At 41.7% G+C, this 230,686-nt stretch carries 219 protein-coding genes, 1 tRNA gene, 1 pseudogene and 2 riboswitches (2 of these 223 running past the window's edge); of the genes and pseudogenes, 148 read left to right on the forward strand and 73 right to left on the reverse strand.

Annotation, left to right across the window (positions count from 1 at the left end):
- Nucleotides 1–3,070 carry the 3' portion of a helicase-exonuclease AddAB subunit AddB gene (gene addB, locus CVN76_RS27175; protein ID WP_100533796.1) on the forward strand. 428 nt of this gene lie to the left of the window's left edge, so only the last 3,070 of its 3,498 coding nucleotides appear in the window; its start codon lies off the left edge, out of view; its stop codon occupies nt 3,068–3,070.
- Nucleotides 3,063–6,791 carry a helicase-exonuclease AddAB subunit AddA gene (gene addA / locus CVN76_RS27180; RefSeq protein ID WP_100533797.1) on the forward strand — a complete coding sequence of 1,243 codons (3,729 nt, stop codon included), beginning with the start codon at nt 3,063–3,065 and terminating at the stop codon, nt 6,789–6,791. Before addB ends, addA begins: the two co-directional genes overlap by 8 nt.
- Before the next feature lie 622 nt (nt 6,792–7,413).
- On the opposite strand, the gene CVN76_RS27185 is transcribed toward addA, so the two are convergent.
- From CVN76_RS27185 to CVN76_RS27210, 6 genes are all read right to left on the reverse strand, one after another.
- The gene (locus CVN76_RS27185) at nt 7,414–7,632 is read right to left on the reverse strand and encodes a spore germination protein (RefSeq protein WP_061143070.1); all 219 of its coding nucleotides are present in this window, start codon (nt 7,630–7,632) and stop codon (nt 7,414–7,416) included.
- A 23-nt stretch (nt 7,633–7,655) separates the two neighbouring features.
- Nucleotides 7,656–8,063: a spore germination protein GerPE gene (locus tag CVN76_RS27190; protein WP_100533798.1), complete on the reverse strand. Its 408-nt coding sequence runs from the start codon at nt 8,061–8,063 to the stop codon at nt 7,656–7,658.
- A 5-nt stretch (nt 8,064–8,068) separates the two neighbouring features.
- Nucleotides 8,069–8,248 (reverse strand): hypothetical protein, encoded by a 180-nt coding sequence (locus tag CVN76_RS27195; RefSeq protein ID WP_057912469.1) that lies wholly within the window; start codon nt 8,246–8,248, stop codon nt 8,069–8,071.
- Nucleotides 8,238–8,849: a spore germination protein GerPC gene (gene gerPC / locus CVN76_RS27200; protein WP_100533799.1), complete on the reverse strand. Its 612-nt coding sequence runs from the start codon at nt 8,847–8,849 to the stop codon at nt 8,238–8,240. The genes CVN76_RS27195 and gerPC overlap by 11 nt, the downstream gene beginning before the upstream one ends.
- 76 nt (nt 8,850–8,925) lie before the next feature.
- The gene (locus tag CVN76_RS27205) at nt 8,926–9,138 is read right to left on the reverse strand and encodes a spore germination protein GerPB (RefSeq protein WP_100533800.1); all 213 of its coding nucleotides are present in this window, start codon (nt 9,136–9,138) and stop codon (nt 8,926–8,928) included.
- Between the two features lie 23 nt (nt 9,139–9,161).
- Nucleotides 9,162–9,383, reverse strand: coding sequence for a spore germination protein (locus CVN76_RS27210; RefSeq protein WP_061143066.1), 222 nt, complete (start codon nt 9,381–9,383; stop codon nt 9,162–9,164).
- A gap of 328 nt (nt 9,384–9,711) precedes the next feature.
- Here CVN76_RS27210 and CVN76_RS27215 point away from each other — a divergent pair, with 328 nt between their 5' ends.
- From CVN76_RS27215 to CVN76_RS27225, 3 genes are all read left to right on the forward strand, one after another.
- On the forward strand, nt 9,712–10,986 hold the full coding sequence (locus tag CVN76_RS27215; protein WP_100533801.1) for an MFS transporter: 1,275 nt from the start codon (nt 9,712–9,714) through the stop codon (nt 10,984–10,986).
- A 39-nt stretch (nt 10,987–11,025) separates the two neighbouring features.
- Nucleotides 11,026–12,207 (forward strand): DUF418 domain-containing protein, encoded by a 1,182-nt coding sequence (locus CVN76_RS27220; RefSeq protein WP_100533802.1) that lies wholly within the window; start codon nt 11,026–11,028, stop codon nt 12,205–12,207.
- Between the two features lie 134 nt (nt 12,208–12,341).
- Nucleotides 12,342–12,689 (forward strand): YisL family protein, encoded by a 348-nt coding sequence (locus CVN76_RS27225; RefSeq protein ID WP_100533803.1) that lies wholly within the window; start codon nt 12,342–12,344, stop codon nt 12,687–12,689.
- 52 nt (nt 12,690–12,741) lie between these two features.
- On the opposite strand, the gene CVN76_RS27230 is transcribed toward CVN76_RS27225, so the two are convergent.
- Nucleotides 12,742–13,308 (reverse strand): DUF2777 domain-containing protein, encoded by a 567-nt coding sequence (locus CVN76_RS27230; protein WP_061143061.1) that lies wholly within the window; start codon nt 13,306–13,308, stop codon nt 12,742–12,744.
- Nucleotides 13,309–13,628: 320 nt separating this feature from the next.
- On the opposite strand from CVN76_RS27230, the gene asnB reads away from it, so the two are divergent.
- On the forward strand, nt 13,629–15,476 hold the full coding sequence (gene asnB / locus CVN76_RS27235; protein ID WP_100533804.1) for an asparagine synthase (glutamine-hydrolyzing): 1,848 nt from the start codon (nt 13,629–13,631) through the stop codon (nt 15,474–15,476).
- A 41-nt stretch (nt 15,477–15,517) separates the two neighbouring features.
- On the opposite strand, the gene CVN76_RS27240 is transcribed toward asnB, so the two are convergent.
- The gene (locus CVN76_RS27240) at nt 15,518–17,269 is read right to left on the reverse strand and encodes a glycoside hydrolase family 13 protein (RefSeq protein WP_100533805.1); all 1,752 of its coding nucleotides are present in this window, start codon (nt 17,267–17,269) and stop codon (nt 15,518–15,520) included.
- A 379-nt stretch (nt 17,270–17,648) separates the two neighbouring features.
- On the opposite strand from CVN76_RS27240, the gene CVN76_RS27245 reads away from it, so the two are divergent.
- The 4 genes from CVN76_RS27245 (at nt 17,649) to CVN76_RS27260 (ending at nt 23,670) form a co-directional block, all read left to right on the forward strand.
- Nucleotides 17,649–18,896 carry an extracellular solute-binding protein gene (locus CVN76_RS27245; protein WP_232732489.1) on the forward strand — a complete coding sequence of 416 codons (1,248 nt, stop codon included), beginning with the start codon at nt 17,649–17,651 and terminating at the stop codon, nt 18,894–18,896.
- Between the two features lie 151 nt (nt 18,897–19,047).
- Nucleotides 19,048–20,583: an alpha-amylase family glycosyl hydrolase gene (locus CVN76_RS27250; RefSeq protein ID WP_100533806.1), complete on the forward strand. Its 1,536-nt coding sequence runs from the start codon at nt 19,048–19,050 to the stop codon at nt 20,581–20,583.
- Nucleotides 20,584–20,653: 70 nt separating this feature from the next.
- A complete protein-coding gene (locus tag CVN76_RS27255; protein WP_100533807.1) occupies nt 20,654–22,303 on the forward strand; it encodes a glycoside hydrolase family 13 protein in 1,650 nt (549 codons plus the stop codon).
- 320 nt (nt 22,304–22,623) lie between these two features.
- Nucleotides 22,624–23,670, forward strand: a complete 1,047-nt coding sequence (locus CVN76_RS27260; RefSeq protein ID WP_100533808.1) for a LacI family DNA-binding transcriptional regulator — start codon at nt 22,624–22,626, stop codon at nt 23,668–23,670.
- 39 nt (nt 23,671–23,709) lie between these two features.
- On the opposite strand, the gene CVN76_RS27265 is transcribed toward CVN76_RS27260, so the two are convergent.
- The 5 genes from CVN76_RS27265 to CVN76_RS27285 all read right to left on the reverse strand — a co-directional run bounded on the left by CVN76_RS27265 (nt 23,710) and on the right by CVN76_RS27285 (nt 27,400).
- Nucleotides 23,710–24,450 carry an MBL fold metallo-hydrolase gene (locus CVN76_RS27265; protein ID WP_100534209.1) on the reverse strand — a complete coding sequence of 247 codons (741 nt, stop codon included), beginning with the start codon at nt 24,448–24,450 and terminating at the stop codon, nt 23,710–23,712.
- 167 nt (nt 24,451–24,617) lie between these two features.
- Nucleotides 24,618–25,487, reverse strand: a complete 870-nt coding sequence (locus CVN76_RS27270) for an SDR family oxidoreductase (protein ID WP_100533809.1) — start codon at nt 25,485–25,487, stop codon at nt 24,618–24,620.
- A gap of 237 nt (nt 25,488–25,724) precedes the next feature.
- Nucleotides 25,725–26,216, reverse strand: coding sequence for a YajQ family cyclic di-GMP-binding protein (locus tag CVN76_RS27275; RefSeq protein WP_061143053.1), 492 nt, complete (start codon nt 26,214–26,216; stop codon nt 25,725–25,727).
- A 117-nt stretch (nt 26,217–26,333) separates the two neighbouring features.
- Entirely contained in the window at nt 26,334–26,465 is a 132-nt protein-coding gene (locus CVN76_RS27280) for a DUF3941 domain-containing protein (RefSeq protein ID WP_081092478.1), read from the reverse strand.
- Between the two features lie 68 nt (nt 26,466–26,533).
- Nucleotides 26,534–27,400 carry a DegV family protein gene (locus tag CVN76_RS27285; protein ID WP_100533810.1) on the reverse strand — a complete coding sequence of 289 codons (867 nt, stop codon included), beginning with the start codon at nt 27,398–27,400 and terminating at the stop codon, nt 26,534–26,536.
- Nucleotides 27,401–27,555: 155 nt separating this feature from the next.
- Between CVN76_RS27285 and CVN76_RS27290 the strand changes: the two genes are divergently transcribed.
- Together CVN76_RS27290 and CVN76_RS27295 are read left to right on the forward strand one after the other, a co-directional pair.
- Nucleotides 27,556–28,398, forward strand: a complete 843-nt coding sequence (locus CVN76_RS27290; protein WP_061143051.1) for a YitT family protein — start codon at nt 27,556–27,558, stop codon at nt 28,396–28,398.
- A gap of 139 nt (nt 28,399–28,537) precedes the next feature.
- Nucleotides 28,538–28,789: pseudogene (locus CVN76_RS27295) on the forward strand (KGG domain-containing protein); the annotation flags it as partial.
- A gap of 37 nt (nt 28,790–28,826) precedes the next feature.
- Here the strand turns inward: CVN76_RS27295 and CVN76_RS27300 are convergent.
- The 3 genes from CVN76_RS27300 to CVN76_RS27310 form a co-directional block, all read right to left on the reverse strand.
- A complete protein-coding gene (locus CVN76_RS27300) occupies nt 28,827–29,024 on the reverse strand; it encodes a DUF3813 domain-containing protein (RefSeq protein ID WP_061143049.1) in 198 nt (65 codons plus the stop codon).
- Entirely contained in the window at nt 29,024–29,170 is a 147-nt protein-coding gene (locus CVN76_RS27305; RefSeq protein WP_057912450.1) for a hypothetical protein, read from the reverse strand. Before CVN76_RS27305 ends, CVN76_RS27300 begins: the two co-directional genes overlap by 1 nt.
- Before the next feature lie 104 nt (nt 29,171–29,274).
- On the reverse strand, nt 29,275–30,090 hold the full coding sequence (locus CVN76_RS27310; RefSeq protein ID WP_100533812.1) for a Cof-type HAD-IIB family hydrolase: 816 nt from the start codon (nt 30,088–30,090) through the stop codon (nt 29,275–29,277).
- Between the two features lie 190 nt (nt 30,091–30,280).
- On the opposite strand from CVN76_RS27310, the gene CVN76_RS27315 reads away from it, so the two are divergent.
- From CVN76_RS27315 to moaA, 3 genes are all read left to right on the forward strand, one after another.
- Complete coding sequence (locus tag CVN76_RS27315; protein ID WP_100533813.1) at nt 30,281–31,066, forward strand: prolyl oligopeptidase family serine peptidase; 786 nt, start codon at nt 30,281–30,283, stop codon at nt 31,064–31,066.
- A 124-nt stretch (nt 31,067–31,190) separates the two neighbouring features.
- Nucleotides 31,191–31,499: a metal-sulfur cluster assembly factor gene (locus CVN76_RS27320; protein WP_061143046.1), complete on the forward strand. Its 309-nt coding sequence runs from the start codon at nt 31,191–31,193 to the stop codon at nt 31,497–31,499.
- A gap of 106 nt (nt 31,500–31,605) precedes the next feature.
- Nucleotides 31,606–32,619 carry a GTP 3',8-cyclase MoaA gene (moaA, locus tag CVN76_RS27325; protein ID WP_100533814.1) on the forward strand — a complete coding sequence of 338 codons (1,014 nt, stop codon included), beginning with the start codon at nt 31,606–31,608 and terminating at the stop codon, nt 32,617–32,619.
- 208 nt (nt 32,620–32,827) lie between these two features.
- On the opposite strand, the gene CVN76_RS27330 is transcribed toward moaA, so the two are convergent.
- Nucleotides 32,828–33,517, reverse strand: a complete 690-nt coding sequence (locus CVN76_RS27330) for a Crp/Fnr family transcriptional regulator (protein WP_100533815.1) — start codon at nt 33,515–33,517, stop codon at nt 32,828–32,830.
- Nucleotides 33,518–33,750: 233 nt separating this feature from the next.
- On the opposite strand from CVN76_RS27330, the gene argC reads away from it, so the two are divergent.
- The 10 genes from argC (at nt 33,751) to clpB (ending at nt 47,824) form a co-directional block, all read left to right on the forward strand.
- Nucleotides 33,751–34,797, forward strand: coding sequence for an N-acetyl-gamma-glutamyl-phosphate reductase (gene argC / locus CVN76_RS27335; protein ID WP_100533816.1), 1,047 nt, complete (start codon nt 33,751–33,753; stop codon nt 34,795–34,797).
- Nucleotides 34,798–34,813: 16 nt separating this feature from the next.
- Nucleotides 34,814–36,046 (forward strand): bifunctional ornithine acetyltransferase/N-acetylglutamate synthase, encoded by a 1,233-nt coding sequence (gene argJ / locus CVN76_RS27340; protein ID WP_100533817.1) that lies wholly within the window; start codon nt 34,814–34,816, stop codon nt 36,044–36,046.
- 15 nt (nt 36,047–36,061) lie between these two features.
- Nucleotides 36,062–36,835: an acetylglutamate kinase gene (argB, locus tag CVN76_RS27345; RefSeq protein WP_100533818.1), complete on the forward strand. Its 774-nt coding sequence runs from the start codon at nt 36,062–36,064 to the stop codon at nt 36,833–36,835.
- A complete protein-coding gene (locus CVN76_RS27350) occupies nt 36,832–37,983 on the forward strand; it encodes an acetylornithine transaminase (protein WP_100533819.1) in 1,152 nt (383 codons plus the stop codon). Before argB ends, CVN76_RS27350 begins: the two co-directional genes overlap by 4 nt.
- 84 nt (nt 37,984–38,067) lie before the next feature.
- Nucleotides 38,068–39,150, forward strand: coding sequence for a carbamoyl phosphate synthase small subunit (locus tag CVN76_RS27355; RefSeq protein ID WP_100533820.1), 1,083 nt, complete (start codon nt 38,068–38,070; stop codon nt 39,148–39,150).
- The gene (locus CVN76_RS27360; RefSeq protein WP_100533821.1) at nt 39,143–42,262 is read left to right on the forward strand and encodes a carbamoyl phosphate synthase large subunit; all 3,120 of its coding nucleotides are present in this window, start codon (nt 39,143–39,145) and stop codon (nt 42,260–42,262) included. Before CVN76_RS27355 ends, CVN76_RS27360 begins: the two co-directional genes overlap by 8 nt.
- Complete coding sequence (argF, locus tag CVN76_RS27365) at nt 42,259–43,218, forward strand: ornithine carbamoyltransferase (protein ID WP_100533822.1); 960 nt, start codon at nt 42,259–42,261, stop codon at nt 43,216–43,218. Before CVN76_RS27360 ends, argF begins: the two co-directional genes overlap by 4 nt.
- Nucleotides 43,219–43,350: 132 nt before the next feature.
- Nucleotides 43,351–43,530, forward strand: a complete 180-nt coding sequence (locus CVN76_RS27370; RefSeq protein ID WP_061143036.1) for a YjzC family protein — start codon at nt 43,351–43,353, stop codon at nt 43,528–43,530.
- A gap of 279 nt (nt 43,531–43,809) precedes the next feature.
- Entirely contained in the window at nt 43,810–44,757 is a 948-nt protein-coding gene (locus CVN76_RS27375) for a fumarylacetoacetate hydrolase family protein (protein ID WP_100533823.1), read from the forward strand.
- Nucleotides 44,758–45,235: 478 nt separating this feature from the next.
- Nucleotides 45,236–47,824, forward strand: coding sequence for an ATP-dependent chaperone ClpB (gene clpB / locus CVN76_RS27380; RefSeq protein ID WP_100533824.1), 2,589 nt, complete (start codon nt 45,236–45,238; stop codon nt 47,822–47,824).
- 80 nt (nt 47,825–47,904) lie between these two features.
- Here clpB and CVN76_RS27385 read toward each other — a convergent pair whose 3' ends face one another.
- Nucleotides 47,905–48,099 (reverse strand): YjzD family protein, encoded by a 195-nt coding sequence (locus CVN76_RS27385; protein WP_100533825.1) that lies wholly within the window; start codon nt 48,097–48,099, stop codon nt 47,905–47,907.
- 295 nt (nt 48,100–48,394) lie between these two features.
- Between CVN76_RS27385 and CVN76_RS27390 the strand changes: the two genes are divergently transcribed.
- From CVN76_RS27390 to CVN76_RS27400, 3 genes are all read left to right on the forward strand, one after another.
- Nucleotides 48,395–49,117, forward strand: a complete 723-nt coding sequence (locus tag CVN76_RS27390) for an alpha/beta hydrolase (protein WP_100533826.1) — start codon at nt 48,395–48,397, stop codon at nt 49,115–49,117.
- A gap of 102 nt (nt 49,118–49,219) precedes the next feature.
- Nucleotides 49,220–50,044, forward strand: a complete 825-nt coding sequence (locus CVN76_RS27395) for a hypothetical protein (RefSeq protein ID WP_100533827.1) — start codon at nt 49,220–49,222, stop codon at nt 50,042–50,044.
- 246 nt (nt 50,045–50,290) lie between these two features.
- Nucleotides 50,291–50,473 carry a ComZ family protein gene (locus tag CVN76_RS27400; RefSeq protein ID WP_034314525.1) on the forward strand — a complete coding sequence of 61 codons (183 nt, stop codon included), beginning with the start codon at nt 50,291–50,293 and terminating at the stop codon, nt 50,471–50,473.
- Nucleotides 50,474–50,517: 44 nt separating this feature from the next.
- On the opposite strand, the gene CVN76_RS27405 is transcribed toward CVN76_RS27400, so the two are convergent.
- Complete coding sequence (locus CVN76_RS27405) at nt 50,518–50,757, reverse strand: hypothetical protein (RefSeq protein ID WP_100533828.1); 240 nt, start codon at nt 50,755–50,757, stop codon at nt 50,518–50,520.
- A 327-nt stretch (nt 50,758–51,084) separates the two neighbouring features.
- On the opposite strand from CVN76_RS27405, the gene CVN76_RS27410 reads away from it, so the two are divergent.
- The 4 genes from CVN76_RS27410 to CVN76_RS27425 all read left to right on the forward strand — a co-directional run bounded on the left by CVN76_RS27410 (nt 51,085) and on the right by CVN76_RS27425 (nt 55,055).
- Nucleotides 51,085–52,020, forward strand: a complete 936-nt coding sequence (locus CVN76_RS27410; protein WP_100533829.1) for a beta-ketoacyl-ACP synthase III — start codon at nt 51,085–51,087, stop codon at nt 52,018–52,020.
- 49 nt (nt 52,021–52,069) lie between these two features.
- Nucleotides 52,070–53,308, forward strand: a complete 1,239-nt coding sequence (fabF, locus tag CVN76_RS27415; protein WP_061143028.1) for a beta-ketoacyl-ACP synthase II — start codon at nt 52,070–52,072, stop codon at nt 53,306–53,308.
- A gap of 115 nt (nt 53,309–53,423) precedes the next feature.
- A complete protein-coding gene (locus CVN76_RS27420; RefSeq protein WP_100533830.1) occupies nt 53,424–54,182 on the forward strand; it encodes a DUF2268 domain-containing protein in 759 nt (252 codons plus the stop codon).
- Nucleotides 54,183–54,299: 117 nt separating this feature from the next.
- Nucleotides 54,300–55,055: a YjbA family protein gene (locus CVN76_RS27425; protein WP_061143027.1), complete on the forward strand. Its 756-nt coding sequence runs from the start codon at nt 54,300–54,302 to the stop codon at nt 55,053–55,055.
- Between the two features lie 901 nt (nt 55,056–55,956).
- Here CVN76_RS27425 and trpS read toward each other — a convergent pair.
- A complete protein-coding gene (trpS, locus tag CVN76_RS27430) occupies nt 55,957–56,943 on the reverse strand; it encodes a tryptophan--tRNA ligase (RefSeq protein WP_100533831.1) in 987 nt (328 codons plus the stop codon).
- A gap of 571 nt (nt 56,944–57,514) precedes the next feature.
- Here trpS and CVN76_RS27435 point away from each other — a divergent pair.
- Nucleotides 57,515–58,693: a putative glycoside hydrolase gene (locus tag CVN76_RS27435; protein WP_100533832.1), complete on the forward strand. Its 1,179-nt coding sequence runs from the start codon at nt 57,515–57,517 to the stop codon at nt 58,691–58,693.
- A gap of 51 nt (nt 58,694–58,744) precedes the next feature.
- Here the strand turns inward: CVN76_RS27435 and CVN76_RS27440 are convergent, their stop codons facing one another.
- Complete coding sequence (locus tag CVN76_RS27440) at nt 58,745–58,933, reverse strand: hypothetical protein (RefSeq protein ID WP_061143024.1); 189 nt, start codon at nt 58,931–58,933, stop codon at nt 58,745–58,747.
- A 96-nt stretch (nt 58,934–59,029) separates the two neighbouring features.
- Here CVN76_RS27440 and CVN76_RS27445 point away from each other — a divergent pair, with 96 nt between their 5' ends.
- From CVN76_RS27445 to pepF, 6 genes are all read left to right on the forward strand, one after another.
- Entirely contained in the window at nt 59,030–59,611 is a 582-nt protein-coding gene (locus CVN76_RS27445; RefSeq protein WP_061143023.1) for a GNAT family N-acetyltransferase, read from the forward strand.
- A gap of 640 nt (nt 59,612–60,251) precedes the next feature.
- Nucleotides 60,252–60,647: a transcriptional regulator SpxA gene (spxA, locus tag CVN76_RS27455; RefSeq protein ID WP_034314502.1), complete on the forward strand. Its 396-nt coding sequence runs from the start codon at nt 60,252–60,254 to the stop codon at nt 60,645–60,647.
- A gap of 493 nt (nt 60,648–61,140) precedes the next feature.
- Nucleotides 61,141–61,809 (forward strand): adaptor protein MecA, encoded by a 669-nt coding sequence (gene mecA / locus CVN76_RS27460; protein ID WP_061143389.1) that lies wholly within the window; start codon nt 61,141–61,143, stop codon nt 61,807–61,809.
- Nucleotides 61,810–61,884: 75 nt separating this feature from the next.
- A complete protein-coding gene (cls, locus tag CVN76_RS27465; RefSeq protein WP_100533834.1) occupies nt 61,885–63,393 on the forward strand; it encodes a cardiolipin synthase in 1,509 nt (502 codons plus the stop codon).
- A gap of 95 nt (nt 63,394–63,488) precedes the next feature.
- Nucleotides 63,489–64,700 carry a competence protein CoiA gene (locus CVN76_RS27470; protein ID WP_157805819.1) on the forward strand — a complete coding sequence of 404 codons (1,212 nt, stop codon included), beginning with the start codon at nt 63,489–63,491 and terminating at the stop codon, nt 64,698–64,700.
- A 185-nt stretch (nt 64,701–64,885) separates the two neighbouring features.
- Nucleotides 64,886–66,703: an oligoendopeptidase F gene (gene pepF / locus CVN76_RS27475; protein ID WP_100533836.1), complete on the forward strand. Its 1,818-nt coding sequence runs from the start codon at nt 64,886–64,888 to the stop codon at nt 66,701–66,703.
- A gap of 864 nt (nt 66,704–67,567) precedes the next feature.
- Here pepF and CVN76_RS27485 read toward each other — a convergent pair.
- The 4 genes from CVN76_RS27485 to CVN76_RS27500 all read right to left on the reverse strand — a co-directional run bounded on the left by CVN76_RS27485 (nt 67,568) and on the right by CVN76_RS27500 (nt 70,345).
- Nucleotides 67,568–68,461 carry a ClpXP adapter SpxH family protein gene (locus tag CVN76_RS27485; RefSeq protein ID WP_081092501.1) on the reverse strand — a complete coding sequence of 298 codons (894 nt, stop codon included), beginning with the start codon at nt 68,459–68,461 and terminating at the stop codon, nt 67,568–67,570.
- Entirely contained in the window at nt 68,458–68,862 is a 405-nt protein-coding gene (locus tag CVN76_RS27490; protein ID WP_061143394.1) for a globin domain-containing protein, read from the reverse strand. Before CVN76_RS27490 ends, CVN76_RS27485 begins: the two co-directional genes overlap by 4 nt.
- A 212-nt stretch (nt 68,863–69,074) precedes the next feature.
- Nucleotides 69,075–69,743, reverse strand: a complete 669-nt coding sequence (locus CVN76_RS27495) for a lytic transglycosylase domain-containing protein (RefSeq protein WP_442857607.1) — start codon at nt 69,741–69,743, stop codon at nt 69,075–69,077.
- A gap of 23 nt (nt 69,744–69,766) precedes the next feature.
- Complete coding sequence (locus CVN76_RS27500) at nt 69,767–70,345, reverse strand: CYTH domain-containing protein (protein ID WP_100533838.1); 579 nt, start codon at nt 70,343–70,345, stop codon at nt 69,767–69,769.
- Nucleotides 70,346–70,660: 315 nt separating this feature from the next.
- Here CVN76_RS27500 and CVN76_RS27505 point away from each other — a divergent pair, with 315 nt between their 5' ends.
- Genes CVN76_RS27505 through CVN76_RS27515 form a run of 3 tightly spaced genes read left to right on the forward strand, consistent with a single transcriptional unit; the run spans nt 70,661 to nt 73,042 of the window.
- The gene (locus CVN76_RS27505; RefSeq protein ID WP_100533839.1) at nt 70,661–71,281 is read left to right on the forward strand and encodes a GTP pyrophosphokinase; all 621 of its coding nucleotides are present in this window, start codon (nt 70,661–70,663) and stop codon (nt 71,279–71,281) included.
- Between the two features lie 49 nt (nt 71,282–71,330).
- Nucleotides 71,331–72,125, forward strand: coding sequence for an NAD kinase (locus CVN76_RS27510; RefSeq protein ID WP_061143398.1), 795 nt, complete (start codon nt 71,331–71,333; stop codon nt 72,123–72,125).
- A 17-nt stretch (nt 72,126–72,142) separates the two neighbouring features.
- On the forward strand, nt 72,143–73,042 hold the full coding sequence (locus CVN76_RS27515) for an RluA family pseudouridine synthase (RefSeq protein WP_100533840.1): 900 nt from the start codon (nt 72,143–72,145) through the stop codon (nt 73,040–73,042).
- Nucleotides 73,043–73,148: 106 nt separating this feature from the next.
- Here CVN76_RS27515 and prpE read toward each other — a convergent pair whose 3' ends face one another.
- A complete protein-coding gene (prpE, locus tag CVN76_RS27520) occupies nt 73,149–73,892 on the reverse strand; it encodes a bis(5'-nucleosyl)-tetraphosphatase PrpE (protein WP_100533841.1) in 744 nt (247 codons plus the stop codon).
- Between the two features lie 113 nt (nt 73,893–74,005).
- On the opposite strand from prpE, the gene mgtE reads away from it, so the two are divergent.
- Nucleotides 74,006–75,385, forward strand: a complete 1,380-nt coding sequence (gene mgtE / locus CVN76_RS27525; RefSeq protein WP_100533842.1) for a magnesium transporter — start codon at nt 74,006–74,008, stop codon at nt 75,383–75,385.
- 112 nt (nt 75,386–75,497) lie between these two features.
- Nucleotides 75,498–76,271, forward strand: a complete 774-nt coding sequence (fabI, locus tag CVN76_RS27530; protein WP_100533843.1) for an enoyl-ACP reductase FabI — start codon at nt 75,498–75,500, stop codon at nt 76,269–76,271.
- 373 nt (nt 76,272–76,644) lie between these two features.
- Here the strand turns inward: fabI and CVN76_RS27535 are convergent, their stop codons facing one another.
- Nucleotides 76,645–77,556 carry an iron-hydroxamate ABC transporter substrate-binding protein gene (locus CVN76_RS27535; protein ID WP_100533844.1) on the reverse strand — a complete coding sequence of 304 codons (912 nt, stop codon included), beginning with the start codon at nt 77,554–77,556 and terminating at the stop codon, nt 76,645–76,647.
- A gap of 358 nt (nt 77,557–77,914) precedes the next feature.
- On the opposite strand from CVN76_RS27535, the gene CVN76_RS27540 reads away from it, so the two are divergent.
- The 9 genes from CVN76_RS27540 to CVN76_RS27580 all read left to right on the forward strand — a co-directional run bounded on the left by CVN76_RS27540 (nt 77,915) and on the right by CVN76_RS27580 (nt 82,504).
- Nucleotides 77,915–78,226, forward strand: a complete 312-nt coding sequence (locus CVN76_RS27540; RefSeq protein WP_100533845.1) for a hypothetical protein — start codon at nt 77,915–77,917, stop codon at nt 78,224–78,226.
- 11 nt (nt 78,227–78,237) lie between these two features.
- Nucleotides 78,238–78,822: a hypothetical protein gene (locus CVN76_RS27545; protein WP_100533846.1), complete on the forward strand. Its 585-nt coding sequence runs from the start codon at nt 78,238–78,240 to the stop codon at nt 78,820–78,822.
- A gap of 15 nt (nt 78,823–78,837) precedes the next feature.
- Nucleotides 78,838–79,203 carry a DUF1360 domain-containing protein gene (locus CVN76_RS27550; RefSeq protein WP_100533847.1) on the forward strand — a complete coding sequence of 122 codons (366 nt, stop codon included), beginning with the start codon at nt 78,838–78,840 and terminating at the stop codon, nt 79,201–79,203.
- Nucleotides 79,204–79,496: 293 nt separating this feature from the next.
- Nucleotides 79,497–79,994, forward strand: a complete 498-nt coding sequence (locus CVN76_RS27555) for a YhcN/YlaJ family sporulation lipoprotein (protein WP_232732491.1) — start codon at nt 79,497–79,499, stop codon at nt 79,992–79,994.
- A gap of 18 nt (nt 79,995–80,012) precedes the next feature.
- Entirely contained in the window at nt 80,013–80,483 is a 471-nt protein-coding gene (gene spoVAC / locus CVN76_RS27560; RefSeq protein ID WP_100534212.1) for a stage V sporulation protein AC, read from the forward strand.
- A 3-nt stretch (nt 80,484–80,486) separates the two neighbouring features.
- Nucleotides 80,487–81,512: a stage V sporulation protein AD gene (spoVAD, locus tag CVN76_RS27565; RefSeq protein WP_100533848.1), complete on the forward strand. Its 1,026-nt coding sequence runs from the start codon at nt 80,487–80,489 to the stop codon at nt 81,510–81,512.
- A gap of 16 nt (nt 81,513–81,528) precedes the next feature.
- Nucleotides 81,529–81,885 carry a stage V sporulation protein AE gene (gene spoVAE, locus CVN76_RS27570; protein WP_061143410.1) on the forward strand — a complete coding sequence of 119 codons (357 nt, stop codon included), beginning with the start codon at nt 81,529–81,531 and terminating at the stop codon, nt 81,883–81,885.
- Nucleotides 81,886–81,985: 100 nt separating this feature from the next.
- Complete coding sequence (locus CVN76_RS27575) at nt 81,986–82,138, forward strand: YjcZ family sporulation protein (RefSeq protein WP_081092502.1); 153 nt, start codon at nt 81,986–81,988, stop codon at nt 82,136–82,138.
- 111 nt (nt 82,139–82,249) lie between these two features.
- The gene (locus tag CVN76_RS27580; RefSeq protein ID WP_034314458.1) at nt 82,250–82,504 is read left to right on the forward strand and encodes a stage VI sporulation protein F; all 255 of its coding nucleotides are present in this window, start codon (nt 82,250–82,252) and stop codon (nt 82,502–82,504) included.
- 77 nt (nt 82,505–82,581) lie between these two features.
- Here the strand turns inward: CVN76_RS27580 and CVN76_RS27585 are convergent, their stop codons facing one another.
- Entirely contained in the window at nt 82,582–84,855 is a 2,274-nt protein-coding gene (locus CVN76_RS27585; RefSeq protein WP_100533849.1) for an ATP-dependent helicase, read from the reverse strand.
- A gap of 148 nt (nt 84,856–85,003) precedes the next feature.
- Between CVN76_RS27585 and CVN76_RS27590 the strand changes: the two genes are divergently transcribed.
- Nucleotides 85,004–85,300 carry a hypothetical protein gene (locus CVN76_RS27590; protein ID WP_100533850.1) on the forward strand — a complete coding sequence of 99 codons (297 nt, stop codon included), beginning with the start codon at nt 85,004–85,006 and terminating at the stop codon, nt 85,298–85,300.
- 53 nt (nt 85,301–85,353) lie between these two features.
- Here the strand turns inward: CVN76_RS27590 and CVN76_RS27595 are convergent, their stop codons facing one another.
- The 5 genes from CVN76_RS27595 to CVN76_RS27615 form a co-directional block, all read right to left on the reverse strand.
- Nucleotides 85,354–85,845 carry a spore coat protein gene (locus CVN76_RS27595; protein ID WP_061143413.1) on the reverse strand — a complete coding sequence of 164 codons (492 nt, stop codon included), beginning with the start codon at nt 85,843–85,845 and terminating at the stop codon, nt 85,354–85,356.
- 234 nt (nt 85,846–86,079) lie between these two features.
- Complete coding sequence (locus tag CVN76_RS27600) at nt 86,080–86,343, reverse strand: hypothetical protein (RefSeq protein WP_061143414.1); 264 nt, start codon at nt 86,341–86,343, stop codon at nt 86,080–86,082.
- Nucleotides 86,344–86,501: 158 nt separating this feature from the next.
- On the reverse strand, nt 86,502–86,930 hold the full coding sequence (locus tag CVN76_RS27605; protein ID WP_100533851.1) for a GNAT family N-acetyltransferase: 429 nt from the start codon (nt 86,928–86,930) through the stop codon (nt 86,502–86,504).
- A 4-nt stretch (nt 86,931–86,934) separates the two neighbouring features.
- Nucleotides 86,935–87,450, reverse strand: a complete 516-nt coding sequence (locus CVN76_RS27610) for a YjcG family protein (RefSeq protein WP_100533852.1) — start codon at nt 87,448–87,450, stop codon at nt 86,935–86,937.
- Nucleotides 87,451–87,520: 70 nt separating this feature from the next.
- The gene (locus tag CVN76_RS27615; protein WP_100533853.1) at nt 87,521–88,243 is read right to left on the reverse strand and encodes an alpha/beta hydrolase; all 723 of its coding nucleotides are present in this window, start codon (nt 88,241–88,243) and stop codon (nt 87,521–87,523) included.
- A 191-nt stretch (nt 88,244–88,434) separates the two neighbouring features.
- On the opposite strand from CVN76_RS27615, the gene CVN76_RS27620 reads away from it, so the two are divergent.
- On the forward strand, nt 88,435–88,992 hold the full coding sequence (locus CVN76_RS27620) for a phosphatidylglycerophosphatase A family protein (protein ID WP_100533854.1): 558 nt from the start codon (nt 88,435–88,437) through the stop codon (nt 88,990–88,992).
- A gap of 20 nt (nt 88,993–89,012) precedes the next feature.
- On the opposite strand, the gene CVN76_RS27625 is transcribed toward CVN76_RS27620, so the two are convergent.
- The gene (locus CVN76_RS27625) at nt 89,013–89,234 is read right to left on the reverse strand and encodes a hypothetical protein (RefSeq protein WP_061143419.1); all 222 of its coding nucleotides are present in this window, start codon (nt 89,232–89,234) and stop codon (nt 89,013–89,015) included.
- A gap of 207 nt (nt 89,235–89,441) precedes the next feature.
- Here CVN76_RS27625 and CVN76_RS27630 point away from each other — a divergent pair.
- Nucleotides 89,442–89,513: transfer RNA gene (locus CVN76_RS27630), tRNA-Val, on the forward strand.
- Between the two features lie 107 nt (nt 89,514–89,620).
- Here CVN76_RS27630 and CVN76_RS27635 read toward each other — a convergent pair.
- Together CVN76_RS27635 and CVN76_RS27640 are read right to left on the reverse strand one after the other, a co-directional pair.
- Nucleotides 89,621–90,754: a site-specific integrase gene (locus CVN76_RS27635; RefSeq protein ID WP_100533855.1), complete on the reverse strand. Its 1,134-nt coding sequence runs from the start codon at nt 90,752–90,754 to the stop codon at nt 89,621–89,623.
- A gap of 349 nt (nt 90,755–91,103) precedes the next feature.
- Complete coding sequence (locus CVN76_RS27640) at nt 91,104–91,301, reverse strand: helix-turn-helix domain-containing protein (RefSeq protein ID WP_100533856.1); 198 nt, start codon at nt 91,299–91,301, stop codon at nt 91,104–91,106.
- An 870-nt stretch (nt 91,302–92,171) separates the two neighbouring features.
- Between CVN76_RS27640 and CVN76_RS27645 the strand changes: the two genes are divergently transcribed.
- Entirely contained in the window at nt 92,172–93,086 is a 915-nt protein-coding gene (locus CVN76_RS27645) for an AbaSI family restriction endonuclease (RefSeq protein WP_100533857.1), read from the forward strand.
- 218 nt (nt 93,087–93,304) lie between these two features.
- Here the strand turns inward: CVN76_RS27645 and CVN76_RS31295 are convergent, their stop codons facing one another.
- Both CVN76_RS31295 and CVN76_RS27650 read right to left on the reverse strand, forming a co-directional pair.
- Entirely contained in the window at nt 93,305–93,475 is a 171-nt protein-coding gene (locus CVN76_RS31295) for a hypothetical protein (protein WP_157805820.1), read from the reverse strand.
- A gap of 330 nt (nt 93,476–93,805) precedes the next feature.
- Nucleotides 93,806–96,403, reverse strand: coding sequence for an immunoglobulin-like domain-containing protein (locus CVN76_RS27650; protein WP_100533858.1), 2,598 nt, complete (start codon nt 96,401–96,403; stop codon nt 93,806–93,808).
- 418 nt (nt 96,404–96,821) lie between these two features.
- On the opposite strand from CVN76_RS27650, the gene CVN76_RS31300 reads away from it, so the two are divergent.
- The 5 genes from CVN76_RS31300 to CVN76_RS27670 all read left to right on the forward strand — a co-directional run bounded on the left by CVN76_RS31300 (nt 96,822) and on the right by CVN76_RS27670 (nt 103,011).
- Nucleotides 96,822–96,977 carry a hypothetical protein gene (locus CVN76_RS31300; protein WP_157805821.1) on the forward strand — a complete coding sequence of 52 codons (156 nt, stop codon included), beginning with the start codon at nt 96,822–96,824 and terminating at the stop codon, nt 96,975–96,977.
- Between the two features lie 256 nt (nt 96,978–97,233).
- Nucleotides 97,234–98,634, forward strand: a complete 1,401-nt coding sequence (locus CVN76_RS27655) for a phage lytic cycle repressor MrpR family protein (protein ID WP_100533859.1) — start codon at nt 97,234–97,236, stop codon at nt 98,632–98,634.
- A gap of 707 nt (nt 98,635–99,341) precedes the next feature.
- Nucleotides 99,342–100,772 (forward strand): ATP-binding protein, encoded by a 1,431-nt coding sequence (locus CVN76_RS27660; protein ID WP_100533860.1) that lies wholly within the window; start codon nt 99,342–99,344, stop codon nt 100,770–100,772.
- 1,055 nt (nt 100,773–101,827) lie between these two features.
- Entirely contained in the window at nt 101,828–102,010 is a 183-nt protein-coding gene (locus CVN76_RS27665) for a hypothetical protein (RefSeq protein ID WP_100533861.1), read from the forward strand.
- Between the two features lie 113 nt (nt 102,011–102,123).
- On the forward strand, nt 102,124–103,011 hold the full coding sequence (locus tag CVN76_RS27670) for a hypothetical protein (protein WP_100533862.1): 888 nt from the start codon (nt 102,124–102,126) through the stop codon (nt 103,009–103,011).
- A 942-nt stretch (nt 103,012–103,953) separates the two neighbouring features.
- Here the strand turns inward: CVN76_RS27670 and CVN76_RS27675 are convergent.
- The 6 genes from CVN76_RS27675 to CVN76_RS31315 all read right to left on the reverse strand — a co-directional run bounded on the left by CVN76_RS27675 (nt 103,954) and on the right by CVN76_RS31315 (nt 107,240).
- A complete protein-coding gene (locus CVN76_RS27675) occupies nt 103,954–104,859 on the reverse strand; it encodes a recombinase family protein (RefSeq protein ID WP_198512665.1) in 906 nt (301 codons plus the stop codon).
- Entirely contained in the window at nt 104,757–105,113 is a 357-nt protein-coding gene (locus CVN76_RS32495; RefSeq protein ID WP_100533864.1) for a recombinase family protein, read from the reverse strand. Before CVN76_RS32495 ends, CVN76_RS27675 begins: the two co-directional genes overlap by 103 nt.
- Nucleotides 105,110–106,507 carry a recombinase family protein gene (locus CVN76_RS27685; protein WP_100533865.1) on the reverse strand — a complete coding sequence of 466 codons (1,398 nt, stop codon included), beginning with the start codon at nt 106,505–106,507 and terminating at the stop codon, nt 105,110–105,112. The genes CVN76_RS32495 and CVN76_RS27685 overlap by 4 nt, the downstream gene beginning before the upstream one ends.
- A gap of 1 nt (nt 106,508) precedes the next feature.
- A complete protein-coding gene (locus CVN76_RS31305) occupies nt 106,509–106,676 on the reverse strand; it encodes a hypothetical protein (RefSeq protein WP_157805823.1) in 168 nt (55 codons plus the stop codon).
- A gap of 72 nt (nt 106,677–106,748) precedes the next feature.
- Complete coding sequence (locus CVN76_RS31310; protein ID WP_157805824.1) at nt 106,749–106,886, reverse strand: hypothetical protein; 138 nt, start codon at nt 106,884–106,886, stop codon at nt 106,749–106,751.
- 192 nt (nt 106,887–107,078) lie between these two features.
- Nucleotides 107,079–107,240 (reverse strand): hypothetical protein, encoded by a 162-nt coding sequence (locus CVN76_RS31315; protein WP_157805825.1) that lies wholly within the window; start codon nt 107,238–107,240, stop codon nt 107,079–107,081.
- Between the two features lie 1,067 nt (nt 107,241–108,307).
- Between CVN76_RS31315 and CVN76_RS27695 the strand changes: the two genes are divergently transcribed.
- From CVN76_RS27695 to CVN76_RS27715, 5 genes are all read left to right on the forward strand, one after another.
- Nucleotides 108,308–108,991 (forward strand): EcsC family protein, encoded by a 684-nt coding sequence (locus tag CVN76_RS27695; protein ID WP_232732492.1) that lies wholly within the window; start codon nt 108,308–108,310, stop codon nt 108,989–108,991.
- A gap of 571 nt (nt 108,992–109,562) precedes the next feature.
- Nucleotides 109,563–109,748 carry a hypothetical protein gene (locus tag CVN76_RS32500; protein ID WP_442857614.1) on the forward strand — a complete coding sequence of 62 codons (186 nt, stop codon included), beginning with the start codon at nt 109,563–109,565 and terminating at the stop codon, nt 109,746–109,748.
- A 132-nt stretch (nt 109,749–109,880) separates the two neighbouring features.
- The gene (locus CVN76_RS27705; protein WP_100533867.1) at nt 109,881–110,036 is read left to right on the forward strand and encodes a restriction endonuclease; all 156 of its coding nucleotides are present in this window, start codon (nt 109,881–109,883) and stop codon (nt 110,034–110,036) included.
- Nucleotides 110,037–110,052: 16 nt separating this feature from the next.
- Entirely contained in the window at nt 110,053–110,178 is a 126-nt protein-coding gene (locus CVN76_RS32505; RefSeq protein WP_100534214.1) for a restriction endonuclease, read from the forward strand.
- A 300-nt stretch (nt 110,179–110,478) separates the two neighbouring features.
- Complete coding sequence (locus tag CVN76_RS27715; protein ID WP_157805826.1) at nt 110,479–111,357, forward strand: restriction endonuclease; 879 nt, start codon at nt 110,479–110,481, stop codon at nt 111,355–111,357.
- 508 nt (nt 111,358–111,865) lie between these two features.
- Here the strand turns inward: CVN76_RS27715 and kwaB are convergent.
- Together kwaB and kwaA are read right to left on the reverse strand one after the other, a co-directional pair.
- Nucleotides 111,866–112,828, reverse strand: a complete 963-nt coding sequence (gene kwaB, locus CVN76_RS27725; RefSeq protein ID WP_100533869.1) for an anti-phage protein KwaB — start codon at nt 112,826–112,828, stop codon at nt 111,866–111,868.
- Nucleotides 112,825–113,409, reverse strand: coding sequence for an anti-phage protein KwaA (kwaA, locus tag CVN76_RS27730; RefSeq protein WP_100533870.1), 585 nt, complete (start codon nt 113,407–113,409; stop codon nt 112,825–112,827). Before kwaA ends, kwaB begins: the two co-directional genes overlap by 4 nt.
- Before the next feature lie 356 nt (nt 113,410–113,765).
- Here kwaA and CVN76_RS27735 point away from each other — a divergent pair, with 356 nt between their 5' ends.
- Both CVN76_RS27735 and CVN76_RS27740 read left to right on the forward strand, forming a co-directional pair.
- Nucleotides 113,766–114,764, forward strand: a complete 999-nt coding sequence (locus CVN76_RS27735; protein WP_100533871.1) for an RES family NAD+ phosphorylase — start codon at nt 113,766–113,768, stop codon at nt 114,762–114,764.
- A gap of 342 nt (nt 114,765–115,106) precedes the next feature.
- The gene (locus CVN76_RS27740) at nt 115,107–116,129 is read left to right on the forward strand and encodes a hypothetical protein (RefSeq protein ID WP_100533872.1); all 1,023 of its coding nucleotides are present in this window, start codon (nt 115,107–115,109) and stop codon (nt 116,127–116,129) included.
- A gap of 277 nt (nt 116,130–116,406) precedes the next feature.
- On the opposite strand, the gene CVN76_RS27745 is transcribed toward CVN76_RS27740, so the two are convergent.
- Nucleotides 116,407–117,450 carry a hypothetical protein gene (locus CVN76_RS27745; protein WP_100533873.1) on the reverse strand — a complete coding sequence of 348 codons (1,044 nt, stop codon included), beginning with the start codon at nt 117,448–117,450 and terminating at the stop codon, nt 116,407–116,409.
- Nucleotides 117,451–118,510: 1,060 nt separating this feature from the next.
- Between CVN76_RS27745 and CVN76_RS27750 the strand changes: the two genes are divergently transcribed.
- Nucleotides 118,511–119,338, forward strand: a complete 828-nt coding sequence (locus CVN76_RS27750) for a hypothetical protein (protein WP_100533874.1) — start codon at nt 118,511–118,513, stop codon at nt 119,336–119,338.
- A gap of 143 nt (nt 119,339–119,481) precedes the next feature.
- On the opposite strand, the gene CVN76_RS27755 is transcribed toward CVN76_RS27750, so the two are convergent.
- Complete coding sequence (locus tag CVN76_RS27755) at nt 119,482–120,618, reverse strand: site-2 protease family protein (protein WP_100533875.1); 1,137 nt, start codon at nt 120,616–120,618, stop codon at nt 119,482–119,484.
- 543 nt (nt 120,619–121,161) lie between these two features.
- Between CVN76_RS27755 and truA the strand changes: the two genes are divergently transcribed.
- The 3 genes from truA (at nt 121,162) to CVN76_RS27770 (ending at nt 124,938) form a co-directional block, all read left to right on the forward strand.
- Entirely contained in the window at nt 121,162–121,899 is a 738-nt protein-coding gene (gene truA, locus CVN76_RS27760) for a tRNA pseudouridine(38-40) synthase TruA (protein WP_100533876.1), read from the forward strand.
- Between the two features lie 102 nt (nt 121,900–122,001).
- Complete coding sequence (locus CVN76_RS27765) at nt 122,002–122,526, forward strand: type 1 glutamine amidotransferase domain-containing protein (protein WP_100534215.1); 525 nt, start codon at nt 122,002–122,004, stop codon at nt 122,524–122,526.
- 333 nt (nt 122,527–122,859) lie between these two features.
- Nucleotides 122,860–124,938, forward strand: coding sequence for a YhgE/Pip domain-containing protein (locus CVN76_RS27770; protein WP_100533877.1), 2,079 nt, complete (start codon nt 122,860–122,862; stop codon nt 124,936–124,938).
- Nucleotides 124,939–125,127: 189 nt separating this feature from the next.
- On the opposite strand, the gene CVN76_RS27775 is transcribed toward CVN76_RS27770, so the two are convergent.
- Nucleotides 125,128–126,066: a DHH family phosphoesterase gene (locus tag CVN76_RS27775; RefSeq protein WP_100533878.1), complete on the reverse strand. Its 939-nt coding sequence runs from the start codon at nt 126,064–126,066 to the stop codon at nt 125,128–125,130.
- Between the two features lie 367 nt (nt 126,067–126,433).
- Between CVN76_RS27775 and CVN76_RS27780 the strand changes: the two genes are divergently transcribed.
- Genes CVN76_RS27780 through CVN76_RS27790 form a run of 3 tightly spaced genes read left to right on the forward strand, consistent with a single transcriptional unit; the run spans nt 126,434 to nt 129,175 of the window.
- Nucleotides 126,434–127,621, forward strand: coding sequence for a CaiB/BaiF CoA transferase family protein (locus CVN76_RS27780; protein WP_100533879.1), 1,188 nt, complete (start codon nt 126,434–126,436; stop codon nt 127,619–127,621).
- Between the two features lie 14 nt (nt 127,622–127,635).
- Nucleotides 127,636–128,841: an acyl-CoA dehydrogenase family protein gene (locus tag CVN76_RS27785; RefSeq protein WP_100534216.1), complete on the forward strand. Its 1,206-nt coding sequence runs from the start codon at nt 127,636–127,638 to the stop codon at nt 128,839–128,841.
- A gap of 22 nt (nt 128,842–128,863) precedes the next feature.
- On the forward strand, nt 128,864–129,175 hold the full coding sequence (locus CVN76_RS27790; protein WP_100533880.1) for a DUF3870 domain-containing protein: 312 nt from the start codon (nt 128,864–128,866) through the stop codon (nt 129,173–129,175).
- 154 nt (nt 129,176–129,329) lie between these two features.
- Here the strand turns inward: CVN76_RS27790 and CVN76_RS27795 are convergent, their stop codons facing one another.
- Complete coding sequence (locus CVN76_RS27795; RefSeq protein ID WP_442857608.1) at nt 129,330–129,755, reverse strand: CotG/ExsB N-terminal domain-containing protein; 426 nt, start codon at nt 129,753–129,755, stop codon at nt 129,330–129,332.
- Between the two features lie 130 nt (nt 129,756–129,885).
- Here CVN76_RS27795 and CVN76_RS27800 point away from each other — a divergent pair, with 130 nt between their 5' ends.
- Complete coding sequence (locus CVN76_RS27800) at nt 129,886–130,977, forward strand: CotH kinase family protein (protein ID WP_100533882.1); 1,092 nt, start codon at nt 129,886–129,888, stop codon at nt 130,975–130,977.
- Nucleotides 130,978–131,111: 134 nt separating this feature from the next.
- On the forward strand, nt 131,112–132,083 hold the full coding sequence (locus CVN76_RS27805) for a TRM11 family SAM-dependent methyltransferase (protein WP_442857609.1): 972 nt from the start codon (nt 131,112–131,114) through the stop codon (nt 132,081–132,083).
- Between the two features lie 53 nt (nt 132,084–132,136).
- Here the strand turns inward: CVN76_RS27805 and CVN76_RS27810 are convergent, their stop codons facing one another.
- A complete protein-coding gene (locus CVN76_RS27810; protein WP_100533884.1) occupies nt 132,137–133,102 on the reverse strand; it encodes an MBL fold metallo-hydrolase in 966 nt (321 codons plus the stop codon).
- Between the two features lie 193 nt (nt 133,103–133,295).
- Here CVN76_RS27810 and CVN76_RS27815 point away from each other — a divergent pair, with 193 nt between their 5' ends.
- Together CVN76_RS27815 and CVN76_RS27820 are read left to right on the forward strand one after the other, a co-directional pair.
- Nucleotides 133,296–134,270, forward strand: a complete 975-nt coding sequence (locus CVN76_RS27815) for a 2-hydroxyacid dehydrogenase (protein WP_100533885.1) — start codon at nt 133,296–133,298, stop codon at nt 134,268–134,270.
- 353 nt (nt 134,271–134,623) lie between these two features.
- A complete protein-coding gene (locus tag CVN76_RS27820; RefSeq protein ID WP_100534217.1) occupies nt 134,624–135,847 on the forward strand; it encodes a multidrug effflux MFS transporter in 1,224 nt (407 codons plus the stop codon).
- Nucleotides 135,848–135,909: 62 nt separating this feature from the next.
- Here CVN76_RS27820 and CVN76_RS27825 read toward each other — a convergent pair whose 3' ends face one another.
- Complete coding sequence (locus CVN76_RS27825; protein ID WP_061142467.1) at nt 135,910–136,695, reverse strand: SDR family oxidoreductase; 786 nt, start codon at nt 136,693–136,695, stop codon at nt 135,910–135,912.
- Nucleotides 136,696–136,900: 205 nt separating this feature from the next.
- Between CVN76_RS27825 and CVN76_RS27830 the strand changes: the two genes are divergently transcribed.
- The 3 genes from CVN76_RS27830 (at nt 136,901) to CVN76_RS27840 (ending at nt 139,459) form a co-directional block, all read left to right on the forward strand.
- Nucleotides 136,901–137,887, forward strand: a complete 987-nt coding sequence (locus CVN76_RS27830) for a Gfo/Idh/MocA family protein (protein ID WP_100533886.1) — start codon at nt 136,901–136,903, stop codon at nt 137,885–137,887.
- A gap of 110 nt (nt 137,888–137,997) precedes the next feature.
- Nucleotides 137,998–138,309, forward strand: a complete 312-nt coding sequence (locus CVN76_RS27835) for a heme biosynthesis protein HemY (protein WP_100534218.1) — start codon at nt 137,998–138,000, stop codon at nt 138,307–138,309.
- A 28-nt stretch (nt 138,310–138,337) separates the two neighbouring features.
- Nucleotides 138,338–139,459 carry an NADH-dependent flavin oxidoreductase gene (locus CVN76_RS27840; protein WP_100533887.1) on the forward strand — a complete coding sequence of 374 codons (1,122 nt, stop codon included), beginning with the start codon at nt 138,338–138,340 and terminating at the stop codon, nt 139,457–139,459.
- A 103-nt stretch (nt 139,460–139,562) separates the two neighbouring features.
- On the opposite strand, the gene CVN76_RS27845 is transcribed toward CVN76_RS27840, so the two are convergent.
- Nucleotides 139,563–140,573: a LacI family DNA-binding transcriptional regulator gene (locus CVN76_RS27845; RefSeq protein WP_100533888.1), complete on the reverse strand. Its 1,011-nt coding sequence runs from the start codon at nt 140,571–140,573 to the stop codon at nt 139,563–139,565.
- Between the two features lie 341 nt (nt 140,574–140,914).
- On the opposite strand from CVN76_RS27845, the gene CVN76_RS27850 reads away from it, so the two are divergent.
- From CVN76_RS27850 to CVN76_RS27970, 23 genes are all read left to right on the forward strand, one after another.
- Nucleotides 140,915–142,600, forward strand: coding sequence for an alpha-amylase family glycosyl hydrolase (locus CVN76_RS27850; protein WP_100534219.1), 1,686 nt, complete (start codon nt 140,915–140,917; stop codon nt 142,598–142,600).
- Between the two features lie 11 nt (nt 142,601–142,611).
- Entirely contained in the window at nt 142,612–143,913 is a 1,302-nt protein-coding gene (locus CVN76_RS27855) for an ABC transporter substrate-binding protein (RefSeq protein ID WP_100533889.1), read from the forward strand.
- Nucleotides 143,914–144,070: 157 nt separating this feature from the next.
- Complete coding sequence (locus tag CVN76_RS27860) at nt 144,071–144,946, forward strand: carbohydrate ABC transporter permease (protein WP_100533890.1); 876 nt, start codon at nt 144,071–144,073, stop codon at nt 144,944–144,946.
- On the forward strand, nt 144,939–145,787 hold the full coding sequence (locus CVN76_RS27865; protein WP_442857615.1) for a carbohydrate ABC transporter permease: 849 nt from the start codon (nt 144,939–144,941) through the stop codon (nt 145,785–145,787). The genes CVN76_RS27860 and CVN76_RS27865 overlap by 8 nt, the downstream gene beginning before the upstream one ends.
- Nucleotides 145,788–145,824: 37 nt before the next feature.
- On the forward strand, nt 145,825–146,883 hold the full coding sequence (locus CVN76_RS27870; protein WP_100533892.1) for a zinc-dependent alcohol dehydrogenase: 1,059 nt from the start codon (nt 145,825–145,827) through the stop codon (nt 146,881–146,883).
- Between the two features lie 53 nt (nt 146,884–146,936).
- Nucleotides 146,937–147,731, forward strand: a complete 795-nt coding sequence (locus CVN76_RS27875; RefSeq protein ID WP_100533893.1) for a sugar phosphate isomerase/epimerase family protein — start codon at nt 146,937–146,939, stop codon at nt 147,729–147,731.
- 15 nt (nt 147,732–147,746) lie between these two features.
- Nucleotides 147,747–148,781 (forward strand): Gfo/Idh/MocA family protein, encoded by a 1,035-nt coding sequence (locus tag CVN76_RS27880; protein ID WP_100533894.1) that lies wholly within the window; start codon nt 147,747–147,749, stop codon nt 148,779–148,781.
- Nucleotides 148,778–151,000: a glycoside hydrolase family 65 protein gene (locus tag CVN76_RS27885; RefSeq protein ID WP_100533895.1), complete on the forward strand. Its 2,223-nt coding sequence runs from the start codon at nt 148,778–148,780 to the stop codon at nt 150,998–151,000. The genes CVN76_RS27880 and CVN76_RS27885 overlap by 4 nt, the downstream gene beginning before the upstream one ends.
- A gap of 82 nt (nt 151,001–151,082) precedes the next feature.
- Entirely contained in the window at nt 151,083–152,228 is a 1,146-nt protein-coding gene (locus CVN76_RS27890) for a glycerate kinase (protein ID WP_100533896.1), read from the forward strand.
- Entirely contained in the window at nt 152,221–152,907 is a 687-nt protein-coding gene (gene pgmB / locus CVN76_RS27895; RefSeq protein ID WP_232732493.1) for a beta-phosphoglucomutase, read from the forward strand. The genes CVN76_RS27890 and pgmB overlap by 8 nt, the downstream gene beginning before the upstream one ends.
- Before the next feature lie 479 nt (nt 152,908–153,386).
- A complete protein-coding gene (locus CVN76_RS27905) occupies nt 153,387–155,027 on the forward strand; it encodes a SulP family inorganic anion transporter (protein WP_100534221.1) in 1,641 nt (546 codons plus the stop codon).
- 83 nt (nt 155,028–155,110) lie between these two features.
- The gene (locus CVN76_RS27910) at nt 155,111–155,524 is read left to right on the forward strand and encodes a MerR family transcriptional regulator (RefSeq protein ID WP_157805828.1); all 414 of its coding nucleotides are present in this window, start codon (nt 155,111–155,113) and stop codon (nt 155,522–155,524) included.
- Between the two features lie 159 nt (nt 155,525–155,683).
- Entirely contained in the window at nt 155,684–157,177 is a 1,494-nt protein-coding gene (locus CVN76_RS27915; protein WP_100533899.1) for a carboxylesterase/lipase family protein, read from the forward strand.
- 131 nt (nt 157,178–157,308) lie between these two features.
- The gene (locus CVN76_RS27920) at nt 157,309–158,658 is read left to right on the forward strand and encodes an amino acid permease (protein WP_100533900.1); all 1,350 of its coding nucleotides are present in this window, start codon (nt 157,309–157,311) and stop codon (nt 158,656–158,658) included.
- A gap of 19 nt (nt 158,659–158,677) precedes the next feature.
- Entirely contained in the window at nt 158,678–159,331 is a 654-nt protein-coding gene (nadD, locus tag CVN76_RS27925; protein WP_100533901.1) for a nicotinate (nicotinamide) nucleotide adenylyltransferase, read from the forward strand.
- Between the two features lie 737 nt (nt 159,332–160,068).
- The gene (locus CVN76_RS27935; protein WP_100533903.1) at nt 160,069–161,103 is read left to right on the forward strand and encodes a sulfate ABC transporter substrate-binding protein; all 1,035 of its coding nucleotides are present in this window, start codon (nt 160,069–160,071) and stop codon (nt 161,101–161,103) included.
- Nucleotides 161,104–161,171: 68 nt separating this feature from the next.
- Nucleotides 161,172–162,011, forward strand: a complete 840-nt coding sequence (gene cysT / locus CVN76_RS27940) for a sulfate ABC transporter permease subunit CysT (protein WP_061142660.1) — start codon at nt 161,172–161,174, stop codon at nt 162,009–162,011.
- Nucleotides 162,012–162,022: 11 nt separating this feature from the next.
- Nucleotides 162,023–162,907 carry a sulfate ABC transporter permease subunit CysW gene (cysW, locus tag CVN76_RS27945; RefSeq protein WP_185113088.1) on the forward strand — a complete coding sequence of 295 codons (885 nt, stop codon included), beginning with the start codon at nt 162,023–162,025 and terminating at the stop codon, nt 162,905–162,907.
- A gap of 11 nt (nt 162,908–162,918) precedes the next feature.
- Nucleotides 162,919–163,983 (forward strand): sulfate/molybdate ABC transporter ATP-binding protein, encoded by a 1,065-nt coding sequence (locus CVN76_RS27950; RefSeq protein WP_061142655.1) that lies wholly within the window; start codon nt 162,919–162,921, stop codon nt 163,981–163,983.
- Nucleotides 163,984–164,798: 815 nt separating this feature from the next.
- Nucleotides 164,799–166,175 (forward strand): C40 family peptidase, encoded by a 1,377-nt coding sequence (locus tag CVN76_RS27955; protein WP_100533904.1) that lies wholly within the window; start codon nt 164,799–164,801, stop codon nt 166,173–166,175.
- Between the two features lie 199 nt (nt 166,176–166,374).
- Entirely contained in the window at nt 166,375–166,821 is a 447-nt protein-coding gene (locus CVN76_RS27960) for a hypothetical protein (RefSeq protein ID WP_061144506.1), read from the forward strand.
- A complete protein-coding gene (locus tag CVN76_RS27965; protein WP_100533905.1) occupies nt 166,809–167,108 on the forward strand; it encodes a YxcD family protein in 300 nt (99 codons plus the stop codon). Before CVN76_RS27960 ends, CVN76_RS27965 begins: the two co-directional genes overlap by 13 nt.
- Before the next feature lie 158 nt (nt 167,109–167,266).
- Nucleotides 167,267–168,244: an aldose 1-epimerase gene (locus CVN76_RS27970; RefSeq protein ID WP_157805829.1), complete on the forward strand. Its 978-nt coding sequence runs from the start codon at nt 167,267–167,269 to the stop codon at nt 168,242–168,244.
- A 34-nt stretch (nt 168,245–168,278) separates the two neighbouring features.
- On the opposite strand, the gene CVN76_RS27975 is transcribed toward CVN76_RS27970, so the two are convergent.
- Nucleotides 168,279–169,667, reverse strand: coding sequence for an amino acid permease (locus tag CVN76_RS27975; RefSeq protein WP_100533907.1), 1,389 nt, complete (start codon nt 169,665–169,667; stop codon nt 168,279–168,281).
- A gap of 479 nt (nt 169,668–170,146) precedes the next feature.
- Between CVN76_RS27975 and CVN76_RS27980 the strand changes: the two genes are divergently transcribed.
- The 3 genes from CVN76_RS27980 to CVN76_RS27990 all read left to right on the forward strand — a co-directional run bounded on the left by CVN76_RS27980 (nt 170,147) and on the right by CVN76_RS27990 (nt 171,996).
- A complete protein-coding gene (locus tag CVN76_RS27980; RefSeq protein ID WP_081092579.1) occupies nt 170,147–170,314 on the forward strand; it encodes a YezD family protein in 168 nt (55 codons plus the stop codon).
- Nucleotides 170,315–170,479: 165 nt separating this feature from the next.
- Nucleotides 170,480–171,265, forward strand: coding sequence for a serine hydrolase (locus CVN76_RS27985; RefSeq protein WP_100533908.1), 786 nt, complete (start codon nt 170,480–170,482; stop codon nt 171,263–171,265).
- 113 nt (nt 171,266–171,378) lie between these two features.
- On the forward strand, nt 171,379–171,996 hold the full coding sequence (locus CVN76_RS27990) for a YdcF family protein (protein ID WP_100533909.1): 618 nt from the start codon (nt 171,379–171,381) through the stop codon (nt 171,994–171,996).
- Between the two features lie 66 nt (nt 171,997–172,062).
- Here CVN76_RS27990 and CVN76_RS27995 read toward each other — a convergent pair whose 3' ends face one another.
- Nucleotides 172,063–172,323 carry a hypothetical protein gene (locus tag CVN76_RS27995; protein WP_100533910.1) on the reverse strand — a complete coding sequence of 87 codons (261 nt, stop codon included), beginning with the start codon at nt 172,321–172,323 and terminating at the stop codon, nt 172,063–172,065.
- A 298-nt stretch (nt 172,324–172,621) separates the two neighbouring features.
- Here CVN76_RS27995 and cspC point away from each other — a divergent pair, with 298 nt between their 5' ends.
- Nucleotides 172,622–172,822: a cold shock protein CspC gene (gene cspC / locus CVN76_RS28000; protein WP_010331195.1), complete on the forward strand. Its 201-nt coding sequence runs from the start codon at nt 172,622–172,624 to the stop codon at nt 172,820–172,822.
- A gap of 124 nt (nt 172,823–172,946) precedes the next feature.
- Here the strand turns inward: cspC and CVN76_RS31525 are convergent, their stop codons facing one another.
- The gene (locus CVN76_RS31525) at nt 172,947–173,114 is read right to left on the reverse strand and encodes a hypothetical protein (RefSeq protein WP_169792904.1); all 168 of its coding nucleotides are present in this window, start codon (nt 173,112–173,114) and stop codon (nt 172,947–172,949) included.
- Nucleotides 173,115–173,708: 594 nt separating this feature from the next.
- Between CVN76_RS31525 and CVN76_RS28005 the strand changes: the two genes are divergently transcribed.
- The gene (locus tag CVN76_RS28005) at nt 173,709–174,545 is read left to right on the forward strand and encodes a nuclease-related domain-containing protein (RefSeq protein ID WP_100533911.1); all 837 of its coding nucleotides are present in this window, start codon (nt 173,709–173,711) and stop codon (nt 174,543–174,545) included.
- A gap of 295 nt (nt 174,546–174,840) precedes the next feature.
- On the opposite strand, the gene CVN76_RS28010 is transcribed toward CVN76_RS28005, so the two are convergent.
- Both CVN76_RS28010 and CVN76_RS28020 read right to left on the reverse strand, forming a co-directional pair.
- On the reverse strand, nt 174,841–176,073 hold the full coding sequence (locus CVN76_RS28010) for an aminopeptidase (protein WP_100533912.1): 1,233 nt from the start codon (nt 176,071–176,073) through the stop codon (nt 174,841–174,843).
- Nucleotides 176,074–176,609: 536 nt separating this feature from the next.
- A complete protein-coding gene (locus CVN76_RS28020; protein WP_061144452.1) occupies nt 176,610–178,097 on the reverse strand; it encodes an aldehyde dehydrogenase family protein in 1,488 nt (495 codons plus the stop codon).
- A 256-nt stretch (nt 178,098–178,353) separates the two neighbouring features.
- Between CVN76_RS28020 and CVN76_RS28025 the strand changes: the two genes are divergently transcribed.
- Entirely contained in the window at nt 178,354–179,559 is a 1,206-nt protein-coding gene (locus tag CVN76_RS28025; protein ID WP_100533913.1) for an MFS transporter, read from the forward strand.
- Between the two features lie 37 nt (nt 179,560–179,596).
- Here the strand turns inward: CVN76_RS28025 and thiE are convergent, their stop codons facing one another.
- From thiE to tenA, 5 genes are read right to left on the reverse strand one after another with little or no spacing between them, the layout of a single operon-like run.
- Nucleotides 179,597–180,229: a thiamine phosphate synthase gene (thiE, locus tag CVN76_RS28030; protein ID WP_100533914.1), complete on the reverse strand. Its 633-nt coding sequence runs from the start codon at nt 180,227–180,229 to the stop codon at nt 179,597–179,599.
- Nucleotides 180,210–181,031 carry a hydroxyethylthiazole kinase gene (thiM, locus tag CVN76_RS28035; protein ID WP_198512667.1) on the reverse strand — a complete coding sequence of 274 codons (822 nt, stop codon included), beginning with the start codon at nt 181,029–181,031 and terminating at the stop codon, nt 180,210–180,212. Before thiM ends, thiE begins: the two co-directional genes overlap by 20 nt.
- Complete coding sequence (gene thiD / locus CVN76_RS28040; RefSeq protein ID WP_061144456.1) at nt 181,028–181,834, reverse strand: bifunctional hydroxymethylpyrimidine kinase/phosphomethylpyrimidine kinase; 807 nt, start codon at nt 181,832–181,834, stop codon at nt 181,028–181,030. The genes thiM and thiD overlap by 4 nt, the downstream gene beginning before the upstream one ends.
- Entirely contained in the window at nt 181,803–182,330 is a 528-nt protein-coding gene (gene thiW / locus CVN76_RS28045; RefSeq protein WP_442857610.1) for an energy coupling factor transporter S component ThiW, read from the reverse strand. Before thiW ends, thiD begins: the two co-directional genes overlap by 32 nt.
- A gap of 9 nt (nt 182,331–182,339) precedes the next feature.
- Complete coding sequence (gene tenA, locus CVN76_RS28050; protein ID WP_100533915.1) at nt 182,340–183,029, reverse strand: thiaminase II; 690 nt, start codon at nt 183,027–183,029, stop codon at nt 182,340–182,342.
- A 92-nt stretch (nt 183,030–183,121) separates the two neighbouring features.
- Nucleotides 183,122–183,226: riboswitch (TPP riboswitch) on the reverse strand.
- A 149-nt stretch (nt 183,227–183,375) separates the two neighbouring features.
- A riboswitch (SAM riboswitch) is annotated at nt 183,376–183,480 on the forward strand.
- Nucleotides 183,481–183,641: 161 nt separating this feature from the next.
- Here tenA and CVN76_RS28055 point away from each other — a divergent pair.
- Both CVN76_RS28055 and CVN76_RS28060 read left to right on the forward strand, forming a co-directional pair.
- Nucleotides 183,642–183,830 carry a Fur-regulated basic protein FbpA gene (locus CVN76_RS28055; protein WP_061144458.1) on the forward strand — a complete coding sequence of 63 codons (189 nt, stop codon included), beginning with the start codon at nt 183,642–183,644 and terminating at the stop codon, nt 183,828–183,830.
- A gap of 253 nt (nt 183,831–184,083) precedes the next feature.
- Complete coding sequence (locus CVN76_RS28060; RefSeq protein WP_232732494.1) at nt 184,084–184,260, forward strand: aspartyl-phosphate phosphatase Spo0E family protein; 177 nt, start codon at nt 184,084–184,086, stop codon at nt 184,258–184,260.
- Nucleotides 184,261–184,353: 93 nt separating this feature from the next.
- Here the strand turns inward: CVN76_RS28060 and CVN76_RS28065 are convergent, their stop codons facing one another.
- Nucleotides 184,354–184,860 carry a GNAT family N-acetyltransferase gene (locus tag CVN76_RS28065; RefSeq protein ID WP_100533917.1) on the reverse strand — a complete coding sequence of 169 codons (507 nt, stop codon included), beginning with the start codon at nt 184,858–184,860 and terminating at the stop codon, nt 184,354–184,356.
- 217 nt (nt 184,861–185,077) lie between these two features.
- On the opposite strand from CVN76_RS28065, the gene CVN76_RS28070 reads away from it, so the two are divergent.
- From CVN76_RS28070 to CVN76_RS28085, 4 genes are all read left to right on the forward strand, one after another.
- On the forward strand, nt 185,078–185,782 hold the full coding sequence (locus CVN76_RS28070; RefSeq protein WP_100533918.1) for a DUF459 domain-containing protein: 705 nt from the start codon (nt 185,078–185,080) through the stop codon (nt 185,780–185,782).
- Nucleotides 185,783–185,969: 187 nt separating this feature from the next.
- Nucleotides 185,970–186,452 (forward strand): DinB family protein, encoded by a 483-nt coding sequence (locus CVN76_RS28075; protein ID WP_100533919.1) that lies wholly within the window; start codon nt 185,970–185,972, stop codon nt 186,450–186,452.
- A gap of 62 nt (nt 186,453–186,514) precedes the next feature.
- Nucleotides 186,515–187,054, forward strand: a complete 540-nt coding sequence (locus CVN76_RS28080) for a M15 family metallopeptidase (RefSeq protein ID WP_100533920.1) — start codon at nt 186,515–186,517, stop codon at nt 187,052–187,054.
- A 133-nt stretch (nt 187,055–187,187) separates the two neighbouring features.
- Nucleotides 187,188–187,745: an acyl-CoA thioesterase gene (locus CVN76_RS28085; protein WP_061144463.1), complete on the forward strand. Its 558-nt coding sequence runs from the start codon at nt 187,188–187,190 to the stop codon at nt 187,743–187,745.
- A 353-nt stretch (nt 187,746–188,098) separates the two neighbouring features.
- On the opposite strand, the gene CVN76_RS28090 is transcribed toward CVN76_RS28085, so the two are convergent.
- Nucleotides 188,099–188,734, reverse strand: coding sequence for a Bax inhibitor-1/YccA family protein (locus CVN76_RS28090; RefSeq protein ID WP_100533921.1), 636 nt, complete (start codon nt 188,732–188,734; stop codon nt 188,099–188,101).
- Between the two features lie 493 nt (nt 188,735–189,227).
- On the opposite strand from CVN76_RS28090, the gene CVN76_RS28095 reads away from it, so the two are divergent.
- From CVN76_RS28095 to CVN76_RS28125, 8 genes are all read left to right on the forward strand, one after another.
- Nucleotides 189,228–190,253 (forward strand): ABC transporter ATP-binding protein, encoded by a 1,026-nt coding sequence (locus CVN76_RS28095; protein ID WP_100533922.1) that lies wholly within the window; start codon nt 189,228–189,230, stop codon nt 190,251–190,253.
- Nucleotides 190,231–191,157 carry an ABC transporter ATP-binding protein gene (locus CVN76_RS28100; RefSeq protein ID WP_061144466.1) on the forward strand — a complete coding sequence of 309 codons (927 nt, stop codon included), beginning with the start codon at nt 190,231–190,233 and terminating at the stop codon, nt 191,155–191,157. The genes CVN76_RS28095 and CVN76_RS28100 overlap by 23 nt, the downstream gene beginning before the upstream one ends.
- Nucleotides 191,158–191,172: 15 nt before the next feature.
- Nucleotides 191,173–192,138 carry an oligopeptide ABC transporter permease gene (gene opp4B, locus CVN76_RS28105; RefSeq protein ID WP_100533923.1) on the forward strand — a complete coding sequence of 322 codons (966 nt, stop codon included), beginning with the start codon at nt 191,173–191,175 and terminating at the stop codon, nt 192,136–192,138.
- A 22-nt stretch (nt 192,139–192,160) separates the two neighbouring features.
- Nucleotides 192,161–193,060, forward strand: coding sequence for an ABC transporter permease (locus CVN76_RS28110; protein WP_442857616.1), 900 nt, complete (start codon nt 192,161–192,163; stop codon nt 193,058–193,060).
- Between the two features lie 19 nt (nt 193,061–193,079).
- Nucleotides 193,080–194,843, forward strand: a complete 1,764-nt coding sequence (gene opp4A, locus CVN76_RS28115; protein ID WP_100533925.1) for an oligopeptide ABC transporter substrate-binding protein — start codon at nt 193,080–193,082, stop codon at nt 194,841–194,843.
- A gap of 112 nt (nt 194,844–194,955) precedes the next feature.
- Nucleotides 194,956–195,144, forward strand: a complete 189-nt coding sequence (locus tag CVN76_RS28120; RefSeq protein WP_100533926.1) for a hypothetical protein — start codon at nt 194,956–194,958, stop codon at nt 195,142–195,144.
- A 38-nt stretch (nt 195,145–195,182) separates the two neighbouring features.
- Nucleotides 195,183–195,317: a hypothetical protein gene (locus CVN76_RS32205; protein WP_269800082.1), complete on the forward strand. Its 135-nt coding sequence runs from the start codon at nt 195,183–195,185 to the stop codon at nt 195,315–195,317.
- 89 nt (nt 195,318–195,406) lie between these two features.
- Entirely contained in the window at nt 195,407–196,447 is a 1,041-nt protein-coding gene (locus CVN76_RS28125) for a M42 family metallopeptidase (protein WP_100533927.1), read from the forward strand.
- A gap of 79 nt (nt 196,448–196,526) precedes the next feature.
- On the opposite strand, the gene CVN76_RS28130 is transcribed toward CVN76_RS28125, so the two are convergent.
- Nucleotides 196,527–196,949 (reverse strand): pyridoxamine 5'-phosphate oxidase family protein, encoded by a 423-nt coding sequence (locus CVN76_RS28130; RefSeq protein ID WP_100533928.1) that lies wholly within the window; start codon nt 196,947–196,949, stop codon nt 196,527–196,529.
- Between the two features lie 169 nt (nt 196,950–197,118).
- On the opposite strand from CVN76_RS28130, the gene CVN76_RS28135 reads away from it, so the two are divergent.
- Both CVN76_RS28135 and cphA read left to right on the forward strand, forming a co-directional pair.
- The gene (locus CVN76_RS28135) at nt 197,119–197,934 is read left to right on the forward strand and encodes a cyanophycinase (RefSeq protein WP_061144470.1); all 816 of its coding nucleotides are present in this window, start codon (nt 197,119–197,121) and stop codon (nt 197,932–197,934) included.
- Nucleotides 197,931–200,552 (forward strand): cyanophycin synthetase, encoded by a 2,622-nt coding sequence (gene cphA, locus CVN76_RS28140; protein WP_100533929.1) that lies wholly within the window; start codon nt 197,931–197,933, stop codon nt 200,550–200,552. The genes CVN76_RS28135 and cphA overlap by 4 nt, the downstream gene beginning before the upstream one ends.
- A gap of 123 nt (nt 200,553–200,675) precedes the next feature.
- Here the strand turns inward: cphA and yidC are convergent, their stop codons facing one another.
- Together yidC and CVN76_RS28150 are read right to left on the reverse strand one after the other, a co-directional pair.
- Nucleotides 200,676–201,461, reverse strand: coding sequence for a membrane protein insertase YidC (gene yidC / locus CVN76_RS28145; protein WP_100533930.1), 786 nt, complete (start codon nt 201,459–201,461; stop codon nt 200,676–200,678).
- A 27-nt stretch (nt 201,462–201,488) separates the two neighbouring features.
- Complete coding sequence (locus CVN76_RS28150) at nt 201,489–201,776, reverse strand: hypothetical protein (RefSeq protein WP_061144472.1); 288 nt, start codon at nt 201,774–201,776, stop codon at nt 201,489–201,491.
- 297 nt (nt 201,777–202,073) lie between these two features.
- Between CVN76_RS28150 and CVN76_RS28155 the strand changes: the two genes are divergently transcribed.
- Nucleotides 202,074–202,553, forward strand: a complete 480-nt coding sequence (locus CVN76_RS28155) for a transporter (RefSeq protein ID WP_100533931.1) — start codon at nt 202,074–202,076, stop codon at nt 202,551–202,553.
- A 270-nt stretch (nt 202,554–202,823) separates the two neighbouring features.
- Here CVN76_RS28155 and CVN76_RS28160 read toward each other — a convergent pair whose 3' ends face one another.
- Nucleotides 202,824–203,648, reverse strand: a complete 825-nt coding sequence (locus CVN76_RS28160; RefSeq protein ID WP_100533932.1) for a glycerophosphodiester phosphodiesterase — start codon at nt 203,646–203,648, stop codon at nt 202,824–202,826.
- Between the two features lie 230 nt (nt 203,649–203,878).
- Here CVN76_RS28160 and CVN76_RS28165 point away from each other — a divergent pair, with 230 nt between their 5' ends.
- Complete coding sequence (locus tag CVN76_RS28165) at nt 203,879–205,183, forward strand: MFS transporter (RefSeq protein WP_100533933.1); 1,305 nt, start codon at nt 203,879–203,881, stop codon at nt 205,181–205,183.
- A 52-nt stretch (nt 205,184–205,235) separates the two neighbouring features.
- Here CVN76_RS28165 and CVN76_RS28170 read toward each other — a convergent pair whose 3' ends face one another.
- Entirely contained in the window at nt 205,236–205,652 is a 417-nt protein-coding gene (locus CVN76_RS28170; RefSeq protein WP_100533934.1) for an organic hydroperoxide resistance protein, read from the reverse strand.
- A gap of 192 nt (nt 205,653–205,844) precedes the next feature.
- On the opposite strand from CVN76_RS28170, the gene CVN76_RS28175 reads away from it, so the two are divergent.
- From CVN76_RS28175 to CVN76_RS28185, 3 genes are read left to right on the forward strand one after another with little or no spacing between them, the layout of a single operon-like run.
- A complete protein-coding gene (locus tag CVN76_RS28175) occupies nt 205,845–206,228 on the forward strand; it encodes a GntR family transcriptional regulator (protein ID WP_061144477.1) in 384 nt (127 codons plus the stop codon).
- Nucleotides 206,225–207,124 carry an ABC transporter ATP-binding protein gene (locus CVN76_RS28180; protein WP_100533935.1) on the forward strand — a complete coding sequence of 300 codons (900 nt, stop codon included), beginning with the start codon at nt 206,225–206,227 and terminating at the stop codon, nt 207,122–207,124. The genes CVN76_RS28175 and CVN76_RS28180 overlap by 4 nt, the downstream gene beginning before the upstream one ends.
- Nucleotides 207,099–209,060 carry a DUF6449 domain-containing protein gene (locus tag CVN76_RS28185; RefSeq protein WP_100533936.1) on the forward strand — a complete coding sequence of 654 codons (1,962 nt, stop codon included), beginning with the start codon at nt 207,099–207,101 and terminating at the stop codon, nt 209,058–209,060. Before CVN76_RS28180 ends, CVN76_RS28185 begins: the two co-directional genes overlap by 26 nt.
- A gap of 130 nt (nt 209,061–209,190) precedes the next feature.
- Here the strand turns inward: CVN76_RS28185 and CVN76_RS28190 are convergent, their stop codons facing one another.
- On the reverse strand, nt 209,191–209,394 hold the full coding sequence (locus tag CVN76_RS28190) for a cold shock domain-containing protein (protein WP_100533937.1): 204 nt from the start codon (nt 209,392–209,394) through the stop codon (nt 209,191–209,193).
- Nucleotides 209,395–210,205: 811 nt separating this feature from the next.
- Here CVN76_RS28190 and CVN76_RS28195 point away from each other — a divergent pair.
- Nucleotides 210,206–211,780 carry a peptide chain release factor 3 gene (locus CVN76_RS28195; protein WP_100533938.1) on the forward strand — a complete coding sequence of 525 codons (1,575 nt, stop codon included), beginning with the start codon at nt 210,206–210,208 and terminating at the stop codon, nt 211,778–211,780.
- 289 nt (nt 211,781–212,069) lie between these two features.
- Entirely contained in the window at nt 212,070–213,449 is a 1,380-nt protein-coding gene (nhaC, locus tag CVN76_RS28200; RefSeq protein WP_100533939.1) for a Na+/H+ antiporter NhaC, read from the forward strand.
- A gap of 48 nt (nt 213,450–213,497) precedes the next feature.
- Here the strand turns inward: nhaC and CVN76_RS28205 are convergent, their stop codons facing one another.
- Nucleotides 213,498–214,691, reverse strand: coding sequence for an FtsW/RodA/SpoVE family cell cycle protein (locus tag CVN76_RS28205; protein ID WP_061144483.1), 1,194 nt, complete (start codon nt 214,689–214,691; stop codon nt 213,498–213,500).
- A 320-nt stretch (nt 214,692–215,011) separates the two neighbouring features.
- Between CVN76_RS28205 and CVN76_RS28210 the strand changes: the two genes are divergently transcribed.
- The 5 genes from CVN76_RS28210 (at nt 215,012) to CVN76_RS28230 (ending at nt 221,735) form a co-directional block, all read left to right on the forward strand.
- A complete protein-coding gene (locus tag CVN76_RS28210) occupies nt 215,012–216,112 on the forward strand; it encodes an SDR family oxidoreductase (RefSeq protein WP_100533940.1) in 1,101 nt (366 codons plus the stop codon).
- Between the two features lie 16 nt (nt 216,113–216,128).
- Entirely contained in the window at nt 216,129–217,691 is a 1,563-nt protein-coding gene (locus CVN76_RS28215) for an aldehyde dehydrogenase family protein (RefSeq protein ID WP_100533941.1), read from the forward strand.
- Between the two features lie 256 nt (nt 217,692–217,947).
- On the forward strand, nt 217,948–218,730 hold the full coding sequence (locus CVN76_RS28220; RefSeq protein WP_100533942.1) for a TerC family protein: 783 nt from the start codon (nt 217,948–217,950) through the stop codon (nt 218,728–218,730).
- Between the two features lie 942 nt (nt 218,731–219,672).
- Nucleotides 219,673–220,416, forward strand: coding sequence for an RNA polymerase sigma factor SigI (sigI, locus tag CVN76_RS28225; RefSeq protein ID WP_100533943.1), 744 nt, complete (start codon nt 219,673–219,675; stop codon nt 220,414–220,416).
- Nucleotides 220,413–221,735 (forward strand): anti-sigma factor domain-containing protein, encoded by a 1,323-nt coding sequence (locus CVN76_RS28230; RefSeq protein WP_100533944.1) that lies wholly within the window; start codon nt 220,413–220,415, stop codon nt 221,733–221,735. The genes sigI and CVN76_RS28230 overlap by 4 nt, the downstream gene beginning before the upstream one ends.
- Nucleotides 221,736–221,794: 59 nt before the next feature.
- Here the strand turns inward: CVN76_RS28230 and CVN76_RS28235 are convergent, their stop codons facing one another.
- Nucleotides 221,795–221,986: an alpha/beta-type small acid-soluble spore protein gene (locus CVN76_RS28235; RefSeq protein ID WP_061144489.1), complete on the reverse strand. Its 192-nt coding sequence runs from the start codon at nt 221,984–221,986 to the stop codon at nt 221,795–221,797.
- 232 nt (nt 221,987–222,218) lie between these two features.
- On the opposite strand from CVN76_RS28235, the gene CVN76_RS28240 reads away from it, so the two are divergent.
- The 8 genes from CVN76_RS28240 to CVN76_RS28275 form a co-directional block, all read left to right on the forward strand.
- On the forward strand, nt 222,219–223,571 hold the full coding sequence (locus CVN76_RS28240) for a TrkH family potassium uptake protein (protein WP_061144490.1): 1,353 nt from the start codon (nt 222,219–222,221) through the stop codon (nt 223,569–223,571).
- A 179-nt stretch (nt 223,572–223,750) separates the two neighbouring features.
- Nucleotides 223,751–225,103: an ATP-binding protein gene (locus tag CVN76_RS28245; protein ID WP_100533945.1), complete on the forward strand. Its 1,353-nt coding sequence runs from the start codon at nt 223,751–223,753 to the stop codon at nt 225,101–225,103.
- 148 nt (nt 225,104–225,251) lie between these two features.
- Nucleotides 225,252–226,424 carry an acyl-CoA dehydrogenase family protein gene (locus CVN76_RS28250; RefSeq protein ID WP_442857617.1) on the forward strand — a complete coding sequence of 391 codons (1,173 nt, stop codon included), beginning with the start codon at nt 225,252–225,254 and terminating at the stop codon, nt 226,422–226,424.
- Nucleotides 226,421–227,194 carry an SDR family oxidoreductase gene (locus tag CVN76_RS28255; protein ID WP_100533947.1) on the forward strand — a complete coding sequence of 258 codons (774 nt, stop codon included), beginning with the start codon at nt 226,421–226,423 and terminating at the stop codon, nt 227,192–227,194. Before CVN76_RS28250 ends, CVN76_RS28255 begins: the two co-directional genes overlap by 4 nt.
- Nucleotides 227,195–227,226: 32 nt before the next feature.
- Nucleotides 227,227–228,843 carry a long-chain-fatty-acid--CoA ligase gene (locus CVN76_RS28260; RefSeq protein WP_100533948.1) on the forward strand — a complete coding sequence of 539 codons (1,617 nt, stop codon included), beginning with the start codon at nt 227,227–227,229 and terminating at the stop codon, nt 228,841–228,843.
- A gap of 67 nt (nt 228,844–228,910) precedes the next feature.
- On the forward strand, nt 228,911–229,474 hold the full coding sequence (locus CVN76_RS28265) for a TetR/AcrR family transcriptional regulator (RefSeq protein WP_061144495.1): 564 nt from the start codon (nt 228,911–228,913) through the stop codon (nt 229,472–229,474).
- Nucleotides 229,475–229,520: 46 nt separating this feature from the next.
- The gene (locus CVN76_RS28270) at nt 229,521–230,405 is read left to right on the forward strand and encodes a 3-hydroxyacyl-CoA dehydrogenase family protein (RefSeq protein WP_100533949.1); all 885 of its coding nucleotides are present in this window, start codon (nt 229,521–229,523) and stop codon (nt 230,403–230,405) included.
- Nucleotides 230,405–230,686: the 5' end (the start) of an enoyl-CoA hydratase gene (locus tag CVN76_RS28275; protein ID WP_198512669.1), read on the forward strand. It continues 498 nt past the right edge of the window; 282 of the gene's 780 nt are visible here — the first part of the coding sequence; its start codon is at nt 230,405–230,407; the stop codon falls past the right edge of the window. The genes CVN76_RS28270 and CVN76_RS28275 overlap by 1 nt, the downstream gene beginning before the upstream one ends.

Here is a 230,686-nt window from a genome sequence, read left to right on the forward strand (position 1 = left end):
CTTGACTGAAGCATCAAAGGGAGCAAGCGGCATCCAGGATAAACTTCATGACCTTGAATTGATCTATCAGGCGTTTGAGGATGAAATGGTCGGCAAATATCTCGACTCCGAAGACTATTTCACTTTACTGATCGAAAAAATGGCTGAGTCTTCATATATAAAAAATGCGGAGATCTATGTCGATGGCTTTTATAGCTTGACGCCACAGGAATTATTGATTGTCGAAGAAATGATGAAACTGTGCAAGAATGTGACGGTTTCACTGACTTTGGATCGGCCCTATAGGCAATATGCACCGGATGACCTGCAATTGTTCAGGCAAACGGGAAACCTGTATCATCATCTTTATCAAACAGGGTTGAGGAATAATATCCCAATTTCAGACGATAAGATCTTAACGGGAACGGAAAGGTTTGGGAAGAGTCCAGGACTGGATCATCTCGAAACTTATTTTGCGATTCGTCCTGTACGGACGTTTGAGCACTTACCTGATGTAGCGATTGCACAGGCCGTTAACCGCAGGGCAGAAATTGAAGGTGTTGCCCGGAATATCTTGATGCTTGTCAGGCAGAAGGGGCACCGTTTCCGTGATATTGCGATTTTAGTCCGGAACGGTGAGGCGTACTCTGATATTTTACAAACCGTGTTCCGCGATTATCAAATTCCCTTGTTCGTCGATTCGAAACGGACGATGCTGAATCATCCTTTAATCGAATTGATTCGATCCACTTTGGAGATCATCAATGGATATTGGCGTTATGAACCGGTATTTCGTGCAATCAAGACGGAGCTTCTCTTTCCGCTGCAAAATAACCATGACAGGATGCGCGAGCAGGTGGATAAGCTGGAGAACTATGTATTGTCCCGTGGGATCAAAGGGAGCAGATGGACTTCAAAAGATCGTTGGACGTACAGGCGCTTCCGCGGTCTGGAACTGGAGGACCGGAACCAAACGGATAAGGAAATGAAGCTTGAGCAAGAGCTGAATGAGATGAAGCAATTATTTACCGAGCCCATCTTGAAGCTTTCCAAGCGTGTGAAGAAGGCTGATAATGGGAGGGAATTATGCGAAGCCCTTTATTTATATCTTGAAGAATTGCATGTATCTGAAAAATTGGAAAAGCTGAAACAGGACGCGGAAGATGCTGGGGATTTGGTTTCGGCAAGAGAGCATGAACAAGCATGGAATGCGATTGTCGACCTATTGGACCAATTCGTCGAGCTTTTAAGCGGGGAACAGCTTTCCATGAAGCAATTTGCGACAATCATTGAAGCCGGGCTGGAATCGCTTGAGTTCTCTTTAGTGCCGCCTGCCATTGACCAAGTCCTTGTCGCCAATCTCGATTTATCCCGGCTTGACGATGTGAAGACGGCCTTTGTTATCGGCCTGAATGAAGGGGTCCTGCCGGGCAAGGCTGTTTCCGAGGGGGTCTTTTCAGATAGTGATCGCGAGGTTCTTTTGGCTGGTGGACTTGACGTCGCCCCAAGCTCCAAGGTGCGCCTCCTTGATGAGGAGTTCACCGCGTATAAAGCTTTCACGACACCTGCAGAGTCCCTCTATTTATCATATCCGCTTGCCGATGAGGAAGGAAAGGCTCTGCTGCCATCTTCCTACTTAAAGCGGGTGAGGGATGTGCTGCCTAACGTTTCCGATGTGCATTACATGAATGATCCATCCGATCTGCCTGCTGGGGAACAGCTGAAATATGCCGCGAATAATGATGTGGCCCTCTCGTATCTGGCTGCCCAATTACAGCTCAAAAAAAGGAACTATCCAATCCATCCGCTATGGTGGGATGTATATAATATCATCATAGCGGATGAAATGGCCGGACCTTTTGCAACTAAGGTGTTATCAAGCCTTTTTTACCAGAACAAAACGAAGAAATTATCCGAAGAAACCAGTAAGCAATTGTATGGAGAAAGCATACTTACGAGTGTTTCGCGAATGGAAATGTTCAATAGCTGCCCGTTTTCCCATTATGCAGCCCATGGCTTGAAATTGAGGGAAAGGCAAATTTTCCGTTTGGATGCACCGGATATCGGAGAGATGTTCCATGGAGCGTTGAAAATGATTTCGGATTATTTAAAGGAGCATGATATTGCTTGGTCTGCATTGACGACTGATCAATGCCTGGAACTTGCCAGAATGGCCGTGGAAAGACTCGCTCCTAAATTACAAAACCAAATTTTGTTAAGTACGAATCGGCATCACTATTTACGCAGGAAATTGGAGCATGTGATCGGACGTGCCTCGATGGTTTTAAGCGAGCATGCCAAGGTGAGCGGTTTTGCGCCGGTTGGTTTGGAGCTTGGGTTCGGGAAAAGTGGAGAGCTGCCGCCGCTAACTTTCACATTGAAGAACGGTACGAAGATGGAATTGATTGGCCGGATCGATCGCGTGGATAAAGCGGAGGAAGGGGAAGGAGTCTATTTGCGTGTGCTCGATTATAAGTCGAGTGAAAAGGAACTGAACATGAGTGAAGTATATTATGGACTTGCCCTGCAAATGCTGACCTACCTTGATATCGTCGTTACTCATTCGAATTCGCTGATTGGCAAGGAAGCGATTCCGGCCGGCGTTTTGTATTTTCATGTGCATAACCCGGTGGTCAAATCAAAAGGCATGCTCAGTTTGGATAAAATTGAGGAAGAGATATATAAAAGCTTTAAAATGAATGGCCTTGTACTGGATCATTCGAATGTCATCCAGATGATGGATCAATCGCTTGATATCGAAAGCTCAGGTAAGTCCGATATCATTCCGGCCGGATTCAAAAAGGATGGATCGCTCCTCGCTGCTTCCAAAGTTGCCAGCAGGGAAGAGTTTTCATTGCTGAATCGCCACGTTCGCCGCGTTTATCAGGAAGCTGGTGATCGAATGGTTGGTGGTGATGTCAATATAACGCCATATAAATTAAAGGAAAAAACGCCATGTACCTTCTGTTCCTTTAAATCGGTATGTCAATTTGACCAGTCCCTGGAGGAAAATCAATTTAGGAATTTAGCACAAAAGAAACAAAATGATGTTCTTGATCTATTGAGAGGGGAGGGGGAGAGCGATGAGTAAAACGAAAATACCTGCACTTCCAGGAGATGTGACCTGGACCGAAGACCAATGGAAGGCGATATGGGCCAAGGACCAGGACATTTTGGTTGCGGCCGCTGCCGGTTCCGGGAAAACGGCAGTGCTTGTCAATCGGATCATTCAAAAAGTGATATCGGAAGATGAGCCGATCGATGTTGATGAACTGCTTGTCGTAACATTCACCAACGCTTCGGCTGCCGAGATGCGTCATAGGGTAGGTGAGGCCTTGGAAAAAGCGATTTCTGATAATCCGCAGTCACAGCATCTGCGTAAGCAGCTGAGCCTGATTAATCGTGCTTCGATATCGACCTTGCATTCCTTTTGTTTAGAGGTGATCCGGAAGTATTATTACATGACGGATATCGACCCGGCTTTCAGGATTGCCGATTCTACAGAAGTCCAGCTGCTTCGTGATGAAGTAATGGAAGAGCTTTTCGAGGAGCAGTACGGACAAAGTGATAATGAAACGTTCTTTCAATTGGTTGATGCATTCACGAGCGATCGAAACGATGATGCACTTCAGGATATCGTTCGAGCGCTCCACGATTTTTCGCAATCGAACCCTGATCCCGATCGATGGCTCGATGGGGCCGCCAGCATGTATGAGCTGGCTGATGGTGAGGGCATTGACGACCTTTCGTTCATCGCTTCATTGAAATTCGATATTGGTTTGCAGCTGGACACGGCAAGGGATTTGTTGGAACGCTCGCTGGCGTTGACAAAAGTGCCGGGGGGACCGGCGCCAAGGGCTGAAAACTATTTGGCTGACCTTGCCATGGTTGCCAAACTGTCGGAAGTGAAAGAGCAATCCTGGGATGCGCTTTACGAAGAAATTCAAAACGTGAAATTTGGAACGGCAAAACGCTGCACTGGTGCAGATTTCATCAAGGAAATATCGGATGAGGCCACCAAATATCGTGATAAGGCGAAGAAAATCATTAAAGCGTTACAGGAAGAGTTCTTTTCCCGCAAATCGGAGAGCTATTTGCGCGATATAAGGGAGCTCAAGGGATATGTCGATACACTCATCATGCTTGTTAAACGATTTGAGGAGCGTTTCTTCACGGCCAAGGCAGAAAAGAATTTGGTCGACTTCGCTGATTTGGAACATTATTGCCTGCAAATCCTGACTGGTGAAACCTTAGCGGGTGAACGAAAACCATCGGAGGCTGCCATCGAATACCGAAACCAGTTCAAAGAGGTGCTTGTCGATGAGTATCAGGATACGAACCTGGTTCAGGAATCGATTTTAAAACTGGTGACGGCCGATGGTGAATATGATGGCAATCTTTTCATGGTGGGCGATGTCAAGCAGTCCATTTACCGGTTCAGGCTTGCCGAACCGAATCTCTTCCTTGGAAAGTACACCCGCTTTACTCATGATGGAATTGATTCTGGGCTGAAAATTGATTTGAACCGCAATTTCCGAAGCCGTAAAGAGGTTCTGGATGGAACGAATTTCTTGTTTCAGCAGTTGATGGGCATCACAGTCGGTGAGATTGATTATGATGAGGATGCTCAATTGAAAAAAGGTGCGCCTTATCCCGAAGACGCCCCCAATCCGATTGAACTCCATTTGATTGACGGGGCGGCTGATCCAAATGCTCATGCGGATACGGCGGCGGAGGACGGATTTGAGGCAGAGGAGCTAGAAAAAGCGCAGCTAGAAGCAAGGCAGATGGCCAAGCTCATTAAAAAGGCCATAAGTGAAAAGCATCCGATATATGATACGAAAACCAAACAGTACCGTTCGGCCACTTATCGGGATATGGTCATCCTGCTGCGTTCGATGCCATGGGCACCGCAAATCATGGAAGAATTTAAAAAACAGGGGATTCCAGTCTATGCCAATTTATCGACAGGGTATTTTGAAGCGACAGAAGTTGCGATCATGATTTCCCTGTTGAAGGTGATTGATAATCCGCAGCAGGATATCCCCTTGGCATCCGTTCTTCGTTCCCCCATCGTCGGGTTGGATGAAGAAGAAATGTCACAGATACGTTTATTCCATACCGGGAGTTATTACGAAGCATTAGCTGATTTTTACAGGAAGAGTGATCGGGAAGAGTACCCAGGGCTTTATGATAAGGCTTCGGCATTTTATAAAAAACTGGTCAAGTGGAGGAAGCTTGCCAGGCAGGAAGCATTGTCAGATTTAATTTGGCTGTTATACCGCGAAACCCACTTCTACGATTTTGCAGGGGGGATGCCTGGCGGCAAACAGCGTCAGGCCAATTTGAGGGCATTGTATGACAGGGCAAGGCAATATGAAGCAAGCTCCTTTCGCGGACTGTTCCGTTTCCTGCGTTTCATCGAAAGGATGCAGGAGCGCGGAGATGATTTAGGGGCGGCTCGGGCTTTAGGTGAACAGGAAGATGTAGTCCGCTTGATGACGATCCACTCCTCAAAGGGCTTGGAATTCCCGATTGTGTTTATTGCCGGACTTTCCAAACAATTCAATATGATGGATATCCGCAAATCGTATTTGCTTGATAAGGATTATGGATTCGCAGCTAAGTATGTCAATCCCGAATTACGGATAACTTATCCTTCCCTGCCCCAGTTGGCATTTAAGAAAAAGAAGCAGCTTGAACTGATTGCCGAGGAGATGCGGGTCCTCTACGTGGCACTGACAAGAGCTAAGGAAAAGCTTTATTTGATTGCCAGCATCAATGATGCGGAAAAAACGCAGCAAGACTGGGCAAGCAATGCGGCGCATGGAGAATGGTTATTAAAGGACTATGTACGGGCAGGTGCCAAAAGCTATCTTGATTGGATTGGCCCAGCCCTTGTCCGCCATCGCGATTCGCTTATGGAAGGCCAAGGCCTGGAGATGGAGTCGCATCCATCGAACTGGTCGATTTCGATCGTTCCAAGTGAGGAGCTTGCCGTTCTGGATGAGGAAGAGGCAATTGTACAGGAGCAGTTACTTGAACATGTCCAGAAATCAGAGAAGGTCGGAATCGTTTCCGAGTTTTATGAAGATATCAAAGCACAGCTTGAATGGGAGTACCCAGAACATGAGGCTTCCGTGCATCGTTCGAAGCAATCCGTTTCTGAGCTGAAGCGTCAATATGAATTGAAGGACGAAACGGGATCCACGGAATTATTGCGTAAATTTAAGCGTCCCATCACAAAGCGTCCGACTTTCATGCAGGAAAAATCACTTACCCCTGCGGAAAGGGGAACGATTACCCATCTAGTGATGCAGCATATTGATTTATCCAAGGAGATTACCGTTCAAGCGGTCCAAGAATTGATGGTGGATTTGATACAGCGTGAACTGTTGACAGAGGAACAGAAAGAAGCTGTGGACCCGGAGACGATTGTCGTTTTCTTTGACAGTGAAATCGGGCGAAGAATGAAAAAGTCGCTGAACATTCGCCGGGAAGTGCCATTCACGATGTCATTGCCAGCAAAGGAAGCTTACGCCGATTGGGCTTCCGGTGAAGAGGAAATCCTGATTCAAGGTGTGATTGATTGTATTTTTGAGGATGAACGGGGTCTTGTCCTGCTGGATTATAAAACGGATACGATAAACGGCCGATTTGCCAGTGGGTTTGAAGGAGCTAAAGAAATCCTTGCCGATCGATACCGGATGCAGCTCCAGCTTTATACGAGGGCTGTCGAAGGGATACTGAATAAGAAAGTAACCAGCCGCTACTTGTTTTTCTTTGATGGGTCACATTTATTGGAAGTTTAAGGGATAGGTAGGAAACATCGAGCAAGCCTGCTGGAAATCCGGACAAATTTGAAAGTATCCAGAAGTAAAGTGTAAGTTTATGGTATTGTAAATAAAGCTACGCAGCTTGAAGGGAATGCCGTCTGTATTTTGCAGGCGGCATTTTTTAGGTTTTACTTTCCACGGTAGAGGTTGTAATCCATCCTCTATTTTTATCTTACCGGTCCATCTACAGGTTCCCCATGTGACTTGGATGATCCTGACTCACTCATGAACCTGTTTAATTGTAAGGCTGCCTCATCCATCATTCATAAGCAAAAAAAATTCATCGTTTTGTCTATTCTATTTGAGCGTAAAGCAGCATGGATTGGAGCGGAGCGGGTATGCGTGACTCCCGCATCCTAAGTGCCAAGGTGGCGCTCGAGGACCGCCCGCGAAAAGCAACGGCCGAAGTCCAATCTCTCCAAAGTTGTGAACAATCAAAAGTTCATCTGCATTTTCAAACCTAGAGTTAATAAAAACCGTCAAATTTCCACTGGTTCATCCGACGTTATTTTATTATAAACAAATGTGCCCTATAGGTAGACTTTTCGTGTCTACTCTATAGGGCACATTTAAGAAGCGGCGGGAGCCTTTTCCTTCGTTAATTATTCCCTGCAATGGGTTGGTCGATCCCATTGATATCAAGCACATTGCTTCCATTCAGTCCGTTGGCGGTAAAAACGATGGCACCTGTGTTCGCTGAACCTGATCCTGTGACCGATTTGGAGGATGACTTTGGAGAAATGACCGCTGCATCACCGAATAATAGATTTCCTTCCCCTACATTGAATATTTGAATTGGGCCGACTATGGCTGGCATATGAACTCCTCCTTCTTAAAATATCAAGTATTGTTTGTTGAATCCTCAACGGATGTTTCTTCTTCCTTTTTAGGGACCTGCCGAATGTGCTTCACCCTGGATTCCATACGTATATGGCCGACATTGCCCACGCCAACCACGGAAGAGGATGATATCCCGATGATATTGATATGGCCGACACGTATGAAGGGATTCGGATTTGCAAATGTTGAGTAGACCGGTTCGTACAATCTCGGGATGTATATGGGCCGCTTAAAAATGTCATAGCCTTTGAATTGAATGTCCACTGAACCAAAAGTCTCGCTTTTCTTTTGAACGGCTAATGCAAGGGCATTTCCGTCTATATAGGAAGTATCCCCGATTTGCATGGTCGAACAGAATGAGACCGTATCGGATAATATAGATTTCACTTTCGATATTCGAGAAAACATGTTGGTTACCCTTCCGGGGAAACCGGTACGAATGGCCCGATGATAAGGGATTCTGGCGGGGTATCGAATGCCGAAGATAGTTGCACCGTTTGGACATCCCCGATGAGAAATAAAGCAGAGCTGGCTACACCGGTGATTTTTATATCACCTACACAAAGCTGGTGATTGGTTACATTAAACTCCATTTACATTTCCTCCCGTTTCTGCTTGTGAATGTGTGATGAATTGAAACAATGCCGCTTGAATATCGGATTTTACCCTTTCCTTGATCTTTTCCTTAACGTTATCACGTTGCTGCGGTGCACGTTCCGGGTAAGAGAGGTTATCGTAATACATATTGATCCGTTGATGGAGCTGACGTTCAACGTCTTGTTTAATGAAGTCATGATAAGAAGGCTCCAATGAAATTTTCAGCTGGCTTTCCGTATCGTGAATCATATTTTCCAAGTCTGAAAGAATATCGTTATGAATTTCCTGGACAACGAGTTCCCGGCCTGGAAATAAATTTGGAGCAGGCTGAACGGGTTGGTTATTAACGGCGAATTCATCAATGTTATTCAAGTCATTCGGATTTAAACCGATATTCAACGTACCGTCCAGTGATTCGACTTTTAATTGATCGAATTTATATTCAATTCTATCAACATGGATTGGCGGCCTATTTTTCAGCTCGGCAAGTTCATCCGTCAGGCGTTTGAGTTCGTGTTCAAGTTTCATGATCCGCTTATCCTGGGCTTCTAGATAACGCTGCATTTGCATGGAGTACGAATAAAGATCCTGATTCACGATTCAACACCTCACCTTCACCAAGATATATTTTCATATATGACAGTATATGAAAAAGTTTGCGGTAGGTGAATGCCTATGAGCTAGGAGGAGTAAATGGGACGAAGGTGGTCAATGGTGCTATATCAGTTTCGATTTCCGGTGCTGGCTCAGTGAAGCCGCCGGTATTGGCCAATGTGGAATATGGTTTGATCACGCCTGCACTCCCGATTTGAAAAACGGAGGAGTTTGCGATGCTTTCAATTTTTATCATATTGATTTGGATGGTTTGGTGAATATTGAAAATCATGATGACTCCTTTCTATACAACCATTAGAGATTTAAGACCATTGGCTGGTCGACACCATCTGTATCATTTGTGTTTGTGGTGCTATAGGCATTATAAAGTGAAATGGATTCACCTGTATTGAACGAGCCAGCACCTGCAAACGTTTTTGAAGTGGAGTATGGATTAATTTTAAAGACGTCGCCAATATGGACAACGCCACTGCTACCGACGTTAATGACTTGAACGATACCTACAATGGCCGGCAAGAAAATCACCCTTTTTTCATTCGGTTTTTCCCTGGGACAGAGGCGATGGGCCTGCTGCAGTAGGGAGTTTCACCGTATTGTATGTTTACCCAGGATCGATGTGATTGATCAAAAGAATCTGGCATTGAAGATTTTTCATTTTCCAATTGAGGGCCCTGCTCTCAAGGAAGCCGGAAGTGTGCGGAGGAAGAATGATTAAATAACGGAATTTTTAAATAAAAATCTACAGATTTGAATATAAAGTGGTACGATAATAAAATATTTCACATCATGATACTTTTCTTTTTTTCATGGCGTATTTCATGATTAGTAGGAGTGGGGGAGGGCATTGAAACGAATTCATTATAGCTGGGTCATCTTAATCATCACATTTTTTTCAATTATTGTAGCTGGGATCATTAGATCCTCATCCGGAATATTCATCGTACCATTTGAAAATGAATATGGATGGGACCGTTCCATCATTTCGTTAGCATTTGCCATAAGTCTTTTTCTTTATGGATTATCGGGTCCTTTCATGGCTGCCCTGATTGAAGTGCTTGGGATAAAGAAAATGATGGTACTCGGCATGTCCACCTTATCGGGTGGAATTTTCCTTACATTTTTCATGGAGCATGAGTGGCAGCTGATGCTTATCTGGGGGATGATCATCGGATTGGGCTCTGGCGTGTTCTTGACGGTATTGAGTCCATATGTGGCGAATCGATGGTTCGAAAAGCGGCGGGGGCTGGCAGTCGGGATATTAACGGCAAGCACGGCTACAGGTCAGCTCATTTTGCTGCCGGTCTTAGCCATCATCATAGAGGAATATTCTTTTAAATGGGCGCTTGGATCGATCATGTTCCTTAGTTTAATCATGATGCTGATCATTCTGTTATTCATGAAAAATACGCCGAATGAAGTAGGCGCGCTTCCGTATGGGGCGGAAGAAGAAACCAGGGAGGAAGCTGCAGTTCAAAAGAAGAACCCGATTGGCATGGCTTTTCGGTCATTAAGCGAAGCGGTGCGGGTCAAGGAATTCTGGTTATTGGCAAGTAGCTTTTTTATATGCGGACTTTCAACGAACGGGCTGATCGGGACGCATTTCATTTCTTACTGCATCAGTTTTGGTTTGCCGGTCGTTACGGCAGCATCATTGCTCTCTTTCATGGGCATCTTCGATTTGATTGGCACAACTTTATCGGGCTGGTTATCGGACCGTTTTGATAACCGCTGGCTGCTGTTTTGGTATTACGGTTTAAGAGGGGCTTCCCTCGTATTGCTTCCTTTTGCACTTAAAGAGGGGGCGATCAGCCTGTTGATCCTCTTCTCCGTATTTTACGGGTTGGATTGGATAGCGACGGTTCCCCCGACCATCAGCATTTCAAGGCAAGTCTTCGGGGTGGAGAAGAGCGGGATTGTATACGGGTGGATATTCGCTTCCCACCAAGCTGGTGCTGCAGTGGCGGCATACGGCGGGGGGCTGATCTTCAAGTTTTTCAACTCCTATACATGGGCATTTTTCCTTGCGGGGATCTTCTGCTTATTGGGAAGCTTGTTTGTCATATTGATAAAAAGGCAACAAACGGCTTCAATCGAGAAAGAAAGTGCCGTGAAGCTATAGCGCGATGTGAAATCGCGAGGCGGAAAGAAGGTGCAATTCATGAACGGAACGATGGTACCATTACAGGAAAATAATCGGATCGCTAGCATTGATATATTAAGGGGCTTGGCCATTTTAGGGATTTTTTTAGTGAATATGCCTACCTTCCACACCCCGCTCTTGTACTTCGATGGAGCTAGACGATGGTCCGGGGGCTGGGACGGGATATTATACAGGCTCAGTGATGTCATGGCCCAGGCCAGCTTTTATCCGCTATTTGCGTTTTTATTCGGGTTCGGCGCGATCATCCTGGCCAACAGGAGTGAAAAAAAGGGGATATCCTTTCCTTTCCTGTTTACGAAAAGGCTATCTTTCCTGCTGGTGCTTGGATGCATTCATGCTTTTTTCATCTGGCATGGAGATATCCTTATTAATTATGCTGTGTTTGGGTTTGGATTATTGTTTTTTTATAAGATGAGGGGTAAGACATTAATTTTGATAGGTTCGGTATGTTATGTTCTGCCATTTGCCATATTGGGTGCGCTTTTCCTGGTTATGGGCAGCATCGATAACGGGGGGGTGGCGATAACGACAGATTCGAAGATGATGAAGCGGTCTTTGGAAATTTATCAATCTGGCACATTTACGCAAATCATCAATCAGAGGGCACTAGATTGGTATAAGGTGAATAATCTCGCGAATGCCGGTATCCTTTTTTTATCGATTTTTCCGTTTTTCTTGATCGGGGCTGGTGTCGCTAAGCAAGGCTATTTGCTATATCCGATGCAATATAGGCGGATACTGAAGGCAATCATGATCGTAAGCCTGCTATTGGGCCTTGCGATAAAGATTCTCCCATATGTGACGGTATACGATTTCGGCACGATGTTCGTGCAGGATTATTTCGGCGGACCGTTACTGACGATATTTTATATCGCAGCCATCACGCTTCTTGCGGAAAAAAGAGGAGTCTCCCGGCTGTTGATGCCATTTTCCTATATTGGCAGGATGTCGATGAGCAATTACTTATTCCAATCGATTGTCTGCACCTCGATTTTCTATTCATACGGCCTTGGTTTATACGGATCGATTTCTTACACGACAGGGTTCATTTTGCTAATCGCTCTGTTTTGCTTGCAAATCCTGCTATCCCGCTTATGGATGAGCATGAATGAATATGGCCCGGTTGAATATGTCTGGCGTTTTGTTACATATGGAAAAAAGCCGCTTATGCGTAGGTAGGGCCAAGTGGAGGGGAAAGGTACATGATGTTCATTAAATTGTTGGTTTTTCCCCACCCAGGTGGCATCTTAGCTTTGTTTTTATATAAAAGCCTATGATATGATGAGAGAGAAACTGAACGAGGGGGCAATAAAATGACTACACACTTGCATATTACAGCGTGGGTAATCGGAATCATCCTTTTCTTTGTCACATATTCGATGCTTAAAAGTGGTAATCCGAAAGCGAAAATGCTACATATGATTACAAGGTTATTCTATCTATTGATTTTCTTAACTGGCGGAATGCTGATCACGGATTTTGGTGCATATGCCGTTAAAATGATCGTCGGCATCATCGTGATTGCTGCGATGGAAATGGTATTGGTCCGTACGAAAAAAAGAAAAGGCACGAGTGCCATGTGGATCTTATTCGCCGTTGCATTAGTGTTCGTCGTGTATTTGGGGCTTTCCCTGCCACAAGGACTTTACCTCTTTAAATAAGGAATTGAAAAGCGGGTAAATGAGGTCATCTCATTTACCCGCTTTTTTCCTGCTATTGTGAATTCACTTTTTCAATGACGATCCTCTTTCCAGTGTTCAAGGTGAATTCGAAGCGATCATGATCCTTTTTCCCATAAGAAAAATGGTGCTGGACGAGACATATTTGATTCTCATTATCGAAGGTGAAGAAATTCACGCCGGACTGGTTAGGTACGGTCCTTAAAAAAGTGAGCTGATTATAGCTATATATACAATCATAAATGGAAAAATCAAGAGAGTTCAAGGTCGTTACAAATTGGAAAAACGAATCGTCGTTCAATTCTTCCAATAAACGCTCAAAAGAGTAGAGCAGCTTTTTACGGATCCGGATGGGCTCATTTTCCTTAAGGAAGGTGATTTCCCGGTGAAGCAGGATTTTCCCCTCTTCCTCGACCACTCCTTGCTGCCAACGCCCACCCCTGTATACTTCAATAACGCTATCAACATGGTCTTCGATGGAACAGGCCTCATCTGTTTCATCATCGAAGAAAATCCATTGTTGATTGATATTTTCCACTGTTCCTTCGGTAAAAGCTCTCGTTTGCCTGTTCATTAGTTTGGTTCGTTGTTGCTGACTCATACATATACCTCCAATAGTGGAATCCTCACCTACTTTTTAGTCAAAATCCAATGAAAATATAACGGTATATTTTAAAATATTATGGACAAATAACCATCTTTCCGTCTTTGCATAGGCTATGTTTAAACACGGGATGCTTTGCTCACCACTTCGTAATCACTAAAGGGGGGCGTTTCGAGGGCAGGGATCCTACGAATGACGCTGATCGATACTTAAACTTTGTTGTGCATGTCTTCGAATTAGGAAATAAGGGACGGTAAATCTTTTTAGACAGGAGCCAATATTCTGTAGTAGTCCCGATGGAAAGGATGAAGTGTAAAATGTGTGGGATAACAGGCTGGGTGCATTTTCAAAAAGATTTACGAACTGAAACGAAAACACTGGAAAGCATGACGAAAACATTGGCAAAGCGGGGACCTGACGAGGATAATGTCTGGAGCGAAGCCCATGTCGCCTTTGGCCATAAACGATTGACGGTTGTAGATGCGGAAGGCGGAAAACAGCCGATGACGAAAAATCAACAAGACGGCAGATATACGCTAAGCTACAATGGGGAGCTATATAACACCGAAGATATTCGTAAACAGCTATTATTAAAAGGATATTCCTTTAAAGGTCATTCTGATACAGAAGTTTTACTAACTTCTTATATTGAATGGAAAGAAAAATGCATTGACTTGTTCAATGGGATTTTTGCGTTTGCAATCTGGGATGAAAAGGAGCAAAAATTATTCGTTGCAAGAGATCGGATGGGGGTAAAACCATTATTTTACACGGAAAAGGATGGCGGGTTCATTTTTGGGTCGGAACTGAAGGCGATATTAGCCCACCCGGATGTAAAGACGGAGATTGACCGTGAAGGACTGTCTGAAGTTTTTGGTGTCGGTCCTTCCCGTAAGCCAGGGTCCGGTGTGTTTCGTAATATTCACGAATTAAGGCCCGCCCATGCCCTTACATTATCGAGGAAGGGGCTCAGGATTTGGCGCTATTGGAATGTGAAAAGTGAAGAGCATAGGGATTCCCTCGATGAAACGGCCGAGAAGGTCCGCTTCCTTGTCGAGGATGCAGTGACGAGGCAGCTTGTATCCGATGTTCCACTGTGTACCTTCCTGTCGGGGGGGCTTGATTCAAGTGCCATTACCGCCATTGCTGCCAACTCCTATCAAAAAGAAGGAAAAGGACGTCTCCATACGTATTCGATTGATTATGAAGATAATGAACGCTATTTCAAGGCGAATGATTTTCAGCCCAACTCCGATGGTTATTGGATAAAAAAAATGTCGGATACCTTCAATACGGTTCACCATTCATCGATTATCACCCAGGAACAGCTAACGGATCATCTGACGGAAGCGGTGCTTGTAAGGGACCTCCCGGGCATGGCGGACGTCGACTCTTCCTTACTTTGGTTTTGTAAGGAAATCAAGCAGGATTTTGTCGTAGGCCTATCAGGCGAGTGTGCGGACGAGATTTTCGGCGGTTATCCATGGTTTCATCGCGAGGACGATTTGAATCGGGCAGGGTTTCCCTGGATGAGGTCTACTGATGAGCGAGTATCTTTATTGAAGGGGGGCTGGCGTGACAAGCTGAAGCTGGAGCAATACGCGCAGGAAGCATATTTGACCACCCTTGCCGAAACACCTAAATTGGATGGCGAAAACGGTATAGCAGCAAAGCGCAGGGAGCTATTCTATGTGAACTTATTATGGTTCATGACCACGCTTCTTGACCGCAAGGACCGGATGAGCATGGGAGCGAGCCTGGAGGTCCGGGTGCCATTCGCCGATCACCGCCTTGTCGAATATGCGTGGAACATCCCTTGGGATATGAAAATGGAGGGGAACCGCGAAAAGGGTATACTAAGGAAAGCACTTGAAGGGCTTTTGCCTGATGAGGTATTGTATCGTAAAAAAAGTCCCTACCCAAAAACTCATAACCCTCAATATACAGACCGTGTGCAGGGGTGGCTAAAAGAGCTGCTGAGGGACAAAAATTCCGTCCTGCACGAATTTTTCGATAAACAGAAGTTAAATGACATTGTCGAATCCAAAGGGGCCGCATTCAAGGTGCCATGGTTCGGACAATTAATGTCGGGTCCTCAGTTACTTGCCCACTTGGCACAGACCCATGTATGGTTCAAAGAATATGATATCCAAATCATTGAATGAAAAAAGGGGCAGGAAAATTTTCCTGCCCCTTTTTCCTTGCCTCAATGATCGAATGCCAAGATTTTATATTCATAGTTACCCAATTCAATTTGCCGTCCCTTAACGGCTGCTTTCGTTCTTAAATCCGTAACGGTCCGTCCCCTCAAATCAAAAGGAAGGGGAAAGGATTGTAAAGCATCGGTCGGATTAACGAGGATCACCACGGAACGATCTTGATTATATTTTAAGTAAGCAACGATATTTTCGTTTCCGCTAGTATCCAAAAATTTGAACATCCCTTCATTTGCCAATAACCGTTCTTCTTTCCTTAACCGAATCAATTCCTTGATTTCCGTTAAAAGCTCGCTGTTTTGTTTTTCTTCTTCCCAAACCATGCATTTTCTGCATCCTGGATCCATGCCGCCTGTCAAGCCGATCTCATCTCCATAATAAATGCAGGGGCTGCCATTGAAGGTCAGCAGGATGGCGTGGATTAGTTTGGCTCGGACCAAATCCTCGCCGCAATCGGTGAAGATCCGCGGTGTATCATGACTTCCGAGCAGATTGAACGTTACGTCAAAAACATTGGTCGGATAGCTCTGATAGATGGCTGTCATTTCCTCGATGAACTCGCGAGCATTGATGGTTTGCGAAGCCACCAGGCGAAAAACTTGGTTGGTGAACGGGTAATTCATCACGGCATCAAACTGGTCGCCGCGCAGCCAAGGCATGGAGTCATGCCAAATTTCTCCAAGGATATATAGGTCTGGCTTGATTTCTTTGACCGCTTTTCGGAAATCACGCCAGAAGGGATGGTCGACTTCATTGGCTACGTCCAGCCGCCAAGCATCTATATCATACTCCTTGATCCAATAGGTTGATACTTCAAGCAGGTATTCCTTTACCTCTGGATTCGCTGTATTCAATTTCGGCATCGATTCGAAAAAACCGAATGTTTCATAATTCGGCCTTTCCCCTCCATGAAGGGGGAAATCATGGGGGTGGAACCAGTCCTTATACTTTGATTCCTCTCCCTTCTCGAGTAAATCCTGGAAAGGGGGGAAGTAGTAGCCGCTATGGTTGAAAACGGCATCCAGCATGACACGGATACCACGCTTGTGGCACTCCTGTATGAGTGTCTTCAAGGTTTCCTCCGTTCCGAATTGGGGGTCGATTTTACGGTAATCGATCGTATCGTACTTGTGATTGGAATGGGCCTCGAAGATTGGCGTGAAGTAGATCCCGTTAATGCCAAGCCCTTCCAAATAATCTAAATGTTCAATGATCCCTTCAAAGTCACCGCCAAAAAAATTATCCACGGTCGGTTCTTCGCTCCCCCAAGGCTTTGCACCTTCTGGGTCGTTATCAAGGTTGCCGTTCGCAAATCGTTCCGGGAAAATTTGGTACCAAATTGTATCTTTTACCCATTCAGGAGCACCGAATATTTCATTTTGATGCAGATAGGGAATGGCGAAATAGCTTCCTGGGTCCCTTGGAACTTCTTTGAAAAAACCCTTTTCCGTGTAGATGGCCATATCATCTCCTGAACGGATCTTGAAGCCATAGCGAATTCTTCGGTATGGAGGCAACACATGCACATCCCAATAATCATAATGGGCATCTCGACCGGATATGCTCATCCCCTTCTCCTCATATAGCCATTGTCCTTTATCCGATATGTATGGATCCCCAAAAATCAATCCTACTGAGGATATATCTTGTCTTTTCGTACGCAGGCGGATATGTAGGGTTTCTTTGTCGATGGTATAGGCGAAATTGTCAGTAGGTCTATGGTGTATCGAAGAAAATTCCAACAATGATCACTCCAATTCTATAAGTGTATTTGAGGAGGTGAATTGAAAAAGGGAACGCCAGGCTATGAATGTGGGAGAGTCAGTATAAGTTAGGTACAGCCGTAACCTGTATTTTTCAATATGGTTATATACCCGATAATAATTGAAAAAAGCGGGAATTAATTAAAAAATAACAAAAATTATTCATCTCGACAAGGAAATAAATACAAAGAGGAAAATGTTGTAAAAATGAAAGCCGTTCATATAATGGTAACAACAGAGTTGGCATCGCTTTCATTATGGGGGCTACGTCCGAGTGATTGAACTGAAAAACAAGCACTGTAAACAATTCGGCGCTTTTGGACATGATAGAATAAACATTTTAAAAAGGAGAATCAAATTGAAGAAGCAGATATTTCATTTGTTCATGTCCATATTTTTGATCATGATGGCAAGTGCTTGTGGTACTGATTCAGATAAGGAAAATAGAATCGTCAAGGATAATAAAAAAACTGTGGAAGAAGCCACCGAAGAAGCGAAACCGGAAAAAATGATCATTTGGGAGGAAAAAGGTAAAGCTGAGGCCCTAAAGCCAGTTATCGAAGGCTTTGAAAAAGAATATGGCATCAAAGTTGTACATGAAGAACTGGAAATCGCTGAAGAAATGCATGACCGCCTACGCCGTGATGGCCCAATCGGAAACGGAAAAGCCCCGGATGTCGTAACATTTTCTCATCGGCAAGTCGGGCAGCTCGTGAAGGAAGGGCTGATTCAGGAAGTGAAGGTGGAGGATGAGGTAATAGATGCCTTCCATGAATCTTCGATCAGGGCTGAAATGTATCAAGATAAGGTATTTGGATTGCCGAAATCGGTAAACACCTCCGTATTGATTTACAATAAAAAAATACTGTCTAAAGCTCCCGAAACGATGAATGACTTATATAAAATTTCGAAGAAATTAAGAAAAGAGAAAGCCTATGGTTTCCACGCCGAATGGAATGGATTTCATGATGCGTATGGCGTGATGGCAGGAATGGGAAGCTATGTATTCAACGATAAAAACGGGAATTTCAACCCTTCGGACATTGGTTTGAATGATAAGCATGCCATCAAAGCAGCTGCCTATATCCAAAAATGGTATAAAGCGAATTTGATCCCAAAAGGCGACGGGGCTGCGATCGAAAAGCTGTATAGTCAAGGGGAATTGGCTTCATTCCTTGGGGACGCAAACTCATTTTCCGGGAAAAGGGAAACAGGAATGGCGCCTTTGCCTGAATTGCCGAATGGCAAGCCGATGAAATCATTCCTGGAAGTCAAAGGCTGGCATGTAACGGCCTTCACGAAACATCCTTACTGGTCTACAAAATTAGTCGAGTATCTTACAAGTGACGAACAGGCAATCCAACGCTATGAAACAACAGGTGATTTCCCGCCGAACAAATCGTTCAGTCATAATAAATTGATTAAAGAAAATGAAAGGGCACAAGCCTTAAGCATACAATTACAATACGCTGAACCTGTGCCGAATATTCCGGAAATGAATAAAGTATGGAGACCGATGGATTCTGCCATGAATCGGATAACGATGGAAAACGCTAAACCAAAAAGGGCGTTGGATGAAGCGGTGAAGGCGATAAAAAAAGAATGATTTTCGCGTTCCCTGTTCGATTTGATTGCGCTTCCTCCCCTATGCCCAATTTGTCCCTTAAGTGTAAAGTTTTTTATAATTTGGATTTGACGAGAAGTGGTCAAAAGGCTAATCTTAAAGGCGTAAAGAGATAGCTAGGAGGAGAGCGGATATGAGAAATGGAGTGTTATCACTCGCTTTAATTCCGTTGCTTCTTTTTTACGCCATTCCAGTAGGAGCAGCTGAAAAAGAACAACGAACTTGGACGGATGAAATCGTATATTCATTAATGGTGGACCGATTTTTCGATGGCAACACCAAAAACAATGGTGATGCGAATGTAAATGACCCTTCTGCTTTTAATGGCGGGGATTTTGAAGGTGTCACGAAGAAACTGAATTATTTAAAGGACATGGGTTATACCGCTATCATCCTTTCACCTATTTTTGCTAATGAAGATAAGGGGTACCATGGGGATTGGGTGACCGATTTTTATAAAACGGATCAACACTATGGGACAATGAAAGAATTTAAAAAGCTCGTGAATGAGGCACATGATCTTGACATGAAAGTGATTCTTGATTTTCAGGCCAATAATGTGGGACCTCATTCATCTTGGCTGAATGAGGAAGATAAACAAGGATGGTTCCATGATAAAAAAGAAATCTCCAATGACGGCGATCAAAAGCTAATGGAAACAGGCTGGCACGACGGTCTTCCCGATTTGAATCAAGACAATGAGGCAACAAGGGAATATCTACTTGATGCTGCAAAATGGTGGATAACGGAAACTGATATTGATGGGTACCGTTTAAATAAAGTCCAATACGTGGGAGAAGATTTTTGGAAGGAATTTGTGGATGCAGTCAAATCTGAAAAATCAAATTTCTATACAATCGGCGATGTAAATGGTGATGCCGATACGATTTCAAGCTACAAGGAAACGGGAATAGATGCCTTTATGGCCTATCCGCAAAATGGTGCATTAAGGGAAGCGTTTTCCGCTCCCGACAAAGAATTGAAGCCGGTTTTTAATGCATTCGAGGACAGTGAAGCGAAGTTCGGCGGTAAGGCCCCCCAAGCATTGTTCATGGATACCCAGGGTATGCCGCGTTTTACCAAGGATGCAGCCGATCATAATGAAAATCCGGGTTCCAGATGGAAAATGGCGTTGTCCTATCTTTATACGATGCCGGGAGTGCCAATCGTATTTTATGGCTCCGAAATTGCTTTGAATGGCAATTTGGCTCCTGACAATCATAAATTGATGAATTTTAAGACAGAACAGGAGCTGGTGGAATACATTACGAAGCTTTCTGATCTTAGAGACATGCACCCTGCTTTGACAAAGGGGGATATGGAAATTTTATATGAACAGGGGGGAGCCTCGGTATTCAAACGTGTTTATGGCAAGGAGACGATGGTTGTCGTCATGAACAATACGTCTGGGACAAAAACGATAAAGCTTTCCGATAAACAACTGGAAAAGAACAAAGAGCTAAGAGGCATGCTGAATGGCGATCTGGTGCGCAGCAAGGACAACAGTTACACAATTGTAATCGACAGGGAGACGACAGAGGTCTACACACTGTCACCTAAGTCCATCATCAATATTCCTTACCTGATCGTTATAGGATTGGTTCTTGTCATTTTTGCTATATTCATTGCTTTGGTCATTAAACGGTCAAAAAGGAACCAACCAAAATAATCACCTCTTGTAGCTGGCTGAAAAATATCGTCCCTAAGGCTTTGTGAAAACAGGATCGGGGGGATTCATCATGATCAAGACTTGGTGGAAAGAAGCCGTTTGTTATCAAATTTATCCACGCAGCTTCATGGATAGTAATGGTGATGGAGTGGGAGATTTAAAAGGAGTGATTTCCAAACTCGATTACCTCCAGGATTTAGGGATCGACGTTATTTGGATATGTCCATTTTATAAATCTCCCAATGCTGATAATGGCTATGACATTAGCGATTATCAGGCAGTTTCGGAAGAGTTCGGATCAATCGATGATATCGAGCTACTATTGAAAGATGTTCACCAGCGCGGCATGAAGGTGATCCTCGATCTTGTGTTGAACCATACGAGTGATGAGCATCCTTGGTTCATTGAGTCACGGTCGTCCAGAGATAATCCGAAACGCGATTGGTATATCTGGAGGGATGGTCATGACGGCCGCGAGCCGAATAATTGGGAAAGTATTTTTTCAGGAAGTGCCTGGAAATTCGATGAAGGTACCCATCAATACTATTTACATCTTTTTGCCGAAAAGCAGCCAGACTTAAATTGGAAAAATGCTGATGTGCGGAAAGCCCTGTATAAAATGGTCAATTGGTGGCTTGATAAGGGGATTGATGGCTTCCGGATTGATGCGATTACGCACATTCATAAGCGGGAGGGCCTGCCGGATATGGCAAACCCTTATTGGCATCAGTATGTACCTGCGTTCGAAATGCACACGAACCAGGATGGGATACTCGATTACCTGCTTGAGCTTAAAGAGGAAACTTTCTCCAAATATGATATCATGACGGTCGGGGAAGCCAATGGCGTCAGGATCGAGCAGGCCGAAGAGTGGGTCGGGGAAGCGAATGGGAAGTTCAATATGATCTTTCAATTCGAACACCTTGGACTTTGGAATCGAGGACAAAATCAGCATGTGGATGTAATCGGACTTAAACGCGCCATGACCAAATGGCAAAAGGGCCTAAAGGATAAAGGCTGGAATGCCTTGTTTTTTGAAAACCATGATCAACCGAGAAGTGTATCGACATGGGGAAATGATCATCAATATTGGCTGGAGAGCGCAAAAATGATTGGGGCCCTATACTTTTTCATGCAAGGGACCCCTTTCATTTATCAAGGTCAGGAAATAGGCATGACGAATGTCCGATTTGACTCGATAGATGATTATGATGATGTCGGAATGAAAAACTTCTATCGGATCGAGACCTCCAAAGGCCGCCCGCATGACGAAATCATGCACATCATATGGCATAGCGGCCGTGATAATTCAAGGACCCCGATGCAATGGAGTGAACAAGATAATGGCGGATTCACTAATGGGACGCCGTGGATGAGGGTCAATTCCAATTATCGGGCGATTAATGTGGAACGGCAGAAGGATGACCCTTCATCGATTTACCATTTTTATAAAAAGATGATTCAGCTAAGAAAAAAACATGAGGTCCTAGTTTACGGAGAATACGAATTATTATGGGAAGATCACCCGGATCTTTATATTTATACAAGAAGTATGAATGGTAATTCAGTCAAGGTAGTATGTAATTTCAGCATGAATCACCATCAGGTCGATCTTTCCCATTGGGGGGAAATGGAGCTATTGCTTGCTAACTATGATGATTGTCCGGAAGGTTCCATTATTGGTTTACGGCCATATGAAACAAGGGTTTATCGTTATTGAACCAAATGGAAAATCATTGAATGTGGCTCTATATCCGCATATGGTTAGTCGTCTGACCTTTCCTTCTCTCAATGCTCTTACGTTTTTTTTTTTAGAAGCTGATCCGAAAATCAGCTTCTTTTTATTTGAAAAAGATAAAAAGAGTAATAGTTAGTATTTTCTGAAAAAAAGGAAATGACCATAAGAAAAGTATGGATATAACTGTTGGACTGAGTGTATTATGAATACATATAAATGTATAAAAATAAAAAAACAAGAAGTATTCATTGGCATTTATAAATGAAGTCAATTAAGGCTAAAGAGGGGGAGAGGGGAACGACATGGCAATCACGATAAAAGATGTGGCAGAGTTAGCGAAAGTTGCACCTTCAACGGTATCCAGGGTGATCGCAAATAATCCTCGGATAAGTGAAAAAACGAAAGTGCGTGTGCGAAAGGCAATGAAAAAACTAGGCTATCACCCAAACTTCATTGCACGCAGCCTTGCTAATCAGACAACGAGGATCATTGGCTTGGTACTGCCAAGCTCATCAATAGAATTTTATCAAAATCCTTTTTTTCCGACGATATTGCAAGGCCTTAGTGAGGGAGCTCAGGAAAACCACTATTCACTTTTGCTTAGTACGGGGAAAACAGAAGACGAAATCTACAATGGAGTCGTAAATATGGTGCAGGGCGGGATGGTTGATGGAATCATCTTGATGTATTCAAGGTTGAATGACCATATTCTGACCTATTTGAGAGAAAGGGGCTTTCCCTTCGTCATCATCGGGAAACCATACGATTTCATCGAGGAGCTAACGTATGTAGATAATGATAATGTCCTCGCTGCAGAACAGGCAACAGATTACCTCATTCAGCTCGGACATGAAAGAATCGGCTTCATTGGAGGAGATGCAACCCTTGTGATGACGCTCGATCGTTTGTCAGGATTTGAACGAGCGTTGAAAAGGGCTGGCATCATTCCTAGGAATGAATATACCTTACATGAAGACTTCTTACATGAAGGTGGACAGGCAGCGGCGAAAAGGCTGCTTTCCATTGACGAGCCTCCAACTGCCTTGGTGGTCAGTGATGACCTTATGGCACTAGGCGTCGTGCAGTCACTTCGGGAGATGGGGATTCGCACGCCGGAAGAAATGTCCATCGTCAGTTTCAATAATGTGCTTTTCTCGGAATTATCTTTACCTGCCCTGACCTCAGTGGACATTAATATTTTCGATTTAGGCTATCAGGCGGCCAAGGGCATCATTCAGATGCTGCAAACTGGAGTTGCTCCTGCTGGTGCCATCATTCCACATCATTTCGTGGAAAGGCACTCTTGCAGATCACTCAAGCAGGATGCGATGGTGGCCATGAACTATTAAAGGAAAGGGAGGGCATTGCTCATAAGCAATGCCCTTTTGCTAGAATTGGACACTGAAGCCTTTGAACGTATGGATGCCTGTACCATGTCTGACCAAATCATTGTCTTTGAGGTATTTGGTGGCTGCCAACACTTCCTCCAGAATGTGCGGTTCCAGTCCCAGCTGGTTATGACTGCCGTATATTTTCGAAACTTTGCGGATTTTGGCGATTCTTTCTAATGAGTTCACAAGGTCTACAGGATTTGTGGATGGATAAAATGCGTAAATGGGAGTATCCGAATAAAGCAAATCACCTGTAAACAAATACTCTCTATCATGATCCAATATGGAGATGTGGCCCGGTGAATGTCCAGGGGTGTGATAGATGCTTAAACTCCGATCCCCAAGGTCGACCGTATCCCCATCTGCAAGGAGTCCGTCAGGGGTTCCTAGATATGGTCTATATGTTGCAGGGTCGAATGATTCAGGCAAAGGTTTTGTTATATCCCTGGCCATGTCTTTCCTTATTTGGTTCAAAGGCAAGCCCTTGATGCCATTAATGAGCCAATCGGCATCGGCCCCATGAACATAAATCTTCTCGAATTCCCCATGTCCCCCGATATGATCCGCATGCACGTGTGTGGTCAAGACGATGATCGGGAGGTCCGTTAGTTGGTTCGTGATCCGCTTGATCGAATCGATGCCAAGCCCGGTATCAATCAACGCAGCCCTGGTCTTGCCAATTAGTAAAAAAGAATGCACTTTCTCCCAATGACCATATTCACTTATCGCAAATGTCATTGCGTCCAATTCCTGAACGGTGAACCAAGGGTCGGCAATGTTGTTCAAATCATATCATTCCTTTCCATCTTATACGGTCTTATACGGTGCGGACCGGCAATATCCTGCATGAAAAAGGAAAAACAGCGGATTTCAAAAGAAACCCACTGCAGCTGTAGTTCATGATTTTACCCGTTTACAACATTTCCGCCGTTTACATGAATGACTTGTCCGCTGACATAGGAAGAATCTTCACTGGCCAAGTAGACATAGGCTGGTGCTAATTCCTCTGGCTGTCCAGCGCGGCCCATTGGTGTATCCTGGCCGAATTTGGCAACATCCTCTTCACCGAATGAAGCAGGGATCAAGGGCGTCCAGATAGGACCCGGTGCAACACCGTTCACCCTGATGCCATCTTTTGAAATGGAGTTTGAAAGAGCCCTCGTAAAGGCTAAAATGGCACCTTTTGTAGAAGAGTAATCGATTAATTTCGGATTGCCCTGATAGGCGGTGATAGAGGTTGTATTAATGATGCTGCTGCCTTTTTTTAAATGCTTTAAAGCAGCCTTTGTTAGGTGGAACATCGAAAAGATATTGGTGCGGAACGTTTTTTCCAATTGTTCGGTGGAAATATCAAGGATACTTGTTTGTACATGCTGCTCACCGGCATTGTTCACAAGAATATCCAAACCGCCGAATTCATCCACCGTTTTTTTGACGACATCCTGGCAGAAGGCTTCATCACCAATATCTCCGGAAATGAGTAAGCATTTCTGCCCTTCTTTTTCAATCAATTCTTTTGTCTGCTTGGCATCCTCATGTTCATCCAAGTACGCGACTGTGACATTTGCTCCTTCTTTTGCATAATAGATGGCCACTGATTTGCCGATACCGCTGTCTCCTCCCGTGATGATAGCGGTTTTTCCTTTCAATTTTCCGCTGCCTTTATAGGAGGATTTAACCGATTCTGGGTTCGGTTCCATTTTTGTTTCCAAGCCAGGTTGGTGTTGCTGATGCTGAGGGGGAAATCCTTGTTTACTTTCGTTTTGATTAGTCAAAGTTAAAACGCCTCCTGATTAATGATCTACACCATTTCTATTCCTTGTTCTTGGAAAAAGAAAACATGGCAAAACATTCCATAGTAAATCGCCGTAAATTTTTCTTGAAAGTTCAAGAAAGCAACATTCTTAGTCTTACCATGTTCAATGAAGCAGATTCATTCAAAGTGAGAAGGTAATGCCCTGTATGAGAGGCCAAAAAAAAAGACCCACCCCGACGGGTAAGGTCTATCTTAATTAGCGATAATTCAGGAATTGGACATCAATCGAGAGATCGGCGCCCCTGATGGCTGAAATGATTCCTTGCAAATCATCCCTGTTTTTCCCGGTAACGCGAATTTGGTCATCTTGTATTTGGCTTTTCACCTTAAGACCGCTATTTTTGATGATCGTGTTGATTTTTTTGGCTTGTTCCTTATCGATGCCTTGAATTAGCTTGGCCCGTTGGCGAACAGTTCCGCCAGACGCACCTTCCAATTTGCCATAGTCCAAATTCTTGATCGGTACGTCCCGTTTGACGAGTTTACTGATAAGGACATCCTTTAATTGTTCAAGCTTATATTCATCGTCAGACACTAAAACGAGGTCTTCCTTTTCAAGGGTTATGCTGCTTACACTCCCTTTAAAATCATAGCGTGTCTGAATTTCCTTCATAGCCATGGTCACTGCATTCGTCACTTCCGAAAAGTCTACTTTGGATACTATATCAAATGAATTTTCCTTTGCCATCACTTACCTCCAGCAGGGTTTATTTCCTTCATTATAGAGAAAGTGTGCAAGGAAGACAACCAAATTGACCGTAAATGGCTGCATGACTAAAAAAGCGAGGGGGCAAGCCCCTACGCTTCATTTATGATCCGTTTTCTTCGAATAGGAGTGTTTACCTGCAGTGAGGTTTTCCTGATAAGCGATGTTTTTTTCGGCATTGATCGCTTGATTGTCTTTCGGTCTTTTATTGTTATCAGTGGTTTTGGACATACTGAAAACTCCCTTCCATTATCATGATCAATATTATGATTCACAATGATGGGAGGAAGTATGTATGTTTATGATTTCTCAGGGGTATCGTTTAAGAAGAAAAGGGCAATTGTGCCAGGGCCTGCATGAGCGCCAATGACGGAGCCGATCGTGTGGATCATGAAATCGCTCGTCCCGAATTCATTTTGGATGGCTTCTTTCCACTCCAATGCCGTTTCTTCATCATTGCCATGACTGATGGCAATCGTTTGGGTTGTTAAGTTTTTGCCTCTTTCATGCATTAATTCAATGACACGTTTAATCAATTTCTTTTTGCCGCGAATCTTTTCCAGTGGGACCAGTTTCCCATCTTCAACGTGTAATAACGGTTTAATGTTTAATAATCCGCCAACAAGGGCAGAAGTTTTGGAGATGCGGCCTCCGCGTGCCAAATATTCAAGATTATCCACCGTGAACAGATGCTCCATATGGCGGGTGCGAAATTCGATATCAGCCAAGATTTCTTCTTTTGATGCACCGTTTGCCGCTAATTCGGCGGCTTTCTTGACGATTAAGCCGACACCCATAGAAGCGCATTTTGTGTTGACGATTTCAATATCAAGAGCAGGATATTCTTCCTTCACCTGATTAAGGATCATCACAGCCGTTTGGTAGGTTCCGGATAGCTCAGAGGAAAAGGCAATATAAATCCCCTGTTTTTCCTCCTTGGCAAATTGCCTGAAAAGTTCTATTAAGTATTCCGGGGAAGCTTGGGATGTTTTCGGCGCTTTTCCGTCAATCATCGCCTGATAGACTTCTTTAGAATTAATGGTAAGCAAATCTTCATAGTTTTTCCCATCAAGGTGGACTTGTAAAGGGATCAATGAGACATTGTTTTCCTTATAGAAAGACAATGGCAAATCACATGCACTATCTGCAAGAATTGTGATAGCCATAATACACCTGCTTTCTTTTTACAGTTTTTAGAAAATGAGAGTTCACTCCACTTTTTAGTGTAGCACGTAAACGCAAAATTTCAATCCATACGTAAATAGAATAAATATTTATGGGTAAAAAGATAATAGGATAAGGGTGAAATGGAGGTTTTATGATGTATAGTGGCGAAATGAAGAAAATCATCATAGTTGTGGTCGGGGCATTCTTGAATGCCATCGCGATGAACTTTTTTCTAATACCGGCAAATGTTTATGCAAGCGGCTTTACGGGAGTGGCTCAGCTTCTATCGCGAATGATTGGGTCCTTTGCTCCTTTTAATGTTTCTACAGGGATTTTATTGCTGTTATTGAATATTCCCGTAACCATCATCGCATGGCGGAAAGTTGGAAAGTCCTTTACCTTTTATAGTTTTCTTAGCGTTGCTTTGATGACACTCTTTATGGAAGTGATTCCCATTACACGATGGTCTCCTGACATATTATTGAATGCCGTGTTTGGCGGTGTCATAGCTGCAGTGGGTGTTGGAATCACCTTGAAGTATGGTGCATCGACAGGTGGTATGGATATTATTGCCATGCTGCTGTCGCGGAAAAAGGATAAACCTGTTGGCACTTATTTATTCCTGCTCAATGGCGTGATCATCGTTACGGCCGGAGCAGTATACGGACCGGAAAAAGCTTTGTATACATTGGTCACGTTATACACATCTACTCGTGTTGTGGACGCGATACATACACGCCATGAAAAGCTTACTGCCATGATCATTACAAAGAAAAGCGAAGAACTTAAACAAGCCATCCATGCCAAGCTTGTCCGTGGAATCACGAGGGTTCCGGCTAAAGGTGCATTCACTAATGAAAATAAGGAAATGTTATTGATTGTCATTACAAGATATGAACTTTATGACCTGGAACGTATCATTAAAGAAGTGGATCCTCAAGCCTTCACGAACATTATCGAAACTTCAGGAATCGTTGGCACATTCAGGAGGGAATGATATTAACGGCAAATTAAAACCATTACACTTCGTTTACAGATGGGGGTTTTGTTGGCATTTCCTGTTTACTGCTTGTTCAAAGCGGTTACTTCATATAGTGTAGCGCCAATTCAAAAATCTACCGAAGGAGTGATAAAAAATGGCTAACGATGAAAAAATGAGCAGGCAGGAAGCAGGACGAAAAGGCGGGGAAGCCACTTCAAAAAATCACGACAAGGAATTTTTCAGGGAAATTGGACAAAAGGGCGGCAAAGCAACATCCAATAACCATAATAAGGACTTTTATCAGGAAATTGGGCAGAAGGGCGGAGAGGCCACTTCCGATTCTCATGGCAAGGCATTTTATAAGGAGATTGGGGAAAAGGGCGGAAAAGCCCGAAAGGATAATAATTGAACAAAAGCCTCCAGGATATCCTGGAGGCTTTTGCTTATTTCGTGTGGTTTTCCAGCTCTTCCTGGAATTCCCGCAATTGTTCTTTCTCAGCCTCGGTCGAGTTGGCGAAGGCGGATGAAAGAGCATTTTTAGCGATATCCTCGGTGTTGTGCTGGTCACCGTCATGGTCATGCTCAGAGTGAAGGGCTTCTTCAACAAATTCTCTAGCTTTCTGGAATAATTTGTTTCCCATTAGAAGCCACCATAGCTTTGTTCAGACATGATTCTCAACCTGTCTTTTTCAGCCTGTTCAAACGTGGTGTGATAAGGGATCCTTTCGGCATGCTTGGCAACACTTTCTTTGCCCTGCTGTACAAATCGTTTAGATTTACTACCCATGCTTATCTCCTCCGATTCTGAGCGTTGTGAACAACAGAAGCAAATCTGTTGTCGATATTAGTTTGGCTTCGATAGGAGATTTTATGAAGGTAAAAAATGCCGCATCAGAACTTTATATTGAATTTTTCTTCAAGGAAGACAGCTATTCCATCTTCTTCATTCGTCAAAGTCGTCATATTTGCCACCGTCTTAACAGGCGAGATGGCATTTCCCATAGCAACGCCGGTTCCTGCATAATCAAGCATTTCCAAGTCGTTGTCCTCATCCCCGAATGCAATGATCCGGTCTTGGGGGATTCCTAGATAGTTGGAAACGCGTTTTAGGCCGACCGCCTTGCTTAACCCGCTTTTAATGATTTCGATGATATGGAAAGGCTCCGCCCAGCGACGATGATCGACCAATTCTGCATGCACATCGGATAAATGCTGGCGAATCGATCCTACATATTCACTGTCTGTATGGATGAGCATCGATGTGGGGGAATCCTGAAGGAAATTGCGCAAGTCACCCGTCGTCATGGTTGGATTGCCTAAATTGAACATGTCCATCAATTTCTGGTCATGATGATGGACGTAGACGTCATCACGGACTTCAGCGATGATGTTATGGTATTTAAATTGATCACAAGCCTCCACGATATCTTTCGCAACGCTTATATCAAGCGGAGAGTGATATACCCCCCAACTTGTCTGTAATGGATGATGGACGAAAGCTCCATTGAAATTGACAATTGGTGTAGTCAAGCCCAATTCGCGGTAATACAGTTCGCTTGAACGAAACGGCCGACCGGTGGCAATCATGATTTCGTGTCCATCTTCTTTTAATTTAAGCAATGTTTGTTTAGTCTTTGCAGAAATGGTTTTTTTATCGGTAAGTAAAGTTCCATCAAGATCCAATACGATTAAATGTTTCTCAGCCATGTACACACCTTCTGTTCTTTTTGATTTCATTATATGCAAATATTGTTAAGCCTATTTTAAAGTAAATGTAAATCTTTTTCATTCTTTATGCATTCCTGTATGATATTACTATATCCAGGATTATAATACTTAGAGCGAGTATGGAGACAACGGGAATCATTTTAGGGTGAAAATATTCGGAGGGGTTAACTTGATAATAATCGAAAAAGAACAAATAGGACAAATTCCTGCCTTACACTTGAGTGAGCAGACTACATTCCATCAGGAATTGCCGCTCATCATTTTTATACATGGCTTTCAAAGTGCGAAAGAACATAATCTTCACTATGCCTATTTATTGGCTGAAAAGGGCTTCCGGGTGCTTCTTCCCGATGTGAATCATCATGGGGAAAGGGATTCTGGTTTAAGCGATTCCGAAATGATGCCCCTTTTCTGGGAAATGGTTTTACAAACGATAAAAGAATTATCTGTGATGAAGGATGAATTATTAAGGAGAAAATTAATTGACCCTGACAGGATTGGTGTAGCGGGTACATCAATGGGGGGGATCGTGACGAACGGGGCACTTGCTGCTTATGAATGGATAACGGCCGGAGTCAGTCTCATGGGGAATCCATCATATGTCGCGTATGCAGAGCTCCAAATCGAAGAAATTAAGAAAAGAAAATTGCACTTTGTAACGGATGAGGAAGCCGGCAAAGTGATTGAACATCTTAAACCGTACGACTTGAGTCTCAATCCAGACAGGCTTGCCAGCCGCCCGCTTCTTTTTTGGCATGGAGCTAAAGATCCGATCGTCCCTTATCAGCATGCATATCGCTTTTTTGAAGGAGTCAAAGCCGGGTATGATGGGACAGAAGGTAAAATCGAGTTCATCCTCGACCCAAAGGCTGGCCATAAGGTCACAAGAGAAGGAGTGCTTATGACAGCAGGCTGGTTCGAGAAACATTTGCTGCCAACTGTGCAAAAAGCTTAAGTACTCACGCAAAATCTGTTATGATTCTAATACAGACGCAGTGTAAAGTCTAAATCGGGACAGTTTGCGATGAAACCGATAAATTTTAGAAACGAAGAGATTTTTCATAGAAGGAGTGATTGGTGTGGATCAAGATACAAAAGACGTTATTCTTGGAGCTTTGGAGCAGGTCATTGACCCTGAGCTTGGTATAGATATCGTGAATTTAGGTTTGGTGTATGATGTGGACATGGATGAAGCAGGTCTGACTACAGTTACGATGACGTTGACCGCAATGGGCTGTCCGCTAGCTGGGACGATAGTCGATCAAGTGAAGTTGGTTCTTGAAGATATCCCGGAGGTCAAGGAAACAGATGTGAAGATTGTCTGGAGTCCGCCATGGACCAGAGACAAAATGTCCAGATATGCCAAAATCGCATTGGGAATCAAATAATCGACAAGGAATAAAAATGGGAAACCAGTCGCATAGTGAATCCTTCATAAGGGTGAAACTTTTTGTGGGCTGGTTTTTTCTGATACGCTGGGTTAGGAGTGGTTAATTGAATAAACCTATAAAAGATTCATTGAGCAGACCATTGAGGGATCTAAGGATATCCGTCATCGATCGGTGTAACTTCCGCTGTCAATACTGCATGCCAGCAGAAATTTTTGATGATTCGTTTCAATTCCTCCCAAAAAGTGAACTGTTATCTTATGAGGAAATCGTGAGGGTTTCGCAGATATTTGCTGACTTAGGAGTTAAAAAGCTCAGATTGACGGGCGGGGAACCACTGTTGCGGAAGGATCTTCCTACACTGATAGCTGCGCTCGTTAACATTGAAGGGATAGAAGATATTGGATTGACCACGAATGGCGTATATTTGAAAAAACATGCCGAGAAGTTGATGATGGCTGGTTTACAGAGAGTGAATGTCAGCTTGGACAGCCTCGATGATGAACTGTTTAAGCAGATGAATGGCAGGGGGATCGGGATCGAGCCGGTTATTTGTGGCATTAGAGCTGCCAAAGAAGCCGGTCTTGGCGTTAAAGTGAATATGGTAGTGAAAAAAGGAACCAATGAATCTCAAATCCTTCCCATGACCCGTTTTTGTAAAGAAGAGGGCATTACCTTACGGTTTATCGAATTCATGGATGTCGGTCATACAAATGGCTGGCAATTGAAGAATGTGATAACGAAAATGGAATTGCTTGAGATGCTTCAAACTGAATTCGACCTGGAGCCTGTGGAAGAAGAATATTATGGAGAAGTCGCAAAACGCTTCCGCCATAAAGGGACGAATGCTGAAGTGGGCTTCATAACATCCGTTTCCGAGTCTTTTTGTTCCAGTTGTACACGTGCCCGCTTATCTGCCAATGGAAGTTTATATACTTGCCTGTTTAATGGAAAGGGCCACGATTTGAAGTCCGTGCTCCGTTCTGACATGGCGGATGAAGAATTGACCGAGTTCATCCTTTCATTGTGGAATGATAGGGATGACCGCTATTCAGATGAACGGGCAGCGGGAACCTTGAAAGGACAGGAAAAAATCGAGATGTCATTCATCGGAGGTTAACCGATTGCCATCCCGATTTTAATCTGTATATGTGTAAACACCGAGGATGAGTGCAACAGCATTCATCTTTTTTTATACGATTTTTATGCAACTTTTTTTGATGGGGAAAGATGTTGTTAACGAACCCGCAGCAAGGAAAATAAGGCCATGGTCCCGGTGGGGATGTATGAGTATGGCATTATGCATTGTCTCTTTTAGGGAGGCGGCTTCAATCGATCGTGCAGATTTCGATTGGACAGTTTTCACAATCGATCTCTTGTTTTAAATAATCAATGTCAAGAATCGTAATGATCCCCTTTTTGATGGAGACGACATCATTTTTCCTTAAATGAGAGAGCAATCGATTGACCACCTCACGTGATGACCCGCAAAAATTGGCGAGTTCTTGGTTTGTAAAGGGAAAATTGATGACTTTGCCTTCTGCAACTTCCTTACCATAGCTATTTGATAAACGGATGAGGGTAGAATAAAATGCTCCTTTTTTTCCGTGCAGGAGCATATCGCGGAATTTCGCTTGATTTTTGCGATTTTGAGCGGACAACCAAGTTATCATCTCGATTGCAAGGCTGCTATCGGAGGAAATTTTCTGTTCCAGCGCTTCTTTTGATATAACCGCCAAATTGCCATCCTCCAACATTTTTGCGTTCATCATATATTTTGGATTTAGAGAAAAAAGGATGGTTTCTCCAACCAAGTCATTCTCCGAACAAATGCGCAAAGTTAAATCCCGACCGTCCGGAACAACCTTGCTCAGCTCCACTTTGCCGCTCAATATGTAATATAAATCATTTGCGGGGGTGCTTTCCTGAAAAAGGAAGCATCCTTTTTCCATATGTTTAATGTGCCGTCTATTATCTAAAAGGGCATGCAACCGGTTTGATAACGCTAATCCATTCATGTTAATAACCACCTTTCAAGTAAAGGGATATCCAATTACTACCTTTGATTTAAACGGAAAACTCCCTAGCGGTCAACATATTTGGTTAAATGTAGAATTTGGTTGAAGAGGAATTGCCTATTGAAATTAAAGACTGAAATTTTATAAAAATACATTTGATTTTATTTTTATTCAGTCATATAATAATAGAATCAAATAATGACAGGGACAAAAAAATACAGGAGTTGGTTAATGTGTTTGTATCAATTGTAGGCGCCACAGGTTATGGAGGGCTGGAATTAATCAGGATTTTGAATAATCATCCGCAATTCAAAATCAAATCATTACATACTTCATCCCAATTTGGTCGAAGTTTACATGAAGAAAATGCACATTTAATGCATATGAAAGACAAATTGGAAAAAATTGATCCGGAGGCGATTGCTAAAAACTCGGATATTGTATTCCTTGCCACCCCTTCAGGTGTATCTTCGCAGTTGATTTCGGAATTTTCAGACCTTGATATTAAGGTGATTGATTTATCCGGTGATCTTAGGCTTCAAATCCCGGGTGAATATGAATACTGGTATAAGAAACCGGCAGCGCCAAAGCCCATCATTGAAGAAGCCGTATACGGATTGTCTGAATGGAATGCAAAAGCGATAAAGAAATCGAATATTGTTGCCAATCCAGGGTGCTACCCTACGGCATCACTTCTAGGGCTTGCTCCTTTATATACGGAAGGGTTGGCTGGCGCAGCTTCAGATGTGGTGATCGACGCGAAATCCGGAGTTTCCGGAGCGGGTAAAACCCCTTCAGCCGTTACACATTTTAGCGAGATGAATGAGAACTTCAAAATATATAAAGTGAATCAGCATCAACATATACCGGAAATCGAACAGCAGCTTGGACGATGGTCGCAGGGTATGCAGCCTATACAACCCATTACCTTCAATACCCATCTCGTCCCGATGACTAGGGGGATAATGGCAACGATGTATATAAAGGTGGATCGTCAAACCTCATCGGAGGAATTGGTCGACTTATACAAAACAGTTTACGAGGATCATCCATTTGTCCGGGTACAGCCGCTCGCTCAATTTCCATCCACGAAACAGGTGTACGGATCGAATTTCTGTGATGTCGGTGTCGCCCATGATGAAAGAACTGGTAAAGTAACGGTGGTTTCGGTCATTGATAATTTAATGAAGGGTGCTGCAGGCCAGGCCATTCAAAATGCCAATCTATTAATGGGACTGGAAGAAACGGCAGGGCTTTGGAACAGTCCCCTTTATCCTTAAAATATGGAGGAGAAAAATGAATACATTACAGACAGTTGAAGAAATCAAACAGATTAAAGACGGAAACATCTTAATTGCACAAGGCTTCAAGGCATCAGGGGTCCATGCTGGATTGCGGTACTCAAAAAAAGACGTTGGCATCATTTTTACCGAGACACCAGCTTCAGCCGCTGCGGTTTATACCCAAAATTTAGTTCAAGCGGCTCCAATCGATGTAACCAAGGATAGCATTGCGGCTACAGGGAAACTTCACGGTATCGTGGTCAATAGTGCATGTGCGAATGCTTGTACTGGAGAACAAGGCATAAAGGATGCAAAGGAAATGAGAAAGCTGGCGGCGCAAAAATTCGGCTTGGAGGATCATGCATTCGCAGTCGCTTCTACCGGTGTCATCGGAGAATACATGGAAATGGAAAAAGTGAAAAAAGGCATAGACGTATTGCAGCCAAATCATACACCCGGGGCTGCTGAAGATTTTGGAACTGCCATTTTAACAACGGATATCGTAACCAAGAGCTGCGGCTATGAAACGGTCATCGACGGCAAAACCGTGAAAATGGGCGGAGCGGCGAAAGGGTCGGGAATGATTCATCCAAACATGGCCACCATGCTCGGTTTCATAACAACGGACGCTGTCATCGAATCTGCGGACTTACAGCTTGCCTTGTCCTCAATTACGAATGATACCTTCAATCAAATCACGGTCGATGGCGATTGTTCCACGAATGACATGGTATTGGTGCTGGCGAATGGAGAGGCGAATAATGAACCTTTGACACCCACACATCATCAATGGTCCATTTTCTTGGAATTACTGAAACAAACTTCCGAAAATCTGGCCAAACAAATCGCCAAAGACGGGGAAGGGGCCACGAAGCTGATAGAAGTGAATGTCCATGGGATGCATACAAAGCAAGATTGCCAGATGATGGCGAAGACGATCGTGGGTTCGAATCTAGTGAAAACGGCAGCGTTTGGCGCTGATGCGAACTGGGGACGAATCATAGCGGCGATGGGAAGAAGCGGAGTGGAATTCCAGCCTGATCAAGCAACGATCGTATTTGGTGATATTGTCGTACTTAAAGATGGTGAACCGGTCCTATTTTCTGAGGAAGAAGCAAAGGCCTACCTTGAAAATGAAAATATCATCATTCATGTCTTTTTGAAGGATGGGCAGGAAATAGGAACGGCATGGGGCTGTGATTTAACATATGACTACGTAAAAATAAACGGAAGCTATCGTTCTTAAGGGGTGTTGACAAGGATGAATATATTGGTCATCAAGTGCGGGGGCAGCATCATTAATGAGTTATCGGAGTCTTTTTTCCATAGTGTCAATCAGCTGCAGGATCGCGGCTATCATATTGTCTTTGTTCATGGCGGCGGTCCTGATATCAATTCGATGATGGAAAAATTCGAGATCGAGCCAATCTTTGAGGACGGGTTAAGAAAGACGACCGCGGAAGTATTGGGAATCGTCGAACTCATGCTGGCTGGCAAATCGAACCGAAGTCTCGTTCATAAACTGGAAACGCACGGAATTCGGGCAGTGGGCTTGAATGGATCTGATGGCGGGATTCTTACAGGCGGGTTTATCGATGAACAAAAACTGGGAGCTGTTGGAGAGATACAGCAAGTCAATCCGGAATTGCTGGGGATTTTATTGGAAAAGGGATATTGTCCGGTATTGACACCAATCTCGATAACGGGTGAGGGCACCAAAATGAATGTGAATGCCGATATGGCTGCAGGCTCTGTAGCGAAGGCACTCTCTGCAGAAATGTGTTTATTTGTGACCGATGTAAAAGGGGTTTTAAAGGATGAGCAAATCATTGAGAGTTTGACTGAAACGGAAACATTGGGCTTGATCTTGGATGGGAGCATCCATGGCGGAATGATCCCGAAGGTCAATACAGCACTGTCGGTGCTCAATAAGGGGGTTGGGGAAGTGATGATCGTTAGCGGGAAAGATCATTTTTATGAAGCTGGACAGTTCATCGGCACGAAATTTCTTCAGGAAGAGGGGGTCATTCAATGAGTTATTTATTTCCTACATATGCAAGGTGGAACATTGAGCCGGATACAGCGATAGGAATGAAGATTACAAGTACGACAGGTAAAGAGTACCTGGACTTTACGTCGGGAATCGGGGTTTTGAATCTTGGGCATTGCCATGAGTCGATAAAGTTGGCCGTCACGGAACAGCTAAATAAATATTGGCATGTATCGAATATGTTTCAGAGTTCGATTCAGGAGCGCACGGCAAAAATGCTGACGGATGCCTCCGGTTTAAGTCAGGTGTTTTTTGCCAACAGCGGTGCGGAAGCGAATGAGGCTGCCATCAAACTGGCACGTAAAGCTACCGGGAAAAGTAAAATCATCACATGCCAGCAGTCTTTCCACGGACGGACATTTGCAACGATGGCAGCAACGGGACAGGAAAAAATCAAGACTGGATTCGGGCCGATGCTTGAGTGCTTTGAATATGTCCCGTTTAATGACAATGATGCCATGGTAGCTGCGATTGATGAGAAGACAGCCGCTGTCATGATTGAAATCGTTCAGGGAGAGGGTGGTATCCATGTCATAAACCAATCGTATTTGGACACGATCCAGACGCACTGCAAAAAACATGGGGCTCTATTAATCATTGATGAAATACAGACTGGGATAGGACGGACGGGAAAACCATTTGCCTTTCAGCATTATAATGTCCAACCGGATATCATCACCTCGGCAAAGGGTCTTGGAAATGGCCTGCCGATCGGAGCGATGATCGGACGTGAAATGCTTTCGGAGCATTTCAATCCGGGAAGCCATGGCTCAACTTTTGGCGGCAACCCTGTTAGCATCTCGGCAGCGGAAGCTGTTTTAAAGGAAATTTTCAAAGAAGGGTTTTTAAAAGAAATCGTGAATAAAGCTGAATATCTTAGGAGTGCATTGGCAAAGGCGTTGAAGAATTCCGTCAAAGTGAAGGAGATCCGCGGGCTTGGAATGATGATCGGGATTGAATGTGAACAAGAAGTTCAGGAATTCCTGGCTGAGCTTCAAGAAGAAGGTTTACTTGTATTGAGCGCAGGACCTAAGGTTCTCCGGCTGCTCCCCTCGCTTACAGTCACCGAGTCAGAAATAGATATGGCGGTCGTGAAAATAGAAGAAATATTGTCAATAAAGCAAACAATCTAAATTGATTGAATTTTTATAGAGTAAAATGAATAATTATGCTATTGTATATATAAATATACGCAGTCCACTACAGAGGTGAAGAACATGAAAAACTATCTATATTTAGAGAATGGTTCCGTTTTTGAAGGGGAATTGCTTACTGGACCCACTGAAAAAGCAACCTGTGGAGAGATTGTCTTTTTTACGGGAATGACCGGATATCAAGAGGTATTGACCGATCCCTCCTATAAGGACCAAATTGTCATTTTCACATATCCCCTCATTGGAAACTATGGAATCAATGAAAATGATTTTGAAAGCAAAAAGCCGCATGTTGCCGGCGTCATTGTTTACGAAGGGAATATGAGCCATTCCCATTATCAGGCAAAATATTCACTTGGGGAATATTTAGAAAAATGGGCAATTCCGCTGTTAAGCCATGTTGATACACGGGCGGTCGTTAAAAAGATTAGACAGGAAGGCTCGATGCAGGCCGTCATCACAGCGGAAGAAGGATTCACGGTCAAACCAAGCCAGAATGATTTGGCAGCCCATGTCGCCGAAGTATCCACAAAGGTGGTAGAGAGCTTTGGAGAAGGTGACAAGCACGTAGTGATGATGGACTTCGGATATAAGAAATCCATTTTGGACTCGTTGGTTGAGCAAGGCTGCAGAGTCTCGGTCGTACCATTTGACACTGGATTCGAACAGATCAAGGAGCTGCAGCCGGATGGGATTTTGCTTTCAAATGGGCCTGGGGATCCAAAACAGCTGGAATATCTTTTAGGGAACTTAAAAAAGATCATTACGAAATTCCCGACGATGGGCATCTGCCTCGGTCATCAATTAACGGCCCTTGCCTTCGGTGGGAATACAAAAAAAATGCTGTTTGGACATCGCGGTGCGAATCAGCCCGTGGTCGATTTGAAAACGAAAAAGGTGTATATGAGTTCTCAAAATCATAGTTATGAGGTGGATGAACCAAGCTTGCAGGGGACATCGCTTCAAGTTCGTTTCAGGAATGTCAATGATAGCACGGTTGAGGGCCTTATGCATGAAGACCTGCCAATTTTCACTACCCAGTACCACCCTGAGGCAAATCCAGGACCAAACGAGAGTTCACAACTATTCAATGACTTTTTACAAATGATAAATGACTATAGCGGGAGAGAAAAAGCCTATGCCTAAGGACAACACGATACAGACGATTTTAGTGATTGGTTCGGGGCCGATTGTCATCGGGCAGGCTGCCGAATTCGATTATGCAGGTACACAAGCCTGCCTAGCTTTAAAAGAAGAAGGATATAAGGTCATTCTTGTGAACAATAACCCGGCAACGATCATGACGGATGACATGAATGCGGATGCTGTCTATTTTGAACCGTTGACAGTGGATGTGCTGGAAAAAATCATTGCCAAAGAAAAGCCTGATGGCCTGCTCGCTACTTTAGGGGGCCAAACAGGTTTGAATCTTGCCTATCAATTGGATGATGCAGGTGTACTCAAGCAGTATGATGTGAAACTATTAGGTACACCGATCGACTCGATCAAAAAGGGTGAAGATCGTGAATTGTTCCGGGAGCTGATGCTTGAAATTGATGAGCCTGTTCCGGACAGTACAATCGTTCATACATTGGAAGAGGCGCAAGCTTTCGCGGAAAAAATCGGTTTTCCCATCATCGTTCGGCCTGCCTATACACTTGGCGGCACAGGTGGCGGAATTGCTGATTCTTTGGAGACATTCAAGGAACTAGTTCGGGGCGGTCTCCAAGAAAGCCCGATTACACAATGCTTGATTGAAAGAAGCATAGCTGGATATAAAGAAGTCGAATATGAGGTCATGCGCGATGGCAACAATACGTGCATCACCATCTGCAATATGGAAAATATCGATCCCGTCGGTATCCATACAGGCGATTCCATCGTCGTGGCACCTTCTCAGACCTTGTCGGACGATGAGTTTCAGATGCTGCGTGCCGCATCGATCAAGATCATCTCTGCTTTAGGCATCATCGGGGGTTGTAACATTCAATTCGCACTTGATCCACATAGCAAACAATATTATCTGATAGAAGTGAATCCGCGCGTCAGCCGTTCATCGGCATTGGCTTCCAAGGCAACCGGATATCCAATTGCCCGCATCGCCGCAAAGCTCGCCGTCGGCTATCATTTATCCGAATTAATCAATCCTGTAACGAAAAGTACATATTCAAGCTTTGAGCCTGCCCTTGACTATGTAGCCGTGAAGTTCCCAAGGTGGCCATTCGATAAATTCACGGCCGCAAACAGAAAATTGGGAACACAAATGAAGGCAACGGGTGAAGTGATGGCTTTACACCGCAGCTTTGAGGGCGGGGTTCAAAAGGCTGTCGATTCATTGGAACTAAAAACGAATGGCCTGCAGCTTTTATCATTGAGGGATAAATCCGTTCCCGAACTTTGGGGCAAACTTGCCGAAAAATCCGACGAACGGATTTTCATCATATTTGAAATGCTTCGTAAAGGTGTGACCGTTGAAGAAATCCATGAAGCGACGATCATTGATTATTTCTTCCTTCATTCCTTCGCTTCGCTTATCGCCAAGGAAACTGAAATCACGTCCAAGTCAATCGAATCGGTAACAAAAGAAGAACTTCAGTTATTCAAAGAAAAGGGGTTTTCCGATCGTTACCTTGCGTCCGTGTGGAATGTAAGTGAAATGGAAGTGAGGACACATCGAAAAGCGCTCGGAGTTACCGCTGTATACAAAACGGTCGATACTTGTGCAGCTGAGTTCAGTTCACATACGAACTATCATTATTCGACATATTTCGGTGAGAATGAGCAGAAGAAAACCAATAAAAAGAAGGTCTTGATGATCGGCAGCGGTCCTATCCGGATCGGACAGGGAATTGAATTCGATTACTGTTCCGTGCATGGAGTTTATGCACTCCAGGATGAAAATGTTGAAACCATCATGATCAACAATAATCCGGAAACGGTAAGTACCGATTTTGCCACAGCAGACCGCCTTTACTTCGAGCCGTTAACATTGGAGTATGTGCTTAATGTAATTGAAGTGGAGGATATCGATGATGTTATCGTCCAATTTGGAGGACAGACCGCGATAAACTTGGCAAAGGGTCTTGAAGATTACGGTGTGAACTTGTTGGGCACCACATTCGATACACTTGATCAATTGGAGGATCGCGATCGTTTTTATCAACTTCTGCAAAAGTTGGAGATCCCGCATGTCCCAGGTTCGATGGCGAATGATGAACGGCAGTTAATGGAGCGTTCCGAGGCAATCGGCTTTCCAGTCCTATTGCGTCCATCCTATGTAATTGGCGGCCAAGGGATGGAAATAATCCGTTCGAAGGAAGGCTTGATCCAAAGGATGAAAAATGGGGCCGCACTCGTTTACCCCGTGCTGATCGATTCCTATATACCAGGGAAAGAAGCGGAAATTGATTTGATTGCGGATGGAGTGGATCTATATATTCCAATCATTGCTGAACATGTTGAAAAGGCAGGCGTCCATTCAGGAGATAGCATGGCCTTATTGCCGGCACAAACCTTAAGTGATGAAATGAAAGCGAAAATGACCCTTTATGCCCAAAAGCTAGTTACAGAGCTAGGCTATAAAGGACTTATGAACATCCAATACGTGATTGAAGGAAGCAGCGTATATGTATTGGAAGTAAATCCGCGTGCAAGCCGGACCATTCCGATCATCAGTAAAGTCACAGATGTATCTTTAGTGCAAGTCGCAACAAAAATATTGCTTGGGAAATATTTATTGTCGAATGTATTCGAAAAAACGGGATTAATGGAAGACATTCCGTATAAAGTCGTCAAATACCCAGTATTCTCAACGTTTGCCTTAAGTGGGCTTGACTCCAAGGTAGGTCCGGAAATGAAATCGACAGGTGAGGGAATCGCCGTTGGTAAAACGGTAAAAGAAGCTTTGGCTAAAGTATTCCATGCTCAAAAAGCCAAACATGCTTCAGGTGTTTACCAATCCAACTCAGTCCAACTAAGTTCAGGATTGCTTGAGCAAATCACGGAAGCCGGTTTGATCCTGTGTGACACGGACTTTGAAAAATGGCTGAAGGACGGGAATGCCGCGATCGTGTTGGCTTATGGAACAACGGCAGAAGATAAGAAGCTAAGACTTATGGCCGCAAAATACCGGTTGCTTGCGTTTACGGAAGAAGAGACCTTCAAGGCATATCTGCAATCTGCAGGTAATGCTGACCTAGAAGTAACCTCGCTTCAGGATTGGCTTGTAACCTATTCGAAAGGAGTGTCACACGCATGAGCCCGATTATAGTACCGGAACGCGCCAAGATTTTAAATGGAAAAGATTTTTTGACGATGAAAGAGTCTGAACCTACAGAGATAGCAGAACTGTTAAAGCTGGCTCAGGAGATTAAGGGTAAATTACAGGTTGGCGAGGAATATACACCTTTAAAAGGAAAGACACTTGGGATGATTTTTGAAAAATCATCGACCAGAACCCGTGTATCTTTTGAAGTGGGCATGATGCAGCTTGGCGGACACGCCTTGTTCTTAAGTGGAAATGATCTGCAAATAGGTCGCGGTGAAACCATTTCCGATACGGCTAAAGTTCTTTCGGAGTATATTGATGGCATCATGATCCGTACGTTCGAACATGAAAAAATCCTGGAATTGGCGGGAAATGCGTCCATTCCAGTCATCAATGGACTAACAGATCTTGCACATCCGTGTCAGGTGCTGGCTGACTTTTTGACCATCATCGAGATTAAAGGGAAGCTAAAAGGTTTGAAGATGAGTTATATCGGAGATGGCAATAATGTCGCGAATTCCTTGATGGTCGGCTGTGCAAAAATGGGTGTGGACTTTTCCATTGGATGCCCCGAGGCCTACAAGCCTGATGAAAAAGTCGTCAGCTATGCGCAAAAAGTGGCAGAAAAGACGGGAAGCAATATTGTTGTGACGACATCAGCCCAGGAAGCGATACAAAATGCGGACATCGTTTATTCCGATGTCTGGACGTCCATGGGGCAGGAAATCGAGAATGGAATCCGCTTGGAAGCGTTTAAGGATCATCAAATCAACAACGAACTAGTCAAACTGGCTAAAGACGACTATTTATTCATGCATTGCCTTCCTGCACATAGGGGAGAGGAAGTAACCGGTGAAGTCATCGATGGACCTAATTCCGTCGTTTTCCATCAAGCTGGTAATCGTCTTCATGCGCAGAAAGCGGTTTTAGTGGATTTAATGTCTTAACCTATGAGGTGTCCGCTCACTGAGCGGACGCCTTTTTTATCTGCGGATTTCCTTTTTGTCCTTAATTTTTCAGACATGAAAGGAAAAATCCTGGCAATAATAACAAGGAAAGCATGTAAAGGGGTGAAATCTATGGGGCAAAATCGTCAATTCAAGCCAGGTCAGAAGGCACCTAATAATGGGACCTACGTAGAGATCGGTGAAACGGGCAGTACGGTTGTTAATCCGAAAATGGTAAAACTCGATGCAGGAGATTCCTTTCCTGAAACATCCAATCATAACCGGATATGGACTTATCAGCGGAAGCCTTGAAAAAACTTAAAGCAGGGAAAAGGAGGGAATACTCCTTTTCCTTATCTTCTTAATATGATTTGACTCAGCAATTTCCCTGCCTTGTTTTTATTCCCGAATAAAAAGATTGATAGTCTTGCATATCATCCATTTGCCATGTGGATTATGGGAGTTTTATAATGATATAGAAAATAAGCGAATTTCCGAATATTGAATCATTTATACATAAACAAATGAAGTGGGCTTGGCTGCGTCCATGAGCAACCACCAATAAAAGTGATTAGTAAAGGAGAATGGGATATGAAATTAGTGACTTTCAGTAATGAAGGGTTTAAACGGATTGGAGCGCTTTACCCCAATGATGAAATAGTGGACTTGAATTATGCTTATCAAGCATTTCTTGAAAGTGAAGGGAAGCTGCGCAGTGAACAAATTGCAAACGCGTATGTCCCCGCATCGATGGTCGATTTTTTACAGGGGGGCAAGGAAAGCATGGCCATTGCCAAGAAGGCGGCTGACTATGCTATCGATAATCGTGAATCATTTCGACATAAATTGATACATGCAATGGAGGATATAAAACTTGAGGCACCCGTCCAAAATCCAGGAAAAATCATCTGTGTTGGCCAAAACTATCGTGAGCATATTGCAGAAATGGGGCGTGAATTGCCACTTTTTCCCGTTGTATTCGCCAAGTACACGAATGCAGTGATCGGACCCCAGGATGACATCCCCTTCTTCCCGATCTCTGAACAGCTTGATTATGAAGCTGAATTCGCATTTGTCATCGGACAAAGGACACGCCAAGTGTCACAAGAAGATGCTCTTGATTATGTAGCAGGTTACACGATTGCCAATGATGTTACGTATCGCGACATCCAACGGCGTACAATTGAGTGGCTTCAAGGCAAAACGGTAGATGGAAGTGCTCCGATGGGACCTTGGTTGGTGACTTCCGACGAGCTGCCCGAACCATCCGGTTTACATGTTCGATTAACGGTGAATGGAGAAGAACGGCAAAAAACGAATACATCCAACTTCGTATTTGATGTGAAATATTTAATTGAATTTTTATCGAATTTAATGACCCTCGAACCAGGAGACATCGTGCTCACTGGAACGCCTGGTGGAGTGGGATTTGCGCGCAGCCCGCAAGTGTTTTTGAAAGATGGTGATGTGGTCAAGATCGAAATCGATAAAATCGGCTACCTTGAAAACCGCGTGAGGCGTGTTGGTGAGGGGATATAGGATTGGTTAGGAAATTCTGATGTCACCTCATGCAATTTCCGTGAGGGAATGTAACGTTTCCATGGGTCTCGCTGCATCCTCATCACCTCATAGGCAAACATGTTCTATCTAGAAGGTAAAACAAAGTTGATTGGAACGGACGGTACGGGACTCCTGCGGGAAATGCGCATCACGGGAGACCCCGCAGGCTGAATGCCGAAGAGGCTCCCGGAACGCCCGTTGAAAGCGTGTGCTTAAAGAGGAATGCAACGGCCACATTGTACAACTCATAACCAATGACAAATTCGATTTTCATCGAGTTTGTCTATAGTCTGACCTTTCTTCGTCATGAAGAAAGGTTTTTTCCTTTTTCTTAACTTACATTGTGGATTCATGTTAACTTTCCTTTACATGGGGAAAATTAGAAGTATAATAAAAGTATAAAGGTCAAAATTGGTCAAACTTAAATCGTTCATGTAATAGATGGGAGGTTTTTAGGATGGATATGAATAGAATGACCGAAAGAACCCAGCAAGCATTCATCGGGGGACAAGAGCTAGCCAGCGAAAGAGGGAATCCGGAGTTGACGGAGCTTCATTTATTGAAGAATCTCCTGGGGCAGGATGATAGTATATTGGTCAGGATTTTATCGGAATCCGATAAATCGCTTGATCAATTCGAAATGGAGCTGAATAAGGAGCTCGATCGTTTGCCGGAAGTAAGCGGGGGTGATTCCCAGATTTACATGTCACCTTCACTTCAGCAGATCGTGACAGCCGCCGAAAAGGAAATGCTGGTGTGGGAGGATGAATATTTATCAGTCGAACATATCCTGCTTGCAGTATTGAAAGGCAGTAAAGCGAATGTTATCAAGCTTTTTTCATCATTTGGAATGGATTACGATAAAGCGAAAATGATCATACAGGATATAAGGGGGAATCAGCGAGTGACTAGTCAAAATCCTGAAAGCACATATGAAGTATTGAAAAAATACGGCAGAGACCTCGTTGCTGAAGTTAAAACGGGGAAGGTCGATCCTGTCATAGGACGTGATACGGAAATTCGAAACGTCATTCGAATCCTTTCACGTAAAACAAAAAACAACCCCGTATTGATAGGTGAGCCTGGGGTTGGAAAAACCGCGATTGTCGAGGGGCTGGCCCAAAGGATCGTCAGGAAGGACGTCCCGGAAGGATTGAAGGACAAGACCGTTTTTTCACTGGACATGAGCGCGCTTGTCGCAGGCGCAAAATTCCGTGGCGAATTTGAGGAACGTCTAAAAGCCGTATTGAATGAAATTAAAAAAAGTGATGGTAAAATTTTGTTATTCATAGATGAATTGCATACCATCGTCGGCGCAGGCAGAACGGATGGGGCATTGGATGCCGGTAATATGCTGAAGCCTATGCTTGCGCGTGGCGAGCTTCATTGCATCGGGGCAACTACCTTGGATGAATATCGAAAATATATCGAAAAGGACCCAGCTCTGGAGCGTCGTTTCCAGCAGGTACTCGTGACAGAGCCCGATGTGGAAGATACCATTTCCATCTTGCGGGGGCTGAAGGAACGGTTTGAAATTCACCATGGGGTCAGGATTCATGACCGGGCGATCGTGGCAGCCTCCGTTCTCTCCAACCGATATATAACGGAGCGGTTCTTGCCGGATAAAGCAATCGATCTTGTTGATGAAGCTTGTGCCATGATCCGGATGGAAATCGATTCAATGCCATCGGAGCTGGATGAAATCACGAGAAAGATCATGCAGCTAGAGATTGAAGAAGCGGCCTTGAAGAATGAAGAAGATCCCCAAAGTATCGCAAGGCTGGAAGTGCTGCAAAAAGAACTTTCGGAACTTCAAGATCAGGCGAATGGAATGAAATCCAAATGGCAAATGGAGAAGTCAGCACTTCAAAAGGTTCAGGACCAACGTGAAGAGCTGGAGAAGCTGCGTCATGAATTGGAGCAGGCTGAGAATGATTATGACCTTAATCGGGCAGCGGAGCTCCGGCACGGGAGGATTCCCGAGCTTCAAAAAGAATTGGAAGCGATGGAGGATGAATTGGAACAAGAAAAACAGGAGTCACGATTACTTCGTCAAGAAGTAACGGAAGAAGAAATTGCTTCGATCGTGGCAAGGTGGACGGGCATTCCTGTCAGCAAGCTGGTGGAAAGCGAAAGGGAGAAACTGCTTCGTCTATCGGATATCCTCCATGAACGTGTAATTGGTCAAGGGGAAGCGGTTGAACTAGTTTCTGACGCAGTTCTAAGGGCAAGGGCAGGAATCAAGGATCCAAACAGGCCCATCGGCTCGTTCATTTTCCTCGGACCGACCGGTGTGGGAAAAACCGAATTGGTAAAAGCACTGGCAGAAACGTTATTCGATAGTGAAGAACATATGATTAGAATCGATATGTCCGAATATATGGAGAAACATTCCGCTTCCCGTCTTGTTGGAGCCCCTCCTGGATATGTCGGTTTTGAGGAAGGCGGCCAGCTAACAGAGGCTATCAGGAGAAATCCATATTCAGTCGTATTATTGGACGAAATCGAAAAGGCACATCCTGAGGTATTCAATATTTTGCTGCAACTGCTCGATGATGGAAGGATTACCGATTCCCAAGGTAGAACCATCAACTGTAAAAATACGGTGATCATCATGACCTCAAATATAGGTTCCCATTTCTTGTTGCAGTCCAGCAGGAATGATGGCGGCATCGAAGAGGAAATTAAAGATCAAGTGTTCAAAGAATTAAGAGGGCATTTCCGCCCGGAATTTTTGAATCGCGTAGACGACATCGTATTATTCAAACCTCTTACAAAACAGGAAATCGTTGAAATCGTAGAAAAAATGGTTCAGCAATTGCAAGTGAGATTAACCGAGCAGAATATTCGATTGAATGTCACTGAAGCCGCAAAGGAATTCATTGCCGAACAAGGATATGATCCGGTATATGGTGCAAGGCCTTTGAAACGATTCATCCAAAAGCATCTGGAAACAAAAATCGCCCGTCAAATCATAGCCGGGACGGACGGTCTAAAAGAAGGGATAACGATCGATCTTAATGATGATGAATTGGTTCTCCTTTAAATATATGAAATTCAGTTTAATCGAAAGAAAAGGGCGGTATAACAAAAAGGACATCCTAATAGGATGTCCTCTTTTGCTTCTTAATGCTGATGGGAGTCTTCTTCTGTTGGCCCAGCAGGCAAAATAGCAGGGATGATCAAGATCAGGATAGAAGCTGCTATTCCTAGAATCGTTCCCTGTGCAGCATCGTATGAAACTCCCATCATGGAAGAAACAACATATACAGTCATATGCACTAATAAGAATGTCCAAAAAATTGTCCAAGCATAACGCATCGAAATTTCACCTCATTCCACTACATTCATTTTTATCTTACCATAATTAATATGCAGTTAAAACGGGTTTTTAATAATACCCGTTAAATAATTCAGTGCATTCACAGATAGGAACCTTCCAGCCCAAGCGGGTCGATATCAAAGGTCATCACGGAAATCATTGCGGTCCATGGATGAAAAAATCCTCCCTGCTTGGTTAATTTAAGATAAGAAGTTAGGCGTTTCCACTGACCCTTTCTATTTTACGTCATAAATTAATATAGTAGTAGTAATATTCCTTAAAGGAGTTAGACCGATGGAACAACGAACTTTTCAAATTGACGACCAATGGAATATCATCTATTATCCAGAGCGGCCCAGTGGTTTTTCCGTTTTGGTTATTGGAGATCGCAGTCATTTTGTCGAAAAAGACAGCAGCTTTTGGCTTCAGCACCCCGGCAGGCTGCAAATATTGGAATATTTAAAGGGATTCGGATACACGTTATTTTCATCCAATCTATATGGAGCCAACTGGGGCAGCCCTAAAGCAATGGATCTTTCCCTTAACTTATATATACTTTTCATGAAAAAGGAAATAGCCAATAAAAGGGTTCATGTATTGGCAGAGGGTGCAGGCGCGCTCCTCGCTTTGAAGCTAATGAATGAACTTGGCAATAATATCCGATCTGTCGTATTGATCGATCCGGTTTTCTCCTTGAAAGCGCAGCTTGAAAAAGAAAAGGAAAATAAATTTTTCTATAAAAAATGGCTGTCCGAGGTGGCAGCTGCATATGAGCTCGAGCCAGCAGAATGTGAACGCTATATTTTGAAATCCGAAGAACCGGTAATCGCGGAGAAAATCCCGGTGAAGGTAATTCAGGTTTTTGGAAGCATGCGGAAAGAGCAAGCCTCCCTTTACAGACAAATACAGCTGGCCAGAAAGGCCGACTTGCAGCTAACGTATTTATTGCCCGAAAAACGTTATAAAATCCCATCTCAAATCCAAAAATTTTTCAATCAAAATGAAGAGTATTTGTAAGTTTGGATATATTTACACAATGGTTTGCATACGATACAGCATCTAAAAAAACTAGACGTGCCGGATGAAGCGAGAATGATGGCATATGAGGAGGCTGTATTGATGCAGACATATATTGTGATAGGCACTTATCAATTCATAGGTTTCTATGTGACTCAATATTTTTTGAACCAAGGTGAAGAGGTCATTGGGATAGATTGGGCTGATAAGGATGACAGCCCATATATTATGGAAGAAAAGGAACTTGAAATAGGCAGAAGCGCCAACTATATATACTTTCCGGTAAATAAACTTAAGTTATTGGATATCGCTCGTCAGGACACGGTGTTCATATCTTGTTACGATATTTATCACGGGAAATTTGGTAATACTGAATTGCTGTTAAGTGAAATCGGTTCGTTCATTGAAAAATGCAAAAAGAAAGACCTGAGCGAAACGCCAAATATCGTTCTGTTCATGCCAGTAGCAGAAGAGAGTTTGTTTCAATCCATCATATCCGCGATAGAAGGCATCGATTCTGCCAAAATCATATATTTACCGACGGTTTATGGACCTTGGCAATCGGAAGCAATGAGTTTTGAAGTGGGAATCAATCAACAAGGACCGTCTGTCATCGAAGCGGCCATTGCTAAAGAATATACGGGGGATGCCCTCTTCGTTTCTGATCTCGTGAATGCTTTGGAAGGAGTACTTGCTTCTTCGGATAGGAGCATTCAATTATCAAGCAATATAGCCGATCACTGGTATAAATGTGCGGCGCATGTTTTTGATGAAGAAATCGCTTCATCATTTGCCCCAACGCCAAAAATCAACAAAGGCAGCATAGTTGAGGTGCAATGCAACACGGATCCGCAGGAAGGCGTGGCCTTACAAAGAAAACATAATAAACGATTAAGCTTACTTAAAAAGTGGAGAAAAGCGGAATGAAGTGTTAAAGCGATTCCCGGAGGCGAAGGCTTTCATTATGCGTCGGAACAAACGGTTTATTTGCCTCATGCCTTTTTGTCGAGTACCATAGAAGTTCATGGATAGCTTATCCATGAACTTCTATTTTTTTGATATTTAATTTACGCCCTTTACGAAAGGGACATGGCGAATTATGATAATATTGAGCTTTCTTTAGGCATCACAACGATCAATGGTGAATTTTTTAATAGTAAGGAGGAAACGGAAATGAGTTCAGACAAAACACTTGAATTTATGGGGATAGCAATGAAGTACTTCCCTGAGGCTAAAGCGAAACTTGAAGCGAGCGGGATTCCCTTCTCAATGGAGATGGCTGAGCCGTTCATGGAGCTTTTCAAAAGCGTCATGCAAGAGGCCTATGAGCTTGGCAAGCAAGATGCCCAACGTTAATTAAAAAGGCAGGCTGTCCGGATTTACCGGCAGCCTTGCTTTTTTTATTCCTTTTTCAAGAATTTGTCGATCATTGGACTCAGGTTCAGTTTCTCGATGACTGGCTTGTATTGCCCGTATAAGCCCATCAATGTTTCGACGCTTTGCATCAATTTCATGTAATCAACACTGGATTCACCTTCTTCGAATTCATCTTTCTCCGGTTCTGCTTTCCTGCTGCCGAACATCAAATTCGAAAAATGATCATCCTCGGTCCTGTGATTGTTGCGGTTGAAGATATCCATGATCATTACCCCCTTTCCAGATTAATTATTTAAGGCTGTTTTCGCATCCTTTGTTGCTTTTCACCAAGTAAAGCGGTGTGGTTGGTTTCTCCTTCAATCAACCTAAGATCGATTCGTTTAAAAACAACATTCTTTACGAAATGAGCCATCCATTATTAATGTATGTCCCCAAATCGCCTTGGAATAGGCTCATAACCGAACTCGGAATCCGTTTCTTTTATACTTTCAAACTGTTAGCTCTTGCAAGGAAGTGATTTTTTATATAAAATTAGTACCAGGTAATAATAGATGATTATAATAACTCATTAAATATAAGGGGATGGCAATATGAACGCTGGAATATTAGGGCTTGGCCGCTACTTACCCGAAAAAATCTTAACAAATGCGGATTTAGAGAAAATGATGGACACTTCTGACGAGTGGATCCGGACAAGGACGGGTATCGAGGAAAGAAGAATTGCCAATGATGATATAAATACTTCTGATATGGCTTATGAAGCGGCAAAAGCTGCATTGGAAAATGCGGAAATTTCAGCTGAAGATATAGATTTGATTCTTGTAGCTACAGTGACGCCGGATCAATCGTTCCCTACTGTCGCTTGCATGATCCAAGAGAAATTAGGAGCGAAAAAGGCAGCTGCCATGGATGTAAGTGCTGCATGTGCGGGCTTTATGTATGGAATGATTATGGCACAGCAATTCATTCAAACAGGTGCATACAAGCATGTGCTGATCGTGGGAGTCGAGAAGCTTTCGAAAATAACCAATTGGGAAGACCGCAATACGGCCGTTCTCTTTGGTGATGGTTCAGGTGCAGCTGTAGTTGGACCTGTGTCAGAAGGAAAAGGGATCCTTTCCTTCGAATTAGGAGCAGATGGATCTGGCGGGAAGTACCTAATGCAGGAAGGAGAATTCCTCAGCATGAATGGCCGTGAAGTGTTTAAATTCGCTGTGCGCCAAATGGGGGAATCCAGCCTGAATGTACTGGATAAAGCGGGATTGACAAAAGAGGATGTAGATTTACTTGTCCCTCATCAAGCGAACATCCGCATTATGGAAGCTTCAAGGGAACGCCTTGGACTTCCGGTTGAAAAAATGACAAAAACGGTTCATAAATATGGAAATACCTCTTCGGCGTCCATTCCGATTGCCCTTGTGGAAGAAATGGAAGCGGGAAGGATCAAGGACAATGACCTGATCATCATGGTCGGTTTTGGCGGAGGCCTAACTTGGGGAGCGATCGCCCTTAGATGGGGTAAATAAAAGACAAATAAACGTACGAACTTTTTAATATTGGAAGGAGCCATTTCGAATGACTAATCGTCGTGTAGTAGTAACAGGTATTGGAGCCATTTCTCCAGTTGGTAATGATGCAGAAACAGGCTGGAAGAATATAATCGAGGGAAAATCGGGTGTAGGGCCATTAACACGCTTGAACGCTGATGATTTCCCCGTTAAAGTGGCAGCGGAAATCAAGGACTTTGATATCGAGACATATATTAACCGTAAAGAAGCGCGCAAGATGGATCGGTTCACGCACTATGCCATTGCCGCATCCGTAATGGCTTATAATGATAGTAAGCTAGAAATAACCGATGAAAATGCTGCACGTATAGGGGTATGGATCGGTTCTGGCATCGGCGGACTGGAGACATTGGAAACACAGCATGAAAACTTTATAAACAGGGGGTATAAGCGTGTCAGCCCCTTCTTCGTACCAATGATGATCCCGGATATGGCGGCTGGCCAGGTATCTATCCTGCTTGGAGCAAAAGGAATCAATTCATGTACGGTAACAGCCTGTGCAACCGGAACGAACTCGATTGGTGATGCATTTAAGGCCATCCAGCGGGGCGATGCCGATGCAATGATCACGGGTGGAGCGGAAGCGCCAATCACGAAGATGTCGGTTGCAGGCTTCTGTGCAAACACAGCGTTATCGACCAATCCTGATCCGCAAACGGCTAGCCGTCCATTCGATGCGAATCGTGATGGATTCGTAATCGGTGAAGGAGCAGGCATTATCGTCCTGGAAGATTTGGAGCATGCCTTGAACAGAGGGGCGAAGATTTATGCCGAGATAGCGGGCTATGGTTCCACTGGGGATGCCTTCCATATTACGGCTCCGGCACCTGGTGGAGAAGGCGGGGCAAGAGCGATGAAAATTGCGATTGATGATGCAGGTTTGAACCCGGAAGACATCCAATACGTGAATGCCCATGGAACGAGTACACCGTATAATGATAAATATGAAACGATGGCAGTCAAGGAAGTCTTTGGCGATCACGCTTATAAGCTTGCGATCAGCTCAACAAAGTCCATGACGGGCCATATGTTAGGGGCAGCAGGTGGAGTGGAGGCAATATTCACGATTCAAGCGATCAGGGATAGCATTCTGCCGCCAACCATCAACATAGTAACGCCAGACCCGGAATGTGATTTGGACTATATTCCGAATGAAGCAAGAAAAGGCGAAATTAATGCTGCAATCAGTAATTCCCTTGGATTTGGTGGACATAACGCCACGATTCTTTTCAAGAAATATCAATAATTGAAGTGGAGCGGATCTTTTTAGATCTGCTCTTTTTTTATGCAGTCGTAAATGCGAAGGGGTGTCAACCGTTTTTTGAAATCATAAGATAGTCAAAAAAGCGGGGTGCAGGAAAATGGGAGTTATTTCAACAGATGAATGGCTGAGGAAGGATTTCAACCGCCCGGTACAGATGATGGAAAGACTTAAAAGTACGTTCCGCAATTCGATTGATGGAGAGGTGATTTATCAGCACTTATTGAAGCACGGCATGTATTCTCCGAATCAAAGGACTAAATTAACTTGGGAATTTTTACAAGATAATGATTCGTGGGAAAAAACTCAAAATCTATTTACATCTTATAAGAAGATCTGGGGAGGGCCAGATGTGCCCATATATATTTTTCCGCTGATGTCTTCCGGGATGTGGAAGAAAAAGAATGAAACGAAATCAGGGTTGGCATTTGAAGATAAATTGTTTCTTTTTTATGACCTAGATATAGACGACAAGGAAATGGAGGCTGTATTGATTCATGAATATCATCATATCTGCCGATTGCATCATTTAGAGAAGGAACAGAAAGAATTTACGCTTCTCGACACGATGATCATGGAAGGGCTCGCTGAACGAACAGTCGAGAGATATTTGGGTGCCAAATATCTAGCTAGATGGACCAAGTTATATCAGGAAGATAAACTGCAAGAGTTTTGGAGCAAGCATCTGGAAGGGAAACACACGATAAAGCGCACGGACCCCCTGCATGATATCCTTCTGCTTGGCCAAAAAGGATACCCGCATATGCTAGGATACTGCAGCGGCTTTCATTTAGTGGGGAAATCCGAAAAACTTTCTGTGAAAAAATCATTCATCGTTCAATCTGAAGAATTCTTATAAAGAACGAATCTATCCGTTCTTTTTTCTTTAAGCTGTTTTTTTGGAATAGGAATAAATTGTATGATTCCTGCCTATACTGAGTGACAAACAGAAATTTGTTTAAGTGAGGGATGAATGATGCTATATCTTCATGATGTATGGGTTAACTGGTTTGAAGGAGAAGAAAACGGCTATAACATTTGCCATTTTCACGAATGGAGGAAGGATGATGGGATTGAACTGTTAGATCAAGTTCCTTTGTTGAAAGTGTCGGCAACATTGTTCGACTACATAGAAAATGACTTGTCAGAATTGCCTAAGCCGTTGCTGAATGATGTGTATCAAAAAGCATATGCAAGAAAAAATCATGAACGAATTCAGCTTGACTATTGTTTTATCGTAACTGATGGAAATGGGATTCTAGCTGTTGATACGATAGGTTATCATATTCCGATCAGGAAAAGCAGAATTATTCCCCGCCAGGAACAAATTGTTTATGACATGATAGAAAATCATGATGTCCTGGATTACACATTTACTGAAAAACCTACATCTGAAAAAGAATATCACATTTTATCGCCGTCACCTTTATTCATGAATGGTTTGACTAGAAAGGAAAGACAGCTGAAACAATTACTTTTCATGGCGATGGATCAATTATTTACGGCGAAAAACACCGCTGAAATTCGTTATTGGTATACAGAATGGGCTCCTGAAAAATATGAGAGCATTCAAGAGATGGAGTTTCAACTAGCTTGGCTTGAGTTATATGAAGAAATGAAGGAGGGCTGGTCGGATAAGCACCTTCAACTGTGCGAAAACTTGGTGAAGGGGCAGCCTTTTTTTGAAAAGCTTTGGCAAGTGGAGGCTGGCGATAGCCCATCGATTTTATAGAAATACTTCAAGAAAAGACGATCCGGTGCGGATCGTCTTTTTTTTATTGCACTTTGAGTGAACACTAAGCTAGTATTGTCATTGCCTACAATTTTAGTGATTTGTATAATGAACGTTTCATTGCACTGCAGTTGCTCGCTTTCCGCGGGCGGTCCGTGAGCCTCCTCGGCTTTCAGCCCTGCGGGGTCTCACGTAGACGCGCATGTCCCGCAGGAGTCTCGCGCCTTGCGTTCCATTCCACTATGCGTGAATACGCTTAAATTTCCCACAGTTTTGAGGACTTGTATCATGAACGTTTCATTGCACTGCAGTTGCTCGCTTTCCGCGGGCGGTCCGTGAGGCCTCCTCGGCTTTTTGCCTGCGGGGTCTCACGTAGACGCGCATGTCCCGCAGGAGTCTCGCGCCTTGCGTTCCATTCCACTATGCGTGAATACGCTTAAATTTCCCACAGTTTTGAGGACTTGTATCATGCGTTTCATGCACTGCAGGCACTCCTTTTCCAGAGGCGGCCCGTGAGCCTCCTCGGCGTATTTATCGCCTGCGGGGGCCCACGTAGACCCTCATTTCTAGGCAGGGGGCACGCGCTTTTTGATTACATGCGTTACTAAACAGCAACGGGTTAGTGTAGTTAGTAACATCTAGAATTACACATGATGAGCATCTCTTTTTTGTAGAACAGGTGACTGGGAATCCTGGAATTTCAAAGCTGTTGCCTTTCCATTCAAGCTGGATCAGCCCCCCAATTCACAGCTTTGAACAAATGAAGGGTTCTTCGAAAGGATCACCATGTGTGTGATCAACCGTCTCTAAATGCTTTATTTCCAATAAGAACAAAAAGGTTTCGGAATGATATCATTCCGAAACCTTTTCGTCTACAGACAGGGACGTTCGTCTTGTTCTTTTATCTTTTTCTGCCAAGTCCCATGCCATTATACATTTTTCTGATCATTTTATTGGCTTCCTTGTTCGCTTTTTCTGCTCCGCGATCAAGGATTTCATCCAATTCAGGTGAATCGATCAATTCATTAAAACGTTCTTGGATGGGAAGGATCTCGGCGAGAACCACTTCAGCCAAATCGCTTTTAAAGTCGCCATACCCTTTCCCTTCATACATCCCTTCAATCTCTGCATAGCTTTTCCCGCTGAAGATGGAGTAAATCGACATCAAGTTGGAAACTCCTGCTTTGTTTTCTTTATCATAGCGGACAATACCTTCGGAATCGGTAACTGCGCTCTTAATATTTTTTTCGATTTGCTTCGGATCATCCAATAAGGCAATTGTAGCCTTTTTATTGGCATCGGATTTGCTCATTTTCTTGGATGGCTCTTGAAGCGACATGATTCTTGCCCCTTCTGTAGGCAGGCTTATTTCAGGGATCTTGAAAATCTCGTTGTGCTTTTTGTTGAATCTTTCAGCCAAATCCCTTGTCAATTCAAGATGCTGTCTTTGATCTTCTCCGACCGGAACAACATCGGTACCATAAAGGAGAATGTCGGCAGCCATCAGTGGCGGGTATGTAAGCAGTGCAGCCGATACCCCTTCCTTGCCAGATGATTTATCCTTGAATTGTGTCATTCTCTCCAGTTCCCCGATATAGGAAATGCTTTGCAAAATCCAGCCTGCCTGAGCATGTGCTGGCACCTCTGATTGAATGAAGATCGTATTCTTTTCAGGATCAAGGCCGATGGCCAAGTATAAAGCAGCTAATGTTTTAATGCTTTGCCTTAATTTCAGGCGATCTTGTGGAACGGTTATGGCATGCTGGTCAACTATACAAAAGAAACACTCATATTCATTTTGTAGTTTCACGAATTGTTTCATGGCTCCGATGTAGTTACCTAACGTTACCGAACCTGATGGCTGTATGCCGGAGAAAATCCTTTTCAACTGCTAGTCACTCCTCTAATTGCGTTTATTGATAAATGGATATTCGCTCTTCATTATTGTAAGGATAAATAGAAAATGAATCCACTTTTCTTTGAAAGAAATGGCCGTCCATGAAGGTAAACGATCATTTAAATCTCGTGGAGGGCCATTAGGCCTGTATCGATGCTATTTCTGAGAATACGAAATGTCCACTATACCTGTATTTTAGCATTTATTCATAGTAAATGTATAATCCAATCGGCAAGAAGTATCATGACAAATGATTTTAGTTTTAATTTATGCTCATCCTATTTCGATTTGATAAATGGCAGAATTAAAGGAAAATCAAACCGTTTTCTGTATTGCACAATGTCAGGATGATTTTAGGGAAGGCTACACACAAGAGAACGCATTTCATGCGAAGTTTCCATCCTGTGGAGGGCTGGGTTTTTATAGGCGGGTAATTTTGTGTGGCAGAGTTTTATTAATTTTTTATAATATAGAGGAGTAATGTTGAATCATTGTGGTATTAAAGAAAGGGGTCTTTTGTTTTTGTAGAAAATTGAGATTGATGGCGAGTGAGGTGGAGGATATGAAAACAATGAGTAAATGGTTGATGACAGGTGTTTGCCTTTTCCTGGTTCAACAGCCTGTCCATGCACAAAGCGTGAATGAAACGAGGCAGGTGGCATTAGAAACGAAAGAACTGCCTGTGGATGCACCTCGTTTTGTTTTTGATTCGGGTTTGAAATTCGATTATCCGGATGCAGTGCGAGGAATATATGTCACCGGACCGGCAGCGGGCGGCAGTAAACTGAACGAACTTATTAAATATGTAGATGAAACCGATTTGAATGCGATGGTCGTTGATATTAAGGATGACTGGGGTAACATTACGTATAAAGCCAAAGATTCCGATTCTCCATATGCTGGAATTGGTAAAGACTACATAAAAGATCCAAAGGCAATGCTGAAGAAATTTGAGGATGAAAAAATATATCCGATTGCCAGGGTCGTTGTCTTCAAGGATTCCCTTTTGGCTAAAGAGAAGCCCGAATGGTCCTTTCAAGATGGTGAAGAGGTATGGAAAAATGGCCGGGGCGAGGCCTTCGTTAATCCTTTCCTAAAAGAGGTATGGGATTATAATGTCGGCATTGCCATTGAAGCGGCAAAGATGGGCTTTAAGGAAATCCAATTCGATTATGTCCGGTTTCCCGAAGGGTTCGAGAATAAGGAAGACGACTTGAAGTATGATATGGGTGAATATGATGAGGCGAAAGTGGATCATACAGCTAAACGTGTTCAGGCCGTGACGGATTTCGTAAGTTATGCGAAGAAGCGTTTGGAGCCATATGGAGTGAAGGTATCGGTGGATATTTTCGGGTATACCGCTACCCTGCCTGAAGCACCAGGTATCGGCCAAAACTTCACGAAAATTTCCGAGAATGTAGATGTCATCTCCTCAATGATCTATCCAAGTCATTGGACATCTTATTTTGGCATAGATAAACCTGACCTGGAGCCTTATGACCTCGTTAAGGAATATGCGAAATTGGAGAAAGGGAAGCTGAAGGAATTGAAAACCCCACCTACTTCAAGGCCGTGGCTTCAAGATTTCACCGCTTCCTATTTAGGAGAGGGAAATTATCAAAAGTATGGCAAGGAAGAAGTCGAAGCCCAAATAAAAGCGTTGAACGATAACGGGATTAATGAATATCTATTGTGGAATGCAGCAAACCGCTATACAAAGGGAGTCGACTATACCCCATGAAAATTGGATGACCGGAAGAAAAGCATTTCGGTCATCCTTTTTCTCTCTGGATTACCGCTTTTTATTCCCGCCAACTTTATTCCACCCTGACTGAATTCGTTTCGATTGATCGAAAATATGAGAGTGACGTTTCCCGCCAAACCATTTTTCGCCGACAGCATTCGTCACAACGCCATTCACTGCCGTAATGCCAATAACGCAAGCGGCGACCAAAATAAAGTCCGTAAAGTAACTGATCATTACATCCCTCCTAATATTTTCAAGTTGTTATTGATTCTATTGTAGTGGATAAGAGAAAGCATTGAAAGTAAAAACAAGTGAAAAGGAGATGGAATCATGAATTGGTATGAAAAATTAAATCAATATTTCCCTATCGAGGAAATGAAGTCCAAAGAGCATATAGACGTCCTATTGAAGGATAAGAAAGAAATATATATAAAAGATGAAGGGCCTGACCATGTTTTATTATATGTTGAAGGAGAAGAGTTTATATTCATCGATTATCTATTTGTATCCAAGAATTCACGGGGGCAGGGCTTGGGAAGGAAATTGATTCAAAAACTGCAAGCGAAAGAAAAAACGATTTTATTGGAAGTGGAGCCTATCCAAGAAAATGATGACGATTCCTTTAAAAGGCTGCGGTTTTATAAAAGGGAAGGATTCGAACACGCCTCCTCGATCACCTACAGCAGGAAATCGCTTGCCACCATGGAGAATACCCCGATGGAAATCCTATATTGGCCGTCAGATCCCTCAGTTGGAGAGGAAGACGTATTCGATTTCATGAAAGAAATCTATTCTGAAATCCATACCTACAAAGATGACGACCTTTACGGCAAGTCTTATCAAAATGTCGAGGACGTTCTGAGCCTGAATGCCAAGCAGGAAACGAATATTTTTAAAGAGATGGAAGTATAAAGACAAGGGCCGGTCATTCACCGGCCCTTTGATTTGTAAAAAAAGAGGGAAGCCGGCCGAAAAATTAAGCGGAAAGGGAGCGGATATCAGGAAACAAGGTTTTTTTTCTGCAGCCACTGTCATTTTTTATAAAGAATGGAATATGTATAGCTTCTCGGATGGATATGTCGCTGCCTTCTGGGGCTTTCGAATTCCTTTTTTTTACTTTTTGAAGAGTGTGTGCTAAAAGAAGCGTTTTTTACATGAAAGCAGGGATTTGGTCATCATTAAAGAAAATATATTTAAAGGCTTTTGTTTATTGAAAGGGAAAGGGGGTAGATAAAAGTAAAGGGAAAGTAAAAAATATGAGGGCCGAATTGAGAGTTAAATGAGAATGACAGCCTGGTATTTTCAATTAGGAAAATGGATTGATAATGTATTACATAAAAATCAGAAAAAGCTATAGTACAGGCAAAACGAGAAGATTTAAAGGGTTTTTTCAAATATCAAAAAGGGTATTCATTTTAAATAAAATAGTGTATAATAAGGTTTATGAAATACTTATTTAAAATTATTTCAAATTAGAGTGGTACTTATGAATACTAATAGTAGATTTCCCCTCATAGATCACCGATTCTATATTTAGGGAGTGTGAGTAAACATGGTAACATTATATACATCACCTAGTTGTACTTCATGCAGAAAAGCAAAAGCATGGTTAGAGGAACATGAGATTGGATATAAAGAACGGAATATTTTTTCAGAACCGTTAACGATCGATGAGATCAAAGAAATACTTCGAATGACTGAAGATGGCACCGACGAAATCATTTCAACACGGTCAAAAACCTTTCAAAAGTTAAATGTGAATTTAGAGAGCCTGCCTCTTCAAGAATTATATAAATTGATCAAGGAAAATCCTGGGCTGCTGAGACGTCCGATTATCCTTGACGAAAAAAGGCTTCAAGTTGGTTACAACGAAGATGAGATAAGACGCTTTTTACCGCGTAAAGTCCGTACTTTCCAGTTGCGTGAAGCACAGCGCATGGTCAACTAATAAAAAGGTCTTTCAAGCTCTGCCAGGAATTGTGCAGGGCTTTTTCTTTATACATAATCGATTCTTTTTCGCTTTTTCCCTTTGTAATCGGGTACAATTATCGATTCTTAGTCAAAAGTGGATGTTTGGTGTTTCCGGGCATATCCTATATTCAGTCTTCATTTAAAGATAAAAGATGAATGAGGTGCACCTCATCTTGTATATATTGGGCATCATAAGGCAGTGCGGGAAAATGACGGGGTGCACGGTGAGAGTTGCATGCCGATGAATTTTTTTATAGAATGAATGGAATATTAGGCAAACAATTGTTTTTTAGATAAGTAATGTTTTTTATTTCCCTTCTTCAAGGTTTTGTCATAAAATGATGTAAAATAGTCTGTTCAACTGACTAACATGATTTAGAGTATTCACTTACGGGTAAAGAGCTTTAAGGGCAATTTTCGCTTGGGGGTTATTATCCCTTCAAAATGAGAAAGGAAGGGAGAGGGGAATCATGGAAATCGAACGCATTAATGACGATACAGTTAAATTTTATATTTCCTATATAGATATTGAGGAAAGAGGCTTCGATCGCGAAGAAATTTGGTACAGCCGTGAGAGAAGTGAGGAACTTTTTTGGGAAATGATGGATGAAGTGCATCAAGAAGAAGAATTCATGATTGAAGGACCTTTATGGATTCAGGTTCAAGCTCTTGAAAAAGGCTTGGAAGTATTGGTCACAAAAGCCCAGCTTGCCAAGGATGGTCAAAAACTCGAGCTGCCTCTTTCAGATGATAAGTTAAAGGATTTGAATGTATCGGATAAGATGGATACGCTTCTTGATCAACATTTTCATGGTAAGGATGAAGAAAGCGGCATGACATTCGAAGACGGTATGATTGAGTTCATTACAACTTTCGAAGATTTCGAAGATGTCATTTCATTAAGCAAGCGTCATGGCTTGGATGACTGGACAACGAAACTTTATGTTTATCAAAATAAATATTATCTATATATCGAGTTTTCCGAGGCGGAAATCGACGAGGAAGAAATCGATAATGTTCTAAGCCTTTTATTGGAATACAGCCAGGAGTCACCAATAACGGTGCATATGCTTGAAGAGTACGGGAAAATAGTTATTGAAAATGATGTATTCTCAACGGTCGATAAATATTTCGCCTAAATGTTGAGGCCGATTTCAGTTGAAATCGGCCTTTTCCACCTATGTGCCTGCGTTAGTTAATTGGAGGTAGCTTATGTGAAGAATATAGTGGGCATCACCCTGCTTTTCCTCTTGTTGGTCTGCCCTTGGTTTTTCCTTATGAATGAAGCCAATGGCGGATTTGTTTTTTATTCAAGCCTTACTTTGACCCTTTTTTTGACGATAATTGGATTTGTCATTTTCCTTGAAAATAGGAATCCATCCCAAACGATTACATGGCTTGTTGTTTTTGGAGCTTTTCCATTTCTCGGCTGCATTTTTTACTTTTTGTTTGGCCGTAATTTCAGGAAAGACAGGATATTTCGCAAGAAGTATTTCTTGAATAAGCAATCTTTCGTGAAAATAAGCGGCGAAGCGGAACATAACGAACGGATAAAGGAAATGGGCGAAAGCTCACAGCAGTTAATCACCCTTGCGAATAGGCTGGGGAATAGTCCCATTTCATTTGCAACTGAAACGCGGATTTTAAGGAACGGTCAAGAGACATTTTTCAATATTATCGAACAATTAAAAAAGGCGAGACATCATATTCATTTGGAATATTACATCGTTAGGGATGACGGCATCGGCTGTACGTTAAAGGATGTTTTGCTGCAAAAGGCGAGTGAAGGGGTGGAAATCCGTTTTCTCTATGATGCGGTTGGTTCCTGGCGGCTGGCTCGTTCCTATATCGATGACCTTAAGCAGGCTGGAGTCGAGATGGTCGCTTTTGGACCTTTGCAGCTTCCTTTTTTAAACAATACGTTCAATTTTCGTAACCATCGAAAGATCATTGTGATTGATGGTTCTGTCGGATTCGTGGGCGGCCTCAATATCGGAGATGAATATTTGGGTCACGATTCAAAATTTGGTTATTGGCGTGATACTCATCTTATCGTAAAAGGAGAAGCGGTCCGGACCTTACAGCTCATTTTTTTACAGGATTGGTATTACAGCACCAACCATAGCTTTTTAACGGATGAATATCTTATGGCCGACATGCCGCCCCTTGATGATCATGGCGGAGTCCAATTGATTGCCGGCGGTCCGGACAGTGAGTGGACGGTCATCAAAAGCATTTTTTTCAAGATGATCACTTCGGCAGAAAAGTCTGTCTGGATTGCTTCCCCCTATTTCGTTCCTGATGACGATATCCTTCAAGCGTTGAAGGTAGCCGCTTTAAGTGGTCTGGATGTCAGACTGCTAGTGCCGATGAACCCTGACAAACGGATCGTATACCATGCTTCGAGAACCTATTTTCCGGAAATGCTTGCTTCGGGGGTGCGCATATTCCAATATAGTGAGGGTTTCATGCATAGTAAAATCATCATTGTTGATGGTCAGTTGGCTTCGATCGGGACAACCAATATGGATATGAGAAGCTTTCATTTGAATTTCGAGGTCAATGCCTTTCTCTACAGAACGGAGAGCACCCAACAGCTTGTTAATGATTTTGTGGAGGATTTGAAGGTTTCTCAAGAGGTGGAAATGGATACGTTTTCCAAGCGGAACTTTGGATTGAAAATACTTGAATCCACCTGCCGATTACTTTCACCGCTTCTTTAAAGCCGCTTCCCTTATATGCCGATCAGGCATTTTTTTTTTGAATCGAAAGGGATTGATGGCGGTGCAAGCGAATGTTATGGGGGAGGAGGAGATTTATGCTGACTGCGATAAAAAAAGATGGAACATGGATTACCCTTCCGGAAAAGATGCCAGCTAACTTGCTGAAGCAATTGAGGAGGTCGGGGAAATATTACTGTCCATGCTGTAAATCGGAAATGTCGATAAAAGCCGGAGAGGTCAGAATCCCCCATTTTGCCCACAAAAATAATCATTCCTGCCATGCATCCTCGGAACCGGAATCCGCCTATCATTTAAGCGGTAAACGAAAATTGTTTCAATGGTTTTTGTCACATGATTATCAAGTCGAACTGGAGGCCTACCTTCCTGACATTAAGAAAAGGACCGATGTTTTGGCAACGGTAGGAGGCATCCGCTATGCAATCGAATTCCAATGCTCGACCATCCCCGAGATCGAATTCATTAACCGAACAGAAGCCTATCGAAGCATGGGCATCAAGCCGATTTGGATTCTTGCGGCAAATTGCTTAAAAAGGAAAAATAAGCATGAATTCCAGTTATCCGATTTTCAATGGCTTTTTGTCACTGGCAGTTGCCAGCACCCTTTCCTGTGGATGTTCTGTCCGGAATCCAACCGATTATCAGCATTAAAGAACTTAACCCCTTTTTCCCCCAGAACCGTCTTTGCCGAATTGACGACTGCTCCTTTGAAGTTCCTTTCCCCTCATAAATTATTACCTCGAAAATGCTCCAGCTTCCCTTTCCTTCCTGCTTGGAGACAAAAACGAAAGAATTGGTGCCTGCATGTCGTGAAAAACGCACGCAAAGGCGACCCTTTTCTTAAAGGGCTCTACCTACACCGTTTGGCGGCTGCAACCATTCCCGTTGAAATAGGGCTTCCCGTTAAGGGGATGTTATTGATCAAGACTGCGGCGGTTGAATGGCAAGCATGGATTTACATGGATGTGTTTGGAAAGAAAAGACCTGGGGAAATGATTTACATGAAGGATGTTATCCGTCACTTCCGGAATCATGCAAGGACTGGAAAAATAAAATTCAGGACGTTACCATTGCTTCATGATAAGTCTGCGGAATATCCATTAAGGCAACATCTTCTACTATTGGAGAACATGGGCTACATCATGAAGGTGGCCGAAGGTGAATTCACCGTTGAGAAACGCATGTCCATTCCCTCGAATAGCGAAGAAGGACAGATGCTGGAAGAAACTTTCTATCATGAGCATAAGTTGATGATTGAAAAGGGAAATATCCAGTATAATGAGGGGTGATACTCTTTTGTCCTTGAATTGAGGAGAAAGGGCAGGATTATTTTCGTTAATGGAGAAATAGTAATAAGACTGGGGATTATAACTCGAACAAAGCATGGATGCCCTAGTACCGACTGAAGTGTTGATCCGGTGTAATTTGATTGGCCGAGTGGCAAGTTTTCTATAGAATGGAGAGGGATTTTTTTATGGTGCAGGAAACAAAAGTGAATACGTTACCGGCAAGAAACGAAATAGCTGCTGAAGATACTTGGAGACTTGAGGATATCTTCGCAACCGAAGAAGATTGGGAAGCTGCCTTTAAAGCAGTGAAAGAGGATCTCAAAAAAGCGGATGCACATAAAGGGACGCTTGGCGAGAGTGCAGAAAAGTTATTTGCCGCTCTTCAACTTCAAGATGAAGTGTTCGAAAACCTGGGTAAAGTGTATTCTTATTCACATATGCGCAATGATCAAGATACGGCCAATCCTTTTTACCAAGGGATGGAAGACCGGGCAAAAGCTTTATATGCCCAGGCAGCCGCCGCATTTTCCTATATGGTTCCGGAACTGTTGAGCATCGATGAAAGCAAAGTGGCGGGATTTTTGGAAGAAAAAGAAGAACTGAAACTCTATAAACATTCATTAGAGGAAATAAGTCTTCAAAGGCCCCATATCCTAACGGCAGAGCAGGAAGAATTATTGGCACAGGCATCAGAGGTGCTCGATGCATCAGGCAATACATTCGGCATGCTTAACAATGCCGACTTGAAATTCCCGACGATCAAGGATGAAGAGGGAAATGAAGTGGAGATCACGCACGGACGGTATATCCGTTTTCTTGAAAGTGAAGACCGCCGTGTACGTGAGGAGGCCTTCAAAGGGGTATACAGCAAGTATGGAGAGTTCCGCAATACCTTTGCATCTACCCTGTCTGGAGAGGTCAAGAATCATAACTTCAATGCAACGGTTCGCAAATATGATTCAGCACGGCATGCCGCTTTAAGCAGCAATAACATTCCGGAGACCGTATACGATAATCTTGTCAAAACGGTTAATGACAATCTGCCGCTGCTGCACCGTTACCTTGAATTGCGTAAAAAGGTGCTCGCTTTGGATGAACTTCATATGTATGATCTATTCACTCCGCTCGTAAAAGAAGTGAAGATGGAAGTGACATATGAGGAGGCAAAAGATTATGTCCTTAAGGGTCTTGCCCCGCTAGGCGAGGATTATTTAAATGTGTTGAAAGAAGGGTTTGAAAACCGTTGGGTCGATGTACATGAAAACAAGGGGAAACGAAGCGGCGCCTATTCCTCCGGTACATATGGCACGAATCCATACATCTTAATGAATTGGCAAAACAACGTCAATAACCTATTCACGCTCGTTCATGAGTTTGGGCATTCAGTCCATAGCTACTATACACGCAAATGTCAGCCATATCCATATGGGAACTACTCGATATTTGTTGCGGAGGTCGCCTCGACTTGCAATGAAAACTTATTGAATGATTACTTATTAAATACAATCGAAGATGAAAAGAAACGCATTTATTTATTGAATCATTATCTTGAAGGCTTCCGTGGAACATTGTTCCGTCAAACGATGTTTGCGGAGTTTGAACATACGATCCACTTAAAAGCGCAGAATGGGGAAGCGTTGACAGCCGATATGCTCACGAAGGAATATTATGAGCTGAATAAGAAATACTTTGGCGAGAATGTGACCATTGATGAGGAAATCGGGTTGGAATGGGCACGCATCCCACATTTCTACTACAATTATTATGTTTATCAATATGCGACAGGAATCAGTGCAGCAACAGCCCTAAGCAAGCAGATCCTTGAAGAAGGCGAACCAGCAGTCACAAGGTATTTGGAATTCTTGAAATCGGGCAGCTCCGACTATCCAATCGAAGTACTCAAAAAGGCTGGAGTCGATATGACAAAAGCCGAGCCTGTACAAGAAGCCATGAATGTATTCGAAGAGAAGTTAAATGAATTGGAAGAACTATTGAATCAATAGGATACAGAAGGGACCCGGCAAGCTCCGGGTCCTTTTTGGGATGTCCGTTATAACCCTTTAAACCGATTCCTCTGATTTCTGCTGTGAAGGATGATGAAAAAAACAAAAAATAAAATGGGGGAGGAGAAATAAAGGGGTATGAGGTCCATGATTCCGAGTAGCTGGACAAATAACGATCCTATCAAGAGTATCAGTAAAATAACGCCTTTCAAAATGGCACCTCCAACCTGATGCAGAAAAAAGGCCTCTGCTCCTATAGTAGATTTTATGTCTTGGTATAAGCAGTATTCTAAGAATATGACAAAAATGTGAAATGTCGCACAAAGTTCTTGCAATTATCGTGCATAACCTGCTATAGTACAGATATAGAAGTTCTCACATCCCAAACATATACCCCTTTGTTTGAAAGTCGTGAAATTTCTCCCATCCCCTTTATTCGTATAAATAGGAAAAACCCTGACAGATTTTACGATTTGTCGGGTTTTTTTTGTTAAATTGCTTAATAATTGGGCGATATAAGTAAAAGAGGCAACCATTACTGAAAAGTAAAAGTTTTAAAATGCATATGAATGTGATTAATTTCACAAATTAGAGCTAGTTTTTTTATAGGTGTAAATAAATGAAATCATAACAAAAAACTTGTTATCGCAAGGATGCGTGAAGATAAACATTGATTATGTGAACAAATTGTGAAATGTTACACAAGGACTTGATACATGGATGGGTTATCTGTTATAGTTACTATTGTGAAGTGAATCACATACAAACTTATACCCCTTTGTTTGATCGTGAAAAATTTCTCCCATCCCCTATTTCTTATATAAAAAACCATGCAATCGTTTCGAATGCATGGTTTTTCCCTTTTCATGATTGCTTCTTTGTATATCTCCAGAACGTCCCATATTTAGCTGGAATTTTCTCGGCCAGCTGTTTTAATACAAGCTTCTTCATTTCCAGTTCGACGTTGGTTTTGTTCATATTGTAAACTGTTTCGATTTCCTTGGTCGCCACGAGTTTGAAGCAGCTTAAGAAATCTTCAAGAGAGGGCGGTTTGGCAGGTGCCGGAAGGCCATTCAGCATATCTTCTAAAATTTGAACATATACCTCGTAAGAATAGACGCCCGAAACCTTGATTCCTTCTTCCTCGATATTTTGATTGAAGAAGACAAGTGAAGGGATTTCCGTCACTTCCATTTCACTTGTGATTTTGAGATCACATTGAAAGCCCTTGGCAGCGCTTGACGAGTTGATGTCGTATAGGAATTCCTCGACATCCAATCCAACCATTTCGGCACACTCCGTCAAAACATCGATATTGGAAATATCCTTTTTCCCGATGAATACATATTCTTGAAGCTGTCTTAAGAAGCGAATGGCCAATTTCCGGCCCTGTAATTCAGCTGCTTTTATGGCGATGGAAGCAGTATATGGAGAAGAGATTGGGTTTTCGGACCAGAGGCTTCCGTCACAGGACATTCCCGATCGGCTGGCTGTCTTTTCCCAAACTTGAGCAAGGTTTTCATAATTTTTATTTTTCCCCATATTAAGAGAATCAATTTTACCGCTTAAAACATGGCGTAAGCTGAATAACTGACCATATTCTATCTGTAATTTTCTAATAATTGGTTCTAAGCCCCAGCATTCGGGGCAAAGCGGATCAACAAAAACATAAATTTCAATTGGCTTTTTTCCTATATCATAGCAATGCTGTGTTTTAATCCAATCGGAAATATTGAAAACTGGTTTATGTGCGCTCAACTGCCTTCTCCTTTCCCGTCCATACCGGATGTATTGATCATATGCTGTGCCGTCAAATAGAGGCGGTGATAGAAAAATTCCCTCATTTCACCCTTAAGTCCCACTTCGTCCATGGCATGATACATGCATGATAACCATGCCTTGGCACGTTCTGGTGTAATTTCAAAAGGCATATGTCTTGCCCGCAACATGGGATGACCATGTTCTTCGGTATATAAAGACGGACCGCCTAGATATTGAGTCATGAATTGTTTTTGTTTACGGACCGTTTCCGTTAGATCGTGAGGGAAAATCGGCTTCAAATCAGGATGTTGACTAACGTTGGAGTAAAACACATCAATTAACCTGTGTAATTGCCCTTCTCCAATTATTTCATATGGTGTAGGGTTTCCCTGCATCATGTTGATTACTCCTTTTAAAGAAAAATGGTTGATATTTATTCATATTTTATCAATGACGTCGTGATATAACAAATATATAGCTTGAAGAAAATTTTACATCTGTAGTATGACACAGCGGGAGAAGGGGGAATGCCGGATCTGGGTTGCACTGCCGGAGGGAGTGAGTGAACATGAAAAAACTGACCCCCGAATACTAGAAGGGTCAGTTATCATTAACTTAAAAATGTCCCGTAAACGTTTTGCACATAATTCTTTGTTTCTTTGAATGGTGGAATGCCGTTATATTTATCCACATTTCCCGGTCCTGCGTTATAAGCCGCAAGGGCGAGTTGGATGTTTCCGTCATAACGGGTCATCATCTGGCTTAAATATTTACTTCCGCCCATGATGTTTTGTTCGGGATCCGTGGCATCATTCACTCCAAGGCTTCTGGCTGTTGCGGGCATTAGCTGCATAAGCCCGGCCGCGCCAGCGTAACTGACCGCTTTAGGGTCAAAGTTGGATTCCTGTTTAATGACCGACTTAATCAGCTTTTCCGGGAGCTTATACAAAGTGGCTGCCTGGCTGATGATTTCATCGTAATTTGATCCGTTTTCGCTCATCTCCCCTCCTGCCGGGGCAGGGGAGACAGGGGTGATGGGGACCATCGATGCTGCGTCCCTCGATTGAAGGATGGAGTTCGCTTCCGTTTCCACAGTGGATAATAACGAACCCAATCTTTGCGACGCGCCGTCTAGCGTATCACCCGATACCAGTTCAGACAGCATATCCTGAAAAATCGATTGCGATGAAGGCATATTTGTATGGTTTTTATTTGTAAATTGCTGTAGGGCCTGCAATTCAATAAAAGTTTTGAAATCCTGTACTTTCAAACTCCTCACCTCCGGTTGTGGTTCAAGCAGGATTAATCACTGAATTTGGCACGATAAAACCTCTTAACTTTATTTTCGGTTTTTCTTTCAGGAATTTGAAGGGATTGAAGCAGGGTTAGGAAAATATTTTTTCCCGCCTTTGCGTCCGTCACTTCGTATTCAAGCTCAAAGTCCTCTTGATTTAGATATGAGCTATGATCCAAGACGAGCAACCCCTGCTTGTATGGGAATTCAAACCTATCCGTCTGGAGAGTCCCGAAGCAGGAAAAGGCTCCCGGGGCGAATCCCTCTGCCGTGAGGAGCCGTAAGATCATCCCTTCAGGGAAAGTGCCATGCTTCAGAAACGCTGTGGCAGCTTCGGCGGTGATGTCTTGGTTGGTTTCCAATAGTCCCTCTGTAGCGGGCTGCTTTAAAGTCAATTCATAACGATTGTTTTTCTCCCGAATCCGGAGCGCAGAGCTGCGTTTTTTCAATTCGAATTCAGATGTATCGAAATAATGATTATGCTGTGATGTAAAATCGGCGGCATCGATCTCGAAATGATCGATCAGCTGCCGGAATTCTTTTTCGTCCAAAAGGTTTTTAAACTCGATTTCTATATGCTGGTCCATGTGTTTCTCCCTTTCTGATCTTTAATTTAAATTAATCATATAAGAACCAGTCCAGCTGTCAAATGGAAGGCATAAATTTTTGCTATTGTACTTGAATATTTAGGAATCAATTGCAGGTTATGATAAAATATAAACGTTGAACACATGATGTGGATTCCATAAAAAGAGAACTCATACATATTTTTTATCAGTGAAAGATTTCATCGGATTCAGGGTTGAAGGCAATGTGTCCTATAACCGCTGGATAAGGAGAGAGCGTCCTGCCCATACCAGAGTTGAACAGGCGCTTTTTAGATAGATATAGGTGGTGTGGCAATGGAGAGTTGGGACGATTTCTTGGCGCCTTATACACAGGCTGTCGAAGAATTGAAGGTTAAGCTAAAGGGATTAAGGAAGCAGTTTGAGCGTGAGAATATTCACTCCCCCATCGAATTTGTTACGGGCAGGGTAAAGCCGATTGTCAGCATTTTGGATAAGGCAAGCCAGAAGGACATTCCGATTGATAAATTGGGAACCGAGATTCAGGATATTGCAGGTCTTAGGATGATGTGCCAGTTTGTGGATGATATCGAACAAGTGGTTGAACTTTTACGTACCCGTAATGATTTCGAGATCGTTGAGGAAAGGAATTATATTTCCCATAAAAAAGCAAGCGGCTACCGTTCTTATCATGTGGTCATACGTTATCCGGTCCAGACGATACATGGCGAAAAAAATATCCTTGCCGAAATTCAAATCAGGACACTCGCAATGAATTTTTGGGCGACGATTGAACATTCGTTAAATTATAAATATAAAGGCATTTTTCCTGAAGATATTCAACTGCGGCTGAAACGTGCGGCTGAAGCGGCTTTTTTGCTTGATGCAGAGATGTCGCAGATCCGGACGGAAATCCAGGAAGCACAGCGCCTTTTTTCAAGGAAGAAAGATTCTTGAACGCATGAAATAGTAAATACAAAGTTATCTAAAGGTAAGGTGGGATTACATGAAATTTGCGATTACGTCAAAAGGGGATGCAAAATCGAATACCTTGATGCAAAGGATGCGAACGTATCTTCAGGACTTTCAGTTGGACTATGACGAGGATCAGCCGGATATTGTCATTTCGGTCGGCGGTGATGGCACATTATTATATGCTTTCCACCGTTACAAGAATCGTTTGGACAAAACGGCCTTTGTTGGTGTGCATACTGGACATCTGGGTTTTTACGCGGATTGGACGCCGGATGAAATAGAAAAATTGGTGATAGCGCTAGCAAAAACCCCCTTTCAAATTGTGGAATATCCTTTGCTGGAAACGATTGTCCGCTATCAGCATGGAGGACGTGAGGCCAGGTTTTTGGCTTTGAATGAATCGACAGTCAAAAGCGTTGAAGGCACGCTCGTGATGGATGTCGAGATACGCGGCCAGCATTTCGAAACGTTCCGCGGGGATGGCCTGTGCATCGCGACCCCATCGGGCAGCACGGCATATAATAAGGCTCTTGGAGGAGCCATCGTCCACCCATCCATCGATGCCATCCAGATCACCGAATTGGCATCCATCAATAATCGTGTGTTCAGGACTGTCGGTTCGCCGCTATTGCTGCCGGCGCACCATACGTGTATGTTCAGGCCAGTGAATGCGGTCAATTTTCAAATTACCATCGATCATTTAACCCTTCTTCAAGAGGATGTAAAATCGATTCAGTGCCGAGTGGCTGATGAAAAGATCCGCTTTGCCAGATTCCGCCCTTTTCCATTCTGGAAAAGAGTGCATGATTCATTCATTGCTAATTAAGGAGATAAACTCATCTCATGTCAAATCAAAATTTTTCTTTGACTTGGTCGGTTCTTGAAGAGGATTCCGGATCTTTATTGCGAGAGTTTCTCGGCAAATGCGATATTTCAAAGCGGGCATTAACGGATATTAAGTTTAAAGGCGGTTCTATCTTGGTGAACGGCAATATCGTCACCGTCAGGGAACGTATTGAAGCTGGGGATGTCGTGACGGTCATATTTCCCCCAGAGCTGGCAAGCGGAGGACTTTTGCCGGAACCGATCCCCTTGGATGTCAAGTATGAAGATGAATTCGTATTGGTGGTGGTCAAGCCGCCTTCCATGAATACCATCCCGTCACGGGAGCATCCAAATGGCAGTCTGGCAAATGGCTTGGCAGGCTATTATAAGAAAACGGGAATACAGGCAACGATCCATATCGTTACAAGGCTGGATAGGGATACGTCAGGACTTGTTTTAATTGCCAAGCATCGGCATATCCATCACCTTTTGAGTGAACAACAAAAAATGGGCCAGGTGAAAAGGAGATACCAAGCCATTTCCGAAGGGCTTGTTTCCGGGCCTGGAGGTGTGATCGACGCGCCTATCGGAAGGAAATCCACGAGCATTATTGAACGGGAGGTCCGCAACGATGGCAGGCATGCCCGTACGTTATTCCAGGTATTGGCACACACTGCTTCCCATACATTCCTCAAGTTGGAACTCCAAACCGGGCGGACGCACCAAATCAGGGTGCATATGGCTCATATCGGGCATCCCCTGGCAGGTGATGATTTATATGGAGGAAGCAGGACGGAAATCAACCGCCAAGCCCTTCATTGCTTTGAATTGAAATTTTTGCATCCCTTCACGAAGAGGATGATGTTGTTTCAGGAAGAGCTGCCCGAAGATATGAAGAATTTGCTCGAAGTGAAGTGAGAAATGGGATTCCTTTCATCAGGACAGTGCTGGAGAAATCGAAAACAAGCGAATGAAAAACATTCATAGAAGCAAAAAAACTCACCAAGTTGGCGAGTTTTTTTGATTAATCGAAAGAAGTCCTGAATTTTTCTGCTAGGTAGGGCATGGAAGAAGGTACATCTTGAAGTTCCATTTCAGGATAACGGATCGCTGTCAATTTGCCGCCGAAGACGCAGCCGGTATCAATGTTGTATGTACGATTGACTTGTCGGGCATTTGGGACTGGTGTATGTCCATACACGATCCAGGCATCTCCTTCATAGGACCGGGCCCAATCCTTTCTTATCGGAGAACCGTCTGGATGTTTGGAGCCGTTGATATCACCATAGAGAACGAAGGTTTTTACCTTACTGCCATATTGCCCGATATACTCCCTCCGGATGCCGGCATGCGCAATGATCAAACGGCCATCATCCAGGTGTTGATAGAGGGGGGAGCGTTCATATAATTCCATGAATTTTTTGCGGATCTTCTTTTGTTCCCGAATGCTCCGGGATTGATATTCAGCTACTGTAGTCTCCAATCCATGTGATACTTGGACCTTATTGCCTGACAAATAACGATACAGCTTATTGCAATGATTACCTGGGGCATATTTTGCAAGTTTTTGATTTATGACCAGCTCATGGACAACCTCGATCACCTGGAGGGAGTTTGGGCCGCGGTCGGCTAAATCCCCTACAAAGCCAAGGATCCTGCCGGAAGGATGGATTGGTATCCCGGTTTCCCAAGTATAGCCCATATTTTTTGTCAGCTGCTTGAATTCGGGGAAGCATCCGTGAATGTCCCCGATGATATCGATGTTCATTAGTCACATCCTTTGTTTGTTTTGTATATGTTTATGGTATTAGTATAGTATTAATAAAAAAAATAAAATATAAACGAAGAAATTAAAAAGTGCGTTTTAGGAGGTGTATGGGTATGGAGGAGATGAAGGAACTGGAAAAAGAAAGTAAACAAACGAATCATGATCTTTTGCATGAAGCTCTTGAAACGGAGAATTTGGATAGGTTCCGTACGGAGTTCCTTGACATGCATCCATATGATCAGGCTCAATTTTATACAAGCTTGTCGGAAGAATCAAGATCCATCGTTTACAGGTATTTGTCACCTGAAGAAATGGCGGACCTTTTTGAAAATATTGAAATAGAGGAAGAGGATTACGAAAGTCTGCTTGCAGAAATGAATCCTTCCTATGTAGCCGATATGCTTTCGCATATGTATGCCGATGACGCTGCAGATGTGTTGAATGAGATCAATGATGAACAGGCCGTCAGCTATTTGACGATCATGGATGATGAAGCAGCCAGTGAAATCCAGGAGCTTTTAAATTATGAGGAATCTACGGCAGGAAGCATAATGACGACGGAGTTCATCGCCATTGAGGCGAATGAAACGGCTCGTTCGGCATTGCAGATTTTAAAAAGGGAAGCCCCCCAAGCAGAAACGATCTATTATGTATTCGTCATAGATGAAGAAAAGAGACTGTTGGGGGTGTTATCGCTCCGTACATTGATTATCGCTGATGAAGATGCTTTGATCAGCGATTTGATGGATGACCGGGTCGTATCCGTACCTGTCTCGGAGGATCAAGAAGAGGTGGCCCGTAAAATACGGGATTATAATTTCCTCGCCGTACCAGTCGTCGATTTTCAAAATCATCTGTTAGGAATCATTACGGTAGACGACATCATTGATGTAATGGATGAAGAAGCATCCGATGATTATTCTAAATTGGCAGGAATTTCAGATTTGGACCATGTTGATAAAAGTCCGTTCTCTGCTGCGAAGAAACGGTTACCATGGTTGGTGATCTTATTGTTTTTAGGCTTATTGACCGCAAGTTTAATTGGCCGATTCGAGGAGACGCTCAGCCAAAAAGCGATTTTGGCCGTTTTTATTCCATTGATTGGCGGTATGGCCGGTAATACCGGTACACAAGCACTGGCAGTAGCCGTTAGAGGGATCGCAACAGGGGATTTGGAACAGGAAAGCAAATGGAAGCTGGTGCTCCGAGAGGCTGGAACCGGGCTCATCATCGGACTTACATGCGGAATATCCATCATTTTCATCGTCTATTTTTGGCAGCATGATATAATGCTTGGATTATTGGTGGGCATTTCGATTTTCATCACGCTGATCGTAGCCACGCTTGCAGGTTCGATCGTCCCGCTTCTCATGCATAAAATGAAGATCGACCCAGCTGTAGCTTCCGGACCCTTCATTACGACGATCAACGATCTGATCAGCATCCTGATTTATTTCGGATTGGCGACATTGTTCATGGGCTATTTACTGTAACCTGCGGGATGCAGGCCTCGGTGAGAAAACGGTGTTTTTATTAATGAAAATTTGATATACTGTCATTAGTAGCAGGTACTAATAACTTGTATTAAAAATAGGAGGTCACAAGATGACTTTTTCACTAGAAGGAAAAACGTTTATCATAATGGGTGTAGCGAATAAAAGAAGTATTGCATGGGGAGTTGCCCGTTCCTTACATAAAGCAGGTGCAAAACTGATATTCACATATGGAAAAGAGCGTACGGAAAAAAGCGTAATCGAACTATCTTCCACGTTGGAAGGCGAGCCTTCCATCATATTACAATGTGATGTAACGAAGGACGAGTCTATTGAGGAATGCTTTGCAGCCATTAAGGAAAAGGTAGGCATCATCCACGGTGTCGCCCATTCCGTCGCTTTTGCCAACAAGGAAGAACTGGACGGAGAGTTCGTCAACACAAGCCGTGAAGGATTCTTGCTTGCCCACAATATCAGTTCTTTCTCTTTAACGGCTGTAGCCAAAGCAGCGAAAGATCTCATGCCTGAAGGCGGCAGCATAGTCACGATGACGTACCTTGGCGGTGAACGCGTCATGCCGAACTATAATGTAATGGGTGTGGCTAAGGCTTCGCTTGAAGCCAATGTCCGTTACCTATCAAGCGATCTTGGCAAAGATAACATCCGTGTTAATGCCATTTCGGCCGGCCCGATCCGTACGTTATCGGCCAAAGGGGTCCGTGACTTCAATAGCATCCTGAAGAAGATTGAGGAAGAGGCACCTCTTCGCCGCACAACGACTCCTGAAGAAGTCGGCGATACGGCCCTCTTTTTATTAAGTGATATGTCCCGCGGCATTACCGGCGAAAATATCCATGTCGATTCTGGATATCACATTATGGGGTAATGACAGCAAATCCAAAAAGGGATTCGGAATGAAAACATTCCGAATCCCTTTTTGATTTTTCTCAAGCATTTTAGCTGGGGCTATCTTATATCAAACCGCTCTAAAAAGTCCGCTTGAACTTGGCTCCTTGATGAAGTTGGTGTTGCAACCACAATAAGGAAAAGGGAGCGAGATACTCCCCCGCAAGAGAATGCGGGACCAAAGGAAACCCCCACTGCCGTGGCCGGACGTGGCCTTAATATAGGAGTCGCTGTTGTGGCAAGAAACGGTCGTAGTCCTATTCCGTCAATATGTGAGCATACGGGGCTTCAGCTTATTTTTCATTAAACCATAAAAAGCAGGGAAGATGAATTCTCCCTGCGCAGCCTCTTATTTAATCCAAGAAATGTGATTGGAAAAATTCCAATTGATAGTCCAATGTTAGAGGGTCATTGAATATAAACTCGTTACCATTTGCTTCGAATACATGATTTTCTTTCACTGCAGGCATTTGTTTGTAAACATCGGTGGATTGGAAAGAGTTATCTTGATCCCTATATTTGCTAATGATCAAGTAGTCCCCGACATATTGGGGCAGTACTTCCAAGGAAATCGAATAATAGCCTTCCTTATGGACCATTTCCTTTACTTTGTCGGGCATTTTTAATCCCATTTCTTGATAGAGGACCTCGGTGCCCCTGCCCCAATTATCTCCAAACACAGCAAGCTGCTTATCATAGCTTTCCACAACTGTAACGGTAGCATCTTCCCCTATTTTTTCTTTAATTCGCTTTCCGGCTGCCGCCGCACGTGATTTATAATCATCAATCCAAGCTTGTGCTTCTTTTTCCTTGTTCAGCAGCTTACCGATTTCCAAATGCTGTGATAAATAATCCACTTTACCGTATGTATAAGTTACAGTAGGAGCAATTTCCTTCAACTTATCCAAATTTTTGGTAGTGCTTGCACCGATGATCAAATCTGGATCCAATTCGATTATTTTTTCCAATTCATCTTCTGATACCGATTGTACATCTTTTAATTTTTTTTCGAATCTTGGGTTCATTTTGGACCAAGGTTCTACACCAACTAAATTTACTCCAAGTGACATGACATCTCCCGCATAAGATGCTAAAACGATAACCCGTTTTGGGTTTGCGGGGACTTCAATCGCACCATTTTCCGACTGATAGGTAATCGTATCTTTTTTGTTTTTTTCGCTCGATGTTTTTTCAGTGGCTGCATTGCCGCAGGCACTGACTAAAAGCGTAAAGATGAAGACGATTGGTAAAAGTATTTTTTTCAAAATGAAGTTCTCCTTATATTAAAATATTTTTTGCCTTGTTGATTTTTTATCGCCAGGGTTAGTGGATCCTGCCGAAGGTTTCCTTTCTCCAGAAAATGTTTGTCCATATAAATGAGAATGATAATCAATAACAATTAAAGTTTAGTCTTCATTTTCAATTAAGTCAATGTTAAAAATTATTATCCCGACGTCCTAAGCTTGGCTGAAACCGATTATTCCGCTGTCACATCTTACGCATAAAAAAAGCTTATTTTCATATAAATGATACATAGAGCAGATATTCCATTGTCTAGACACAATCAGCTTAAACCTGCTTTCAGCCCTATTCGGGCCAATGAAAAAGGAGGAGGGGCATCATATGGACGTGAAGAAAGTCGATCTGCCTTGTGCTGTCGGGAAACGGACCGTATATGACATGAAGGGCCATAAGCCATTTAATGAAAAAAATATCAGCACGTCATATAGTGCCGAGGAATTGGTGGAGCTATTGTCCCGACTCCCAGCCTTTGCACCCAAGCCCGTTTGTAAATTCATCATCAATGGCCGTACATTATTTGGGAAATTGGAATATAAAAAGAAATCCGATTTGTATATAAGGCATAAATTTGGGAAAAAGGTTGTTCAATACGATATGAAGCAGCTGCAGTCTGTCGATATTCTGAAATATTAAGGAGGAAGAGCATGGCAGAGAGGAATGACGATAAACAATCCAAGCCGCTTTTATATGTCGATTCATCAAAGGTATCCGATCAGCGGGGAAATATGCAAACGGATTTCCGCACGAAAAAGAGTACCGCTCCTGATACCATTGAGCCAGAGCTTCAGGAAGAACAGCATGGGGAGGAAGGTCAAAAGGAAGAAAAAATAGAAGAAGTTAAGCGTGAATTCGGTGTATATGATGCCATGAAGGAAATCGAAACGGAAATGACCGCGATCAGGAACATAACCAATCAATATATTCCTGTGCAAACGCCACCCGAGCAGACGGAGCCCCCTCAACAAGCAGAAAAGGAAACGGTAAAGCCAGCAAAGAAAAAGCGGAAAAAAATCGAGAAAAAAGAATCTTCTCGCGATATCATAACGCGATTATCCCAACATCAAGGTTTCCCGAAGCCATTGTGTGAAGCGGTAATGAACGGAGAAACGCTTCGGTTCCACGTATTGGGGATAAAGGGGGAATCGGTGAAGATTAAAAGGGGCAACCGTATTCACTTCGTCGCTCTTCCTGATATCATCGATGCCAAAATAATTGAAGAACCGAAGTGAAGGGGGCAATAGACAATGTTTCTCCCGCAAAATGAGTTCACCTTGTTTGTATTATTAGGATTGGCCTCCTTCAGGCTGACTCGATTGATTGTATTCGATAAAATCATGGAGCCGCTGCGCCGCCCATTTTTTAACGAAATAGAGGAAAAGAATGAAGAAGGCGAAGTGGAAATATATTTGCTACCCAAAGAAAAGGGATTACTTGGCTGGGGAGGGCAGTTGCTTAGCTGTTTTTGGTGCGTGGGTGTCTGGGTCAGCCTTTTTTTGGTATTCCTGCACCTGCAAAGTTGGTTCATAGGGGACATAGTGGTGTTGATTCTTGCCGTAGCGGCCGTAGGAGCGATCATTGAGGTCATAATCAGTAAAATTATGGACATTTGATTGGAAACAACTTGTCTCTTCATTCATATAGTAAGTTATAGACTTTAAAGGAGGCGTCATAACTTGAATAAGAAGCAGAGCCCATGGACTTATGCCAAACCGGTGAAAAAGGATCAGCCAATCAAAATCAAGAAAGACTGTGGCTGTAATAATAATAAAAATAAAGGCTATTACTGAGTAGAAAAACCTTTCCGTTTAGGGAAGGTTTTTTTTTATTTCCTAATCCTACCATTCATAAAAAAACCATTAAATAAGAAAATACTAATAGAACGATTAATTAGGATGTGATTCTTTTGTTCAGGAAAAGAAAATATGTATATCGCAGCTGGATGCTCCTTTTGGTTGCTTTGTGTTTGCTGACAGCCTGCAGCAGTCAAGGAGACGGGAAAACGGAGAATCTGGCTCTGATTAAACGGACGAATCCAAAGCCGATGGATATCATCAATGGGATGGATGAAGAAGATGAAAAAGGCCTGATCTCAAAGGTGAAGGAATCGGTAGCTAATGAAGATACGATTTATGACGTTATCGTGGTGAAAAATGAAAAAAAGATTATCGTCGCTTATAAAGTCAAACATTTACAACGTTTCCATATGAAGAAGATTGAAAAGAATGTGACCCAACACCTGGAGGAAAGATTCCCGAAGTATGATTTCATCGTATCGAGTGATTATAAAATCTTTTTGGAATCTTTAAGGTTGAATGAGTTCCTTAAGAAAGAAGACGTTCCTGAGAAAAAGGCACGGAAGAAGTTCAAGGAAATTGAAGAACTTCAAAAAGAATTGATTTAGAAAGCGAGGTTCAGAATGATGAGCGGCAAGGAGAAAACGAGTCCCCAACAGGATGCATATAAACAGCTTCAAGGAAAGCATGAAATTAAAAGACCGATAGTGAAGAATTGTTTGAAGGCTTTTTTGGTAGGAGGGATCTTCTGCATGGTGGGACAAGCGATTTCTTACTTTTATATTTACTTTTTCAACTTTACGGAACAGACAGCTGGAAGTCCAACCACTGCGACCATGGTATTCCTGGCCCTATTGATGACAGGCTTCGGCTTCTACGATCGCATTGGGCAGTTCGCTGGGGCAGGAAGTGCAGTCCCGGTTACCGGGTTTGGTAATGCAGTCATTTCAGCGGCCATTGAACATAGGACCGAGGGGTTTGTGTTAGGGGTCGGATCGAATATGTTCAAATTGGCAGGCTCGGTCATTTTATTTGGTGTATTTTCAGCCTTTGTCGTGGCGTTGATTAAAACGATTTATTTGATGATCGGGGGCTAAACGGTGTTAAAAGGAAAACAAACATGGATGTTCGCCAATAAACCAGTCATTTTGGAAACAGGAGTAACAGGCGGGCCGTTTGAAGCAAATGGCGAAATCGCGGGCGACTTCGATATTTTGTACGGGGATTTGTGGATGGAGCAGGATTCGTATGAGAAGGCCCATCGCCATTTGATGGAGAAGGCCGTGGAACTTGCATTGGAAAAAGGAGAAATAGAAAAGGAGCAGGTGCAGTTTTTCTTGGCGGGTGATTTAATCAACCAGATTACCCCAACAAGTTTTGCGGCAAGAACGCATGGCATCCCCTACTTCGGGTTGTTTGGGGCGTGCTCCACTTCAATGGAGGGGCTTGCATTGGCTGCCTTCATCACAAATTATGGCGGGGCGAATTACGTGCTGACAGGGGCCTCGAGCCACAATGCAGCCGTTGAAAAGCAATTCCGCTATCCAACTGAGTATGGTGGTCAAAAGCCTCCTACCGCACAGTGGACGATAACAGGGGCAGGTGTGGCGTTGGTCGCCCCGAGTGGAAGCAGGCAAGGCGAATACCCCCAAGTCGTTTCTGCCACGATCGGCAAGGTGATTGACATGGGGCTGAAGGATCCGTTCAATATGGGTGGAGCGATGGCCCCGGCTGCCGTCGATACGATCCTTGCCCATTTCCAAGATACGGGATTGGGCCCGGAGGATTATGATTTGATCATTACGGGTGATTTAGGGCAAATAGGCAGGGAGACCGCCATGGATTTGTTAAAGCAAAAAGGATGTCAAATCAATCAGGAGAAATTCAAAGATTGCGGCTTGATGATTTTTAAAAAGGACCAGCCCGTTTTAGCGGGTGGCAGCGGCGCAGGATGTTCAGCGGTGGTTTTATATGGACATATCCTCAATCAAATGATTTCAGGTCATTATAAAAAAATCCTGCTGGTTGCTACTGGGGCATTATTGTCGCCATTATCGGTCCAGCAAAAGGAAACGATTCCGTGCATTGCTCATGCGGTATCCATCGAGTATGGGATGAATTCATGAAAAAGGAGAGATTTGGATGTTAGCGATGTTTTTTTGGGCCTTTGTCATCGGTGGATTGATTTGTGTAGTCGGCCAGCTTCTTTTTGATGTTGCTAAGCTGACACCAGCACATACGCTAAGTTTGTTCGTTGTAATAGGGGCGGTTCTTGGCGGGTTTGACTTATATGAACCGCTTGTTGACTTTGCAGGCGCAGGAGCAACGATACCGATCGTTTCATTTGGGAATTCCCTTGTGAACGGTGCGATGATGGAATCCGAAAAACATGGCATCGTCGGCGTACTAACAGGAATGTTTGAAATCACGAGCTCCGGTATCTCGGCAGCCATCATCTTCGGATTTATCGGGGCTTTGGTTTTCAGGCCAAAGGGATAGGATCGGAAATGGGCAGCCTGGACTAGGACATGGCCTATACATATTGTCCAGACCTACATATGTTATCAGTAAGCTTTTAGCGAAAGCGAGGTGATATAGTATGTTTGGTTTCGGTGGCTACGGTTGCTGTGGCAACAGCGGTTATGGATATGGCGGCAGTTATGGCGGAGGCTACGGTGGTGGCGGTTCTACGTTCGCGATAATCGTTGTGTTGTTTATCCTATTGATCATTGTAGGGGCTTCTTTCTGCTAAAGTAAATGGAATAGGCAGAAGAAGCCTATTCCATTTCTTTTTATTTTATCGGCCTTGCACCATTTTCTGTTTAAACCATAGGATAGGTACAGAAAAGGGAGGGGCTTAGGTATGGATAATAACTTTTTTAAAAACATAGAAGGTAAAACGGGCGTGAATATGAAAGATGTATTAGAATTGGCAAACTCTCTACAAGGGGCCAACTTCAAAGATGAAACAACCGTCAGGAATGTCATTAAACGCGTTTCAAAAATAGCGAACAAACCGGTCAATAAGGAAACGGAAGACAAAATCGTCCATTCCATCGTAGCTGAAGGCAATAAACTCGACTTTGGGACGATTTCCAATATGATAAATAAAAAATAATGAATCAAGGCCTGCTATAGATGCAGGCCTTTTTCATATGGCTGAATCCTGCCTTCTGCCATGAAAACAAGGTAAGGTCAGAGCTTGAGGAAGCGTGATGGATGTGCGGTCCGTCCGCGTCTTGTTTGCAGGATGGAAAGGTAAAGATCCGTTTTGGCTCTTGTCGCTGCAACATAAAGCAGTCGTCGTTCCTCCTCAAGAGGGGCAAGCTCCCCTTTTCGATAGGATTCAAGTGCGAAATCATGTGGAATGCTGCCATCGACTGCAGCAAGTACATATACGGTCTTATATTCAAGCCCTTTGGAACGGTGTACGGTGGTAAGCTGTATGGCATCCTTGAAATGTTTCGAGAGCTGTTTAATTTCTTGGACCATGGCTGTCATATGGTCGACATGCTCAAGGAAAGCGGCGACTGTGGGAAAACGGTTGGCTGCCACCTTTAGGTCACGAATGTCATCGGAGCCTTTTTCCAGATTCGCTTCGTTGCCCCGTTTTTTAACATAATCCTGGTAGCCCAAGTCCTTTTCGATGATTTCCAAAGCAACCAGTGGCGACATAATCTTTAAAGAACGGATTTGCCCTGGAATCGTTTTTAATTTTTTTTCTTGGAAAGCATGACCTGTCTTGATGTAAGCAAATGCATCGATATAATCACAGTCCTGCAATATGGTTTGTGCTTTTAATTCCTGCAAAATGCTTTGCCTTAAAAATAATGAGGAAAGAACATCCGCTGCTGCCTTGCTATCATGAGGAAACAAACTTAAGCGCATGAAGGCCAGCATGCCGCGTATGACCCTGCGCTGATAAAAGGAATCTGCATCTTTCTCGATTACAAATGGCAGGTTGGAAGCGGCCAGTCTTTCAAATATGGCCCTGGACATTGTGTGTGTCCTGTATAATACGGCAAAGTCCCCGGGATTTGCTCCTTTGGCGATTTTTTCTTGAATATCATTAACGATCATCGTTGCTTCCAATTCCTCATCATATGGATAAAATAATACGGGCGGATTTCCTGAATCATGCTGTGCCCGCATTTGCTTCTCCATCCGATTCTGGTTGCGCTTGATCAATCGATTCGCAGTGGCGACGATTTGATGGGAAGAGCGATAATTTTCGGTTAGCTTTACAACTTGGGATCGAGGGAAGTCATGATTGAAATTCAGGATGTATTTCGGATCGCTCCCCCTGAAGGAATAGATCGATTGATCATCATCTCCAACCGCACACACATTTTTTGATTCGGAAGAAAGGAGTTTTATCAATTCATATTGAACTTTATTGATATCCTGAAATTCATCCACCAAGAAATACTGAAATCGTTGCTGGTATTTCTTTAAAAAATCGGGGTGATTTTTTAAGAAGACATAGCAGCCGACAAGCATATCATCAAAGTCATATTTTCCTGTTTGCTTTTTATACTCTTCATATCTCTTATATAAGAATAAACAGGATTTCTCCCACTCGTCATCAGGTTGAATATCTTCGGGGAAAGCCAATGAGTTTTTCCAGAGCCCGATTTGCTGGAGTGCTTGATCGTATGCAAATTCCTTATCATCAAGTTCCATTTCCCGACCAGCCTGTTTCAAGATCTTTTCTTTTTCCCATTCCCATTTCAATAGCAAATCGCGCTGCCATTTGGATGGTTCGTGAAAAATCAGGATTTTATAAAAAATGCTATGAAAGGTCCCGCTCACAACTTGGGAAACGAGGGAGGGCGTCATATTAGGATAACTGAGCAGACGCTGCTGCATCTCCTTAGCTGACTTTGCGGTAAATGTCACGAGCATGATGCTTCTTGGATCGATTTTCTTCACCGTAAGCATGTAGGCAGTACGGACCGTTAATACCCGGGTTTTCCCGCTGCCTGCTCCTGAAAGGACGAGAATGGGTCCTTCGATCGTTTTTACGGCTTTAAGCTGCTCTGCATCTAGTACGACCCCGCAAGAGGATAATTCCTGGAAATATGGTTCCTCTAATTGTGCCAGGGAGGCGGTTTTATATGAATATTGCGGATTTCCCGTTACCTGCCGGCTTCTAAGGAAAGGCTCCGTAATGGTTTTTGTTTCGGTTATGGTTCGAGACTTGGGGATCTTAAATCCATTCTGTTCCATATATTCTAATGGCTTGTCCTGATTCATTGGTTCGGAATATGGCATTACACAGGGTGCCTGCGATGGGTCACTATGATAAAAATAGGGCGTTTCATGAATGCCAATGAATAATTTAACGGGCTTTTGACAAACGATGCAAGAAAGCTGATCACGTTTCCCTTTTTCGAATAGTGTCTGCAGCTCACCAGCTGAAACGGTATGTATATGTACAATTTCATTGCCAGATTTTGCTTGATTCATATAAATGGATACCTCTAATCTATTAAAAATATCGGCAATACCCATCATACCAGAAGATGAGGAAAAAAGAATGTGGAAATGGTGTTTACCTCTCACCCTGGGCGGGTATTTAAATGACAGCATACGTACATGAAAAGGAGGGTAAACCATGGGATACATAGCGCCGGTAACACAATTTGATTATATTCAATATGCCAACAGGACGGTCGAAGCTGCAGAGAAAGTAAGAATTGTTAAAGGCACGACGCCCATTCAACCCATCCGTTTCACTCAGGTATTAGAGGAAGAAATGGGGAGTTTTGAGGGATTCAGTCAAGTTCATCAGCGTACCCATGAAAGGACGGCAGAAGCGGGCACGTATAAAAAGCAATTGGCCATGCAGGCCAGCAACCAGCTGACTGCTGCAATGACGGGAAAGGGAGTATACTTAAACGTTATGGTCTAGAATGCCAAGAAATACAAAAGAGGACACGTGAGTGTCCTTTTTGTGTTGATTTCTTAAAGGATGTCTATTTCAACGATTAGAGCTAACAATAGTTGTAGTAATAGTTGGATGTTAAGAGCGATTTGTGCATCGGTTGTCGTAATGTCGATATCACGGCTGTTTTCAACAATTGTTTTTTGACGCGTGATTTGTTTGACATTAGAGGATTGGATCAATTCTTGAGTGATTCTTTCGGCATTATCTGCATCTGCGATGGAAATGCTTACGATGACCGCAATTGCAGCTTGCAATGCAGCTTGAAGAGAAAGGGCAGCTTTAACATCTGTTGAAGTGACATTTACATTACAGGAATCTTTAATGTAAATAAGTTCTTCGGAAAGCTGAACTTGATTATTATCCTGTCTTGCCTCTTGGTCAATCCTTGTGTCATCGTTGCCGTTACAAAATCCTGTCAGGGGGTGGTTGGAAGCAGAATCTAGAGCTGACCAAGATCTGTCACAGCTTTCATGTGTGTTACAGTTGCTACGGTATACATTTTGGTTCATGTCGTTTTTTCCTCCTTAGGTTTTATTCCCTATTAAAATATGCTTCGATGATTATTCTGGTTGGACGAATAAATCAATTAATTCGTCTATTTTTTTAAATATTTCGGAAAAGTATCGATGTGTGGGGATGAATGATAAAGAAGCTGGAGTTTCAGAATGAAGTGTAAGTGCTGCTATGTCTTGGTTAATTTAATTCTCGCCAGCAAGTAAGGTTTGATTAGCTGATATGGTCAATCATTTTTTTTTGGAATCCGTGAATTTATTATGAATGGAATTCGTAACTGGATTAACATCATGTTCCGTGATGTTTTTTTCCTGGTTTATGAGAATTTGCGATTGCTCCTGTAAATAGCGAATGGTTTCTTTTAAGTTGTTTCTCTCTTTTTCAGTTAGATCAACTTTCTCCTTTTTGAAACCATGCTTTCTCATTGTCCTTGAAACAAGTAGCTCCATTAATCTTTTTTGCGACTCCTCCAGGTTAAATTCATTGTTACCCATAAAATTATCCCTCCTTGTTGCTTTCTATATATAGACTATGTATTTTTGCGGAGATTGCCATTGAACGGAAAGGGTTTTTTATAAAACGATAATCAAGGAAGATGAAATAAATAAAAAAACGCTGTCCATCAGATGACTGAAGGGACAGCGTTTTGGTATCATGATAAAGTTTTTATCATCGTTTTATGAGGAATGCCAGCATCCATGAATTCATCGGACACAATCTCATATCCTAATTTGGAATAAAACGGTATGGCGTGAACTTGCGCATCAAGCTTCAATTGATGCATTCCCTGCTGGATGGCGTATTCCTCGATTGCGTTCATGATCATGGCACCGGCCCCATTTTTCCTGCCTGTTGCCAGGACACAGATGCGTTGGACTTTACCGATGTTGTCGATGTCCCTTAAGCGGCCTGCACCGACTGGCTGTTCCTGCTCATTATATAAGACGAAATGCGTGGAAACGTCTTCGTATTGATCGATTTCTTCTTCAATCGGCACATTTTGTTCTTGAACGAATACTTGCCTTCGAATCATATACGCTTTTTCACGCTCTTGGCTGTTTTTGGCAATTTTTACAAACACGGCTTTATTCAGCTCCTAACCTAAATGTTTCGTATACCGTCCAGGCACCGTCCTCTAGCTGATACAACAGATGAACCCGCTTCACTTCTTCTTCATGGCTGACATCAAGCATGCTTAGCTGACCTAAAACATCGGAATGTTCATTATCGGATAAATCTTGGGCGATGGTGATGTGCGGCACGAAAGCATATTCATTTTCACTTTTTATGAAACTCTCATCGTTCAGCGCATCATGCAGTTCCTGAAGCCCCTCGGATAGCTCCACCTTGAAATAGATCGTATTGCTTACCGGTTGGAAGGACTTCGCTTTCGTCACATTCATCGTAAAAGGCCTGCACTTTTGGGCAATGTCTTTTATTTGGTCAGCAATCGCCGAAATTTCCATGTCCGTCGCTTCAAACGTTGACTTAAGCGTCAGGTGCGGTGGAATGAACGCATACTTCGTATCATATCTCTTTCGATAGGAGTTAGCTAAGTCTTGAAGTTTCTTTGTAGGGAAAATGGCAACACCGTATTTCATAAATAAAACCTCCTGATATTTATAATGGTTGTATGGTGGCTGGATATGTTGTGGAGAAACCTTTTACAGGTTAGAACATTTCCAGCAGTGCTCTTTTTAAATCTGCCTGCCAATATTTCCAGGTATGATTACCTTCAAATTCTTCATAGAAGCACGGAAATCCTTTTTGGTTCAATAATTGATGCAATTTCCTGTTGGGCTCTATGAAATTTGCCCGATTCCCATCAGTCGTTGGTACGTCGATTTCATCAGTCCCGATTACATGATAAAGTTCGAGTAGATGCGGATCCTCAAAGTTGCGTACAGCCTCCATCACGGCTTCATTGGCCAGGGGCGACTGCATGATGCACTTCCCGAATGTGTGCGGATACTTCAGGGCGGCCAATAATGAAACAGTACCGCCAAGCGAGTCGCCTATCAGGGCGCGGCCATGTCCCATTTGATAGGTCGGAAATTCTTCATCCAGAAACGGGACAAGTTCATGGGCAAGGAAACGTATGTATGCAAGGTGCTGTTCCCCGTCTGGATGATATTTGCTTCTGCGGTCAAAACGATCTTTATAGGGAATGCCCACAACGATTATATTTTCGATTTCATCGTTACCCAATAATTCATCGGCTACACGGCCGATTCGGCCCATTTGAAAATAATCACGTCCATCCTGAGCGATTACAAGCGAATATTTATACAATGGTGAATAATTAGCAGGCAAGTAAACAAGCAGTTCCAATTCCTCCGCCAGCGCTTCACTTTTAAACATGTACTCTTTAATTGTGCCTTTGCGTAAACTCATTTCCCGCACCTCGATGATCACTAATAATGAAATACTTATTACTTAGTTATTTTAGCATAGCCTTGCGAGTTTTTCCCGTCCCAAGAATTTGGAATAAAAAATTTTCTTTATATTTTCTAAAAATTTAGAAAATTTAATGCTATAATACAAGGATATCTATCCATCATACTATAAAAAAGGTGGGGAATTAAATGGCAGATGTACACGTACACAGCAGGGAAGTAACAAAGGCGGCTAAGCGCCTCTTATTGGAACGCGGCGTCAGTGTGGAAGCCATAGCGAAAATCGTTTATGAATTGCAGATTCCATACAAAGCCGATCTCGAATTGGAGGAATGCATCCGCAGCGTCGAGCGTGTCTTATTGAAAAGGGAAATACAGCATGCGATTCTAGTCGGTGTGGAGCTTGATAAACTGGCAGAGCAAAAGAAGCTTTCCGAACCTCTTCAATCCATCGTTGAATCCGATGAAGGCTTGTTCGGCGTCGATGAAACCATCGCGTTCGGTGCAGTCCTCGGATACGGAAGCATTGCTGTCACGACATTTGGCCACTTGGATAAAAATAAAATAGGCGTCATCCACGAGCTCGATAAGAAGCAAGAAGGAGTTGTCCATACCTTCCTGGATGATATCGTTGCAAGCATTGCCGCGAGTGCCGCCTCAAGATTGGCCCATCGCCTGAGGGATGAAGAAGAATCGTTGACAGAACGTGAAAAGGACATCCAGGAAGAAGAAGAGTTAATCGGATGAATCCTATGGGTCATGCGGACTCATCCGGATCGATCGTATTTTGCCTTGATGAGGCGGGCAGAAAGGATATTATTCATTTTGAACGTCCGTTTCGTCTGCCTCAGAAAACAGAAAGCATGAATATGGCCTGGATATATTTCTAGAACCTGGATTTTCCGTTGTGTAATCTTTCCTTGCTCCGAGAGATAAATGATTTCCAGAGGAACCTTTTCTTCCATATGCTTGCGAAGGATATATTTCATTCCCGATCGCCCCTTTGCTAACTTACTTGGTTTTTATCATTATATGCGAACGTACGTTTTTTATGCAAGTGAAAAAGGAACATTCGTTCGTTTTTGTGAAAAATGAAATAAAATTAAAACTTTTTTAATATAATGCGTTGACTTTTCACCAAAAAAACTTATAATAAATTATGTACTTAAGTAATTCACACGCAAGCTTATACATACGACTTGTTAGCTCAGTGGGAGAGCACTTCCTTGACAGGGAAGGGGTCGTGGGTTCGAATCCCTCACAGGTCATCAACTAACAAAGGCTCAAATCCTTGATATAACAAGGATTTGGGTCTTTTTTTATTTTGTCTTACTTGATGCGTTTAGATCAACGATAGTGATTTGCTCACATTTTGCTAACGAGAGTTCTGAAGGGCGTTGTGGAAAATATCAGCCACTTCATCATCTTGGTTGGGCATCATATGGGCGTAATGCTCTAACGTGATGCTAGGTTTCGAATGTCCTAAACGAGTTTGTACTTTGACGATATCTACCCCTTCAGAAATCAAGATTGAAGCGTGGGTGTGCCGGATATCGTGAAACCGAATGGGTGTTACGTTTGCCGCTTCACTGACACGCTTCATTACACGTAACACGTTCCGTGGATCTTGAAAGGTGCCGGTCTCCGTACAAATGACTAAGTCTTGGTCTTGATAATGTTCCCCAAGCCTTTTTCTCTGTGTTTCTTGACGGTCCCTATGAGCCTTTAATGCCTTGACCAGGAAATCAGGAATCGGAACTTGCCGTTTGGATTTTTTCGTTTTCAGCGTAGATAAACGATACCCTTTATTCGGGATGTGAGAAAGGGACCGTTGTATCCGGATGATTTTTTTTGCAAAGTCAATATCGCTCCATTTTAACCCAAGGAGCTCACCTTTCCTCATACCCGTATAAATGGCGATTAAGAAGGTTAGATAATGTCGTTCTCCCTTGCATTGATTAAGGAACGATTCAATCTCACCAAAGGACCATATCTTCATTTCTTCTTTTTTCACCGAGGGTGGATCAGCATTGATCACCGGATTGAAACTAATCTTTTTCCACTTTACAGATTGACCGAAGGCCTGATTTAACAACTGGTGTAATTTTCGTATGGTACTTGTACTATACTCCTCATCTAATTTGAGGTTATAAAAAGCATCGATATCTTCGGTCGTAATTTTTGAAAGCATTTTGTTGGCAAAAGGATTTTCTCGTATTAAGTGCTTATCCATTAAATACTTTCTGCTTGAGGCTGTTGTTTCTTTAATCCTTTTTTGATAATGGGACTTAAACCAAAATTCCATATATGATGAAAAGGATTCTTTGCTCGGATCGACAAATCGATCTTCATCAAGTTCAGTCTGAATCTTTCGAAGAGCAGCTTGTGCATCTTTTTTTCGAGAGAACCCGCCTTTTGTTTTTTGCCTTCGTTTACCCGTAATAGGGTCTCGGCCTATATCCATAATATATGTCCAAGTATTTCCTCTTTGTTTAACAGTGCCTTTCATTTTGCTTGCCCCCATATCCTATTATAGTTCGTGTTAGAACAATGGAAAGCAAGTGGTCTAGTATCAGTTTGACCACTTACTTTCCGTTCTATAAGCCGCTCTTTTCCTCTAGTTTTCAGATTGCAGCTTGAAAAGTATTGCTTGTGTATCTTTTTGGCGTATGAATCTGCTTTTTATTTTTTGTCTACATTCACCTGTTAGCGAGTTTTTCTCAAAATCTCCTATATGTCCAAGAGTTTCCTCTCTTTTTTGAGCTACCTCTCATTATGCTAACCACCGTAAATGTTTGATAATAATTATGTAAGGGAAGTAAGTAGTTCATTGATATGACCACTACGAACTTCCGGTTTTATAAGCTGCTCACTTGTTGCTGCGTCAGCCAGTTAAAAAATTCATCACGGAGCACGCGTTTGCTGCGACCTAATTTAATAAGTGGAAATGATTTTTGTTCCATTAACTCATAAGCGGTTGGCTTAGATACCATTAAAATTTCAGATAAATGTACGGCTGTTAGGATCATTGGATAATCTTCGATGTTTTTAGGCATACTTTATTTCTCCTCTTAATTTTAATTTATTAGTTTAATAGTGATTAATTAGAATTAACTTATTTAATTCGGACACATTATATTTTTAAAAACCAATCGTTTTCAAGGGGAGACTCGAAAAAAATAAAAAAGTTAAAAATAAAAAAAAACTGCCGACAATTGTCTCGGAATATAGATAAAAGATAAGTGTACGGTATTTAAAATTCTTCGATATTTTTTAGGAATACTTCTTAATTTGAAATTATTAGTTTAATAGTCATTTATTTGAATAAACTTATTTAATTCAGAGATATTATATTTTTTTTCAAGGGTTATCCGAAAAAAGTTAATAAGATGGTATTAATGTTATGAGTTGGAAGGGAAAAATATATCGAGCGAAGTAATAAGGTAGGTGGTGTAGCTATCTCCTCATAAAGATGGAAAATCCGTACTACAGCTTCTTAAAACAGTTAGTTTATAGCGTGGGGGAAAATAGGATATAATAAAACTAAAGACTTTAGCGAGATTAACCACCTATGCTTGCGACGCGGGGTGGTTTTTCTTTTTCGTGAACGATTGTAGCTCAGTCCATTTTATTTTTGTACGGCTTTGTAAAAGAATGCTGTAGATTTTTCTATTAAACTAAGGGAACAGAATAGTTGAAGAATGACTGATATTCTAAAAAAACAATCATTTAGAATAAAGATGGCCATTTCTTGTAGACTTTTCTTCAATATTTGCATCTGTTAAGGTTCTTTATTCTGATGGACCTAAAGGGAGAGTGTATTATGTGGTGATATGATGCCGGTAAAAGATCTCTTTTATTTTTAAACGGTGTACAATTTAGGAAGTGTCTGATACAAACTAGAATGAACAACGTGGGGGAAAATGATGGTTGCGAAAAGAGAATATTTAGTTCGAACATTTTCCAGAACTAAAAGGAAAGACTACGAGAATTATATTTTAAACCGGATTTGGAATCGGTTAAATCGGCTAGATTTAAAGCCTGTCACTCAACAATATGTGAAACGAGCTGATGGCAAATACGCCTTACTTGATCTTTATTTCCCACAGATTCATTTAGGGATAGAATGTGATGAGGGACATCACAAAAGTAATGAACTTAATGATGAAATACGGACATTAGAGATTGGAAAAATGTTTCAAGCAGTTAAGGAAAATGAAATTAGGATCGAGCGAATAGATGCTACCGAATCAATCGAAGCGATACATACACAAATTGAAGAGATTGTTCAACTTATCAATAAAATGGCTTCTAACAGAAAAATTATTCCTTGGTCAGAAGATGTAGATTATGCAGAGTTAGCGGTCAAGAATGGGGCATTGTCTATTTATGATGACTACACGTTCCGTACAATTACTGAGGCAATGCGTTGCCTAGGAAAGAATTATAAGGCTATACAAAGAGCTTATTGGAAGTTTAATGAGCAGTATATGGTGTGGTTCCCCCAGCTATCTTTTGATACTGGGAAAGGGAAAGTTTCAAATGCTCGGGGTTGGATTAACGTTTTTAATCAAAATTGGACGGAAATTGAAGAAAGAAGAATGGAAAGTGATTATACACCTTATCATCTCTCTGAGGGTACGAAAAGAGATCGAATTACTTTTATGAAGGTTAAAGACCCTGTATTCGGTACTTATAAGTATCAATTTGTTGGTATTTTTAAATGGGATCGTATCGAGGATAATCGGGTGATATTTAAACGAATTGCTAAAGAGATAGATTTAACACCCTACAATCAAAAAAGGGTAATCACCTCGCCATTTAATAATAGTGAAACGTAAATAAGGGTTGCTGCGGCAATCTTTTTTTTGTTCAACTTGCTGGCAGATTTGTTGAACAAGAAATAAGATCAATTAGACCATATTGAAGAAAAATTGGACTCAATGCAAAAAAAGAAATAAAAAAAATCAGAACCTGTATTTGTTGGTCTAATGGGTACTTTAATCAATTCAAAAGGCCACCTAAATTGGGGGCCATTTGAATGTTGAAAACTTACTAATTACCAATTGTACCAAACTACACCTACAAATATGAGAATGGGGATGCAAGCTATAAATACTCCGTAAAAAGAAAGTTCGAGGTCCTCAGGATTTCCCATAAAAGCTCTTAGACCTGCTCTATCCAATGCAATTTTTTTAATTTTATATTGATCCGCTTCTTTATTACTCATATATGCACACCACCTTATTCAATGTATTTCCAATATTAACATATATATATATTTTATCTAATTAGTCATTTGAATAAACGATTATTTTTTATTAACTTCAACCATAAGGTCCTTTACCTCGGGCAACGAACATTCCGGTGCTTTTTTGGCCAACGTTATCGATTATAAAATTAATGAAAGAAGCTCATTCTCAAAAACCGCTCCATCGTTATAAACGGGTCTCTTCTAACCTACTTGTTGTAGCGTCCCCATTGTGCAGTAGGTCCAAACAATAAAAAGGAACAACAGATATACAATCTGCTGCTCCTACTAGTTGAAATGCTTTTACATTTATTCTGTGAATTTTATTGAATATTCATAGGTATTGCCGTTTGGTATTGTAGCAAAAACAGAAAGCCTACTGCCGCTTACAATCGGACCTTTCCCGTCTTCAAAGTCAATTTTCATCTTCATTGAGGATGAAGGTCCAATACTAGTTACAACGCCCATCTTAACTAAGTCAACTGGTGAGTAGGTTTGAAAAACTGAACCATCCGCATCAAAAACTTTCACGCTATCTATAGCCACTGTCTCCTTGTCTTTATTAATGAGCTCGAAATCCACTTCACCCACTCTCATAAACTTCGTGCTATAATCAGGTCCCCATCCCCAGGAATCGAAACGGAGGTCGGGTTTTCCGGAAACGGTAATTGTGACTGAGCCTTTGACACCATCGACTGTAGCTGTAAATGTAACCGTTCCGTCCGCCAAGGCTTTTACGACACCTTTTTCATCAACAGTCGCAACAGTTTCATCAGAAGACTCCCAAGAAGTAACTTCTGGAAAGCTAGGGTTAAATGGGTAGGCATTGGTATGCACTTCAAATGTTTCTCCCGGTTTTACGATTCTAAAATCTGTATCAGAAAAAACCTCTATCTTTGTCACCGGAACCTTCTTAACAGTTAAGGTAGATTGAACTTCTGTCTTATTTCCTGCTCGATCGGTTACAGAATACGTAATAACATATTCTCCTTCGGTTGTTCTATCCACGTTTTCAGTATTAACAAAGATTTTTCTTGTTAAATCCCCATCAATGTTGTCCGTTGCCTCTACTCCTTTAAGTAAATCAGGAAGAAAATTATTTTGACCAGCCGTCATATCTTTTACTCCAGTGATAACCGGAGGGGTGCCATCAACGACCGTTACTTTGCGTTGAACTCCCGATCTGATTCCTTTACTTAAAATTCTGTATGTTAATGTATAGGTACCTAGGGAGTTTACATCTACATCTCCATTCACTTCAATAAAAGAGGTGGCATCTTCTCCATTACTAAAATCTTTTGCAGTTACCCCTTCTAATGGATCGAATGTTTCTCCTAAATTTATTTTTACATCACCTATTCCAAAAAAATTTGCTTCTCGATAAGTTAAAGTTACCTGACGCTTTACGGTTGTAGTATTGCCGGCTTCATCAGACACGGAGTACTCATATGTGAATGTGCCTGATAGAGATAAATCTGAAGTATTTAACTTCTCTCCGATAGCTTTAACAACCACTTTAGAGGTGAGGTCTCCATCATTATTATCTGAAGAAGTGACCCCTTCCATCGGATCGAAAGGATCAAAATATTGGACTCTTCGGTCATCGACCCCACTAATTTTTGGAGCGATATTGTCTATGACCGTTATCTTCCGTTCAGCGGTCGTTTTGTTCCCTGATTTATCAGTGACAGAATAAATTAAAGTATAGATTCCAGCCTTATCTACGTTCACTGTACCCTCTACTTTGATTTCCGAGGTAAGGTTACCGTCAGCATTGTCATAAGCTGTGATTCCGTATAAAGGGGGAAAATTATCATAAATGCCGATTGCAAACGTTCTATCGTTAAGTCCAGTTCCCGTCAACGTAGGCTTTACTTTATCGACTACGTTAATCGTGCGTGTAACAGTTGTTTTATTATTTGTTTTGTCCTTAACACTGTAAACAAGTTTGTACGTCCCGACCTTTCGGACATTTACACTACCCGTTATCGTCATCTTACTGGTTATAGTTCCATCTATATTGTCGGTAGCTTTCACACCCGATTTCGGATCAAAGGACGTTCCATAATTAACAATCTTATCACCAGCACCGGTAATTTGCGGTTTCGTAATATCTTTTTTCACCGTAATGGTACGCGTCACTGTTGTCTTATTCCCGGTTTTGTCTTTTGTGGTATACTGAAGCTTGTAAATCCCCACATCGTTAACATCGACCTTGCCGCTAATAGTGATTTTGCTCGTAATGTTTCCATCAACATTGTCTGTAGCTATTACACTTTTTTTGGGGCCAAATGAATATCCCATAAAAACTGTTTTGTTTGTAGCACCAGTGATTTTTGGTTTTTCTTTATCCTTTTTAACGGTAATGACACGAGTTACCGTTCTTGTATTTTTTCCTTTGTCCGTCACTGAATAAGTCAGCTTGTAGGATCCTTCTTTTTTTACGTTGACCTGTCCGGTAATCTTGATTTTTGAAGTAATATTACCGTCTGCGTTATCCGTCGCCTTCACACCGGATTTCGTGTCAAAGGAATATCCAAGATAGGCTGTTTTATTAGTTATCCCAGTGATGTTTGGCTTGGTAGTATCCTTTTTGACAGTCACAACCCGCTTTACGGTAACGGTATTCCTCGCTGTGTCGCTAACTTTATAAGTCAGCGTGTATTTCCCTGTTTTTTTTGTATCCACCTTACCTGAAATTCCAATCAAACTGGTGATGTTTCCATCAACATTATCCTTGGCCGTGACTTCTTTTTTAGGATTGAAAGTTTGATTCAAATAAACCGTAGTATTGACAGCACCTGAAATCGTTGGCTTTGTGGTATCTGCTACCGCCATACCGCTAGTTGGCACCAAAAGAATAATAAGAACAACAAGACCGATCAGGCAATACAATATCCTCTTCATTTTTTAAGACCCTCCTGTAGATCCAATCCTTAACCGATAAGCGATTCCAAAGTCTATTGGCAAGAGTCTTTTTTCATCCTCAGCTACTTCATTTTCTAACTAGTAAAAAAGAATTAATTATCCTGCATTTCTTTGAAATCGTTAAAACCGAAATGAAATTATCCATTTTGGGTATAATCACTTAGTTATGGTTGGCATTTTCTTCTTATTGTAAAATAGTCGTGATTCTTCTAACCTATTATACTTCGGATTGGTACGTCATATAATGGGTTTTATGGACTATTTATCTAAGAAAGGGTTTGGATTTGCGTAAAAAGATAGACCGGGATGCTGCCCCCAATCTCTTTTTTAACGCACTGCTTTAATTTTATAATATTTGTTAAAATATTTAAATAAAGGGAATAGGGAGCTGGTTTTATTGAAGAAATTAAATATTGCTCCCGAGTTACTGGAACAAATCAAGGTAGGTGCTTTAGTTGTTTGTGCGGCGAGCCTTTTTGTTATTGCTTATCAGCAATATCGTTGGTTACCTGAAATTGTTCAAGCCTTATTTGCAATGCTAAACCAAGGGTAAGGAGCTTATATGATGGCATTTATCAAAAAAACTTTAAACGGTGAAAGAATCGATTGAATGAAATTTTATGTATGATCGCTTCAGGTCCGGAAAGTATAATTTTCACCATATGAATGATATGAAAAGATTGAAACAGACAAGGTATAGTAAGGCTGGTAAATACTCTGTAAAGCAAACCAATGGTTCGAAAGTCTGTGTTTACTTTATGGTTGGGAGCCTTTTAGTTGTAATGAAGAATTAAAATTGGGGGGATTTGATGTTTTATAACGACAAAGGTAAAACGGATTTTATAGAGCATATGAAAAATAGTTATGGAGGGCAAAGTCGTAGTATTTTTGCTGCCAGTTCTCATATGGAAGAAGAATTGGGAAAGGATTTGTATGATTTCAATTTAGTCGATTTAGGTAAATTAATGGGACAAATGGGTACAACAACTGTGAATGCTTCTAGAACTAAATATTATGTGATGTTTAACTATATTAATTTTTATAAACATTTTAGGGCAGACAAAAGCAATCCTTTTTTATTGGTTGAACCTAATTGGCACGAGCAGTTTGTTGATAAAACTGAACGAAGTATTTTAACAGAATCAGAGCTAGATAAAATTATAGAGCAGTGTGTTAATGCTCAGGACGCACTTACTTTTAGGTTACTATTTGAAGGCTTATGGAAAGGTGAAGGACCTGCATATAGCGAATTGTTAAATTTGAAAGAAAATGATATTAATTGGGAAAAAAATTCACTGTATTTAAACGATGGAGTAGGCGAAAGAGAATTAAAAGTATCTGGAAAGTGTATAGATTTGTTAAAAAGAGCAATCAAGGAAAAAAATTATTTTGATAAGAATGGTAAATCTAAAGGGTATATTAAAAAACGTCCACTTATAGAAAGTGACTATGTTATAAGAGGTGTAGATACTGGATTAAGAAATGTAGAAATAAAGGATAGATATCGTAAATTTTTAGTATCCAGAAAGGTAGCTATCATAAAAGAAGTTTTTAAATATAGTAAAGTAACTCCTGCTACATTACGATACAGTGGAATGGTAAAATTGGCAGTCGATATTAGTGCGGCGAATAACGTTCCGGTGGAAAAATTTAATCATAAGGATCATTGGTCTAAAGTGGCCGAGAGATTTAACGTAAATCACTATAAAGGGATATATAAAGGTGTAACAGACAATATAAATAGTGAAGATGTTAAGGATTTATATGGGGAGTTAGTGGATTATAAAGTTAAAGATTTTGAATTAGTAGAGAACGATAAAAGTGATGTTGAAACAATTGAAAGAAAGAAAAGAATTGATGGTCCTGCTTTTAAGGATTCGTTAATCAAGATTTATGATAAATGTGTAATCACAGATGAAAGTTTTTCCGGTGTCCTAGAAGGGTGTCACATACAACCTTACATTAAGGAAGAAAGCAATCATATTCAGAATGGTTTATTGCTCAGAGCTGATATACATAAATTATTTGATGATGGTTATATAATCATTGATGAAAATTATATAGTGCGAGTGAGTTCTCTACTAAAATCTGATTACTATAAATCATTAAATGGAAAGAAAATAAATTTACCAAAAGAAAAAAGATATTATCCATCTCAAAAAGCTTTAAAAGATAAAATGAAATTTTTTAAGAGGGCTGATGAAGTTTAAAATGACTTTAATACTTTTGTTTATAAACCGCAAAGTGCAGCTTATTATGTAACCTTATTGCGATTACTTTCCAACCGACCTGAAAATTAAATTAGAATGTCGTTAAATATGTATTGATTGAATGATGTCCTTTTAGATAAACTAATTTGTTTGTTCTAAAACACTAACCTCTCGAATCTAATATATGTAGTTTAAGTTATAAAAGGGAGGATAGGAAATGAGCGAACAATTCAGGATAGAAACAGAAGAGATAGGGAAGGAAGTAAAAAAATTGGTAAGCACTTTATTTGAAGGAAGGAAGATATAGAAGAGTCAGTTAACGCAATACACAAAAAAATGAATTTCATTCTAAGAAATTCAAGAATATTTAAAATTGGAGGATTAGAATCACTGTAATCCCAATCACCTATTGTTGAACTAACAAGTACATCTCAAAGAGCTGTTCGAATAGCCAAGATAGTGGAATGAAGAGCAATTTTATTATGAGTTGCTCTTTTTTAATGCACTAAACATAATAAAACTTCATTCAACAACAAAATATCTTATACGGGATTTACCGTTTTTTCAATACTAGGTATGCAATTCAAATATGGGCATAAAGATGTATACATACAATTGAAAAGATTCTTTTTATTTATTTATTAAAATGGTTTAAAATTCAATTAAACACAAATTTATCTATTTTTTATAAAGGGGGTTCTATACCAATGAAAAAATTCGACCTAAATATTGAAAAGGTTTTGGAGCACTGGACCGTTCCGCACGCATTGCGGGAGATCATTGCAAATGCTTTAGATGAATCGAATCTGTCCGGAACTGAGGAACCCATTATTTTCAAAGATGAAGAAGGTAAGTGGCATATCAAAGACTTTGGAAGAGGTTTAAAGTATGAGCATTTAACTCAAAATGAAAATATAGAGAAAACCCAAAACCCTAATAAAGTAATAGGGAAGTTTGGAGTGGGATTAAAAGATGCTCTGGCTACGTTCGATAGAAGAAAAATAGAGATCATCATTCAATCTAAATTCAGTGATATTACGATCAAAAAGTTACCTAAAGGTGATTTTGATGATGTAGTTACCCTACACGCTATTGTTAATGAACCATCAATCCCAAACGCAATAGGAACAGATTTTATATTTATGGGACTTGAGGATGATGATATTGAAAAGGCCAAAGATTTCTTTTTATTGTATTCAGGAGAGAAAGTTATAGAAGAAACAAAGTATGGTTCTCTCATCGAAAATAAAGAGAAACCGGCTAGAATTTATGTGAACGGAATATGTGTAGCAGAAGAAGATAATTGGTTGTTTTCTTATAATATTACCTCTATGACGAAGAAGCTGCTCCAGTCCCTGAATAGAGAGCGGACAAATGTAGGAAGAAGTGCGTACTCTGATCGAGTGAAATCAATTTTATTAGAATGCTCCAGTCCGGTTTCTGCGGGGAAATTAGTGGATGATTTGCAAAGGATCCAAACGGGAAATGCTCACGACGAATTGCAATGGGTTGACGTTCAGCTACACGCTTGTAAAATATTAAACAGTCAGGAAAAAGTAATGTTTTTAACAGCATATGATTTGATGGATGGAGGCAAATACCTCAGTTATGCAAAAGATGAAGGAATGCGAATTGTTACTATCCCTGACAACCTGGCCACCAAATTACAGAGTAATAAAGATTTAAATGGAAATACTTTTAGAAATTTAGAAACCTATGCGGTAGAATGGAATGAAAATTTCGAGTTTCAAATTGTGGATGTTAAAAATTTGAGCAAAAAAGAGAAAGAAATATTCGCTTATAAAGATACCATTGTGGGTTGGTTCCCCAACAAAAAGGGTGTTCTGAAGAGTATAGTGATTTCTGAAACGATGCGGCCGGATAATTATAGTGGTGGAGACGCCTTGGGTTTATGGGACGAATCCAATAAACGAATTCTTATTAAACGAAGCCAACTGAGCAGTATACAAGCATTTGCCGGCACACTTATACACGAACTTGTGCACGCATTTACAGGAACAGATGATAACACCATTGAATTTGAAATCGAATTAACAGAAATGTTAGGGAAGCTATCTCATTTGCTTTTAGATAATGTTAAAAATAAAAGCGGATTTAGGAAGTTGCTAAGGATTTGATAGTTTATTAGGATGGCTCATAATAAGATTAGTACCATTATAACCCTTAAAAAAGGTATATTGCCTCTTGGTTCAGAAAAACCACCTGGTGTCGGAAAGGGGGCTTTTCTCGCAAATCAACTTACTATGCCCCCCTTTCTGGTAATCGAATTAGTGTGACTCGTAATCGATAATATACCAATGGATCTCGAAATTTAATCCAATAAGAGCTTTACCTATAAAGGCGAATAAAGACGGAGGTTATTTGTTGTTTCAACCAATACTGGAACAATTGGTAAAATTTATCGGTGAAAATAAGTCGAGCAGTAAAAGGATATAAAGTAATTAGTAAAAGTGCACTTTCGGGGGATGTATAATTTTCGGTAGGTCCATACCAATAATAATTTTTCGGTAAAGCATCCAAATTGGTATCTTGAAAAAGGCGATTTTTTTGAACTTTATAGTTGTTGGGTGGGAGAAGAAGCTGAAAAGCGAGATGGTGAGATAACCCTCCTAATCAATAACTTTGATATTGACCAGATTAAAATTCCCGAAAAAACGTTAGTTAGATTTGAAAAATGAATTTTTCTTCTTCAACTATCGGGTGCCTTAGTTCATTAAGGAACACAAAAATGATTAAACTTTGTTTCAAACCTGCAGCATAGGCGAATAAAACCTCTTGGCCACCAAGGGGTTTTAGGGTTTCTTAAAGAGTGATTATGCCAACTGGATTTGTATATAATATACATTTGTCAAGAATCATTTTTTACAACAAAATAATACAAACAAGATATTGAAAAGATTAAAAGTAAAAGAAGAAAATTTATTATAGGGGTCCCTACCCACATTGCCATCAATTTAAAGTTATGTAGTACCCCCAGAACGAAATTTTGGACTCGGTCATATGGTAGGACTCCTATTAGAAGTTGTGTTATAGTAAGAATTAATTAAAATTGTAAATGAAAGGGATTTTATTGTGGATTTTAAGGCTATGGTAGGTTGGTTTATAAAAGATAAAACCTCCATTAAAATAATAAATTTCATTCTAAAATCTTTTGACCAAAGGAGGAACTTAAATGTATCGAAAAATTATGATTTTTCTTTCCCTGTATTTTATAAGTGCTTTTATTCTTTATTTTGTAATTGAGAAAACATCTTTTTTATTACCAGCAATCTTCCTTGGAGCATTAGCAGCACTAATCTTTTTAATTGGTTATCTTGCTTATTATTATTACACAAAAAAACAACAAAACAATTAATAACAAAATAGTACATCATCCATCTAAATCTTACTTTATTTTACATTAAAGTAAGATTTTTTTAGTTCTTTGATTTATACTATAATAGTATGTTAAAAACTAGGAGGCTATTTATGTTTAAAAAAGTATGTATGTCAATGATGACCCTTGTTATGGTAGGTGGTGTTTCTGCTTCTTTTGCTAATGCTGAGACCCCTGAACCAAAAAATGACAAGATCGATGAAGCTAGAGAGTATATCCTAAAAAGTAAGGAGGAAACTATAAATCTTCTTGAAGATTTACAAAAAGTAAATCCTACTTTAGAAAATGTAGAAAAGACAATTGATAAATATTATAAAAAAAACCCAGCTCCAAAAGAAATTATAAAAGATAAAGATTTATCTTTAGAAGATGTGTTTCCAGATCAAGTAGAAGAAATTGAAGGTACACTTAATCTTAATGAGTTTATGAGTGAAAAAGAAAAAGAAGTTACACAGAACGATGAAGATAACTTCATTAAATTTAAACATAACAAAGGTGAAGTTGATGTCTATGTCGGTGAAACTGGTGGTGTATTTATTTTAGAAACGAAAACTATCGATGAAAATAATAACGCTTTATCAATGACTTCTAAAATTGGTGCACTTGCTGCTGCCCAAAAAGTGACAAAGAAAGAAAGAACTACTGGGATTGCTTATAACGCATTTGGAGGCAAAATGTTTACTCTATGGGCCCAAGGTTCATTTAATTACAATGGTAAAAGTGTTTCTGTAGCTACTCAAGATGGAGATTATAATAGACATTTCTGGGGATCGACTTTAAATATCACGAAACCTACTTTGGGTAAAGCAAGAAAAGAAGTTGTTGGAAGTCAGACATATTCTGAAGTTTACTCACGCTTGTATTACGAAGCTGTATTTGGAATAAAGTGGGCAGGGGTTACAATGAAATCAGGAACAGTTGAAACATATGTAGGTGGAAGTAAAAATGGACATTTATATGGATCTGCAAAAAGGATATAAAAAGATTGATAGATTTTAACGGTATAAGAAGCTTAAAAAAGATTTCAATATGATCAAAAACACTGAAAACACTCTGGATGCTTCCAGGGTGTTTTTCGTGTTTTTGATGAAGTTCTTCATTAGTCATTTTGGGGGTCCCGGCAGGAGGCACCCCAAGTAGGGGTGTCGTCAGGAAAGTGCGGATTTACAACGCTAAGCATTTTGACACAAGTCTTATGAGACATTTTAAATTCTAATGTAGAAATGAGGTGATTTGATTATGTACCAATAGGCTTTACTCTATTGAGATTATGAAGGTTTCTACTTAAACTAACGGGCGCAGGGTGGTATTCTCTATGCCAGAAAATCATAAAATGCTTTAATTAAAAGAGTGACTATTATAATCAGTTGAAACCTATTTTAGACGAATATCAAATTGATGAGCAATAAAATGATATAAAGTAGTAGTAAGTGCACTGCCTATAATCAAGGAGGTCATATATTATGAAAGATGTCTTTCAAAAAGAAATTAATGATCTGCTTAATAAAAAAGAAGAGCTAAAGAAATCGAAAAGAATAAAGAGGCACTAATTGCGGGTAAAGAGGATGAAGCTAATATACATATTCAAATCAGGTAAATAGTATAGAGCGTAGTTGATTAAAAAAAAATTAAGTAACACTTTATTGGGGTAATGTCTTTGTTAGAATCAAAAAATCTAACCAAGTTAGTTTACCAATTAAGTGTAGAGATCACGGTTATATAATAAGATTCTGCTCTTTAAAGTTATGGTTGGGGTATGTATAATTTTCGGTAGTTTGTCCATACTAATAATAATTTTTCGGTAAAGCATCCGAATTGGTATGATCGAAGTTTTCACTAAAAAGTTAACAATCGCAAAAGACAATGGTGATCGTGAATTAGAACTTCAAATAGCAGAATTTCTTGAAAGCCACCGGCAAACATTACGTCAATATCTTGAGTGCCTTGAATATATTTCCTACCTTCGAGATGAGTTCTTCCATAGTGTTGGTCATTTGATTTAAGTATTGAATAGTTTGTAGTTTTGTTTGTTCTGTTGAAATAAGCTGTTGAACACGTTTTAAGATGTTGGGGAAAAGCTTTTCGTGCACTTCATCTGTGTTAACTTTGTAATGACAAATCTTACAAACATAGTAATGGTATTGGTAAGACAGCCCATTGCGTTTGGTTGAACCATTTTGTGTGACTAAGATCTTTTGGCAATTGCAACATTTGATTTTGTTAAGAAATAAAAAAGGTGTATCAAATCGTCCAAATGACTCCAAAAGGTGTTTGTTCTGTTTATGAAATAGAAGCTGAAATTCATTAATAATTGGATCGTGAGTCTCTTTAAACAAAAATGTTTTTGGACCTCTTTCTCCTTTATGAACGGTCCAATTTAAATCTCCCGTGTAAACAGGGTTTTTCAAAATGTTTTCAATGGTACTAGAACGCCATTCCTTACCTTTAGGTGAAGGGATATTTGCTTCATTTAACAGAAAAGCAATCTTTTTTAAAGATTGCCCCCAGCTATATAAAAAGAAGATAAGCGAGACAATTTCAGCATTTTCGTTTGGAGTTAATTGCTTATTTATTTGGTTATAACCGTATGGAGTTCGAGAGCCGGGACGTATTTTGGTTTCCTGTTCCAAATCAGTAATTAAACTACCTATCGCTCGTTCTGACTTCAGTACTGATTCATATTGTTGCAAGAGAAAACTGATTTTCATATTCATATCTTCAGGGTTTATTGGCGTATTGGATTCCGTTGTATAGACCTCAAGATTTGGTAATTTTTCAAGCATAGGTCGATAAAAATCAATGGTAAATGAGTAGCCTGTCCGATCCATTCGAGATACATCGTAAAAAATGAGAATTGGCACCTGCATTTCAAGCATTTTTGTCCAAGTCGCATTAGTTCTTTACGTTGGTTGGCTCGTTTGGAGAATGCACTTGTAACATCTTCAATAAAGATAAATTCATCTGGTACATTGAGTTTGTTTCGTTTCGCAAATTCTAGAATATGTTGTTTTTGAATTTCTACACTATTATTGTTTTGTTGCTTATAGGAAGAACGCCGGATGTAGCCAAAGGCTAACCTCATTGAAAATCCTCTCCTTCAAATATAAAATGAGTTTGAATATCTTGAATATAATCAAATTTGTTGACTTCAATATTTACCTCGTTTGGATAAATATATAGGTTTTGGATGAGTATTGAACTAAGAAAAAATGGATTTGCATTACGTGTACTATTCAGATATTCCTTTACCAGCTTTGATAGCTGCTTATTACCTAATAAGAGTTCTTCTTTAAGAAGAATTTCAGCTGATAATTGCTCCTGTTTTTCTTCTAAAATAGAAAGCTCTTCATAAAGAGGATGCTCCCGCCAATTCAGTAAGGTATTATCCTCCATAATGATATTCTGAAGAATTTGATTCTTATCTTTTTTAAGAATGTCAAGGTTATGTAAAAATGATTGTCTAATATTCCGAAAATAAATCGATGAATCAAACAATAGCCGATTTATGTCAAGATGGTTAACAATCTGTTCAAGGGTGCAATAAATAATAGAAGTAAGACTTTCAGCGAAGATATGAATTTTTGGATGTTTTCTTGCACAAGAATACCAAGCAGCTCCTTTTACTATATCCCAATGAAAAATAAGTGATTTTCCGCATATTCCGCAGTTAACCTGAAAAATATTTTGTTCTTGAAGGTGTTGATCCTTCTCCAAATACTTTTCTACAATCGCATTTTTATCTTGTAAATCACTAAATTCACTTAAAGTTAAGTAGGGCTCAACGTGACTTAGTTTATTTTTTCCTTTGCTAAGATCGTAACCGGCATAAAATGGATCCCTGGCAACCCTAAGGAGTTGAGTTTTTTTTGTTCCAAGTTTTTTTTGATAAGTCTTCAATAACTTTTCCAACTCGATATATGTTTGTACTTTTGAGAGATCTAAGAAGAAATGAATAAGGGTCTCTCTTTTTATTGGATCCTTATGAAATTGTTTTGTTTGTTTATCTTTAACATAGCCTAACTTTTGAGCCGGATATCTTCTTCTTGCTTCCTCCGATCTTCTAGCGATATTTTTCCCTTCAAAATCTCCTACAATGTTCATTACTCCCTCTAAGACAATGTTACCTGTGGACTGTTGATGACCATTACCGGTAGAAGTATAGATAATTTGAACTTCTTTCTTTCTACATAACGATACGAAGTAATTTGCTTCATAATAGTCACGGAATAAACGTGTTCGGTCAAAGGCATAAATTATATCAACTTGGTTATTTTCAATCATATGGATGATTTTCATCATATTTGGCCGATTTACCACTGATAATTTGTTAGCAGACATTGCGTGTTCATCAATAATGACGATCTCTTTGGAAAGATATTGTTTACGGTATATAGCATCCGCAGATTGTTGCATAGCTAAATCTTGACTAATTGAACTTACTCTTCTAAAAAAAACTTTATATTTATTTTGAAGCAATTTACTTACCCTCACTTTTTTTTAGTAATGTTTGATGGAGCAATTTAGCTTTAAGACGATAAGGAACATCTAATTGCTCTACAATGATCCGTCGAATAAGATGTTCAAACCATACATCCGTAACAGAATTAACATCTGATCCGGTATGTAAATTAATTTTTCTACGCATAAATGTACACCTCCGTTTTTCAGCATTGACGTTAGGAGGTGTATTTTATACAAAATGTATTCATTTATCTCCTTATGTATTGGAATTACGTTCCTCTGAATCTAATTCAAATCGTAATTGAACAGATTCTTCTTCCTCTGAATTCTTGATGAAAATTTTAATTATCCCCTTTTCCTGTCCAGGAAAATCCTCACGCTCCTTTTCTTTCATAATCGTCGCTCCTTTGTAGATGTTCTAGGAAACTATGAACCAGGAATGGTGACAAATGCCCTTCTAATTCAAGCTTCTTAATTTTCTCAACTAAGTTTGTAGAATGTCTTAAGGAATGAGTAGTTGAAAATCTTTCAGGCTGATCAGGATGTAACGTACTTGTGAATATCTCCTTGGTTGAATTATTAAAAATCAATCACTCTCACCACCTTTACTCTGATTAGGAAGTTCTTTATTTACTTTTGGCTGGTTAGTATTTATTAAGCCATCTAGTTCTGCTACTAGGGGATCCTGGATGATCATTTGTGCATTAACTACATTTTTTGCTGAAGCGTAGCAACGAATAACTTTCAATTATGTAATCTCCTTTGTTTGTTTAAATTTAATAAGTAGGAAAATAATCAGTGGGATTAAGAAACTATCTTATTCGTCTAATTATTTACAATTTTCTTGTCTTGAATTTTTACAAACGAATTATATTTGTTAAAGTTTCTATAAAACAATACTCTAAAGAAAAAGATGAAATTTTTTTAAGATATTCATTGCTGAAGAAAGAGTAAGAATTACATAAGGCTATTTAATAGTTTTATTTTCAACTTGGTTTAAGAATGTAAAATTTTTTATTCGTATGATTTTTATTTTGAATGAGGTGCATCGATGATTTCCGGAGAATTAAAGCACAAAGTAAGAGAAAGTCTGGGAAATATTCCGGACAGGTGGTATTATAAATCCGCTAACCGTGATTGAACAGTTTACGTATCTTAGGTATATAAAAACACTAGTTGATAATGAAAAGAAAAAGGAAAAGGATGCTGAGATTTAGGTTAGACTTTGAAGGGATTTTCCCAAAAGAAAACCATAGATAAGGTGATCGATTTTTATTTAATAGGGCTGTGACCTTTCACAGGTATGGCCTGACAGAATGAATACGGCTCCGGGAACCTATTTAAGAAGGAATATAAAGGACAATAAGAAAATATTATTCATTGTATGAATATAAGTGAGGAGGAAAAAAATGTCTGTAAAAGACTGTGAGACTTGTGATTGTACTGGTATGTAGTTGTGAATACAATTATTGGTGGAGAAAAGGTTTCTTGCGATGATTGTGGAGGAAGAGGGTATTAAAGAAGACATAGTTTTATTATCCATTTGGCCAATTCAAAAATTTTAAATAAGTAAACTAAAATCTGAACCTTGATGGTTTGGATTTTTTTTTGGTCAAATTTTTAAAATAATATGGGTTAAGTTCATTAGGGGACATAATAACAATACATACCTATAACAAGTTTGTCTGTGCCATTTTAAAGAGACTATAAAGTTATAACGGTATTGCGAATGGGTGAGTTGCAAATTAATTATGATATCTGATAGTGTTAAAGTATAATATTACCATCAACGAGTGAAAGAAAGGTGAGGGTAAAGTGGCAAGGGAGAAAAAATCTTTAACGCACGATACAATAATGAAAGCATTAGATTGGTCATATGATAAAGCGGTTAACGGAGGTATCCCCGGAATGGATACTGCCATAGAGTTAGCAGATAATTACTTACAAAAGAGTGGAACATTAGATGAAAAAGTTAAAGCCTTAATTCTTTGGCAAAATACAAAAAGTGCCACAAGTGGTTTTTTATCAGGAGTAGGTGGAATCATTACGTTACCAATTGCCATTCCAGCGAATATAGCTAGTGTAATCTTGGTACAAGTTAGAATGGTAGCGGCTATCGCTCATATGGGAGGATATAATTTAAAAGATGATCAAGTAAGGTCTTTTGTTTATGCTTGTTTAGCAGGAAATGGGGCTAAAGATATTCTTAAAAATGCAGGAATCCAAATTGGGAAAAAGCTTGCATTCACCGGTATAAAAAGAATACCTTTTGAGGTTATAAAAAAGATTAACCAGGCAGTAGGATTCCGTCTATTGACGAAATTCGGCGAAAAGGGAGTTATTAACTTAGGGAAGATGGTCCCTTTGGCAGGAGGTTTATTTGGTGGAACGGTTGATGCACTGTCTACAAACACCATAGGGAAAGTAGCTCATAAGCTTTTTATTACAGAGTCATCGGCCAATGCTAAAGAAGAGCCGGTTATTATTGAGATGAAGTAGCAGTAATTAGGGCAAATAGATTGAACTAAAAATAGAAGCTTATCTATAAAGATAAGCTTTTTATTTGTAAATTATTATTTAAATTAATCTACGATTGTAAGTATTGCCTATATATATTAAGAAATTGAATAAAGGGGGAGAGAAATATTCATTTAAAATAGAATACTAACTTTAACCTTCCTGAACAATGAATTACGGTTAACAAGAAAGGCTTGGGGATAAATAGTGAATAATATATTATTAACAAAAATAAAAATATCTGAGATAGTTGGTTGGTCTAAAGTAAATGGTAGAAGATGGGTTAAACATTTTACCGATAAATGTTAATGGAAATAAAGTTATGTATATGATGGAGTCGTTAAGAATAATGAAATTTCTAAAAAATTGAACGAAGCTGGTATAACTATACCAAAAATTACTGATAATTAATAAGAAGGAATATCTAAATCTGAAAAAGAAGAGCAAATTCTAATAGGAATGCACAAGATTAATCGAGTACATAAAGATTATGATGAAAATATTAAAAAGTACTATACCTTTTGCTTGAGAAATGATGATTCCTTATTTAGAAATGATAAAAGATGGAGAAGCATATTCAGCTAATCAAATTACAGAAAAACTAGTAAACTTCTATAAACTAACTGAAGAGCAGCGACTAAAGATGTATGAAAATTCGGACATAGTATTTCTTTCTAGAGTGCGATGTATCAGATATAGCTTGAAAAAAGAAAACATATTGAGGAGATCAATAAGCTAACCTACCAAATTACAAATGATGGTCTTGATCTCCTTAATGAAGGCAAAGGTGAAATCGTAGAGGAAATTGAAGAATTAGAGAAAGTAGTAGATGCTCTAACTGTCGATAAACAAAAGTTAGAAGAATTAAATAATGGCAGATAATTTATTAAAGCAATTAAGAAATGTCCATTGGATGAAATTTGAAGAAATAGTGGTTGAACTGTTGACTGTAATGGGGTATGGAGACGGTAAAGTCACAAAAAGAACTAATGTCGAAGGGCTGGACGGAGTAATTAAAAACAGATAAGTTAGGTCTAGATAATATATATGTTCAAGCTAAAAGGTATGCTGTAAATAATTCTGTTGGTCGTGACGTTGTTCAAAGCTTTTCTGGTGGTCTAGACGGAAAAGGTGCAAGGATACTCCTTTTTGTAACGAATGACGATTAGGTGTATTTTAGCTTACTGACTTCGGGTATCCTTTTGTTATCTTTATTTTATGTCTTAATGTTGCTCGCTCTAACTTCATTAAACTCCTATTTAGTACTTCTGCCTCGGTTGTTCTCACAGACATATATTATAGAAAGATAGCTGGTGAAGTTTCAATACGACGAAATATTTGATGAAAGGGGTCTATTGAAAATACCCATTGTCAACTGTTAAATAACTACAAAAAGTGTAAAAATATATAAGTGATGGTATAATATACACATTGATTTTGAGTGTTAATTACAAACGATGGAGGTAATAATGTCTACCTTAAATTATTTTGAAAAAAGTTATTTTGAAGATTTGTTTAATATGGAGTCGGGCTATGTTTTAGACTTTACTAATAGACAATTTCAGGAATTCGTATATGAAGCTATTCAAATTGATATATATAAAACCCATTCAGGATTATCCAAAGCTAAAATACTTAGGGAAATTATTAGCATTTACGATAATAACATCGTCGGAAAATTGCTATTACAATTACTTAGTTATATGCGTTTTAAAAAAATGATAACTAGCGAAAATGAAGAAACCTTTAGAAAATGTGCTGAAATAGGTAATAGATTAATTGGAAAATCTATTAAATATCAATCAACAAAACCTAAAGAAAATTATAATAAAAATGATCGCCCGCTATCAAAAAAAATATTTGATAGAGAAAGATTTTTAAAAGAATTAATTAAACTTATATCTTATTCCAATCCTCAAAAAAGAGGATTTGCTTTTGAAAAATATTTGGAAAATTTATTTTTAGAATGTGGAATGGACCCTCGAGGCAGTTTTAAATTAGAAGGAGAACAAATTGATGGTAGTTTTACTTTGTATAATGAGGTTTACCTTTTAGAGGCAAAATGGACTGATAAGCGAATAGCTAAGCCGGATCTAGTAAATTTTAATGATAAAGTAGGATCTAAATCTAGGTTTACAAGAGGATTATTTATTAGCTATGCAGGATATACCAAGGAAGCACTTACTACCTTTGATAAAGGAAGAAATGTAAATATCGTTCTAATGACCATTCAAGAGCTTGTAATTTGTTTGGAACGAAATATTGATATAAAAGAAATGATATGGTGGAAGGTTAGAACCTTAGGAGAAGAAGGAATGTTTTTTAAAGATTATTCTTCCAACATATAAATAATTATTTTATCCTAATATAACCTATGATTGGAGTCTATTTAATAAAGTGGGAAAACCCACTTTTAATTTTTTTGATAGGAACTTTTTCTAAACGAAGAGAAACTTAACGAACTTCGTTGTCAAACTTATCATCGATTATGTTGTGAAAAACGGAACACTTGAAAAGAAGTATTACAAGAAGATCCATTCCGTGCTCTGGGAAGTGTAACTGAATTATTTAATGATAACCTAGATAATGTACGTGGAATTTTACGGGTTATTGATATGATTAATAATTCGGAGGAGTTTGAAGGGGCGTAATTATTTCTAGAGACAACAAATCTTAGTTGTCTCTTTATTATCTACATCAAATACCGATTACTCAAAACAATTAAAAGTATGGATATAGTAAATGAAGAAAAAAAATATTAATATAAAATTAGTCCTTTCATTTAACCTAACAAAATGAAATATTTAAAAGCCTTGAATATTATCAAGGCTTTTTTAGTGAAAAAGTTGTTAATAACTATATCTCAACTGCTTCTTTTGCTAGACTATCATAGTGAAGTTCAGTTAATCGAGATTGAAGAAAGTCATCATTTAGTAATTTTAAAAATAGTTTTTTTGATTTTTTTGTTGATAATTTAATCCTTGAATTATCATCATTAAATTCAAATTTACCTTTTAATGTTGGATAGGTTTTAACAAATTCAATAATCGTATTAGAAGGAATTCTATTAAGAACTGGAGAATGTGAGCCGATTTTAGTAAGTTTACGAGCAAAAGTAATGTCTTCTATCATTTCTCCAAGTGAATCAATATCTTCGATTAAATTTGCAGAGTCAATTTCACTTAATGCCCTAATCGCAGTGGACTTTATAATCTCGTGAAAACTAAAAAATTTCTCTAACATATTAATATTTCTTATAAATAACTCATCATTTAAACGAAAGAGATCAAAATCTGGATATATTCTTAAAATGTCATCCGGCATTTCTTTAAATCGAGTTTCATTTCCCCATTTTATTAAAGGAATACCATTTCTATCTCTTTTATATAAATTTATTGGATAGTTTCTTTTATAGGATATTAATGTACTGTCGTTATAATGTATAAGAAATATTATTCCAGTAATATCATCTAAACGATCATTATTAAACGAAAAAAGAGGGAAATCCTCTGTTCTTTGGAGTTCTTCTAAGATTTTCAACCCTACTGGAATTTGATCTAAATCATATTCAAATAATACATTTTTTCTTTCATCAAAATTTGAAATAGGTAATACACTTAGTTCTTCGTTGTTGATTATTTTTTCATTAAGATTTAAAATAAATTCATTTTTCAAATTAGTTTGGGCAGGTCTTTCTATATCTGCTCTCTTTAAAATATCTCCTGCTGGATTCTTTAAAACAAAAAATATTTCTGCTACAAATTCATTTTGATTGTCTATAAAGGTTTTAATAATATTTAATAACTCTGATTTATTCATCTGATAGCCCTCACAAAATAAATATTTTCATCAATTTTTCTATAACTCACTCTTTGATCAACTTCAAGATCTTCCCTAGATATTAAAATTATATTAGATCGATTTTCGATCCTGAATTTTGCATCAGCTTTGTAGATGCGGTATCCAAGTATAGCTAATGTTGGATTTGAATAAAATAGATTTGTTTTTAAATAAATAATTCCAATAGCCAGAAGTAAGACTAACAAAACAACTAAATATCTTGGCTTGGTTAAATCAAATGCAATTAAAGGAATAATATAAGTTGACAAAAACGTTAAATGTTCATAATTTTTATTTTCAATATTATTAATTGTAATCGGAGTTTGCTCACTACCAGAAATTTTATATTTGAATCTAAAAACACAAAGAATCCCAAAAACCAAAAAGCACAGTGCAACAATGGGAATCCAATTTAAAGCAAGAATTTTTTTAAACCCTATAAAACTACAATTATCTTCAAAACAAATTGGTATATTTATAGTAACTATAAGTATTAATAAAAAAAGTAGCCACAGTGATATTATGTAAAGTTCTATTTTATCCCAATTATTTCCTAACAAAATTATCACCTCAATATTTTCAGAGCTTTACTAAGTATATCAAATATTTAATAATATTGGGTTAATAAACAATATTTACAATTAAATATATTAAAATTACATTTTATGTTTTAAGGTAAATAATAGTCCACTGCTATTTCATCAATGGTATATAATATTAACAAGTCATTTGCCAAAAATGGTACGCGATTGCTTGGAATGTATTCGTAGACATTTCCAATGAAAAAGCTTATCAAATGATTCAGCTGAGCTCCTTTCATAACGTTTTCTCTTAGGATTAGATTGAAATCAATCTTGTGAGAGAATTTGTGATGGTTAATTACAGAATATTATAAAAATAAAAGGGGATTAGGAAAATGGTTGTTTGGAAAGATGGACTAACAAGAGTTGAGCTACTTGACGCTCTAGATGAACTTTTCTATCGCGATTTGGATTCTTGGTTTAACTCAAGTACTTTCTATTGTGACAATTGTGTTGATGATTTTATAAGACAGTGGCCAGGTATATATAGCTGGGATGAGAATTTTCAGAGAAATTCCATACCACTTGATACATTTTATGACGGTAGCCGTTTAAATGATTTTTTCACAAAAGAAGAGTTTTTAGATCTACTTAGAGATATGGAATGTCCAAATTGTGGCGATAAAGTTTCAGGTAATATATGGCCTTACGATATGAGTTTTGATGTCCCGGATAATTTTAATAATTATTTAAATGATATTGCTTTACTTGCAGATAAGACACCTTTCCTATTGTTAAGTCACCCCTTCGCTAAGCAAGTCTATAACGAAATAAGTGAGTTATCAAAAACAATTAATAATTCAAAGCTTAGCAACCCTTTATTTCGAGCGAGAGTCTACAAAAGAGGAAATTCTTATAATGAAGGTGACTTCTTAGCTCCAAATAAGAAAGATATAAAAGAAGGAAGGTACAACCACGCAGGCAGGCAGGTGCTCTATTTAGCAGAGGATGAATCAACTTGTTTTTTTGAAATGAGAAACCCTAAAGACGGGATTATGCTCGCAAAAATCGAAATTACGGAACCTTTGAAAATTCTTAACTTATTGGATGTTAATTTGGAGGGAAATAGCATTATTCAAGCGATAAAGCTTTCATCCTTACTGAGTTCACCAGATGAAGGAGATGGTTTGTTTAAACCACATTATGTTTTTACAAGGTTTGTCGCAGATGTAGCAATGTCTGCTGGGTTTGAAGCCATACGTTATCCTAGTGTTCGATTTAATGGAGGATACAATATTGCTGTTCTTAATTATGAAAAGATTAAAGTTAAAACAAATATCATAGATTTTATTTATGTTAATGAAGAAATGATTACATCCACAAACATTAAGTAATGGATATAAAAAATATTAGTGGGATATTGATGATGCTATAAAATTGTAGCTGTTTACTCTATTTAGATAATGACAAATATTATACCACTAGTGTGAAATCTTAATCTTTTTAGCTAATAGGAAGTTGATTAACCGGTCAACATCTCTTGTGTCGTCAATTACACTCCATACACAAAACAGTTGAAGGTGAGATGAAAATAGCAAAGAACCATTTAATGTTTAAAGATAGAGAAAAGTCATAGGAGGGAAATATACAAGATAAGTCGAAAAGTGGAGTTTTACTGTATCAAAATTTTAAAGATATAGTACCTAGAGTAAGCGAACAAGGATTTGGAGGGGATTATGGGTATAAATTCGAGTTATTATAATAGTAAAACAGATTATATGGATAGAGTAGTGGCTTCAAGCGGAACGTACTTTTGTAGTAAATTTACAGTTTTACGGGGTGCTTTAACTGTAGGTTTGGCTCCTAAAGAATATTTAAGTATACCTAAAGAGGTTGCTGAATGGAAATTAGCTACTGTTAATGCATTCATAGAATTTTCTACTTCTCCACTTACTATGAAAAATATAACTCATTTAGAAACTAGTGAAAAAGTTAACGTTGCCTATTTTCTAGGAATGGTATTTTCTCAAATATATATGCAAACTCACTATGGACTTAGACATTTAGAGCATCTAAGAAATTCTGGAATAAAAGTTTCTAAAAGAACAACAAGAAAGATGAACCCAGATTTATGGGGGATTAGTACAACTTTAATCACAAGCAAAACCCCACCCTCACCCAAAAGTTTTTTAGTAGAGGCTAAAGGATCCACAACAAGAAGTACTTATTTCAACGATGAAAATGTTGATAAAGCTGCAAGACAACTTGGAGTAGTAACTCAAATAAATTATAAAAGTTCAGCGGGAGCTAAACCACAAATCTTTAATAGTTCGTTGTCAAATTTAGAAAAATTAGTTGTTGCTACTCACCCAAATGATAATGGGGAGATTACTCAACATATTGTTGATCCAACAAATGGGCAAGATAATGTAGTAGAAGTTAACGGAGATGAAACTGTATATAAACATTATCTCGGGATAATGAATCTTATCGCTAACGAAACCATTATACCATCCACTAAATCTGGTATTAAATTTAAGGTTGTTGAATATAAAAAGCTTGGTTGTTTTGTAGGAATTAGTGAAAAGGTTTTTGATATTGTTTACGAATCTTTTAAAGGAAAGAAAGTAACAAGTAAATCTCTTGAGGGAATAAATAATAAAATTAATAAAGAACTAGATGACTTAAACCTATTAAATAATATTGAAAGTGAAAATTTATCGATTGGAATTGACGGCATAATAGTGTTTAAAGATTAAAAATTAAATTTCCGATGCAATAATAGCAACCAAAAAAACAATTAATTCAAAATGCAGACGAAAGGAAAATATAGAATTTTAAGGGATGATTATGAAGTTTAATTATTATAACCAAAACATCATCTGTGTTATCAATTATTTTATAAACACGTCGTACTTCAGTATGCCCTATTTTAGAGGATATACTGAAGTTGAATTTTTCCTTTTTTAAATTTCCATAGGATATTATATATTCTATTAGAGATTTTCATATTGAATTATACAGGTTAATTAAGTTCTATGAATTCTGCTGATTTAAATCTGGCATTATATATTTTAAAGTAATAAATTGCTCCATATCCTTCAAATAAAAAATTATGTTATTAAAATATCGTTTTTTAGCATTTAAAGCTGATGAGAGTTGAAGGTTTCTAGTTTGTTGATTAAAAATATATTCGGCTAATAGTGTTGGTAGGACGAATGAAAAGGTTATATAATCAATAGTATCATCAATAGTAATATACCAGTAATTTTTATTTTCGGCATAATTCCAAGTGATATTTACATCAAATGTTGTTTTTCTAGTTTTTGATAATAAATATTTAAAGTCTTCACTAGAAAATGGCTTTAATAAAATAGTAAAAGGTGAATTTGTAGAAGCTAAATATAGATCGCCAAAATTACGAATAAACATAAAATAATTGTCTAGTATATTACGCATTTTTCGATCTTGCACTTCTCTTCTATTTAGATTTAACCGAAAGAATTCTTTACGAATGATTTGTCTTATTTCATTTAATGGATAATTATTAAATTCTCTGTTAATTCTAGATGCAGTTTCGCTAATCACATTTCGTAAACCTTCATATTCATATCCGCTTAAATCTATTAAATGAATTTTGTGTGCAATAGCTAGTTTAATAGCATTGTTTGTAAACCCGCTTGTTGAAAAAATAGCGTATTGATAGTTATATCGTTGTGCTAATAAGTCTTCACCATTTAAGTCTATAGTTTGATAATTAGAATTTAGATCTTGTAGAATTCCAATCCCAGATCGAACAACATCGATTCCTGTTTTATTACTCTTAAATTTAGCTTCTAAAAATAGACGAACTGGATATGTGAAAGGTAATGAAAATGAAAATTGTCCTAAAACATCAGCTTGATGTATTCCCCCACGACCTTTAATATTTAGACCATTTCCACGTAAAGTGAATTCAGGATTCAAATTGGGGTTATTTAAGACATTTGTAGTAATCAAATTATAACCACTATTTTCAACTAATTTAGATAATGCTTCTTCTAATAAATAACCACGCAGCATTGCTTCTGTAATACGCATAATATAATTATTACTCCCTTTTAAAATTACTGTATATGTATTTTAAGATAACTTTAAAGTAATGTAGAAAAACTTTTATAATAAAGTGATTATGCTACATTTTAGAATTCCTCTCCCTATGAAACTGTTGTGAAGTGAAAGGAACATATAGGTTTTATTAAATAAATACAAATTATAATTAGGACTGATATCCCCTCTCTAACAAGGAAATTAGTTGTGACATAGTTTTTACCATTAACCCTGTAAAAATTAAAATGATGTTTTTAGTATGATTTCTGTTAAATCCACCAACATCTATTGTGTTGTCAATTACAGTCTACACATACTGATTATGGATTCCACAAGGAGAAAATAAATAATCAATTCACCTAACTACGATTACAACATCTCAAATTAAGAAAGTAAAGTCACCTTCGAGAAAATAGAAAGTTTCAATATCTGATAAATCGGTGGTCTCTCAATTGGCCTAGAGATTTTTATTACATAATTTGTATTATTTTCTCTAATAGAAATGTTAATCTCTTTATTATGTGGTTTTAATAATCAGCCAGATGAATGCAATGAATGATTAGAGAATTGAAACGGATACCGTTCTTCGAGCTGATCATTTATACAGAAATGAATGCCGTAAAAATTTATAAGAAAATGACCGTCCCACTTTAGACGGTCATTTTTAAACTTAACTCTACAGACCACCTGCTCACACATTTGCTAACATAATTATTTCATTGAGCTTTATTTATTTTATTGAGCTGATATAAAGGCCTTACAAAACATTGAGAAATCAACCTTCTTTACACTTATTTAATTCTGTTAAACCAGTTTGATTATATGAAACAAAATTGACAGGGAAGGGGTCGTGGGTTCGAATCCCTCACAGGTCATCAACTAACAAAGGCTCAAATCCTTGATATAACAAGGATTTGGGTCTTTTTTTGTATGTTTCCCATTCATTCCTTATGAGGGTGGAGAATACTTAGGATAATTAAATATTGTAAGTATTTGACATGCGAGTTATTCTTGAATCAACTAACAAGGCACAATATTGAAGGAGAAAATCATGAGTTATCTCGGAAAGTATTTGAACATGCCGCCAACAATTGACAAGCTCCATACATTAGAGAAGGAAATTGAAAAAAAAGGCTACTCCTTAAGTGATTTATCGCTATATTTAGAATTTGATTTCTCCCCTTATGAAACTACTCCCTATGATGTCATTACTTTTGCCAGTACAGGCGTTGACGGCATACATTTCGGATTTCTAACCGATTTCGGTACAGTATCTGATTTAGAGAATGCGTTCGTCGTTTGTATTAGTCCCATGGATTTTGATACACATATCAAGATTGTAGCAAGGAATATTAGGGAGTTTCTTAGCTTGGTTTGTACGATGAAGGGTGCCTTAAGTATATCTAACTTTAATATCTTCGAAGAAGAAGAACAGTATATTCAATATCTTCAAGAACAAAATCAAGTAAAACCTGAAGATAAGGAATTTGAAGAAGAAGCAAAATATGTAGTGGAGAAGATAATAGCCGCGTTTGGAAGCGAACCAATCGAGGATGTCTATCATTATGTAGAGATAAAAGTAAGGGAACAACGAGCACAACAAACCATTTTTCCCACTCTTGATGGGTTAGGCATCATACCTGTAGATAACGTGACGAGCAGCCATATCCTATATAAACTTGAAAAAGATATGACGATTGACTTGGCAGAAATGAAAGCCTTTTTTTATTCTGCAACAACAGAAAGTAAACTGGCTTTCATCAGAGATGTCCAATTCACTTATTTAATTACAAATGAGATAGCGTTAAAGGAAATGGTCATTCATGAAATGATTAAATTGGGTTTACAGGATGAAGTGGATAGATTATACGTGTTTTAGCCCTTTTTTTCTTGCCTAATTGACACCTTTGGGCGTAACATGCCAAAAATGCTTAGGGGTTACTTGCAGAGGGATTCATTTGGGGATCGGACTTCGGCAAACAAAAGGGACGCTCATTATTGAGGTCCCTTTTTCAAAATGCGTTAAGGTAATGAAGTTTTATATTGTTCCATTAAATCACCTGCATATAAGCTCGTTAACATTAAGAAAATGGCAAGTCCAAGGTATAAGGAGAACCAGATCACTTTTGTTTTGAGACTTGATGAGTAATAGGATTTCTCTTTGTCCCTGATTTCCGTTTGTTCTTGCACATCTTTAAAAAACGTTGCTGCAATTCGTTCATAGGTGCCTATATTTTCAAAATCGGTCGGTCCGTACTGGTATTCATTCGAATTAGCAGCATCAAGTAAGGATCTATAAATGGTTAATTTTACCTCGGTCCGTTGTTTTTCTTTTAGCTTATCATCATCGAATAGCGGGATATGCCAACTCTTCATTTTGTTAAGCTTTCCATGCAGCCGACTTAATTCCATATTCCAAATATTGAAGAGGCGAATTTTTTCTTCTTCTGTTGCAGCTGCAAATTCCTCTAGCTGTTCTATACCAAATTGATTGGATTCGATTACGCTATCTCTTTGATTTATGGTTATCTCGCTGCGGAATTCGTTCCACCATTTAGAGATTCCTAATATTAAGAAAAGAATTAATAACGGATTGGGGCGGAAGAACATATATACGACCATTCCGATAATCCCGACTACCCAAAGTTTTGCAGAGATGACTCCTACAATACGTCCCCCATCAAGAGGATGCACAGGCATTAGATTGAACAGATTAATCATGGCTCCAAGGGTAATGACCAAAAGCCAAAACGGATTTTCCGTCACCAAAAATAAGGGGATGGCTGGTAAGAATGCTACTGTACCTAACAATGGTCCTCCAAATGCAAGATAAGCTTCTTGGTTAGCATTCTTCGGTTCTTCTTTAAGGGCAATTAACGCTCCGACAAACGGGATGAAAATGGCACTGGATGTTTTGATGCCCTTTCGCTTAGCCGCAAGTAAATGGCCCATTTCATGGATATAAATAAGGTAGACTAAGGCTGCAGCAAATTTCCAACCGTAAACCAACGCATACGCTCCCAGTGAAACGAAAATAGATAAGAGAGAACCCACTTTTGCTACTTTCAATAGCGCAAGCAACCACTTTATTTTCCCTAGGAAAAAAAACCCGATTGCACCTAAACTTAACCATCCTTTATTCAATGTAGATTCTTTCAAAACGTACCTCCTAGAGTATATGGGAAAACAAATGATCCCGGTGATACTCTTCTTATTGATTTATCCACTTTTAATATCCTTATTATAGCTTATTTTTTCTTTGCCTTTAGGAGTATTTGCCTAAAAATATCAACTTCCAAATCTTTTTTTATTTAACAATCACCATAGAACCGGAAAGTATGGGCGAGTGATAATCGCCTATGTGTCAGTGTTTTATTGAATGATAAAGAACCAGAGCGGTGGTTTTGACAGGGGAAAGCGCAAAAAAGTGATTTGTGACGGTGGCTCGTCCGTTGCAGGGCATCAGCCTCTTTGGTACACTATGCAGAAGTGCATTATTCTTTGATTGGGAAATATTACGTTCCGATTTGCATTGTGGTATTTCGTTTTCGGGGCACATAATAAATGACAATGATGAAAACTTAAATATGTAAAGAAGCGTTTCTAAGGAAAAATCATATGTTCCCTCATACAGCAGGCGTGTATGGGGGCTTATATTTTATCAGGTTTTTTGTCTGGATAGCTTTACAGTAGGAGGAAGCAATGAACAATTATAAGCTGACCATTCAATATGATGGCGGACGCTATAGGGGCTGGCAACGGCTGGGCGATAGTGACGATACGATTCAAGGGAAAATAGAAAATGTATTAACGGAAATGGCAGGGGAGAAAATCGAAATCATTGGATGCAGCAGAACGGATGCCGGTGTGCATGCTTTTGCCCAGATTGCCAATTTCAAGATTGCTGGAAATTTGACAGAATCAGAAATAATGAACTATTTAAATAGATATTTGCCCCAAGATATAAGCATCATAGAGGTCATGTTAGTTCCTGATCGTTTTCATGCCCGTTATAATGCTAAGGACAAAACCTATTTATATAAGATCTGGAACGAGAGATATACGAATCCGTTCATGAGAAAGTACAGTATGCATGTTGAGGAAAAGCTGGATATAGAAAGGATGAAAAGGGCGTGTCAATATTTTATAGGTGCACATGATTTCACTGCTTTTTCAAATGCAAAGTCCAAGAAAAAATCAATGGTGCGTGAAATATATGTGATTGATATAGTGGAAAATGCCGGCTTCATCGAAATTAGTGTGCGTGGGGATGGTTTTCTTTATAATATGGTTAGAAAGATGGTCGGAACGCTGATAGAGGTCGGTCTTGGTGAAATAGACGCTGAGCAAATCCCGGGCATTCTGGAGTCGAAGGCAAGAGTCCAAACGGGCCGTATGGCGGATGCCGCCGGGCTGCATTTAGTAAAGGTTGATTTTTAGACAGGATATGGCTGGACTGGTTGTCTGGAGAAAATGGTTGAAAAAGTGAAGAAACAGGGAAGAATGGTAAAGTTGAATAGCACGAAGGAAGGGGAGATTTTCATGAGGTTAGCCGGAAAGAAAATTATCAGTCTTGTGCACCATGATTTTGAAGATTTAGAGCTCTGGTATCCGATCTTACGATTGAAAGAAGAGGGTGCGATCGTTCATCTTGCTGGAGAGAAGGCGAATGAAACATACATTGGCAAATATGGTGTACCCGCCGTATCCGATTATGATTACGGGAGCATCGAAGCGGAAGATTATGATGCGATTCTCGTACCGGGCGGTTGGGCCCCTGACAAAATCCGTCGGTTCCCTGAAGTGATTTCACTAATCCAAAGCATGGAAGAATCTAAAAAACCGATCGGGCAAATTTGCCATGCTGGCTGGGTGCTGATCTCCGCAAAAATTCTAGCTGGCAAGAATGTAACAAGTACGCCTGGCATTAAGGATGATATGGAAAACGCCGGAGCAACCTGGATTGACGAAGCTGTCGTAGTCGATGGAAACCTAGTATCAAGCAGACGCCCGCCTGATCTGCCGGATTACTTAAGGGAATTGATAACGGTGATAGAAAAACGTTGATGCAATTTTGATGAAAAGGCCAATCGAACGGAAGGCAAAACCCGAAAGCGGGTTTTGCCTTCCGTTTTTTCTTTATGAAAAGTCCCGATGTTCATGCAACGACCGATAAGGGCAACTCTGGATTTTAACATATTCTTCGCACAGAGTGAATTGGAACGGAAAGCGAGTGCCCGCAGTTGTTAGGAAAATTTCACAGGAAGTGCTAATCGATAGGTGAAAGTGGGAAATTCCATGGATATGTTTACTTAGTATCGAATATGGAGGTTTTCCGAATAATAGTATCAAAATACTTATGCACGGGGGTATATTTTGAGAAATATTCGGGAGATCTTCATGGACGATTTAAAAAGCATTTATAAAAATTTCTTTGTTTGCATCGTGGTTGTTTTCCTTATGCTCATCCCGTCCATTTATGCGTGGTTCAATATTGTCGCCTCTTGGGACCCTTATGCCAACACGGAAGGAATCCTAGTCGGTGTTTCCAATAATGATAAAGGTGCCGAGTTGAATGGCAAAGCTGTCAACTTAGGCAATGAGGTCATAGAGGGGTTAAAGGGGAATAAAGATTTAGGCTGGAGATTCACATCGGAAAAGGATGCGGTTGCAAAGGTGAAGAAAGGGGATTATTACGCGACACTCATCATCCCTGAAAATTTTTCCGAGCATATTGCGACCATCATGACCGATGAACCTATGAAAGCGGAAATTGATTACTATGTTAATGAAAAAATCAATTCCATCGCCCCAAAAATTACGGCAGCTGGAGCCAACACCATCGTCGATAATGTAAGCAAAAGCTTTATTAAGTCAGCTAGCGGGAGTATCCTGGAAATCTTTAATGAACTGGGGATCACGTTGCAAAATGAATTGCCGACCATTCAGAAGATGAAGAATATGGTGTATGTATTGGAGGGGGAACTTCCAGAGCTTGAACAAAACTTGAAAATCGTACAAACACATGTAAAGAGGGCAGAAGAGATCATTAACAAGGTCAATGAAGGCCTGGAATCAATAGAGGGGATAACGTCGCAAAAAGATAAATTGGTGTCAGGCGTTTCTCGTTATGTAGACTCGACCAAGCAGGCATTCGAAGAAATCCAGCCACTCTTGAAGAATGATATTGCGAAAATCAGGAGCGATAATGAAACGATCTTAGTGCTTGCAAGTAGGGTAACAGATCAGAATTTGCCTAGCGATGAGGTCAATCAGCTAGTTGAACAAGGGAGAACGCGGTTAAATAAAGAGCTCTACCTTTTGGACAGTATGTATGACTTATTGGTGAGCGTAAATCAATTTAGTGAAAAAGACCGCCTTCAGCCAGAAATGATGCTAGTGGATGGTTTACGGGATAATGCTTCGGGCCGGCTTCAAGCTCTGAATGACCATTCCTTCGATTCACTCAGGGTTCTTGGTGAAAATAATGATCAAGTCTTGGAGAGCTTCCAGGATACCTTTTCAAAGCAAACAGGATCAAAAATAAATGAAATCTGGACGGAAGCGAATTCCATATTACAAAAAGCCCAGCTTTCGATCGAAGAGGGCAGCCAGGCTCTTCCTGAAGTGAAGGCACTATTGAATGACACTGATCGAACGCTTGGGGCTCGCATGGGGGATATCGATAAGTTACAGGATAGGTTTCCGGAAATCGAAGCAAAAATCAAGGCGCTGGCTTCTAAAATGAGAGAAATTGATAAGTCTTACAATATGGAAGAAGTCATTGATTTCCTGAAAAATGATATCGAACAAGAAAGTGAATTTTTCTCGGAGCCGGTACTGCTCAATAAACACAGTTTATTTCCGATTCCGAACTATGGATCTGCCATGTCTCCCTTTTTCACGGCACTGTCCCTCTGGGTGGGCGGGACCATACTGATTTCCATGCTTAGCGTGAGCGTCTCGCAAAAGGGCTACAGTCCATATCAAATTTATATTGGCAGATACCTAATATTTTTCATCATTGGATTGATCCAGGCTTTAGCCGTTTCCATCGGCAATCTTTTTCTGATTGATGTATATGCAGTGGATAAATTCGAGTACGTCATTTTTTCGGTCTTGATAAGTACGGTGTTTACATTAATGGTCTACACCTTCGTCTCGGTTCTGGGGAATGTCGGGAAAGGGATAAGCGTTGTTCTGATGGTACTTCAAATATCAGGTTCGGGAGGAACTTTCCCCATTCAAGTAACTCCGCCATTTTTTCAACATATCAACCCTTTCTTGCCATTCACCTATGCTGTCGGTTTACTTCGTGAATCCGTTGGCGGGATAACGTGGAGTGTCGCCGGCAGGGATATATTCATCTTATTCATCTATTTAATACTGACCATAGGGTTTGGCATCATTCTGAAAAAGCCATTGCATGAAAGAACGCAAAAGATGAAGGATAAACTGTATGGAAGCAGGATTTTCTAATTGCATCAAATAGGCTGGCTTGTAAAGAGGTTTTTTGTACGCATATAAAAGCTGGATTTATCCGTTGTAGGACGAATTGCTTCCAATCCAGGACGGATTAAACGAAATTCGTTCGAATAATTACGATGCAGGACGAATCAATTTCAGTACAGGACGAATTATTTGAAATTACGCCGAAATAATTGCCTGTCATGGACAAACTTGATTCAATGCTTGAATCACCTGATCTACTTCCTCCCAGGAATCAATGGAGGCACCAGAGGCCAGCGGATGTCCTCCGCCATTGAATTGCCGAGCCACCGAGTCAATGGGGGTGGTGCGTGAACGGATCCTGACACGGATTTTCCCAGGATATTCAATGAAAAATACCCAAATCTTGTTGGCCCTGACACTTGATAGCGTATTAACTAAATTCGAAGCTTCGTTTCGGTCCATGTTATACAATTTCAGCAAATCCTCGGTAATGATGAAGTAAGCAACTCCTTTATCAGAAACCTTGAAGCTCATGAGGATGTCTTTTTGAAGCCTGGAAGAGTTTTTCGACTTTACCTGGAGAAAGTTGTGAATTCGTTCCGGTTGAAAATCATAAGCTCTCAATCGAGAAACCAAATTTAATGTTCGTGGAGTGATTTTTCCATTCATGAAATTACCTGTATCACTAAGTATCCCTGTATAAAAGGATTTAGCCGTTTCTTTATTCATTGCAAAATCATCTGGAAATTCCAAGGACAAATCCGTCAGCATTTCACTTGCAGAGCTATAGGAAGCGTCGACCCAAGAGAGGTCGCCAAATGGCTCGTAATCGGGGTGGTGGTCGATTTTAATCAGCATGTCACCTAAACGAAAGCGGGAATCACTGATCCTCGAAAGGTTGGCAGTATCACAAACAATCACTAAGGCGCCTTCGTATATATTATCAGGAATGATATCCATTTTTCCGATGAAAAGAAGCTTATCGACTTCCTCGCCTACCACAAAGATTTCCTTAGACGGGAAGGAGTGCTTCAATAAATGCTTTATGCCGACTTGTGCCCCCAGGGCATCCGGGTCCGGATCAACATGGCGATGTATGATGATGGTCGAATATTTCTTGATGGTTTCCACTATTTCGCTTTTTATCTTTTCCATTTTGCCATCTCCTTTCGAGGCGTTCGTTCATACCAATATCATCACACTCTTCAAGGGTAAAGGCAATTTCAATCACAATAACTTTTGATGCATGCGTCATCCGACAAAAAGAAATTCATTATTATTGAAAAATTCAAATAATTATCTTATACTTAATTTACCAAACCGATGACAGCAAGCTTCCTACCTTGCTGCATGGCCGGCTTGTCCTAAAACTGGAATTTATAAAAATTGACTTGGTTCACTTGATCTTCCTTTGCAGGAAGACAGTGCGTGGATAAGGGTCAGTGAAACGTACAATGTGATGGCATTGTTTGTTTTACTGGCTCTTTTGTGTATCCGGGAAAAATTTGAAAGGGGTGATGGTATGAGCGGTGCTTTGGATGGAGTCAGGATCATTGATGTTTCCCGTGTTTTGGCAGGGCCGTTTTGTTCGATGATCCTTGGTGATTTGGGAGCGGAAGTAATTAAAATTGAACATCATGAATCAGGTGATGAAACAAGAGGATGGGGACCCCCATTCTCAGGCGGGGAAAGCGCCTACTATTTATGCGCCAATCGAAATAAGCAGAGCGTGACTTTGAATTTGAAATCTGAGCAAGGGAAAGAGATTTTTCAAAAGCTGATCTCGTCCGGGGATATTGTGGTTCAAAATTTCAAGACCGGTACATTGGAGAAGATGGGCTTAGGTTATAGGGAGTTAAAGGAATGCAATCCCAAACTGATCATGGCCTCGATCACGGGGTTTGGCTTAACCGGTCCTTATAAGGGGTTACCGGGCTATGATTATATCATTCAGGCGATGAGCGGGTTGATGAGCATAACCGGGGAAAAGGATGGAAGTCCCGTGAAAGTCGGTGTGGCCATAGCAGACATCTTGACTGGCTTGTATACATGCATTGGCATTTTATCAGCCCTGCATCATAGGAATGAATCGGGGCAAGGGCAGGAGATTGATATTTCGCTAATGGATTGTCAGGTTTCTTCGCTAGTGAATGTCGCGAGCAACTATTTATTCAACGGGCTGACTCCACGACGAATGGGGAACCAGCATCCCAATATCGTTCCATATCAAACGTTTCCTACAAGTGATGGAGAGCTTGTCGTGGCGGTGGGGAATGACGAGCAGTTCAGGCGATTCGCGGCTGTTATTGGCAGACCTGAGTTAGCGGAACAGCAGCGGTTTAAGCATAATGAAAAGCGCTTGCTGAACAAGGAAGAATTAGTGCCGATTTTGGAAGAGTCATTGAAAACAAAGACAAAAAAAGAGTGGAAAGAGCTGTTTGATGCTGCTGGGATACCGAATGGTCCGATTTATGATATCGCAGAGATGTTTGAGGATCCACAAATCAGTGCCAGAGGCATGCTTGTGGAAATGGAGCATCCGACCATCGACGGCCTGAGGATGGTCGGATCGCCCCTGAACCTATCCAAAACGCCGGTCACGATGAGGAAGCATCCGCCGCTGTATGGTGAGCATACCGATGTCATTTTGACTCAACTGGGGTATGATCCCGGTCAAATCGACAAATTCAAGCAAAATAAAATTATCTAGGAGGAATCTTGATGATGAATTTCGAATTAACAGAAGAGCAGCAAAGTGTAAAAAAAGTGGTCAGGAAATTCGTGGATAAGGAAATCATCCCATATATCCAAGAGTGGGATAGGCAAGGTCAATTTCAGCCACATATCTTAAAACGATTGGCGGAATTACAGTTGATGGGCGTTTGCATCCCCGAAGAGTATGGCGGGGTGGGTATGGATTATAATACCTTGGCCATCGTTTGCGAAGAGCTGGAGCGGGGCGATACGGCGTACAGAACCGCGGTATCGGTACATACAGGGTTGAATAGCATGACGCTGCTGCAATGGGGTTCCGAAGAACAAAAACGGAAATATTTAGTTCCGCAGGCAAAAGGGACGAAGATTGGCGCTTTTGGCCTGACTGAACCGAATGCAGGGTCTGATGTGGCCGCAATGAAATCTACTGCCAGACGTGTAGGTGATCATTATATTTTGAACGGATCGAAAACATGGATTTCCCTCTGTGATTATGCCGATCATTTCCTCATTTTTGCCAAGACTGATCATGATCTTGGCTCAAAAGGCATTACGGCATTTATCGTGGAACGGACTTTTGAGGGAGTGGAATCCAAGGCCATCAAGGGAAAACTGGGAATTCGCGCGGGAAATACAGGGGAAGTCTTTTTAACGGATGTAAAAGTTCCGGCAGCGAATAGGCTTGGGGAAGAAGGCGAGGGCTTTAAAATATCCATGTCGGCTTTGGACAGCGGCCGTTTTACGGTGGCCGCGGGTGCTGTAGGATTAATCGAAGCAAGCCTCGAAGCAAGCTTGAAGTATTGCCATGAACGCAGTACATTCGGCAAGGAGATCGGCAGGCATCAGCTTGTCCAACAAATGATTGCCAAGATGACGGCAAATTTGGAGATTTCCCGATTACTGGTCTTTAAAGCGGGTACGTTGAAAAACCAAGGAAAACGGAATACGAAGGAAACATCCCTTGCTAAGTGGATTTCATGCAATGCAGCTAACGAAGCTGCCAATGATGCCGTTCAAATCCACGGTGCCTATGGCTATTCCGATGAATACCCGGTCGAACGCTTTTTGCGGAATTCGAAAGCTCCGGTCATTTACGAGGGAACCCGTGAAATCCATACGATGATGCAGGGTGAATACGCACTAGGCTACAGACAGGATAAAGAGCTTCGTAAGAAATTGCCTGCATGGCCCTTCGAGAAAGCTTCCGTACATTAAATATAGATAGAGGAGACCAGAGATGAACACATATTTCATTGCAGGGCATGCAAAACTTCCACAAGGGATGGCAGCGAGAAATTTATATGATTCCATCACGATCACATTGGAGCTGGACTTTAAATATGGTGTCATCGTCGAGGCGTCCTGCACGCTCGCTACAGAGCATGGCAGGGAATTCATTCGGCAGCTGCTGCGTGGTTATTGCCTGAAAGATGGTATCGAGGAATTGATCGATCGTGTACAAATGCATTATCGCGGGAAGGCTGGTCAAGCCATCCAAGCAGGTCTGAAGGATGTGTATGCACAGTTCGCACTGGTCTCCGACAAATAAGGAAAAAGGAAGGATGCTGCCGAAACATGAAGTCGGCAGCATCTTTTTTATTTATTGAAAACCCAATTGTACATGGAATCAAAAAAAGAGACGTTAAAGAACACGTCTCTTCTTCTTTTAACATTGTCCAATTACACGAGAAGACGTCATGAAACTAGAAGTTCCATTTCCATTTTTTCTTGAACTTAATGCTGCCGCTGCCGTGGCATCCGCGCTTGTGGGAGGAACACCGTTTCCTGCAAGTGTTCCTTTTTTTGCAGCCTGTTGATTTCCTGTTTCTGCTTGAGCGCCTTTGCGTGCCGCGAGTTGAGCTCCGTTTCCAGCAAGAACGTCTTTGTGTGTTGCGTGTTGACCGTTTCTTGCTAGAGCGGCGTTTCGTGCCGCAAGTGGACCGTTTCCTGCTTGTGCAACGCTTAGTGCTGCAAGTAGAACGTCTTTTTTTATCGTTTTTACGTGACGAGCGCCCTTTTGAGCGTGGGTCCTTGAACATGAAATCGCCCAATCCCATCGAATTGGCCCTATCAACAGCATTTTGTATATCACGAATGAAGTTTGACATAATAATAATCCCCCTTTCCATACGATAAACTATGCTGCTTGTACGTAATGTGCTAAAGATAATCGCACAGCCTGTAAAAAAATAGTTGCATTTTGGTGACGTCCTTCACTTTTTTCCATATTTTAATAGGAAAGTGAAAGGGAAGGGTTATATGAATGCTGACAAGAAGCTGCCTATGTATCAGCTGTTTATTCCACCTGTTAATTTAATGGAACTGCGCAGGGATATATGGTGCAATGATCCGCTGCCTGCAAAGCTAACCATCAACAAAAAGAAGCTGGATATTGATATTGTTTACCGTGGCTCGCATATCCGGGAATTTCGGAAAAAGTCCTATCATGTAGTTTTTTATAAACCACATATATTCAAGGGAGCAAAAGAGATTCATTTGAATGCTGAATATAACGATAAATCGTTACTGAGAAATAAATTATCGCTGGACTTTTTTGCGGATATCGGAACCTTGGCGCCTAAATCCCAGTTCGTACACTTGAATCTTAACGGGCGGGATGAGGGGATATATCTGGAACTGGAGTCCGTGGATGAATATTACTTGAAGCAAAGGAATCTTCCGGAAGGTTCCATCTTCTATGCAGTGGACGGCGATGCCAATTTTTCCTTAATGAGCGATTTGGATAAAGGAATCAAAAAATCTTTGGAGATGGGCTATCAAAAAAAATGCGGCACTGCAAAAGATGAATTATATTTACAGGAATTGCTCATCCAAATCAATACCATTTCAAGAGTGGATTTTGAAAAGGAAATCGTAAAATATATCGATGTGGAAAAGTACTTGCGCTGGCTGGCAGGCGTCATCTTCACGCAAAACTATGATGGATTCGTTCATAACTATGCCTTGTACCGAAATGGTGCTACAGGACTGTTTGAAATCATCCCGTGGGATTATGATGCGACGTGGGGAAGGGATGTCAATGGGGAAGTGATGGAAGAGGACTATGTGGGCATCGGGGGGTTTAATACATTGACTGCCAGAATCCTCGATATAAGGGCATTTCGTCTTCAATATCAAAGTCTTCTAAAAGAGATTATGGACACGCGATTTAACGTAGGTCATATGAAACCCATCATTATCGGGTTGCATGACCAAATAAGCCCATATGTCCCGAAAGATCCATATATTAAAGATAATCAGGATATTTTTGATAATGAGCCTGATTTCATCCTGAAATTCATAGAGAATCGTGCCAAATATATCAATGGCCAGCTGCATAAATTGGATTGAACGTTCCCTTTTCTTTAGATGTTGAATGAAATTGGGCAAAAACACCATGGAGCCTTCAAGTTTTTTTGTGCGATTCCATTTGCTTTTCTATACCATTACGGCTATGTTTGATAGAAAGATATAATCTAAAGAAAATGAAGGATGGGAATGGATTGACTAATCATAGCCGGATACCGGCCTATATATATACGTTTACGTGCACCCCTGACGAACGCTCATTATCCAAAATGGAGATGCGCTCGTTCTTTGGTTTTGAAACGGAAGGAAACATTTTGAAAAGCGATATAAAAATTGAACCGAGCAGAAGTCCTTTTATAAAAGGGCGTGTGGATGTCATGTTCGAAGGGGAGAGCATCTCCGAAATCGTTGAGCAAGTAAAGACCATTCATTTGCCGGATTCAACGTTCAAAGTGCTATTCGTAAAAATCAATGATTTAAATGAAGAAGAAAAAATAGATTATGGTGGGCAGCGTGAAATCGAACGAGAGATTGGCTGGCACATCCAAGCGGAGGCGGATGTACGCAATCCTGATCAGGTCTTCGGAATCGTGCCCCTCGGCGGGCGTTGGTATTTTGGCGAGTATGTCAAACCTGATGCAATTTGGTTACATCATATGAAGAAGCCTCGGGAATATTCAACTGCCCTTAGCACGAGGGTGGCAAGGGCCATTGCGAACATAGCCGTTCCACATCCTGATGGAGTGAAGGCCATCGATCCATGCTGCGGGATTGGTACCGTATTGGTAGAAGCGCTATCAATGGGGATAAATATTGTTGGGCGAGATATCAATCCGCTTGTTACAGACGGCTCAAGGGAGAATATTGCCTATTTTGGACTTGAGGGCGAAGTAACCACAGGTCCGATTTCAGAGGTTACCAGTAACTATGATGTGGCGATCATTGATATGCCCTACAATTTATATACGCATGCGACACCGGAGGATCAGCTCTCGATCCTTAAACATGCAAGACGTTTCGCTGACAAAGTCGTTGTCGTGACGATTGACACGATGGATCAGATGATTGGTGAAGCAGGGTTTGAAATTGCCGATCGTTGTGTAGCGAGGAAGGGGATTTTCTCGAGACAGGTTGTAGTGTGCGTGTGAGAGTGCAAAAAAAGAAGGCTGAAATCTTTAATGGATTTCAGCCTTTTTGATGATTACATCGCTTGATAATGAACCACTTTTCCGATGACTTTCTTCGTGATTTTCCCCTGGTATTCCAAATAATCCAAGTGACCGATGATTTCTGACATGACAAGCGGGAATTGGGATACATACTTTTGCCTGTAAAATGCCTTTGCCAGCTCATTTCCTGAAGATATACCGCTTTCTATCATGGACAAGATCTTTTGTGATTTCCTTTCGATGCCCTTGAGCCTTTTTTCAATCAAACGACTTGGTTGTTCGATGATATTCCCGTGGCCAGGCAGGAGGAGATCGACCTGTAATGCCAAACATCGCTTCAAAGAGTCGATATGTTCGACAAGAGTCAGCATTCTATTGCCCTTATCATCAGGTTCGATCAAGGCGTTACTTGAAATATGCTCGATCAATAAATCACCGGAAAGCAGTCGATTTCCTTTTGGATCAAGAAAGGCGATTTGGTCCGGGGCATGCCCGGGAAATTCGATCACCTCAAAGTCAAACAAGTGCTTTTCAGTGATTCCAATGATGTCGCCATTCAACTTTTGATCTTTATTATGGTCGACCGCGTTGAAAAGGTAAGCCACCTGTTTATCGCCAAGTTCACCACAGCCCATCTCCAGATAAAGCTGTTTATAAAATTCAATTCGCATGCTTAAGAAATCGGGATCTCGTTTTAGGCGAGGAACGGCTTTAGGATGGGCATATACGGGAATCGGGTAGCGCTCAGTAATCTTATTGACCAAACCAACATGATCTCCATGATGGTGGGTCAACCAGATATCCGTGATATCCCCAATGTTCAAATCATTTTCCTTCAATGTGTGCTGCAATGCATTCCAGCAAGTATCATCATTCATGCCTGCATCGATCAATGTTAAAGCTTCTTCCTTTTTCACTAAGTAAAAGTTTATGCTTTTTAAAGATAAAGCGCTTGGAGCGATGATTGGATGAATTTCAAAATCTGCATTCGTTTTCATGAACGTACGGTATCCTCCTAAAGATAAACAAATTGGCAAACTAGTGAAATGACGAAATATTAAGACTTTGTTATTCTATGATTAGTTGATTGAAAGGAAACTGTCAAGAAGAAGCTCCCATATGATCTGGATGAACTGTCCGATTATGGATTTTTATGGGTGAATCGAATGAATCAGTATAGGAGGTTATCAAGTGAGGCCGAAAATCTATATTACAAGGAAATTGCCGGAACAAATCATCGAAGGTTTAAGAAGGGATCATGATATCAGGATGTGGGAGGAAGAGGAGATACCGGTACCAAGGGAAGTCCTTGAAGAAGAAGTGAAGGAAGTGGATGGGCTGCTTTGCCTGTTGACGGAACAAATTGATAAGTCACTGATCGATCGGGCGGTTAAGTTGAAAATAATCGCCAATATGGCAGTCGGCCACAATAATATCGATGTGCACAGTGCCACGGAACGGGGCATCATGGTAACGAACACACCTGGGGTATTGACGGAAACGACAGCTGACCTAACCTTTGGTTTGCTGCTGGCGACGGCAAGAAGGATGATGGAGGCAGCCGATTATTTAAGAAGCGGAAAATGGGAAACATGGTCTCCCATGCAGCTGACTGGGCAAGATGTACACGGTGCAACATTGGGAATCATTGGCTTGGGAAGGATAGGGGAAGCACTGGCCAAAAGAGCGAAGGGCTTTGATATGAATTTGGTTTATTTTAATCGAAGCCGTAAATATGAACAGGAAAAGAAGTTGGGCATGGACTATCTCCCGCTTGAAAAGCTGCTTCAAGTATCCGATTTTGTGTGTGTCATGCTCCCGCTTACACAGGATACCGCTTATATGATTGGCAAGGAGCAGCTGAAATTAATGAAGGAGACGAGTGTGCTCATAAATACCGCAAGAGGCGGGATCATTGATGAAAAGGCATTATATCATGCCTTGAAGAATCGTGAAATCTGGGCAGCAGGGCTGGATGTATTTGAAGATGAACCCGTTCCTGTCGATCACCCGCTGCTAACATTGTCCAATCTGGTTACATTACCGCATATCGGGAGTGCCAGCATTGCCACAAGACTGAAAATGGCAGCCCTGGCTGTGCAAAATCTGGCGGATGGATTGGCGGGAGACACCCCCCGGAATTTAGTATTGTTGAATAAAGCATAATCAGCGGACGGACGTAAAAAGTGCGGGGAAGGTCGGAAAAATCGGAGAACGGCCTTTGAAAAATGCTGTGTAGGCAGTTTATCATCTGAAATGACTCCAAAATGGGGTCATTTTTTAAGGCCAGTACTGAAAAATACACTGAAATGGATTTATATTCCAATTAGGGATTTGGGCGAAGTATATTTCAGATGAATTTCGCAGTTTTGCAGCAAAGGTAGACAAGCGATAGGCAACCACATCGGGAGAATTCCAGATCAAGGGAGGCATACTTATCGTAAATTGTTCCGATCTTTTGTAAAATGAAGATAGCGAAAAACAATTAGTTGAAAGGGATAGGTTAACGAATGATTGAAATGAAGGAAACGATATCGACAGGTGACGAAATGACTAAATCCAAAAGGCTGCTTTTGGCACTTATGCTAGGTTCTTTTGCAGCGATTGGACCGCTGTCACTGGATATGTATTTACCAGGTCTCCCTACACTGGCGGATGATCTGAAAAGCAGTACCTCCCTGGCACAGCTGAGTTTGACTGCCTGCTTGTTAGGGTTGGCACTTGGCCAAATTTATTTGGGGCCGCTAAGCGATGCGAAAGGAAGGCGCACACCGTTAATCATTTCTTTATCGGTTTATGGCCTTTCATCTTTGTTATGTGCCTTTGCTCCAACGATAGAGTTGCTATTATTATTACGTTTTATCCAAGGCGTTGCGGGAGCGGGGGGCATCGTCATTTCAAGGGCCATCGTCCGTGATTTATTTTCAGGAACGGATTTGACCAAATTCTTCTCCATGCTCATGCTGGTTAATGGGGCGGCGCCGATTTTGGCTCCTGTGTTTGGGGGACAGCTTTTACAGTTCACTTCTTGGCGCGGCGTTTTCCTGGTGATTGCGATATTAGGTGTCCTGATGGTTGCCGCTGCCTTTTTCGGGATAAAGGAAACTTTATCGCCTAATCTCAGGAGCGCCGGGGGTATATATGACACACTCAGGACTTTTGGGAATTTAGTGGGTGACCGTGTGTTTATGGGCTATGCCCTTTCACAAGGCTTCATAAGTGCTGCCATGTTCGCTTATATTTCCGGTTCTCCCTTTGTCCTCCAGAACATATATGGCGTTTCCCCACAGACATTCAGCTTGATTTTTGCAATGAATGGAGTGGGAATCATCATTGCCTCTCAAGTGGCAGGAAAGCTGGCAGGAAGGGTGAAAGAAGAAAAACTCCTTCAAATCGGATTATGTCTTGCCCTGTTTGGCGGGGTTTTCCTTATTGCCTCAGTACTTTTCGAGATAGGGTTAGCAGGGATTCTAATCGCTCTGTTCCTCTCGGTTTCAAGCGTCGGCATCGTCGGTACGACGAGTTTTTCGTTAGCGATGCAAAATCAGAAAAAAACGGCAGGCAGTGCATCGGCCTTGATTGGATTGCTGCCTTTCATACTGGGCTCACTCATGGCTCCTTTGGTGGGATTGGGTTCTGGCGAATCACCCCTGCCTATGGGAATTGTGATGGTAAGCTGTCATGCGATCGCCATGCTCGCTTACTTAATTCTTGCACGCCGCGGCTTAAGACAGGTCGCTTAAAACAGCTAAAGAGCTGAAGTCCCTTGGTGGGATTTCAGCTCTTTTTGTTAAGGTTTCATGGATTATAATAGCGATTCTGCTCCGTCGATATAAACTTCCGTGCCAGTGACGTGGGAGGACATGTCAGAAGCTAAAAATAATACAAGGTCACCAGCCTGCTCGGTGGTTCCCGCTTTATTGGCTAACGGCTGTGAGCCCTGAGGATATTCGATGGGTATCCTGATTTTCTCTAAGTGTTCATCTTCAGGGAAAGTATTGTCGTGGATATTCGTATCAATTGACCCTGGGCAAATGGTATTGACCCTGATTTTATATTTTGCCAATTCGAGAGCTGCCATTTTACCGAACGCGACCTGTCCAGCTTTGGAGGCGCTATAGGCGGAAAAACCAAAGTTCTTGAAAAATCGATTACCATTGATGGAGCTGTTGATGACGATGCTGCCGCCCGTTTCTTTCATATATGGAATGGCGTATTTGATGGTGAGAAAGGTACCTTTTAGGTTAATGGTGTGCGTTTGATCCCAATCTTCTGGTTTGATGTCTTCAATTGGGGCAATCACACCGTTGATGCCTGCATTAGCGAATACGAAGTCAATTTTCCCGAAATGGTCATAGGCAGCCTTGAAGGCATGTTCCACTTGCTCCGGCTTTGATACATCGGTTTTAATGATTAACGCTTCCCGTCCGAGATTTTCAACCTCTTCCTTCACCTTTTCAGCCTTTTCCACGGTGCGATCGAAAAAGATGATGTTCGCACCGTTTTCAGCTAGCTTCAGTGCTGCCCCCCGGCCAATTCCCGATCCTCCGCCGGTAATGATGGCCACCTTATTTTTCATTAAATCTGACATAACCTTCACACGCTCCTTTTTTAGTTTTCTTTCCCCTTTAGGGAGTATGTAGAAACTTCATGGCAGTGGTAATATAGGAAATTATATACGAATATTGCCTGAAAAATCCAATTTGAACCGTTGCCGTTAATCATTATGTTTTGTTTTTTTATGAATTGTCGGTATATTGAGTACATAATAAGTTAGCTTGAAAGGGGATAGGCTGTTGATACGAATAGGGGTAATAGGAACAAATTGGATCACGGAACGATTTTTGGAGGGTGCAAAGCATGTAGCGGATCTATCGTTAACGGCGGTATATTCACGGACGGAAGAGAAGGCAAAGGAATTTGCCGGGAAATATGGAGTGTCGACGATTTTTACGAATTTGGAGGAAATGGCCGCAAGCGATGCGATCGATGCTGTCTATATAGCCAGCCCCAACTCTCATCATTGCAGGCAGGCAGTATTATTTTTACAAGCTAAGAAGCATGTATTATGTGAAAAACCAATGGCCTCAAATGCGGCCGAGGTGAAGCAAATGATCGAGGCCGCCCAACAAAATGGCGTGCTATTGATGGAAGCGATGAAATCAACGATCATGCCAAATTTCCTAAGCGTGCAGGAAAATATCGCGAAAATCGGCGAAGTACGCCGTTTTACGGCAAGCTTTTGTCAATATTCCTCCCGCTATGATGCGTATAAACAGGGTACAGTGCTGAATGCATTCAATCCGGAATTTTCGAGTGGTTCATTAATGGATTTGGGGATTTATGTCCTGTATCCGCTTGTTGTTCTATTCGGTAAACCGAATAAGGTGCAGGCAACAGGAACGATGCTTGAATCAGGAGTTGATGGGCAGGGATCGATCTTGCTTTCTTACGATGATATGGAAGCAGTCGTCATGTATTCGAAGATCACCCAATCCGATCAGCCAACTGAAATTCAGGGGGAACTTGGAAGCATCCTGATACAGAAAATTTCAGGACCGGTTGCTGCAAGTATCCAGTACCGCGACGGAACCGCTGAAAATATTACGGTAACTCAGGATATGCCGTCGATGTATTATGAAGCGGAAGAATTCGTTGGATTGATACAGCAGGGGAAAATGGAGTCCGATATAAATTCTTTCTCCCACTCACTATCGACGATGGAAATCATGGATGAAGCAAGACGTCAAATCGGTATCGTCTTCCCGGCAGACCGATCATAAGCCTTTAATGAGTATAGCCTCAAGTAGGAAGGGTATAAATGGATGTTAAGGATTACCTTAAGTTGGGTACAATTGAGTACACGGACAATTTTATTGCTGGAGGAATGGATATGAAATGCAAAATTAATCGGAATGCAGCAAAGGTTCTACATAATATGCTGAACACGGATGAAGCAAAAGGAAAAATGGTCCGTGTGTATATCACCCATATGCATGGCGACCATGCTCATTATGACATGAAGCTGGATACACCCGCTGAGCATGATGAAATCGTCAAAACAGATAAAGATATTGATATTTTGCTGGACTCACGTGAGGAATTTCTTGACGGTGTCTGGATCAAATATTTTTACGTACCTGAAGAAGGTTTTGAAATTACTAATCCTTCTAAAGAACCGAATGGGCATCATCATCACCAGTAACATTAGAATGTGAAGGGGGACAATTGGCATGAATCAAAAATACGAAAAGATTTTTCAACCATATAAATTTTCATCAGGGGTCGAAGTGAACAACCGGATCATGATGGCCCCGATGACCACCTATTCTTCAGATGATCATGGGGTAGTGACCGATGCGGAATTGGCTTACTACGCCGATCGTTCTGCAGGCGTAGGCGCAGTGATTACGGCGTGTGCTTATGTCACGGCAAGCGGAAAAGGGTTTCCGGGCCAATTAAGTGCAGATGACGATTCCTTTATCCCATCGTTAAAAAAATTGGCGGAAACGATTCAATCCAACGGATCAAAAGCCATTTTACAAATCTATCATGGCGGTCGCCAAAGCCCTCCGGAATTATTGCCTGATAACCAGCCAGTTTCAGCCAGCGCCGTTGCTTCCAAAGAGGATGCACCGGTACCGCGGGAAATGAGTGAAGACGACATACAAGAAGTCATTACCGCATTTGGAGAAGCGACAAGAAGGGCGATTGAAGCAGGATTCGATGGTGTGGAAATCCATGGCGCCAATACATACTTGCTCCAACAGTTCTTCTCGCCCCACTCGAATCGCCGTACCGATAAATGGGGAGGGACATTAGGCAAACGGCTGATTTTCCCGCTCACAGTTGTGAATGAAGTAGAAAAAACAGTTGCTGAGCATGCCAACAAGCCATTTATCATCGGCTACCGCTTATCCCCTGAAGAAGGCAGCAATCCCGGAATTACTTTGGATGATACGCTGCAGCTTGTTGATAGATTGGCGAATCAAAATCTTGATTACTTGCATATCTCGGTAGGCCATTTCTGGAATGGTTCCTTCCGTGAGAGTGACAGGACCAAGTCACGAATCGTTAAAATATACGACAAAGTGGGTAACCGCATCCCGGTCGTCGGTGTAGGGGAGCTGCATACTCCCGATGAAGTGGCAGAAGCTATGGAAACGGGTGTCCCTTTTATCGCCCTTGGCCGGGAGCTACTGATGGAGCCGCATTGGATCGAAAAAATCAGGTCAGGAAAAGAAATGGAAATACGAACGACGCTTTCCAAAGAAGATCAGGCCGAACTGGTCATTCCCGATCCGCTCTGGGAAAAGCTAATTGGGGTCAAGGGTTGGCTCCCGGTCGTGGATTGAATATGAAAATCAAGAGTGAAAAGAACCGTCCTCCATTCATTGGAGGACGGTTTTTTTTTATGTAATCACATTTTACTTGGATTCTTCCTGAAAACGCCATTATTCAAATCTCAGCTACGGAATTTTGAATGATGTTTTCAGTTGGAATGATCGTATGTGGCTTCATGTTTGGATTGTTCTGGATTTTTGCAAAAAGTATTTGTGTTGCTACATCTCCTAATTTCCTCACGGGAATCTCTTTACAGGTCAAAGATGGAGAAAGGAATGGATGTAAATTTGAATTGCTGTATCCTACAATGGATAGATCTTCCGGAATGGAAATACCATTTTCGGCGGCCATCTTATAGATACTCATCACTTTAAGATCATCCGTGGCAAAAATGGCCGTTGGCGGGTTATTTCCCAGCATTTTTTTTGCTGATTGATGGGCGGCATCAATGGTGTAACCGCTATTCACGATCCATTCATCCTTTAACGGGAGGCCATTTGCAATCATGCATGATTTAAATCCTTCCAAGCGATCGATGGATACATGATAATCCAATGGAGAATGCAGGCAGGCGATATCGCTATGTCCTTTATCGATCAAGTACTGTGTCAAATCATAACTGTCCATAAAGTTATTCGTATCTACAGAAAAAACATTTTTATAATCTCCCTCAACCTTTCCAATGACTACTATAGGGATATTAAAGGGATCTATCTGCTGGAAAAAGTTCTCATCTGCAGGGGAACTTAGCATGATAATCCCTTTTATGAATTTCTCTTTTATTTTCCTGATGCATTTTTGAAGCTCGTCCTGGCTGTTTTTTGCCGTTTGTAATATAACATCGAAGTTTTTATCTTCGGCATTGGTTGATATGGCATGGATAATATCAGAGAAAAATGGATTATTAGCGGTAGTTTTGGTGGAACGAGATAGTACCATGATGGCATCAAATCCTGAGGAAAGGGCCCTGGCTAGTTTGCTGGGATGATAGTTAAGTTGTTCAATTGCCTTTAACACACGTTCACGCGATTCTTCAGAGATATTGCTTTGATTGTTGAGAACGCGTGACACGGTGGATTTTGAAACCATTGCAACACGGGCAATATCGTAAATGGTGTGTCCCAATATGTTCTCCCCCTCCTGGTATGGTTCTGTATGATCTTTTCTTCTGAATTTTAAAGGTTCAATAGTTAATGTGGTGCATGAATGTTAAAGAGAGCGGTTTCATAGGGTAAATTATATGGGTGAATCGTAATGCTGGCAATAGAAATTTTAAAACCGGAAGGGAGCAGGCAGGGAAAGCCCTGTTTAGCCAGTATGCGAAAATTGAAAAAAATCAGGAATTCCTCTTTTGGTTTTCGTTGACAGAAAGCGCTTACTGTATTATATTTTGTTTGTGGGAGCGGTACCACGAACAAAATATCAATCTATCAATTTATGGAAACGGTTCCAAGGAGGAGGCGTATATGGAATATATCAAACAGAGGCTGTCTGCAATATATGGGGAATCTGATGCACAAAATATATGGACTAGCTTGAAAGAAAAGTTATTGAAAGCAAAACAAACACATTATAAAGAACGAAAGCAAAGATGGGATGAAAAAGATCTGGTATTAATTACGTATTCAGATCAATTCCGGGAGGAAGGAAAGCCAGCATTGGCGACATTCGAGAAGGTGTTTGATCGTTATTTGGCAGACCAATTCGAAATTGTCCACTTGCTTCCTTTTTATCCCTATTCGTCGGATGATGGTTTTTCGGTCATCGATTATAAGAAGGTCAATCCAATAGCAGGTGATTGGGGAGATGTAGAAAACCTATCCAAGAAAACGAGAATCATGTTCGATTATGTGTGCAATCATATTTCGGCAAAGAGTGAATGGTTTAAAGAATACATAAAAGGCAATCCAGAATATGCTCACTTTTTTACGGAAATGGAACCTGACACAGATCTGAGTGCAGTAACGAGACCAAGATCCACTCCAGTTCTCACCAAGTTCGAAATGGAAGATGGAGCAGAAAAATATATTTGGACGACGTTCAGTGAAGACCAAATTGATTTGAACTTCAAAAACCCAAATGTTTTATTGAGTATGATCGATGTCCTATTATTCTATATTGAGCACGGTGCGGAATATATCCGGCTCGATGCGGTAGGATTCATGTGGAAGGAAGTTGGAAGTACGTGCATCCATCTTGAAAAAACACATCAAATCATCAAACTATTCCGTGATATTGTTGAGGAAGTAGCGAAAGGAACGGTCATCATCACGGAAACAAATGTACCTCATAAAGATAATATTTCATATTTCGGCAATGGAAGCGATGAAGCACATATGGTTTATCAATTTCCCCTACCGCCACTTGTGCTATATACAATCAACCGGGGCAATGGGAGCGCTCTCACAAACTGGGCAAGAAATCTGCAGCCGGCAGGCGACGAGACAACCTTCTTTAATTTCCTCGCTTCTCACGACGGCATCGGCTTGAATCCGATTCGCGGCATCATCCCGGAAGAAGAAATTCTTGCGCTCGTATCCGATCTTAAAGAAGAAGGAGCAAAGGTAAACTATAAAAAAAATCCTGATGGCACACAAAGTCCATACGAAATAAACGTGACTTACTTGGACGCGTTAAATAAACGCGCGGATGATGATGAATTAAGGATGAAACGGTTCTTATCGGCACATTCCATTTTATTATCACTTCAAGGAGTGCCGGCGATATACATCCAAAGTATATTAGGATCCAGAAATGATTATGATGGTGTTGCCAAAACAGGAATGAACCGTTCCATTAACCGTCAAAAGTATAGTTTGGAAGAAATCGAAGCTGAGCTGACAAAACCTGGTACGTTGCGAAGCAAGATATATCGCGAATTAACGACCATCATTCAAGTAAGAAAAGCGGAAGCCTTATTCCATCCGGATGTGCCTATGGAGGTTTTGGAAAAAGGAGAAAAGATATTTGCACTCAAGAGGGGCACCGACTCCGGTGAAAGCCTTACCATTATTCATAATATTGCGAATGAACCGGTTGGTTTCGAATTATCGGGAGAATATGTCAATTTGATCACTGGGGAAGAAGTGACTTTCGCCGAAACTATAACACTGGATCCCTATCAATTCCTTTGGTTGAAATCAAGTAACTAGGAGGCAAACCGATGAAACTCAAAATCATGAGTGTAGCGTTGATCTTCGTTTTAAGCGTTGTATTATCAGCCTGCAGCGGAAGCAACAAAACAGGCACAGATGAGATCATAACGATCGAATTCATGCATTCTTCCGTTGAACAAGAGCGTCTGGCGGTGATCAACAAGCTGGTGGATAAATTCGAGAAAGAAAACCCGGCCATAAAAATTAAGCAAGTTCCGGTTCAAGAAGATGCATATAACACAAAGATCATCACGTTAGCGAGCGCCGGAAAGCTTCCTGCAGTCCTAGAAGTTGGCCAGGACTACGCAAAGGTAATGGATAAAGAGCAGCTTATCGATAAAGAGGCCGTTACCGAAACGCTTGAGAAAGCGGGTGAAAAAGACTTCTATGACGGCGCTTTAAAATTAATGACACCAGAAGATGGGAAGGGTTATACCGGAATTCCGATTAGTGGCTGGGTACAAGGAATTTGGTTCAATAAAGATATGCTGGCCTCCAAAGGTTTTGAAGAGCCGAAAAACTGGGAGGATGTACTGAAGGTCGCAAAGGCATTTACGGACAGCGGCAGTAAAAAGTACGGCATCGGCTTGCCGACCATCGAAGGAGGATTCTCGGAGCAAGCATTCTCTCAATTTGCGCTATCGAACAATGCCAATGTACTGGATGTCAATGGAAAGCTGGATATGAATAAAAAAGCAATGAAGGACGCGCTAACCTATTATAAAGAACTGGCCCAATATACGATGCCGGGATCAAATGATACCACTGAGGTAAAAGATGCATTCATGAATGGAACGACGCCAATGGCTCTATATTCGACGTATATCCTCCCTTCGGTTCATGCTGAAGGCGATGCAGACAATATTGGTTTTGCGATTCCTGAACAAAAAACAAAAGCCGTGTATGGTACGGTATCGGCTATCACCATTTCCTCTGGTTTGGAAGATGCACAAAAAGAGGCGGCAGAAAAATTCACGGCGTTTTTGTCAGAGCCGGAAAATATGACAGAGTGGGTATTGATGTCACCAGGCGGTGCACAGCCTGTCAATAAAGCGGTTACGGAAAACGCTGCATATCAGGCCAATGAAGTGGTGAAATCCTTCGGGGATTTATCTACGGAAATTGCCACATCCTTTAACGATATCCAAGTCTTTGGTCTGGTCGGCGGGAAAAACTACACGAAAATGGGAGATATAACGAGCTCAGGCGCCATTTCGAAATTAGTGAATGAAATTACAGTTGGCGGAAAAAGCGTCGATGGTGAACTTGAAATCGCTGAAAAGAAAATTAAAGATGTCTTGAGTAAATAAGATTCAAGGAAAGGCAAAAACATCCGGCAAGATCCTCTATTTTAGTGAGTATGTCCAAGCTCTATACCTAATGAAGAGGGAAGCAAGATCCCTCGTCGAAAATAGGGTCTTGGACATCTCATAGGGGAAAACGGTATGTATTCAGGGGGTCATGAACATGAAAAACAGAGGGAAATCGGATATGAAGTTGGCATTGGTACTGCTTTTCCCAAGTGTCTTTTTAGTGCTTTTGCTTGTTGCATATCCAATGATATCCAACATAAAGATTAGTTTTTTTGATCTGCCAATCAATCCACGGCTAGATGCGACCTTTGTCGGGTTAAAAAACTATACGGACATACTGACGGATGTCGAATTCATTAAATCATTAGGAATTACAGTTTTATACATGATACTGGCAGTGGCAGGGAGTACGGCATTGGGATTGGCCGTGGCGATCTTTTTTAATCGCCCCTTCAAATTCCGTAAAGCAGCCCGATCCTTAATTATCCTGTCTTATGTAACCCCTTCGATTTCCTTGGTATTTGCGTGGAAATACATGTTCAATAATGGATATGGTGTCATAAATCATCTAGGAGTGGACGTGTTCCATTTATTCGATAAGGCGCCCCTATGGTTTGACAATCCTGTCAGCAGTTTCATACTTGTCGTGCTTTTTGCAATATGGAGATACTTCCCATATGCATTCATCTCGTTTCTGGCAATCTTGCAGACAGTGGATTCCAGTTTATATGAAGCGGCGGAAATCGATGGGGCGTCAACGTGGGAGAAGTTCAAGAATGTGACCATCCCGGCGATCATGCCTGTGCTGATAACGATAATAACCCTTCGTTCCATCTGGTTGTTCTATATGTTCACAGATGTATATCTGTTAACGAACAAAGTGAACATCATCGGGATTTACTTATACGAAACGGCATTTGCCTTTAATGATCTTGGTAAGGCCGCATCCATTTCTGTCATTCTTTTCATTATCCTTTCCATCGTAATAATAGCATCAAGAAAGCGGGTGAAATTCAATGGCAATGGCTAGCAGTAAGAAGAATAAAGCAGCAAGGAAGATCGGGTTTTATACCGGGTTGATCGCCTTATTGATCGTTTCCCTATTCCCATTTTTCATCATGCTGATGACTTCCTTCAAGACCTCTAAGGAAGCGGTTGCTACCGAACCAACCTTTTTTCCGAAGCATTGGACATTCCAGCATTATGTTGATATCTTCAATCCGGATATCTTCCCTTTTTTATCTTATTTTAAGAACAGCTTAACTGTGGCTCTCACTGCAGCGCTGCTGTCGGTTTTAATCGGCATTTTCGGGGCCTATGCCCTTTCGAAATTGAACTTTATCGGAAAGACGACCATTAATGCCAGCTTTTATACCGTGTATATGCTGTCTGGGATTTTGCTTGTCGTGCCGTTATTCAAGATCATTTCCGGCCTTGGTTTGTATGATACGAAAACGGCCCTGATCATCACCATGATCGTTCAAACGCTTCCCACTTCGATTTTCATGTTAAAAAGTTATTTTGACACCATTCCGGATGACTTGGAGGAAGCAGCGATGATCGATGGATTAAACCGAATCCAGATCATTTTCTATATTATCATCCCTCTAGCTCTATCAGGGATCATATCTGTTTTTGTATATTCCTTTATGGTCGCCTGGAATGATTACTTGTTTGCATCGATATTCCTATCGGATTCGGCAAATTTCACGCTTCCCATCGGCTTGAATGCCTTGTTCAGTACACCTGATTATATATGGGGAAGAATGATGGCAGCTTCGCTTATAACGGCATTGCCTGTTGTAGGGATGTACGCAATCTCCGAGCACTTCATAAAAGGGAACATGACCGAAGGCGGAGTGAAAGGATAATCGGGAAAAATCAAATAAACGAGAGAAGGTATATAGGATGAAAAAATTAGTTGCAGTAAAACCAAGAGTAGCGGCATTGGTCGATTACGAAGAAAGTGCCATCAAGCCGAATGAAGTGAAAATAGATGTACAGTTCGCCTCGCCTAAACATGGTACGGAGGTGATTGACTTTCGCGGGATGACACCTTTCATGGATGAGGATTTTTCTGAAGAGTGGCGGATGTTCAGGCCAAGGGAAGAAGGCTCGACTAAAGGGATCGTATTTGGCGATTTCCAGCTTGGGAATATGGTTGTAGGACAAATCATTGAAAAAGGAAGCGATGTAACGGGATACCAGGTGGGGGATACGGTTTGTACATACGGGCCCATCATGGAAACGGTCATTGTGAATGCTGTGGATAACCACCGATTACGTAAAATGCCTGAGGGAGCTAAATGGCAAAATGCCGTGTGCTATGATCCCGCCCAATTTGCCATGAGCGGTGTACGTGATGCCAATGTACGCGCAGGTGATTATGTCGTAGTGGTGGGGCTTGGAGCAATTGGACAATTGGCCATCCAGCTGGCAAAAAAAGCGGGTGCGAGTATCGTTGTCGGTGTTGATCCCTTGAGTCAACGCAGGGAGATCGCACGGCGTAACGGGGCGGATGTTTGTTTTGATCCGACCATCGATGATGTTGGTTTTGAAGTGAAAAAGCTGACAAACAAAATAGGGGCGGATTCAATCATTGAAACAAGTGGAAATGCGGCAGCTCTTCAAGCGGCACTGAAGGGCATTGCTTATGGCGGCATCATTTCATATGTGGCCTTTGGGAAAGCCTTTCCGGAAGGTTTGAACTTTGGAAGGGAAGCCCATTTCAATAATGCCAAAATCGTGTTCTCCCGCGCAGCAAGCGAGCCTAATCCAGATTATCCACGCTGGAACAGAAAGCGCATCGAAGAGACCTGCTGGGAGTTACTAATGAATGGTTATTTAAATTGCGAGGATATCATCGAACCCATCGTTACGTTTGAACAAAGTGCAGAAGCCTATATGGAATATGTCGATCAGCATCCCGAATTAAGTATCAAAATGGGAATTGACTATAAAAAATGAGTCTTTAGCGGGCGATGTTTAATGATGAGTACTTGTGAATGGGGGCTTTATTAATGAAAATCGGTACACAGGATCAAGCGTTTTTTCCGAGGGATATGAAAGAAAAATTCCTTTTCTTAAAAGAAGCAGGCTTTGAAGGATATGAAATCGATGGCAAACTCCTTGTCGACCATTTGGAAGAAGTGAAGGATGCCATTGAGGAGACGGGGCTTCCAGTAACGACTGCCTGCGGAGGCTACACCGGTTGGATCGGTGACTTCGACGAGGAACGCAGGCTGAACGGATTAGCTGAAATCAAAAAAATCCTTGAGGCGCTCAAAGAAGTGGGCGGGAAAGGGATTGTCGTTCCAGCTGCCTGGGGCATGTTCACGTACCGCTTGCCTCCAATGGATTCTCCCAGAAGCCAGGAGGCAGATAGGAAGGCCATTACCGATTCCCTGCTTTACTTGGAGACAATTGCAAAGGAAACCGGGACAACGATATTTCTTGAACCTTTGAATCGCTATCAAGATCATATGATCAATACGCTGGCAGATGCAAGGAGTTATATAGAAGCAAATGAGTTGGGCAACGTGAAAATCATCGCGGATTTCTATCATATGAACATTGAAGAAGATGATATATCCGAGGCACTTCATCTGAATCAGGATTTGGTGCGGCACATCCATCTGGCGGATAACCACCGTTTTCAGCCAGGCAGCGGTTCACTGGACTTCAAACGACACTTTAATCAGCTTAAAGAAGATGGATATGCTGGTTTTTTAACACTGGAATGCCGTGTAAGGGGAATTGATCCGAAAGCGGAATATATGAAAGCGTTACATTACCTAAAGCAATCACTAGGCTAAAGGGGCTGACTGAAGATGAAGAAGAGAATTGCGATAATTGGTGGAGGGCAAATGGCGGAAAAGGTCCATGTTTCATACTACCGTACCAGGAATGAGGTTGAAATTGTCGCAGTTGTCGGCTCAAATTTCGAACGGACAAAAGAGTTTGCGGAACGGAATGGAATCGCCCGATACTATACGGATGTAGAGGAAATGTTTCAAGCGGAACACCCGGACATCGTCAGTGTCTGCACACCGAATAAATACCATCATGAGCATGTCATGAAGGCTTTGGAGCATGGCTGTGATGTTCTCTGCGAGAAGCCGCCTTCCATTTCAAGCCTAGAAGCAAGGCAGATGCAAGAAGTGGCTAAAGAAAAAAAATTAATTCTCGCTTATAATTTTCACCATCGCTTTGCCGAAGACGTTGAAATCATGCAGCAAAAAGTGGCGGAAGGCGTGCTTGGGGATGTTTATGTCGTAAAAGCGAAGGCGCTGCGCCGAAGCGGTGTACCTGGTTGGGGGAATTTCACTAACAAAGAAGCGCAGGGCGGGGGGCCCCTGATAGATTTGGGTGTCCACATGCTCGATGCCGCCCTCCATGTTTTAGGTTATCCAAAAGTCGAAAAGGTAACGGCAAAAATGTTTCAAAAAATCGGCACGAAAAAATCGCACGGATCTTTTGGTGAATGGGATCCAAACAAGTATGAAGTGGAGGATTCCCTATTTGGATTCATAGAGCTTGAAGGCGGGTGCTTGCTCCAAATCGAGACTTCATTTGCTCTGAATATAAAAGAAACAGCCATCATGAATGTGGAATTCCTTGGGGACGAGGCGGGTGCAACCCTGTTTCCTGCCCATATTTATTCCGATCGCAAAGGGGAATTGGTGACGATATTGGATAGGAAGACAGCCGATCCAGACAGGCTACAGAAAGGAATGGCAGCCTTTGTTGATAAATGCCTAGGCAAAGAGGTCATGGTGGCTGATGGAAGAGAAGGATACTTGATCATGCAACTCGTCGAAGCTCTCTATCAATCTGCTGAAAAAGGTGAAAGCATAACGATATGAAAAAATTAGATGAAAATAGTTTCGATCCGCGTTATATAAATAAATTCGCTAGTTTAATGACTGTAGGCAACGGATATTTCGGCCTGCGTGCTTCCCATGAAGAAAATTATGTAAATCAAACAAGAGGAATGTATGTGGCAGGGATTTATAATAAAGCTACAGCCAATGAACCGTCCGATTTAGTCAATTTGCCAGATGTGGCGGGCATGAATATTGAGCTTGATGGAGAGGTCTTTTCCCTATTAACAGGAGAGATCCTTTCCTACAAACGCCAGTTGAACCTTGAAAACGGGGAACTGCGACGTGATATATTATGGAAAAGCAGAACCGGTTCACGCTTCCGCCTTACGTTTCAGCGTTTTGCCGCAAAAAACGACCGCCATGTTCTGGCAACTAAATTAACGGTTACGTCTTTGGATAAACCTGCTCAAATGAAAATCGTGACTGGAATCGATGCACAGCAAACGAATTTTGGAAGACAGCATCTTATTGAAGAAAAGGTTCGTGTTGCGGAAGGGGACTTGCTTCAGGGAATCTATAAAACAACCGAATCGGGGCATACCATCGCAATTGCAACATGTTGTACTGGTTCAGTCAAAGGCGAGATGGCCCACACTGCTAAAAATAGGCAGCTGCTATCCGCCATTAATCAGGACCTTCTGGCTGATACCCCTTTCGTTCTTGAAAAAATGGGTGTCATTTTTACGTCCCTGGATGGTGATTTAAGGGGGGAAAGCCCTGAAGAAGCAAGTGAAGCGGTCCTAAGAAGCTGCTCTGCTGCTGGATATGATACTTTGCTGCATAAATCGGCAGGGGAGTGGGCGCAATTTTGGATGGAAAAGCGCATCAAAGTGGCATCGACGAGGAATTTTGACCAGCTTGCCATCGATTTTTCCCTATATCAACTGGAGGTCATGACACCTGCCCATGATGAACGGTTTAGCGTAGGTGCAAAGGGTTTGACGGGAGAAGGATATAAAGGACATGTGTTTTGGGATACGGAAATATTCATAACACCGTTTCATCTGTATACGGAGCCGGAAAAAGCGAGAAAGCTTTTGCGTTACCGTTACTTGAGGCTGAAGCAGGCGCTGGAAAAAGCTGCATCGAATGGCTATGAAGGGGCTTTGTTCCCTTGGGAAAGTGCATTCACTGGTGAAGAAGAAACACCTGAATTTGCAGCCATCAACATTAAAACCGGGAAGCGTCAGAAGGTGGCCTCCGCTTTGGCGGAGCACCATATTGTTGCGGACATTGCCTATACTGTAGTGAAATACTACCAAAATACATGGGATGACTCGTTCATGAAAAAAGAAGGGCTGGAGCTTCTTAAGGAAACGAGCCGGTTTTGGATCAGCCGGGCCGTGGAAGAAAATGACCAGCTGGTTATCAAAGATGTCATCGGACCGGATGAGTACACGGAGCATATCGATAATAATGCCTTTACCAATTATATGGCTTGGTACAATGTCGAGCAGGCGCTGTTTTTTATGGATAAATACGGGGATGATGATCGTCGATTAAAGGATCGGGGCCATGAGTTTTTGAAGCGCCTATATCTGCCTAAGGCCAATGATGATAAAATCATCCCCCAAGATGATACGTTCCTGAGCAAACCTGAGATCGACCTTTCACGGTACAAACAAGCTCAGGGCAGTCAGGGCATCCTTATGGATTATTCACGTCAAGAAGTGAATGAGATGCAAATCCTGAAACAGGCGGATGTCGTCATGCTGCTCTACTTATTACCGGATTTATTTCCAAGTGATATAATCTCTGAAAATCTGCATTATTATGAGGAGCATACCATCCACGACTCTTCATTGAGCAAAGCGATTCATGCCATAGTTGCAGCAAGGGCGGGGGAAATCGAAAAGGCATACGAATTTTTCCAGGAGAGCTGTTTAATCGACTTGGGCCCGAATCCGCAATCCTCTGATGAGGGACTTCATGCTGCGTCCCTCGGTGCCATCTGGATGGCTGCAATGTTCGGTTTTGCAAATGTCTCGATCAAGAATCAGCGGTTAAGTCTGGACCCTAAGCTGCCATCAGGATGGTCAGAACTTGCTTTCCCGCTCAATTTCCAAGGGTCTCGCTTACATATTGCCCTAACCCACAACCAAGCCGCCATAACGAAGGTTTCGGGTGATGACGTATGTATCGAACTAAATGGGACTGAATATCTCGTATCGGACAAATTTGCAATGGACCTTCAATAAAAGAGAATACATAATCGCCCATTTCACTATTGGAAAAAGCATTCGTTCTTGCAAGCGATCATTAAAAAAATTGGAGGCAAACATGAAAGTAGTCATTGCACCAGATTCATTTAAAGAGAGTTTACCAGCAGACGAAGTGGCAAGAGCCATTCAAGCTGGATTTCTGTCCATTTTCCCGCAAGCGGAGTATCACTTGCTGCCAATTGCAGATGGCGGTGAAGGTACGGTACAGGCATTGGTATCCGCACATAAGGGAAGCATCGAAAGCGTATTCGTTACAGGTCCGCTTGGAATTCCGGTAGAAGCGAAAATAGCATTCTCGAATGATGGCAAGACAGCTTTTATCGAAATGGCGGAGGCTTGCGGATTACACCTTGTTCCGATGGATCGGCGAAATCCGTTACATACCACTTCCTTTGGTGTGGGAGAACTGATGCTTCATGCGCTGAATCATGGAGCTGCGGAACTAATCATTGGAGTGGGCGGGAGTTCAACGAATGATGGCGGTGTGGGCATGGCATCCGCGCTTGGTTATGAATTTTTCGATGAACAAGGAAAGCAGGTAGAGGGTATCGGCAAGGATCTATTTCATATAACTACATTGTCTGATCGCAACCGTGATCGGCGTTTGGATACTGTAAAAATAATAGTGGCGGCAGATGTCGATAACCCCTTAACGGGCAGGAATGGTGCTACGTATATCTATGGACCGCAAAAAGGGCTGCCTAAAGAGATGTTGAATGAGATGGATCAAGCCATGGGCAGGTTTCATCAAATCGCAGGCAGCTATATGGGAACGGATGTCTCCTCCTTGCCGGGAAGCGGTGCAGGCGGAGGGATGGGGGCAGGTCTTCTGTTATTCACAGGAGCTCAAATAAAGAAGGGCATCGATCTCGTGCTGGAGCATTTAAAGATGAAAGAAATCTGCCAAGATGCTGATATCGTGATCGTCGGCGAAGGAAAAATAGATAGCCAAACAATAAATGGAAAAGCACCTGCTGGCGTAGCGAAATGTGCGCCGCGAAAAGCGAAGGTGATAGCGATTTGCGGAAGTGTGGGTGAAGGCTCGGAGGCTCTTTATGATCATGGCTTTGATGCGATCTTCCCCACCATTCCTGCCATGCTGCCAATTGAAAACATTCTAAGCGGTGCATTTGCAAATATCGAGAGAACATCTCGAAATGTCGCAGCATTGCTTCGAAATGAAAGGGATGATTCCAATGGATGAAAAATTTATCGATGCTGTAGTATTCGACCTTGATGGTGTCATAACGGATACAGCGCATTATCATTTCCTGGCTTGGCGGGACCTCGCTCGTGAGATAAACATCGATATTGACGAAATGTTTAACGAGAGGTTAAAGGGTGTAAGCCGCATGGCTTCACTTGAACTGATTCTACAGGAAGGCAATCGACAAAATGACTTTTCGCTAAGTGAAAAAGAAGAAATGGCTGAAAAGAAGAATCAACATTATTGTCAGTTTTTGAAGCAGTTGACGCCTCATGATATACTGCCGGGAATCATCGAGCTGATAACCGCCATCAAAAGTGAAGGAGTCCCTATTGGCCTTGCTTCCGTTTCCAGAAATGCAAGCACTGTATTGAAGGCACTTCAGTTAGAGGATACTTTTGATTATGTTGTCGATGCTTCAAAAGTGAAAAAGTCAAAACCCGATCCGGAAATTTTCCTAACTGCATGTAACCAGCTTGAGGCAAACCCAAAACGTTCAATTGGTATTGAAGATGCATCTGCAGGCATCGACTCGATCAAGGCAAGCGAAATGTTTGCTGTAGGAGTGGGCAATACCCTTTTCAAATCCGATTATCAGGTAGATGCAACGAACGAACTCGATTGGGAAGTAATCAAGGCTGAATATATCAAGTCCGTAAAAGTAACGCGCTCATGAAAAAACTTTCCTCCTTCATCGGAGGAAGGTTTTTTTTATGTTCATAAGGAAAGGGCTTGTTTTCAACGCCATTTTCTAAAAACATGTTTTTTCTTTTAGTAGTGAGGTCAAACTCCCTGAGCAGTATGGGGAAATGGTCGAGCGTTCTATTTTCCTGATTCATAGTCAATATCTCCAGATTCAAAATAACCAGTCTGGAAGTATGGTCCTGGTTTGTAATATAGGTGTAAAAGTTCGTGTGAAGTTGTAAACAAATATTTACATTTCTAATAATGTACAGTTTTACGTATTACTGTATAATGTTGAAGCATGTCAAATAACTTAACAAAGGAGAGTGCACATGATGATTATTCTGAAGGTTTAAAAAAACGTTTCCCCTGTAAAAATCTTTAATTAAACAATGTTAATGCTTTTCGACTTTCCCACTGGCGATGGTGGATGTTAACCAAAAAAAAACCAAGGATGTGAGAATGAAAAGAATGATAAAAGATACTAGATTTCAAGGATATAACATGAAGGGTTTTCAAAAAGACGTAACGGCAGGATTGGTTGTAGGCGTCGTAGCCATTCCTCTAGGACTGGCATTTGCAATTGCTTCAGGCGTAGAACCGATATACGGATTATATACGACGATCATAGCGGGGATTCTCATTTCCATTTTGGGGGGATCTAAATATCAAATTGGGGGACCTACAGGTGCATTCGTTCCCTTATTATTCGGCATCGTTATGCAATATGGCTATGAAAGCTTGCTTATTGCCGGATTTTTGGCGGGACTGATGTTAGTCTTGATGGGCCTGCTAAAGCTGGGCAATTTGATGAAGTTCATCCCCCGTCCAGTCATCATCGGCTTTACGACAGGCATTGCCATCATCATCTTTTCGGGACAGATTGCCAGCTTCCTGGGAATGAAAGTGGAAAAGCATGAAGCGTTTATAGATAACATGAAGGAGCTCGTGATAAAAGCGGATACGATCAGTTTATATAGTATTGCTGTTGCGTGTATATGCTTCATCGTCATCCTGCTGGCACCAAGAATTCTGCCACGAGTGCCAGGACCTCTGCTGGGTCTGCTTGTCTCGACATTGGCAGCCTACTTTTTATTTCCGGATAAGGTAGCCACCATCGGATCGACGTATGGAGCCATTCCGAAAGGGTTCCCCGAATTCAATGTACCGGAGTTATCAGTGGAAACCATCATCACACTCCTCCCAGTTGCCTTTACGATTGCCTTGTTAGGCGGCGTTGAGTCATTGTTATCCGCCACGGTGGCCGATAACATGGGAGGAACCAAGCATGATAGCAATAAGGAATTGGTTGGACAAGGGATTGCGAATATGGCCACCCCATTCTTTGGCGGGATACCGGCAACGGGTGCCATTGCGAGGACTGCGACAAACATAAAAAGCGGGGCAGTTTCCCCTATGTCTGGAGTCATTCATGGAATCGTCGTTTTGTTGGTTTTGCTCGTACTTTCTCCTTTTGCAGCGCATATACCATTGGCCAGCATGGCACCGATATTGATGTTTGTAGCCTGGAATATGAGTGAAAGGAAGGAATTCGCTCATGTATTGAAAACGAAGACGACCGATTCAGCTGTTTTATTAGTGACTTTTCTCGTCACGGTCTTCACTGATTTAATCATGGGAGTCGGCATTGGCTTATTGATTGCGTTCATCACCTTCATTAAGAAAATGAGCCATACGTTAAAGGTCAGGGAAAGGAAAGATGATATCACGGAAATCGTCTCAACCGATGATTCGGGTTCAAAGATCAATGTGTATAACTTGGAGGGGCCGTTATTCTTTGGATCGATAGATGTATTGGAGTCTTCGATATTGGCAAATTTGGATAATAAGACGAAGATATTGGTATTAAGCATGCGGCGGGTAACCTATATGGATACCTCAGCAGAGGCTGCACTATTGGCGATCGTTAATCGCATCGGAAAATACAAAGGAAAACTGATCATTTCCGGAATCCAGCAACAACCGAAGGAATTGCTTCTCAGCACGGGACTGTATCATAAAATCGAAAAACAGCATTTTTTCAAATCCAGGGAAGATGCCCTCTATTTTGCGAAAAAGCAATTGAATGGAAGTGCGGATAAAGTAGTCTAATTGATTCATCCTGGAAGTCCCTTTTTGGAATGTTATGTTATAGTATCGTTAACAGTAGATTTTAAAAGAAGGTGACTATCTGGGTGAATATTTATCGGATTGGCCAGCTCGCTGAACTTGCAAATGTCTCGAGGAGAACCATTGATTATTACACACAACTAGGAATGCTGAACTATGAAAAAACTGGGTCCAGATACCGATATTACACGGAAGATGCACTAAACCGTCTTCAAATGATCAATCGGTATAAAGAACAGAATATGCCTCTGAATGAAATCAAGGAACGATTGCAGGTCTGGAAGCAAACCACCGTCGATTCTGAGCAAGTGCTCTTGATGGTGGACAAATTGTCTGCAGACCTTAAGGAGCTGGAAAATGAATTGATGGAATTAAAGCCTTTGCTCAACCAGCTCGATGAACAGCAGGTCTCGTTTGCCGTAAAGCAGCTTTCCGTTAGAAGCAGCTCTTTATTGAGCATCATTGCCATGCTTGCTTAAGCTTGTTTAAGACCCGAATGGGTCTTTTTTTTGTCGTCTATCAGATAGTCTCATTTGTTGCCTTCCTTTAAATTTCTTTTTTTTGTAAAGATGAAGGATATAACGGAATCAAAAAAGAAGAACTTAAGTAATCGAAACTATATGGAGAGGTGAGAGTGGATGATAGGATCAATCGTAACGACAGCAAAAGGGCATCTTCAAGGGACGATGGAAAACGATATATATGTTTGGCGTGGAGTCAGGTATGCGAAGGCGCCAGTTTCTGCCTTGCGTTTCCGCTCACCGGAGCCGGTCGAGAAATGGGGCGGTGTAGTGGATGCGGTGGAGTTCGGTCCGATTCCACCACAGCCGAACGACTGGGCAGGCATAGGAAAAATGGATGAAGATTGCCTATACCTTAATATATGGTCACCGAGAGCGGATGATAAAAAGCGACCCGTCATTGTATGGATTCCAGGTGGGGCAAACATTTTTGGAGCAGGGTCCATCGATCAGTATAATGGGCATTCATTGGCTAAGAATGGAGATGTTGTCGTTGTTAGCATCAATTATCGGGTAGGGGCATTGGGATATGTGGATTTAACCGATTTTGTTGATAGGGGTGAAACATTCGAAACCAATTTAGGTTTACGCGACCAAGTGGCATCGTTAAGATGGGTCAAGGAAAATATAGAGGTTTTTGGCGGCGATCCTGAAAATGTTACGATTTTTGGGGAATTGTCTGGAGGCAACGCCGTAACGACCTTACTGACTGTACCATCGGCAAGAGGACTTTTTCAAAAGGCCATTGCCCTAAGCCCCACCCCGACATCTGTATATGGAAGAGAAATCGCACAACAAGTCAGTGAAAGGTTCCTTCAAATTTTGGGAATCGGCAAGAATGAATTACATCGATTAAAGTCACTCCCCGTTGCAGACATCCTCGCCGCGTCCTCGCGGTTACTACAGGAAAATTCACAAGCCTTGCCCGGCACGCTGCCATTTGGACCTGTCGTCGATGGTGATGTTTTGCCTGAGGATCCACTTGAGTCGATACGCTCGAAAAGCACCGAGGGCATCCCCTTGCTTATAGGAACAACTCGAGACGGTGTGTCATTACTCGGCCAAATCGAATCCCCTTTCATCCCGGCAAATGCAGAGGTGGTCGAAAAAATGTTTGAAAACACTGATCCAGGGGCAAAGGGGCGGATTGGAAATGCCTATGGGGCGTTCCCAGAAAAGGAAATGAAGCTGGGTAAAGGCGGTCTTCCGATATACCATATTCCTTCCGTTTGGTATGCGGAGGTATACAGCCGTTTTGAAAAAACCTGGATGTATCACTTTGATTGTAAAACGGCTGTCAATCGTATAAGCGAATGGGGGGAACTTCCTGGTTTGGAACACCCTTTTGCATTCCGGAATTTCAATGCCACATTTGTGAGGCGGATCCGTTCCGACCGTTTCAAGTCATCACATAAGGTAACAGACAGGATAAAGAACCATTGGGTTAATTTTGCGAAATATGGAGATCCAAATCCGCCTGAGGGGGAAATTTGGCCGAAATACAATGAAGCCAATCGTTACACGATGATTTTTGATAAAAGAGATTATATTGAAAAAGATCCTCATAGAATGATAAGGTTGGCATGGGAAGGCGCAGAAATCTACAAATGAACAATGTCGATGCAGGAAAATGCTGTGGAACATCGTGAAGATTTTTTTGATGGCTGGAAGCAGCCGATCCTTGGTTATACGAACATCCTTGAAAATAAGAAGGGAATCATTGCCTAAGATGGGAGCAACATATGGAAAAGAATAAACTGCGTCGTGAATTATCATCAAATCAAATCACCATGATTGCAATGGGTTGTGCAATAGGCACGGGCTTATTTCTGGGCAGCGGCCTTGCGATTTCGACAGCAGGCCCCAGTGTCTTGATCAGCTATGCAATAGGTGCCTTCATTGTCCTTCTTTTAATGGGCTGTTTGGCAGAAATGACGGTAGCCTATCCAACATCGGGATCCTTTGGCACGATTGCCGAAAAATATATCAGTCCATTTGCTGGTTTTGTTGTGAGGTATTCGTATTGGATCGCGAATGTCCTGGCAATTGGGGTTGAAGTGAGTGCCGTAGCAGTATATATGAAGTATTGGTTTCCTGATGTGCCTGGGATTATTTGGATCATTCTTTTCGCGGCCCTGCTGATCTATGTAAATGCAACAAGCGTCAATACATTCGGAAATTTCGAGTATCTGTTTTCGATGATTAAAATAAGCGCCATCGTCATCTTCATTTTACTGGGAGCGTATGTGGTCATCGGTGCCGAGCCTGCAAGTGGAATCGGAGTGGAGAACTATACCAATCACGATGGGTTTTTGCCATTCGGGTTCTGGGGCCTTTGGGTGGCCATCTTCATATCTCTCTTCAGCTTTTTAGGGACAGAGCTGATTGCCGTGACCGCAGGGGAAGCAAAGGACCCTGATATTGCCGTACCGAAAGCTTTAAAGGCGACTGTTTTCCGACTCGCAACATTTTATGTACTGACAATCGGAATCATGTTAATGATTGTACCGTGGCAAGATGCTGGCATGGATAAAAGTCCTTTTGTCAGGGTGATGGAAATCCTGAATATACCCGGTGCATCGGGAATCATGAATTTCATTATTTTAACGGCAGCTTTATCAGCAATGAATAGCCAATTATACGCCTCCACCAGAATGATATTTTCTTTATCCGAGCAAAGGCAGGCCCCGGCATTTTTTCGGAAAGTTAGACAAAATGGAGTTCCGATAAGGGCCTTGCTCATATCTACCTTGGGGATTTTCCTTGCTGCAGGTGTAAAAGTCCTTCTTCCTGATACCTCCTATGCGTTCATGATGGGCATATCGATGTTCGGTGCCATCTTGACCTGGTTCATGGTTTTCATCTCGCATTTATATTTCAGGAAGAGCTGGGAAAAATCAGGCGGGCGTAAATTACCGATAAGAATGCACGGTTTTCCATATTTAACGATACTTGGCGCCCTGCTTTTGCTTGCTTTGACGGTATCCACTTGGTTTACTGGCCCATTTAAAATCGTTCTCCAGTTTGGTGTGCCGTGGTTGATTTTTCTTTGCATCGTTTACTCATTCATGCTGAAAATCAAGAGAAAGTGATGAAGGGGAGGGGTATGCTATGGGTAAGATCGGAATTTATGGTTCTTCCTTCGATCCAGTCACAAATGTTCATTTATGGACAGCATCGACGATTGCGCATCGTGCAAAGCTGGACAAGGTGATTTTTTTACCTTGTGCAAATGGGCGCATCGATAAACAAATGAAAACGAGTAATGAACATCGTTGGGAAATGCTTGGCATGGCCATAGAGGATAACCCGCTTTTCGAAGTGAGTGATTATGAAATCAATGAACGTGCAGGTACGGGGAAACAATACACCTGGTATACGATGGAATTCTTTAAATCGCAGTATCCAAGTGACGAAGTGTTTTTCATCATGGGTGCCGATTTACTGGATGATATGGATAATCAGGATCAGCCGGTGCACTTACGATGGAAATTCAGGGAAAAATTGATTGCCAATCATAAATTCATCGTCATGGCACGTGATGGGATAGACATGCTGAAAATCATTTCCAAGAGTCCGTTGCTTAGGAATTATGATGATGGAAATACCTTTCACCTTATTGATAAAGGCCTTTCCATGGAAATCAGTTCTACCTATATAAGGGATGAATTCTCGATGGGGGGAGAGCCAAGATATTTGCTGCCTGATCGGTGTTATCAATATATTTTGGATAAGAAGCTGTATCGAAAAGATACCATGCCTTAAATGTTTGGATGTATGGGCCTCGATTTTTCCTTAAAAAGCACCCTATGGGTTGGACACTTGAATAAAGTCCATCCCATAGAGTGCTTTTGCTTATAATAAGAAAAAAAAACGCTTCGTAGTGAGCTTGCTGCTATTGTTTTTCTCCGATTCACTTTGCATTAGGAGAAAGGTAGAACGGCTAGTGCACGCGGTTTAGGAGGATTTGTACTTAGACCGTTTCCTTTCACTTTTTGTGAAGACGAAGAGTGAATCCCGATTATCCACATGCAGATGGCGAGAAACAGCCTCAAATTCGAGGTAAAGCCTAAACTCGCGAGTAAAGCCGATAATTTCGCGGGCAAAAGTGCCGAACTGGCGAGTAAAGTGGGGAAAATTACGGGTGAACCTCCGAAATCCCGAAAGAAAAGGTTTGTACTTTATGCGTTCATTCGACTGCAGGCGCTAAGCTTTCTAGAGGCGGTCTGCCCTCGGGTGTCTCTCTTTCCAAAAGCCGGAGTCTCGTTATTCCGTATCAATCACCCATTTTAATTGGAAAGGGATCAGAAAAATTGCAGTTCCATATCCTTGTGTAAAAAACGCAGTTGACAACTTGGTATACTTTGCTTTATGGTAGTTATACGTAAATTCAGAATATTTGCTGATCAGAGAACTGAAGGCATGCTATCTCCTTGAATAGAATGATTGAGGGGGATGGTCTGCCTTTTTTGTTGCTAAAAGCGAAAAATAGGGGGAAGTCCATGAAAAAGTTGATGGTGTGGTCAAGTGTAATTTTAGCCTTCGGTATACTTGCGGGATGCAATTCGTCGGAAAAAACGGAGGGAGACGGAAAATCAAAAACGGTTGAGCTATTGAATGTGTCATATGATCCGACACGGGAATTGTATCAGGAATTCAATGAGGCGTTTGCGAAGCATTGGAAAGAAGAGTCCGGACAGGACGTTACGATTCAACAATCCCATGGCGGTTCCGGGAAACAAGGCAGGGCTGTCATTGATGGCTTGGAAGCGGATGTCGTAACATTGGCACTTGCTTATGATATTGATGCCATTCATGAAGCTAGTAACCTATTAGCGAAAGATTGGCAAAAACGCTTACCGGAAAACTCGACGCCATATACATCAACGATCGTGTTTTTGGTGAAAAAAGATAATCCAAAAGGAATTAAAGATTGGGATGATTTAATCAAGAAGGATGTTTCGGTCATTACACCAAATCCAAAGACTAGCGGGGGAGCAAGGTGGAACTACCTGGCTGCTTGGGCTTTTGCCGAGAAGAAATACGATAATGACGAAGCAAAAGTAAAGGATTTCATGAAGAAACTTTATCAAAATGTTGAGGTTTTGGATTCTGGAGCACGCGGTGCTACGACCACATTTGTGGAGCGGGGAATCGGCGACGTCCTGATTGCTTGGGAGAATGAAGCCTATTTGACGCTTAAGGAGTTCGGTGATGATAAATATGAAATCGTCAATCCGTCAATCAGTATTCTAGCTGAGCCTCCAGTAGCTGTTGTCGATGAAGTGGTCAAGAAAAAAGGAACAAAAAAAGTGGCTGAAGCGTATTTGAAATACCTTTATACAGATGCCGGACAGGAAATTGCCGCGAAAAACTTCTATCGTCCTAGGGATGAGAAGGTGCTCGCCAAATATCAAGACCAATTTGCCAAGATCGATATGGTGACGGTGGATGGCAAGTTTGGCGGATGGAAAAAAGCCCAAGAAACACACTTCAATGACGGCGGTACATTCGACGAGATTTATCAACCCAAATAAGCCATGAGGGAGAAGGTGTGTTCGCATCTTCTCCCTCATACACAATAAGAAAGAACTGGGGCGAAACGATGACTATAATGACAGAAGGAAAACGGAAGAATAAAAGGACCATACCCGGTTTTGGATTGACGATGGGTTTTACGCTGCTGTATCTTACCATCATCGTTTTGATCCCGTTATCGATGGTTTTTCTGAATACGTTTTCGATGGGATTACAGGAGTTCTGGGCGACCATAACAGAACCAAGGGTAGTCGCCTCGTATAAATTGAGTTTTATGACAGCGTTAACTGCGGCATTCGTGAACGCGGTTTTTGGTGTTTTAATTGCCTGGGTGCTCACTCGCTATGAGTTTCCGGGTAAACGGATCATCGATGGATTGGTTGATTTGCCTTTTGCCCTCCCGACTGCTGTCGCAGGGATAACATTGACGACCTTGTATTCACCGAATGGGTGGATCGGCCAATTCTTCAGCTTTAAAATTGCATTCACCCCTGCAGGGATCATCATAGCCCTCATATTCATCGGCCTTCCATTCGTGGTCCGGATGGTTCAACCGGTGCTTGAGAATATCGAAAAAGGAATGGAAGAAGCCTCGGCTTCCCTTGGGGCGAATCGCATGCAAACATTCATAAAAATAATTTTCCCCGAATTGATTCCAGCAATTCTGACTGGCTTTGCGCTTTCATTTGCAAGGGCACTGGGAGAGTATGGATCCGTAGTCTTCATTGCCGGAAACATGCCATTTAAAACGGAGATTTCGCCGCTGATCATCATGACAAAGCTCGAACAGTATGATTATGAGGGTGCCACGGCGGTAGCGGCAGTGATGCTCGTCATTACATTTCTGATCTTGTTCACCATCAATGTCCTGCAGTGGTGGACAGGCAAAAGATACTCAGGGAAGTAGGAGGGAGCATAGTGGAACATGATCATTCAGTTGTTGCAAAAACGAATGGACCTGTCAAAATCACGAAAAACGCAATAAAAGAGCCAAAATCGATACAATGGATCCTTATTTCCATTGTCTTGCTGTTTTTGACGTTGTTTTTAGTCGTCCCATTAATCGCCATTTTTGTAAAGGCGTTTGAAAAAGGAGCAGATGCTTATTTGGCGGCTATAGCCCATCCGGATTCATTGGCGGCAATCAAGTTAACATTGATCGTCGTCCTCATCACGGTGCCACTCAATGCCGTTTTTGGGGTAGTGGCTGCGTGGACGATAACTAAATATGATTTTAAGGGGAAAAACTTCCTGATAACGCTGATAGATTTACCTTTTTCGGTCTCTCCTGTCATCGCCGGTTTGATTTTTGTCCTTCTATTCGGCTTACATGGGGCACTTGGTCCGGTGCTGCAAACGCTTGGCCTCAAAGTGATTTTCTCGATACCGGGGATTGTCATCGCCTCGATTTTCATCACTTTCCCGTTCATTGCGCGTGAGTTGATCCCGCTCATGCAAAGCCAGGGAACTTCCGAGGAAGAGGCATCATTGACACTAGGTGCAGGAGGGTTCAAGACTTTTTGGTATGTCACGCTTCCTAATATTAAATGGGGCCTTTTATATGGCGTCATCCTGTGCAACGCAAGGACGATAGGGGAATTCGGCGCGGTATCGGTCGTATCCGGCCATATAAGGGGAATGACGAACACGATGCCGCTTCATATTGAGATCTTATACAATGAATATCAATTTTCAGCAGCGTTTGCCGTTGCATCCCTGATGTCCATATTTGCCATCATCACCTTGATCATCAAAAGCTTCATTGAATGGAAAACGGACTTCAAATCGACAAAAGCGAGCTAGGAGGGGAAGAAATGAGTATCATCGTTGAAAACATTACAAAATATTATGGATCATATCAAGCTCTTACCAACATCAATTTGGAAATTAAGAGCGGGGAACTCATCGCTCTTCTTGGCCCATCCGGATCTGGGAAAACATCATTATTGCGCATCATAGCGGGGCTTGAGCAGGCAGAGAATGGGAGTATCCTATTCAATGAGGAAAATTACACACATAAGCATGTAAAGGATCGAAATGTTGGATTCGTCTTCCAGCATTATGCCCTTTTTCGCAATATGACCATATTCGATAATATTGCTTACGGTTTAAAGGTCCGCCCCAGAAAAATAAGACCAGGTAAAAAAGAGATTGAACAAAAAGTGATCGAATTGCTTCAGCTCGTCAAGTTGGAAGGATATAAAGATCGGTACCCATCCCAGCTATCCGGCGGCCAGCGCCAGCGTGTAGCCTTGGCAAGGGCCCTTGCGGTCGAACCTAACATACTTTTGCTTGATGAACCATTTGGGGCATTGGATGCGAAGGTTCGCAAAGAACTCAGGCGCTGGTTGAGAAGGCTTCATGATGAATTCAATGTGACGAGTGTGTTCGTGACGCATGACCAAGAAGAAGCGATGGATGTCGCCGACAGGGTGGTCATCATGAATGAAGGGAAGATTGAACAGGTCGGAACGCCCGAAGAAGTATATGATCACCCGATCAATCCATTTGTTTATGATTTTCTTGGAAGTGTCAATCTTTTCAAGGGGAACGTCCAACAAGGGAAATTGGTAACGGGGAATGTGGAAATGAATGCGCCTGACAGTGAAGATGGCGTCAGCACAGGGTATGTGAGGGCGCATAATTTCATTATCGAAACAGAAGCGTCAGGAAAGGATTCGATAGCCTCCATCATCGATCATATTCATACGATGGGAGCCATCGTCCGCATCGAAGTGATCCGCGAGGATACGAACGAACCGCTTGAAGTCGAGCTGACCAAAGAGCATTATATTCAGCTTGGATTAAGAAAAGGCGCAAAAGTGTTTGTCAGGCCAAAAGAGCTGAAAGTCTTTGTCGACTATATGGCTGGAATTTAAGCAAATGTCGAAAAACGAAGGTTTCGGAAAGCTTGTCTTTCCGAAACCTTTTTGATTTGTATGCTGTATCTGTAGCGACGGGTTCCGTTTTCCAACTTTCTCGATCGGGGCTTCCTGTATTGTTCTTTCCCAGTGACTCGATTTTTTATTGAAGACGAACAAGAGAGGCTCGTATTTGCATAGCAAACGATTCATGGCTCCGCAACTTACTATTCTAAAACCTGGAAGACTATAGGCAAATGGGTCTCTAGCAGAGTATTCATGCAGAGCGGATTGTAAGGAAAGGCGCCAACTCCTGCGGGGAAACATGGCCAGGGGAGTCACCGAAGGACGAAAGGTGAAGAGTCGTTTACCAGATCCTCTGGATAAATGGAGAGAGGAAACCGACTTTTCGTTTTTCAGGAATGGAAGGTGAAAAGTGCATCCATTTAATCGTGTTTTCTACCTGCCAATGGTCACTGGTTCCTTGGTTATAAGAAGTAGATAAATAGTCTTGCATCAAATCCCACACCGCGTTATGTAAAATAATGGACGCTTTATCACATGAAAAAGTCGAATTTTCGTGTATTATGTTAAAAATGAAATGTAATTGTAATATTGTTATTACGCATTTGACAAAATCTGATGATATACTACGACTTAGGTAAAACATAGTAGAGTTTCAGAAATATATTTCATATTGTTACAACCATAGAAAAATACATAATGAGTAAAAAAAATAGAGAAGAGTTCCCAGCAATTTATTTTGACTGATGATTTTTCATAGAGAAAAAGAAGTGGGTCGATGGAAATGCACGGGGAGGAAAGCAGGGGAAATGAGCTTGAAGAAAAAACTTATCGTATTGAACACGACAATTATGCTCGGTTTAGGTAGCGCTTTTGCATTACCGTCAGTGAAAGCCGAGTCAATCTCGGACATTCAATCACAGCGTACAGGAATTCAATCAGACATATCAGAAGCAGAGCAAGTCATCAAGGAATTGAAAAAAGAACAATCGAAAATGATTTCCCAAATTGCCCAGATTGAAAACGCAATGAAGGCAAATGACGAGAAAATCAAAGAAACGAAGCAAGAAATCAAAGATACTGAAAAAGCGATAGATTCACTAAAGAAAGAAATTAAAGCTTTGGAAGATAGAATCGCTAAACGCGAGGAAGTTTTGAAAGAACGTGCAGTTTCATTCCAAGAGAGCGGCGGGGACGTTGACTACCTGGAAGTCGTTTTAGGTTCGAAAAGCTTTGGTGAGTTCGTTAACCGTGTTGGCGCGGTGGCAACGATCGTGGAAGCTGACCAGCAAATCCTTAGCGAACAGGAAGCGGATAAAGCTGACCTAGAGAAAAAACAAGCGTCTGTAGAGAAAAAATTGCAAAACCTGAAAGATATGGAATTAGAGCTTAAAGGCATGCAATCCCAGATTGAGGACCAAAAAGAAGAAATGGTCGAAATGAAGGCAAAGAGTGAAAAGAAAGAATCGGAAGCAGAAGCCCTTAAACAGGCATTAGAGAATAAAGATGCTGGACTTGAAGCACAAATTGCATCGATTCGTGAAAATATCAAAAAAGAAGAAGAGCGTAAAGCAGCAGAGAAAGCAGATCTTGATCGTGCTGCAGAAGAAGTGAATTCTTCTAGTGATGATTCATCTAAAGGAGAAGCGTCGTCGTCAAGTTCATCTAATGCTGGATCATCAAGTTCGTCTAAAGAACCAGCTTCTTCTTCTAATTCATCTAAGAGCAGTTCTGCTGACAAACCTGCAGCCAGCAAGCCAGCAGCCAGTAAAACTGAAAACGTAAGCAAGCCAAGCAGCGCAAATACAGGCTCTGCCATTACAGCAGGCTATAAATATATCGGTAACTCGACTTATAAATTCGGTGGCGGAAGAACGGCATCCGATATTGCTAACGGATTATTCGATTGTTCAGGTTTCGTTGCATGGGCTTATAAACAAGCGGGCGTGAATCTTCCAGCAAGTACGGGAGCATTGACAAGCGCGGGAACTCAAGTTTCTAAAAGCCAAATGCAGCCTGGGGATTTAGTATTCTTCAATACGTATAAAACGGATGGGCATGTCGGCATTTATGTCGGCGGCGGCAAATTCATCGGTTCGCAAAGTTCTACAGGTGTTGCAATCGCCAATATGTCAAGCGGATATTGGGCGGATAAATTCAACGGCCGTGTGGTACGTGTAAACTAATCTTCCTTAATAAGCAGGGGGCCTGAGGCTCACCTGCTTATTTTTTTTAATAAAATATCAAAAAAAATGAAACTTATTTTGATATCAAACGTAAATACTATAAGATAAAACAAGGATAGGTGATGTGGACTTTCAGTAAATCCGGAAAAACAAATAAGGAAGCATTATTCCATACTAGTAAACGGAGGCAAAAAACATGATGAAAAAATTAATGGCTGCATTACTTACGATTACACTAGCATTCTCGCCAGTTGGTTCTTATGTATTCCAGGACCACTCGGAGTCAGTTGATGCAAGGGGCTACAAATCCGGAAAAAGAAGCTTCAATAGCAACAACAATAATAATTCGAATTTCCAAAATAAACAAACGAACAAATCGGATGCTACGACTACAAATAAAGCAAAAACGAATACGAAAACGGGAAGTTCTTTTGCTAAAGGCGGTTTAATGAAGGGAATCATGCTCGGAGGGTTGGCAGGCTTGCTGTTCGGTGGCCTATTTGCCAATATGGGAGCACTTGGTTCAATTCTTGGCCTAATGGTCAATGTGTTAGCGATCATTGCATTAGTGGTTGTAATCCGTAAAATATTCACTTATTTCAAAGATAAGAAGAAGAAAGAGGATCCAAATCCATGGAGAGGCTAAAGATATCGGAACAAGATATCATCAATGCCGTTTGTGTTTACATTGCTCGTAAAAAGCAGGTACAACCCAATGAAGTAGAAGTGGAATTGATGTATGATGATGATTATGGCTTTTCGGCGGAAGCATTCGTCGATGGGCGAAAACAAGTGTTAATTACCATCAATCTGATAGAAGCACTTCGTTTATGGCTTGATGAATATATGAATAAAGATCCTTATTCAGGCATTGAACTCGTTCTGGATGATGAAGAAGGCATAGTGGCCATGGTAAGTGAAAGCAATAGATAAAAAAAGGGGTGCCGAAAAGGCATCCTTTTTTCGTGGGTTTAGAACTCTATGAAAAAATGAGAGAGATTGATAAACTGCTGGGTTTACGTTCCATTTGTTGCAAAAAAAGTCTGGTGGAAGTACGATGGAAATGTGGCAAAGCCAAAGGGGGAGAGTATGTGACAGGTTACATAGAAGATACGACCTTCATTAAGGAACAGGCCCTAAAATTCGGTAATGAACATGTCGAAGGAATACTTGTACCAGCATTGGGAAGCAATCTTCTTTCATTGAAGCTCAAGCATAAGGATATTCAAGTGCTGCGGACCCCCGATTGTTCTGAGGACTATAAAAAACTCCCGATATTATACGGGATGCCCATTTTATTTCCGCCAAACCGAATCGAAGATGGCCAATTTACTTATAAGCACACAACTTATAGGTTCCCTATCAATGAAAGGGAGAAGTCGAATCACATCCATGGATTTTTGCATGATAAGCCATGGAGCGTCATCAAAAGGGAGGTAATCGGGAATCAAGTCGTCATCAAGACTGAGTTTTCTAGCCGGGATTTTCCTTATCTCAAAAAAAGCTTTCCGCAAGATATCGTGGTCAATATGTCATTGATATTAATCGATGATGGATTGGAGGTGCAATTGGAAATCCTCAATAACGGCCTTGAACCCTTTCCTTTTGGAGCCGGTTATCATACGGTATTCAATTTTCCTTTTGGAGCGGATAGCAAAATCGAGAATTGCCAAATAGCTCTTCCTGTCAACAAGCATTGGGAATTGAATGAACGGTCTTTGCCCACTGGTGAAATCGGGGAATCGGCCAATAAAAAAGAAATCCAAAATGGACTTTGCCTGGAAGGACGGCTGTTTGATGATATATTCAGCTATGATGAGGAAAGCAATCTGAATAATGAATGCATACTTACGGATCAAGAGGCCGGCGTACAGGTCATTTATCATGTCGACCATCATTATAAATTTTGGGTATTGTTCAATCAGGATGGGTTCGTATGCCCTGAACCCTATACATGGGTAACGAATGCACCCAATCTTGATTTGTCAGCTGAATTCACCGGGGTGAAGGAGCTGGGAACAGGGGAAAAAGTTTTGCTGAAAACGAAACTGGTGTTGAAGGAGATATGAAAAAACACCCTGGCAGAAGCCAAGGTGTTTGCGGTTATGCTTTTTTTCTCATCCACAGCGGGTATAGAAGCAGTCCAAGTACGTAGAGGGCAATGCCAAGTATGAATGTGTGCATATCGGCTGTGCCTGTCTTGACGACCCAGATGGAGTACACTAATGCTAGGATGGTGATGGCCCCATCGCGAACCCTTGAACCCTTCATGATGTCATAGGTTTCCCCAGTCAAGACCAACTTCAATTGATACAGGACCGATGCAAGATAAGGAATCAAGTAGGCAAGTGTTGCGACGATCATGGAGAATTTATAGGCTTCCAAAATCGTACCGGAAATGGTCGAGAATAAGAAAATCTGTGTCATGATATTCGTTATCGTCATGGATCGGACAGGAGTGCCATTTTTGTTCGCTTTGCTGAAATAGGCAGGAAAAAGATCTGATTTCGCTGCTTGGTATGGAACTTCAGATGCAACGACAATCCATCCGATCGTAGAACCCAATAGCGAGATGACGGCAAGAGCGGCCATCAAATAGGTGCCGCTTGAGCCGACTACCGATTGCAATGCGTCTACGAGCGGTTTTTGTGAAACCTTCAGTTCTTCTTGTGAAATGGCACCCATCGTCAATAAAGTGATGCCGATATAAATGGAAACGGCGATAAGCAAACCGATGATTGTCGCTTTTTTTACATCAGTTTGTGATTTGGCACGGTTTGAAAGCATGACGGCCGCTTCAATTCCGATGAAGGCCCATAAAGCTGAAATCGCAGCAGCATTAACTTGAGCACCTAAAGAAATCGATGTACCTGCCTTATCATAAAATTCGCCGCCGTTTCCTAGGTTGGAAGAATCAAAGATGAATATCGTGATGATGATGAAAAACAAGAATCCGATCACTTTTGTAATCGTAGCAAAAAGGTTCAGTTTACCAGCGCTGTTAAAGCTCCTTACGAGGATTGCCTGAATCCCCCAAAGGACGATGGTACATACTGCAAACGTCAGCGCTCTTCCAAGCTCCAGTTGGAAGGAACCCGCTGAATAAATCACTTTCGTACTATGCATCACAGGAAAAAACGTCGATAGATATCCAGCAAATGAAATGATGACGGATGCTGTCGCCGCCCAATTTGCCGCCCAATATCCCCAAGCCATGCTATACCCTGAAATCCTTCCTTTTGCAGGAGATTTAAACAATGATTGAGCATAGCTTTGAGGACCAGCCTTCAACTCCGGTTTCCGGACAGCCAAATTGCCAAATACGAGCGCTATTAAGAATACACCAAGTCCTGTAACGATCCAGGCCAATGTTGCCCCTAATGGACTGGATACCTGTGCTAATTGGGCAGGTAGCATGAAGATTCCGCCACCGACCATATTTCCAACTACGAAAGTGGTTAAGATCAATAAACCCCATTTTTTATTTACCATATATAATCGAACCTTTCTTGAATGCAATGTGTGTTTGATTTCCGACAACTTATACTAATATAGTATAGTATATCGCAAACAGTTTAGTTTGGTAAAGTGGTAAATAAGTAAAATGTTAAAGACGGACTAATCAGAAAATTATAGTGTGTTCTTGACAAAAGGAAGAGATTGGATTATATTAATAAATACCAAGTTAGTTGGTAAGAATAATAAGCTTTAAAAATTTTGTATTTGGAAATTCCTTTAAATAATGCCGATTAGTCAACTAAAGGCGCCCTTACATCTAATTGATTAGATGCTGGGCGCCTTTTGTTTTTCAAGTGCAAGGGAGGGGCTATGATCGGAGTATTCTTATTTCCGAAAAATCAATGAAGGTAAAATGGGTAAACCGTTTTCCTCAAGAAAACATGGTAAAGGGGAATCTCTTTTTGACATTAGGTATGTCCGAGCTTTATTACCAGTAGTAAAGGGGAGATAACATGGAAAAGAAAGAAGAACTGAAAATCAGACATATCATTTCAAGTTTGGAAGCTCTACAATATGGATCCGTGATCATAACGGTCCACGATGGGGAAATCACCCAGGTGGATACAACTGAAAAGAAACGGTTCCCATTAGGAAAGGGCCGGGCTGTAAAAGCTAGATGAATATCGGTGTTAGGGAGCTTTCATGCGAGGGCTCTTTTTTTCGTTCTGATATATAAATTTAGCTAAAATGGAATATTGCAGAAGAAGGTACTGCAATTGACATGGTAGAATAAGTTAGGGAATACGATTAGAGGGCTTAGGTAAAAAAGGAGGAAGAGGGATTCGATGACAGTACAAATGATCGAAAATGATATATTGGCATTAGTTGATGCATTTGACGGCAACATTGCTTATAAAATTGAATCTGGTTTTGGTGATATGATTGGTTATCAAGAGGAAGACTCGTTTCAATCTGCAAGTTTGATCAAAATACCAATGATCATCGAAGGGTATCGGCAAAGTGAACGAAAAAACATCTATTTGAATCAACCAGTGACCATTCCCCCGAATGCAGTGACTGGGGGATCGGGGGTCCTGCATGCATTATCCAATAAAGTATTTTTAACGGTTGAGGACTTATTGACCTTGATGATAATGGTTTCCGACAATACAGCGACGAATATGATGATGAGTTTGTTGGGATTTGATGAAATCAATCGATGCATCCAGGAGCTGGGTTTGAAGAATACCATCCTTGGAAGGAAGATGCAGGATTTTAAGGCATTAAAAGAGGGGCGGGACAATACGATTTCGGCGGAAGATACCATTACTTGCCTAAAAGCGATACATACAGGGGACTTTTTAACGAAAGAAAGCCAGGAAAGAATATTGCGCGTTTTTGACAATCAGCAATTAAGAGATAAACTTCCATCACTGATGGGCAGAGGAGTGAAGGTCGCAAGCAAAACAGGTGGAATTCGGGGCGTTTCCCATGATTGTGCAATCATTCGCTCGGAGACTCAAACTGTTTATGCTGCGGTTCTTACTGAAAATATGAAATCAGAGGAAGAAAGCCGGCAAGTAATCAGCAAAATTGGCAAGCTGATTTACGATCATATGATGGCGGAATAAATTATCGCTGTTGTGCCGGTGTATCACCAGCTTGGAAAAGGGGAGAGAAGTTTATATGCACGGCTCCCTCTTCCATGGTGATGGCGCTGTCTTATAGGAGGGTATGGGGAATCATGTTGTATAACGAACGTAAATCGAAACGGTCAAAAGCGGTGAAGAAGGCAGTGAAATCAATCATAATCGTTGCTGTATTGGTTATGGTGTATTTTGGCTTTCTGCACATGAAAATCCAGGAAAGCAAGCACCAGGCGATTCCTGAGGGGGCCGATTACCTGATTATTCTTGGGGCAAGGGTCAAAGGCTCCGTTCCATCGTTATCTTTACAATACCGGATTGATAAAGCGTCCGAGTACTTATTGGCGAATAAGCAGACAGTAGCCATCGTATCCGGCGGCAAAGGCCACGGTGAGGACATATCTGAAGCACAAGCGATGCAGCGGGGGCTGATTGAAAAGGGGATTGAAGGGACTCGTATCATTATGGAAGACAAATCGACGACAACTTATGAGAATATCGTTTTCTCTAAAGAATTCATTCCTGATCAAGCATCACCCGGCGTGATTGTCAGTAATGATTTTCATATTTACCGGGCAGTTGCAATAGCGACCAAAGAAGGGCTGAATATAAAGGGAATACCGGCAAAAACACCAAAAGTGTCCGTGCCAAAATCATATTTCCGCGAATATCTGGCGATCACGAAATACTATTTGACAGAGTTGATACGTTCGTGAACGTTCCTTCGTCAAAACTCGAATTCCCTTCCCTTTCAAGAAAATGGGCGGGGATTTCTTTTTTTTTCATTCGACTTCGATAACAACATGGGGCACTTCCCAAAATTCTTTTTCTTGGTAAATCTCCTGAAGTGTTTTATAAATGGGATAGCCTGTATAGGAAATCTCGACCCGTTCATCAGCATCCACTTCATCCACATCAATATCATCAACAAACCCAATTTGATCATCAATTTCCATTAAATAATATCCAAGTGCTTCATACCCGCTATTGGCTACGATGACCTTACTATCAAAACCGCTATTGGATACTTTGTAATATTTCATCGCTTAACCTCCTAAGTTGTTACTTTGTATGTTTATTCGCACTTTTTCATATACTCTGATATACCCGTTCTTCCACATCTGAATCATGGTGAGTAAAATAAAGAAAATTATTAATGAAGGATAAACAACGGACTCCCTATGGTCACATTGAAAATATCATTGGATAATTTGCTATCTTAATCATTTCATGTTAATCTAATAAAGAATTGTTTTTGATTGTGGAAGAGGATACTAGTTATTTTCCAAATGATTGAAAATAGTAATACAATGTGTGTTATGCACTAGGAGGCAACAAATTATGGAACAAGGTACAGTTAAATGGTTTAACGCAGAAAAAGGTTTTGGATTTATCGAGCGTGAAAATGGAGACGACGTATTCGTACATTTCTCAGCTATCCAAAGCGAAGGCTTCAAATCTTTAGACGAAGGTCAAAAAGTAACTTTCGACGTTGAGCAAGGTGCTCGTGGAGCTCAAGCTGCTAACGTTCAAAAAGCTTAATTTATAATTAAATCGTAACCTATATGAACAGATCCCTTGATAGGGGTCTGTTTTTTATTATGGAAAAAAAAGAAAAAAGCATTAAAAAACCCACTCTTGAGCCGAGTAGGGTTTTACGACATTATTAGGCCTTTTTTAATTCTTCCTCAAAGAAAAAAGTGGTCGGATGTTCTTTTACAGTATAAGAATATCTTTTCATATTTTTCACATATGCCCATTTATTAATGGTCACTAATTCATCAGTATCCTGAATGGTTACCGTTTCGCCAGTATTATACTTATTGCTTTTCAATTTATGCACCCTCTTTACTAATAGTATAACATATTTGGATATAAAAAATGTGTCCAAGATATTCCAAACACTGATAATGTACAGGATTTGATATTGGAGGAATTTTGACCAGTTTCCTGTCACATCCGATAGAGCATTTTGATACGCGGATAACTTATGAGTAAAAAGATCATGAGTAAGCGGAATGCTTCAGCAGGGACCATGAAGGAATGAATTTTGCAATTGAGTAACTACCCATTGATTCTGAACTAAAAGAAGATGTAAATCATAAAGATGGTGCGTAAACATAACGATAGCAATTGATATTTATGGATTGGATGTATAAAATGTGGCTCCAATTATGAAAGGGTGTATAGTAAGTGTGGGAAAGCCTTAAAAGTTCATCAGATTAACTCGCTCAGCTTGGATTCAAGAAGAATTCATTAAATTATCCTTCTTATTCTTTATAACTGTCATCAAGTGAACGATAAATAAATGGAATGCAGTGAAAAAAGTGGAGTATATGATATTTTTAACTATATATGAAGTTATACATCATTTGAAAAGTGTATGGTAGCTTGACCTTTTGGGCTAACGATAAGGAGTATCAATATTATGTTATTAAAAATACTTAAGGGATTAACTAAAAAAAAATCAACTAAAGAAAGTTGTTCTATAGCTATTGTCAAAGAGAATAAGTCTAAGATCACTTCGACTAGAATTGGGGAGCTTGGTGAATATAAAATCAACATTCAACTGGCCCAACTACCTAGTAATAGTAAATATCTTAGTGATGTTTTAATTCCTAATGTTAAAGCAAAGACTGGTTATTCTCAAATTGACCATGTTATCTTTACTCCATTTGCGATCTTTGTTATCGAGACTAAGAATTACGCTGGAACTATTTATGGTGATAGGAGTAGCCCTAAGTGGAATGTCAATGGAAAGTTCTTTATGATGAATCCTTTTAATCAAAATTTTGGTCACATACAAGCGATTAAATCAGTTCTCGGAACAGTCGAGGATAGGGCAATTGTTTCTATAGTGTCTTTTACTAAAAGAAGTACATTCAAAGTTAATGTAGAATTAAGAAAGATACAGTCTAATGATTTGATTGTCTATGACACGGAGTTGTCTGAGTTCATAACAAGGAAGCTCAGTGTTTTACAATTACAGCATCAATCACCTATATTTTCTGATGTTAATATTTTAAATATGTATACAAAGATAGAGGAGACTAACATATCAGACCAAGATATTAGAAAAAAGCATATTGAGATGCTACAAATGAAGGCATCTAATCAAATTAAAGTAGCGACATGTAAGACTTGCGGGAAAGCAGTATCTGATAAAGTTGAATCCTTCTGTTTGATAAATAAGGAGAAGTTTAAAGGGAATATTTTTTGTTATGAGCATCAAAAACTACATATACAAAATGAACAACAAAAGTAAGATTAGCTGGACATAAATAGGTTCAATTTAATGAGGACTCATTTTCAAATTAAGCGCTTGGAATAAGCTCCTTCTATCATAAATAAATAGGAAATAACGAATTTTTTGATTATACAAGTCATTGAAGGTGTATTTTAAACTAAATTATAAAGACAAATATAGCCACGTGCTTCCCAGTATGCAGAAACACGTGGCTGATGAACTTGACAATTTGTTTAAATCTAAAGAAATGTGACCATTTTTGTGACCACTCAAGGTTTTAGACCTTCAAAACCCATCTATATCAATTCTTTAATTAAAACGCCCAATCCCCATTACGGAAGACAGGTTCGGAAGTGCCGTCCTGTTTGATGCCGTCGATGTTCATGTGCTCCGAGCCAATCATGAAATCAACGTGTGCAAGGCTTTCATTCAGGCCATTTTCGGCAAGTTCTTCTGGACTCATGTTTTTCCCGCCTTCAATACAGAACGCATAGGAGCTGCCGATGGCGAGATGGTTTGATGCGTTTTCATCGAATAGGGTATTGAAGAATAAGACATTCGATTGGGAAATAGGTGAGTTGAAAGGAACCAGTGCCACTTCGCCTAGATAATGTGAACCTTCATCCGTTGCCACCAATTGCTTTAGGATTTCTTCCCCTTCTTCGGCTTGTACTTCGACGATCCGTCCTTCTTTAAAAGTCACGGAAAATTTATCGATGATATTTCCGCTGTAACTAAGCGGTTTCGTGCTTGAAACCGTGCCGTTTACACCTGTTTTTAATGGGACGGTAAATACTTCTTCGGTAGGCATGTTGGCCATGAACTCATGCCCATGTTGATTGACGCTTCCTGCGCCGACCCAAAGGTGCTTGTCAGGCAATTCGATGGTCAAATCCGTTCCTGGTGCTGTATAATGCAATTTTTGGTAACGTTTTTCATTTAGATAATCAACCTTTTCATGCAGGGTGTCATCATGGCTTTTCCAGGCAGCTACAGGATCTTTCACATCGACGCGAACTGCTTTGAAGATGGCTTCCCATAGCTTGGCGACCCGTGTTCCTTCCGCCTCTTCTGGAAATACTTTAGCAGCCCAGGCCTCTGAAGGGACGGCGACTATTGACCAGCTTACTTTATCGGATTGCATATATTGGCGCCATTTCTTCAGGGCAGTCCCTGATGCTTTTTGGAAGTTGGCAATCCTTTCAGGCTTAACACCTTTCAATAGGTCCGGGCTTGAAGAGATGACGGAAAGATAAGCAGCTCCGTTTTCGGCCAGTTCAATCGTTTCTTCTGCACGCCATTTCGGATATTCATTGAAAACTTCATCCGGTGCCATTTCAAATTTGGTACGTGAAACGGTATCGTCATTCCAGTTTACGATGACATTGCGGGCACCGCTTTCATATGCCTTTTTTACGATAAGACGGACAAGTTCTGCGCCTTCTAACGTGGTGTTGATGACTAGCGTTTGATCTTGTTGGATATTTACCCCTACCTTGACGGCAAGTTCAGCGTATTTTTCTAAATTCGTTTGAAAGTCACTCATCACTGCAAAACCCCTTTTCCATTTTTTATAATTGTACTTATTGTCAGTAAAAAAAGGAACTTTTTACGACATTCTGTGGAAAATATTGATAGCCAATTCCACATAGGGGTTCATGAAACCTGGCAGAAGCCAGATTCAATCAGCTGCTTTTTAGAAGCAGGATCATTCTTTCAATACAACATGGTCTACATAACGTTCAACATTGATATCACTAAGGAGATTGATGGCCGCTCTGGCACCATCGCCGGCTTCCCGTAGGCCCTCCTGGTTATGCTGGCATCGTTATCAAGGAGCATGTTTTCCCATGATTTTCCGAGAAGGTGGCTGCACTCCCCCCAGCGGTCCCTGTGCCGACACTAGCAATATCATACATAGGAAAAAAACTCCTTTTCTATCTTTCATTTTATCAAACCTAAAGAGGGAAAGACTATTGAAAAGATTCGAATAAACGAAATAATATAAAATATTGGATTTTGTTGGCCTAAAGAAAAGAGGATCCCCTTTGGGACCCTCTTTCTAAATCCGAATCAAGAAAATCACTTACTCAAATTGATCCAGACGCTTTTGACTTCGGAATAGTTTTCAAGTGCATACGATCCCATTTCACGTCCAATTCCGGATTGTTTGTAGCCTCCGAATGGGGAAGCGGCGTCAAATGCATTGTAACAGTTCACCCAAACCGTACCGGCCCGGAGTTTTCCGGCAACATAGTGGGCATTGGCCAAGTCGCTTGTCCATAAGCCGGCAGCCAAGCCATATTCACTGGCATTTGCACGATTGATGACATCGTCTAAATCCTCGTATGGCATTGCGGCAATGACCGGCCCGAAAATCTCTTCCTTGGCAATGGTCATTTCCTCTTCAACGCCAGCGAAAATGGTAGGGGAGACAAAGTAGCCTTGTTCACCTGGTTTATTGCCGCCGACAAGAACTTCAGCACCTTCGTTTTTCCCCTTTTCAATATAGCCCATTACCCGGTTTTGCTGTTCCGCTGAAACAAGCGGTCCGATTTGTGTATTGGGATCTAGACCTGCCCCTTGTTTGATGTTTTGGGCATGACTGGCCATATCGGCAACAACATTGTCATAATGTTTCTTTTGAATGTAAACCCTTGAGCCTGCACAGCATACCTGCCCTTGGTTGAACATGACTCCATTAAGGGCTCCGGGGATTGCTTTCGAGAAATCGGCATCGGGAAGGATGATGTTTGGAGATTTTCCTCCAAGCTCCAATGTGACGCGTTTCAAGGAATAGGAAGCGGAACGCATGATCAGTTTTCCGACTTCGGTCGATCCAGTAAAGGCAATTTTGTTTACTTGAGGATGGTCGACAAGTGCTTGTCCGGCCGTTTCACCAAAACCAGGAACGATATTGACGACGCCATCCGGGAAACCGGCTTCCGCGATTAATTCAGCTAAATAAAGGGCGGATAGGGGAGTTTGCTCCGCTGGCTTCAAGATGACCGTACAGCCTGTCGCAAGTGCCGCCCCAAGCTTCCACATCGCCATGAGAAGCGGAAAGTTCCAAGGGATGATTTGACCAACAACACCGACGGGCTCATGTTTCGTATAATTAAAGTAGTTTCCGCTTACGGGAATGGTCTGTCCGACAATCTTGGTGGACCAGCCGGCGAAATATCTCATATGTTCAATCGCCAAAGGAATGTCAGCATTGGTGGTTTCACTGATTGGCTTTCCATTATCCAATGTTTCCAGTTGGGCGAGCTCGGTTTTATTTTCTTCCATTAAATCTGCTAGTTTATACATAAGCCTGCTGCGGGTTGCTGCGCTCATTCTTGACCAAGGACCTTCGTCGAATGCCTTGCGTGCAGCTTTTACGGCTAAATCAATGTCTTCTTTATCTGCTTCATATACATCGGCAAGTTTTTGTCCTGTGGCAGGATTGGGCGTGGAGAAGGTTTTTTTTGAAGCACTTTCTACGAATTGGCCATTAATATAAAGCTTTTTTGGCCCGGTTAAAAATTTTTGCAGCTTTCCACTTACTTCTAACGTTAGATTTGTCATTAATTACCCTCCTGAATTTGATGATCTTGGGCAAAACATGATGACTTCTTGTTAACGCTATATGCCAATTATTATCATAAATCAAAAAGAAGGAATATTCAAATTATATGATTCCAGATTCTGTTAGAGGCGTTGCTTCTAACTGTCAAAACTTTTTGTCATGACATCTGTATTTACTATGGTAAAAAAGAAAGTTAATAGGTAAAATGAATAAGGATAAAATAACGAGAAGGTCTAAAGGTTTCAGGAGGATTATATGGGAAATGATGCGAAAATGATCTCACAGCGGAAATTGCTTGGTGTTGCGGGACTTGGTTGGATGTTCGATGCACTTGATGTCGGTATGCTTTCCTTCATCATTGTTGCATTGAAACAGGAATGGAGCTTAACCAGTGAACAGGTTGGCTGGATAGGAAGCATAAATTCCATCGGGATGGCTGTTGGAGCCGTTTTCTTTGGGATGATGGCCGATAGGGCTGGAAGGAAGAATGTCTTCATCATTACATTATTACTATTTTCGATTGCAAGTGGTTTGTCTGCAGCAGTCAGTACACTCAGTTTGTTCTTGATTTTGCGATTTTTGATCGGAATGGGATTAGGAGGGGAGCTTCCTGTTGCCTCGACATTGGTTTCGGAAAGTGTTGAAGCTAGTAAAAGGGGGAGGGTCGTCGTCCTGCTTGAAAGCTTCTGGGCGGTTGGCTGGATATTGGCGGCACTGATTTCCTTTTTCATCATTCCGGCTTATGGCTGGCGGGTTGCACTTCTTTTAAGTGCCGTTCCTGCTTTATATGCGCTGTATCTGCGCTTGAAATTGCCGGATTCACCCAAATATAACGAGCTTGAAAAGAAGATGAGGCCCTCTGCATTCAGTAATTTGAAAAGTGTCTGGAAAAAGGAATATTTGCGCCAGACAATCGTATTGTGGATATTATGGTTTTGTGTCGTCTTTTCCTATTATGGAATGTTTTTATGGCTGCCGAGTGTCATGGTCCTAAAGGGCTTTAGCATGATCCAAAGCTTCGAATATGTATTGATCATGACGCTTGCACAGCTTCCGGGCTATTTTTCGGCAGCATGGCTGATCGAAAAGGCAGGACGTAAATTCGTTCTGATCACATACTTGATCGGTACGGCCATCAGTGCCTATTTCTTTGGCTCGGCCGAAGAGTTAGCTCTCCTTATTGCATCTGGAATGTTTCTGTCATTCTTCAATCTGGGAGCATGGGGTGCACTTTATGCATATACACCTGAGCAGTACCCAACCGCGGTTCGAGGTACAGGCACTGGGTTAGCGGCCGGCATCGGCAGGATAGGCGGTGTCCTCGGACCATTGCTTGTCGGGTATTTGGTTGCTTCAAGCACTCCGATTTCGACGATTTTCACTATATTTACAATCGCCATTCTCGTGGGTGCCATTGCAGTAGCCTTCGGTAAAGAAACAAAGAATACCGTTTTGACATAAAGGTGGAGGGGACTGAATGGTAGTCCCCTCTTTTGCGTCATGTGAATACTTTTATCATTTCTAATAGGGATGTGGAAGCCTCCCGCGGATTTTTTGCATTCATGATGGCTGAAACGACGGCGGCTCCGGCCAGGCCTCTATCAGTAAGTGAGGCAATGTTATCGGAATTGATACCCCCGATGGCCACAGCTGGAATCGATACGCTTCGGCAGATATCCTCCAAATCGCGGATCGCCATTGGCGTTGCATCTTGCTTTGTCTTCGTAGGGAAAACCGAACCAACGCCGATATAGTCCGCACCATCTCGTTCCGCTTCGAGAGCTTCCTTCAGATTCGAAACGGATACACCGATAATCATTTCTTCTGGGACCATTTGCTTGATGACGGAAAGAGGGAGGTCATCCTGGCCAATATGTATCCCGTCCGCGCCAATAGCGAGGGCTATATCCACCCGGTCATTAATGATCAGGGGAGTGGACAATTCGTTCAATACCTGCTTTAAGGCCGCAGCTTTTCTATAAAAGGACAGGGATGAATTGTTCTTCTCCCTAAGTTGTACAGCCGAAACGCCACCAGCAATCGATTCCGAGATGATTTTGGTCAAGTTTACAATATCTATCGACTCTTCCGTAACTAAATATAGGCTTAAATCAATGTGTGATTTCTTCATTCATTTTCACCTCATTCATCCACATTTCCTTATCCATTCTTGATATTGCGTCAATTAAGCGCACCCGAAAGGTTCCTGTGCCTTCATGCTTTTGCAAGGTTTCAGCAGCGATCTCCCCTGAAATGCTCATCGTCGAGATCCCGGCAACTGCTGCAGCATAATAGTCGTCCGTGATTCCGGAAAAGGCGCCGATAAGTGCGGTGGCCATACATCCCGTGCCTGTTACATTCGTTAATAGAACGTTTCCGTTATCAATGAGGGATGTGTGCTTCCCATTGCTAACAGCGTCGATGGCCCCGCTGACCACGACGACACTATTCAACCTTTTTGCTGCAGAAAAAGCAAGAGCCTCATTGCTTATCGTCAGTTCCTCTGAGTCGACTCCCCGTGTAACGATATCGCCGCCGATCAAACGGTGAATCTCGCTCGCATTACCGCGGATGATCTGGAAGGAGACCTTCTTTAGAAGCTCACTAACTTTCTCTGTTCGATACGGTGTGGCGCCAACTCCCACAGGATCCAAAATGACCGGGATATTTCTGGAGTTTGCCGTCCTCCCGGCTATCTCCATGGCTTCCAGGGATTTTTCATCAATCGTACCGAAATTCAGGACAAGTGCATCCGCCAACTTGACCATCGCTTCGACTTCCTTGGGACTGGATGTCATCACAGGTGATCCACCGATGGCAAGCGTGGCATTTGCACAGTCGTTGACCGTAACAAAGTTGGTGATTTGGTGTACAAGTGGTTTTCTTTCTTTTACCTTTTCAAACAAGTCAGCTGCCGAAAACTTTATATTCATATGGATTCACTCCGTTCTTTTTTTGAAAATGAATGAAAATGATGGACAGGCCCATGTCCCCCTCCTATTGAAAAACTATTGCGTATCGCTTCGGAGATATACAGCTTGGCCTGCTCAATCGACTCTTGCAAAGATTGTCCATTCGCCAAGTTGGATGCAATCGCGGAGGATAGGGTACAGCCAGTCCCGTGAGTGTTTTTCGTATGGATTCTTTCTCCTTTTATCCAGTGAAAGTTCTTCCCATCATAAAAGAGGTCGTTTGGGTTTCCCTCTGCATGCCCCCCTTTAAGTAAAACGGCATTGGAACCCAATTCAATCAAGGATAAACAGGCTTTGTAAAAGTCTTGCTCCGTTCGAATCGATAAACCAGTAAGTACCTCCGCCTCCGGTACATTAGGGGTAATGAGCGTTGCAAGCGGGAGCAATTTCGTTTTTAGGGCAGTGACGGCTTTTCCGTCCAGCAAATGGTGGCCGCTTTTGGAAATCATGACTGGGTCAAGGATGACGATGGCCGGTAAGTAGGTATTAAGAGCTTCAGCGACTGTTTCGACAATTTCTTTTGAACCAAGCATGCCGATTTTTACTGCATCGACGTGTATATCTTCGAAAACGGCAGCCATTTGATCAGTGATGATATCCGTGTCTATCGCCTGAACGGAACGTACTTCCTTTGTGTTTTGTGCAGTGACGGCCGTGATGACGGACATCCCGAAGATCCCATGTGCAGAAAATGTTTTGATATCGGCTTGTATCCCGGCGCCGCCGCCTGAGTCAGAGCCTGCGATGGTTAATGCTTTTTTCATGGAAAAACCCCTTCATATAAGTATTTTTCAATAATATTTTCAGTAAAATGAAAGCGAAAATGGCACCTGTCATTGAACTGAGCATAAAAGCTGGCATAATGCCAAAAAGAGCTGCTTTTTCCCCCAAGAGGAGTACCGCGATCGGATAACAGGCAAGCGAACCTAGAAGACCGGTCCCCGTCACTTCCCCTAGACAGGCGAAAGTCAATCGCTTTGTTTTACGATAAAGGTACGCAGCCAGCAGTGCACCGATCATACTGCCAGGAAAGGCGAAAAGTGACCCCGTACCAGATATATTTCTCAACATGGAAACGAGGAAAGCTTGAGTAACCGCATAAGCAGGGCCGAGTAAAACAGCTGTCAGGACATTGGCCAGGTGCTGAATGGGAAAAGCTTTCACAAATCCTACCGGGATGAATATAAAGGAACTGGTTATAGTCGTTATGGCCGTGATCATTGCCGTCAACGTCATTTTTCTGATTGTGTTGATCATCATGTCTATGACCTACAAGGGCCAATCCTGCTCATTTTGAACCATATCCCAGAATAAATATTCGTAGCGGGAGGTCACCAAGAAGTGCTTTTCCAGTCTCTGCAGTTCTTTTTCAGGCATTCCTTCCGTCAATTCCTCCAATAAAGCAATCAGCCACTTATGTGCTTCACCGAATTCTGGGGAGGAATAGGATTCAATCCATTTTGCATAGGGATTGTTATCCAAATCTTTGCCATTTCGTTCTTTTAAAAGCAGACCGATTTCATAATAATCCCAGGCACAAGGGAGAAGACAGGCGATTAAATCTGCCAATGTACCATGTTGAGCAGCATTCAGCATGTAACCCGAATAGGCAAGGGTAGTGGGAGTAGGTTCCGTATCCTCCAATTGCTTTGGAGTAATTCCGAATTCCAAGGCATAATGCCTATGGATATCCATTTCGACCTGTATCGTTTCATTCAAGATTTCCGCAAACTTTGCCATGGTTTCAACATTATGCGCTTTAATGACACCTAAAGCGAAAAGCTTGGAATAATCCATCAAATAGATATAGTCCTGCTTCAAGTAATAAGCAAACTTATGTTCAGGAAGCGTTCCGGTTCCGATAGCTTGGACAAAGGGATGTGAATGGTTCCTTTCCCAAATTTCCTTTGCGCGTGCATGAAGTCTGTCACTGAAGGTTTCTGTTTTAATATTTTTCATGTTCATCCCCCTTTATATAGAATCATTATTTAGAGCCAATAAAAAAACCCGTTCCTGAATAACGGAACGGGGCAGATGGATAAAGCCGAAATGGGCGATATCATCCACTTTCCTCCGCCGGTATGAGCCGGTTCAGGTTCAAAGGGTCCGGAAATTACTTCCATCTCAGTCTTGACAAGACTCCCCTAGTGGTGTGCATTGTATGTAATTACTGACATCATATCAGAAAGCCAAGAAAATGCAACCCGCCTTTGAAAGGGAGGAGAGTGGAAAAAAGGGGAACGAGGCAATTGACTTTTGTGAATTATTGGGATAAAATAATGTTCACATCATTTATATAATTGAATTCTTATCCAGAGAGGTGGAGGGACTTGGCCCTATGAAACCTCGGCAGCAGACCCATAATGGGAACTGTGCTACATCCAACAAGCGATCGCTTGGAAGATAAGAAGAGCCGTCCGGACCCTGTCAGCCTCTTCTTTAATTGAAGAGGCTTTTATTTTTGTAAAATAGTGTTTAAGGACATAATAGAAAAGGTATATATAATTTGGTGAAATTGAAACTTGTTAAGGTAGCTTAGGCTCTAAGCTGACAAGGAAAGGAGCCATTAACATGGCAGAAGTATTTAAGTGGATCGAACAGAGGAAGGCGTTGCTGATAGAAGAGCTATTGGCGAAAGGAGTATACAAAACCTCTGATGAAAGGCACCTTTATGATGCCCCTTTAAAAGTATTGGAAGATGAATATAAGATCGTTATAAATAGGTCTGATAGCGAGTCTCCTACAGAATGGATGACATAGCAAGAAGCAGGCGATCATTCAATAAAGATCATGTATATAGAAGGAAGCATTCGCAGTGTACATCGGTGAATGCTTTTTTATATGGAAAGATTGTTGTCACAAAAAATACATATTTAAAAGATTTTATAGGAATTTTGTCACATTTGTCCGCTAAAAAAACACATTTTTCCTTTCTGAGATAGTTGATTTTAACTACGAGTTTCATTATGATTGAAAGTGTAAAAATATTGAATATATGGGAGGTGTATATAAATTGCTTTCCAAAAAGGTTACCCCAGAAAGAATAGAAGAGAAGAGAAAAGAGATGATGGAATTGGCAAATATTTTTGGTATAAACAGTCTTCTGACGATTCAAGCTAGTCAAGAATTGGATACCCTGTTAAACGCGTTAACAAAGGATTTGAAAGCTGAATATTCAGGGGATTCCTAGTTTTCTTGAAATCGTGAATCTGATATACACATGATGGTGAATTTCTCCATGTAAACAAAAAAACTATTGCTGAAGGCAATAGCTTTTGAATAATCATGCTTCTATACGTTTACCAAGGATGACCAAATCCCGTTCAATGCCATCGAGCTCGGCAACTTGCGGTAAGTGCGCCCATTCTTCAAAACCAAATTTGGAGAAAAGCTTCATGCTAGGTAAATTATGAGCGAATATGAAACCTAATAGAGTCTTCACCCCTAATTTCGGGCTTACTTCAATTGCCTTCTGAATCGAAATCCGTCCGATTCCTTTTCCCCGGAAATAATCATCAATATAGATGCTGATTTCCGCCGTAGAATTGTAGGCGGGCCTTCCATAGAAAGATTGAAAGCTCATCCATCCTGCGGTTTGTCCTTCAAAAGTAATGATATATAGCGGTCTGCTTTCTGAATTATGCTCCTCAAACCATTTAACCCTCGATTGTACAGATATCGGGTCCGTATCTGCGGTGACCATTCTGGAGGCAATTGTGGAATTGTAAATTTCCACAATTTTAGGCAAATCCGATAATTCAGCCTCTCTGAATTGTATGTACTCGTTCATCATAAACTCTCCAATCCATTACTTTTATTAACATCCAGAAGTTCCTATTACATAATTTGATAGTGAATTGTGGTCATAACCAAATCATCTGAAAGTTTTATATTATCATACACTTTCTCCTCGTTATCTGCCAATTCATTTTTATTGTTACTTATGCTCATTTTTGGGTATGTAACATATAAAATGCTTCTTAGCTATAAAACAAAAGGAGAAACGAATGAAAAAATTAACTGGCTTATTAATGATTGTCCTCATTATTTGTTTTGTCGTATATGAATTTCAACAGGCTGCGGCGTCGAACCGTGTACAGCGGGTCATGGCTTTTGGCGATTCTTTAACATACGGTAAGGGAGATAAGCATGGGGAAGGCTATGTAAAGGGCTTGAGGGATGAACTAAACAATCCTGAGTCGGATCAAAAAGTAAGCTTTTGGAATTATGGAATTAAAGGGCAGGAAACGGATGGCGTCATCGAACAGCTCGATGATTACCGAATCCATACTAAACTCGATAAAGCCGACACATTCATCGTTTATATCGGCACGAATGACTTCATCAATAGTAACGGCGGCGACTTGACCGAAATAAATGATCGGAAAATCGATGAGGGCAAGCGGGAATACATCAGGCATCTAAAAAAGATCACAGCAACACTTCTAAAGAAAAATGATAAGGCCGATATCCTGGTAGTGGGCCTGTATAACCCGATCATTGACAACCGAAAGATCGAAAAGCACATTCAGGATTATAACCAATCAATCAAGGATGTAGTGAAAAAGGACGAAAGGATGGTATTCATTCCCACCGATGATTTATATAAAAACAAAAAGAAAGCCGATTATTTCAGTGATGAAATTCACCCCAATGAAAAAGGATATAGGCTCATCACAAATCGGATACTGGCAAGCTACGACTTCAAATGATAGCCATGGAATGTAGACAAACTCTAAACTGCCTTACATGTTAAACACCGAATGAACATGTAAGAGGTATTTTACTCTTCTTTTTATCAAATCTTTTCTTTTCATAAGTATTATGATTTTACACATTACTATAGAACATGGAATAATTATGGGAGATTAATCCGGATTATATGAGGAGATGCTAATAATGAATCAAAATGAAAAAACCAGGGAAGAACTTCTGAATGCAGTCAACGGCTTCTCGGATGAACAGCTGAATGCCCATCCTGAAGAAGGACGATGGAGCATTATCCAAGTATTGGATCATTTATATTTAATGGAGCGGGCCATCACAAAGAGCATTGCCGATAAATTGCACAGTGATGAGAGAGTTCCTGCGGCGGACAAACCGATCGAGCTTACTGTAAACCGTGAAGTGAAGGTCGAAGCGCCTTCATATGTCGTTCCGTCGGAATCATTCCAAACCTTGCAAGAAGTCAAGGATAAATTGGCCGAATCACGTGCCGCATTGGTACAACTTGTCGACAGCGCAGATGAAAAGGACCTTGAGGAAAAGTCATTTCCTCATCCGTTATTCAAGGATCTAAGTTTGAAGCAATGGATACCGTTCGTGGGATTGCATGAAAAAAGGCATTTGCTGCAAATCGAAGAGCTAAAATCTAACTTATAATAAAAAGAAAAACTCATCCGAACCTGGTTGAGTTTTTCACTTTAGACAGAAAGGAATGTTCTGTGAAAGCTAACTGGGTTAAGGCATGTCTGGTCTTGTTTTTTTTCGGATTGTTGGCGGTTGTCTTGTACAAGAATGTCCTTCCGCCTGATTTAGACGATATCGAACTGGCAGATGAGCTGCATCCGGTCGTCGCTGAAAAAAAAGATGAGCTCATTCAGCGGGCTAATGAATTAGACATCCCAATAATCATTACCGCCGGATATCGTTCTTTGGAAGAACAAAATAAATTATATGAAAAGGGCCGTTTAAGTACGGGGGATATCGTGACATATGCAAAAGGCGGCGAGTCGCTTCATAATTTCGGTTTGGCGATAGATTTCGCCCTCCTCAACAAACAAGGCGAGGCCATTTGGGATATGGACTATGACGGAAATGATAATGGGAAATCGGATTGGATGGAAGTCGTCACCGTTGCTAAAGGGCTGGGATTCGAATGGGGTGGGGATTGGCCAGGATTCAAGGACTACCCTCATCTGCAAATGACCTTCGGCTTAACCTTGAGAGAGCTGCAGCAGGGCAAGCAGGCTAGAGGGCAGTGAGGCGGAATCAGCATTTCCCTTCTCGAATATTAGACGAAAAGCAGGAAAATAAGCTTGTATATTGCTTTACAGCCGAGAATTCGATAAAGTGGACTAGTGAGAAATCAGACATGAATGAAGGAGTGCAGTCACCATGGAAGAAATAAAGCATTGCCGGGATTCTTTGGTCATTAAAACAAGTCTTGTCCTCCCTCCCGATACAAATAATATTGGTACGATGTTCGGAGGCAAGCTAATGGCATATATTGATGACGTAGCGGCCATATCCGCCATGCGTCATGCGAGGAGCAACGTAGTTACCGCCTCTACCGATTCGGTTGATTTCCTTCACCCTATCCACGAAGGAAATGCAGTTTGTCTGGAAAGCTTCGTGACCTATACGGGCAGAACATCGATGGAAATCATCGTAAAAGTGATTGCTGAGGATTTAGTTACAGGAGATCGCAATTTATGTGTCATTTCCTTTTTGACCTTTGTCGCCATTAATGAACAAGGTAAACCTATACCGGTTCCCCATTTGGTTCCTGAAACCGAAATGGAAATCAATTTAAATGAATCGGCAAAACAACGGGCTCAAATAAGGAAAAAAAGAAGAGAAGATACACAATTTATTGCAAGCACTTTTGGTGTGAAGCTGCCGTGGAGCGAACAATCGAATCCAGGATTATATAAGGATGAAACTAATCATTAAGTGATTTGGCCAATAGGCAGACAAAAGGTTTCAGAAAGGTGTCCCTTTCCGAAGCCTTTTTGATGTTATTGGACTCTAGATTCACACATGTCCTGCTTGATTTTGTTCAGAGGTGTGCATAAGCAAAGCTCGTCCCTGGATAAGCTGATGCCTGCAAGGGAGACAAACGGGCAATAGGTACACACCCATAAAAACAGACGATCGACAAACTCGATTTTCACCTAGTTTGTCGATCGTGTATGCCAAATCAACAGAGATTTGGGCTTTTTAACATGGAGGTAAATGGTATCCAATTCGGCGACTAAACGTCAAAAGACGCTTGGCTGCCTTCCAAGCGTCTTTTTTTGTCGGAACTAGTCATCACTTGCCAAAATACCAAAAAAGCGTAAGATGTTTATGAAAAGGTTAATGAAATCAAGATAGAGATTCAAGGCCATGAGCGGAACTTCCTCGGCCGTTACACCGTAATGCTTCATTCGATTGAAATCGTAAAGGATATACCCGCTGAAAACCAAAATCCCGATAAATGAAAAGACCAACATGGCTGTAGAGCTTAAAGGAAAGAAAATGTTGAAGATACCGATCACCACTAAAGCAAGCAAAGCGGCAAAGAGCATTCCTCCCAGGAAAGAAAGGTCCCTTTTGGTGGTCGTAGCATAAATGGCTAAACCTCCAAATACGACTGTCGTCGTTACACCGGCTAAAATCACTACATTAGCACCGGCAGCGGCCAAGTAATGAGCGATGATCGGATAGGTGGTAATCCCGGAAATCAACGTGAAGCTATACAGAAATGTGTATCCGATCGCTTTTTTCCTCCGCATGATGAAAGCCCCAATCAACATGGCAATCTCAAGGATCGCTAATGGAAGGAACAAGGCCGGAGGAACAAAAGTGCCTATGGCCATCCCCAATACTGAAATGGCCAGTGATAATGCGAAGGTCCGCATCACGGATGGCATATAGGTTTGTACAGTTTGTGAATACATGTTTTCACCTCATCATTATTCTTCTACCGATACTTACGAATGGGTTTTAAAAAGGTTTCATTGCCCATATGGAAATTTAGGTGTTTTTTTAAAGCTCCTGAAATATATATGAAAGAAAACTAATTTTATGAGCACCCTACCTTTGCACTAATTTTTCTGAAATATTAAAATATTCATCTATTTTCTTTATTGATAACCTTTGGTCCAATACTATCAAATAGTACCAATAATTCTCGTTTTTGATATATCAAAATAATGAAGAAGGGAATAGTTATGCCCAGCATTTTAACCAGCTTCATGACTTTACTGTATAACAGCTATAAAGGAAAAGATTTTTTATACCAGAAAATTATTCCTAAAGTTATAAAAAGAGAAAAAATTGTCATTATTTTGTATAAAAACTATTGTGTAAATGTAAAAAATTGATTAAAATCTTAACTAATTATCAGAAGATTAATTATTTTCCCGATAAAATAGTTTAGGGGGAGCAAGGATGAATAAAGCTATTCTGGAAATAGAAAATCTGACAACCTCATTTCGAATCGGAAGCAACTATCATGCTGCTGTGGATGATGTTTCGTTTACGGTGAATGAAAACGAAATTGTAGCCGTGGTTGGAGAATCAGGTTGTGGAAAAAGTGCTTTGGCCTTATCCATTATGCAACTACATAATAAACAAAGGACTAAATCCGAAGGGACCATACATTATAACGGGCAAAACCTGCTGAAGTTGAATGATACACAAATGAATAAAGTCCGCGGCAAGGAATTGGGGATGATCTTCCAGGAACCTTTAACGGCCTTGAATCCGCTCATGACGATCGGTAAACAAATCGAGGAGAACCTTGATTACCATACTAAACTGTCCAAGGATGAAAAAAAGAAACGGACGATCGAACTTTTAACCCAGGTGGGAATTCCTTACCCTGAACGGACGTACAAGCAATTTCCGCATGAGCTCTCGGGCGGAATGCGGCAAAGGGCGATGATTTCGATTGCCATTGCCTGCAACCCTGCACTGGTCATTGCCGATGAACCCACGACCGCCCTGGATGTCACGATTCAAGCGCAAATACTAGATTTGCTGAAGGATATCCAAAGCAGGACAAGGATGGGAATCATCTTGATTACACATGACTTGAGCGTCGTGGCAGAGGTTGCGGACAGGATCGTTGTCATGTATGCGGGTCAGGTAGTGGAGACGGGGAGCGTCAAGGAAATATTCAACAATCCGCTTCATCCGTATACGAGGTCTTTATTGAATTCGATTCCTTCGGCATCACATGAGAAAAACCGTTTGCATGTTATTGAGGGAATCGTTCCATCCATCGCGAAAATGGATAGGATTGGATGCCGTTTCCAAGACAGGATTCCATGGATTCCAAGGCATGCACATGAAGAGAGGCCTCAGCTTCACGAAGTGGCCAAGGGCCATTTTGTACGGTGTACCTGCTATAAAGAATTTTATTTCCAAGCTGAAGGAGATGAATCGACCCATGACATTACTCAAAGTAGATAACTTGAAAGTGCATTTCCCGATTAGGGGCGGTTTTTTTCGAAGGGTGGTCGATCATGTAAAGGCAGTGGACGGCGTTTCCTTTGAATTGCAGCAAGGGGAAACATATGGATTGGTCGGGGAATCGGGCAGCGGCAAATCGACGACAGGTAAGGCGGTTGTCAAGCTGAATGATGTGACATCCGGACAAATCCTGTTTGAAGGCAGGGATTTAGCGGGCTTAAGTAGAAAAGAGATTAAACCATTCCGAAAAGATATTCAAATGATCTTCCAAGACCCGTATTCATCATTGAATCCGAAGAAGCGGGTGCTGGACATCATTGCCGAACCGCTGAGGAATTTCGAACGGCTATCACCGGCGGAGGAAAAGAAGATCGTTCAGGACTTCCTGGACAAGGTAGGACTCAGTCCGGAATCGATCCATAAATATCCGCATGAATTTTCAGGGGGACAGCGCCAGCGGATCGGGATTGCCCGTTCATTGACATTGAAGCCTAAGTTGATCATAGCGGATGAGCCGGTTTCGGCGCTGGATGTTTCCGTACAGGCACAGGTATTGAATTTCCTTCAGGACCTTCAGCAGGAATTCAATTTGACTTATTTATTCGTCGGCCACGATTTAGGTGTCATCCGGCATATGTGTGACCGGATGGGTGTCATGTATCGCGGTAGATTGGTAGAGGAAGGCAAAAGCGATGAAATCTATGAAAATCCCCAACATATATATACGAAACGGCTGATTGCCGCCATTCCGGATTTAGAGCCGGAAGTTCGCGGGGAAAAGGTGAAGCTCAGAAAGAAACTTACGGCGGAATACGAGTCTTCCTATTCAACATTTTTCGATGAAAATGGCCGGGCTTATGATTTGAAGCCAATCTCATCGACCCATAGAGTTGCATTACAATAAGGAGGTGGAAGGAATATGTGGAAGTTTATCCTCAGACGTTTTTTTGTTATGATCCCGCAGCTCTTTTTATTGAGCCTCATCGTTTTCATGATGGCAAAAGCCATGCCGGGAGATGCCCTGTCAGGGCAGGAACTCAACCCTAAGGCCAATCCTGCCGAGCTTGAAAGAATCAGGGAAGAGCTGGGCTTGAATGATCCTTGGTACCAACAATATGGAAGATGGGTATCGAATGCTGTACAGGGGGACTTCGGTATTTCCTATACACATAAAACACCAGTCATGGATGTTATCGAGGACAGGCTGTGGAACACGGTATTCCTGGCGCTGGTCACGCTGATCTTTACATATATGCTGGCGATTCCGTTAGGCATACTGAGCGGCAGGTACAACGATACCTGGATCGACAAATCTGTGACGGGCTATAGTTATGTAGGGTTTGGCACACCGATTTTCATCTTTGCCTTGATCATGTTGTTCATTTTCGGTTTTGCCCTGGATTGGTTCCCATCTGGAGGCAGTGTCGATTCCAAGGTGGAGGAAGGGACATTCGCTTATGTGGTAAGTAAGATCAATCATTTGATTCTACCGGCGTTAAGTACGGCTTTAATTGCCACGACAAGCACGATCCAATATTTACGAAATGAAATCATCGACAATAAAATTAAGGATTTCGTCAGGACGGCCCGTTCAAAGGGAGTGCCTGAATCAAACGTATATTCCCGGCATATCCTTAGAAATTCGTTTTTGCCGATCGCGGCATTTTTAGGATACGAAATTACTGGTTTGATCGGGGGCTCTGTCATAATCGAGACCATTTTCAGTTACCCGGGTCTTGGGCAGCTTTTCCTCAGTTCAGTAAGTCTGCGGGATTTCAGCGTTGTCACGGCCATCGTCATGATGACGGGATTTGCCACGCTGCTTGGCACACTTCTTTCGGACATCATACTCAGTGCGGTCGATCCGCGCATACGGATAGAATAGGAGCGGGGTGAGTCGTATGGAAATGAAAGTGGAAACAGGAAAGAACATACAAGTGCAGGATGTGAGCCCCTCAGGCATGAAAATCATCTGGCAGGAGATTAAAAGGGATAAGCTTGCGATGGGCTCATTGATTATATTGGCAGCAATATTGATTTTTGTTTACGGCGCGGCTTTATTCATGGATGCGAAAGAAATCGCCAAGGTCGATTTTCTCTCCATTTATTTGGAGCCATCTGCCGATAATTGGCTCGGAACCGATTATGGCGGACGTGATGTATTCGGACAGCTTATCGTAGGTACGAGAAATTCATTTACGATCAGCTTGTTCATTACTTTATTCACGGCGATCATCGGGTTGTCATTTGGATTGCTTGCCGGTTACTTCGGCGGAGCCACCGATAATGTGATCATGCGTGTCATCGATTTCGTGATTGCCCTGCCGCAATTGATGTTCATCATTGTGGTGGTGACGATCGTTCCGGTATTCAATGTGTATGTTTTCATCTTGATCATGACGATGTTTTTATGGACAGGAAAGGCGAGGCTGATCCGCTCCAAGGCATTGTCAGAGCGTGAGCTGGACTATATCCATGCCTCACAGACACTGGGAACGCCGCATTGGAAGATCATCCTTTTTCAGCTTCTGCCCAATGTCAGTTCATTGATCATCGTGAACTTCATCTTGAACCTGGCAGGCAACATTGGCTTGGAATCCAGTTTGACTTTCTTGGGGTTCGGCCTTCCGGAGAGCACCCCGAGTCTTGGAACGCTCATCAGTTACGCGCAAAATCCAGATGTTCTGGAAAATAAGTGGTGGATTTGGGTACCCGCATCAATCATGATATTAGTGCTGATGCTGAGTATAAATTTTGTTGGCCAAGCGTTAAAACGCGCCGCCGATGCAAGGCAAAGAAGAGGATAAAAAAAGGGGAGTGTTTGATATGAAGATTAAAGGCTATGTTAAAGTACTTAGTGCATTGGCAATTTCATCTCTACTGCTTGCTGCTTGTTCGGATGATACCGAGAAATCGTCAACGAAAGAGAAAAAAGGGAAAGCGGTCGAACAGGTCGATACTTCAAAATTCCCGACAAAGACGACTAATCAGGGAGAGCCGATTAAAGGCGGACACCTGACATACGGATTGGTATCTAATACACCGTTCGAAGGAATCCTGAATAAAGTTTTCTATCAAGGCGATCCTGATAATCAAGTTATCTCATTCTTTGATGAAGATTTATTGGATACGGATGAAAACTATGTATTCACGAATGATGGCGCCGCTTCCTATGAAATTTCTGACGATCATAAAACGGTTACACTGACGATTAAAGATAATGTTAATTGGCAGGATGGCAAGCCTGTAACTGGAGCCGATTTGGAATATGCCTATCTTGTAATCGGAAGCAAGGACTATAAAGGTGTGCGCTATGATGAACAAATGGCCTTAATTGAAGGTATGGAAGAGTATCATGCCGGAAAAGCGGATAGCATTTCAGGCATTAAAGTAGACGGCAAGAAAATTACCTTCACATTCAAGAAAGGAAATCCATCTGTAACGACTGGCTTATGGACATATCCGCTTCACAAAGAATACTTAAAAGATGTTCCGATTGCCGATTTGGAATCTTCGGATAAAATCCGGAAAAACCCGATCGGGTTCGGGCCATTCAAAGTGAAGAAAATCGTCCAAGGTGAAGCCGTGGAATTCGAGGCGAACAAGGATTATTATCGCGGGGCACCTAAATTGGACAGTGTCACATTGAAAGTCGTGAATCCTTCCGTTGTCGTTAAATCACTTGAAAATGGTGATATTGATGTAGCGGAAGTCCTGGCTGAGCAATATGAACAAGCCAAGGAACTCGATAATGTCGAATTATTGGGGAAAGTTGAATTGGCTTATTCTTATATCGGCTTCAATTTCGGTCAATATGATAAGGAAAAAGAAGAAAATGTCATGGATGAGAATCCAAAATTCAAAGACAAGCGCCTCCGTCAGGCGATGGCCTATGCAATCAATAACAAAGAAGTGGGCGAAAAGATGTTCAAGGGGCTCCGTTTCCCTGCCAATTCGGTCATTACACCTAACTTTAAATATAACAATAAAGATTTAAAAGCCTATGAATACAATCCAGAAAAAGCAAAAAAACTTTTGGATGAAGCAGGATTTGTGGATACAAATAATGATGGCATTCGTGAAGATGCAGATGGGAAAGAATTCAAAATTAACTTTGCATCAATGAGCGGATCCGATGTTTCCGAGCCATTAGCAAGATATTATATTCAACAATGGGAGCAAGTGGGCATAGACGTTGAATTGCTCGATGGAAGGCTTCATGAGTTCAATTCATTCTATGATCTGTTGAAAAAAGATAATGACGAAGTTGATATGTACCAAGCTGCTTGGGGCGTCGCTTCCGATCCTGATCCATCCGGTCTTTGGTCAAGATCTGCAGAATTCAACTATACTCGCTGGGTGAATGATAAAAATGACGAGCTTCTGGCGAAAGGAATTTCAGAGGAAGCCTTCGATGATCAATATCGGATCGATACGTACAATGAGTGGCAAGAACTGATTCATGATGAGGTTCCTGTCATTCCGACATTATTCCGTTACCAATTGACGGGAGTGAATGATCGTGTTACTGGTTACGATTTTCTAGCAGGACGCCAATATCAATGGCATAATGTTGGCGTTACTAAATAAGATGATCGATGAATCCAATCGGGCGCCTGTATGGGCGGCCGATTTTTTTGTGTTTCAAGGAACTGCATTACGGTTATAAGGATAATAGTAATTAATTGGAAGGGTGATTTGGATGGAAGTGAGAAATCCTAATGAAACAAAGAGAGAGCTGGAAATATTGTTTACTGAATCGGTTGGCCGAATATTGAAGCCGCTGGAAGAGGAAATCATTGCGGACATTGTTGCCTATCCAGATGAAAAGCGCATAGCCTTCTTGGAATATATGAAGGAAATGTCCAACAAGCAAAGACAGTTAAAATAGTAAGGTGAACTTTCATCATCCATCGAGGAGGGTTCTTTATGGGAAGTGAAGATAGAAGCAGATATAGAGTTTGGCGGGATAAGCGAAAAAGGCAAATGAATATGGAAAATACCGCTTTATACGGGATTACGACATTTGTTCTGGCAATCATGCCCGTGCTTGCCCATATGTAGGTGAAGGAATCGGACCGTCTTTTGACGGTCCTTTGTATGTTAAAAGCTGGCAGGAAAAGCTATAATATAATAGGAAGGGAGAGATATACATGATCAACGAAAAAGAAATCGTATCATACATAAAAGAGTTAGTGACGATACCAAGCCCCTCCGGATATACGGAGGAGGCGATTAAATTCGCGGCCGAATTCATGGAGAACAGGAAGGTTCCATACGAGATCACCAATAAAGGGGCATTGCTTGCTTCAATTAAGGGTGAAGATGATAACAAACATCGCTTGCTGACGGCTCATGTCGATACGCTGGGAGCGATGGTGAAGGAGATCAAGCCGAATGGCCGCCTTAAGTTGACGATGATAGGCGGTTTCCGCTGGAATTCAGTGGAGGGGGAATATTGTAAAATCCATACCGCTGATGGGAAAATCATCACCGGGACCATATTGATCAATCAAACCTCTGTGCATGTTTATAAAAATGCCGGGGACGCCAAGCGTGATGAGGAGACAATGGAAGTCCGGATAGATGCTGTCGTGAAAACGAAAGCGGAAACCGAGGCGATAGGCATTTCCGTTGGCGACTTTGTCTCCTTCGAGCCAAGAGTGGAAGTCACGGATGGAGGATTTTTGAAATCAAGGCATTTGGATGATAAAGCAAGCGTGGGAATCCTACTTCATATCATTGATCTCATTTCTGCAGGGAAGATAAAATTGGCCTATACGACCCATTTCCTGATTTCCAACAACGAAGAAATCGGCTATGGCGGCAATTCCAATATCCCCGGGCAGACAGTCGAATATCTGGCGGTCGATATGGGAGCGATCGGTGATGGACAAGCGACGGATGAATTCAGCGTTTCAATTTGCGCGAAAGACTCCTCGGGTCCGTATCATTATCAATTGCGTCAGCATCTTGTCGCCTTGGCCAAAGCCCATGAGATTGACTACCGTGTCGATATATACCCCTATTACGGTTCGGATGCTTCCGCTGCCATCCGCGCAGGCCATGATGTCGTCCACGGTTTGATCGGGCCGGGAATCGATGCATCTCATGCCTTTGAACGGACTCACCTTTCATCATTAAAACATACGGCCAATCTGATCCTGCATTATATCGAATCAGAGATGATGTAAACAGTAAAAAGCCCACACTCCTTTCATAGGAGGTGGGCTTTTATGTGGGCAAATAAAATGGGTATAGACACGTCCGTTTCTATAATGACAATTCTTGTGGCGGCTCACCATTGTTATTCATCAACCGGATGCTGTCCGGCTTGATTTGCAGAATGATATAGTTAGGGTCATTGGGACCTTCGAACCAATGTTCAAACGACTCATGCCATAATTTATCCTTCAGGTCCTGTGAATCGTTCACTTTCGAGGTTCCGGATATTTCTAAATAAGAATCACCTAATCCTTCATTTTCATAGCCGATCAGGATATGGACATTAGGGTTTTTTTCGATTTCATCAATTTTTTCCGTCTTGGCACTTGATGGTGTGTATAAAGTCAAATCGTCGTTAAAAAATGTCATGTAGCGTGAATGTGGTTTGTTATTTTCTACAGATGATAAAACTCCAGTCTTAGAATCACTGAGGATATTCAATACTTTTTCTTTTAATTGGTTTTGGCTCATCTTCGCACACTCCTTTTATTTTTTACTCTTATACTTTTCCTCTTTTTTCATAAAGTTAAACAAAATTCTGCAGTTTGCCAATTTAATGAATGAATACTGGCTCAAGATGCCATACTAGTCATTATGTGTTCTGACAGAGTAATTAATGAAGTAAGGGTGATTATAAGGAATGAATTGTGGTGAATTGCTTATCATTGGCGGTGCCGAGGATAAGTGCCTTGAAGGTGAAGTGTTAAATAAATTTGTCGAGCTTGCTCTTCGTCGTTCCGATGGCGGGATTGGAATCCTGCCTACAGCGAGTGAAATTCCTGAAGAGATGAGCAAACAGTATATCAAGATTTTTAGAGCTTTAGGCGTTGACAGGGTTGAAGTGATCAAGCTGGATTCGCGGGAAGAGGCAGATGATCCCCTCATGTGCGAACAGCTGGAATCCCTTTCTGCGCTTTTCATAACGGGAGGCAACCAAAGCCGGCTATCCGAACGGATCGGTCAATCCAAGTTCCACCAAGCACTTTCCAAAGCATGGCATCAAGGGATGGTGATAGCGGGGACCAGTGCCGGTGCTTCCATTATTGGCAAGCATATGATTGTCGCTGCCGACACGATGCTGAATGATGATAAGTTAAAGGTCGAGATTGGAATAGGTTTCGGGTTCCTGGATGGTTTGCTAATCGATCAGCATTTTTCCCAGCGCGGCCGGTTCGACCGTCTGTTAAGTGCAATAGCGGTAAACAAGGAATTGCTGGGCATTGGCATCGATGAAAATACAGCCATTTTAGTTAAAGACGGCCTTTTTGAAGTCTATGGGCAACATGAAGTACTGGTGCTTGATGGCAGCAAAAGTGATTATATTCACGTCACGACCTCCGATAATGGAAGTGAAGAGCTGACTCTCTCGGGATTCTGCCTTCATGCTCTTACAAGAGGCTATCGTTTTGACCTGGTGACCAGGAAATTGTTAATGAAAAAGGGGATCCAACCATGATAATCAAGAGAGTCCGTTACTTAAAAGGACCCAATTATTTTGCATATACTCCGACGATCTGCATTGAATTGGATTTGGAGGAACTGGAAGAGAAACCTTCCGATACCATTCCAGGATTCAATGAAAATCTGTTGAAAACGCTCCCGAATCTCGGAAGCCATACATGCTCCAAAGGGTATCGGGGAGGTTTTGCCGAGAGGCTGCGCCAAGGTACTTGGATGGGGCATGTTTTGGAGCATATGGCGATCGAGCTACAAAACCTGGCAGGAATCGATGTCATTCGCGGAAAAACGATCATGATGGAAAAAAAGGGACATTACCAGGTTACCTTTGACTATCAAGAGCCGGAATCCGGTCTCCAAGCCTTCTTGGCAGCAAAGGAAATCGTGGAAGCCATCCTCAATGATGAAAAAGAGATAAATGTCCAATTCCATGTAAAACAAATAGAAGATTTATATTATAAAAATAAATTGGGACCAAGTACAGAAGCGATATTTAAGGCTGCATATGAAAAAAACATCCCAGTAGAACGTATTGGCGATGATAGTTTGCTGCGTTTAGGGACAGGTTCTAGGCAGAAATTCGTTCAGGCTACCATTTCAAGTCAAACCTCGAATATCGCGGTCGAAAATGCCTGTGATAAATCTTTAACAAAATCGATCTTAAAAGGGTGCGGCCTTCCGGTTCCTGAAGGGGAAATAGCCCATTCGATTGAAGAGATATTCGAAACGGCGGACAGGATCGGTTTTCCGCTCGTTATAAAACCGTATAACGGCAGGCAGGGACAAGGTGTCATCACCCATATCAAGAATAAGGATGAACTCTTCAATGTCATCAATTGCCTGGAAGCGTACGTGAAGAAATATATCGTCGAACGGCATATTGAAGGACATGATTACCGTATGCTTATCGTGAATGGGGAGCTTATAGCGACCAGTTTGAGGCTTCCACCCTATGTGATCGGAAACGGAAAAGAAACGATACGCAGATTGATAGAAAAGGAAAACCGCAATTCTTTGCGGGGCGATGGCCATGAAAAACCAATGTCTAAAATCCCGCTGACACATACCGTGACATGCTACTTGGAAAAAACGAATCGGACACTCGACTCGATCCCGAAGCAAGGGGAGCTGGTCCAAGTTGCCGGCAACGCAAATCTATCGACTGGCGGCAAGGCTATCGATGTAACGGAGCAGGTCCATCCAACCATTAAGAAAATGGCGATTGCAGCTGCAAAAGCGATTGGATTGGATATTGCCGGAATTGATTTTATTTGTGAGGATATTTCAATGCCGCTTAATGATTCGCGGACGGCGATCATTGAAGTCAACGCTGCTCCGGGTATCCGGATGCACCATTATCCGAGTGAAGGGGAAAAACGGGATGTTGGCAAAGCCATCATCGATTATTTATTCCCGTCCCGGGAAGATGCGGCGATACCGGTCATCGCAGTGACGGGAACGAATGGAAAAACGACGACGACCAGAATGATTCATTATTTCCTTTCAAATGATGACACCAAGGTTGGAATGACCAATTCAGATGGGGTCTATATAGGTGAAGACATATTGGATCAAGGTGATTGCAGCGGACCGATCAGTGCAAGGATGGTGCTGTCCCATCCTGAAGTCGATGCAGCGGTTTTGGAAACGGCACGAGGAGGGATCTTGCGTGAAGGCCTGGCCTTCCGCCAATGTGATGTGGGTGTCATTACGAATGTGAGTGAAGATCATCTCGGCTGTGATGGAATGGATACGATGGAGGATCTTGTGAAATTAAAGCGTCTGATAGCCGAAGTCGTTCTGGATACGGGGTATTGTATCCTGAATGCTGATGATCCGAAGGTGGCCGCTATGGGGGCATATACAGAAGGGGAAGTCATTTATACATCGACTGACTCCAATCAGCCTTTAGTGAAGGAAGCGATTAAAATTGGCCGAAAGGTTTGGTTCGTAAATGAACAAGGGATGATACTGCATTCATCAGCAGGTGTCACACAGCCGTTCATGGATTGTACCATGATTCCCATCACGATTTCGGGGATGGCCCGTCATAATATCGCCAATTTGCTTCAGGCATTAGCTGCAGCCCATACACAAGGCGTATCCATGGAAGAACTACGAAAGAAGGCAGTGACTTTTATGCCTGATACCAGCTTGTCAAAAGGACGTTTCAATTTAAAGAAATTGAATGGGCGAACCATCATCATCGACTATGCCCATAATGAGGCGGGGTTGAAGGCAATATTCGAAACGGTGGGTGCCTATAACAGAAATCGACTTATCACCGTTCTGGCCGGTCCGGGAGACCGTGTTGATGAGGAGCTCATCAGGCTTGCCAAGGTGGCGGCCGTCCATTCCGATTTATTCATCATTAAGGAAGATGACGATTTACGGGGAAGGAAGCCATGCGAAGTAGCCAGGCTGCTCCAGGAAGCTGCGGAAGAAGCAGGGCTGCATAAGAATCGGGCCAGGGTCGTTTTGAATGAGTTGGATGCATTCATGAACGCTTGGGAAGCATCTCGACCAGAAGATCTGTTACTTTTCTTCTACACGGATTTCGAATATGTCGAGCAGTTTTTTCAAAAGGTTTCCAGCGACAGCTTATCAAAAAAATGAAAGAACGTGCATTTCGCCCGGCGGAGTGCACGTTCTTTCATTTGTGCTTGTTTATAGAGAAACGTACCCTCTAAGCAGAGTTGTTCTAAAGCAACTGCCCTCGAGGGTACGTTTCAAAATGAATTAGCTTTTTTTGATAACCGTCTCATTCCCGGCAGGGACACTGACGTGGTCTTTTTTATATACGCGTTGCAGGACGATCGTCTGGGCGATCATGAATAATCCACCGATTGACCAATACAATGGCAAGGCGGCAGGAGCGGAGAAAGAAATGAATAAAATCATCACTGGTGAGAGCAGGCTCATCAGCTTCATTTGTTTCTGCTGTTCCTCGGGCATTTGTCTCATGGAAATGACCGATTGGAAATAATAAATGACACCGGCAATAATCGCCATGGCAATATTCGGCTGGCCAAGGCTGAACCAAAGGAAGTTATGTGTCGCAATTTCATGGGATCCTTTAATCGCATAATAAAAACCCATCAAGATCGGCATTTGGATCAATAGTGGCAGACAACCCATGTTTAACGGGTTGACTCCATGCTTTTGGTAAAGCTGCATCATTTCCTGCTGCAGGGCTTTTTGTTTAGCCGGATCTTTCGTTTCTTTAATCTTCTGTTGGATGGCAGTCATTTCAGGCTTCAGGCCATTCATCTTCGTTTTCATGCTGAGCTGTGTTTTATATTGCTTGGCAGTCAACGGGAGCAGGACAAGACGGATGAAAAATGTCATCATGATGATGCTCAACCCATAGTTACCATTAAATAAATTGGCATTGAATTCAAGCATTTTCGTCATTGGATTGACCAAACCTGTATGAAATGGACCGCTTGCAGCTGCAGAGCAACCTGACAAAAGGACCGTTGCCAGGATCAGTACCGTAATAAGTAACACGCTTTTCTTCTTCAAAATAATTCCTCCTCAAATTGTTTTTGTTTAAACAACAAGTAGGAGGCTTGGCTCATCGGAATCATCGGGTGAATCCTTTTGCCTGATAAATGTGAAAAAGCGCTGTGCACCGCGCCAGTCAAAAGTGCTGCCTGTATGAACAGGGGATTTACTTTGATCGGAATGGACGGAAGCTTGATATTTATCATTCAAGTGTGATTGCTTTTTATTTAAGAAGTAAAACGCCGCCAGTGGAAAGACAAAGGTCAACAAGTAACCTGCCCATACCGCATGACGAACGGTTTGATAATCGAATTCTAATAATAATTCCCACATAGGAATCCCTCGTTTTTGTCTAAGATAGGAAAATGTCATTCAGTTGACCGCTAAAATCAAATCCGATCATACTGAGTTTAAATCATTAAGAACACTATATCAAATTCTAATGCAATAATGCCAAAAAATATAGGGATATTTTCAAAAAATAAACAGGGAATATTTTCACTTCGATGAAGTTGATGAGAAAGGCCCAAGGATATTCCAGAAGCATGAATGGAATGGATGCGGCCATTGCACATATGATCCTTCGACTACATAAGAATAAAAGGAAGTTCAATCATGAGGTGAAGATGGATGAAACCGTACGATTCGTTCAATCAACATAATAACTATTACCAACCTGGAAATGATGTTTATCAAAATATACACCCACAAACCACTGCTCATGATTTATGGGCAGCACCAGATACAATTGAAAATCAACAATTGGCTGAAAGGATGCCTGGACCTCCTGGCCCTTCAGGCTCTTACCAGGGCGGGGGACAGGCAAGCCCGCCGCGGCCTCCACAAGGAGGGGGCCCGCCGCATATGGCGCCGCCTTTATTCATTCCAAAGCTTACTGGAGGTATGCTACAGGCGCTAGATCCAGGTTCAATGAAAGGGTGCTTATACCAAAATACGTATGTTTGGCTAAGAAACGGCCGCTCGTTTTGGTTTTACCCCACTTATGTCGGCTATAATTCCGTAGCGGGCTACCGATGGAGAAAAAGTCAGCAGCGATGGTCTTATTATGGAACCGACGCAAGTGAAATACAGGCCTTTCAATGCTTTTAAAAAGCAATCGCCTTAAGTTGCGCGAACAATCCATAGTTTTGGAGAAATGGGACTTTGAGCGTGTCATTTCACTGCAGGCACTTAGCTTTCCAGAGTCGGTCCGTGAGCCTGCGCGTCGCTTGCGCCTGTGGACTCTTCCTTGGACATGGATTCCCGCAGGAGGGTCATTGTGCAACAATTTCTTAATGAAAACAAAAAAAGTTACGGAAGCAGCCATTCCGTAACCTTTTTGTTTAATAACCAAACAGAGGGGGAGGACCTCCAAGCGTTTCAATCCGAGAAATAATCAGGGAAATCTGAAATGATGCCGTCTACTTTCATTTTCTCGAACATGCGCATCCGTTTTTTATTGTTGACTGTCCAAGTATATACCTTCATCCCATGCTTTTGAATCCGCAGCTGAAGCTTCGGATCCAGGATCGTCTGCTTGGGATTTAAAAATGAAGCGAACTTCGCTATTTCCTTTAATGCATCGTCATTGATCCTCCGCTTTATCAGTACCCCAACTTGTACTTCAGGCATCAGTAAATGAAATCTTCTCATGGAATCCGCATCGAACGAGTGAACCATGATCGGATTACTAAAGGATGCGCTTCCGATGTACTTCCTTATCTCTTCCGCTAGCTTTGCTTCAATGCCGGGATAAAGGGATGGGTGTTTTATTTCGATTAAGAACCCAGCCTCGGTCCGGAATCTTTCGAATACTTCACTTAATAAAGGAATCCGCTCGTTTTTGAAACGTGAATGATACCAGCTCCCGGCATCGAATTCCTTTAATTCGGCAGCTGTGTAATCGCGGAGTCTTCCTTTACCGCTAGTCGTCCGATCCAGCGTCGGGTCATGATGAACCACAAGTACATCATCCTTACTAAGATGAATATCCACCTCAAGCACTTCAGCTCCCAATTCGATCGCCTTCTTATAAGAAGCGACCGTATTCTCAGGGCAATGTCCAGCAGCGCCGCGATGTCCGATTTTGAGGGGGGAATGCTGGATATTGAAGTTCTCTTGGAAGACACTCTTCGAACCGTTCAGCTTAAGGGCGAAGAGGAAAATTACGATCATCAAAATTATCAAGAAAAATCCAATCACCATTGACACTCCTTTTAGTAACAAAAATAAACTTCCTGGTTATCCTTTACCCTAGCTTAAAGAAAATAAAATAAGTTTGTCCATTGGCAGCCTCATTTCATCATTTTACATGTTGGATAAGGAAAAAGCATGTATCTTACTACAGTGATGTCAACCTATATTCGAGAATGAAAAGGATTTATTGATGAGTGATGGAATACATATAGTTAAAGGAATAATAAGGGGGGAAGCAGATGAAAAAGAACCCTGGAAAGTGGAAGGGGAATCTTGGTTTATATTTTTCGGTTCCCGTTCTCTCTTGGGCATTATACGATTTTGCCAATACGATCTTTTCTTCTAATATCAATACGATTTTCTTTCCGTTTTTCCTTCAGGAGCAAATTGGGGATAATGCTGTTCTTGATCAAATTGCCAGTACCTTCATTTCCTACGCAAATGCGATGGCCAGTTTATTTCTTGTTTTGTTTTCACCGTTGTTTGGCGTCATGATCGATCGAACCGGAAAGATGAAAAAATATATCGTGATTTTTACACTCATTTCCGTTATAAGCACATTTTTCATGGGGGTTTTTGGGGGAGCCTCATTTGATCGACTGTTCCTTGGCATTCCCGTTTCATTGACCATTGTCATTCTATTATTTGTCATCGCTAAGTTTTTCTATCATTCCAGTCTCGTTTTCTATGATACGATGATGAGCGATTTAGGTACGAAAGAGCAAATGCCGCTTATATCGGGATTTGGCGTGGCCGTTGGCTACCTAGGAACGTTAGTGGGGCTGTCCATTTATCCATTCATCAGTAAAGGAAGCTCACATGAAGCCTTCATGCCTACAGCCATTTTGTTTCTCGTTTTTTCCCTTCCCTTATTCATTTTTGTTAAGGAGACGCCAAAACCGCAAAAAGCAAAACAACCGTTCATATCCGGTTATAAGGAAATCAAGGCAACATTCAAAGAGATGAGGTCCTATCGCTCGATATTCACTTTCATGATCGCCTATTTCTTTTTAAACGACGCCATTGCGACGACGATTGGCATGATGGCTGTCTATGCCAAGACTGTCGTGGGATTTTCCTCAAGCGGGTTCATTTTGCTTTACTTGGTATCGACGATATCGAGTATTGCCGGCTCTTTCCTTTTTGGATATATCACACAGTCGAAGGGACCTCGGCTTGCTGTGACATATGTGGGGATGCTGCTCTTGGTCGCTTTATTTATCGCGGTATTCGCACAAACCGCTCTTTGGTTCTGGATTGCAGGAAGTATGTTTGGCGTTTCGCTTGGCTCGATGTGGGTGACCTCAAGGACGTATATCATTGAACTGACGCCCAAGAAGAAGAGAGGTCAATTCTTTGGATTATTTGCTTTCTCTGGAAAGGTTTCTTCCATCATTGGCCCTCTATTATATGGAACGATTACGTTGGTTTTTCATGAGCTTGGGACATTGGCGAGCCGGATGGCATTGGGGTCACTGATCATCATGGCGGTCATAGGACTGGGCTTTTTGTTCAAGTTGAAGAAATTGGAAGAAGTTAAATGAAAAAGGGAATGCCCCCTTTTAACCGGGGGGCATTCCCTTCATCTATCTGTCCTTATACCAAATTAAGGGTAACGTCGACATTCCCGCGAGTTGCTTTTGAGTATGGGCAAGTCGCATGGGCCTTTTTGACAAAGTCTTGGGCTTCTTCCTTGCTCAGGTCAGGAATCGAAATATCCAGCCTTACAGCCAATTTAAAGCCTCCGTCTTCCTCATCTTTACCGATCGTGACATTTGATGTCACGGAAGTATCGGCTTTTTTCTTTTCCTTTTGCAGGACAAGATTCAAGGCACTATCAAAGCAGGCAGCATAGCCAGCTGCAAATAATTGTTCAGGATTCGTTGCCTTTTCACCGGAACCGCCTAGTTCCTTAGGTGATCTGACATCGAAGTCAAGGATTCCGTCCTCTGACTTAACATGTCCTTCTCGTCCTCCGTGTACGGTAACTGTAGCTGTATATAGTGGTTTCAAAGTAAACATCTCCTTTTTTAATGATTACTACCATTAGTTCCCCACAATACGTCTTATTAAACAAAATGAATGAGAGTTTATGAATGTCAGACGTAAAAGTATTGTTTAAAAATGGTTTTAAATTGGAAGAAAATGTTTTATAATGAACTGTATTAGTATGTGTAATACACCAATATAAGAGGGAGGCTCCTGATGATCGAGTTGGATGTTCAAAGCAGGAAACCCATATATGAGCAATTGATGGATAAATTTAAGGAACTAATGATCAATGAGGTTTTACTGGAGCACAATCAGCTTCCATCGATCCGATTATTGGCACAGGAATTGACCATCAATCCCAATACCATTCAGAAAGCTTACAAACAGCTTGAATCTGACGGATATATATATACACTGCCCGGAAAAGGGAATTTCGTCGCCCCTCCTAAATCCATCAAAAATTCCTTGAAGGAAGTGAAAATCAGAAACGAGCTTGAAAAAGTGCTTGCTGAAGCTATGTATATCGGCATCGAGAAACATGAAATCCATCGATTGGTAAAAGATATCAGTCCATTGAGAAAGGGGGGAGATTCATGATTGAAATAAAGCAGGTGAGTAAGTTATATGAAGGGAAAGAAGCGATCAGGAACGTCACCTTGGCTATAGGAAAAGGCACCATATTCGGTTTGCTGGGTTCCAATGGGGCAGGGAAAACGACTCTTTTAAAAATGCTTTCAGGCAACCTGATTCAGGATAGTGGTGAGGTACTGATTGACCGATTACATGTTTTCGAAAACCGTGAAGTGAAAAATCGTTGTTTCTTCCTTCCTGATACGCCTTATTTCCTGGCTAACTATACGATCTTGCAAATGGCCCTTTTTTACAGGGGTGTTTACCGTATGTGGAACGAAGAACGCTTCTATCAACTGCAGGAAATATTCCCGATACCCCTCCAATACAAAATACATAAACTTTCAAAGGGGATGCAGAGACAGGTTGCTTTTTGGCTCGCCCTCGCTACGATGCCTGAAGTTCTGATATTGGACGAGCCTTTTGATGGGTTAGATCCGGTCATGCGGAAAAATGTGAGACAGTTATTGGTTCAGGATGTTGCAGAAAGGAACATGACGATCTTGATTTCTTCCCATAATCTCCGGGAAATTGAAGATTTGGCGGATCATGTAGGAATCTTACATAACGGCAAGCTTGTTATCCAAAAAGATCTGGCTGATTTAAAAGCGGATGTACACAAAGTGCAAATTGCCTTTAAACATAAAATTCCTCACGGGATTTACCGCGGAATCCAAATTCTTGACAAGCAAAGACAAGGAAGTGTGATCGTGTGCATCGTTAAAGGAAAGGAAACGAGCATCAAAGCGCACTTCAATCAGTTTCAACCTGACATCTTCGATATGCTTCCCCTTACTTTAGAGGAGATATTCATTTATGAAATGGGGGATATAGGTTATGTCATCCAGAATACCCTGGCCTAATCGGGAACTGATCATCTATATTTTCAGAAGTACCGGCTGGATTGGCTTTCTCCATTTAATTGGCCTCATGTTTGCACTCCCTTTGCAAATATTGACGTATATTTTGAATGAAAAAAATGAATTCGTGGAATTTGAAAACCTTTTCTCCAGTCAGCAAATGATCCAATTTGTCCTGGTCATCGTTATTCCAGTCTTACTTGCAATCTTTCTCTTTCGTTTTTTACAGATTAAACAAGCATCGGACTTTATTCATAGTTTACCCATCACTAGACGTACCGTATATCTTCATATGGTCGGGATGGGCTTTTTGTTCTTAGCCTTGCCCATTATATTTACCGGTTCAATTTTGATTTTGTTCCAATCTGCTATTGATATTGAAAGACTTTTTTCGCTGGCGGATATTTGGTCCTGGATGGGCATTACATTCATTTTGGAAGCGGTCATCTTTTCCGTTGCTGTTTTTATAGGAATGATAACGGGGTTATCGGCTCTGCAAGGCTTATTGACTTATATATTTCTAGCAATGCCTGTCGGATTATTTGTGTTGCTTGCAGCAAATATGAAGTTTTTTTTAACAGGATTTTCTGCGGATTACTATTTAAGGACCAACCTGACAGGAATTTCTCCCTTGTTGGCTGCAACCGAGATGGAGAAAATCACATTTTTCTCCTCTCAAACATTGATCTATGCTTTATTGACCTTGCTTTTGTCGTTTCTGTCTCTGGTCATCTATCAAAGGAGGAAGCTGGAACATGTTTCGCAGGCCTTTGTTTTCCCGAAGCTCAAGCCATTATTCAAATTCGGTCTGACGATTTGCATGCTGCTGTTTTCAGGATTTTATTTTAGCGAAACGACCGGTGGAATGGGCTGGATTTTCTTCGGATATATCATCGGCTCTTTGTTCGGATATTATTTAGGGGAAATCGTCCTGCAAAAGACTTGGCGAATCAAGTTCAAGCTGAAAGGCTATCTAGTATTTACGGTGATCATCATTGGGTTGGCGCTCATTTTGAAAATAGATCCCATTCGGTATAAGTCCAACATTCCGGATAAAAGGGAAATCAGCCAGATCTATATTGGCAACTCCCCTTTGTATTTTGAGGATGAAACCACATATATCGGTCCCACTTCCCTTAAAGAGAAGGCAAACATAGAGGCGGTCACGTTATTGCATCAAGAAATTATCGAAAAGGGGAAAACGGTTTCCGTGGGTGAATGGAATGACGGCCAATCCGTATTCATCATGTATCAACTAAAGGATGGAAAACGGATAGCGAGAGAGTATCATTTGCAAAACTATGAATCGTACCTGCCGTTACTGGCGAAAATTTATGAATCGAGTGAATATAAAAAAACGGTGAATGAATTGCTGAATGTGGCAGCTAAAGATGTCACCAACATAAGGATAAAAGCGAGCGGGCAAGGGGATAAATCCGTCACGATCAAGGATGGCCATCAGCTCCAAGAAGCCGTCCAGGCACTGTCCGAGGACCTCAAAAATCAGTCGCTCTCACAAATGACGAATTCTTTCGGTGACTATGCCACGATTGATATATATTTGGGTAATAACAAAATCATTTATATGAATTGGGATTCCTCTTTCACTCAGTTTTCAAAATGGATGGAGCAAACCGGTAAAGCAGACGAAGCACGACTAGTGGCTAGTGACATCTCCTATATTCTGATTGCCAAGACAGAATCGCCAATTTATAATTCGGTCTCGGCAGAGGAGCTCGCCCGACAAATCGAACAAAAACCCAATCGCTTGAAAATTACCACCCTTTCAGAAATTGATATGCTCATTGCAAACGCCCAAGTTGATTGGAGTGGTGAATATGTAGCTGTTTATCATTATAAAGATAGCAGGGAGGTGGATATCAAGAGTTTTTCCGGCGACCATGTTCCCGATTTCGTTTTGGACCATTTTAATGAATGAAGGGCTAAGGAAACGAAATCTGTACGTAGATGTCGACGTCAAGGCTGTCTCAAACAAAGAGGATGCCGCCCCATGAAAGTGGGCGGCATCCTCTTTGTTTGCATTTGACCTATGATGATGTTTCCAAACTTTATAGTTTTACGACGTTTTTTGCTTGAGGTCCACGGTTACCTTCTTCAATCTCAAACTCGACATCTTGTCCTTCATCAAGTGTTTTGAAACCATCTCCTTGAATCGCAGAAAAATGAACGAATACATCGTCTCCGTCCGGAACTTCAATGAATCCAAACCCTTTGTCACTATTAAACCATTTTACCTTGCCAGTTACTGTCATTCGGTGAATCCTCCTAAAAATGTTAAAAAATTAATGGTGAAAATTTTTCCTTGATGGAAGAATCCATTTCACACATTATCAAGAACCCTCACTCAAGCTTGGAATCCATATGGGAAGATGCTTGATAATAAGTGAATGCTAGAAGGCTTTCTTATGTAGTATATTTCCAATGTTTTTACTATATACCCACCTTTATAAAGGATAAAACAAATGAAGGTATTTTATACCTTTTTTCAGGGGAATAATAATGAGGGACGTCCATTATTAGCGCTTAACTTGGTGCCTAATGTTGAATTTTTCAAAAAAACAATAGCTCAAACACGTTTTCATTAGGAAGTAAGCGGGTAAAGGTTAACGAAGAAAGGACTGATGAATAATGAAGAAACTTTTGAAAAGAGCCTTAATTTTTGCTGCGCCGATCATATTCAAAGAGGTAAAGAAGCGCTGGAAAAATAAACGAAATCAAAAAGCGATGAAAACTGCAAGATAAGTTGCGAAATGAGCAAACCATAGAAATAATAAGAAAGGGCGCTGAACAGGCGTCTTTTGTTTGGCTTCGAACAAATCCTCACCCTATGATTCATTCACCTCTACATCTTTCCTTCATATCGTGTTAAAATAGTAAGGTTGATTGAAATGAATGCCAAGTAGCCAAGGCTTTAGCCTTATGATATATTTTCCTAACATATATTGTGTATGATCAGGATTTTTTACATACAAAGAAAGGTTGACATTCCAATGTAAAAATACAAGAAGTTCACCTATAAATTTTTCTCGAAATTGTTGACTCCACTAACGAAAGGAACATTTTATGACTACATTAAAAGATGAGGTCCAATCGCGTCGGACCTTCGCAATCATCTCTCACCCGGATGCCGGGAAAACGACTTTGACCGAAAAATTATTGCTGTTTGGCGGTGCGATTCGCGATGCCGGAACAGTTAAAGCGAGAAAAACTGGCAAGTATGCAACAAGTGACTGGATGGAGATTGAAAAACAACGTGGAATTTCCGTTACATCCTCCGTCATGCAATTCGATTATGATGATTTCCGTGTGAATATTCTTGATACACCAGGTCACCAAGACTTCAGTGAAGACACCTATCGTACACTGATGGCTGTTGATAGCGCCGTGATGATCATCGATTCGGCAAAAGGAATCGAGGATCAGACGGTTAAATTATTCAAAGTATGCCGAATGAGGGGTATCCCGATTTTCACGTTTATCAACAAAATGGACCGTCAAGGTAAAATGCCTCTTGAGTTGCTTGCCGAGCTTGAAGAGGTATTGGGCATCGAGACATATCCAATGAACTGGCCAATTGGAATGGGAAAAGACTTCGTCGGCATTTACGATAGATTCAACAATCGCATTGAACAGTTCAAGACGGAGGGCGAAGAGCGTTTCCTTCCATTGAATGCTGAAGGTGAACTTGAAATCGATCATGCACTTAAGGATTCCCAGTTGTATGAGCAAACTTTGGAAGAAATCATGCTGCTGACCGAAGCGGGCAACCAATTCTCTGAAGAAAGCATCGCAAATGGAAAATTGAGTCCTGTATTCTTCGGAAGTGCCTTGACGACTTTCGGTGTCCAGACGTTTTTGGATGCTTATCTTCAATTTGCACCAGCTCCTCAAGCACGAATGACGACATCTGGTGAAATGAGCCCTGTCAGTAATGATTTTTCAGGCTTCATTTTCAAGATTCAAGCGAATATGAATCCAAAACACCGTGATCGTATCGCTTTCCTGCGCATTTGCTCCGGTAAATTCGAGCGCGGAATGAGCGTTAACTTGAGCAGGACGGGCAAGCCGATCAATCTTTCTTCTTCAACCCAGTTCATGGCTGATGATCGGAATACGGTAAACGAGGCGGTAAGCGGTGATATCATCGGTTTATATGATACAGGGAACTATCAAATCGGCGACACGATCACGACCAGCAAGGATATGTTCCAATTCGAGAGGTTACCACAGTTCACTCCGGAACTATTCATGCGGGTTACGGCTAAGAACGTAATGAAACAAAAACATTTCCATAAAGGAATTAACCAACTGGTCCAAGAAGGGGCAATACAGCTCTTCAAGACGGTCCGAATGGAAGAATATCTCCTTGGTGCCGTCGGGCAGCTTCAATTCGAAGTGTTCGAGCATCGAATGAGGAACGAATACAATGTTGAAGTCCTGATGGAACGCATGGGCAGTAAAATTACACGCTGGGCCGAAGACGAAAAGCTTGATGAAAATCTTCATAGCTCAAGAAGCATACTTGTTAAAGACCGCTTTGATAAATACGCATTCTTATTTGAAAATGAGTTTGCACTCCGTTGGTTCCAAGATAAAAATCCTGATGTGGAATTATATAATCCCATGGATTTGAAATAATCATGAAAGCCCGTGTCGTATACACGGGCTTTTTTTGATTATGGAGCTTTTCTTGCTTTCTTCCATTGTTCTGCTAGCTAGGGAGTGGACTATAGAATCAAACAGCACGGCAAATCCATCTCATCCGAATAATGATGCTCCTAAAAAATTCCTTTGACAAACTGCAGCAACTCCTTTATATTTAGCTGGTACTTTAACGCTTAAAAGCGTATCAGTAGACAATGATCGATTACAGTCTTACCTAAAGAAACCTCAAGAATATACAAAATGAAAGCGGGGAAAATACATCATGCGTCTCGACGATGCCAAGCTAAAACTCTCTTTACCTGAAGCTATTTGTGTTTTAGCGATGCTGTTCTTAATTATTGCAATAGGAATCATCCATTATGAACTTGTACCACATATACCGATTATTGCAGCCATCCTTTTTTTATTCATTTATGGAAAAATCAAGAAGTTGCCATTTTCGATCATGGAGGCGGCCATCGTCAAAGGTGCAGTATCTGGTATGGGAGCCATTTATATATTCTTTTTCATTGGAATGCTCATTTCGATCTGGATGGCAAGCGGGACAATCCCTACCATCATGTTTTATGGATTTGACTGGATGTCTGGTAAATATTTCTACGCGGTCACATTTCTGGTGTGTTCGTTAATCGGGCTATGCATCGGCAGTTCATTGACAACATCAGCCACGATCGGAGTCGCTTTCATAGGTATGGCGTCGGCGTTGGATCTTTCGCTGGCGATTACAGCCGGTGCAATCATTTCCGGTGCTTTTCTTGGCGACAAAATGTCTCCATTATCCGACTCGACCAACCTTGCTTCGGGAACGGTGGGAGTGCCACTATTTGAACATATTAATAATATGCAGTGGACAACGATTCCAGGTTTTTTACTATCACTTATCTTTTTTTACTTCCTTTCACCGAATGTCAAACTGTCTCGTGTTGAGGAGATAGAAGCCATGACCAAGGCCTTGGAAATGGAAACGAACATTAGCATATGGAGTTTGATTCCATTTGTCATCATTCTGGTCATGGCATTGAAAAAAGTGTCGGCGATTCCGACATTGTCAGCTGGAATCGTTTCGGCGGCTGTCATTGCTTTCATCCAAACGCCAAGTATGACCGTTGCAAAAATGGCGGATATTTTATACGGCGGATTTGTGCTGAAGAGTGGGATGGCACAGCTTGACACAATCCTATCGCGGGGCGGCATTGAAAGTATGATGTTCTCCGTTTCTATGGTGTTGTTGGCTTTGGCGATGGGTGGACTATTATTTGAATTAGGAGTGATCCCTTCTATTCTGCATGCGGTCCAGGATTCTTTGACGAGTGTGGCAAGATTGATTTCCGCTACCGTATTTGCAGGAATCAGTGTGAATTTCCTGGTGGGGGAACAGTATTTGTCAGTTATACTGCCTGGGAAAGCCTTTCAGCAGAAATATGAAGAGCTAGGGTTGCAGCCAAAAACACTTGGGCGGGTACTTGAAGATGCCGGAACAGTCGTGAATCCACTTGTTCCATGGGGAGTCTGCGGTGTATTCCTGACAAAGGTTTTGGGTGTTCCAACGCTTGAATATGCGCCCTTTGCCTTCTTTTGTTTAATTTGCCCTTTGCTCAGTTTGATTTCGGGCTTTACGAAAGTAGGCATCCACTATAAATGAAAAAACAGGCGGTCGATTGCGACTGCCTGTTTTTTCATGAAGAATCACTTATTTCGTTGAAGCGATCTCATCCTTTGGTATGGAGATGACCTTTTCTTTCTGTTCCAGTAGATTCATTCGCATGATGACATTTTGGAATATACCCATAGAAATCATGAGCAGCAGTAGGGATGAACCGCCATAGCTGATGAATGGAAGCGTGATCCCTGTGATGGGAATCAGTCCAGTCGCCCCGCCAATATTGATGCCGACCTGAATGCCGATCATGGAAGAAATCCCGATCAATAATAGGCTGCCAAATGGGTCTTTACACTTTGCTGAGAGTATGAATCCTCTAAGGACGATAAAACCTAAAGTCAATAAAACGAAGCCCACTCCGAATATTCCAAGCTCTTCTGCAATGACGGAGATGATGAAATCCGTATGGGATTCAGGCAGGTACCCGTATTTTTGCACACTGTCACCAAGCCCGACACCTGTAAGGCCGCCTGATCCTATTGCATACAATGAATTCACGAGTTGGTACCCATTTCCACCCTCTTGACCAAAAGGATCTGCAAACCCTGTAAAACGGGACACTTTATTTTCCGAGAAAACCGATGATAAATTTCCTGTCAGAATTATCCCCAATGCAAATATGGCAACGAATATCGAAGTAATCAAAGAAAGCTTGAATATACTCTTGAAGGACATGCCAGATGAAATGATCATGGTACTTGAGATCAGGAAAATGACAGCTGCCGTTCCATAGTCAGGTTGTATCCCGATTAAAAAACAAATGAATACGAGAAAGAAAATCGGGGGGATGACGGCTTTATCAATGCTGTTGATTCGATCCTGCCTTTTTCCGTAAATGGCTGCAAGATAAATGATCATGGCAAGCTTCGAAAATTCTGCTGGCTGTATCGATTTTGTTCCTATCTTAAACCAGCTTGTGGCATTCCCGGCTGTATGGCCAAAGATAAAGAGCAGCAAAAGGATACCGGCCATTCCCAACATCATAAGCATCAAGAAGTTTTTGTTTTTGTACATCTTATAAGGAAGGATCATCGTCACGATCATTGCTAAAAATGAGATGATAAAAGCCATTTTTTGTTTCTCAAAGAAGAAATCCATGGGCTCCTTGTATCGAGCGACAGCCGTGATCATGCTCGAGCTATAAATCATCACTAAACCAAACAAACAGAGTAATACGACAGCAATGAAAATAGGGAAGTCGTATGCTTTAATTATTCTTTTCACTTGTGCGCTCACCTCAAATATGTATGCGCGAAAAAATCGCCTTCTTATATAGTAACGGAAAATCAGTTATATAGATAATAATTTTTATTGTGTAACATGAATTTATCCTTCAAGAAACAATAGTAAACACTTTATCTGAATAATTGGAAGTGATTTTCATTTCAACTACTCGTAAAATATCCATTCCTACATCTATTATCTTCGATAGAAAATATGAATAATCCTTTAGGAAAACAAAATTTTACTATATATTCCATATTAATAGTACTATTATGTCTAGAAGAACATAAGACAATTGAAATGATGAGAGGGTGGATTTCATGGGGCACATTTATTTTTTCACCGGTTTTCCAGGTTTCATCAGTAATCAATTAATCAGGGAGCTAGTTCAACGTGATGAAAGGATAAATAAGATTTATTTGCTCGTTTTACCTCAGCAAAGGGCAAAAGCAGAAAAGGAGATCAAAAGGATTGAAGATGACTTGGATGGTATGAAAATCGCCTTTGAAATCTTGATGGGGGATATTACAAAGGAGCATCTTGGTTTTTCATTGGAGGTATACCATGAACTTCAGCAACAAGTCACGCATCTTTTCCATCTTGCCGCGATATACGATCTGGCTGTCCCGGAAAAATTGGCCAGGCTTGTCAATGTTGTGGGGACCAAGCAAGTAAACGAATGGGCCAAAGGGGTGATTGCACTCAAGCGATACACCTATTTCAGCACCGCTTATGTAGCGGGGAGGCGGGAAGGGTGTTTATACGAGCATGAATTGAAGCTGCCGATGAGCTTCAGGAACCATTATGAACAGACAAAGTATGAAGCTGAATTAATGGTAGAGGAGCTAAAAAAAGAAATTCCCATCACGATAATCAGGCCTGGTATCGTAAAGGGACATTCTCAGACAGGGCAAACGATTAAATTCGATGGCCCCTATTTTATCCTTAATTTTCTTGATCGCTTAAGCTTCCTGCCTTTTTTCCCATACATCTCTTCGGATAGGGAAACGGTCGTGAACCTTGTTCCAATCGATTATATTATACAGGCAACTGCATTTCTGGCATTATATAAAGAAGGTGCAGGAAAAACCTATCATCTGACCGATCCCAACCCGTGTACGGCTAGTGAAATTTATGAGCTTTTCGTTGCTGAATTGTACAAGAAAAAACCAAAGGGCCATGTCCCTTTGTCACTAAGTAAGGGGTTTTTATCCATACGTCAGGTACGGAGATTCTTAGGCGTGGAAAAAGAGGCTCTTGATTATTTCACCTGGAAAGGGCGTTTTGACTGCTCTTCAGCGCAAGCGGATTTAATCGCTTCAGGAATCATTTGTCCTGGCTTTAAAGAAGCTGTCCCTGCCATGGTCGAGTATTATTTAAAACACAAACATGATGAAGATCACCAAATTAAAATAAGGTAAGGCAAGGGGAGTAATTATGGAAGAAATACATGACAAGTGGGAAGTGTTTTCCCCGGCAACAGGTGAGAAGATTGCCGAAATCGAACCGACGCCACTGTCGTCAATTCCACTTATCTATACAAAATCAAGACATTCGTTCCAAACATGGTCGAAGCTTTCCATAAGTGAACGACTGCATTATTTACGACAGCTTCGCCTGCTTATGGTCGAAAAGATGGATGAGATAGCTGAAATCATTTCCAAAGATACGGGAAAATTGAAAATTGAAGCACTGGTGGCAGACATCATGCCAACCATTGATGCGATCAAGCATATCGAAAAACATGCGATTAAATCTCTTTCCGGAAAAAAGGCTGCCACGCCGCTCATGTTGATTGGGAAAAAATCTTATATTGAATACATGCCACGTGGGACCGTGCTTGTCATCTCGCCGTGGAATTATCCGTTCCAGCTGGCGATGGTCCCCATTCTTAATGCACTTGCAGCAGGAAATACGGTCATTGCCAAGCCATCGGAGGTAACTCCACTGGTTGGAGTATGCATCGAAAATTTGTTTGTTGAAGCGGGTTTCCCTAAGGACACGATCCAATTTGCCCATGGTGGGAAGGAATTGGGCGCAGCGTTGACGGAGCAAAAACCAGATTATATCTTTTTTACCGGATCTGTAAGGACTGGAAAAATAATTGGCGAAGTTGCGGCAAAACATTTAATACCCACCACTCTCGAGCTTGGGGGGAAGGATCCGATGATCGTCCTGCGTGATGCGAACTTGGAACGGGCAGTGAACGGTGCACTTTGGGGAGCCTTTACGAACAGCGGGCAGGTCTGTATGAGTGTCGAAAGGGTTTATGTCGAGCGCCCGGTTTATCCGGAATTCCTCGCGCTGCTTAAAGAAAAAACGGAAGCCATGAGGCAAGGGACGGATTTAAAGGATGATATCGGTTCGATGACGTTTCCGGGCCAGGTGGATATTGTGGCTGCACACTTGGAGGATGCGCTCGATAAGGGAGCGATACTTGAAGCTGGAAAACTCCCAAAAGAGTGGAAAACCGGAGGGACCCATTTCATTCCACCCGTGATTTTGTCCAATGTCGACCACTCCATGAGGATCATGAAAGAAGAAACATTCGGACCCGTATTGCCCGTTATGCCTTTTGATTCCGAGGAGGAAGCGGTCGCCCTGGCAAATGAAAGTGAATATGGCCTTAATTCAAGCGTATGGACAATCGATAAGGAAAAAGCAAGACGGATTGCATCACAGTTAGTAACAGGAGCGGTGACGATCAATGATGTGCTCATTACGGTTGCCAATCATTATTTACCATTTGGCGGTGCGAAACAAAGTGGCGTTGGCCGTTATCATGGCGAACAGGGACTGAAGATATTTTGCCATGAAAAGGCGATCATGGTAGACAATGGTCGAAAGGATACAGAAATTCAATGGTATCCATATGAGGGGAAATACCCAAGCTTTTTATCATTGTTCCGGAACTACTTTTCCGGTAAACCGAACTGGATTGAATTTGGAAAAGATTATATGAAATTGATCAAAATATCCAAAGCGAAACGAAAAGATTGATTGATTTTAAAAAAAGATTGTTATTTTCATAATACTGGCGTATACTATTAATATATTTAATAACTGATTTTCCTTTTCAAAGGGGAGTAGCGTTAGGGTTCGCCCTAAAACAAAGTCGTCATTACGTGGATGGAAACATTCATCGGCTTTGTTGACATGATTTCATGTTCAGCAAGACCTTTGCCTATATGGCAAAGGTCTTTTTATTTTGCCGATGCCGATAGGAAGGGAATACAAACTATTGGAGGTTGAATGGATGGAAGCATCATTACTATTGGAATATGGCTGGGTCCTTCTCATTTTGGTCGGTTTGGAAGGAATACTCGCTGCGGATAACGCAGTCGTCATGGCTGTCATGGTTAAGCATTTACCGAAAGAACAACAACGTAAAGCCTTGTTTTATGGTCTAATGGGAGCTTTCGTTTTCCGCTTTGCAAGTCTATTCCTTATTTCCTTTCTTGTCGACGTGTGGCAAATTCAAGCAATCGGTGCGATTTACTTGCTGTTCATTGCTTTTCAGAACATTTATAAAAAATACGCTCATAAAGGTGAGAAGGAAATCACGAAGCCTAAAAAGCAATCTGGCTTCTGGATGACCGTAGTAAAGGTTGAAGCGGCGGATATAGCTTTCGCAATCGATTCAATGCTTGCTGCCGTCGCGCTTGCTGTTACACTTCCTGCAACAGGCTGGATGAAAGTCGGCGGTATTGACGGAGGGCAATTCGCTGTCATGTTCCTCGGCGGTCTGATTGGATTGATCATTATGCGATTTGCAGCAAATGGATTCGTGAAATTGCTTCATCAGCGTCCTTCACTGGAAACGGCAGCATTTTTGATTGTAGGTTGGGTTGGAGTGAAATTGGCGGTACACACACTCGCACACCCTTCGCTGGCGGTCATCGACCACCATTTCCCTGAATCCACCCTTTGGAAATCAATTTTCTGGGTGGTATTGATTGGCATAGCGGCAGGTGCGTGGATCATCTCCAGCAAAAAAGAGAAAAATGAGAAAAAAGAAAAACAAATACAAGAAGCATAAAAACACCGACGAACTAAAGCAAGCCTCAGCATGCAGATCAAAGGGTTTTGGGATGATTACATTCCAAAACCCTTTTTGATGTTACAAGAATCATCGTTCGGCTCATGCACATGTATAAGGCAATCGGCGTTCCACCTTCGTCACAATGCGAAGCGGAGAGGAAAGCAACGGTTAGCTAGTTTGGGCTTTGCATCGAATTTGGGGCGGGTTCACCTAAAACTTGCGCTTTCACATGCTCTTTGTACGGTTTCTCGCCAGCTAAATGGGGACAATCCGGATTCCATTATCCCATCCAGCAGAGTGGAATGAAACGGGCACTGTACAAGTCAATAAAACTGTAGGAAATGGAGAAGCTCCCTTTGTTTATACGCTAAGTGGAATGGAGTGGCTGTGCGACACTCCATTGCGAAATGCGTGACTACGTGAGACCCGATAGACGCAAAGCTTGAGGAGAATCCCAGAGCGGCCCTGGAAAGGGAGAGACTGGCCCGCAATCGAGCGATTAAAGTACACGCACAAAGTGGTAAGTTACGAACATAAAGATGACGAAAGAAACTGCAGCTCACTCTTTATCACCTGTTTTTTACAAAAGTCTGGAATCTTCTATACACGATATTTTTCTAACATAAAAAACGGATTTATGGACACTACCCACATAACGCTTAGAGAGTTTTCGAATGATATGTTAAAAGCTGTGAATATTAAATTCAGGTTAGAAAAATGACAATTGCCCCATTGATTTAGACAAGGATACGGAAAAAGATAATGTAATGTAATGGCACTGTAATAAACGAGAAAAAACTAAGCACTTTGTCATGTTGCGTTATGATGTGATTTCAACAATTCGGCAAAAATGGTTCTTTTGGTACTGTCTTTTAGACTCTCTCCGCTTAAGATAAGTATGTTGATTCATATTTTTATCAACAGAAGCGAGGTGAGCAAATGCTTGGATTGTTGTTTACAGCATTCAAAAAAAAGCGTTCTTTAGAAGAAACCGTATTAAAAATTCAACAAGGCGATATAAGCCTTCGCAATGATACGATAGAGTCATTCAAACCTTTTATAGCGAAAACCGTCTCGTCAGTGTGCAGACGTTACATATATGAATCAGATGATGAATTCAGTATAGGTCTGATTGCTTTTAACGAAGCGATCGACAAATACTCCCCTGACAAAGGCCGTTCGTTATTGGCATTTGCCGAAACCCTCGTTAAACGAAGGGTTATAGATTATTTAAGAAGCCAGTCGAAGCGGAAAGAAATCCTTTTGGATCTATCGCTTAATGATGACAATGATCAAAGCCATATATATATCGATAACGAAAATTCCATCCATGAATACGAAAAGCAAAAGGAAGCAGAGAAAAGGAAAGAAGAAATTCACCTATATATAAGCCATCTACAGGATTTTGGGCTGACATTTGAAGATCTCGTTGAAAACTCTCCAAAACATGCTGATGCCAGAAAAGGTGCGATCATGATCGCCAAGCTGCTAATGGATGACGACGAACTGAAAGAAATCCTGTTTGCAAAAAAGCGGCTGCCAGTTAAACAGCTTGAGGGAAAAGTGGAAGTAAGCAGAAAAACAATTGAACGGAACCGAAAGTACATCATTGCTGTGGCAATCATAATAAACGGAGATTTTTTGTACTTGAATGATTATATAAAAGGGGCTATCAATGGATGAAAAAAGGAGTTATTCTGTCAGTAAATAAGCGTTTTGTAACCCTATTGACCCCCGAGGGTGAATTTCTAAAAGCGAAGAGAGACGAACGGGCATATGAAGTGGGGGAGGAAATCACTTTTTCCCCTGTCAAACACAAGACAGCTTTCACCATTTCCAGTTTCCAATCAACTTTCAGGAAAAAGGCCGTGTTAAGTATAGCCACCACCTTTCTTATTCTTTTTTCAATCCTGCCGTCTTATTTCACTGGGCATGTGTCGGCTTATATGACGATCGATGTGAATCCCAGCATTGAATTGGAGCTGGATGACCAGTTGGATGTGCTTAAGCTTACTGGTTTAAACGAAGACGGCAAGCTTGTCATCGGCCAACTGAAAGATTGGAAAGGCAAGGGAATCAAGACCGTTACAAACCGGATTGTTGAAACGACAAAGCAACTTGGATATTTAAAAGGCAAAAAACAAATAGTCGTGTCGACAACGTTATTGGATAAAGATAAAAAACTTGATAAGAATTTAAAAGAAGAGATAAAAGAAATAGCCGAGCAGAAAAACGTTTCAACAACAAAGATGAAGGTGATACAGGCAACGAAAAGTGATCGGGAGCAAGCCAAGGCACAAGGCATCTCGACAGGTAAATATGTCGAAAAGAAATTGAAAACGAATCAAGATAAGACAAAAGTGAATAAAAGGGTACCTGATCCTGAACAAGATAAACCGATAGAAGAGAAAAATGGCACTTCCAAAAAGCAGGGCGAAAATCAGGATAAAGAGAGGCAATCGGACAGAGAAAACAAAAAAGTGAACGATGCGAATGCCGTCAAGCAAAATCGTTTAACTGAGGTCAAACAGCCAGTATCTGAACATTTAGTGACAAAGCCAGACGAAAAAAACGAAAAAACTAACCGGGATGATAAAAGCGCCAAACACCCTGAGATAAAACGGTTTAAGGAAAAAAACAACGAAACAGAGAATAAACCAGGCAGTAGCCGAAGCATCCAAAACAAAAGAAGCGATCAAAACATTCATGGTAACGGACACAGCAGAACCATTGAACGCAAACGAAACAATCAAAGCAATCGAGATTTCCAAGCCAAGCAAAGCCGCCGTGAGGACCGAAGCAATCATGCAAGAGACAAACGGAAACATGAAAAGGCGGATCAGGGGGGAAAAGGGCAGCCATCATTCCAGGAAAAGAGAAAGGGACGAGAAAAGAATCATATGGATCATGAAAGGCACGATCTAAAAAAAGGCAACCGAGAGATGAAGTCACAGAGACGAGGTAGGGATCATGATGAAAAACGGCATGAATGGAATCATTAAAAAGAGTCCAGCAGGAAGCTGGACTCTTAGCCATGGATATTCAATTGTGTGATAAATTATTATTGACCTTTAAGTTGAGATTGAGCTTGTTGTACAAGGCGTTTCGTGATCTCTCCACCAACGGAACCATTGGCACGTGCTGAAGTATCGGAACCTAATTGTACACCAAATTCTGATGCGATTTCATATTTGATTTGATCTAATGCTTGTTCGATTCCAGGAACAAGAAGGTTATTGCTGCTGTTAGCCATTTGAATCTCCCCTTTACATGTTCAACGGCTTCTGCCGCTGTAATGATAGTATAAGTAGAATGAGGAGTTTTACTTATGGTAGCAGCATCAAACTTTTTGGTAAACCTGCCTTATTGTTGCAAGGAAGTCAGTTTTAAAAGAGAATGGAAAAAAGAATGAAAAAAGGGTAAACTATATTATTAATGGGTTTGTGGTCCATCTAGTTATAAAGGAGTAAGAAAGGAAACGCTTAATGGTTGCTATAAAAAAAATATTATCAAAGTTAACACCTGCTCAGCTTATTGTCGGTTATTATTTTTTAGCTGTCAGCATTTCAACAATCCTTCTTAGTCTGCCGGTTGCCCTTAAGCCTGGTGTTGAGTGGGAATTCATGGACGCACTATTTACAGCCGTCAGTGCGGTCAGTGTAACTGGCTTGACGGTGGTCAGTACGCCTGATGTGTTCAGTGAAGCTGGCTACTTCATCCTGATGTTCGTTCTCCAATTCGGCGGAATTGGCATCATGACGCTCGGAACGTTTTTTTGGCTGATCCTAGGAAAAAAGATCGGTTTGAAGGAAAGGCAATTGATCATGACGGATCAAAATCAATCGAACCTTTCAGGCCTTGTGAAATTATTGATCCAAATCATTCAGATATTTGTCGTAATTGAAATGATTGGTGCACTGGTTTTAGGGGTGTATTTTTTAAATTATTACCCAAACTGGAAAGAAGCTTTTATCAATGGGCTGTTTTTGGCAATCAGTTCCACAACGAACGCTGGTTTTGACATAACCGGCATTTCGATGATTCCTTTTAAAGGGGACTATTTTGTTCAGTTCATCACGATAATCCTGCTTACCCTTGGAGCCATCGGATTTCCAGTCTTGATTGAGTTGAAAGAATTTTTATCCAATGGTGCCCGTACTTATAAGTTTCATTTTTCCTTATTCACGAAATTGACATCCGTCACATTCTTTTCGCTCATCATTGGCGGCACGATCATGATCTTCCTGCTGGAAGTGAACGGTTTCTTTAAAGACAAGAATTGGCATGAATCGTTCTTCTATTCTTTATTCATGTCTTCCAATACACGGAGCGGCGGTTTAACAACAATGAATGTGAGCGACTTTTCGGAGCCGACCCTATTATTGATGAGCATCCTGATGTTCATTGGAGCCTCCCCAAGTTCAGTCGGAGGGGGTATCCGCACGACAACGCTGGCCATCATGATTCTGTTCTTGTGGAATTTCATGCGTGGAAGGCGCTCCATAAAAGTATTCAAGCGGGAGATACATCCCGATGATATCCGAAAGGCAACTGCCGTTATGATCATGGGTTCGCTTCTATGCATAATAGCGATCTTCATTTTGACGATCACCGAGAACTTCACTTTGACCCAAATCATCTTCGAAGTATGCTCTGCTTTCGGGTCTGTTGGTCTTTCGATGGGCATCACTCCAGATCTTAGCCATACAGGCAAGATTGTCATCATGATCATCATGTTTATCGGCCGTGTCGGGATAACCTCCTTGCTTTATATCATAGGTCACAAAGAAATCAGGGAAATTTATCATTATCCAAAAGAACGTGTCATCATTGGTTAAAACAATGGCAGACCGTGAACCTTTCCTATCAGGAAAGGTTTTTTGTGTTGGTGGCAGGAATCGATGATAAAATGTTGAAATTTACCTACAAGAGAGTTATTTCCCATTTATATATGGTCGTCCAATATGCTTCGCGTTAAGGTAGAGCAAATGCCATTTATAGGAGTCACGTAAAGGAGGTGGAGGAAATAAAGAAATATACTGGAAGAATCATGGTTCCTGCACTGTTCATCTTATTGATTTCGCCGATTTTAGCATCGACCGTCCTCAAGGAAGGCGGATTCACTGCGTTACTGGGAATTTATTTATTTGTCGTCTTTGCCTTGGCCTGGTGTTTGGGTGCGGTTTATGATGATAAAAGGAGGACCATCTCACTATTGCAGGATAGCGAAGGACGTTATCGCATTTTCTCCAAGTACTCCAAGGAATTGATCAATAGCTTCAACGAGGTCATTTTCCAAACGGATCATAAAGGGAAGTGGCTGTACTTAAACCCGGCTTGGAAGTCGATGAGCGGTGCAACCGTTAATGAATCACTCGGGCTGCATTTTTCAAAGCATATGGATAATGCTTCATATCAAGACGTATTGAAGGCGTTTGCGGAATCCTTTCATCAAGGAAATAAATATTTTCGCGTTGACATTAAGTTACGTGATGGCAAAAAGGGAAGCAGCTGGGTCGAAGCATTTGTTAAACTGATATACGATGAAACGGGGAAATTCATCGGGACTGCAGGTATATTATCCGAAATCAATGAACGTAAGCATGCAGAAGAAGAACTAGTAAACCTGAACGAACATTTGGCAATCACATCAAGCAAGCTATCCACAGCTGCCCAACTTGCCGCAGGAATAGCGCATGAGGTAAGAAACCCGATGACGGCGATATTGGGATTCGTCAAGTTGATCAGGGATGGAGGGGCGGATAAACAGGAGTATTATGACATCATTTTTTCGGAAATAAATCGAATCGAACAAGTATTGAATGAACTGCTGATGCTTTCCAAACCGAGCGGTGCAGTTTTTCTTGAGAAGGATTTGAAAAAAAGCTGCAATCATGTCGTAACCTTGCTTGAGACAAATGCCGTATTGAACAATATACAAATTCAAAAAAATTATGATGCAGAACCGATTTTCATGCGCTTTGATGAAAATCAAATCAAACAAGTATTAATCAATATCATTAAAAATTCGATAGAATCAATGCCGAATGGCGGAAATATTTTTTTGAGCATCTATGAAAAAAATGGGGAAGTGTTTGTAAGCATTTTGGATGAGGGGGAGGGCATCCCGGAAAATTCCCTTCAGAAAGTGGGAGAACCATTTTTTACGACAAAATCATCTGGAACAGGATTGGGACTTTCCGTTTGTTTCAAGATCATCGAAAAGCATGGCGGAAAGGTTTTCATAACAAGTGAGTTGAAAAAAGGAACGAAAATCGTCTGTGTATTCCCTGCCGTTCAAGAAAACGAGAGAAACGGCAGCGAAAAGGAGGAGAAAGTGGGGGCGAAGGAAGGACAAGAAAATAAGTGATTTAATTGTTGAAAAAATCGGAAAATTATGTATATACTGTAAAGGTGAAAACATACTAACCGGTCAGTTGGTAGAGGAGGAGGAAGTCAATTTGAACTTCGAACATACTCAAAAGGTGAAAGCTCTGGAAATCAAGTTAACTGAATTCATGGAAAGGTACGTCTATCCCAATGAAGCTGTATACCAAAAACAGCTCGAGAAGCAGAAAAGCCGTTGGAGCGATATACCGCCGATCTTATCCGAATTGACGGCGAAAGCAAAGGAAGAAGGGTTATGGAATTTATTTTTACCCGATAGCAGTTATGGCGCAGGTTTAACGAATCTGGAATATGCACCGCTTTGCGAGATCATGGGAAGGTCGATGATAGGTCCTGAAATCTTCAACTGTAATGCACCTGATACAGGCAATATGGAAGTTTTGGTGAGGTACGGCTCCGACGAGCATAAGGAACGTTGGCTGAAGCCGTTGCTTGCAGGGGATATCCGCTCATGCTTCTCTATGACGGAGCCTGATGTAGCCTCTTCCGATGCCACCAATATTGAGTGCAGAATCGAAAAGTCCGGTAATGAGTATGTCATAAACGGCCGGAAATGGTGGTCTTCCGGGGCAGGAGATCCACGATGCAAGATAGCCATCGTTATGGGAAAGACAGATCCTGGAGCAGCGGGGCATGAGCAACAGTCCATGATTCTTGTGCCGCTTGATACACCGGGTGTCAAAATCGAAAGAATGCTTCCTGTATTCGGCTATGACCATGCTCCTCATGGACATGCCGAGATCAATTTCGACAATGTAAGGGTTCCGGCAGCGAATATTTTATGGGGTGAGGGCAAGGGGTTTGCAATAGCCCAAGGTAGATTGGGTCCTGGAAGAATCCATCATTGCATGAGGCTGATCGGCGCGGCTGAAAGGGCGCTTGAAGAATTATGTAAGCGCATTCAAGGTCGTGTCGCGTTTGGGAAGCCTTTAGCGAGACAAGGCGTGATCATGGAATGGGTCGCCGATTCGCGGATTGAAATCGAGCAGGCCAGGCTGTTGACGCTAAAGGCAGCTTATATGATGGATACGGTAGGGAACAAGGAGGCGAAGGCGGAAATTGCGATGATAAAAGTGGTTGCGCCGAATATGGCATTGAAAGTGCTTGACCGGGCCATCCAAGGCTTTGGCGCTGCAGGAATTTCCGATGATTTCCCTTTTGCCGCTCATTGGGCCAATGCCCGGACGCTGAGGCTTGCTGATGGGCCGGATGAAGTGCACCGATCACAAGTGGCAAAAATCGAGCTGCGGAAATATCAACAAAAGCATGAGGTGAAAATATGAACGTGAAGGACCTATTCGATCTGACTGGAAAAACGGCAATCATAACCGGCGGCGGCAGGGGGCTAGGTGAACAAATAGCGACCGGTTTTGCCGAAGCGGGGGCTAATGTCGTCCTTTGTTCCAGGAACAAGCAGGCATGCGATGAAGTGGCTTCGAAAATCGAAGGGCTTGGAGTCAGGGCGCTTTCCATCAAGTGCGATATCACCAATCCTCCAGATGTACAGGAAGTGGTTAATGAAACGTTTCGTGAATTCGGCTCCATTGATATTCTCGTCAACAATAGCGGCGCCTCCTGGGGAGCGCCAGCAATCGATATGCCGCTTGAAGCCTGGCATAAGGTAATGAATGTCAATGTAACCGGAACCTTCATCATGAGCCAGACTGCAGCCAGGATCATGATTGAGCAGGGATATGGAAAAATCATCAATATCGCTTCCGTTGCTGGATTAGGGGGGACGGATCCAAGGGTGCTCGATACGGTCGGATACAATACGAGCAAAGGTGCGGTCATTACATTAACGAAGGATTTAGCCGTAAAATGGGGCCAGCACAATATTCATGTCAATGCGATAGCACCTGGATTCTTTCCGACGAAAATGACGAAAGGGGTGCTGGCGCAAGGAGAGAATCCCATCCTGGATTCCACCCCGCTCAAAAGATTAGGCAGTGATGATGATTTAAAAGGTGCTGCCGTTTTCCTGGCTTCAAAGGCTTCAGATTATGTTACAGGAAACATCCTGGTTGTCGATGGGGGTTCACATGCAATGTAAGGACAAGTAAATAAATGGCTGGAGGGAATGTAATGACGAATGGTAAAAAGTGGCTATCCGTGTATCCCGATTCAATTTCAAAGGAAATAAAGGTGCCTGATTTCCCGATGCAAAGAATTCTTCAAAATGCATGTCAATCCTATCCAAACAATACAGCCATCACTTTTTATAATCAAAAAATCACATATCAGGAACTTTTTCTTGCGTCGCAGGCCTTTGCCTCAGCCCTTCAAAAAAAAGGGATTCAAAAGGGCGATCGTGTGGCTATCATGCTGCCTAACTGTCCGCAATATGTGATTGCATATTATGGATCCTTGACCGCCGGTGCGATCATCACCCAAATCAATCCCATGCTTGTTGAACGGGAATTGCAGCATATCTTGCAGGACTCCGGAGCCGAAACGATCGTCGTATTGGATGGATTATATCCGAAAGTGAAGAGTGTGCAGCGTCATACGAACCTGAAAAATATCATGGCAGTGAGCCTGCAGCCATCGAAGGCCGTTTTCTCACCTGATACTTCATTTGATGAATTCATGGAGGGAGGGGACGGCAACATCAATCCTGTATCCATCGATCCGGAACATGATATCGCCGTTCTTCAATATACAGGAGGGACGACGGGACGTTCGAAAGGGGCCATGCTGACTCACCGCAATATTCTTGCAAACGTCGTTCAGTGCTATGAATTCTTCAAGCATGAATTAAATATCGGTTCTCAAAGAACGCTATCGATCATCCCGCTTTTCCATGTTTTTGGAATGACATCCGCCATGAATTTATCCATATTCATAGCCGGTGATTCAATCATGCTGCCACGCTTCGAAATAGATGAAGTGCTCGAAACGATCAAACGTGAGCAGCCGACGACTTTCCCCGGGGTTCCGACCATGTATGTAGCACTGACGAACCATCCTAAGGCCGAAGAGTATGGGATGGGCTCGATTAAACTCTGTAACAGCGGAAGTGCGCCAATGCCGGTAGAGCTTTTACGAGAGTTTGAACGGAAATCGGGTGCCAAGATCTTGGAAGGCTATGGGCTTACGGAAGCTTCGCCAACAACGCATTGCAACCCGGCATTTGCCGAAAGGAAGCCGGGAAGTGTCGGGATCGGCGTCCCTTCGACGGAATATAAAGTCATGGATCTAGGCGATGGAACAAAAGAAGTGGCACCAGGTGAATTGGGTGAATTGGTCGTCAAAGGTCCCCAAGTGATGAAAGGGTATTGGAATATGCCAGAGGAAACGGCAGTCACCCTTAGGGACGGCTGGCTATATACCGGGGATATCGCCAAGGTTGATGAAGAAGGATACCTCTATATCGTCGATCGGAAGAAGGACTTGATCATTGCAAGCGGCTATAACATTTACCCGCGTGATGTGGAAGAAGTGCTCTATGAACATCCTGCGGTGCGGGAAGCGGTGGTCATCGGAGTTCCGGATGCCTACAGAGGAGAGTCGGTAAAAGCAGTACTTGTACTGAAAGATGGGAAAATGGCAAGTGGACGGGAAATCATCGATTACTGCCGTGCAAACCTGGCTGCCTATAAGGTTCCGCATTTCGTTGAATTTCGTGAAGAGTTGCCAAAAACGAATGTCGGAAAGATATTGAGGCGGGCTTTAAGGGAAGAACTATCCAATAAATTATAGGGTTCAAGAGTACGACAGCGTATGATATCGATTCACTGAAATTTTAACAGATTGCGAGGATGCATACATGAAGGAAAAAATGACTGAACATAGCATACGCTTATTCGAAAAAAAGGGCTTCAGTGAAACGTCGATTACGGATATCGTCGAATCGATTGGCGTTACGAAAGGTACATTTTATTATTATTTCACGAGCAAAGAGCAATTGCTGATGGATATTCATTTAGCGTATATAGATGAATTGCTTAATGAGCAAGCAAAAATCATTTCGACTCCAGGGAAAACCTGCAAAGATATCCTTTTCGATATCGTCCATATGCTTTTAAAAAGCATTAAAACGAAAAAGTCGAGCGCAACGGTGTTTTTTCGGGAAATGAAAAATCTAAGTAATGAAAAATTGGCACAAATCCTCCCAAAACGAGATGAGTTTCGCAGCAAAATCGAGCAGGTGCTGATTTGTGGCATCGAGAGTGGTGAATTGCGTGCCAATCTCGATGCCTCCATCATCTCCTTTGCCATTTTGGGGGTGGCTAATTGGAGCTATCATTGGTTCGACCCAGAAGGTGAAAAAAATGAGCGGGAAGTGGCAGACATTTTCATGGGGATGATTCTACATGGAATTGAAGCATGATATGTGGGCTACATACTGACTAGTTAGTAGAAGGGAGATTGAAAACATGACAAACGAGCAAATTCAATCAATAACCGTTATCGGAGCCGGCCAGATGGGGCATCAAATCGCGATGCTTGCCACTTTGGGAGGATATGAGACGATTCTTCAGGATGTCCAGGAACAAGCATTGAATGAGGCCAAGGGGAAATTGGAAGCGATCATGACCAAATGGGTCCAAAAAGGTAAATTGTCAGAAGATCAGAAATTGGCGGCTTTTAGCCGGCTTCAATACACTTCCGACTTGGAGAAGGCGGCCGAAGGAGCTGATTTGATCATTGAAGCGGTTGTAGAAAAACTTGATGTGAAGCAGGATGTTTTCGCAAAACTGGACAAGCTGGCACCTGCTGAAACCATTTTCGCCACCAATAGTTCAACGATTGTCAATAGCTTGCTTGCAAGCGTGACAACACGTCCGGACAAGTTCATAAATATGCATTTCTTTTTCCCGCCTCTAGTAATGGATTGTGTTGAAGTGGTCATGAGCGATCAAACATCGGAAGAAACAGCAAAGCAAGCGATGAAAGTCACACAGAGAATGAATAGGACCGGCGTGTTATTAAGGAAAGAAATATCGGGATTCGTAGCCAATCGGATTTTGGGTGCCCTTCAGCGTGAAGCTTTATATTTGTATGAAGAAGGTATTGTCGACTATGAGGATATCGATTTAATTTGCCGAAAAGCGCTAAGCCATCCCATCGGCCCGTTTGAACTGATGGATTTATCGGGAATTGATGTAGGCTATTTTGTCATGCAGCAGCGTTACAATGAAACGGGAAATCCTGAGGACAAGCCAAATGCGAGTATCGAAGAAAAGGTGAAGCAGGGCCATTTAGGAAGGAAATCGGGCAAGGGCTGGTATGAATATCCAAATCAAGGGGTGAAGCATTGATGACAAGGTTCATTAAAGTGGAAAAGGAAAACAAGCTTGCAATCATCACCATTGATAATCCACCGTTAAACGTCATTAGCAAACACGTATTCCAAGAATTGGGAGAGACCTTCGCGGAACTTTCCCGCGACAATGAAACGGTAGCGGTGCTCATAACGGGCGCTGGGGATATGGCGTTTGCGGCTGGTGCCGATATAAAGGAATTTCCTAACCTGATGGGAAATCCAAATATGAAGGAAACGGTAAAGGAAGGGCATGCTGTATTGACGATGGTTGACCAG

This window comes from Bacillus sp. mrc49 (assembly GCF_002803435.1).

Bases quoted from the DNA above. Each gene is read 5' to 3' on its own strand.
- addA (WP_100533797.1), top strand. From the start codon at position 3,063: ATGAGTAAAACGAAAATACCTGCACTTCCAGGAGATGTGACCTGGACC.
- CVN76_RS27185 (WP_061143070.1), bottom strand. From the start codon at position 7,632: ATGCCAGCCATAGTCGGCCCAATTCAAATATTCAATGTAGGGGAAGGA.
- CVN76_RS27190 (WP_100533798.1), bottom strand. From the start codon at position 8,063: ATGTTTTCTCGAATATCGAAAGTGAAATCTATATTATCCGATACGGTC.
- CVN76_RS27195 (WP_057912469.1), bottom strand. From the start codon at position 8,248: ATGGAGTTTAATGTAACCAATCACCAGCTTTGTGTAGGTGATATAAAA.
- CVN76_RS27205 (WP_100533800.1), bottom strand. From the start codon at position 9,138: ATGATTTTCAATATTCACCAAACCATCCAAATCAATATGATAAAAATT.
- CVN76_RS27220 (WP_100533802.1), top strand. From the start codon at position 11,026: ATGAACGGAACGATGGTACCATTACAGGAAAATAATCGGATCGCTAGC.
- CVN76_RS27225 (WP_100533803.1), top strand. From the start codon at position 12,342: ATGACTACACACTTGCATATTACAGCGTGGGTAATCGGAATCATCCTT.
- CVN76_RS27230 (WP_061143061.1), bottom strand. From the start codon at position 13,308: ATGAGTCAGCAACAACGAACCAAACTAATGAACAGGCAAACGAGAGCT.
- asnB (WP_100533804.1), top strand. From the start codon at position 13,629: ATGTGTGGGATAACAGGCTGGGTGCATTTTCAAAAAGATTTACGAACT.
- CVN76_RS27250 (WP_100533806.1), top strand. From the start codon at position 19,048: ATGAGAAATGGAGTGTTATCACTCGCTTTAATTCCGTTGCTTCTTTTT.
- CVN76_RS27255 (WP_100533807.1), top strand. From the start codon at position 20,654: ATGATCAAGACTTGGTGGAAAGAAGCCGTTTGTTATCAAATTTATCCA.
- CVN76_RS27260 (WP_100533808.1), top strand. From the start codon at position 22,624: ATGGCAATCACGATAAAAGATGTGGCAGAGTTAGCGAAAGTTGCACCT.
- CVN76_RS27265 (WP_100534209.1), bottom strand. From the start codon at position 24,450: ATGACATTTGCGATAAGTGAATATGGTCATTGGGAGAAAGTGCATTCT.
- CVN76_RS27275 (WP_061143053.1), bottom strand. From the start codon at position 26,216: ATGGCAAAGGAAAATTCATTTGATATAGTATCCAAAGTAGACTTTTCG.
- CVN76_RS27280 (WP_081092478.1), bottom strand. From the start codon at position 26,465: ATGTCCAAAACCACTGATAACAATAAAAGACCGAAAGACAATCAAGCG.
- CVN76_RS27285 (WP_100533810.1), bottom strand. From the start codon at position 27,400: ATGGCTATCACAATTCTTGCAGATAGTGCATGTGATTTGCCATTGTCT.
- CVN76_RS27290 (WP_061143051.1), top strand. From the start codon at position 27,556: ATGTATAGTGGCGAAATGAAGAAAATCATCATAGTTGTGGTCGGGGCA.
- CVN76_RS27300 (WP_061143049.1), bottom strand. From the start codon at position 29,024: ATGGGAAACAAATTATTCCAGAAAGCTAGAGAATTTGTTGAAGAAGCC.
- CVN76_RS27305 (WP_057912450.1), bottom strand. From the start codon at position 29,170: ATGGGTAGTAAATCTAAACGATTTGTACAGCAGGGCAAAGAAAGTGTT.
- CVN76_RS27310 (WP_100533812.1), bottom strand. From the start codon at position 30,090: ATGGCTGAGAAACATTTAATCGTATTGGATCTTGATGGAACTTTACTT.
- CVN76_RS27330 (WP_100533815.1), bottom strand. From the start codon at position 33,517: ATGAATGGATTAGCGTTATCAAACCGGTTGCATGCCCTTTTAGATAAT.
- argJ (WP_100533817.1), top strand. From the start codon at position 34,814: ATGAATACATTACAGACAGTTGAAGAAATCAAACAGATTAAAGACGGA.
- argB (WP_100533818.1), top strand. From the start codon at position 36,062: ATGAATATATTGGTCATCAAGTGCGGGGGCAGCATCATTAATGAGTTA.
- CVN76_RS27350 (WP_100533819.1), top strand. From the start codon at position 36,832: ATGAGTTATTTATTTCCTACATATGCAAGGTGGAACATTGAGCCGGAT.
- CVN76_RS27355 (WP_100533820.1), top strand. From the start codon at position 38,068: ATGAAAAACTATCTATATTTAGAGAATGGTTCCGTTTTTGAAGGGGAA.
- CVN76_RS27360 (WP_100533821.1), top strand. From the start codon at position 39,143: ATGCCTAAGGACAACACGATACAGACGATTTTAGTGATTGGTTCGGGG.
- argF (WP_100533822.1), top strand. From the start codon at position 42,259: ATGAGCCCGATTATAGTACCGGAACGCGCCAAGATTTTAAATGGAAAA.
- CVN76_RS27370 (WP_061143036.1), top strand. From the start codon at position 43,351: ATGGGGCAAAATCGTCAATTCAAGCCAGGTCAGAAGGCACCTAATAAT.
- CVN76_RS27375 (WP_100533823.1), top strand. From the start codon at position 43,810: ATGAAATTAGTGACTTTCAGTAATGAAGGGTTTAAACGGATTGGAGCG.
- clpB (WP_100533824.1), top strand. From the start codon at position 45,236: ATGGATATGAATAGAATGACCGAAAGAACCCAGCAAGCATTCATCGGG.
- CVN76_RS27385 (WP_100533825.1), bottom strand. From the start codon at position 48,099: ATGCGTTATGCTTGGACAATTTTTTGGACATTCTTATTAGTGCATATG.
- CVN76_RS27390 (WP_100533826.1), top strand. From the start codon at position 48,395: ATGGAACAACGAACTTTTCAAATTGACGACCAATGGAATATCATCTAT.
- CVN76_RS27395 (WP_100533827.1), top strand. From the start codon at position 49,220: ATGCAGACATATATTGTGATAGGCACTTATCAATTCATAGGTTTCTAT.
- CVN76_RS27400 (WP_034314525.1), top strand. From the start codon at position 50,291: ATGAGTTCAGACAAAACACTTGAATTTATGGGGATAGCAATGAAGTAC.
- CVN76_RS27405 (WP_100533828.1), bottom strand. From the start codon at position 50,757: ATGGATATCTTCAACCGCAACAATCACAGGACCGAGGATGATCATTTT.
- CVN76_RS27410 (WP_100533829.1), top strand. From the start codon at position 51,085: ATGAACGCTGGAATATTAGGGCTTGGCCGCTACTTACCCGAAAAAATC.
- fabF (WP_061143028.1), top strand. From the start codon at position 52,070: ATGACTAATCGTCGTGTAGTAGTAACAGGTATTGGAGCCATTTCTCCA.
- CVN76_RS27420 (WP_100533830.1), top strand. From the start codon at position 53,424: ATGGGAGTTATTTCAACAGATGAATGGCTGAGGAAGGATTTCAACCGC.
- CVN76_RS27425 (WP_061143027.1), top strand. From the start codon at position 54,300: ATGCTATATCTTCATGATGTATGGGTTAACTGGTTTGAAGGAGAAGAA.
- CVN76_RS27435 (WP_100533832.1), top strand. From the start codon at position 57,515: ATGAAAACAATGAGTAAATGGTTGATGACAGGTGTTTGCCTTTTCCTG.
- CVN76_RS27440 (WP_061143024.1), bottom strand. From the start codon at position 58,933: ATGATCAGTTACTTTACGGACTTTATTTTGGTCGCCGCTTGCGTTATT.
- CVN76_RS27445 (WP_061143023.1), top strand. From the start codon at position 59,030: ATGAATTGGTATGAAAAATTAAATCAATATTTCCCTATCGAGGAAATG.
- spxA (WP_034314502.1), top strand. From the start codon at position 60,252: ATGGTAACATTATATACATCACCTAGTTGTACTTCATGCAGAAAAGCA.
- mecA (WP_061143389.1), top strand. From the start codon at position 61,141: ATGGAAATCGAACGCATTAATGACGATACAGTTAAATTTTATATTTCC.
- CVN76_RS27470 (WP_157805819.1), top strand. From the start codon at position 63,489: ATGCTGACTGCGATAAAAAAAGATGGAACATGGATTACCCTTCCGGAA.
- pepF (WP_100533836.1), top strand. From the start codon at position 64,886: ATGGTGCAGGAAACAAAAGTGAATACGTTACCGGCAAGAAACGAAATA.
- CVN76_RS27490 (WP_061143394.1), bottom strand. From the start codon at position 68,862: ATGATGCAGGGAAACCCTACACCATATGAAATAATTGGAGAAGGGCAA.
- CVN76_RS27500 (WP_100533838.1), bottom strand. From the start codon at position 70,345: ATGGACCAGCATATAGAAATCGAGTTTAAAAACCTTTTGGACGAAAAA.
- CVN76_RS27505 (WP_100533839.1), top strand. From the start codon at position 70,661: ATGGAGAGTTGGGACGATTTCTTGGCGCCTTATACACAGGCTGTCGAA.
- CVN76_RS27510 (WP_061143398.1), top strand. From the start codon at position 71,331: ATGAAATTTGCGATTACGTCAAAAGGGGATGCAAAATCGAATACCTTG.
- CVN76_RS27515 (WP_100533840.1), top strand. From the start codon at position 72,143: ATGTCAAATCAAAATTTTTCTTTGACTTGGTCGGTTCTTGAAGAGGAT.
- prpE (WP_100533841.1), bottom strand. From the start codon at position 73,892: ATGAACATCGATATCATCGGGGACATTCACGGATGCTTCCCCGAATTC.
- mgtE (WP_100533842.1), top strand. From the start codon at position 74,006: ATGGAGGAGATGAAGGAACTGGAAAAAGAAAGTAAACAAACGAATCAT.
- fabI (WP_100533843.1), top strand. From the start codon at position 75,498: ATGACTTTTTCACTAGAAGGAAAAACGTTTATCATAATGGGTGTAGCG.
- CVN76_RS27540 (WP_100533845.1), top strand. From the start codon at position 77,915: ATGGACGTGAAGAAAGTCGATCTGCCTTGTGCTGTCGGGAAACGGACC.
- CVN76_RS27545 (WP_100533846.1), top strand. From the start codon at position 78,238: ATGGCAGAGAGGAATGACGATAAACAATCCAAGCCGCTTTTATATGTC.
- CVN76_RS27550 (WP_100533847.1), top strand. From the start codon at position 78,838: ATGTTTCTCCCGCAAAATGAGTTCACCTTGTTTGTATTATTAGGATTG.
- spoVAC (WP_100534212.1), top strand. From the start codon at position 80,013: ATGAGCGGCAAGGAGAAAACGAGTCCCCAACAGGATGCATATAAACAG.
- spoVAE (WP_061143410.1), top strand. From the start codon at position 81,529: ATGTTAGCGATGTTTTTTTGGGCCTTTGTCATCGGTGGATTGATTTGT.
- CVN76_RS27575 (WP_081092502.1), top strand. From the start codon at position 81,986: ATGTTTGGTTTCGGTGGCTACGGTTGCTGTGGCAACAGCGGTTATGGA.
- CVN76_RS27580 (WP_034314458.1), top strand. From the start codon at position 82,250: ATGGATAATAACTTTTTTAAAAACATAGAAGGTAAAACGGGCGTGAAT.
- CVN76_RS27585 (WP_100533849.1), bottom strand. From the start codon at position 84,855: ATGAATCAAGCAAAATCTGGCAATGAAATTGTACATATACATACCGTT.
- CVN76_RS27590 (WP_100533850.1), top strand. From the start codon at position 85,004: ATGGGATACATAGCGCCGGTAACACAATTTGATTATATTCAATATGCC.
- CVN76_RS27595 (WP_061143413.1), bottom strand. From the start codon at position 85,845: ATGAACCAAAATGTATACCGTAGCAACTGTAACACACATGAAAGCTGT.
- CVN76_RS27600 (WP_061143414.1), bottom strand. From the start codon at position 86,343: ATGGGTAACAATGAATTTAACCTGGAGGAGTCGCAAAAAAGATTAATG.
- CVN76_RS27610 (WP_100533852.1), bottom strand. From the start codon at position 87,450: ATGAAATACGGTGTTGCCATTTTCCCTACAAAGAAACTTCAAGACTTA.
- CVN76_RS27615 (WP_100533853.1), bottom strand. From the start codon at position 88,243: ATGAGTTTACGCAAAGGCACAATTAAAGAGTACATGTTTAAAAGTGAA.
- CVN76_RS27620 (WP_100533854.1), top strand. From the start codon at position 88,435: ATGGCAGATGTACACGTACACAGCAGGGAAGTAACAAAGGCGGCTAAG.
- CVN76_RS27625 (WP_061143419.1), bottom strand. From the start codon at position 89,234: ATGAAATATATCCTTCGCAAGCATATGGAAGAAAAGGTTCCTCTGGAA.
- CVN76_RS27635 (WP_100533855.1), bottom strand. From the start codon at position 90,754: ATGAAAGGCACTGTTAAACAAAGAGGAAATACTTGGACATATATTATG.
- CVN76_RS27640 (WP_100533856.1), bottom strand. From the start codon at position 91,301: ATGCCTAAAAACATCGAAGATTATCCAATGATCCTAACAGCCGTACAT.
- CVN76_RS27645 (WP_100533857.1), top strand. From the start codon at position 92,172: ATGGTTGCGAAAAGAGAATATTTAGTTCGAACATTTTCCAGAACTAAA.
- CVN76_RS31295 (WP_157805820.1), bottom strand. From the start codon at position 93,475: ATGAGTAATAAAGAAGCGGATCAATATAAAATTAAAAAAATTGCATTG.
- CVN76_RS27650 (WP_100533858.1), bottom strand. From the start codon at position 96,403: ATGAAGAGGATATTGTATTGCCTGATCGGTCTTGTTGTTCTTATTATT.
- CVN76_RS27655 (WP_100533859.1), top strand. From the start codon at position 97,234: ATGTTTTATAACGACAAAGGTAAAACGGATTTTATAGAGCATATGAAA.
- CVN76_RS27660 (WP_100533860.1), top strand. From the start codon at position 99,342: ATGAAAAAATTCGACCTAAATATTGAAAAGGTTTTGGAGCACTGGACC.
- CVN76_RS27665 (WP_100533861.1), top strand. From the start codon at position 101,828: ATGTATCGAAAAATTATGATTTTTCTTTCCCTGTATTTTATAAGTGCT.
- CVN76_RS27670 (WP_100533862.1), top strand. From the start codon at position 102,124: ATGTTTAAAAAAGTATGTATGTCAATGATGACCCTTGTTATGGTAGGT.
- CVN76_RS27675 (WP_198512665.1), bottom strand. From the start codon at position 104,859: ATGGATCGGACAGGCTACTCATTTACCATTGATTTTTATCGACCTATG.
- CVN76_RS32495 (WP_100533864.1), bottom strand. From the start codon at position 105,113: ATGAGGTTAGCCTTTGGCTACATCCGGCGTTCTTCCTATAAGCAACAA.
- CVN76_RS31305 (WP_157805823.1), bottom strand. From the start codon at position 106,676: ATGCGTAGAAAAATTAATTTACATACCGGATCAGATGTTAATTCTGTT.
- CVN76_RS31310 (WP_157805824.1), bottom strand. From the start codon at position 106,886: ATGAAAGAAAAGGAGCGTGAGGATTTTCCTGGACAGGAAAAGGGGATA.
- CVN76_RS32500 (WP_442857614.1), top strand. From the start codon at position 109,563: ATGATAAAAGATGGAGAAGCATATTCAGCTAATCAAATTACAGAAAAA.
- CVN76_RS27705 (WP_100533867.1), top strand. From the start codon at position 109,881: ATGGCAGATAATTTATTAAAGCAATTAAGAAATGTCCATTGGATGAAA.
- CVN76_RS27715 (WP_157805826.1), top strand. From the start codon at position 110,479: ATGTCTACCTTAAATTATTTTGAAAAAAGTTATTTTGAAGATTTGTTT.
- kwaB (WP_100533869.1), bottom strand. From the start codon at position 112,828: ATGAATAAATCAGAGTTATTAAATATTATTAAAACCTTTATAGACAAT.
- CVN76_RS27735 (WP_100533871.1), top strand. From the start codon at position 113,766: ATGGTTGTTTGGAAAGATGGACTAACAAGAGTTGAGCTACTTGACGCT.
- CVN76_RS27740 (WP_100533872.1), top strand. From the start codon at position 115,107: ATGGGTATAAATTCGAGTTATTATAATAGTAAAACAGATTATATGGAT.
- CVN76_RS27745 (WP_100533873.1), bottom strand. From the start codon at position 117,450: ATGCGTATTACAGAAGCAATGCTGCGTGGTTATTTATTAGAAGAAGCA.
- CVN76_RS27750 (WP_100533874.1), top strand. From the start codon at position 118,511: ATGAGTTATCTCGGAAAGTATTTGAACATGCCGCCAACAATTGACAAG.
- truA (WP_100533876.1), top strand. From the start codon at position 121,162: ATGAACAATTATAAGCTGACCATTCAATATGATGGCGGACGCTATAGG.
- CVN76_RS27765 (WP_100534215.1), top strand. From the start codon at position 122,002: ATGAGGTTAGCCGGAAAGAAAATTATCAGTCTTGTGCACCATGATTTT.
- CVN76_RS27770 (WP_100533877.1), top strand. From the start codon at position 122,860: ATGGACGATTTAAAAAGCATTTATAAAAATTTCTTTGTTTGCATCGTG.
- CVN76_RS27775 (WP_100533878.1), bottom strand. From the start codon at position 126,066: ATGGAAAAGATAAAAAGCGAAATAGTGGAAACCATCAAGAAATATTCG.
- CVN76_RS27780 (WP_100533879.1), top strand. From the start codon at position 126,434: ATGAGCGGTGCTTTGGATGGAGTCAGGATCATTGATGTTTCCCGTGTT.
- CVN76_RS27785 (WP_100534216.1), top strand. From the start codon at position 127,636: ATGAATTTCGAATTAACAGAAGAGCAGCAAAGTGTAAAAAAAGTGGTC.
- CVN76_RS27790 (WP_100533880.1), top strand. From the start codon at position 128,864: ATGAACACATATTTCATTGCAGGGCATGCAAAACTTCCACAAGGGATG.
- CVN76_RS27795 (WP_442857608.1), bottom strand. From the start codon at position 129,755: ATGGAAAGGGGGATTATTATTATGTCAAACTTCATTCGTGATATACAA.
- CVN76_RS27800 (WP_100533882.1), top strand. From the start codon at position 129,886: ATGAATGCTGACAAGAAGCTGCCTATGTATCAGCTGTTTATTCCACCT.
- CVN76_RS27805 (WP_442857609.1), top strand. From the start codon at position 131,112: ATGAAGGATGGGAATGGATTGACTAATCATAGCCGGATACCGGCCTAT.
- CVN76_RS27810 (WP_100533884.1), bottom strand. From the start codon at position 133,102: ATGAAAACGAATGCAGATTTTGAAATTCATCCAATCATCGCTCCAAGC.
- CVN76_RS27820 (WP_100534217.1), top strand. From the start codon at position 134,624: ATGAAGGAAACGATATCGACAGGTGACGAAATGACTAAATCCAAAAGG.
- CVN76_RS27825 (WP_061142467.1), bottom strand. From the start codon at position 136,695: ATGTCAGATTTAATGAAAAATAAGGTGGCCATCATTACCGGCGGAGGA.
- CVN76_RS27835 (WP_100534218.1), top strand. From the start codon at position 137,998: ATGAAATGCAAAATTAATCGGAATGCAGCAAAGGTTCTACATAATATG.
- CVN76_RS27840 (WP_100533887.1), top strand. From the start codon at position 138,338: ATGAATCAAAAATACGAAAAGATTTTTCAACCATATAAATTTTCATCA.
- CVN76_RS27850 (WP_100534219.1), top strand. From the start codon at position 140,915: ATGGAATATATCAAACAGAGGCTGTCTGCAATATATGGGGAATCTGAT.
- CVN76_RS27855 (WP_100533889.1), top strand. From the start codon at position 142,612: ATGAAACTCAAAATCATGAGTGTAGCGTTGATCTTCGTTTTAAGCGTT.
- CVN76_RS27860 (WP_100533890.1), top strand. From the start codon at position 144,071: ATGAAAAACAGAGGGAAATCGGATATGAAGTTGGCATTGGTACTGCTT.
- CVN76_RS27865 (WP_442857615.1), top strand. From the start codon at position 144,939: ATGGCTAGCAGTAAGAAGAATAAAGCAGCAAGGAAGATCGGGTTTTAT.
- CVN76_RS27870 (WP_100533892.1), top strand. From the start codon at position 145,825: ATGAAAAAATTAGTTGCAGTAAAACCAAGAGTAGCGGCATTGGTCGAT.
- CVN76_RS27875 (WP_100533893.1), top strand. From the start codon at position 146,937: ATGAAAATCGGTACACAGGATCAAGCGTTTTTTCCGAGGGATATGAAA.
- CVN76_RS27880 (WP_100533894.1), top strand. From the start codon at position 147,747: ATGAAGAAGAGAATTGCGATAATTGGTGGAGGGCAAATGGCGGAAAAG.
- CVN76_RS27885 (WP_100533895.1), top strand. From the start codon at position 148,778: ATGAAAAAATTAGATGAAAATAGTTTCGATCCGCGTTATATAAATAAA.
- CVN76_RS27890 (WP_100533896.1), top strand. From the start codon at position 151,083: ATGAAAGTAGTCATTGCACCAGATTCATTTAAAGAGAGTTTACCAGCA.
- pgmB (WP_232732493.1), top strand. From the start codon at position 152,221: ATGGATGAAAAATTTATCGATGCTGTAGTATTCGACCTTGATGGTGTC.
- CVN76_RS27905 (WP_100534221.1), top strand. From the start codon at position 153,387: ATGATAAAAGATACTAGATTTCAAGGATATAACATGAAGGGTTTTCAA.
- CVN76_RS27915 (WP_100533899.1), top strand. From the start codon at position 155,684: ATGATAGGATCAATCGTAACGACAGCAAAAGGGCATCTTCAAGGGACG.
- CVN76_RS27920 (WP_100533900.1), top strand. From the start codon at position 157,309: ATGGAAAAGAATAAACTGCGTCGTGAATTATCATCAAATCAAATCACC.
- nadD (WP_100533901.1), top strand. From the start codon at position 158,678: ATGGGTAAGATCGGAATTTATGGTTCTTCCTTCGATCCAGTCACAAAT.
- CVN76_RS27935 (WP_100533903.1), top strand. From the start codon at position 160,069: ATGAAAAAGTTGATGGTGTGGTCAAGTGTAATTTTAGCCTTCGGTATA.
- cysT (WP_061142660.1), top strand. From the start codon at position 161,172: ATGACTATAATGACAGAAGGAAAACGGAAGAATAAAAGGACCATACCC.
- CVN76_RS27950 (WP_061142655.1), top strand. From the start codon at position 162,919: ATGAGTATCATCGTTGAAAACATTACAAAATATTATGGATCATATCAA.
- CVN76_RS27955 (WP_100533904.1), top strand. From the start codon at position 164,799: ATGAGCTTGAAGAAAAAACTTATCGTATTGAACACGACAATTATGCTC.
- CVN76_RS27960 (WP_061144506.1), top strand. From the start codon at position 166,375: ATGAAAAAATTAATGGCTGCATTACTTACGATTACACTAGCATTCTCG.
- CVN76_RS27965 (WP_100533905.1), top strand. From the start codon at position 166,809: ATGGAGAGGCTAAAGATATCGGAACAAGATATCATCAATGCCGTTTGT.
- CVN76_RS27975 (WP_100533907.1), bottom strand. From the start codon at position 169,667: ATGGTAAATAAAAAATGGGGTTTATTGATCTTAACCACTTTCGTAGTT.
- CVN76_RS27980 (WP_081092579.1), top strand. From the start codon at position 170,147: ATGGAAAAGAAAGAAGAACTGAAAATCAGACATATCATTTCAAGTTTG.
- CVN76_RS27985 (WP_100533908.1), top strand. From the start codon at position 170,480: ATGACAGTACAAATGATCGAAAATGATATATTGGCATTAGTTGATGCA.
- CVN76_RS27990 (WP_100533909.1), top strand. From the start codon at position 171,379: ATGTTGTATAACGAACGTAAATCGAAACGGTCAAAAGCGGTGAAGAAG.
- CVN76_RS27995 (WP_100533910.1), bottom strand. From the start codon at position 172,323: ATGAAATATTACAAAGTATCCAATAGCGGTTTTGATAGTAAGGTCATC.
- cspC (WP_010331195.1), top strand. From the start codon at position 172,622: ATGGAACAAGGTACAGTTAAATGGTTTAACGCAGAAAAAGGTTTTGGA.
- CVN76_RS28005 (WP_100533911.1), top strand. From the start codon at position 173,709: ATGTTATTAAAAATACTTAAGGGATTAACTAAAAAAAAATCAACTAAA.
- CVN76_RS28010 (WP_100533912.1), bottom strand. From the start codon at position 176,073: ATGAGTGACTTTCAAACGAATTTAGAAAAATACGCTGAACTTGCCGTC.
- CVN76_RS28020 (WP_061144452.1), bottom strand. From the start codon at position 178,097: ATGACAAATCTAACGTTAGAAGTAAGTGGAAAGCTGCAAAAATTTTTA.
- CVN76_RS28025 (WP_100533913.1), top strand. From the start codon at position 178,354: ATGGGAAATGATGCGAAAATGATCTCACAGCGGAAATTGCTTGGTGTT.
- thiE (WP_100533914.1), bottom strand. From the start codon at position 180,229: ATGAAGAAATCACACATTGATTTAAGCCTATATTTAGTTACGGAAGAG.
- thiM (WP_198512667.1), bottom strand. From the start codon at position 181,031: ATGAATATAAAGTTTTCGGCAGCTGACTTGTTTGAAAAGGTAAAAGAA.
- thiD (WP_061144456.1), bottom strand. From the start codon at position 181,834: ATGAAAAAAGCATTAACCATCGCAGGCTCTGACTCAGGCGGCGGCGCC.
- thiW (WP_442857610.1), bottom strand. From the start codon at position 182,330: ATGATGATCAACACAATCAGAAAAATGACGTTGACGGCAATGATCACG.
- tenA (WP_100533915.1), bottom strand. From the start codon at position 183,029: ATGAAAAATATTAAAACAGAAACCTTCAGTGACAGACTTCATGCACGC.
- CVN76_RS28055 (WP_061144458.1), top strand. From the start codon at position 183,642: ATGGCAGAAGTATTTAAGTGGATCGAACAGAGGAAGGCGTTGCTGATA.
- CVN76_RS28065 (WP_100533917.1), bottom strand. From the start codon at position 184,860: ATGAACGAGTACATACAATTCAGAGAGGCTGAATTATCGGATTTGCCT.
- CVN76_RS28070 (WP_100533918.1), top strand. From the start codon at position 185,078: ATGAAAAAATTAACTGGCTTATTAATGATTGTCCTCATTATTTGTTTT.
- CVN76_RS28075 (WP_100533919.1), top strand. From the start codon at position 185,970: ATGAATCAAAATGAAAAAACCAGGGAAGAACTTCTGAATGCAGTCAAC.
- CVN76_RS28085 (WP_061144463.1), top strand. From the start codon at position 187,188: ATGGAAGAAATAAAGCATTGCCGGGATTCTTTGGTCATTAAAACAAGT.
- CVN76_RS28090 (WP_100533921.1), bottom strand. From the start codon at position 188,734: ATGTATTCACAAACTGTACAAACCTATATGCCATCCGTGATGCGGACC.
- CVN76_RS28095 (WP_100533922.1), top strand. From the start codon at position 189,228: ATGAATAAAGCTATTCTGGAAATAGAAAATCTGACAACCTCATTTCGA.
- CVN76_RS28100 (WP_061144466.1), top strand. From the start codon at position 190,231: ATGACATTACTCAAAGTAGATAACTTGAAAGTGCATTTCCCGATTAGG.
- opp4B (WP_100533923.1), top strand. From the start codon at position 191,173: ATGTGGAAGTTTATCCTCAGACGTTTTTTTGTTATGATCCCGCAGCTC.
- CVN76_RS28110 (WP_442857616.1), top strand. From the start codon at position 192,161: ATGAAAGTGGAAACAGGAAAGAACATACAAGTGCAGGATGTGAGCCCC.
- opp4A (WP_100533925.1), top strand. From the start codon at position 193,080: ATGAAGATTAAAGGCTATGTTAAAGTACTTAGTGCATTGGCAATTTCA.
- CVN76_RS28120 (WP_100533926.1), top strand. From the start codon at position 194,956: ATGGAAGTGAGAAATCCTAATGAAACAAAGAGAGAGCTGGAAATATTG.
- CVN76_RS32205 (WP_269800082.1), top strand. From the start codon at position 195,183: ATGGGAAGTGAAGATAGAAGCAGATATAGAGTTTGGCGGGATAAGCGA.
- CVN76_RS28125 (WP_100533927.1), top strand. From the start codon at position 195,407: ATGATCAACGAAAAAGAAATCGTATCATACATAAAAGAGTTAGTGACG.
- CVN76_RS28130 (WP_100533928.1), bottom strand. From the start codon at position 196,949: ATGAGCCAAAACCAATTAAAAGAAAAAGTATTGAATATCCTCAGTGAT.
- CVN76_RS28135 (WP_061144470.1), top strand. From the start codon at position 197,119: ATGAATTGTGGTGAATTGCTTATCATTGGCGGTGCCGAGGATAAGTGC.
- cphA (WP_100533929.1), top strand. From the start codon at position 197,931: ATGATAATCAAGAGAGTCCGTTACTTAAAAGGACCCAATTATTTTGCA.
- CVN76_RS28150 (WP_061144472.1), bottom strand. From the start codon at position 201,776: ATGTGGGAATTATTATTAGAATTCGATTATCAAACCGTTCGTCATGCG.
- CVN76_RS28155 (WP_100533931.1), top strand. From the start codon at position 202,074: ATGAAACCGTACGATTCGTTCAATCAACATAATAACTATTACCAACCT.
- CVN76_RS28160 (WP_100533932.1), bottom strand. From the start codon at position 203,648: ATGGTGATTGGATTTTTCTTGATAATTTTGATGATCGTAATTTTCCTC.
- CVN76_RS28165 (WP_100533933.1), top strand. From the start codon at position 203,879: ATGAAAAAGAACCCTGGAAAGTGGAAGGGGAATCTTGGTTTATATTTT.
- CVN76_RS28175 (WP_061144477.1), top strand. From the start codon at position 205,845: ATGATCGAGTTGGATGTTCAAAGCAGGAAACCCATATATGAGCAATTG.
- CVN76_RS28180 (WP_100533935.1), top strand. From the start codon at position 206,225: ATGATTGAAATAAAGCAGGTGAGTAAGTTATATGAAGGGAAAGAAGCG.
- CVN76_RS28185 (WP_100533936.1), top strand. From the start codon at position 207,099: ATGTCATCCAGAATACCCTGGCCTAATCGGGAACTGATCATCTATATT.
- CVN76_RS28190 (WP_100533937.1), bottom strand. From the start codon at position 209,394: ATGACAGTAACTGGCAAGGTAAAATGGTTTAATAGTGACAAAGGGTTT.
- CVN76_RS28195 (WP_100533938.1), top strand. From the start codon at position 210,206: ATGACTACATTAAAAGATGAGGTCCAATCGCGTCGGACCTTCGCAATC.
- nhaC (WP_100533939.1), top strand. From the start codon at position 212,070: ATGCGTCTCGACGATGCCAAGCTAAAACTCTCTTTACCTGAAGCTATT.
- CVN76_RS28210 (WP_100533940.1), top strand. From the start codon at position 215,012: ATGGGGCACATTTATTTTTTCACCGGTTTTCCAGGTTTCATCAGTAAT.
- CVN76_RS28215 (WP_100533941.1), top strand. From the start codon at position 216,129: ATGGAAGAAATACATGACAAGTGGGAAGTGTTTTCCCCGGCAACAGGT.
- CVN76_RS28220 (WP_100533942.1), top strand. From the start codon at position 217,948: ATGGAAGCATCATTACTATTGGAATATGGCTGGGTCCTTCTCATTTTG.
- sigI (WP_100533943.1), top strand. From the start codon at position 219,673: ATGCTTGGATTGTTGTTTACAGCATTCAAAAAAAAGCGTTCTTTAGAA.
- CVN76_RS28230 (WP_100533944.1), top strand. From the start codon at position 220,413: ATGAAAAAAGGAGTTATTCTGTCAGTAAATAAGCGTTTTGTAACCCTA.
- CVN76_RS28235 (WP_061144489.1), bottom strand. From the start codon at position 221,986: ATGGCTAACAGCAGCAATAACCTTCTTGTTCCTGGAATCGAACAAGCA.
- CVN76_RS28240 (WP_061144490.1), top strand. From the start codon at position 222,219: ATGGTTGCTATAAAAAAAATATTATCAAAGTTAACACCTGCTCAGCTT.
- CVN76_RS28250 (WP_442857617.1), top strand. From the start codon at position 225,252: ATGGAAAGGTACGTCTATCCCAATGAAGCTGTATACCAAAAACAGCTC.
- CVN76_RS28255 (WP_100533947.1), top strand. From the start codon at position 226,421: ATGAACGTGAAGGACCTATTCGATCTGACTGGAAAAACGGCAATCATA.
- CVN76_RS28260 (WP_100533948.1), top strand. From the start codon at position 227,227: ATGACGAATGGTAAAAAGTGGCTATCCGTGTATCCCGATTCAATTTCA.
- CVN76_RS28265 (WP_061144495.1), top strand. From the start codon at position 228,911: ATGAAGGAAAAAATGACTGAACATAGCATACGCTTATTCGAAAAAAAG.
- CVN76_RS28270 (WP_100533949.1), top strand. From the start codon at position 229,521: ATGACAAACGAGCAAATTCAATCAATAACCGTTATCGGAGCCGGCCAG.